Annotated in this window: 209 protein-coding genes and 5 pseudogenes (1 of these 214 cut by a window edge); 109 read left to right on the forward strand and 105 right to left on the reverse strand. The window is 72.5% G+C overall.

From position 1 onward, the window contains the following. Positions 1–114: 114 nt before the first annotated feature. From ACLJOU_RS12365 to ACLJOU_RS12395, 7 genes are read left to right on the forward strand one after another with little or no spacing between them, the layout of a single operon-like run. Complete coding sequence (locus ACLJOU_RS12365; RefSeq protein WP_410566726.1) at positions 115–3,135, forward strand: non-ribosomal peptide synthetase; 3,021 nt, start codon at positions 115–117, stop codon at positions 3,133–3,135. Then, complete coding sequence (locus ACLJOU_RS12370) at positions 3,132–11,660, forward strand: AMP-binding protein (protein ID WP_410566728.1); 8,529 nt, start codon at positions 3,132–3,134, stop codon at positions 11,658–11,660. The genes ACLJOU_RS12365 and ACLJOU_RS12370 overlap by 4 nt, the downstream gene beginning before the upstream one ends. A 23-nt stretch (positions 11,661–11,683) precedes the next feature. Then, the gene (locus ACLJOU_RS12375) at positions 11,684–12,556 is read left to right on the forward strand and encodes a TauD/TfdA dioxygenase family protein (RefSeq protein ID WP_410566729.1); all 873 of its coding nucleotides are present in this window, start codon (positions 11,684–11,686) and stop codon (positions 12,554–12,556) included. 10 nt (positions 12,557–12,566) lie between these two features. Next, positions 12,567–13,775, forward strand: coding sequence for a cytochrome P450 family protein (locus tag ACLJOU_RS12380; protein WP_410566731.1), 1,209 nt, complete (start codon positions 12,567–12,569; stop codon positions 13,773–13,775). Continuing rightward, positions 13,772–14,446: a hypothetical protein gene (locus ACLJOU_RS12385; RefSeq protein ID WP_410566733.1), complete on the forward strand. Its 675-nt coding sequence runs from the start codon at positions 13,772–13,774 to the stop codon at positions 14,444–14,446. The genes ACLJOU_RS12380 and ACLJOU_RS12385 overlap by 4 nt, the downstream gene beginning before the upstream one ends. A 2-nt stretch (positions 14,447–14,448) precedes the next feature. Then, positions 14,449–15,915 carry a serine hydrolase domain-containing protein gene (locus ACLJOU_RS12390; protein WP_410567578.1) on the forward strand — a complete coding sequence of 489 codons (1,467 nt, stop codon included), beginning with the start codon at positions 14,449–14,451 and terminating at the stop codon, positions 15,913–15,915. A 5-nt stretch (positions 15,916–15,920) separates the two neighbouring features. Further along, positions 15,921–17,108, forward strand: coding sequence for a glycosyltransferase (locus ACLJOU_RS12395; protein ID WP_410567580.1), 1,188 nt, complete (start codon positions 15,921–15,923; stop codon positions 17,106–17,108). Positions 17,109–17,180: 72 nt separating this feature from the next. Here ACLJOU_RS12395 and ACLJOU_RS12400 read toward each other — a convergent pair whose 3' ends face one another. Both ACLJOU_RS12400 and ACLJOU_RS12405 read right to left on the reverse strand, forming a co-directional pair. After that, positions 17,181–17,531, reverse strand: coding sequence for an L-rhamnose mutarotase (locus tag ACLJOU_RS12400; protein WP_410566735.1), 351 nt, complete (start codon positions 17,529–17,531; stop codon positions 17,181–17,183). A 25-nt stretch (positions 17,532–17,556) separates the two neighbouring features. Continuing rightward, positions 17,557–18,318, reverse strand: coding sequence for a FadR/GntR family transcriptional regulator (locus ACLJOU_RS12405; protein ID WP_410566737.1), 762 nt, complete (start codon positions 18,316–18,318; stop codon positions 17,557–17,559). Between the two features lie 150 nt (positions 18,319–18,468). Here ACLJOU_RS12405 and ACLJOU_RS12410 point away from each other — a divergent pair, with 150 nt between their 5' ends. Genes ACLJOU_RS12410 through ACLJOU_RS12425 form a run of 4 tightly spaced genes read left to right on the forward strand, consistent with a single transcriptional unit; the run spans position 18,469 to position 22,696 of the window. After that, positions 18,469–19,737 carry an ABC transporter substrate-binding protein gene (locus ACLJOU_RS12410; protein ID WP_410566739.1) on the forward strand — a complete coding sequence of 423 codons (1,269 nt, stop codon included), beginning with the start codon at positions 18,469–18,471 and terminating at the stop codon, positions 19,735–19,737. A gap of 4 nt (positions 19,738–19,741) precedes the next feature. Further along, on the forward strand, positions 19,742–20,689 hold the full coding sequence (locus ACLJOU_RS12415) for a carbohydrate ABC transporter permease (protein ID WP_410566741.1): 948 nt from the start codon (positions 19,742–19,744) through the stop codon (positions 20,687–20,689). Then, positions 20,689–21,516: a carbohydrate ABC transporter permease gene (locus ACLJOU_RS12420; protein ID WP_410566743.1), complete on the forward strand. Its 828-nt coding sequence runs from the start codon at positions 20,689–20,691 to the stop codon at positions 21,514–21,516. Before ACLJOU_RS12415 ends, ACLJOU_RS12420 begins: the two co-directional genes overlap by 1 nt. A gap of 1 nt (position 21,517) precedes the next feature. Next, entirely contained in the window at positions 21,518–22,696 is a 1,179-nt protein-coding gene (locus tag ACLJOU_RS12425; RefSeq protein WP_410566745.1) for a mandelate racemase/muconate lactonizing enzyme family protein, read from the forward strand. Positions 22,697–22,865: 169 nt separating this feature from the next. Here the strand turns inward: ACLJOU_RS12425 and ACLJOU_RS12430 are convergent, their stop codons facing one another. The 5 genes from ACLJOU_RS12430 to ACLJOU_RS12450 form a co-directional block, all read right to left on the reverse strand. Further along, complete coding sequence (locus ACLJOU_RS12430; RefSeq protein WP_410566747.1) at positions 22,866–23,732, reverse strand: DUF3592 domain-containing protein; 867 nt, start codon at positions 23,730–23,732, stop codon at positions 22,866–22,868. Positions 23,733–23,818: 86 nt separating this feature from the next. Continuing rightward, a complete protein-coding gene (locus tag ACLJOU_RS12435) occupies positions 23,819–26,569 on the reverse strand; it encodes an ATP-binding protein (protein ID WP_410566749.1) in 2,751 nt (916 codons plus the stop codon). A gap of 81 nt (positions 26,570–26,650) precedes the next feature. Then, a complete protein-coding gene (locus tag ACLJOU_RS12440; RefSeq protein ID WP_410566751.1) occupies positions 26,651–26,785 on the reverse strand; it encodes a hypothetical protein in 135 nt (44 codons plus the stop codon). Between the two features lie 68 nt (positions 26,786–26,853). Further along, on the reverse strand, positions 26,854–27,426 hold the full coding sequence (locus tag ACLJOU_RS12445; RefSeq protein WP_410566753.1) for a VOC family protein: 573 nt from the start codon (positions 27,424–27,426) through the stop codon (positions 26,854–26,856). Between the two features lie 109 nt (positions 27,427–27,535). Beyond that, positions 27,536–28,384: an SCO6745 family protein gene (locus ACLJOU_RS12450; RefSeq protein WP_410566755.1), complete on the reverse strand. Its 849-nt coding sequence runs from the start codon at positions 28,382–28,384 to the stop codon at positions 27,536–27,538. Positions 28,385–28,808: 424 nt separating this feature from the next. Here ACLJOU_RS12450 and ACLJOU_RS12455 point away from each other — a divergent pair, with 424 nt between their 5' ends. Further along, entirely contained in the window at positions 28,809–29,333 is a 525-nt protein-coding gene (locus tag ACLJOU_RS12455) for a hypothetical protein (protein WP_410566757.1), read from the forward strand. A 62-nt stretch (positions 29,334–29,395) separates the two neighbouring features. Here the strand turns inward: ACLJOU_RS12455 and ACLJOU_RS12460 are convergent, their stop codons facing one another. After that, on the reverse strand, positions 29,396–29,785 hold the full coding sequence (locus ACLJOU_RS12460) for a winged helix-turn-helix transcriptional regulator (RefSeq protein WP_410566759.1): 390 nt from the start codon (positions 29,783–29,785) through the stop codon (positions 29,396–29,398). 98 nt (positions 29,786–29,883) lie between these two features. Between ACLJOU_RS12460 and ACLJOU_RS12465 the strand changes: the two genes are divergently transcribed. After that, positions 29,884–30,693, forward strand: coding sequence for an alpha/beta fold hydrolase (locus tag ACLJOU_RS12465; RefSeq protein WP_410566761.1), 810 nt, complete (start codon positions 29,884–29,886; stop codon positions 30,691–30,693). A 573-nt stretch (positions 30,694–31,266) separates the two neighbouring features. On the opposite strand, the gene ACLJOU_RS12470 is transcribed toward ACLJOU_RS12465, so the two are convergent. The 6 genes from ACLJOU_RS12470 to ACLJOU_RS12495 form a co-directional block, all read right to left on the reverse strand. Beyond that, positions 31,267–32,184: an ABC transporter substrate-binding protein gene (locus ACLJOU_RS12470; RefSeq protein WP_410566763.1), complete on the reverse strand. Its 918-nt coding sequence runs from the start codon at positions 32,182–32,184 to the stop codon at positions 31,267–31,269. A 77-nt stretch (positions 32,185–32,261) separates the two neighbouring features. Then, positions 32,262–33,551: an LLM class flavin-dependent oxidoreductase gene (locus tag ACLJOU_RS12475; protein WP_410566765.1), complete on the reverse strand. Its 1,290-nt coding sequence runs from the start codon at positions 33,549–33,551 to the stop codon at positions 32,262–32,264. Next, entirely contained in the window at positions 33,548–34,681 is a 1,134-nt protein-coding gene (locus tag ACLJOU_RS12480; protein ID WP_410566767.1) for an LLM class flavin-dependent oxidoreductase, read from the reverse strand. The genes ACLJOU_RS12475 and ACLJOU_RS12480 overlap by 4 nt, the downstream gene beginning before the upstream one ends. Positions 34,682–34,954: 273 nt before the next feature. Beyond that, positions 34,955–35,434: a TspO/MBR family protein gene (locus tag ACLJOU_RS12485; RefSeq protein WP_410566769.1), complete on the reverse strand. Its 480-nt coding sequence runs from the start codon at positions 35,432–35,434 to the stop codon at positions 34,955–34,957. Between the two features lie 219 nt (positions 35,435–35,653). Continuing rightward, positions 35,654–36,508, reverse strand: a complete 855-nt coding sequence (locus ACLJOU_RS12490) for a MerR family transcriptional regulator (protein ID WP_410566771.1) — start codon at positions 36,506–36,508, stop codon at positions 35,654–35,656. A 147-nt stretch (positions 36,509–36,655) separates the two neighbouring features. Continuing rightward, a complete protein-coding gene (locus ACLJOU_RS12495; protein WP_410566773.1) occupies positions 36,656–37,531 on the reverse strand; it encodes a LysR family transcriptional regulator in 876 nt (291 codons plus the stop codon). A 96-nt stretch (positions 37,532–37,627) separates the two neighbouring features. On the opposite strand from ACLJOU_RS12495, the gene ACLJOU_RS12500 reads away from it, so the two are divergent. Together ACLJOU_RS12500 and ACLJOU_RS12505 are read left to right on the forward strand one after the other, a co-directional pair. Continuing rightward, positions 37,628–38,521 (forward strand): TIGR03620 family F420-dependent LLM class oxidoreductase, encoded by an 894-nt coding sequence (locus ACLJOU_RS12500; protein ID WP_410566775.1) that lies wholly within the window; start codon positions 37,628–37,630, stop codon positions 38,519–38,521. A 46-nt stretch (positions 38,522–38,567) separates the two neighbouring features. After that, positions 38,568–39,308, forward strand: coding sequence for a ribonuclease activity regulator RraA (locus ACLJOU_RS12505; RefSeq protein WP_410566777.1), 741 nt, complete (start codon positions 38,568–38,570; stop codon positions 39,306–39,308). A gap of 9 nt (positions 39,309–39,317) precedes the next feature. Here ACLJOU_RS12505 and ACLJOU_RS12510 read toward each other — a convergent pair whose 3' ends face one another. From ACLJOU_RS12510 to ACLJOU_RS12520, 3 genes are read right to left on the reverse strand one after another with little or no spacing between them, the layout of a single operon-like run. Further along, on the reverse strand, positions 39,318–41,336 hold the full coding sequence (locus ACLJOU_RS12510) for an ABC transporter permease subunit (protein WP_410566779.1): 2,019 nt from the start codon (positions 41,334–41,336) through the stop codon (positions 39,318–39,320). Then, positions 41,333–42,757 (reverse strand): ABC transporter substrate-binding protein, encoded by a 1,425-nt coding sequence (locus ACLJOU_RS12515; RefSeq protein WP_410566781.1) that lies wholly within the window; start codon positions 42,755–42,757, stop codon positions 41,333–41,335. The genes ACLJOU_RS12510 and ACLJOU_RS12515 overlap by 4 nt, the downstream gene beginning before the upstream one ends. 48 nt (positions 42,758–42,805) lie before the next feature. Beyond that, positions 42,806–43,531, reverse strand: a complete 726-nt coding sequence (locus tag ACLJOU_RS12520) for a FadR/GntR family transcriptional regulator (protein ID WP_410566783.1) — start codon at positions 43,529–43,531, stop codon at positions 42,806–42,808. A gap of 72 nt (positions 43,532–43,603) precedes the next feature. On the opposite strand from ACLJOU_RS12520, the gene ACLJOU_RS12525 reads away from it, so the two are divergent. Further along, complete coding sequence (locus ACLJOU_RS12525; RefSeq protein WP_410566785.1) at positions 43,604–44,761, forward strand: mandelate racemase/muconate lactonizing enzyme family protein; 1,158 nt, start codon at positions 43,604–43,606, stop codon at positions 44,759–44,761. 49 nt (positions 44,762–44,810) lie between these two features. Here the strand turns inward: ACLJOU_RS12525 and ACLJOU_RS12530 are convergent, their stop codons facing one another. The 12 genes from ACLJOU_RS12530 to ACLJOU_RS12585 all read right to left on the reverse strand — a co-directional run bounded on the left by ACLJOU_RS12530 (position 44,811) and on the right by ACLJOU_RS12585 (position 57,631). Next, positions 44,811–46,172 carry a beta-1,3-glucanase family protein gene (locus tag ACLJOU_RS12530; protein ID WP_410566787.1) on the reverse strand — a complete coding sequence of 454 codons (1,362 nt, stop codon included), beginning with the start codon at positions 46,170–46,172 and terminating at the stop codon, positions 44,811–44,813. A gap of 489 nt (positions 46,173–46,661) precedes the next feature. Further along, positions 46,662–48,374 carry an alpha/beta fold hydrolase gene (locus ACLJOU_RS12535; protein WP_410566789.1) on the reverse strand — a complete coding sequence of 571 codons (1,713 nt, stop codon included), beginning with the start codon at positions 48,372–48,374 and terminating at the stop codon, positions 46,662–46,664. 62 nt (positions 48,375–48,436) lie between these two features. Beyond that, entirely contained in the window at positions 48,437–48,946 is a 510-nt protein-coding gene (locus ACLJOU_RS12540; protein ID WP_410566791.1) for an RDD family protein, read from the reverse strand. Between the two features lie 51 nt (positions 48,947–48,997). Next, positions 48,998–49,648, reverse strand: coding sequence for a response regulator (locus ACLJOU_RS12545; protein ID WP_410566793.1), 651 nt, complete (start codon positions 49,646–49,648; stop codon positions 48,998–49,000). Then, complete coding sequence (locus ACLJOU_RS12550; protein ID WP_410566794.1) at positions 49,648–50,838, reverse strand: sensor histidine kinase; 1,191 nt, start codon at positions 50,836–50,838, stop codon at positions 49,648–49,650. The genes ACLJOU_RS12545 and ACLJOU_RS12550 overlap by 1 nt, the downstream gene beginning before the upstream one ends. Positions 50,839–50,863: 25 nt before the next feature. Beyond that, positions 50,864–51,310, reverse strand: a complete 447-nt coding sequence (locus ACLJOU_RS12555; protein WP_410566796.1) for a hypothetical protein — start codon at positions 51,308–51,310, stop codon at positions 50,864–50,866. Positions 51,311–51,563: 253 nt separating this feature from the next. Continuing rightward, positions 51,564–52,808, reverse strand: a complete 1,245-nt coding sequence (locus ACLJOU_RS12560) for a serine/threonine-protein kinase (RefSeq protein ID WP_410566798.1) — start codon at positions 52,806–52,808, stop codon at positions 51,564–51,566. A gap of 81 nt (positions 52,809–52,889) precedes the next feature. Then, positions 52,890–53,714, reverse strand: a complete 825-nt coding sequence (locus ACLJOU_RS12565; RefSeq protein WP_410566800.1) for a class II fructose-bisphosphate aldolase — start codon at positions 53,712–53,714, stop codon at positions 52,890–52,892. Then, positions 53,711–54,619: a 1-phosphofructokinase family hexose kinase gene (locus ACLJOU_RS12570; protein ID WP_410566802.1), complete on the reverse strand. Its 909-nt coding sequence runs from the start codon at positions 54,617–54,619 to the stop codon at positions 53,711–53,713. Before ACLJOU_RS12570 ends, ACLJOU_RS12565 begins: the two co-directional genes overlap by 4 nt. Beyond that, entirely contained in the window at positions 54,616–55,533 is a 918-nt protein-coding gene (locus tag ACLJOU_RS12575; protein ID WP_410566804.1) for a DMT family transporter, read from the reverse strand. Before ACLJOU_RS12575 ends, ACLJOU_RS12570 begins: the two co-directional genes overlap by 4 nt. 9 nt (positions 55,534–55,542) lie before the next feature. After that, complete coding sequence (locus tag ACLJOU_RS12580) at positions 55,543–56,499, reverse strand: N-acetylglucosamine kinase (RefSeq protein ID WP_410566806.1); 957 nt, start codon at positions 56,497–56,499, stop codon at positions 55,543–55,545. 1 nt (position 56,500) lies between these two features. Continuing rightward, the gene (locus ACLJOU_RS12585; RefSeq protein ID WP_410566808.1) at positions 56,501–57,631 is read right to left on the reverse strand and encodes an SIS domain-containing protein; all 1,131 of its coding nucleotides are present in this window, start codon (positions 57,629–57,631) and stop codon (positions 56,501–56,503) included. Positions 57,632–57,758: 127 nt separating this feature from the next. Here ACLJOU_RS12585 and ACLJOU_RS12590 point away from each other — a divergent pair, with 127 nt between their 5' ends. From ACLJOU_RS12590 to ACLJOU_RS12615, 6 genes are all read left to right on the forward strand, one after another. Continuing rightward, positions 57,759–58,565 carry a DeoR/GlpR family DNA-binding transcription regulator gene (locus ACLJOU_RS12590; RefSeq protein ID WP_410566810.1) on the forward strand — a complete coding sequence of 269 codons (807 nt, stop codon included), beginning with the start codon at positions 57,759–57,761 and terminating at the stop codon, positions 58,563–58,565. A 90-nt stretch (positions 58,566–58,655) separates the two neighbouring features. After that, the gene (locus tag ACLJOU_RS12595; RefSeq protein ID WP_410566812.1) at positions 58,656–59,471 is read left to right on the forward strand and encodes an endo alpha-1,4 polygalactosaminidase; all 816 of its coding nucleotides are present in this window, start codon (positions 58,656–58,658) and stop codon (positions 59,469–59,471) included. A 216-nt stretch (positions 59,472–59,687) separates the two neighbouring features. Then, positions 59,688–60,953, forward strand: a complete 1,266-nt coding sequence (locus ACLJOU_RS12600; RefSeq protein WP_410566814.1) for an ABC transporter substrate-binding protein — start codon at positions 59,688–59,690, stop codon at positions 60,951–60,953. A gap of 9 nt (positions 60,954–60,962) precedes the next feature. After that, positions 60,963–61,940, forward strand: a complete 978-nt coding sequence (locus ACLJOU_RS12605) for a carbohydrate ABC transporter permease (protein ID WP_410566816.1) — start codon at positions 60,963–60,965, stop codon at positions 61,938–61,940. Continuing rightward, positions 61,937–62,836 (forward strand): carbohydrate ABC transporter permease, encoded by a 900-nt coding sequence (locus ACLJOU_RS12610; protein ID WP_410566818.1) that lies wholly within the window; start codon positions 61,937–61,939, stop codon positions 62,834–62,836. The genes ACLJOU_RS12605 and ACLJOU_RS12610 overlap by 4 nt, the downstream gene beginning before the upstream one ends. 30 nt (positions 62,837–62,866) lie before the next feature. Next, complete coding sequence (locus ACLJOU_RS12615) at positions 62,867–64,183, forward strand: alpha-glucosidase/alpha-galactosidase (RefSeq protein WP_410566820.1); 1,317 nt, start codon at positions 62,867–62,869, stop codon at positions 64,181–64,183. Between the two features lie 13 nt (positions 64,184–64,196). Here ACLJOU_RS12615 and ACLJOU_RS12620 read toward each other — a convergent pair whose 3' ends face one another. Beyond that, positions 64,197–64,475, reverse strand: coding sequence for a hypothetical protein (locus tag ACLJOU_RS12620; protein WP_410566821.1), 279 nt, complete (start codon positions 64,473–64,475; stop codon positions 64,197–64,199). Between the two features lie 13 nt (positions 64,476–64,488). Here ACLJOU_RS12620 and ACLJOU_RS12625 point away from each other — a divergent pair. The 3 genes and pseudogenes from ACLJOU_RS12625 to ACLJOU_RS12635 all read left to right on the forward strand — a co-directional run. Continuing rightward, a pseudogene (locus ACLJOU_RS12625) lies at positions 64,489–64,667 on the forward strand (galactose-1-phosphate uridylyltransferase); the annotation flags it as partial. A 418-nt stretch (positions 64,668–65,085) separates the two neighbouring features. Then, on the forward strand, positions 65,086–65,493 hold the full coding sequence (locus tag ACLJOU_RS12630) for a four-helix bundle copper-binding protein (protein ID WP_410567581.1): 408 nt from the start codon (positions 65,086–65,088) through the stop codon (positions 65,491–65,493). Beyond that, positions 65,490–66,581, forward strand: coding sequence for an L-dopachrome tautomerase-related protein (locus ACLJOU_RS12635; protein ID WP_410566823.1), 1,092 nt, complete (start codon positions 65,490–65,492; stop codon positions 66,579–66,581). The genes ACLJOU_RS12630 and ACLJOU_RS12635 overlap by 4 nt, the downstream gene beginning before the upstream one ends. A gap of 42 nt (positions 66,582–66,623) precedes the next feature. On the opposite strand, the gene ACLJOU_RS12640 is transcribed toward ACLJOU_RS12635, so the two are convergent. Then, entirely contained in the window at positions 66,624–67,760 is a 1,137-nt protein-coding gene (locus tag ACLJOU_RS12640; protein ID WP_410566825.1) for a glutathione-independent formaldehyde dehydrogenase, read from the reverse strand. Positions 67,761–67,883: 123 nt separating this feature from the next. On the opposite strand from ACLJOU_RS12640, the gene ACLJOU_RS12645 reads away from it, so the two are divergent. From ACLJOU_RS12645 to ACLJOU_RS12660, 4 genes and pseudogenes are all read left to right on the forward strand, one after another. Beyond that, positions 67,884–68,375, forward strand: coding sequence for a MarR family winged helix-turn-helix transcriptional regulator (locus ACLJOU_RS12645; RefSeq protein ID WP_410566827.1), 492 nt, complete (start codon positions 67,884–67,886; stop codon positions 68,373–68,375). A gap of 146 nt (positions 68,376–68,521) precedes the next feature. Then, positions 68,522–69,391: a class II glutamine amidotransferase gene (locus ACLJOU_RS12650; protein WP_410566829.1), complete on the forward strand. Its 870-nt coding sequence runs from the start codon at positions 68,522–68,524 to the stop codon at positions 69,389–69,391. An 11-nt stretch (positions 69,392–69,402) separates the two neighbouring features. Then, positions 69,403–70,832: pseudogene (locus ACLJOU_RS12655) on the forward strand (glutamate decarboxylase). Then, on the forward strand, positions 70,829–71,752 hold the full coding sequence (locus tag ACLJOU_RS12660) for an aldose 1-epimerase family protein (protein ID WP_410566830.1): 924 nt from the start codon (positions 70,829–70,831) through the stop codon (positions 71,750–71,752). The pseudogene ACLJOU_RS12655 and the gene ACLJOU_RS12660 overlap by 4 nt, the downstream one beginning before the upstream one ends. Positions 71,753–71,770: 18 nt before the next feature. On the opposite strand, the gene ACLJOU_RS12665 is transcribed toward ACLJOU_RS12660, so the two are convergent. Beyond that, positions 71,771–71,995 carry a hypothetical protein gene (locus ACLJOU_RS12665; protein ID WP_410566831.1) on the reverse strand — a complete coding sequence of 75 codons (225 nt, stop codon included), beginning with the start codon at positions 71,993–71,995 and terminating at the stop codon, positions 71,771–71,773. An 827-nt stretch (positions 71,996–72,822) separates the two neighbouring features. On the opposite strand from ACLJOU_RS12665, the gene ACLJOU_RS12670 reads away from it, so the two are divergent. The 5 genes from ACLJOU_RS12670 (at position 72,823) to ACLJOU_RS12690 (ending at position 78,065) form a co-directional block, all read left to right on the forward strand. Then, positions 72,823–72,957: a hypothetical protein gene (locus ACLJOU_RS12670; RefSeq protein WP_410566833.1), complete on the forward strand. Its 135-nt coding sequence runs from the start codon at positions 72,823–72,825 to the stop codon at positions 72,955–72,957. Continuing rightward, positions 72,954–73,829, forward strand: coding sequence for a fumarylacetoacetate hydrolase family protein (locus ACLJOU_RS12675; protein WP_410566835.1), 876 nt, complete (start codon positions 72,954–72,956; stop codon positions 73,827–73,829). Before ACLJOU_RS12670 ends, ACLJOU_RS12675 begins: the two co-directional genes overlap by 4 nt. Positions 73,830–74,062: 233 nt before the next feature. Beyond that, complete coding sequence (locus ACLJOU_RS12680; protein ID WP_410567583.1) at positions 74,063–75,694, forward strand: PQQ-dependent sugar dehydrogenase; 1,632 nt, start codon at positions 74,063–74,065, stop codon at positions 75,692–75,694. A 25-nt stretch (positions 75,695–75,719) separates the two neighbouring features. Next, entirely contained in the window at positions 75,720–76,730 is a 1,011-nt protein-coding gene (locus ACLJOU_RS12685; RefSeq protein WP_410566837.1) for an SMP-30/gluconolactonase/LRE family protein, read from the forward strand. A 189-nt stretch (positions 76,731–76,919) separates the two neighbouring features. Continuing rightward, positions 76,920–78,065, forward strand: coding sequence for a hypothetical protein (locus ACLJOU_RS12690; protein WP_410566839.1), 1,146 nt, complete (start codon positions 76,920–76,922; stop codon positions 78,063–78,065). Between the two features lie 111 nt (positions 78,066–78,176). Here ACLJOU_RS12690 and ACLJOU_RS12695 read toward each other — a convergent pair whose 3' ends face one another. The 6 genes from ACLJOU_RS12695 to ACLJOU_RS12720 all read right to left on the reverse strand — a co-directional run bounded on the left by ACLJOU_RS12695 (position 78,177) and on the right by ACLJOU_RS12720 (position 81,793). Then, positions 78,177–78,518, reverse strand: a complete 342-nt coding sequence (locus ACLJOU_RS12695) for a DUF3253 domain-containing protein (RefSeq protein WP_410566841.1) — start codon at positions 78,516–78,518, stop codon at positions 78,177–78,179. Between the two features lie 204 nt (positions 78,519–78,722). Then, positions 78,723–79,151 carry a hypothetical protein gene (locus ACLJOU_RS12700; RefSeq protein ID WP_410566843.1) on the reverse strand — a complete coding sequence of 143 codons (429 nt, stop codon included), beginning with the start codon at positions 79,149–79,151 and terminating at the stop codon, positions 78,723–78,725. Next, positions 79,148–80,086, reverse strand: a complete 939-nt coding sequence (locus ACLJOU_RS12705) for a metallophosphoesterase family protein (RefSeq protein WP_410566845.1) — start codon at positions 80,084–80,086, stop codon at positions 79,148–79,150. The genes ACLJOU_RS12700 and ACLJOU_RS12705 overlap by 4 nt, the downstream gene beginning before the upstream one ends. Continuing rightward, the gene (locus tag ACLJOU_RS12710; protein WP_410566847.1) at positions 80,083–80,496 is read right to left on the reverse strand and encodes a plastocyanin/azurin family copper-binding protein; all 414 of its coding nucleotides are present in this window, start codon (positions 80,494–80,496) and stop codon (positions 80,083–80,085) included. The genes ACLJOU_RS12705 and ACLJOU_RS12710 overlap by 4 nt, the downstream gene beginning before the upstream one ends. Positions 80,497–80,516: 20 nt before the next feature. Next, positions 80,517–81,200 (reverse strand): ubiquinol-cytochrome c reductase iron-sulfur subunit, encoded by a 684-nt coding sequence (locus tag ACLJOU_RS12715; RefSeq protein ID WP_410566849.1) that lies wholly within the window; start codon positions 81,198–81,200, stop codon positions 80,517–80,519. Further along, positions 81,197–81,793 carry an RNA polymerase sigma factor gene (locus ACLJOU_RS12720; protein WP_410566851.1) on the reverse strand — a complete coding sequence of 199 codons (597 nt, stop codon included), beginning with the start codon at positions 81,791–81,793 and terminating at the stop codon, positions 81,197–81,199. Before ACLJOU_RS12720 ends, ACLJOU_RS12715 begins: the two co-directional genes overlap by 4 nt. 128 nt (positions 81,794–81,921) lie before the next feature. On the opposite strand from ACLJOU_RS12720, the gene ACLJOU_RS12725 reads away from it, so the two are divergent. After that, a complete protein-coding gene (locus ACLJOU_RS12725) occupies positions 81,922–83,193 on the forward strand; it encodes a vanadium-dependent haloperoxidase (protein ID WP_410566853.1) in 1,272 nt (423 codons plus the stop codon). A 132-nt stretch (positions 83,194–83,325) separates the two neighbouring features. Here the strand turns inward: ACLJOU_RS12725 and ACLJOU_RS12730 are convergent, their stop codons facing one another. Continuing rightward, complete coding sequence (locus ACLJOU_RS12730; RefSeq protein ID WP_410566855.1) at positions 83,326–84,486, reverse strand: DICT sensory domain-containing protein; 1,161 nt, start codon at positions 84,484–84,486, stop codon at positions 83,326–83,328. Positions 84,487–84,692: 206 nt separating this feature from the next. Between ACLJOU_RS12730 and ACLJOU_RS12735 the strand changes: the two genes are divergently transcribed. After that, positions 84,693–85,355, forward strand: a complete 663-nt coding sequence (locus ACLJOU_RS12735) for a hypothetical protein (protein ID WP_410566856.1) — start codon at positions 84,693–84,695, stop codon at positions 85,353–85,355. A gap of 25 nt (positions 85,356–85,380) precedes the next feature. Here ACLJOU_RS12735 and ACLJOU_RS12740 read toward each other — a convergent pair whose 3' ends face one another. The 4 genes from ACLJOU_RS12740 to ACLJOU_RS12755 all read right to left on the reverse strand — a co-directional run bounded on the left by ACLJOU_RS12740 (position 85,381) and on the right by ACLJOU_RS12755 (position 88,278). Beyond that, entirely contained in the window at positions 85,381–85,941 is a 561-nt protein-coding gene (locus ACLJOU_RS12740; RefSeq protein ID WP_410566858.1) for a phosphoribosyltransferase family protein, read from the reverse strand. A gap of 61 nt (positions 85,942–86,002) precedes the next feature. After that, entirely contained in the window at positions 86,003–86,344 is a 342-nt protein-coding gene (locus tag ACLJOU_RS12745) for a VOC family protein (protein WP_410566860.1), read from the reverse strand. 48 nt (positions 86,345–86,392) lie between these two features. Then, complete coding sequence (locus ACLJOU_RS12750; protein WP_410566862.1) at positions 86,393–87,571, reverse strand: serine hydrolase domain-containing protein; 1,179 nt, start codon at positions 87,569–87,571, stop codon at positions 86,393–86,395. Between the two features lie 257 nt (positions 87,572–87,828). Continuing rightward, entirely contained in the window at positions 87,829–88,278 is a 450-nt protein-coding gene (locus ACLJOU_RS12755; protein WP_410566864.1) for a MarR family winged helix-turn-helix transcriptional regulator, read from the reverse strand. A 90-nt stretch (positions 88,279–88,368) separates the two neighbouring features. Between ACLJOU_RS12755 and ACLJOU_RS12760 the strand changes: the two genes are divergently transcribed. After that, positions 88,369–89,586: an amidohydrolase family protein gene (locus ACLJOU_RS12760; protein WP_410566866.1), complete on the forward strand. Its 1,218-nt coding sequence runs from the start codon at positions 88,369–88,371 to the stop codon at positions 89,584–89,586. A 1-nt stretch (position 89,587) separates the two neighbouring features. Here the strand turns inward: ACLJOU_RS12760 and ACLJOU_RS12765 are convergent, their stop codons facing one another. The 3 genes and pseudogenes from ACLJOU_RS12765 to ACLJOU_RS12775 form a co-directional block, all read right to left on the reverse strand. Continuing rightward, positions 89,588–91,678, reverse strand: a complete 2,091-nt coding sequence (locus ACLJOU_RS12765) for a xanthine dehydrogenase family protein molybdopterin-binding subunit (protein ID WP_410566868.1) — start codon at positions 91,676–91,678, stop codon at positions 89,588–89,590. Continuing rightward, a pseudogene (locus ACLJOU_RS12770) lies at positions 91,675–92,681 on the reverse strand (FAD binding domain-containing protein). The gene ACLJOU_RS12765 and the pseudogene ACLJOU_RS12770 overlap by 4 nt, the downstream one beginning before the upstream one ends. After that, on the reverse strand, positions 92,678–93,202 hold the full coding sequence (locus ACLJOU_RS12775; protein ID WP_410566870.1) for a (2Fe-2S)-binding protein: 525 nt from the start codon (positions 93,200–93,202) through the stop codon (positions 92,678–92,680). The pseudogene ACLJOU_RS12770 and the gene ACLJOU_RS12775 overlap by 4 nt, the downstream one beginning before the upstream one ends. Positions 93,203–93,389: 187 nt before the next feature. Between ACLJOU_RS12775 and ACLJOU_RS12780 the strand changes: the two genes are divergently transcribed. After that, positions 93,390–93,995: a TetR/AcrR family transcriptional regulator gene (locus ACLJOU_RS12780; protein ID WP_410566872.1), complete on the forward strand. Its 606-nt coding sequence runs from the start codon at positions 93,390–93,392 to the stop codon at positions 93,993–93,995. Between the two features lie 53 nt (positions 93,996–94,048). On the opposite strand, the gene ACLJOU_RS12785 is transcribed toward ACLJOU_RS12780, so the two are convergent. From ACLJOU_RS12785 to ACLJOU_RS12825, 9 genes are all read right to left on the reverse strand, one after another. Continuing rightward, complete coding sequence (locus ACLJOU_RS12785; RefSeq protein ID WP_410566874.1) at positions 94,049–94,420, reverse strand: YybH family protein; 372 nt, start codon at positions 94,418–94,420, stop codon at positions 94,049–94,051. Beyond that, positions 94,407–95,117 carry an SDR family NAD(P)-dependent oxidoreductase gene (locus tag ACLJOU_RS12790; RefSeq protein ID WP_410566876.1) on the reverse strand — a complete coding sequence of 237 codons (711 nt, stop codon included), beginning with the start codon at positions 95,115–95,117 and terminating at the stop codon, positions 94,407–94,409. Before ACLJOU_RS12790 ends, ACLJOU_RS12785 begins: the two co-directional genes overlap by 14 nt. Positions 95,118–95,219: 102 nt before the next feature. After that, entirely contained in the window at positions 95,220–96,134 is a 915-nt protein-coding gene (locus ACLJOU_RS12795; RefSeq protein WP_410566878.1) for a LysR family transcriptional regulator, read from the reverse strand. A gap of 31 nt (positions 96,135–96,165) precedes the next feature. Further along, a complete protein-coding gene (locus ACLJOU_RS12800; protein WP_410566880.1) occupies positions 96,166–97,497 on the reverse strand; it encodes an MFS transporter in 1,332 nt (443 codons plus the stop codon). Between the two features lie 125 nt (positions 97,498–97,622). Next, positions 97,623–97,961 (reverse strand): Sec-independent protein translocase TatB, encoded by a 339-nt coding sequence (locus ACLJOU_RS12805; RefSeq protein ID WP_410566882.1) that lies wholly within the window; start codon positions 97,959–97,961, stop codon positions 97,623–97,625. A 249-nt stretch (positions 97,962–98,210) separates the two neighbouring features. Further along, positions 98,211–99,197 (reverse strand): RNA polymerase subunit sigma-70, encoded by a 987-nt coding sequence (locus ACLJOU_RS12810; RefSeq protein WP_410566884.1) that lies wholly within the window; start codon positions 99,195–99,197, stop codon positions 98,211–98,213. A gap of 222 nt (positions 99,198–99,419) precedes the next feature. Further along, positions 99,420–100,412, reverse strand: a complete 993-nt coding sequence (locus ACLJOU_RS12815; RefSeq protein WP_410566886.1) for a zinc-binding dehydrogenase — start codon at positions 100,410–100,412, stop codon at positions 99,420–99,422. Positions 100,413–100,518: 106 nt separating this feature from the next. Then, positions 100,519–101,370, reverse strand: coding sequence for a dienelactone hydrolase family protein (locus tag ACLJOU_RS12820; protein ID WP_410566888.1), 852 nt, complete (start codon positions 101,368–101,370; stop codon positions 100,519–100,521). A gap of 72 nt (positions 101,371–101,442) precedes the next feature. Beyond that, positions 101,443–102,753 carry a pyridoxal phosphate-dependent decarboxylase family protein gene (locus tag ACLJOU_RS12825; protein WP_410567585.1) on the reverse strand — a complete coding sequence of 437 codons (1,311 nt, stop codon included), beginning with the start codon at positions 102,751–102,753 and terminating at the stop codon, positions 101,443–101,445. A 654-nt stretch (positions 102,754–103,407) separates the two neighbouring features. On the opposite strand from ACLJOU_RS12825, the gene ACLJOU_RS12830 reads away from it, so the two are divergent. Further along, positions 103,408–104,382: a helix-turn-helix domain-containing protein gene (locus ACLJOU_RS12830; RefSeq protein WP_410566890.1), complete on the forward strand. Its 975-nt coding sequence runs from the start codon at positions 103,408–103,410 to the stop codon at positions 104,380–104,382. Between the two features lie 58 nt (positions 104,383–104,440). On the opposite strand, the gene ACLJOU_RS12835 is transcribed toward ACLJOU_RS12830, so the two are convergent. Then, complete coding sequence (locus tag ACLJOU_RS12835; protein ID WP_410566892.1) at positions 104,441–105,181, reverse strand: D-Ala-D-Ala carboxypeptidase family metallohydrolase; 741 nt, start codon at positions 105,179–105,181, stop codon at positions 104,441–104,443. Positions 105,182–105,206: 25 nt separating this feature from the next. Further along, on the reverse strand, positions 105,207–106,520 hold the full coding sequence (locus ACLJOU_RS12840) for a GH25 family lysozyme (protein WP_410566893.1): 1,314 nt from the start codon (positions 106,518–106,520) through the stop codon (positions 105,207–105,209). Positions 106,521–106,841: 321 nt separating this feature from the next. On the opposite strand from ACLJOU_RS12840, the gene ACLJOU_RS12845 reads away from it, so the two are divergent. The 5 genes from ACLJOU_RS12845 to ACLJOU_RS12865 all read left to right on the forward strand — a co-directional run bounded on the left by ACLJOU_RS12845 (position 106,842) and on the right by ACLJOU_RS12865 (position 110,274). Further along, positions 106,842–107,273: a hypothetical protein gene (locus tag ACLJOU_RS12845; RefSeq protein ID WP_410566895.1), complete on the forward strand. Its 432-nt coding sequence runs from the start codon at positions 106,842–106,844 to the stop codon at positions 107,271–107,273. Further along, the gene (locus ACLJOU_RS12850; RefSeq protein ID WP_410566897.1) at positions 107,266–108,525 is read left to right on the forward strand and encodes a PPE domain-containing protein; all 1,260 of its coding nucleotides are present in this window, start codon (positions 107,266–107,268) and stop codon (positions 108,523–108,525) included. Before ACLJOU_RS12845 ends, ACLJOU_RS12850 begins: the two co-directional genes overlap by 8 nt. After that, positions 108,522–108,809, forward strand: coding sequence for a DUF6507 family protein (locus ACLJOU_RS12855; RefSeq protein ID WP_410566898.1), 288 nt, complete (start codon positions 108,522–108,524; stop codon positions 108,807–108,809). The genes ACLJOU_RS12850 and ACLJOU_RS12855 overlap by 4 nt, the downstream gene beginning before the upstream one ends. Before the next feature lie 179 nt (positions 108,810–108,988). After that, complete coding sequence (locus ACLJOU_RS12860; RefSeq protein WP_410566900.1) at positions 108,989–109,681, forward strand: hypothetical protein; 693 nt, start codon at positions 108,989–108,991, stop codon at positions 109,679–109,681. Then, positions 109,678–110,274 (forward strand): hypothetical protein, encoded by a 597-nt coding sequence (locus tag ACLJOU_RS12865; RefSeq protein ID WP_410566901.1) that lies wholly within the window; start codon positions 109,678–109,680, stop codon positions 110,272–110,274. Before ACLJOU_RS12860 ends, ACLJOU_RS12865 begins: the two co-directional genes overlap by 4 nt. On the opposite strand, the gene ACLJOU_RS12870 is transcribed toward ACLJOU_RS12865, so the two are convergent. After that, positions 110,186–110,971, reverse strand: a complete 786-nt coding sequence (locus tag ACLJOU_RS12870) for a helix-turn-helix transcriptional regulator (protein ID WP_410566903.1) — start codon at positions 110,969–110,971, stop codon at positions 110,186–110,188. The two genes, ACLJOU_RS12865 and ACLJOU_RS12870, sit on opposite strands and share 89 nt — an antisense overlap. Before the next feature lie 48 nt (positions 110,972–111,019). Between ACLJOU_RS12870 and ACLJOU_RS12875 the strand changes: the two genes are divergently transcribed. Further along, entirely contained in the window at positions 111,020–111,796 is a 777-nt protein-coding gene (locus tag ACLJOU_RS12875; RefSeq protein WP_410566905.1) for an ESX secretion-associated protein EspG, read from the forward strand. A gap of 3 nt (positions 111,797–111,799) precedes the next feature. Here the strand turns inward: ACLJOU_RS12875 and ACLJOU_RS12880 are convergent, their stop codons facing one another. The 5 genes from ACLJOU_RS12880 to ACLJOU_RS12900 form a co-directional block, all read right to left on the reverse strand. Beyond that, positions 111,800–112,162: a hypothetical protein gene (locus ACLJOU_RS12880; RefSeq protein WP_410566907.1), complete on the reverse strand. Its 363-nt coding sequence runs from the start codon at positions 112,160–112,162 to the stop codon at positions 111,800–111,802. Next, a complete protein-coding gene (locus tag ACLJOU_RS12885; RefSeq protein WP_410566909.1) occupies positions 112,159–112,422 on the reverse strand; it encodes a YbaB/EbfC family DNA-binding protein in 264 nt (87 codons plus the stop codon). Before ACLJOU_RS12885 ends, ACLJOU_RS12880 begins: the two co-directional genes overlap by 4 nt. Further along, positions 112,419–113,417, reverse strand: coding sequence for a CHAP domain-containing protein (locus tag ACLJOU_RS12890; protein ID WP_410566911.1), 999 nt, complete (start codon positions 113,415–113,417; stop codon positions 112,419–112,421). The genes ACLJOU_RS12885 and ACLJOU_RS12890 overlap by 4 nt, the downstream gene beginning before the upstream one ends. A 1-nt stretch (position 113,418) precedes the next feature. Continuing rightward, on the reverse strand, positions 113,419–114,144 hold the full coding sequence (locus ACLJOU_RS12895; RefSeq protein WP_410566913.1) for a type VII secretion target: 726 nt from the start codon (positions 114,142–114,144) through the stop codon (positions 113,419–113,421). Between the two features lie 99 nt (positions 114,145–114,243). Beyond that, on the reverse strand, positions 114,244–114,573 hold the full coding sequence (locus ACLJOU_RS12900; protein WP_410566915.1) for a DUF3099 domain-containing protein: 330 nt from the start codon (positions 114,571–114,573) through the stop codon (positions 114,244–114,246). 343 nt (positions 114,574–114,916) lie between these two features. Between ACLJOU_RS12900 and ACLJOU_RS12905 the strand changes: the two genes are divergently transcribed. The 5 genes from ACLJOU_RS12905 to ACLJOU_RS12925 all read left to right on the forward strand — a co-directional run bounded on the left by ACLJOU_RS12905 (position 114,917) and on the right by ACLJOU_RS12925 (position 118,035). Then, positions 114,917–115,657, forward strand: a complete 741-nt coding sequence (locus ACLJOU_RS12905; RefSeq protein ID WP_410566916.1) for an ANTAR domain-containing protein — start codon at positions 114,917–114,919, stop codon at positions 115,655–115,657. Positions 115,658–115,716: 59 nt separating this feature from the next. Continuing rightward, a complete protein-coding gene (locus ACLJOU_RS12910; protein WP_410566917.1) occupies positions 115,717–116,046 on the forward strand; it encodes an STAS domain-containing protein in 330 nt (109 codons plus the stop codon). Between the two features lie 55 nt (positions 116,047–116,101). After that, positions 116,102–116,482 (forward strand): anti-sigma factor antagonist, encoded by a 381-nt coding sequence (locus ACLJOU_RS12915; protein ID WP_410566918.1) that lies wholly within the window; start codon positions 116,102–116,104, stop codon positions 116,480–116,482. A gap of 59 nt (positions 116,483–116,541) precedes the next feature. Beyond that, the gene (gene phoU, locus ACLJOU_RS12920; RefSeq protein ID WP_410566920.1) at positions 116,542–117,183 is read left to right on the forward strand and encodes a phosphate signaling complex protein PhoU; all 642 of its coding nucleotides are present in this window, start codon (positions 116,542–116,544) and stop codon (positions 117,181–117,183) included. A 126-nt stretch (positions 117,184–117,309) separates the two neighbouring features. After that, the gene (locus tag ACLJOU_RS12925; protein ID WP_410566922.1) at positions 117,310–118,035 is read left to right on the forward strand and encodes a VOC family protein; all 726 of its coding nucleotides are present in this window, start codon (positions 117,310–117,312) and stop codon (positions 118,033–118,035) included. A gap of 18 nt (positions 118,036–118,053) precedes the next feature. Here the strand turns inward: ACLJOU_RS12925 and ACLJOU_RS12930 are convergent, their stop codons facing one another. After that, on the reverse strand, positions 118,054–118,728 hold the full coding sequence (locus ACLJOU_RS12930; protein WP_410566924.1) for a DUF4190 domain-containing protein: 675 nt from the start codon (positions 118,726–118,728) through the stop codon (positions 118,054–118,056). A 395-nt stretch (positions 118,729–119,123) separates the two neighbouring features. Here ACLJOU_RS12930 and ACLJOU_RS12935 point away from each other — a divergent pair, with 395 nt between their 5' ends. Then, complete coding sequence (locus tag ACLJOU_RS12935) at positions 119,124–120,290, forward strand: AI-2E family transporter (RefSeq protein WP_410566926.1); 1,167 nt, start codon at positions 119,124–119,126, stop codon at positions 120,288–120,290. Between the two features lie 5 nt (positions 120,291–120,295). On the opposite strand, the gene ACLJOU_RS12940 is transcribed toward ACLJOU_RS12935, so the two are convergent. Together ACLJOU_RS12940 and ACLJOU_RS12945 are read right to left on the reverse strand one after the other, a co-directional pair. Beyond that, positions 120,296–122,857, reverse strand: a complete 2,562-nt coding sequence (locus ACLJOU_RS12940; RefSeq protein ID WP_410566927.1) for a LuxR C-terminal-related transcriptional regulator — start codon at positions 122,855–122,857, stop codon at positions 120,296–120,298. Positions 122,858–122,960: 103 nt separating this feature from the next. Further along, positions 122,961–123,422: a hypothetical protein gene (locus ACLJOU_RS12945; protein ID WP_410566929.1), complete on the reverse strand. Its 462-nt coding sequence runs from the start codon at positions 123,420–123,422 to the stop codon at positions 122,961–122,963. A 192-nt stretch (positions 123,423–123,614) separates the two neighbouring features. On the opposite strand from ACLJOU_RS12945, the gene ACLJOU_RS12950 reads away from it, so the two are divergent. Further along, positions 123,615–124,121, forward strand: a complete 507-nt coding sequence (locus tag ACLJOU_RS12950; RefSeq protein ID WP_410566931.1) for a DUF1269 domain-containing protein — start codon at positions 123,615–123,617, stop codon at positions 124,119–124,121. A gap of 392 nt (positions 124,122–124,513) precedes the next feature. After that, the gene (locus ACLJOU_RS12955) at positions 124,514–125,878 is read left to right on the forward strand and encodes a DUF2252 domain-containing protein (RefSeq protein ID WP_410566933.1); all 1,365 of its coding nucleotides are present in this window, start codon (positions 124,514–124,516) and stop codon (positions 125,876–125,878) included. Positions 125,879–125,882: 4 nt separating this feature from the next. On the opposite strand, the gene ACLJOU_RS12960 is transcribed toward ACLJOU_RS12955, so the two are convergent. Then, on the reverse strand, positions 125,883–126,149 hold the full coding sequence (locus tag ACLJOU_RS12960) for a hypothetical protein (RefSeq protein ID WP_410566935.1): 267 nt from the start codon (positions 126,147–126,149) through the stop codon (positions 125,883–125,885). Further along, complete coding sequence (locus ACLJOU_RS12965; protein WP_410566936.1) at positions 126,146–126,391, reverse strand: hypothetical protein; 246 nt, start codon at positions 126,389–126,391, stop codon at positions 126,146–126,148. Before ACLJOU_RS12965 ends, ACLJOU_RS12960 begins: the two co-directional genes overlap by 4 nt. A gap of 201 nt (positions 126,392–126,592) precedes the next feature. Between ACLJOU_RS12965 and ACLJOU_RS12970 the strand changes: the two genes are divergently transcribed. The 3 genes and pseudogenes from ACLJOU_RS12970 to ACLJOU_RS12980 all read left to right on the forward strand — a co-directional run. Beyond that, complete coding sequence (locus ACLJOU_RS12970; RefSeq protein ID WP_410566938.1) at positions 126,593–129,289, forward strand: LuxR C-terminal-related transcriptional regulator; 2,697 nt, start codon at positions 126,593–126,595, stop codon at positions 129,287–129,289. A gap of 82 nt (positions 129,290–129,371) precedes the next feature. After that, positions 129,372–129,770: a PLDc N-terminal domain-containing protein gene (locus tag ACLJOU_RS12975; protein ID WP_410566939.1), complete on the forward strand. Its 399-nt coding sequence runs from the start codon at positions 129,372–129,374 to the stop codon at positions 129,768–129,770. Between the two features lie 173 nt (positions 129,771–129,943). After that, a pseudogene (locus ACLJOU_RS12980) lies at positions 129,944–130,186 on the forward strand (ion channel); the annotation flags it as partial. A gap of 78 nt (positions 130,187–130,264) precedes the next feature. Here the strand turns inward: ACLJOU_RS12980 and ACLJOU_RS12985 are convergent. Continuing rightward, positions 130,265–131,665, reverse strand: a complete 1,401-nt coding sequence (locus tag ACLJOU_RS12985; RefSeq protein ID WP_410566941.1) for an MFS transporter — start codon at positions 131,663–131,665, stop codon at positions 130,265–130,267. Positions 131,666–131,804: 139 nt separating this feature from the next. Between ACLJOU_RS12985 and ACLJOU_RS12990 the strand changes: the two genes are divergently transcribed. The 6 genes from ACLJOU_RS12990 to ACLJOU_RS13015 all read left to right on the forward strand — a co-directional run bounded on the left by ACLJOU_RS12990 (position 131,805) and on the right by ACLJOU_RS13015 (position 139,731). Further along, a complete protein-coding gene (locus tag ACLJOU_RS12990; RefSeq protein WP_410566943.1) occupies positions 131,805–133,619 on the forward strand; it encodes a glycoside hydrolase family 15 protein in 1,815 nt (604 codons plus the stop codon). Positions 133,620–133,713: 94 nt separating this feature from the next. After that, positions 133,714–135,186, forward strand: coding sequence for an APC family permease (locus ACLJOU_RS12995; RefSeq protein ID WP_410566945.1), 1,473 nt, complete (start codon positions 133,714–133,716; stop codon positions 135,184–135,186). Next, the gene (locus ACLJOU_RS13000) at positions 135,183–135,548 is read left to right on the forward strand and encodes a hypothetical protein (protein ID WP_410566946.1); all 366 of its coding nucleotides are present in this window, start codon (positions 135,183–135,185) and stop codon (positions 135,546–135,548) included. The genes ACLJOU_RS12995 and ACLJOU_RS13000 overlap by 4 nt, the downstream gene beginning before the upstream one ends. A 5-nt stretch (positions 135,549–135,553) precedes the next feature. Next, complete coding sequence (locus ACLJOU_RS13005; RefSeq protein WP_410567586.1) at positions 135,554–136,900, forward strand: dipeptidase; 1,347 nt, start codon at positions 135,554–135,556, stop codon at positions 136,898–136,900. Between the two features lie 232 nt (positions 136,901–137,132). Then, complete coding sequence (locus tag ACLJOU_RS13010) at positions 137,133–138,197, forward strand: sodium:calcium antiporter (RefSeq protein ID WP_410566948.1); 1,065 nt, start codon at positions 137,133–137,135, stop codon at positions 138,195–138,197. 64 nt (positions 138,198–138,261) lie between these two features. After that, positions 138,262–139,731 carry a cation:proton antiporter gene (locus ACLJOU_RS13015; protein ID WP_410566950.1) on the forward strand — a complete coding sequence of 490 codons (1,470 nt, stop codon included), beginning with the start codon at positions 138,262–138,264 and terminating at the stop codon, positions 139,729–139,731. A gap of 21 nt (positions 139,732–139,752) precedes the next feature. Here the strand turns inward: ACLJOU_RS13015 and ACLJOU_RS13020 are convergent, their stop codons facing one another. Further along, complete coding sequence (locus ACLJOU_RS13020; RefSeq protein WP_410566952.1) at positions 139,753–140,235, reverse strand: GbsR/MarR family transcriptional regulator; 483 nt, start codon at positions 140,233–140,235, stop codon at positions 139,753–139,755. A gap of 110 nt (positions 140,236–140,345) precedes the next feature. On the opposite strand from ACLJOU_RS13020, the gene ACLJOU_RS13025 reads away from it, so the two are divergent. From ACLJOU_RS13025 to ACLJOU_RS13055, 7 genes are all read left to right on the forward strand, one after another. After that, positions 140,346–142,031 (forward strand): CocE/NonD family hydrolase, encoded by a 1,686-nt coding sequence (locus ACLJOU_RS13025; RefSeq protein WP_410566954.1) that lies wholly within the window; start codon positions 140,346–140,348, stop codon positions 142,029–142,031. Next, positions 142,016–142,492, forward strand: coding sequence for a hypothetical protein (locus tag ACLJOU_RS13030; protein ID WP_410566956.1), 477 nt, complete (start codon positions 142,016–142,018; stop codon positions 142,490–142,492). Before ACLJOU_RS13025 ends, ACLJOU_RS13030 begins: the two co-directional genes overlap by 16 nt. Before the next feature lie 222 nt (positions 142,493–142,714). Further along, positions 142,715–143,179, forward strand: a complete 465-nt coding sequence (locus ACLJOU_RS13035; protein WP_410566958.1) for a YbaB/EbfC family nucleoid-associated protein — start codon at positions 142,715–142,717, stop codon at positions 143,177–143,179. Next, positions 143,176–143,487, forward strand: coding sequence for a hypothetical protein (locus tag ACLJOU_RS13040; RefSeq protein WP_410566960.1), 312 nt, complete (start codon positions 143,176–143,178; stop codon positions 143,485–143,487). Before ACLJOU_RS13035 ends, ACLJOU_RS13040 begins: the two co-directional genes overlap by 4 nt. Beyond that, a complete protein-coding gene (locus ACLJOU_RS13045; RefSeq protein ID WP_410566962.1) occupies positions 143,484–143,861 on the forward strand; it encodes a hypothetical protein in 378 nt (125 codons plus the stop codon). Before ACLJOU_RS13040 ends, ACLJOU_RS13045 begins: the two co-directional genes overlap by 4 nt. After that, positions 143,858–144,595, forward strand: a complete 738-nt coding sequence (locus ACLJOU_RS13050) for a WXG100 family type VII secretion target (RefSeq protein ID WP_410566964.1) — start codon at positions 143,858–143,860, stop codon at positions 144,593–144,595. Before ACLJOU_RS13045 ends, ACLJOU_RS13050 begins: the two co-directional genes overlap by 4 nt. Further along, positions 144,592–145,182, forward strand: a complete 591-nt coding sequence (locus ACLJOU_RS13055; RefSeq protein ID WP_410566966.1) for a DUF3558 family protein — start codon at positions 144,592–144,594, stop codon at positions 145,180–145,182. Before ACLJOU_RS13050 ends, ACLJOU_RS13055 begins: the two co-directional genes overlap by 4 nt. 92 nt (positions 145,183–145,274) lie before the next feature. On the opposite strand, the gene ACLJOU_RS13060 is transcribed toward ACLJOU_RS13055, so the two are convergent. Then, positions 145,275–146,087 (reverse strand): SAM-dependent methyltransferase, encoded by an 813-nt coding sequence (locus tag ACLJOU_RS13060; RefSeq protein WP_410566968.1) that lies wholly within the window; start codon positions 146,085–146,087, stop codon positions 145,275–145,277. 61 nt (positions 146,088–146,148) lie between these two features. Continuing rightward, positions 146,149–147,012 (reverse strand): LysR family transcriptional regulator, encoded by an 864-nt coding sequence (locus ACLJOU_RS13065; RefSeq protein ID WP_410566970.1) that lies wholly within the window; start codon positions 147,010–147,012, stop codon positions 146,149–146,151. Positions 147,013–147,161: 149 nt separating this feature from the next. Between ACLJOU_RS13065 and ACLJOU_RS13070 the strand changes: the two genes are divergently transcribed. Both ACLJOU_RS13070 and ACLJOU_RS13075 read left to right on the forward strand, forming a co-directional pair. Then, complete coding sequence (locus ACLJOU_RS13070; RefSeq protein ID WP_410566972.1) at positions 147,162–148,019, forward strand: NAD-dependent epimerase/dehydratase family protein; 858 nt, start codon at positions 147,162–147,164, stop codon at positions 148,017–148,019. Between the two features lie 331 nt (positions 148,020–148,350). Further along, positions 148,351–148,974, forward strand: coding sequence for a hypothetical protein (locus ACLJOU_RS13075; protein WP_410566973.1), 624 nt, complete (start codon positions 148,351–148,353; stop codon positions 148,972–148,974). Between the two features lie 85 nt (positions 148,975–149,059). On the opposite strand, the gene ACLJOU_RS13080 is transcribed toward ACLJOU_RS13075, so the two are convergent. Beyond that, a complete protein-coding gene (locus ACLJOU_RS13080; RefSeq protein ID WP_410566975.1) occupies positions 149,060–151,246 on the reverse strand; it encodes an ATP-binding protein in 2,187 nt (728 codons plus the stop codon). An 873-nt stretch (positions 151,247–152,119) separates the two neighbouring features. On the opposite strand from ACLJOU_RS13080, the gene ACLJOU_RS13085 reads away from it, so the two are divergent. The 5 genes from ACLJOU_RS13085 to ACLJOU_RS13105 all read left to right on the forward strand — a co-directional run bounded on the left by ACLJOU_RS13085 (position 152,120) and on the right by ACLJOU_RS13105 (position 155,165). Next, entirely contained in the window at positions 152,120–152,296 is a 177-nt protein-coding gene (locus ACLJOU_RS13085) for a DUF397 domain-containing protein (protein ID WP_410566977.1), read from the forward strand. 235 nt (positions 152,297–152,531) lie between these two features. Next, the gene (locus ACLJOU_RS13090) at positions 152,532–153,359 is read left to right on the forward strand and encodes a helix-turn-helix domain-containing protein (RefSeq protein WP_410566979.1); all 828 of its coding nucleotides are present in this window, start codon (positions 152,532–152,534) and stop codon (positions 153,357–153,359) included. Positions 153,360–153,772: 413 nt separating this feature from the next. Further along, on the forward strand, positions 153,773–153,922 hold the full coding sequence (locus ACLJOU_RS13095; protein ID WP_410566981.1) for a hypothetical protein: 150 nt from the start codon (positions 153,773–153,775) through the stop codon (positions 153,920–153,922). Then, positions 153,915–154,634 (forward strand): hypothetical protein, encoded by a 720-nt coding sequence (locus ACLJOU_RS13100; RefSeq protein WP_410566983.1) that lies wholly within the window; start codon positions 153,915–153,917, stop codon positions 154,632–154,634. Before ACLJOU_RS13095 ends, ACLJOU_RS13100 begins: the two co-directional genes overlap by 8 nt. Positions 154,635–154,646: 12 nt before the next feature. Then, positions 154,647–155,165 carry a hypothetical protein gene (locus ACLJOU_RS13105; protein WP_410566985.1) on the forward strand — a complete coding sequence of 173 codons (519 nt, stop codon included), beginning with the start codon at positions 154,647–154,649 and terminating at the stop codon, positions 155,163–155,165. 125 nt (positions 155,166–155,290) lie between these two features. Here ACLJOU_RS13105 and ACLJOU_RS13110 read toward each other — a convergent pair whose 3' ends face one another. After that, complete coding sequence (locus ACLJOU_RS13110) at positions 155,291–160,270, reverse strand: RHS repeat-associated core domain-containing protein (protein WP_410566987.1); 4,980 nt, start codon at positions 160,268–160,270, stop codon at positions 155,291–155,293. A gap of 153 nt (positions 160,271–160,423) precedes the next feature. On the opposite strand from ACLJOU_RS13110, the gene ACLJOU_RS13115 reads away from it, so the two are divergent. Continuing rightward, entirely contained in the window at positions 160,424–161,158 is a 735-nt protein-coding gene (locus tag ACLJOU_RS13115; RefSeq protein ID WP_410566989.1) for a PP2C family protein-serine/threonine phosphatase, read from the forward strand. Positions 161,159–161,301: 143 nt separating this feature from the next. Here ACLJOU_RS13115 and ACLJOU_RS13120 read toward each other — a convergent pair whose 3' ends face one another. The 3 genes from ACLJOU_RS13120 to ACLJOU_RS13130 all read right to left on the reverse strand — a co-directional run bounded on the left by ACLJOU_RS13120 (position 161,302) and on the right by ACLJOU_RS13130 (position 164,692). After that, a complete protein-coding gene (locus tag ACLJOU_RS13120; RefSeq protein WP_410566991.1) occupies positions 161,302–162,639 on the reverse strand; it encodes a ricin-type beta-trefoil lectin domain protein in 1,338 nt (445 codons plus the stop codon). Next, entirely contained in the window at positions 162,636–163,994 is a 1,359-nt protein-coding gene (locus tag ACLJOU_RS13125) for a PHB depolymerase family esterase (RefSeq protein WP_410566993.1), read from the reverse strand. Before ACLJOU_RS13125 ends, ACLJOU_RS13120 begins: the two co-directional genes overlap by 4 nt. Positions 163,995–164,293: 299 nt before the next feature. Continuing rightward, complete coding sequence (locus ACLJOU_RS13130; RefSeq protein WP_410566995.1) at positions 164,294–164,692, reverse strand: winged helix-turn-helix transcriptional regulator; 399 nt, start codon at positions 164,690–164,692, stop codon at positions 164,294–164,296. A 49-nt stretch (positions 164,693–164,741) separates the two neighbouring features. On the opposite strand from ACLJOU_RS13130, the gene ACLJOU_RS13135 reads away from it, so the two are divergent. Continuing rightward, positions 164,742–165,674 carry an alpha/beta hydrolase family protein gene (locus ACLJOU_RS13135; protein WP_410566997.1) on the forward strand — a complete coding sequence of 311 codons (933 nt, stop codon included), beginning with the start codon at positions 164,742–164,744 and terminating at the stop codon, positions 165,672–165,674. Positions 165,675–165,716: 42 nt separating this feature from the next. Here the strand turns inward: ACLJOU_RS13135 and ACLJOU_RS13140 are convergent, their stop codons facing one another. From ACLJOU_RS13140 to ACLJOU_RS13165, 6 genes are all read right to left on the reverse strand, one after another. Then, positions 165,717–166,889 (reverse strand): CaiB/BaiF CoA transferase family protein, encoded by a 1,173-nt coding sequence (locus ACLJOU_RS13140; protein ID WP_410566998.1) that lies wholly within the window; start codon positions 166,887–166,889, stop codon positions 165,717–165,719. Then, on the reverse strand, positions 166,886–168,034 hold the full coding sequence (locus ACLJOU_RS13145; protein ID WP_410567000.1) for an acyl-CoA dehydrogenase family protein: 1,149 nt from the start codon (positions 168,032–168,034) through the stop codon (positions 166,886–166,888). Before ACLJOU_RS13145 ends, ACLJOU_RS13140 begins: the two co-directional genes overlap by 4 nt. 13 nt (positions 168,035–168,047) lie before the next feature. Further along, positions 168,048–168,878 carry an SDR family NAD(P)-dependent oxidoreductase gene (locus tag ACLJOU_RS13150; RefSeq protein ID WP_410567002.1) on the reverse strand — a complete coding sequence of 277 codons (831 nt, stop codon included), beginning with the start codon at positions 168,876–168,878 and terminating at the stop codon, positions 168,048–168,050. Between the two features lie 17 nt (positions 168,879–168,895). After that, a complete protein-coding gene (locus ACLJOU_RS13155; protein WP_410567003.1) occupies positions 168,896–170,497 on the reverse strand; it encodes a nitrilase-related carbon-nitrogen hydrolase in 1,602 nt (533 codons plus the stop codon). 81 nt (positions 170,498–170,578) lie between these two features. After that, positions 170,579–171,781 (reverse strand): lipid-transfer protein, encoded by a 1,203-nt coding sequence (locus ACLJOU_RS13160; RefSeq protein ID WP_410567005.1) that lies wholly within the window; start codon positions 171,779–171,781, stop codon positions 170,579–170,581. Positions 171,782–171,807: 26 nt separating this feature from the next. Further along, positions 171,808–172,644, reverse strand: coding sequence for a MaoC/PaaZ C-terminal domain-containing protein (locus ACLJOU_RS13165; RefSeq protein ID WP_410567006.1), 837 nt, complete (start codon positions 172,642–172,644; stop codon positions 171,808–171,810). Positions 172,645–172,800: 156 nt separating this feature from the next. On the opposite strand from ACLJOU_RS13165, the gene ACLJOU_RS13170 reads away from it, so the two are divergent. Further along, positions 172,801–173,826: an AraC family transcriptional regulator gene (locus ACLJOU_RS13170; protein WP_410567008.1), complete on the forward strand. Its 1,026-nt coding sequence runs from the start codon at positions 172,801–172,803 to the stop codon at positions 173,824–173,826. A 25-nt stretch (positions 173,827–173,851) separates the two neighbouring features. Here ACLJOU_RS13170 and ACLJOU_RS13175 read toward each other — a convergent pair whose 3' ends face one another. Together ACLJOU_RS13175 and ACLJOU_RS13180 are read right to left on the reverse strand one after the other, a co-directional pair. Beyond that, positions 173,852–175,660 (reverse strand): AMP-dependent synthetase/ligase, encoded by a 1,809-nt coding sequence (locus ACLJOU_RS13175; RefSeq protein ID WP_410567010.1) that lies wholly within the window; start codon positions 175,658–175,660, stop codon positions 173,852–173,854. 377 nt (positions 175,661–176,037) lie between these two features. Further along, a complete protein-coding gene (locus ACLJOU_RS13180; RefSeq protein ID WP_410567012.1) occupies positions 176,038–176,934 on the reverse strand; it encodes an alpha/beta fold hydrolase in 897 nt (298 codons plus the stop codon). 111 nt (positions 176,935–177,045) lie between these two features. On the opposite strand from ACLJOU_RS13180, the gene ACLJOU_RS13185 reads away from it, so the two are divergent. The 4 genes from ACLJOU_RS13185 to ACLJOU_RS13200 all read left to right on the forward strand — a co-directional run bounded on the left by ACLJOU_RS13185 (position 177,046) and on the right by ACLJOU_RS13200 (position 182,727). Then, the gene (locus ACLJOU_RS13185; RefSeq protein ID WP_410567014.1) at positions 177,046–178,959 is read left to right on the forward strand and encodes a BTAD domain-containing putative transcriptional regulator; all 1,914 of its coding nucleotides are present in this window, start codon (positions 177,046–177,048) and stop codon (positions 178,957–178,959) included. A gap of 268 nt (positions 178,960–179,227) precedes the next feature. Next, positions 179,228–179,737 (forward strand): hypothetical protein, encoded by a 510-nt coding sequence (locus ACLJOU_RS13190; protein WP_410567016.1) that lies wholly within the window; start codon positions 179,228–179,230, stop codon positions 179,735–179,737. 48 nt (positions 179,738–179,785) lie between these two features. Further along, positions 179,786–180,925 (forward strand): glucose-6-phosphate dehydrogenase, encoded by a 1,140-nt coding sequence (locus tag ACLJOU_RS13195; protein ID WP_410567018.1) that lies wholly within the window; start codon positions 179,786–179,788, stop codon positions 180,923–180,925. Next, positions 180,922–182,727: a glycoside hydrolase family 15 protein gene (locus tag ACLJOU_RS13200; RefSeq protein WP_410567020.1), complete on the forward strand. Its 1,806-nt coding sequence runs from the start codon at positions 180,922–180,924 to the stop codon at positions 182,725–182,727. The genes ACLJOU_RS13195 and ACLJOU_RS13200 overlap by 4 nt, the downstream gene beginning before the upstream one ends. A gap of 81 nt (positions 182,728–182,808) precedes the next feature. On the opposite strand, the gene yidD is transcribed toward ACLJOU_RS13200, so the two are convergent. Beyond that, positions 182,809–183,276: a membrane protein insertion efficiency factor YidD gene (gene yidD / locus ACLJOU_RS13205; protein WP_410567022.1), complete on the reverse strand. Its 468-nt coding sequence runs from the start codon at positions 183,274–183,276 to the stop codon at positions 182,809–182,811. Positions 183,277–183,985: 709 nt separating this feature from the next. Here yidD and ACLJOU_RS13210 point away from each other — a divergent pair. Beyond that, a complete protein-coding gene (locus tag ACLJOU_RS13210; protein ID WP_410567024.1) occupies positions 183,986–184,324 on the forward strand; it encodes a MerR family transcriptional regulator in 339 nt (112 codons plus the stop codon). Between the two features lie 114 nt (positions 184,325–184,438). After that, positions 184,439–184,631, forward strand: a pseudogene (locus tag ACLJOU_RS13215) (IS481 family transposase); the annotation flags it as partial. 31 nt (positions 184,632–184,662) lie between these two features. On the opposite strand, the gene ACLJOU_RS13220 reads toward ACLJOU_RS13215, so the two are convergent. The 3 genes from ACLJOU_RS13220 to ACLJOU_RS13230 all read right to left on the reverse strand — a co-directional run bounded on the left by ACLJOU_RS13220 (position 184,663) and on the right by ACLJOU_RS13230 (position 187,092). Further along, a complete protein-coding gene (locus tag ACLJOU_RS13220) occupies positions 184,663–184,860 on the reverse strand; it encodes a hypothetical protein (RefSeq protein ID WP_410567026.1) in 198 nt (65 codons plus the stop codon). 299 nt (positions 184,861–185,159) lie between these two features. Next, positions 185,160–186,203 (reverse strand): fatty acid desaturase family protein, encoded by a 1,044-nt coding sequence (locus ACLJOU_RS13225; RefSeq protein ID WP_410567027.1) that lies wholly within the window; start codon positions 186,201–186,203, stop codon positions 185,160–185,162. A gap of 166 nt (positions 186,204–186,369) precedes the next feature. Next, positions 186,370–187,092: a hypothetical protein gene (locus tag ACLJOU_RS13230; protein WP_410567029.1), complete on the reverse strand. Its 723-nt coding sequence runs from the start codon at positions 187,090–187,092 to the stop codon at positions 186,370–186,372. Positions 187,093–187,211: 119 nt separating this feature from the next. Between ACLJOU_RS13230 and ACLJOU_RS13235 the strand changes: the two genes are divergently transcribed. The 6 genes from ACLJOU_RS13235 (at position 187,212) to ACLJOU_RS13260 (ending at position 192,908) form a co-directional block, all read left to right on the forward strand. After that, positions 187,212–187,895 carry a TetR/AcrR family transcriptional regulator gene (locus ACLJOU_RS13235; RefSeq protein ID WP_410567031.1) on the forward strand — a complete coding sequence of 228 codons (684 nt, stop codon included), beginning with the start codon at positions 187,212–187,214 and terminating at the stop codon, positions 187,893–187,895. A gap of 124 nt (positions 187,896–188,019) precedes the next feature. After that, positions 188,020–188,922, forward strand: coding sequence for an ABC transporter ATP-binding protein (locus ACLJOU_RS13240; protein ID WP_410567033.1), 903 nt, complete (start codon positions 188,020–188,022; stop codon positions 188,920–188,922). Then, the gene (locus tag ACLJOU_RS13245) at positions 188,919–189,683 is read left to right on the forward strand and encodes an ABC transporter permease (RefSeq protein WP_410567035.1); all 765 of its coding nucleotides are present in this window, start codon (positions 188,919–188,921) and stop codon (positions 189,681–189,683) included. Before ACLJOU_RS13240 ends, ACLJOU_RS13245 begins: the two co-directional genes overlap by 4 nt. Then, positions 189,683–190,777, forward strand: a complete 1,095-nt coding sequence (locus tag ACLJOU_RS13250; RefSeq protein WP_410567036.1) for a streptophobe family protein — start codon at positions 189,683–189,685, stop codon at positions 190,775–190,777. Before ACLJOU_RS13245 ends, ACLJOU_RS13250 begins: the two co-directional genes overlap by 1 nt. After that, complete coding sequence (locus ACLJOU_RS13255; protein WP_410567588.1) at positions 190,774–191,466, forward strand: response regulator transcription factor; 693 nt, start codon at positions 190,774–190,776, stop codon at positions 191,464–191,466. The genes ACLJOU_RS13250 and ACLJOU_RS13255 overlap by 4 nt, the downstream gene beginning before the upstream one ends. Beyond that, entirely contained in the window at positions 191,463–192,908 is a 1,446-nt protein-coding gene (locus tag ACLJOU_RS13260) for an ATP-binding protein (protein WP_410567038.1), read from the forward strand. Before ACLJOU_RS13255 ends, ACLJOU_RS13260 begins: the two co-directional genes overlap by 4 nt. Positions 192,909–193,067: 159 nt before the next feature. On the opposite strand, the gene ACLJOU_RS13265 is transcribed toward ACLJOU_RS13260, so the two are convergent. Further along, positions 193,068–194,033, reverse strand: coding sequence for an Lrp/AsnC family transcriptional regulator (locus ACLJOU_RS13265; protein ID WP_410567040.1), 966 nt, complete (start codon positions 194,031–194,033; stop codon positions 193,068–193,070). Between the two features lie 115 nt (positions 194,034–194,148). On the opposite strand from ACLJOU_RS13265, the gene ACLJOU_RS13270 reads away from it, so the two are divergent. Beyond that, positions 194,149–195,588 carry an FAD-dependent monooxygenase gene (locus tag ACLJOU_RS13270; RefSeq protein WP_410567042.1) on the forward strand — a complete coding sequence of 480 codons (1,440 nt, stop codon included), beginning with the start codon at positions 194,149–194,151 and terminating at the stop codon, positions 195,586–195,588. 111 nt (positions 195,589–195,699) lie between these two features. Here ACLJOU_RS13270 and ACLJOU_RS13275 read toward each other — a convergent pair whose 3' ends face one another. Next, positions 195,700–196,458 (reverse strand): ANTAR domain-containing protein, encoded by a 759-nt coding sequence (locus ACLJOU_RS13275; protein ID WP_410567044.1) that lies wholly within the window; start codon positions 196,456–196,458, stop codon positions 195,700–195,702. A 351-nt stretch (positions 196,459–196,809) separates the two neighbouring features. Between ACLJOU_RS13275 and ACLJOU_RS13280 the strand changes: the two genes are divergently transcribed. The 7 genes from ACLJOU_RS13280 to ACLJOU_RS13310 all read left to right on the forward strand — a co-directional run bounded on the left by ACLJOU_RS13280 (position 196,810) and on the right by ACLJOU_RS13310 (position 204,930). Continuing rightward, complete coding sequence (locus ACLJOU_RS13280; RefSeq protein WP_410567046.1) at positions 196,810–198,417, forward strand: glycoside hydrolase family 27 protein; 1,608 nt, start codon at positions 196,810–196,812, stop codon at positions 198,415–198,417. Positions 198,418–198,707: 290 nt separating this feature from the next. Continuing rightward, the gene (locus ACLJOU_RS13285; RefSeq protein WP_410567048.1) at positions 198,708–199,949 is read left to right on the forward strand and encodes a PP2C family protein-serine/threonine phosphatase; all 1,242 of its coding nucleotides are present in this window, start codon (positions 198,708–198,710) and stop codon (positions 199,947–199,949) included. Positions 199,950–200,259: 310 nt separating this feature from the next. After that, entirely contained in the window at positions 200,260–201,150 is an 891-nt protein-coding gene (locus ACLJOU_RS13290) for a helix-turn-helix transcriptional regulator (protein ID WP_410567050.1), read from the forward strand. Positions 201,151–201,260: 110 nt separating this feature from the next. Next, the gene (locus ACLJOU_RS13295) at positions 201,261–201,974 is read left to right on the forward strand and encodes a class I SAM-dependent methyltransferase (RefSeq protein WP_410567052.1); all 714 of its coding nucleotides are present in this window, start codon (positions 201,261–201,263) and stop codon (positions 201,972–201,974) included. A 76-nt stretch (positions 201,975–202,050) separates the two neighbouring features. Continuing rightward, the gene (locus ACLJOU_RS13300) at positions 202,051–202,185 is read left to right on the forward strand and encodes a hypothetical protein (RefSeq protein WP_410567054.1); all 135 of its coding nucleotides are present in this window, start codon (positions 202,051–202,053) and stop codon (positions 202,183–202,185) included. Positions 202,186–202,299: 114 nt separating this feature from the next. Continuing rightward, positions 202,300–203,496 (forward strand): YcaO-like family protein, encoded by a 1,197-nt coding sequence (locus ACLJOU_RS13305; RefSeq protein WP_410567056.1) that lies wholly within the window; start codon positions 202,300–202,302, stop codon positions 203,494–203,496. Between the two features lie 42 nt (positions 203,497–203,538). After that, on the forward strand, positions 203,539–204,930 hold the full coding sequence (locus ACLJOU_RS13310; RefSeq protein ID WP_410567058.1) for a TfuA-like protein: 1,392 nt from the start codon (positions 203,539–203,541) through the stop codon (positions 204,928–204,930). A gap of 42 nt (positions 204,931–204,972) precedes the next feature. Here ACLJOU_RS13310 and ACLJOU_RS13315 read toward each other — a convergent pair whose 3' ends face one another. Beyond that, a complete protein-coding gene (locus ACLJOU_RS13315) occupies positions 204,973–206,199 on the reverse strand; it encodes a cellulose binding domain-containing protein (RefSeq protein ID WP_410567060.1) in 1,227 nt (408 codons plus the stop codon). Between the two features lie 237 nt (positions 206,200–206,436). On the opposite strand from ACLJOU_RS13315, the gene ACLJOU_RS13320 reads away from it, so the two are divergent. From ACLJOU_RS13320 to ACLJOU_RS13340, 5 genes are all read left to right on the forward strand, one after another. Further along, complete coding sequence (locus ACLJOU_RS13320) at positions 206,437–206,679, forward strand: acyl carrier protein (protein ID WP_410567062.1); 243 nt, start codon at positions 206,437–206,439, stop codon at positions 206,677–206,679. A gap of 172 nt (positions 206,680–206,851) precedes the next feature. Further along, positions 206,852–207,097: a hypothetical protein gene (locus tag ACLJOU_RS13325; protein ID WP_410567064.1), complete on the forward strand. Its 246-nt coding sequence runs from the start codon at positions 206,852–206,854 to the stop codon at positions 207,095–207,097. Between the two features lie 291 nt (positions 207,098–207,388). Next, complete coding sequence (locus ACLJOU_RS13330; RefSeq protein ID WP_410567066.1) at positions 207,389–207,802, forward strand: cysteine/serine endopeptidase inhibitor; 414 nt, start codon at positions 207,389–207,391, stop codon at positions 207,800–207,802. Between the two features lie 25 nt (positions 207,803–207,827). Continuing rightward, positions 207,828–208,640 (forward strand): glycoside hydrolase family protein, encoded by an 813-nt coding sequence (locus tag ACLJOU_RS13335; protein ID WP_410567067.1) that lies wholly within the window; start codon positions 207,828–207,830, stop codon positions 208,638–208,640. 40 nt (positions 208,641–208,680) lie between these two features. Continuing rightward, positions 208,681–209,430, forward strand: coding sequence for a thaumatin family protein (locus ACLJOU_RS13340; RefSeq protein WP_410567069.1), 750 nt, complete (start codon positions 208,681–208,683; stop codon positions 209,428–209,430). Positions 209,431–209,503: 73 nt separating this feature from the next. On the opposite strand, the gene rfbA is transcribed toward ACLJOU_RS13340, so the two are convergent. Then, a complete protein-coding gene (gene rfbA / locus ACLJOU_RS13345) occupies positions 209,504–210,385 on the reverse strand; it encodes a glucose-1-phosphate thymidylyltransferase RfbA (RefSeq protein ID WP_410567071.1) in 882 nt (293 codons plus the stop codon). Positions 210,386–210,511: 126 nt separating this feature from the next. Between rfbA and ACLJOU_RS13350 the strand changes: the two genes are divergently transcribed. Then, positions 210,512–212,101 (forward strand): acyl-CoA carboxylase subunit beta, encoded by a 1,590-nt coding sequence (locus tag ACLJOU_RS13350; RefSeq protein ID WP_410567073.1) that lies wholly within the window; start codon positions 210,512–210,514, stop codon positions 212,099–212,101. Next, complete coding sequence (locus ACLJOU_RS13355; protein ID WP_410567075.1) at positions 212,098–212,274, forward strand: acyl-CoA carboxylase epsilon subunit; 177 nt, start codon at positions 212,098–212,100, stop codon at positions 212,272–212,274. Before ACLJOU_RS13350 ends, ACLJOU_RS13355 begins: the two co-directional genes overlap by 4 nt. On the opposite strand, the gene ACLJOU_RS13360 is transcribed toward ACLJOU_RS13355, so the two are convergent. The 3 genes from ACLJOU_RS13360 to ACLJOU_RS13370 are packed head-to-tail and all read right to left on the reverse strand — an operon-like array spanning position 212,243 to position 216,151. Beyond that, entirely contained in the window at positions 212,243–213,919 is a 1,677-nt protein-coding gene (locus ACLJOU_RS13360) for a non-ribosomal peptide synthetase (protein WP_410567077.1), read from the reverse strand. The genes ACLJOU_RS13355 and ACLJOU_RS13360 overlap by 32 nt on opposite strands. Next, a complete protein-coding gene (locus ACLJOU_RS13365) occupies positions 213,904–214,635 on the reverse strand; it encodes a thioesterase II family protein (RefSeq protein WP_410567078.1) in 732 nt (243 codons plus the stop codon). Before ACLJOU_RS13365 ends, ACLJOU_RS13360 begins: the two co-directional genes overlap by 16 nt. Positions 214,636–214,681: 46 nt before the next feature. Continuing rightward, positions 214,682–216,151: a condensation domain-containing protein gene (locus tag ACLJOU_RS13370; protein ID WP_410567080.1), complete on the reverse strand. Its 1,470-nt coding sequence runs from the start codon at positions 216,149–216,151 to the stop codon at positions 214,682–214,684. A 217-nt stretch (positions 216,152–216,368) separates the two neighbouring features. Here ACLJOU_RS13370 and ACLJOU_RS13375 point away from each other — a divergent pair, with 217 nt between their 5' ends. Then, positions 216,369–216,812 (forward strand): enediyne antibiotic chromoprotein, encoded by a 444-nt coding sequence (locus ACLJOU_RS13375; protein ID WP_410567082.1) that lies wholly within the window; start codon positions 216,369–216,371, stop codon positions 216,810–216,812. 77 nt (positions 216,813–216,889) lie between these two features. Here the strand turns inward: ACLJOU_RS13375 and ACLJOU_RS13380 are convergent, their stop codons facing one another. Continuing rightward, complete coding sequence (locus ACLJOU_RS13380; protein ID WP_410567084.1) at positions 216,890–218,050, reverse strand: nucleotide disphospho-sugar-binding domain-containing protein; 1,161 nt, start codon at positions 218,048–218,050, stop codon at positions 216,890–216,892. Positions 218,051–218,226: 176 nt separating this feature from the next. Between ACLJOU_RS13380 and ACLJOU_RS13385 the strand changes: the two genes are divergently transcribed. Then, positions 218,227–218,442, forward strand: a complete 216-nt coding sequence (locus tag ACLJOU_RS13385) for a hypothetical protein (protein WP_410567085.1) — start codon at positions 218,227–218,229, stop codon at positions 218,440–218,442. 59 nt (positions 218,443–218,501) lie between these two features. Here ACLJOU_RS13385 and ACLJOU_RS13390 read toward each other — a convergent pair whose 3' ends face one another. The 7 genes from ACLJOU_RS13390 to ACLJOU_RS13420 form a co-directional block, all read right to left on the reverse strand. Beyond that, a complete protein-coding gene (locus tag ACLJOU_RS13390) occupies positions 218,502–219,554 on the reverse strand; it encodes a hypothetical protein (protein ID WP_410567087.1) in 1,053 nt (350 codons plus the stop codon). Next, on the reverse strand, positions 219,554–220,534 hold the full coding sequence (locus ACLJOU_RS13395; protein WP_410567089.1) for a methyltransferase: 981 nt from the start codon (positions 220,532–220,534) through the stop codon (positions 219,554–219,556). Before ACLJOU_RS13395 ends, ACLJOU_RS13390 begins: the two co-directional genes overlap by 1 nt. Before the next feature lie 71 nt (positions 220,535–220,605). Then, positions 220,606–222,027 (reverse strand): NDP-hexose 2,3-dehydratase family protein, encoded by a 1,422-nt coding sequence (locus tag ACLJOU_RS13400; protein ID WP_410567090.1) that lies wholly within the window; start codon positions 222,025–222,027, stop codon positions 220,606–220,608. Between the two features lie 98 nt (positions 222,028–222,125). Next, positions 222,126–222,767: a response regulator gene (locus ACLJOU_RS13405; protein ID WP_410567092.1), complete on the reverse strand. Its 642-nt coding sequence runs from the start codon at positions 222,765–222,767 to the stop codon at positions 222,126–222,128. Then, positions 222,764–223,942, reverse strand: coding sequence for a histidine kinase (locus ACLJOU_RS13410; RefSeq protein WP_410567093.1), 1,179 nt, complete (start codon positions 223,940–223,942; stop codon positions 222,764–222,766). The genes ACLJOU_RS13405 and ACLJOU_RS13410 overlap by 4 nt, the downstream gene beginning before the upstream one ends. Positions 223,943–223,950: 8 nt before the next feature. Then, the gene (locus tag ACLJOU_RS13415; RefSeq protein ID WP_410567095.1) at positions 223,951–224,784 is read right to left on the reverse strand and encodes an ABC transporter permease; all 834 of its coding nucleotides are present in this window, start codon (positions 224,782–224,784) and stop codon (positions 223,951–223,953) included. After that, positions 224,777–225,628 (reverse strand): ABC transporter ATP-binding protein, encoded by an 852-nt coding sequence (locus ACLJOU_RS13420; protein ID WP_410567097.1) that lies wholly within the window; start codon positions 225,626–225,628, stop codon positions 224,777–224,779. Before ACLJOU_RS13420 ends, ACLJOU_RS13415 begins: the two co-directional genes overlap by 8 nt. A gap of 318 nt (positions 225,629–225,946) precedes the next feature. Here ACLJOU_RS13420 and ACLJOU_RS13425 point away from each other — a divergent pair, with 318 nt between their 5' ends. Further along, entirely contained in the window at positions 225,947–226,708 is a 762-nt protein-coding gene (locus ACLJOU_RS13425) for an NAD-dependent epimerase/dehydratase family protein (RefSeq protein WP_410567099.1), read from the forward strand. A 49-nt stretch (positions 226,709–226,757) separates the two neighbouring features. Here the strand turns inward: ACLJOU_RS13425 and ACLJOU_RS13430 are convergent, their stop codons facing one another. After that, positions 226,758–227,131, reverse strand: the 3' end of a protein-coding gene (locus ACLJOU_RS13430) for a class I SAM-dependent methyltransferase (protein ID WP_410567101.1). It continues 775 nt past the right edge of the window; the window shows 374 of its 1,149 coding nt (coding positions 776–1,149); the start codon falls outside the window, past its right edge — the gene reads right to left on this strand; its stop codon occupies positions 226,758–226,760.

The raw sequence follows: 227,131 nt of genomic DNA on the forward strand, positions 1-227,131 counted from the left end.
CGTCGCTCACACGATCAACAACCGGCCCCGCAAGATCCTCGACTGGCGAACCCCGGCCGAAGTCTTCGCCGAGCAGCTACGCTCACTGCAACAACCCGGTGTTGCATCGACCGATTGAACTCGCCCATCCTCCTCGGGCGCCTTTCCGCGCAAACTGACATCGTTGTCGGCGTCCCGACCGCCAACCGCGGCGCCGCCGGCGAGTACCCCGGCACGTTCGGGTTCTTCGTCAACACCCTCGCCGTGCGCGCCGACCTGTCCGGCGCGCCGACCGGTGCCACCCTGCTCAAGGACGTCCGCGCGGCCCTGCGCGGGGCGATCGACCACGCCGAGCTGCCGTTCGAACGGGTCGTCGAGCTGGTGAACCCGCCGCGCAGCCCGGCGCACACCCCGCTGTTCCAGACGATGTTCGCCTGGGTGCCGACGCTGCACGACGTCCTGGAGCTGCCGGGGGTGATCGTCGAACCCCTCGACGTCGAGCACGCCCCCGCGAAGTTCGACCTCGCTCTCGGGCTGGCCGAGGAGGACGGCGACGTCGCCGGGCACCTCGACTACGCCGTCGCCCTCTTCGACCGGGACACCGCCGAGCGGTACGCGCGTTACCTCGTCCGGCTCTTGGACCAGCTGGCGACGCGACCGGACGCCGGCATCGCGAGCTACGAACTCCTCGACGACGCCGAACGCCGCGAGATCCTCCGCGCCTGGAGCACCGGTCCGCGGCCGCACCGGCGGCCCGGCGGGCTGGTCGACCGCTTCACCGCCCACGCCGGCACGACCCCGGCCGCGCCCGCGCTCGTCTGCGACGACCGGACCCTCACCTACGGCGAGCTGGACCGCCGCAGCACGCGGCTGGCGAACGCGCTGCGCCGCCGCGGCGCCCGGCCCGGCGGGGTGGTGGCCATCCACAGTGGACGGTCGGTCGAGCTCGTCGTCGCGGTGCTGGGCGTGCTGAAGTCCGGAGCCGCCTACCTCCCGCTCGACCCGGCCCAGCCCGCGGCCCGGCGGGCGGCGATGGTCGAGGACGCGCGTCCGGTCCTGGTCCTGGGCGACGACGTCGCCGACCTCGAAGCCGAGGGCGACGAGACCCGCAGACCGGTCGAGACCGGCCCCGACGACACGGCCTACGTGATCTACACGTCGGGGTCGACCGGACGTCCGAAGGGCGTCGCCGTCACCCACCGCAGCGTCCTCGCGCTGTTCGACCAGTGGCTGGACCGCTTCGGTGCGACACCGGGCGAAGCGACGTCGGCGTGGTCCAGCATCGGCTTCGACGCTTCGGTGCACGAACTGCTGCTGCCCCTGACCACGGGCGCCGTGCTGCACGTCGTGCCCGAGGACGTCCGGCCCGATCCGGCGGCGCTGATGGCGTGGCTGCGGGACCACCGGGTGGTGCAGGCGTTCCTGCCGCCCGCCTACGTCCGGTGGGTCGACGAAGATCCCGCCCGCGTCCGCGGGCTGGCGCTGCGGCAGCTGCTGACCGGCGTCGAACCACTGCCGGAGGCCGCGCTCGCCCGGTTCGCCGCGGCCCTGCCGGGCTTGCGGATCTGCTTCGGCTACGGGCCCACCGAAGCCACGCTCTACGCCACCGCGCACTTCGACCCGCAGCCGCGGGACCGCCCGGCCCCGATCGGGCGGCCGCTGCCCGGTTCGCGGCTGTACCTGCTGGACGAGCGGCTGCGCCCGGTGCCCCCGGGGGTCGTGGGCGAGGTGTTCCTGGCCGGCGACTGCCTGGCTCGCGGCTACCTCAACCAGCCAGGACTGACCGCCGAACGGTTCGTGGCGGACCCGTTCGTCCCGGGCGGGAGGATGTACCGGACCGGGGACCTGGCGCGGTGGCTGCCCGGCGGCGAAGCCGAGTACGCCGGCCGCCGCGACGACCAGATCAAGCTGCGCGGGTTCCGCATCGAGCCGGGCGAGGTGACGGCCGCGCTCCTGGCCGTCCCCGGCGTCCGGGAGGCCGCCGTGCTGGTGGACCGCGAGGGCGAGCCGCGGCTCGTGGCCGGTGTCGCCGGCGGCGGGCGGACCCCGCACGAATGGCGGGCCGCGCTGGCCGGCCGCCTGCCGGACTACATGATCCCGTCCGTGTTCGCCGAGTTCGACCGGCTGCCCCTGAGCCGCAGCGGCAAGCTCGACCGCGACGCCGTGCTGGCCCGCGCCCGCGCGAGCGCGCCGGCCGCGGTCAACACCGCCGCCCCGCGCGACCAGGTCGAACTCGCCCTCCTCCGGATCTGGCGGGACCTGTTGCTGCACCCGGCCATCGGTGTCTCGGACGACTTCTTCGCCGTCGGCGGCACGTCGATCTCGGCGATCAAGCTGGCCCACGCGATCGGCACGGAGTTCGGCCGCGAGCTGCCGATCCGGGACGTCATCCTGCACCCGACCATCGAGGCGCAGGCCGCGCTGCTGCGCACGGACCACCGCCCGGACCGCGGCAGCCTGATCGAGTTCCGCCCCGGGGCCGGGCGCGCCCGTGTCGTCTGCGTGCACCCGGCCGGTGGCACGGCGTTCTGCTACCTGCCGCTCAGCGCCCTGCTTCCCGACGACGCCGGCGTCGTCGGGATCCAGTCCCCCGGGCTCAACCCCGGCGAGGGGCCGCTGCCGAGCGTCGAGGCGATGGCCGAGGAGTACCTGCGGCTCGTCGACCCGCTCCCGGACGAGACACTGGTCCTTTGTGGACTCTCGTACGGCGGCCTCGTCGCCTACGAGATGGGACGGCGGCTCGCGGAGCACCACCCGCGCGTCAGCGTCGTCCTGCTCGACACGACCGCCACCGACGACCCGGCCGCGAAGGCGGCGATCGAGCCGGTGCCCGCGGCCGAGTTCCGCGAAAAACTGGTCCGCTTCAACGGCATGTACCCCGGGATCGAGGACGCGCAGATCGAGCGCTACCACCGCACCTACAACCACAACCGGCGGACCGCGCGCGAGCACGATCCCGGCGAAACGGCCGCGAGAGTCGTCTTCGTCCAGGCCGTCGGCGAGGACCCGGTGCCCGGGACCGTGGAGTTCTGGCGCCGCCGCGCCCGCGGCGAGTTCGCGGTCGTCCCGGCGGACTGCGGCCACTGGGACATGCTGGAAAGCGACGCGTTGCCGCTCGTCGCCAAGCTGGTCTCGGCCGAGCTGGCGGCCCGGTGACGTCCATCGCCCGCCGCGTCCACGACCGGGCCCTGCGGCACCCGGACGCCCTCGCCGTGTCCGACGGCACCCGGCGGCTCACCTACGCCGAGCTGAACGCGGGCGCCGCCGCCGTCGCGGCCGCCCTGTCCCGCCGCGGCATCCGCTCCGGGGACGCGGTCGCCGTCGCCCTTCCGCGCTCGGCGGAACTGGTCCAGGTCATGCTGGGGGTCCTGCGCCTCGGCGGTCAGGTCGTGCCGCTGGACCGGCAGAGCCCGCCCGCGCGCCGCGAGGTGATCCTCGCCGACGCGGGCGCGGCCGCCGTGGTCCACGACGGCCTGCCGGATCTGCTGCCGCTGTCCCCCGCCGACCTGCTCGCCGAGCCGGCGGAAGCCGGGGTGCCCGCCGGCCCCGCGCCGGCGTCGTTCCTCTTCGCCACCTCCGGCACGACCGGGCGGCCGAAGGGCGTCGAGGTCCGCGACGCCGGCATCCTGCGCCTGGCCGAACCCGGCTGGCTCGACATCGGCACCCGGTTCGCCTGCCTGGCCAACCCGGCGTTCGACGCCATCAGCTTCGAGGTGTGGGTGCCGCTGCTGACCGGCGGCACGTGCGTGGTCCTCGACGACGACACCGTCCGCGACCCGCAGGCGTTCGCCGACGCGCTCGTCCGGGAGCGCATCGACACGATGTTCGTCACCGCGACGCTGTTCAACGCGGTCGCCGAGACCGTGCCGGGCAGCTTCGCCACCGTGCGCCGGGTCGTCATCGGCGGCGAGCAGCTCAACGCCCCGCTGATCCGCCGCTGGTACCGGGCCAACCCCGGATCGCCGACGCGGCTGCAGAACGGCTACGGCCCGACCGAGACGACGACGTTCGCGCTCAGCTACGCCATCCCGCGCGGCTTCGACGGCGACGTCGTGCCGATCGGCCGCCCGCTGCCCGGCACCGGCGCGGTCGCGGTCTTCAGAACGGACGAGCCGCCGGACGAGCGCGTGGCCGCCGAAGGTGAAGTCGCCGAGCTGTACCTCTCCGGTGCCGGCGTCGCGCTCGGCTACCGCGGCCTGCCCGCCGAAACCGGGCGGCGGTTCGTGCGGCTGCCGTGGCTGGACGACGGCCGCGCGCGGTTCTACCGCACCGGCGACCTGGTCCGGGTGCTGCCGGGTGGGCGGTACGCCTACGTCGGGCGCACCGACCGGCAGGTCAAGGTGCGCGGGTTCCGGATCGAGCCGGGCGAGCTGGAGCAGCGGCTGCTCGCGCACCCGGAGATCCGGCAGGTCCACGTCGCCGTGCGCCGCGCGGCCACCGCCGAACTGCTCGCCTACGTCGTGGCGGGCGAGCTGTCCTTCGAGGCGTTCGAAGCGCACCTGGCCGAAACCGTGCCGGCCTACATGCGGCCGCACCACGTGTTCCGCGTCGACGAGCTGCCGCGGAACGCGAACGGGAAGGTGGACGAAACCGCGTTGCTGGCGGGCGGGTTCCCGCCGTGGCGGCCGGAGACCGGCGGGGAAGCGACGGCGTGGGAGCGTGAAGTCCTCGACGTCGTTTCGGACGTCCTCGGCGTTCCCGCCCTCCGGCCGCTCGACACCTGGCTGCGGTCCGGCGGCGACTCGCTCAAGGCGTTGCGGCTGCGGTTCGCGATCCGGGACCGCTGGGGTGCCGACGTGGCACCTTCGGTGGTGCAGCGCGGCACGTTCGCCGACCTCGCCGCCGCCGTCTCCTCGGCGGGGCGGGCGGCGTACCCGGCACCCGGGGCGCCGACCACGGCGACGTCGGCGCCGGCCACCAGCGAGCAGCAACGGCTTTGGCTGCTGCAGCAGCGGAACCCGACGTCCACCGCCTACCACGTGCCGCTGGCCTTCCGGATCACCGGCGACCTCGACCTCGACGCGCTGCGCCGGGACGTGCGCGGCCTGGTCGAGCGGCACCCGGCGCTGCGGACGGCGTTCGAGGCGACCTCCGGCGGCCTGCGACAGGTGGCGAAGGCGCCCTACGACCCGTGGACCGAGCCGTCCGGCGACTTCTTCACCGCGCCCTTCGACCTCGCGTCCGGCCGGGTGCTGCGCGCGGCCTGGCGGCCGGACGGGACGCTCCTGCTGTGCCTGCACCACATCGCGGTCGACGGCTGGTCGCTGAACGTCCTGTTCCGGGAGTTGTCCGGAGGACAACCGCGGCCGGACGCGCACACGACGTTCGACTTCGCCGCGTGGCAGGCGCGCTGGTTCGCCTCCCCCGGCTACCGCGCCCAGCTGACCGACCGCGCCGACGACGCCGAGCCCCTCGCCGAAGCCTCCTCGGCCGGGCGGCTGCACACGACCCGCATCAGCCGTGACCGTGTCGACGACTGGGCCGGTGAGCTCGGCCTGACGCGCTTCCAGCTGCTGCTGGGGGTGTTCGCGTGGAGCCTGTACGCGGTGACCGGGCGGACCCGCCCCCGGATCGCCGCACCCGTGGCGAACCGGCCGGTGCGGGCGTTCGAGGACGCCGTCGGGATGTTCGCCAACACCGTGCGGCTGCCGCTGTCGGTGGCCCCGGGCGAAGACCTGGACGCCCAGCTGCGCCGGCTCGGCGAGACCGCGGCCGCGGCGCTGGACCACCAGGACGTCGCCTTCGCCGACCTCGACCCGGCGTACGCGGCCTTCGACTACCTGTTCGTCCTGGAGAACACCGACTTCGGAGCGCTGCGGCTGCCCGGCTGCTCGGTCAGTCCACAGTGGATCGAAGCGACCGAGGCCAAGTGCGCGCTCACGCTGTCGGTCGTGGAACGGCCGGACGGCTTCGACTGCCTGTGGGAGTACGGCGACGGCCACTTCACCGAAGCCGAGGCACGGGAACTCGGGGAAGCCTTCGACCGCGCCCTGCACGGCGACGCCCGGACCCCCGACCACCGCGACCACGGCCGTGGCGAGCCGGCGGAGCTGACCTGGGAGACCATCGCGGACGGCTTCGCGCGGCAGGTCGCCAGGACGCCCGGCGCCCCGGCGCTGACCGGCGGCACGACGCTGACCTACGCCGAACTCGACGCCCACGCGGCCCGGCTCGCCGCCACCCTGCCCGAGGACGCCACCGACATCGCGTTGTACTTCCGGCCCTCGGCCGAGCACGTCGTCGCGCTGCTGGCGCTCGCGCGGCTCAACATCACCGCCGTGCCCCTGGATCCGGCGTACCCGCCGGAGCTGCTGCACGCCATGCTCGACCGCGTCCGGCCGCGCTGTGTCCTGCTCGCGCCGGGTGCGGGGTTCGAGACCGACGTCGAACGGCGGTACGTCACGCTCGACGGCGGGCCGGTGCCGGACGTCCCGGCCCGGCACGCCGGACGGCCGCTCTACACGCTGTTCACCTCGGGCTCGACCGGCGTGCCCAAGGGGGTGCGCGTCCCGGACCGCACGCTCGCCAACCTGCTGCAGTGGCAGGACGCGCCACCCGCGGCGACGCAGCAGTTCTCGATGCTGTCGTTCGACGTGTCGTTCCAGGAGATCTTCACAACGCTCTGCGGTGGCGGGCGGCTGCACCTGATCCGCCCCGAGTGGCGCCACGACGTCCCCGCGCTGCTGGACCAGCTGGACACCGCCGGGATCGAGCGGATCTTCCTGCCCTACGTGGCCCTGCAGCTGCTGGCCGAGCACGGCGTCCGGCTCGGGCGGTACCCGGCGCGGCTGCGGGACGTGATCACCGCCGGCGAACAGCTGGTGTGCACCCCGGCCATCCGCCGCTGGTTCGCCGGGCTGCCCGGCGCCCGCCTGCACAACCACTACGGGCCGACCGAAACCCACGTCGTCAGCGCGCTGACCCTCGACGGCGACCCGGCGGAGTGGCCCGAGCGACCGGCCATCGGCCGCCCGGTGGCGAACGCGGTCCTGCGGGTCGCCGGCGCCACGGGCGCGCCGCTGCCGCCGGGGCAGGTCGGTGAGCTGCTCATCGGCGGTCTCGCGGCCAACCGCTGTTACCTCGGCGACGTCGCCCCGGAGAAGTTCGCCGAGCTGCCGGAGCTGTACTACCGCAGCGGCGACCTCGCGCACTTCGACCGGGCCGGGCTGCTGCACTTCGACGGCCGGGCGGACCGGCAGGTCAAGCTGAGCGGGCACCGGCTGGAACTCGGGCAGGTCGAGGCGGCGCTGCTGCGGCACCCCGACGTCGTCAACGCGGTCGTCGCGGCCGAGGACGACCGGCTGACGGCGTTCCTCGAGTGCCGCCGGACGCCCTCGGCCGGGGAACTGGCGGGCTTCCTGGTGCCGCTGCTGCCGCCGCACGCGCGGGTGGACCGGTTCCGCGTCGTCGACGCCCTGCCGCGCACGCCGAGCGGGAAACTCGACCGGGACGCCGCGGCCCGCACGCCGGGGACGGACCTGCACCGGACGGCGGCCCGGCCGTCGAGCGAGCTGGCGGCGCTGTTCGAGGAGGTGACCGGCTCGCCGATCGGTCCCGACGAGACGTTCTTCGCCGCCGGCGCCAGTTCGCTGTCGTTGATGCGGTTCCAGCTGCGGTGCGCGGAAGCGGGCTACCGGTTCACCGTGGCGGACCTCTTCGAGCACGTCACCCTCCGGGACCTGACGCGGCACCTCGAACGCGGCGCGGCCGAAGCCGCCCCGGCGGCCCGGACCACCGGCGAACCGGTGGCCGTCGTCGGCATGGCGGTCCGGCTGCCCGGCGCGCGGGACCTCGCGGCGTTCTGGGACCTGGTCGTCTCCGCCCGCCGGGGCATCGAGGACATCCCCGCCGCCGAGGGCCTGGTCGGCGCGCGCAGCCTCCTGGCCGATCCCCTGGGCTTCGACCCGGAGCACTTCGGGATCAGCCACCGCGACGCGGCCCTGATGGACCCGCAGCAGCGCCAGTTGCTGATGGCGTGCGTGGAGGCGCTGGCGCACGCCGGGATCACGTCGGGCGCCGGCGTCGGGCTGATCGCGGGGTGCGGCGAGAACACGTACTTCCAGCAGATGCTGCGCGAGGCGGACCCGGCCGCCCTGCCGGACGGCTTTCAGCTGGCCCTGCACCACGAGAAGGACTTCCTGGCGACGAAGGTGGCGTACCACCTCGACCTGACCGGCCCCGCGCTGACGACCCAGACGGCGTGCTCGAGCTCGCTCGTGGCGGTCCACCAGGCGGCGTCCATGCTGCGCGGCGGCGAGGCGGACGTGATGCTGGCGGGCGGAGTGCTCGTCGACGTCACCCTGGCCGCGGGGTACCGGTACCGGCCGCAGCACATCTTTTCGCCGGACGGCCACTGCCGCCCGTTCAGCGACGACGCCGACGGCACGGTGGGCGGCAGCGGCGTCGGCGTGGTGGTGCTGAAGCCCCTTTCGGCGGCCCGCCGCGACGGCGACACGGTGTACGCGGTGATCACCGGGTCGGCGTTGACCAACGACGGCGCGGTGAAGCAGGGCTACAGCGCGCCGTCCCCGGCCGGGCAGCGGGCGGCGATCCGGGCCGCACTCGCGCGGGCCGGGCGGTCCGGTGCCGACGTCGGCTACGTGGAGACGCACGGAACGGGCACCCGGCTCGGCGACCCGATCGAGGTGGCGGCCCTGCGCGAAGCGATGCCGGACTCGGCGGGCTGCGCGTTGTCGTCGGTGAAGAGCCAGCTCGGTCACCTGGGCGCGGCGGCCGGGGTGGTGGGCCTGATCCGCGCGAGCCTGGCGGTGCACCACGGGATCGTGCCGCCGACGGTGGATTTCCACGCCCCCAACCCGGCACTGGACCTGGGGCCGTTCCGGGTGCCGACGGCCGCCGAACCGTGGCCCGCGGGCCCGCGGGTGGCGGGGGTGAGCAGCTTCGGCATCGGCGGGACGAACGCGCACGTGGTGCTGGAGGCGGTCCGCCCGGTGCCGCCGTCGCGCCCGGAACCCGTGCGCTGCCTGGTGCTTTCGGCCCGCAGCGCGGCGGCGGTGCGGCTGGAAGCGGCTCGGGTCGCCGCGTACCTGTCGGCGCATCCGCAGTCCTATGTGGACGTTCTCCGGCACCTGCAGTCCGGCCGGCCGCCCGCCCGGTGGCGGATGGCGGCGGCCTGCTCCGACGCGGCCGCCGCGGTCGAGTGGCTCCGCACGGCCGAACCCCGGGAAACCCCCGGCGAGCCACTCCCCCGGGAAAGCGCCCGGTCCGAAGCGACGCTTTCCCGTGAACGTGCCGCTTCGCCCGGTGGCCCTTCGATCGCCGGTGCGCCCTCCGCGTCCGCCGAACTGGCGGCCGCGTGGGTGGCGGGTGCTTCCGTCGACTGGGGACCGCCCGCTTCGCCGGCGCCGTGGGATTTCCCGCCGCCCGCGTTCGCCGTGCGGGACTTCGACTTCCCCCGGCGGGCCGCCACCGCACGGCTGCCCGAAGCCGAGTGGCTGCACCAGCCGACCTGGGTCCGGCTGCGGCGCGCCACGACCGCCGCCGGCACCGATCGCGTCCTCGTCATCTCCGGTGACGGTCCGCTGGCCGCACCCGCCCTCGATGCCGCCTACCCGCGTGTCGTGCGGGTCCACGCGGCAGACCGCTTCACCCGCCTCGGCCCCGACACCTTCGAAGCCGACCCCGCCGACACCGCGCACCTCCGCCGGGTCCTCGACGACGTGGGCGGCAGCGGCATCGACTGGCTCCACACGCTCCCGCTGGGCATCGCCGGCCCGCTCGGCGAAAAGTCCCTGAGCCAGGCGACCTGGGCGTGCCTCGACACGCCGGCCGCGCTCCTGCGGGCCGCACACGGGCGGCCGGTCCGGACCTGGTGGATCTCCGCCGGGGCCGTGCCCGCGAACACCGCCGTCACGCGACCCGAAGCCGGGCTGCTCGCCGGGATCACCGCCGTCGGACCGCAGGAGACCGGCGTCCCCGGGCACTGGGCCGACCTCCCCGCCCCGGACCTGGACCTCCTCGCCGACCTCCTCACCGGGCCGACCCCGCCGGACCGCACGGCCCGGCGCGGCGGCTTCTGGTGGACGCCGGGCACCGCGCCCGTCGACGCCGGCGAGCCCGCCCTGCCGGGCGGGACCCACCTCGTGCTCGGCGGCACCGGTGGTATCGGGACGGCCGTCGCCGAAGAGCTGCTGACCCGCACCACCGGTCGCGTCGTCCTGCTCGCGCGGCACCCCTTCCTGCCCGACGCGCTCAAACCGTGGGCGGACCGCGTCGAGCTGCTGGCCGCCGACCTCACCACCGTGACCGCCGACGACGTTCCCGGTCCCCTCACCGGGATCGTCCACGCGGCCGGGAACCCGGACGGCGGTCTCATCGCCACCCGCGGCGAAGGCACCCAGTCGGTCAAGCTCGCCGGCGCGCTCCTCGTGGAGGAGCTGATCGAGCGCGACCGGCCCGCGTTCGCGGTCTACTGCTCGTCGCTGTCGGCCCAGTTCGGCGGGCACGGGCAGCTGGACTACGCCGCCGCCAACGGGTTCCTCGACGCGCTCGCCCACCGCGACGGCCCGACCGCCCGGCTCGCCCTCGGCTGGGACGTCTGGCGCGACAGCGGGATGGCCGTCACCGCACTGGAAACCGACGCCCGGCACCAGGCCCACCTCGCCGTCGGCCTCGGCGACGAAGAGGGGCGACGCACCTTCGCCCGCGCGCTGGGCGCGGGCCTGCCCCAGCTCCTCGTCGCGACGACCGGTCTCGACACCGCCCGGTCCTTCCACGAGCGCGACACCACGCCGGCGGCGAAACCGGCCGAAGCGGACCTGACCGAGGAAGTGCGCGCCCTGCTGGGCGTCGCCGAGCTCGACCCGGACGTGCCGCTGTACGACCTCGGCGCCGATTCCCTGACCCTGCTGGACGTCGTCGAGTCGGTGAAGCGCCTGTACGGCGTCGACCTCGACCTCGCGTGGCTCGGCCCGGAGGTGACGATGACGGCGCTGCTGGCGAAGCTCACCGAAGCGGCCGGCACCGGCGAGGTCGCCGTCCAGGTCTGGCGGGCCGGGACGGCCCAGGAGGTCGTCTGCCTCGTGCACCCCGTCGGCGGGGACGTCCACGCGTACCGCCCGCTCGTCGAGGCGCTGCCGCCGGAACTCGGCGTCTGCGTGATCGCCGACCCGGCGCTGAGCCGGCCGGAACCGCCGGGATGGTCCGTTCCGGACCGGGCCCGCCGTTATCACGCGGCCCTGCGAGCGAACCTGCCCGGCCGCACCTGGCAGCTGGCCGGGTGGTCGTTCGGCGCGTGGGTCGCGGCCGGCATGGCCGCCGAAGCCGAGGCGGCCGGGCAGCCGGTGCGGGCACTGCACCTCATCGACCCGCCGCCGCCCGGCGCGAGTGCCGCGGACTACAGCGACGCCCAGCTGGAGACGGTCTTCGAGCGCGAGCTGGGTGCTTCCGGCGGCACCGCGGGCGAGCACGCGCACCAGCTCGCCCGCGCATGCCGGGCGAACCTGGCGAGCATGGCCGGGCACCAGCTGCCGCGGCTGGCCGCGACCCCCAGCCACGTCTGGCTCGCCACCGAACCCGAGCCCGGCCTGCCGGTGGCCGACCGCGGCGGCTGGCGCGCGCTGCTGCCGGAACCGAGCCGCTGGCACGACCTGCCCGCCACCCACTACGGCATCGTGCGCGCCCCGCACGTGACCGCCGTCGCCGCCGCCATCGGACGGTGAGACCCACCGGAGGAAAGGACACCATGGAGCAGTACGAACTCGAGGCCGTCAAGCGGATCACCACGCGGCCGGCGCGCGACTACCGCACCCTGGCCGTGCGGGGCCTGACCCCGGTGATCGGCGCCGAGGTCACCGGCCTCGACCTGACGCGGGAACTGACCGACGAGCAGCTCACCGAGCTGAAGACGGCCTTCCTGGACCACCACGTGCTGGTGTTCCGCGACCAGGACATCACGGCGGACGACCACAAGCGCCTGGCCGCGAGCTTCGGCGAGCTGCGCCCGGTGAACCCGCCGCCTGAGCACGGCGACCCCTACATCCTCGAGGTCGCCACCGCGCCGGAGTCGGCCACCGTGTTCGGCAACGGCTGGCACGCCGACGGCACCGCCGACGAAGAGCCGTCGCTGGGTTCGATGCTCCACATCACCCGGATGCCCGAGCCGGGCAGCGGCGGCGACACGCTGTTCGCGAACATGCACCTCGCCTACGACATGCTGTCGCCGAAGCTCAAGGAGCTGCTGACCGGGCTGACCGCCGTCCACGACGGCGCGCACGCCTTCCGCGGCCACAAGATCCCGGCCGGCTACGAACCCCCGGTCAGCGAGCACCCGGTCGTCGTGCGGCACCCGGAGACCGACCGGCCGCTGCTGTACGTCAACCCGGCCTACACCTCGCGCATCCCGCAGCTGTCGGCCGACGAGAGCCAGGCCGTGCTGGACCTGCTGTTCTCGGTCGTGCCGAACCGGCCGATGCTCGCCTGCCGCGTGCGCTGGGAGCCGGACACGCTGGTGTTCTGGGACAACCGCTGCGTCCAGCACCACGCGATCTACGACTACTACCCGCACACCCGCTTCGGCCACCGCGTCGCCATCAACGGCGGCCCGCTCAAAGGCTGACAGGAGTTCCATGTCGTCCGAACCCGTGGTGGACGTCCGCGATCCGGCCGTCCTCGACGACCCGATGGGCGGTTACGACCGCATCCTCGCCGAATCACCGGTCTGCCGCGCCCGGCTGCCGGGCGGCGAGGAGGGCTGGCTGGTCACCGGCAGCGCCGAGGTCCGCGCGGTGCTGTCCGATCCGGCCGTGCGCAACGATCCCACCGGCCTGCCGGGACGGGGCGCGCAGACGCAGGAGGAGACGTTCCTCGCGCTGGGCACGCCGCCGGAGCACCTGCCGTACCTGCGGGCGAGCCTGCTGAGCCTCGACGGCGCCGAGCACACGCGGCTGCGCCGCAGCATCAGCCACGCGTTCGGCGCGGCCCGCGTCGCCACCCTGCGCCCGCGGGTGCAGCAGATCGTCGACGAGCTGCTCGACGGCCTGGGCGCGACGGCGAACCTCCTCGACGAGTACGCGTACCCGCTGGCGATGGCGGTGGTGTGCGAACTGGTCGGGGTGCCCGAAGCGGATTGGGCGGACTGGTGGCGCTGGGGCAAGGTGCTGGTCGACGGCGATCCGGCGCGGATCACCCCGACGCTCGGCGAGATGTTCGCCTACTGCCACGCGCTGGTGGACCGCCGCCGCGCCGGACCGCGGGACGACCTGCTCAGCGAGGTCGTCGCCCAGGACGACCTGACCGACGTCGACGCGGTCGCCCTCGTGGTGTTCCTGGTGCTCGCCGGGCACGAAACGATGGCGCACATGCTGTCCAACGCGGCGCTCGCGCTGATGCGCGACCCGGCGCAGCGGGAGCTGTTGCGCACGGAACCGCAGCTGTGGCCGGCCGCGGTGCGGGAGCTGGTCCGCACCGACGGTCCGGTCCAGCTGGCGCGGTTGCGTTACGCCGCAACGGATATCGAGGTGGGCGGGGTCCGGATCCGCGCGGGCGACGCGGTCCAGGCGGTGCTCGGTGCGGCCAACCGCGATCCGGCCCGGTTCGCCCACCCCCACGCGGCGGACGTCCGCTGGCAGGCCGAGCACGGCGGCCGCGAGGGCAGCGTCGGCTTCGGCTGGGGGCCGCACTTCTGCCTCGGCGTCGCGCTGGCGAAGGTGGAGGCGGAGGTCGCGCTGCGGAGCCTGTTCGAGCGGTTCCCGGCGGTGCGGCCGGTGGGCGAGCCGGCGTGGGTGCCGCTGCCACGGGCCCGGCACCGGGTCGCCCTCGAGGTGCGGCTGCGGTGACCGCCCCCACCCCTGACGTCTCGGTCATCCTGCCCTGCGCCGGGTTCGGGACGCGGTTCGGCGCGCCGTACGCGAAGGAGCTGCACTGCCTGGCGCCCGGGGTCACCGTGCTGGACCGCAGCCTGGAGGCCGTGGTCGAGCTGGTGAAGAGCGGCCTGTGCGTGCGCGTGGTCGTCGTGTTCGGCCCGCACAAGCTCGACACGGTGAAGTACCTGGCGCGCTACGCCGGGACGTTCCAGCTGGTCTTCGTCTACCAGGACGACGTGGCCGAGCCGGGGCTCGACGGGGCCATCCGGTGCGCCCTGCCGCTGACGTCCGGGCCGGTGGCGCTGGTCCTGCCCGACATCGTCGTCAGCGGCGTGGGGAGCCTGCTGTCGGCCCTGCGGCAGACGGAGGTGGCGGGCTGGAGCGTGGTGGCCGCCGAAGAGCGGGATCCCGGCGTGCTGCGGCAGATGGGCGCGCTGACGGTGGCCGGCGAAACCGTCGAGGCCGCCGCCGAAAAGCCGGCCGACCCAGCGGGCTTCAACGCGCTCTGGGGCATCGTGGCGGTCAGCGCGGAACAGGCCCACCGGCTGCCGGACGTGGCGCGGCGGGACGCGGACAGCCCGCTGGCCGGGGCCCGCGCCCTGATGGTGGCGCGGATCGTCAACTACAACACCACCGGAGGATGAGCATGCTCGACGACGTGCTGGCGGCGCTGGAGACCGTCCTGCCCCGGCTGGCCGCGGTCACCGGCACGCCCGGCCTCGCTGTCGCGGTGGCCACGAGCGACGACCTGCGGACGGCCGCGACCGGGTTCGCGGACCTGGCCGCGCGGACGCCGATGACCGCCGGCACCGTCGCGCCGGCGGGCTCGCTCACCAAACCCGTCACCGGACTGGCGTTCCTGCAGCTCGTCGAGGCCGGGCTGGCCGGGCTGGACACCCCGGTCGACCAGGTGCTGCCCGCGGGCCTGCGCGGGGCCGGCGCGCCGCCCGCCACCACCGCCATGCTGGCCGCCCACCAGGCCGGCTACTACAGCGACATCGTCACCGCCGTCGCGCCCACCGCGCCGGCCGAGCCGGTCCTCGACTACGTCCGGCGCCGGCACGAGGCCGGCCGCGCCGTCGAGTACGGCGGGGTGCTGCCGCTGGTGACGGCGCCGGGACCGTACTCGTACTCCAGCTTCGGGGTCGGCGTGCTCGGCGGCGTCGTCGAGCACCTGACCGGTGAACCGTACGCCGCCCGCGTGCACCGGGAGGTGTTCGCGCCGGCCGGGATGGCGGACACCGACATCGACGACGGCACGCGCGCCCCGGCCGGCGGGGCGACCGGGTACCTGGCCTTCGGTGACTGGTGCCTGCCGAGCCCGCCGCTGCGGACGTCGGCCTACCCGGGTGTCGGGATGCACACCAGTGCCGCCGATTTCGCGCGGCTGCTGCAATCCCTGCTGCGCACCGCCCGCGGCGACCGCGGCCTGGTCGGGCCGGATTCGCTCGCCGCCATGGCTTCCCCGCGCGTGGAGCGGCCGGGCCCGCACGGCGTCCGGTCGTTCTCCGGCCTGACCCTGGAGCTCGCCGATCCGGAGCTGGGCGAGGACTGGTGGTGGGGGCACACCGCGGCGTTCCCGTGGGGCTTCTGGTGGGAAGCGCGGGTCTGGCCGCACCGCGACCTCGCCGCGGTGGCGGTGGGCAACCGGTGGGACATGGCCCGCTTCCACAACCCCGCGACCCGCAGCGCGCCCGGGCTGGCCGTGGAGTGGGCGGGCCGCTGGGCGGTGTCCGGGGCGCCGGCGAAGCTGCCGGACATGGACGGACGCCCCCGGTGGACCGGTCCGCGGCCGACGCCGGAGAGCTCGCACTGGATGGGCGTCCTGGTCGGCGAGCGCACCCACGGCCTGCTCGGCGTACCCGGCCCGCTGCCGGTCACGACGCTGACCGCCGGTGCGCGGTCCCTCGGCGACGGCGACGCGGGTGGCTGGGACCCGGCCGCGTTCGCGCGCGGCGTGGAGCAGGCGCGCGCGGTGGCGCCGGACCCGGCCGCACTCGGAGCGCTCGGCCGGGAACTGGGCCCGGCCGCGGCGCTGTGGATGCTGGAGTGCGGGGCGTCGAGCGCCGAAGTCACGATGCCGGTCGGCTTCTACGCCGGGACGGCGCGGTGACGCGGATGCGGGTGCTGCTGACCACGTACGGGACGCGGGGGGACGTCGAACCGCTGGTGGCTCTCGCCGTCGAGCTCCGGGCCCTCGGCGCGGACGTGCGGATGTGCACCCCGCCGGACGAGGAGTTCACGGACCGGCTGGACGGCCTCGGGATCGAAGCGGTGCCGGCCGGGCCGCCGGTCCGGGCGTTGATGCGCGGAACGGCCCCGCCGACCGCGGCGGAACTGACCCGGTACCGGGCCGAGCTGCTCGAAACGCAGTTCGACGTCCTCCCCGCGGCGGTCGCGGGCTGCGACGCGCTGGTGGCGGCCGGCCTGGCCCAGGTCGCCGCGCGCTCGGTGGCCGAGGCCGCGGGCATCCGCTACGTCTACGCGACCTATGCGGCGGTCAACCTGCCGTCACCGCACCACGCCCCGCCCCCGCGGCCGGGCTGGCCGGAGCCGTCGGAAGCGGACAACGCGGCGCGGTGGGAGCTGGACGCCCGGCGGGTGAACGCGCAGTTCCGCGAGCCGCTCAACGCCCACCGGGCCGCGCTCGGCCTGCCCCCGGTGGACAACGTGCGCGACCACGTCTGCTCGGAGCGGCCGTGGCTGGCGGCGGACCCGGTGCTGGGCGCGGCTCCCCCGGGCCTCGAAGTGGTCCAGACCGGTGCGTGGACGTTGCCGGACGAGCGGCCGCTGCCGGACGAGCTGACCGCGTTCCTGGCGGCCGGGCCGCCGCCGGTCTACGTGGGGTTCGGCAGCATCACCCCGGCTCCGGACATCGCCCGCTGGTCCGTCGAGGTCGCCCGCGCCCGCGGCCACCGGGTGCTCGTCTCCCGCGGCTGGGCCGAGCTGGCCGTGGCCGGCTGCTTCGCCGTCGGCGAGGTCAATCACCAGCGCCTGTTCGGCGAGCTGGCCGCGGTGGTCCACCACGGCGGCGCGGGCACGACCCAGACGGCCGCCCGGGCGGGGGTGCCGCAGGTCGTGGTCCCCATCCGGCTGGCCGACAACCCGTACTGGGCGGGCCAAGTGGCCGCCCACCGGGTCGGCGCGGCCCTCGACGGCCCGGCGGCCACGCCGGAGTCCCTGGCCGCGGCGTTCGACACCGCCTTGGCGTCCGGAACCCGGGCGCGCGCGAAGGCGCTGGGCGCGCAGGTCCGCACCGACGGCGCGAAGGCGGCCGCACGCCGGCTGCTCGGCGAACTCCGGTGAGCCGTGCCTCCGCCGCGACCGGCGCCGAGTGTCCCGACTGTCCTGTGTGGACGATACAGCGATCCGTCGCGGCTACGGAGGCGTGATCGCCGGGCCCGGCGAGAGATGCCAGACCTCCGCCATGGGTGTCCACCAGGAACCCCCGTCACGCGCGGAAAGGGACTCCTGGCAGGGGTCCGTCAACGTCCACCACCGCTGCGTCTCGGGGTCCGCGGCGATGCGCGCCTGATCGGCGTCGTGGTCTTCGCCGACGTACTCGTAGTACCCGAACAGCAAGTCCTCGTGCAGGAAAATGGTGAAGTTGCGGATGTTCGCCGCCCGCAGCGTCTCCTCGACGGCGGGCCACACCGCGGCGTGCAGCCGCAGGTACTCCTCGCGCCGCTCCGGGCGCAAGCGGATCAGCATGCCGTAGCGCTGGGCCATCGGACTCCTTCCGGACGGACTGCGGTCAACGCTCCAGGCGGGCGGGGTCGCCGGCGGAGGCGGGGCGGCGGGCGAGCCACGCTTCGGTGATGTGGTCGAACATCGCCTTCCCGGCGCCCTCGGCGTCCCCGGCCGCGATCCGTTCGTAAACGCGGCGGTGGCCCTTGTTCGAGGCCACGCACAGGGCGCGTTCGCCCGGGCCGACGTAGCGGGCGGTGTTGACCACCTGGCTCTCCAGCGCCCGCACCACGCCGCGGGCCAGGCGGTTGCCCGAGACCTGCATGATCGTGTCGTGGAACGCGAGGTCCTGCTCGCGGTAGGCGTCGGGGTCGTCGACGAGCTCGTCCATGAGGTCCACCAGCTCGCCCAGCCGGGCGACCACCTCCGGCCCGGCGGTCCGCGCGGCGACCTGGGCCATGTCCGATTCGAGCAGCCGCCGCGTCACCACCAGGTCGTCCAGGACGGCCGAGGTCTCGTCCTCGGCGATCACCGCGGCCAGCACGAGCTCGTCCAGCATGTTCCACATCGACGCCGGGTTCACCACCGTGCCGGCCCCCTGGCGGACCTGGACCAGGCCTTTCGCCTGCAGCAGCTTCACCGCTTCGCGAACCACGGTCCGGCTCACCGCGAAGCTCTCGCACAGCACCGGTTCGGCGGGCAGCGACGTCCCGGGCGGGTGGACCCCGCGCACCACCCGGTCCACGAGTTCGGCGGTGACCGCGCTCGCCAGGTTCGCGGGCCGGCGCGCCCACTGGGGGGCCGCGGGCTGCCGGTCTGATGCCGTCATCGTTCCTCCGGTCGCACTGCGTCGACCTGCGTCGGACGCAGCAGCAGCTTACACAGCGCCGCCGTTGACGTCATACGTCATACGAGTTACGTTTCAGCGCACTCGCCGGGCCACTCCCCGCCCGGCCACCGTCTGGAGAAGTGAGCAGCGATGAAGCAGCGCACACTATTCTCGGCCGCCGTCGTCGCGGCGTTGGCGTTGACCGCGGGATGCGGCAGCGCCGCCGGGCCGGCCGCCCCGACCGGCGACGCGAGCGGGAAACTCGTGGTCTGGGACTGGAAGTCCGGCGACGCCAAGGCCGCCGGTTACGTGGCGAAGGCCAAGGCCGAGTTCGCCAAGCAGCACCCCGGCGTCACGGTCGAATTCGTGGCCCAGCCCTACGACCAGTACTACACGCTGCTGGGGGCGGCGATCCAGGCCAAGCGCGGGCCCGACGTCATGCTCTTCAACGGCGGCGGCCAGATCCGCGACCGCGTCGCCGACCTCGTCCCCCTCGACACCTACGTCGCCGACGACCGGTCGCGGCTCAGCGGCTGGGACGCGTTCGGCAAGGACGGCAAGGTCTACGCCGAGCCGGTCACCCTGCAGGGGCACCCGTTCTACTTCGACAAGGGGCTCTACGAGAAGGCCGGGCTGAACCCGGCGGCCCCGCCGCGCACCTGGGACGACTTCGTCCGGGACTGCGGCACCATCTCCGCCAAGACCGGCGCGAAGTGCCTGGCACTGGGCAACAAGGAGGGCGACGGGATCCAGTTCTTCCTGTCGGCACTGGGTTCGGCGAGCCTGACGCCGCAGGAGTACGACGACTGGATCGCCGGCAAGCGGAACTGGACCTCGCCCGACGTCAAGCGGATCTTCGAACTGTGGAAGCAGGCCAACGACACCGGCCTGAACACCGACGGCCCCAACTCCACCGCGATGTTCAACGACGAGTTCGCGCTCTTCCAGTCCGGCAAGGCCGCCAACGTCATCGGGCTGATGTCCGACGTCGGGCACTGGAAGGACTTCGCCGAGTTCCTGGGCGCGGACAAGGTCGGCGTGATGACCGCACCGCAGGTCAACCCGGCCGCCACCCCGAGCCTGCCCTACGACGGCGGCATCGGCTACGCGGTCGCGAAGGGGACGAAGGATCCCAAACTGGCCGCGGACCTGGTCCGGTCGCTGAGCTCGACCGACGCGTTGAAGTCCTTCTACGCCGACAGCGGCGCGATCGCCGCGGACACCTCGATCGACGTCTCGGCGGCGGGACCGGCCGTGGCCACGATCGTTTCCGAGGTCAAGACCGGCAAGCCGGCGTTGCACGTCGCCCTCTCGTCGAAGACCCTCGACCTCATGGGACGGCTGTCGCAGCAGCTGCTGAGCGGGTCGGTCGGCGTCGACGACGCGCTGCAGCAGCTGGCCGCGTCGGACAAGGGCTGACGACGTGACCGGATACTCTCCGGCCCCGGTGGACCGGGCCCCGGCCCGGCCCACCGGGGTGACCGCGCCGCCCCGGCGCGCCCCCCGCGGCACGCGGCTCGACCGCTTCGCGCCGTTCGTCCTCGTCGCCCCGGCCGTGCTGGTCGTCGTGCTGCTGCGGCTGTGGCCGCTGCTGCTCGGCGTCAACTTCTCCTTCACCGGGGACGGCGACCGCAACGGCACGGCCGTCGGCTTCGACAACTACGTCACGCTGTTCGGCGATCCGCTGTTCCGCACCGCGCTGCGCAACGTCGGGCTGCTCGTGCTGCTGCTCCCGGTCGCCGTCGCCATCCCCGGCCTGCTCGCCACCTTCATCCACCTGAAGGTGCCGGGCCACCGGCTCTACCGCGGCGTGTACTTCTTCCCGGCGGTGCTTTCCCCGGTGATCGTCGGGGCGATCTTCAACCTGCTGCTGGCCTTCGACGGGCCGGTCAACGCCCTGCTCGGCCATGTCGGGCTCGGCCCGGTGGACTGGCTGGGCGACCCCGGGGTCGCGATCTTCGCCGTCGTCGGCGTGCACGTCTGGGCGACGTTCGGGATGGCGCTGGTCGTCTTCCTCGCCGGATTCTCCACTTTGGACTCGTCGTTGCTGGACGCGGCCAAAGTGGACGGTGCGTCGCTGCCGCAGACCATCCGGCACGTCATCGTGCCCGGCCTGTCCCGCACCATCCAGTTCGTCTTCGTCACCACCATGATCGGCATGCTGACGTCGATGTTCGGCCTGCTCTACGTGATGACCAACGGCGGGCCGGCCGGCTCGACCTACCTGCCCGAGTACTACGTCTGGATCCAGCAGGGGCAGCTGAACCAGCCCGCGCTCGCCTCCGCGGCGTCGACCGTGCTGTTCCTCATCATGCTCGTCGTCGGCCTGGCCCAGATCGGCATCCTGCGGCGCGCGGGGAGGGAGGACTGATGGCGGGTTCCCGGCTCACGAAGCGGCTGGCCGCGATCCCGATGGCGGCACTCGCACTGGCGACGGTCTACCCGCTGGTGTTCACCACGAACGTCGCCATGAAGGACCGGCGTGAATACACCCTCGACCGGTTCTCCCCCGCCGGCTCGCTGCGCTGGGACAACCTCGCGCGGGCGTGGTCCAGCGTGGGGATGTCCCGGTACTTCCTGAACTCGGTGGTCGTCGTGGCGTGCTCGGTCGCGGTGCTCCTGCTGCTCGGGTCGATGGCGGGCTTCGCGCTCGGCCGGCTGCGGTTCCGGGGGTCGTCCGCGGTGTTCCTGGGCATCCTCGCCGCGCTCTTCGTGCCGTTCCAGGTCATCATGGTGCCGCTCGCGCGGATCATGGCCGACAGCGGGCTCATCGACACCTACCCGGGGCTGGTGCTCGCCTACGTGGCGCAGTTCCTCCCGTTCACGGTCTTCCTGATGACCAGTTACTACGCGGCCGTGCCACCGGAGATCGTCGACGCCGCCCGCGTCGACGGCAGCACCGTCTACGGCGTCTACTGGCGGATCATGCTCCCGCTGGGCGCGCCGGCGCTGCTGTCGGTCGGGGTGCTCAACGCGCTGTTCTGCTGGAACGACGTGCTGATCGCACTGGTGATGATGCCGTCCGCGGACCACCGCACGCTCATGGTCGGCGTCACCGCGCTGCGCGGGCAGTATTCGGCCGACATCCCGACGTTCGCGGCCGGGGTGCTGATCGCCGCGGTCCCGGTCCTGCTCGTCTACCTGTTCCTGCAACGCCAGATCGCCGACGGGGTCACCGCCGGGTCCACGAAGGGATGAAATGCGCATCACTGGTTTCCGGGCCCTCACGACCGTCCAGGACTGGGGCCGCCCGATCGGCGACGCGAACGGCGTCCACGCCGGCGGGATCGTCCGGACCCCGATCGTCGTCGTCGAAACGGACGAAGGCGTCAGCGGGGTCGGGCTGGGTTCGCACGTGCTGGCGGAGACCGTCTTCGCCGCGATCGAGGGCGAAGACCCGCGCGGGGTGATCGCCCTCTACGACCGGATGCTGCGGCGGACGTTCAAGGCGGGGCACGCCGGCGCGGTGTTCGGCACCATCGGCGCCTTCGACACGGCGTTGTGGGACATCAAGGCGCAGCTGGCGGGCGAACCGCTGTGGCGGCTGCTGGGCGGGCGCGACCGCCGGGTGCCCGCGTACGCGTCGGGTCTCGACATCGCCTTGGACGACGACGAGCTGGCCCGGCTGTACCGGACCTACGCCGGCCACGGGCTGCGCGCGGCGAAGCTCAAGGGCGGCCTGGACATCGACCGCGACCACCACCGCCTCGGCCTGGTCCGCGACGTCCTCGTCGAAGCCGGCGCCGGTCCCCGGCCGGGCCTGATGCTGGACGTCAACGAGAACTGGACGCGCAAGCAGGCCGTCCGGCACGTCGGCGAGCTCGAGCGGTCCTTCGACCTGACCTGGATCGAAGAACCCGTGCGGCGCTGGGACGTGGCCGGCCACGCGGCGGTCGGCCACGGCGTCCGCGCCTCGATCGCCACCGGCGAGAACCTGACGGGGCTGGAGCAGCACCGCCCGCTGATCACGGCGGGCGCGGTCGACGTCGTCCAGACGGCGGCGGGCTGGGGCATCACCCACTTCCTCCGGGTGGCGGCGCTGGCGCACGCGCACGACCTGCCGGTGAGCCCGATCGGCACGACCCCGGTCGGCCTGGTCCACGCGGCGACGGCCGTGCCGAACCACCTGGTGACGGAGCTGCAGGACCTCCGCCCCCCGGTGGGCGTCTCGGTGGCCCACGAGGTAGCCGACGGCGCGTTCATCCTGGCCGACAGCCCGGGCCTGGGCATCGCACTGGACGAGGCGGCGATCAAGGCCGCGGGCCACCGCGTCCCGGACCCGTCCGCGGGCGGCTCCCACATCCGCCCGGACCGCGCGGGCTTCCACCTGCTGCCGACGACGAACAACGGCGACCGCGCACCGGCGGAGTTCGCGTGACGGGAACGCCGGCACGCGTGATCGGAGGGTCGACACGCGTGATCGGAGCGCCGGCACGCGTGATCGGAGAGTCGACACGCGTGATCGGAGAGTCGACACGCGTGATCAAAGGGTCGACACGCGTGATCGGAGGGTCGACACGGCGGATGAGTCGGGAGCCGGTCCGCTCTCAGCGGTCGGGCACGACCCTGGCGGGGACCAGGTACGGCCGCTTTCCCTTGACCCCGGCCGGGAACAGCACGGCCAGGTTATCTCCGGTCCCCGCCACCCAGACCGCCCGGCGCGGCCGGTCCGCCAGTTCGGCGACGCCGTAGGCGTGCGCGCCGCGGGCGTCGATGGTGGGTCCGTCGCGGTAGGTGATCCGCAGGTCCGGCGGGTGGTGGTCGGCGGCGGTCAGGCGGCGGTGCGGGGCGATGGTCACCTCCGCCGGGTACCAGCCCGTGCGGCGGGCGGCGGCCAGGCGCTGGCCCCAGCGGATCCGGCGGACCACCCCCACCGGGAACAGCACGACGCCGGCGATGAGCATCAGGACGGCGGCGCTGCTCGTGGCCCGGTCCTCGTTGGGTTCGTCGGCGGTGCGGACCCGGGCCGGCCGGGCGGGGTCGGTCGCGACGACGACGTGGTCGCCGACCGCGTACTCGCGATCGGAGGTGTGGTCGATCCAGACCCGCTTCGGCGCGCCGCCGAACACGTAACCGACCTCGATGAACGCCCCGGCCTTCGACTTGCGCCGGACCGCGAGGACGGTGCCGTCACTGTGCACGCCCGTGCGCAGCAACAGGTCGGCGGCCCGGTCCAGCTCGTGCTGCACCGCGAAGCACCCGCCGATCAGGGCCGCGGCGGCCAGCAGCGCGAACGTCCAGCGCCGCCCGCCGGCCCGCAGCCGCCGCAATCCCGGCGCGGCGGCCTCCGGATCCGGATGTCCGGTCGGCAATCCACTGTCGCGCTCGGCGACCGCGGGCCCGGCCGGCGGCGAGGGCGGCGGAGGAGGACGACGTCGAGTCGGTCTGCCGAACGCGTGCTCCCCCGTCGCCATCGCGCCATGGTAGGCCGGTTTCGGGCCACGCAGCGCCGCCTGTGACGCAACCGGAAAGTCACGCCGTGGTGCAGCCGGTGCGCGCCTCACGCACCGGCGAGGGCGGTGTCGCGCAGCTGGCGGCGCGAGCTGACCCCGAGCTTCGTGAAGATCTTGCGCAGGTGCCATTCCACCGTGCGCGGGCTGAGGAACAGCCGGGTGCCGATCTCGGGGTTGGAGTAGCCCTCCGCGGCCAGGCGGGCGATCTGGAACTCCTGGGCGGTGAGCTCACCGGTCGGCTCGGCGTTGCGTTTGCGCGCGGTCTCGCCGGTGGCCTGCAGCTCCCGCCGGGCGCGCTCGGCGAACGCCGCCAGGCCCATCGCCGACAACTGCTCGTGGGCGGTGTGCAAGTGCGCTCGGGCGTCCACGCGGCGGCCCTCCCGGCGCAGCCATTCGCCGTACAGCAGGTGGCTGCGGGCGAGGTCCACGCGCAGCGTCGTCGCCTCGAGGCAGGCGATCGACTCGCGGTAGAGGTCGTCGGCGTCGGCGCTGCCCAGTGCGCGCACCCGGGCGTCCAGGCCCTTCGCCTCCGCGGTCCCGGCCGCCCCGGCGCGCTCCGCCGACCGTCCGGCCGCGGCCCGGAGCTGCGTTTCGTCGCCGGTCCGGGACGCCGCCTCGGCCAGTTCGGCGGTGACGAGGCCCTGGAAGCCCACCACGTCGAGGTCGAACACCCGGCGAGCGGCCGCCAGGGCGGCATCGTGGCGGCCGAGGCCGTTGTACAGCACCGCCCGGCCGTAGTCGGCGAACGTCACCAGCCGGAGCTGGCCGCGCGCCGACGCTTGGCGCGCCGTCTCCTCGAACAGCTCGAGCGCCTGGGTTTCCCGGCCACGGAACGCCTCGAGCAGCATCGCGGCGTAGCCGACCGGGGCGTTGCCGGTCACGCCGGCGATCACGCGGTCCTCTTCGACCGACGCCGCCGCCGCGGTGAGCTCCCCCGCGAGCAGCTCGTTGACGGCGAGGAAGTTGAGCGCGAACTGCAGCTGCACGAGCGCGCCGGCGTCGCGGGCGAGCCGGACCTGCCGCTCGGCGAACGCCCGCGCCGCCGCGAAGTCCGCCGCTTCGGTGGCGATCATGCCGCCGGCCCGGTTGCCCAGCAACCAGAGCACCCGCCCGGGGTCTTCGGCTTCGACGTCGAGGGCGCGGACCGCCGCCAGTGCCCCGGTCAGCAGCGGCGCCGCGGCCCGGAGGCCGTCGGTGAAGCGGGTGGCCAGCGCGTCCAGGACGAGGTCGACGGCGCGGGGTGGCACGGGCGCCGGGGGCGCGGCCCGGGTGGCCTGGGCCGCCGCGAGGAGACCGCGGGGCTCCGGACCGGCCCAGAGGGCGGCGGCCAGGGCTTCCAGGTACGTCTCCCGCGCCCGGTTCGCGTCGAGCGGGGCGAGCCGCTCCGCCGCGCCCAGCAGGAGCCGGGCCGCGTCGCCGCCGCGCCGCTGGTCGAAGGCGATCTGCCCGCGCAGGCGCTCGATCTCGGCAGCCCGTGCGGCGTTCACTGGTCCGGCCGACGCCGAGTCGAGGAGCTCGAGCGCCTCTTCGAGCGCACCGGCGTCGCGCTTGACCGCGGCCGCCGCGAGTTCGCGGTCCGCGCGCCGGGTGGGTTCGGGCGTCAGCAGGGCCGCCTGCTCGAAGAACGCGGCGGCGGCGACCAGGCCGCCGCGGGCCCGGGCGCGGGCCGCGGAGCGTTCGAGGTCGGCGGCGACGTCTTCGTCCGGGGAGACGGTCGCCTGGGCGCGGTGCCAGGCCCGGCGGTCGGGGTCGCGGTCCGGGTCGGTCACGGCCGCCAGTGCCCGGTGGACCTCCTGCCGGTCCCGGGCCGGTGCCGACCGGTAGACCGCCGAGCGCACCAGCGGGTGGCGGAACCGGATCCGGCGGCCGAACTCGATCAGCCCGGTCGCCTCGGCCGCGGTCGCGGGGTCGGCGCCGAGGCCGAGCTCGCCGGCCGCGGCCCAGAGCAGGGTGGCGTCGCCGAGGGGTTCGGCGGCGGCGATGAGCAGGAGCCGCCGCGTGTCGGCGGGCAGCGGCGCCAGCTGCTTGACGAAGCAGTCTTCGATGCGCCCGGCCAGCGGTACCGTCCCGGGCGGGCCGAAGCCGACGGCCGGCTCGGCCGTCGTCCACGCGCGCGGCAGTTCCAGCAGCGCCAGCGGGTTGCCGTGGGTTTCGGCGAGGATCCGGTCGCGGACGCGGCCGTCCACCGGTCCCTTGAGCACCGAGGCCAGCAGTGCGGCCGACTCCGGCTCCGCCAGCCCGCCGACCGGGAGTTCCGGCAACCCGGCCAGGTCGAGCTCGCGGCCGGTTTCCCGCAGCGCGAAGACGATCACGATCCGCTCGGCCAGGAGCCGGCGCGCGACGAAGGCCAGGACCACCTCCGACATCCGGTCGAGCCACTGCACGTCGTCGACCAGGCAGAGCAGCGGCTGTTCCTCGGCCACGTCGGCGAGCAGCGTCAGCACCGCCAGCCCGACCAGGAAGCGGGTCGGGCGGGCGCCGGAATCGAGCCCGAACGCCGTGCGGAGCGCCTCGCGCTGGGGTCCGGGGAGCCGGTCGAGCCGGTCGAGGAACGGCGCGCAGAGCTGGTGCAGCCCGGCGTAGGCCATCACCTGCTCGGATTCGACGCCGGCGGCGCGCGCGACGCGGAAGTCCCGCGCCTGCGCGTGCACGTACTCCAGCAGCGCGGTCTTGCCGATCCCGGCCTCACCGCGCAGGACCAGCACCCGGCCCCGCTCCGACCGGGCGTCGGCGAGCAGCCGGTCGAGCGCGGCGCATTCGCTGTCCCGTCCGATCAGCGCCGGTCCACGCCCCGGCATGCGCACCTCCCACGGCCGGCCGGCGACGGCGGGACGAGGGTGCCGGGCGATCGAACAGTAGCGCAGCGCCGTCCCGGCCGATCACACGTCGTCGCGCGCCTCCGCGTGCCGCGCCTCGATGGCCTGCGCCGTCTTCGCCGGCTCCCCGCCGAGGAGCCGCCGGCCCAGCAGCCGACGCCGGCCGCGGTGGAGCCGGCCTGACGTTCCGGACGGCATCGGCCGGCCCTGGCTCGCGCATGTCGGGTGCCCACCGCCTTCGGGCGGCCTGGTGGTGTGCACGGGTTTCAGGCGTCCTGGTGGTCGGTCATGTAGCGGGCGTACCAGGCGGGCCACTGCTCGTCGTACTGCCCGGTTTCCTTTTCGTGCTCGCCGTGCGCGGCGGCCGCCCGCTTCAGGGCCTGCTCCAGCTCGTCGGTGGAGTCGTACGTCGCGCCGGAGACGCGTCCCGGGAACCGGGTGGTGATCTCCTGGAGCAGCCAGGTGTTGCCGTCGGGGTCGCTGAACGACGCGAACGAGCCGTAGGTGCCGTGGTCGGGGTGCACGCCCGGGGCGAAGGCGCCGGTCTCGTCGCGGTGGAACACCTCGCTGACGGCGACGCCGTGCCCGGCCAGCTCGGCCCGTGCCGCCTCGATGTCGGCCACGACCAGGTAGGTGCCGCGCACGGACCCGGGGGCGGCGTCGGTGATGCCGGTGCCGAAGTGGACCGACGCCGCCGACCCCGGCGGGGTCAGCTGGACCACCCTAGAGGTTCCGAAGACGATGTCGGCGTCTTCGCGCCAGCCGAGGGTCTTGTAGAAGTGCTTGGTCCGGTCGACGTCGGCGACGGGCAGGACCACGACTTCGAGTTTCATGTCCATGACGGGCAGCTCCTCTGTCTGTCGGCGGCGGGTTCGCCGCTCGACCCCCAGAGTGGCCCTCGGCGGCCCCCGTTCGCCCCAGGGAGACACCCTGGTCCGGTCCCGGGCGCTACTGCCGGGCGAGCACCCAGGGCATGAACTTTCCGGCGAGCGCCCGGCTGAACGGGCGGACCAGTTCCTGCAGCTCGGCGCAGGCGGACTCGCCGATGTGGGCGTAGGGCGCCGTGCTGTTCTCGTCCGTCACGCGCTCGAGTTCCGCCCGGCGGGCCGCGCCCGCGGGCGTGAAGGCCGGGTCTGCCTCCGCGGTGAGCCAGTCCCGCTCGCGGAGGCCGTCGACGGCCCGGTTCCACTCCTCTTCGGACCACGACCGGGAGGTGCGCAGGGTCCCGGCGGGAACCGCACCGGACGCGGCGTGGGTGACGAGGGCTTCGATCCCGTTGAGACCGGCGGTCAGCAGGGCGGCGACGTGCGCGTCGCCGCGGTACTCCCGCAGCAGCGTCTGCGCGTGCCAGAGCACCAGGTGGGGTTCGCTCGGCCACGGCAGGGCCGCGTGGGCGGCGAAGAGCGGGCGGCCGGTGACGTCGCCGTCGATCGATTCGGCGGCCTCACGCAGGAGCGCGGCGGCCCGGCGCATCCCGTCCGAGCCGACGGCGTCGCCGAGGACGCTGCGCAGCGCCTGGTCGGCCGCGGCGTACCGCGCGACGAGGACGGCGGCCGGATCGGTGGCGGACCAGGCGGCGGCGATCGACTCCCGGACGAGAACCGGGTTGAAGTTGTAGAAGGTCGCGACGACGACCGGGGCGGGCACCGCACCGAGCGCCGCGGACCTCGACGCGAAGTAGCCGGCCCGCCCGCCGAGGCCGAGCTGCCGGTAGGCGGCCGCGGCTTCCGGGGCGAAGTAGATCATTCCGTGGTAGGGCTCGATCACTCGCCAGGTCCGGCGCGCCGCTTCGATCACGCGGGCAACATACCATCCGGTCGGTACGGCGTGACCGTCTTCGACGGCACCCGGGCCGCTGGGTCGGGGTGGCGCGGGCCCGGCGGCGTCGCAAGTTGGCGGCCGAAGTCCGCGCCGCAACACGCCACACCCGCCCACCACCCGCCTTCCGCCCAACCAGGCCGAGCTCACCCCAGCTCACGAGTGGCGCGGAAGCCGGTGCGCAACACGCCACACCCGTCCACCACCCGACTTCGGCCCCGACCAGGCCGACGCTCGCCAGCTCTCGGATGGCGCGGAAACCGGTGCCACCCGCCGCCTCGATCGGGTGATCGCGGCCGTGGGTGCTCAACCGGTTCCTCTGGCGGTGCGTTCCCCCGACGCGGTTGCGCCCGCGGCCGCGAGAGCACGGAAAGCCGGGCTCATGACGAGGGAGGCACCCGAAATGAACGTTTCCTGGAAGCGCTGCGCGGCCGGAGCGGCCGCCGGTGCCGCGACGCTGCTGGCCGCCGCCGGTCCGGCGGGGGCGGCGCCGCACGAGATGCGGGTCGAGGCGGTCGGCAGCGCCACGCCGGTCACGGTGGCGGAGCTGACCGCCGCCCACCCGGAAAGCGTGGCTTCGACCCTGTACTGCGCGGTCCGGGACAACACCTTCGGCTGCCAGCAAGGCACGCCGGGCGACGGGCTCGTGGTCGGCATCCTGTACTACGGCGCCGGCTTCACCGGCTCGCAGGTGGTGATCTTCAACCCGGCCTACCACGTCGGCTGCACGTCGGGAACGACGGACAACGAAGGCGGCGGCAACCTCGGCACCGCGGCCGACCTGGTCAGCTCGGTCCGCACCTACAACCACTGTGACATCAAGCTGTTCGACGGGAGCAACGCGACCGGTACGTCCACCGGGTGGCTGGACCAGTCCGCCGACCTCGGCTCGATGAACGACCGCGCCAGCTCGTTCAAGATCTCCTGACCGACGCGCGTGGGCCGGCGTCCGGACGCCGGCCCACGCGTGCCCGCTTCGCCGGCAACGGCCTACGGCCGGACGGGCTCGGCGGCCGCGTTCGCCCGGTCGATCGCCGGCATGTTCTCCTCCGCCCAGGTGCGCAGCGCGGCGAGCGGGACCTCGAGCGAGTAGCCGAGGCCGGTGAGGCGGTAGTGCACCTTCGGCGGCACCGTCGGCTCCACCCGGCGCTCGACCAGGCCGTCGCGGGTGAGGTTCTGCAGGGTCACCGACAGCATCTTCTGCGAGACGCCGGGGATACGGCGCTGCAGCTCGGCGAACCGCACCTCGTCCGGCGCCGCCTCGGCCAGCACCTTGACCGCCATCGACGTCCACTTCGTGCCGATCCGGTCGAGCAGCCGGCGGGTCGGGCAGGCGGGGTCGAAGAGGTCGCCGCGCGTGCCCTTGGGCGAGGGGGTCACCTGGAGCTCACCACCTGTCGGGAAAGTGCCGTCTTGGCCGGGTCGCTTCGGTTACCTAACCTCAGCTGGTAACCAATGGTAACCCTAAAGGAGGCGGCGTGCGCGAGCAGCGAGTCACGGCGAACGGCATCGAGATCAACGTGGCCGTCACCGGCCACGGACCGGCTTTCCTGCTGCTGCACGGTTTTCCGCACACGTGGCGGTTGTGGACGGCGGTGCTCCCGCACCTGGCCCGGGGGCACCGGGTCATCGCCCCGGACCTGCGTGGTCTCGGGGCGACCACCCGCGCCGGCGACGGCTACGACGCCGGCACCCTCGCCGCCGACGCCGAAGCGCTCCTCGACGCCTTGGACGAGCCGGCTGCGACGGTCGTGGGCATCGACGCGGGCGCCCCACCGGCGTTCCTGCTCGCGATGCGGCGGCCGGAGCGGGTCCGCCGGCTCGTGCTGATGGAGTCGCTGCTCGGCGGGCTGCCCGGGGCCGAGGAGTTCCGGCCGCCGTGGTGGTTCGGGTTCCACGCCGTGCCCGGTCTCGCCGAGACGGTCCTCGCCGGCCACGAGGCGGAGTACCTCGGCTGGTTCCTCGACGCCGGCACGCGCGGCCGCGGGGTGCCGCCCGCGATCCGCCGCCACTTCACCGAGGCGTACACCGGCCAGGAAGCCTTGCGGTGCGCCTTCGGCCACTACCGGGCCATGCCCGAGAGCGCGGCCCAGCTCGCGGCCGCCACGGCGACCGGCCGGCTCACCGTGCCCACGGTGGCGATCGGCGCCCACCCGGTGGGCAACGCCCTCGCACACCAGCTGCGCCCGGTGGCCGACGACCTCACCACCCACCTCATCGAGGACTGCGGCCACATCATCCCGCTGGACCGCCCGGACGCACTCCTGCCGCTGTTGGCCGCCGGCTGACTGGCTCAGGCCCTGCGGCCACAGCCGCCCCGCCCGGCGGGGGCCGCGAGGTGCTGCGGGAGACACGCGATCGCCCACCGTGCCAACGGCTTCAGCTCAAGCCCTGCGGCCACAGCCGCCCCGCCCGGCGGGGGCCGCGAGATGCCGTGGGAGACACGCGGTCGCCCACCGCCGGGCCGGTGAGCGATCTGCGCGGCGTGACTCGAAGCCGCCCGCCACTCCACCTCCGCCGCACCACCGCCCTCGCCACCTGAGAACTGCGCCCACCCACTCCGCCCGAGGCCTCCCGCCGGAGCCGGGCCACGGCCTCAACCCAAGGCCTGCGGCCACAGCCGCCCCGCCCGGCAGAGGCCGCGAGGTGCCGTGGGAGACACGCGATCGCCCACCGGGCCAACGGCCTCAGCTCAAGCCCTGCGGCAAGAGCCGCCCCGCCCGGCAGAGGCCGCGAGGTTCCGGGAACAACCTCAAACGCCCACTGCCGGGCCGGGTGAGAACTGCGCCGCGTGACTAAAAACCGACCGCCACCTCACCTCGCCGGAGACTGCGCCGGACTTCCGGCTGGCGGCCGGAGCCTCAGCGCAAGCCTTGCTGCGACAGCCAATCCTTCGCCACGTCCGCGGCCGTCTCGCCGTCGGTGTCGACTCGCTTGTTCAGGCCGCGCATGCCCTCCGTCGTCAGCTTGGCGCTCACCGCGTCGACCGCCGACTTGAAGTCCGCGCCTCGCTCGTCCAGCACCTTCTTGTTCACCGCCGGCACCACGTTCTCCGTCGGCACCATCGCCAGGTCGTCCTCGAGCACGGTGTACTTCGCGTCACCCGCCAGCGGGCTCACCGAGTCGACCGGGATGACCGTCACCGCGCCGGAATCGAGCTGCTGCACGCGCGGCCCGAGCTCCTGGACCGTCTGGAAGCTCGCGTTCGTCAGCTTGTACACGTCCGTGAGGCCCTTGAAGCACGTCAGCCGCTTCTCGCACTCCGGGCCGCCCGCCAGGACGACCTTGTCGAGCTTCTTCAGGTCGCTGATCTTCGCGAGGCCCTTCGACTTCGCGAGGTCCGCCTTCACGATGTAGGTGTTCTTGTCCTCGGCGGGCGCGTAGTCCAGCAGCGCGACGCCGTTGGGCTCCAGGAGCTTCGCCAGCTGCTCGTGCTCGCCCTTGGCGTCCTTCACCGGTTCCTTGCCGAACCCGGCGGAGATCGCCGAGCCCTGGTACTCCGGGATGAACTGCAGCTCACCGGACTTCAGGGACGGGTAGATCAGCTCTCGCGACCCCAGGTTCAGCTTCCGCGCCACCGGATACCCCTTGGCCTCCAGCGCCTGCGCGTAGATCTCGGCGAGGATCTGGCTGTCGGTGAAGTTGAAGGACGCGACGACGATCGGCGCCCCGCCCTTGCCCGGCGCGGCGGGTTTCTCGTCTCCGCCCCCGCACGCCGTCAAGCCCAGCGCGGCCACCGCCACCAGCGCGGCCACTCGGATGTTCCGGGTCCAGCCCACGTCCCCACACTCCTGTCGTCGAGATCGGACGGACAGGACCCTAGCCAGCCCCACCGACAGAAACCACATTCCGGGATTCACCCGGAAAGGTGCTCACGCAGCGTCGAACCGGTGTACTCGGTCCGGAAGCGCCCCTTGCGCTGGAGGATCGGCACGACGTGGTCGACGAACGCGGCCAGCTCGTAGGGCAGCGTCGAGCCCATGATCGTGAACCCGTCGACGGCCCCGGCGTCCTGCCAGGTGAGGATGTGGTCGGCGAGCTGCTCCGGCGTGCCGGCGAAGTGGACCTGCCCCGCTCCCCCGGTGATCCGCGCCGCGATCTCGCGCAAAGGGGCACCGGGACGTTCGCGGGCCGCCGCGGCCAGTTGCCGCAGCCGGCTCGACCCGCCCTCGGCCCGCAGTTCGGCGGGCAGCGGGGCGTCCGGGTCGAACGCGTCGGGGTCCAGGCCCGCGGTGTACAGCGCGTTCTGCCAGCGGAACTCCGGGCTGGCCAGCTCCTCCAGCCGCCGGGCCCGGGCCTTCGCCTCGGCCTCGGTGCCGCCCAGGGTCACCATCAGGGCGGGCAGGACACGCACCCGCGAGGGATCGCGGCCCGCCTCGCGGACCCGGGCGTCGAGCTCGGCGCGGAACTCGACCGCCGCCGCCAGCGACGGCGGTCCGGAGAACACCAGCTCCGCATACCGGGCGGCGAGCCCGATCCCGGCGGCCGACTGTCCCGCCTGGACGAGCACCGGCCGCCCCTGCGGCGACCGCGGGAACGGCAGCACGCCCTCGACGTCGTAGAACCGGCCGTGGAACCGCGGCGCGTGCAGCTTCCCGCGATCGGCCCAGACGCCCCGCTCGCGGTCGCCGACGATCGCGTCGTCGTCCCAGCTGTCCCACACCAGGGTGACGACGTCGACGAACTCGTGCGCGCGTTCGTACCGGTCGGCGTGCTCGGGATGCGCCTGCTCGCCGAAGTTCGCCGCGGCCAGCGGGGTGATCGTGGTGACGATGTTCCACCCGGCGCGGCCACCGCTGAGGTGGTCGAGGGTGGCGAAGCGGCGCGCGAGTTCCCACGGCTTGTTGTAGGTCGTCGAGCCCGTCCCGATCAGCCCGATCTTCTCCGTGACCGCGGCCAGCGCCGAAAGCACCGAGACGGGGTCGAACTGCGTCTGCGGCAGGTGGGTGACGCGGTACTCGGCGATGGCGATGTTGTCGGCGAGGAAGACCGAGTCCAGCAGGCCGCGCTCGGCGGTCCGCGCGATGTCCGCGTAGTACGGCAGCCCCAGCACCCCGCGGACGTCGTCGTCGACGACCCGCCACGCGGACTCGTGGTAGCCGTTCGGCCAGACGAAGGCGTTGAAGTGCAGGGATTTCCCGGTCACAGTGCTCCTTCGAGGACGGTCGCCGCGTCCGGGACGGTACGCCCGTGCACCGCGGGGCGTCCACCGTACGGGTCGTCGTCCGTCCACAGTGTCGTCGGCGCGGCCGCGCGGACGACGGGCACGACCTCCGAAGCGAACCGTTCGAGCATGTCGAGCTGCTGCTCGTGCGGGATCATCGTGGGCAGGCTGAAGGACTGCAGGTCGTGGCCGTAGGCTTCGTGCCACCACAGGATCTTCTCGGCGATCTGCTGCGGGCTCCCGACCAGGACCGGCCCGCGCTCGATGGCGTCGTCGATGGTCGGGAACTCCATCGCGTTGCCCGGGGTGTGGTTGCCCGGCTGGTTGAAGAACGCGACGATCTTCTCGTAGGTCGGGCCGAACGCCTCCCGCGCCTCCTGCGTGGTGCCGGCCAGGTACAGGAAGCCCGCTCCCGCACCGACGAAGGCGAACCGCGGGTCGTGGCCGTGCCCGGCGTGGTGCTTGCGGTAGTGCTCGATCAGGACGGTGTAGTTGTCCCGCGGCTGGATCGCGTTGGCGGAGAACAGCGGGTCACCCCACTTCGCGGCCAGCTCGGCCGACGTCACCGTGGTCGCCGAGCCGTGCCAGACCCGGGGCGCGCCGGCGAACGGCCGCGGCAGGCTGGTCACCGCGTCCAGTGGGCCACGGAACCGGCCCGACCAGGTGACGTCCTCCTCGCGCCAGAGCCGCCGCAGCAGCTCGTACTTCTCCGCCAGCGCGTCCCACTGGTCGCCGTCTTCGATGCCGAACATCGGCAGCTGGCGCAGTTCGTTGCCCTTGCCGATCACCAGTTCCAGCCGTCCGCGGGACAGCTGGTCGACGGTGGCGTAGTCCTCCGCCACCCGCAGCGGATCGTGCAGGGACAGCACCGACACGCCGGTCTGGATCCGCACCCGGCTGGTCGTGGCCGCGATCGCCCCGAGCAGCACGGTCACCCCGCTGCTCAGGAAATGCCCCGCGTGCCGTTCGCCGAGCGCGACGGCGTCGAACCCGAACTCCTCCGCGCGACGCGCCGACGTGAGCGCCTGGGCGAAGCGCTCGTCGGGCCGGACCCGGCGGCCGGTCACCGGGTTCGTCAGGTGGGGCAGGATGTCCAGGACCTGAAATCTCATCGGGTCGCTCCGTCCGCTTCGTCGAACGCGGTCATCGTGCCGATCACGGCCCCCGTGCGGTCAAGTCGTCCCACCGGCCGGGCAGCCTCGGACGCGGCCCTCGGCTCGCTCGGTATCACCCGAACGAGTGGCAGAACCGGTCACGGCCTTCCGGCCCTGGCGAGGGCGGTCGTCACCGGGCCAGACTGGAGGCAAGTCACCGGACTCCGGTGGCCCAGGTCCGCGGCGGGTTCAAACCAGAGCCACCGCAGACCGCCCCCGCACCGGCCGCGGTCACCGGTTCAGCAGCACGATCGCCGCGTTGAGGGCCGTCGCGAAGAGCGTCCAGGCCAGGTAGGGCAGCTGCAGCGCCGCCGCCACCTCCGACCGCCGACGGAACACCACCAGCGTGCCGGCGAGCACGACGTTGAGCACGACGATTTCGACCAGCGCCAGCGTGTACGCACCGGCCGCGAAGAACAGCGGCGTCCACGCCGCGTTGAGCACCAGGCCGGCCGCGTACCAGGTGAAGTCGCGGCGGGTGCCGCCCGCCCGCCAGTACAGCCAGCCCGACACGGCGATCAGCAGGTACAGCACCGTCCACACGGGACCGAAGAGCCAGGAGGGCGGGGCCCAGCCCGGCTGGACGAGTCCGGTGTAGACAGCACGCGACCGCGTAGCGGCCAGGCTGCCGACGACGGCCACCGCGCTCACCGCGGCGAGGAAACCGACCAAGGCCAGCGGTGCCGGGGTGGACCGGGGCACTGTCGTCATGCCGGTTCTCCTGCGGTCGGATGATCGATGCACAGTCGTTGCGCCGAGGAACAGCATACGAGACGATTCGGAAGAACGCTGGGTATGGTCGATTCATACTCGATGCAAAGCGCGTGTTTGGTTGCCGGACCGATCTCCCGGTGGCCCGGTCGAACCCGGGACGACCGATGAATTTACTCACCACGCCGGCCAAGGGCTCGAGCGCCGGCGGTGGCGCGGTCAGCCGCCCAGCGCGGCCAAGGCGTCGGGGAAGGACGGCGGCAGTGGCTCCCCCACCGTCGGCAGGCCGCGCCAGCCCGGGCCGGCCGGGCGCACCGGGATGCCCTCCGCGTGCAGCGTGCGCAGGGTCCGCACGTCCGCGGACGGCGACGTCATCGACCACACCACCACGGCGCTGGGCGAGTACCGGCCGGACACGACCCGCAGGACGTCGACCGAGACCAGCCCGCTCAGGAACATCGCGGGCGCGCCGTCGTCGCCCAGCGCCGCGCTGAGCATCTTAACCGGCAGTTCGTGCCGTTCGGCCGGGCCGCAGACGAAGAGCGCGGGCCCCCGGCCGGCCCGCGGGGGCGCCGGGGTCCGCAACCGGTCCAGGGCCGCCGAGGCCGCGGCGGCCAGCGCCCACTCGGCGGCCATCGCGTCGCGGTCACCGGCCTCCGCCCAGCGCTCGCCGATGGCACGCAGGACCGGCGCCACGACCCCGGTCCACGACTTCGCGACGCCGAGGCTCGCGAGCGCGTCGTCGACGAGGTCGCCCATGGTGGCCACGTCGAGCAGTCCGGCGGCCTCGGCGATCCGCTGCCGCCGCAGTTCGACGGTCGTCCCCGCCGCCGACCGGGACAGCACCAGCCGGGCGGCTTCGCGCGCCCGGGTGCCCTGCGCCTGGAGTGCCCGCATCCGCCGCAGCCGGTCGACGTCTTCGGGCGTGTACCGCCGCCGGCCGTTCTCCTCGCGAGCCGAGGCGCCGATGCCGTACCGCTGTTCCCACGTCCGCAGCGTCACCTGGGAGACGCCGAGGTTCCGGGCCACCTCGGCCGAGCCGAGGGAGCGCCCTTCGGGTGGTGGTCTGCTCACTCGGTCTCCCGCCGCCGTTGAACCGATTCTGCATCACGGTACCCCTAGGCGACCGTCGGCGTTCGGGACTGCAAAGCCATTCTGGCGACGATTGTCTTCGGCGGCGGGGTTTGCATCGCTGTTGCATCTCGGATTCAGGCGATCCACTCAGGACAGTGCGGCTTCGTCGCGGAACGCGGCCACCGCGCACTCCGCCGCGCACCCCGAGGTGCCCGCGGCCACGACGACGCTGCCGGGGATCGTGATCGCCGGCTCGAGCGGGATCGCCCGGACCCGCGTCGAGCGGATCTCGGCCACCTGGTCCGCCGGGAGCACCGTCCAGCTCCGCGGCTCCGAGCCGACCTCGACGATCGTGTCCTGGAGCGTGCCGGTCGACCGGCCCGCCCTCGGGCACAGCCCGGTTTCGTGCAGGGCGACGACGACGGCGTCGTGCAGCGGCGGGTCGTGCTCGCGGGCGGGCACGCGCAGCGTGTCCCCGGCCAGCTCGGCGAGGCCGACGGCCGGGCGGCCGGCCGCGGGGTGGTGCCGGGACACCACCGCGTACAGGCGTTCGGTCCAGGCCGGCCGCACCGCGAGCCCGGGCGCGGACCGCACGCCGCGAGCCAGCGCCAGGTCGAGTTCACCCTGCCGGAGTGCGTTGAGCCGGGCCTCGACCGGCAGATCGACCAGCACCACGTCGAACTCCGGCGCCCGCTCGCGCAGCGCGTCGATGCCGCGTTCGAGCCGGGCGGTCAGCCCCGCGGCGGTGCCGATGCGCACCGTCGTCATGACCTCCTTCGCCGCGGCCTGCACCTGGCCGGCCGCGGCGAGCGTGCTGCGTGCGGCGGCGAGCACCCGCTGCCCGGCCGCGGTCAGCCGGACGCGCCGGGGTGACCGGTCCAGCAGCCGGACCCCGAGTTCCCGCTCCAGCCGGGCGATCTGCTGGCTGACGGCGGGCTGGGCGACGTGCAGCCGCTCGGCGGCCCGGCCGAAGTGCAGCTCGTCGGCGACGGTGACGAAGTACCGCAGTGCCCGCAGCTCCATGCTCCCCGCCTGGTCGGCTCGACGATAAGGCGAGCTTATCGCAGCACGTCGAAGTTGGTGCTGGTGCGCGGCGCCGGCCGGTGCTGAAGTGCGATCATGACCATCGAACCGGGACCGCTCGGCGCCTACCTGACCGCCGCCGAGGCGACCGCGGCGGACGCCGTCGCACTGGAAGAAGCCGGGTACGGCGCGATCTGGCTGGCCGCGTCGCCGCCCGCCGACCTCCTGGCGGCCGAACGGCTGCTCGACGCCACCAGCCGGATCCTCGTCGGCGCCAGCGTGCTCAACGTGTGGCGGGCGGACGTGGCCGAAGTCGCGGAGTCCTACCACCGGATCGCGGGCCGGCACGCCGGCCGGCTCCTCCTCGGCATCGGCGCCGGCCACCGTGAACTCGACGCCGGGTACACGTCCCCGCTCGCGAAGATCGCGGGCTACCTGGACGCACTGACCGCGGTCGGCGTGCCCGCCGACCGCGTGCTGCTGGCGGCGCTCGGGCCGAAGATGCTGCGGCTGGCGGCCGACCGCGCCGCGGGCACGCTGACCCTGCAGGTGACCCCGGAACACACCCGGCGCGCCCGGCAGGTCCTCGGCCCGGCCAAGCTGGTGGTGCCCGGCCACGGCGCGCTGCTGGACACCGACGCCGGACGGGCCCGCGAGACCGGCCGGGCGGCGCTGCGCCCGATGCTGGGGGTCGCCGGCTACGCCGGCAACCTCCGGCGGATCGGCTTCACCGACGAGGACCTCACCGACCCGTTCAGCGACCGGCTGGTCGACGCCCTGGTCCTGCACGGCGACGCGGCGGCCATCGCCGCGGGCATCCGCGCGGAACTGGCCGCCGGAGCGGACCAGGTCGGCGTGCACGCCATCGGCGAAGATCCGATCGGCGTGCTGCGCGCGATCGCCGATGAGCTGCCTGCCGGTCCCGCGCGGCGTCCGGTCCCGGCTGCCGGTGCCCCGGCACCGGCCCCGGGAACGGGCTCGGCGGGCTAGGCTCGGATCGAGCAGTTCGCCACCACTCTCAAGGGGAGCCACGGACGTGGTCGAGACGCACGACATCGTTCGCCCGCCCGCCGAGCTCAGTGCGGCCCTCGCGGCCGTCGGCAGTGCGACGGCCAGTGCGGAGCTCAGCCGCATGGGCATCCGCAGCGCCTTCATCCGCGGCCCGGTTTCGGTGACGCCCGGCGTGCGCGTGGCCGGCCCGGCGCTGACGCTGCAGTTCCTGCCGAAGCGGGAAGACCGTTACCCCGCCGACGAATACGCCGAGCCGGAGAAGCAGCTGCACCGGCACGTCATGTACCACACGCGACCCGGCGACCTGATCGTCGTCGACGCGCGCGGGGACATGAGCAGCGGGGTGTTCGGCGAAATGATGCTGACCTACTTCAAGGGCCGCGGCGGGGCCGGCGTGGTGGTCGACGGGTGCCTGCGGGACATCGGCGAGGCCAAGCGGCTCGGCCTCGGGCTGTGGATCCGGGGCGCCACCCCGAACTTCCACGCCCAGACCGACATCGTCCCGGCCGCCGTCAACGTGCCGGTCGCCTGCGGCGGCACGCTCGTCGAGCCGGGCGACATCATCGTCGCCGACGACGACGGGGCGGTGGTGGTGCCGGTCGAGCTCGCACCCGCACTGGTGGCGGTGACGCGGGAACACGCGGACTGGGAGGAGTTCTCCCGGATCCGGCTGGCCGAGGGCGGCGACCTGCGGCGGTACTACCCGCTGTCGGAGGAGGCCCGGCCCGAGTACGAGCGGTGGCGCGCCGAGCAGGGCGGGGCCTGACGCGGGCCTTCACCCCTTCACCGCCCCCGCGGTGAGGCCCTCGGTCAGGAACCGCTGCCCGAACCCGTACATGAGCACGACCGGAATGCTGACCAGCAGCGACGCCGCGGCCAGCTGCCCCTGCGGGACGACGTCCCCGAAGATCATCGACTGCATGCCGACGGGCAGCGTCTTGTAGTCATCCTTGGTGATGAACACGAAGGCGAACAGGAATTCGTTCCACGCGTTCGTCAGCGTGAACAGCGCGACCGCCAGCAGGCCCGGTTTGGCCAGCGGCAGCACGATCCGGCGGAACGCCCCGAACCGCGTGCAGCCGTCGACCAGCGCGGCCTCCTCGAGGTCGGCCGGGATCGACTTGAAGTAGCCGACGAGCAGCCACGTCGCGAACGGCAGCGTGAACGTGGGGTAGGCGAGCACGAGCGACCACAGCGAATCGTTGAGCCCGATTCCGCTCACCAGCCGGTACAGCGGGATGAACAGCAACGCACCCGGCATCACGTACGTGAGCAGGATCGTCACCGTGAAGCTCTCCGAACCCCGGAACTTCAGCCGCGCCAGCGCGTAGCCGGCCAAGGCCGCGCAGACCAGGGCGATCACGGTGGACGCCACCGACACCAGGATCGTGTTGACGTACCAGGTGCCGAACGCGCGGCCGGTGAACAGGTTGGTGAACTGCTCGGTGGTCCACGGCGCCGGCCAGAGGTCGCCGGTGCGCGCGACGATCTGGTCGTCGGACTTGAAGGCCGTGACCGTCATCCAGTAGAGCGGGGCGAGCACGAACCCGAACAGGGCCACGAGCGCCACCCCGGAGCCGGTGCCGCCGACCACGCGGGCGGCCACCCGGTTGCCCCGCGCGGCGAGCGCGGAAACGAGCCGGCCGACGAGGGCCGCGAGCACCACGAACACCGCCAGCACGAGCGCGGCTTTCCAGGCTATTCGCGGTGCCGCCCAGGCCAGCACCAGCACCGACACCGCGGCGAGCACCCACGGCAGCGCCCGGCGCTGCGGGGGTGTCAGCCGGCGGCGCCCGAGGTCGTCCGCGCCCGGCAGGTCGCTGCGCCGCATCACCCGCACGAGGAGCACCACGAGGACGGCGATGACCGGCAGCATCACCAGCGTGACCGCCGCGCCCGCGCCCAGCTGCAGCTGCTGGATGGCCTTCGAGTAGGCCACCATCACGTACGGGGCGGTGGCGTCCCCCGGCCCCCCCTGGGTCATCAGCCAGACCAGGTCGAAGTTGTTGAACGTCCAGATCGAGGACAGCAGCACCGTCACGATCATGACCGGACGCAGGCCCGGCAGGGTGATGTGCAGGAAGCGCTGCCAGAGCGAGGCGCCGTCCACCATCGCCGCCTCGTGGAGGTGGCCGTCGATGGCCTTGAGCCCGGCGAGGAACGTCACCGTGAAGAACGGGATCCCCTTCCAGACGTTGACGAGGATGACCGACGGCATCGCGAGCGCGGGGTCGGACAGCCACTCCGCGGGCCACCGGTCGACGAGCCCGAGGGACGCGAGAGCGGGCCCGATGCCGGTGTCGGTGAGCAGGACGTTGACGCTGCCGAAGATCGGGTCGAGCAAGGAGCGCCAGGTGAAGGCCGTGACGACCGTCGGGATCACCCACGGCAGCAGGATCACCGCGGCGACGATCGCCCGGCCGCGGCGCAGGTGGTGCAGCAGCAGCGCCGCGACGAGCCCGAAGGTCACCTTGAAGATCTCGGCGTACCCGGTGAAGACGAACGAGTTCAGCACCCCTCGGTGGAACACGGCGTCGCCGATCAGGGCGGTGTAGTTGTCCAGCCCCACGAACACCGTCTCGGCACCGTGGCGCTCGGTCGTGCTGGTGACGACCGAGCTGACGATCGGGACGAGGATCAGGCCCGCGACGAGCACCAGCGTCGGCCCGGTGAACACCGCGGCGAGGCGCCAGTCGCGGCCGAGCAGCCGCTGCGCCGGCGTGCGCGAGGACGACGCGGACGGCGCCGGGCGGACCGGCGCCGTCGGCGTCCTCTTCGGACGCAGGACGGTCATTGCCGGTAGCCTTGTTGTTCGAAGATCTGCACGATCCGCGCGTGGGTGGCGGCGACCGCGTCGGCCGGCCGGGTGCCCTGGATGACCGACTGCATCATGTCGGTCAGCAGGTAGGCGGCGGTGGCGGCCTGCTCGCCGGGGCTGGGGGCCTGCGGGAACGCGTACCCGGTCTTGGTCTTCTCCGGCAGCTGGGCGCGGGTCTGCTCGCGCAGCGCGGCGAACGCCGGATCGCCGGTCGTGTAGTACGGATCGGAGTCCCACACCTTGTCCCACGAGGGGTTGACCAGGCACGGTGCTTCCTTCGCGACGCCGAGCAGCGCGCTCCCGCCGGCCATGAACTTCGCCACCAGCTTGGCGAGCGCGGGGTTCTTCGCCCCCTTGAAGACGACGAACGAGTTGGATTCGCCGTACGCGAGCGGCCGGTCGAGCGCCGGTCCGGTGGCACCGTTGAACACGTGCGTGTTGGCGTAGACCGGGTTCTTCTTGGTCTTCGAGTCGGCATACACGCTGAACTGGTTGAGCGTGAGCCCCAGGATCTGCGCCAGCCAGTTGTCGTTGTTGCTCGAGTCGGTCCAGCTGCCGATTCCGGGCGGGAGCATCGGCGCGTACTTCGGGTTCGTGTAGATGTCGCCGATGAAGGTGACGGCGGCGACGGTTTCCGGCGAGTTGAAGACCACTTTCGTGCCCGTGTTGTCGGCGATCGCGCCGCCGTAGGTGTTGATGACGTTGGCGATGAAGCCGTTCGCGTCGCCGGAGCGGTTCACCGTGAGCCCCCAGCCGAAGCGCCGCTTGGCCGGGTCGGAGACCGCCAAGGCGTTGTCCCGCAGCTCTTCCCACGAGTAGTACGGCTTGAGCGGGAGCCCCTTCTCCGCGTACCAGTCCTTGCGCAGGTACATCCCGGTCGCGATGAAGTGGTACGGGATCGCGTACCAGCGCCCGTCGAACACGCAGTAGTTGTTCGCCTCCGTCGCGGGTTCTCCGTAGAGGGCGCGCATGTCCGCGACCACGTCGGTGACATCGGTGAGGGCGCCGAGGTTGTGGAGCTGGCCGACGAACCGCCGGTCGCTCAGGAAGGCCAAGTCGCGGTTGGTGCCCGCCTTCACCTCGGCGTCCATCTTCGCGACCATGTCACCGGCGTCACCGGACACGAGGTCGTTGCGGATCGTGGTCCCGGTGGCCTGCGCGAACACCTGCAGCAACTTGTCCAGTGCCTTGTTGGCGGCTTCCGAATACAGTTTCTGCGAAAGCATCCCCACCGAGCCGCCCCGCAGCGCCGCTGCCTGGTCGAGCAGCGCCTTGGGGACCTGGACGTCGACCTGGGGTGCGGGTGCGGGACCGCTCGCGCACCCGGCGAGGCCGAGCACGCCCAGCGCGCTCACCCCGAGGAAGGTACGTCTCGGCCACTCCGATTTCTCTGCCATGCCTCGTCCGTCCTCGTCATTGGTTCCGGATCTCGGTCGTGCAGTGCGCTAGCGCTTGCTTCGCTGCTCCGCGAGGAGCGTGGAGTAGTTGTTGCTCAGGTGCCGCCGCATGGCCGCGCGGGCACCTTCGGGATCGCGGGCGACGAGCGCCTCGTAGATCTCGGCGTGTTCGGCGGTGGCGCGGTGCAGCCCGGCCGGCGCCTCGTTGGTGACGCGCCGGCTCGCCGTGCCGAGCCAGCGCGCGGAGTACATGATCCGGTCCAGGATGCGGTTGTCGGCCGCCCGGCAGATCTCCATGTGGAACTCGTGGTCGACCTCGAGGTAGGCGTCGGGATCCGCCTCGAGCGCGGCCATGCGGTCGAGCTCGCCCTTGAGCCGGCCGAGCGTCGCCCCGGTGGCGCCGGCCGCGGCCATCGCGGCCAGTTCCGGCTCGAGCAGCACCCGCGTCTGGTGCAGCTCCTGCAGCAGCTCGGCCACGATCTCCGTGGGCAGCCACTCGATCAGCAGCGGGCTCAGGTAGTCCCACTCCGCGCGCGGGCGCACGACGACGCGGCGGCCCTGCGCGATGTCGACGATGTCCAGTGAGGCGAGGATCTTGAGCGTCTCCCGCGCGACCACGCGGGACACCCCGAACTCCTGGGAGATCTCGAGTTCCGACGGGGCGCGGCCCTCTTCGATCCCGCCGCTGACGATCCGCCGGGTCAGGTGGGCGGCCACCTGCACCGGGAGGGTCCGGACCTTGACAGCGTCCGGAGACTCTTGTCTCCTTGGCATGTCATCAGCTTATCGGACAAGTGGGACGTCGCATTAGTCCGTTCATACGCACCACCCGGCGACGGGAGAGCAATGCGGATCGTGAACGTCACGACGGCGGTGGTCGCCTACCACGGTCAGGCCACCCTGGTGCGGATCGACACCGACGAGGGCCTCAGCGGGTTCGGCGAGGCCAATCCCGACGCGGGCGCGGCCGCCGTCGTGGGGGTGATCGAAACGCTGACGCCGCTGCTGGTCGGCGAGGACCCGCGCAACGTCGAGCGGTGCTGGGAGAAACTGCGCCGCAGCAACGTTTTCGCGGGGTCACAGGGCGGGGTGTTCGTGATCGCGCTGTCCGGCATCGAGCTGGCGCTGTGGGACCTCGCGGGCAAGGCCGCGGGCCTGCCGGTGCACCGGCTGCTCGGCGGGAAGTTCCGCGACCGGATCCGCCTCTACGCCGACTGCGGCGACGGCGACGACCCGGCGGGCTCGGTCGCCGGGTGCGTCGACCGGGCGCAGCGGATGGTCGCCGAAGGGTTCACCGCCCTCAAGTTCGACATCGACGACCTGCACCACCCCGCCAAGCTCGACGCCTTCAACCACACGATCGGCGCCGCCGAACTGCGTTCGATGGTCGAGCGGGTGGCCGCCGTCCGGGAGGCGATCGGACCGGACGTGGACCTGGCCATCGACCTGCACGCCCGCTACGACGTCCCGAGCGCGTGCCGGATCTCGTGGGAGCTCGAGCCGTTCGGCCTGATGTGGCTCGAGGAGCCGCTGCCGGCGGAGAACGTCGACGCGCTGGTGCGGGTGCGCGCGCAGACCCGCACCCCGATCTGCGCCGGCGAAAACCTGTACCTGCGCTGGGGTTTCCGCGAGCTGCTCGAGCGCGGCGCGGTGGACGTCATCGAGCCGGACGTGCCGAAGTGCGGCGGCCTGGCCGAGGCCAAGAAGATCGCCAACCTCGCGGAGCTGCACTACATCCCGTTCGCCCCGCACCTGGTGTCGACGCCGCTGGGCACGATGGCCACGTCCCACCAGTGCGCGGCGATCCCGAACTTCTTCGTCCAGGAATGGCACGCCCTCGAGGAGCGCGCGGTGTGGGACAGCTACGTTCACGCCCCCGACGGCAGCGGCTCGATCGTCAAGGACGGCTACATCACGCTGCCCGACACGCCCGGCATCGGGGTGGAACTCGACATGGACGGCGTCCGCGCCCACGCCGTCGCCGGCTACGGGATCTTCGAGTAGGTGGCGGCTCCGGTCACCGGACCGGAGCCGCCACCGCGGGTCGCGCCGGTCACCAGCCGACGGCGACCACCAGCCACTGCGGGTCCCCGTGCGAGACGAACGAGGACTGCCCGGCCACGTCGTCGTACGGGAAGCCGTACGCGAGGTGGTTGATGCCGTGGTCGTGCCAGAACTTCGCGTAGTAGTTCGCCGGCGCCGCCTGGTAGTAGCGCGACGGGTCCTGCCACTGCGACTGCGGCAGGTGGGCCGTGTGGCGGTTCAGCGCCGCGCACATGTCGGGGTTGCCCGCCAGCGATCCGGCGCAGCCGGTGATGTTCGACGTGGGCTCGTTCACCCCGACCGACTGGGCGTAGGAGGTGAAGTAGTTCGCGTACTTGCCGCCGGTGCGGAAGTCCGGGGCGCTGCCCGGGGCCGGGATCCGGTACGGCGCGTTCACCGTGGCCAGGCCCTTGAACTCGGTCGGCACCTCGGCCTGGAACCGGGCGAAGGTGGCCGAGCGGTCCTCCTGGAACAGGCCGTAGTCGTCGCCGACCTGCACGTCGTAGCCGTCGTGCGCGTGCAGCCGCATGGCGAGCTTCAGCGCGAACGCGTCCACCCGGGTCGTGTTGCCGTTGAACGCGTCCGGGCCGACGGTGAACTCGATGAAGTCGGCGTACTGGCCGTTCGGGGTGCCCAGGTAGAAGTACATCCGGCCGGCCGAGTTGGCCGGCATGTCGATGTAGGGCTGCTCGGCGATCGAGTGGGTCTGGCCGCCGAAGTTCCAGTACACCTGGCTGTCCGGGTACTTGCCGTTCGTCCGGTTGAGCACCTTGACCGTGAGCACGTTCCGCGCGGCCGGGATGGTGCTGGTGTCACCCCAGAACGAGTCGGGCGGCGTGCCCGCGCCGGGCTGGGTCGTCCCGCCGCCGGTGCCGTAGACCTGGAACTCCCACAGCGAGACGCCGTAGGGGGTGGCCCGCGCGGTCGTGGACAACCGCACGTACCGCCCGGAGCCGGTGACGTTCAGCGTCTGCGTGCCGCCGGTTCCGGTCGTCGTCTGGTACACAGTGGACCAGCTGGAGCCGTTGTCGGACAGCTGGATCTGGTAGGCCGTGGCGTAAGCCGCCTCCCAGCGCAGCACGACCTGGCTGACGGTCGCCGCGCCGCCGAGGTCGACCTGGAGCCACTGGGGATCGCTGAACTGCGACGACCAGCGGGTGCCGGTGTTGCCGTCCACCGCGGCGGCCGCGGGGGTGCCGGCGTTCTCCACCGACGACGCGGTGGCGGCTTTCCCCTGGGAAATGACCGAGTCGGCGGCGTGCGCCGACGGGACGGCGAAACCGAGCGCGGCGACGGCGACGGCCGCCGCGAGCGTCGCCAAGCGGGCACGGGGTCCGCGGCGACGGTGCCGCGGCGGGGCGTTCGTGGACATGGTTCCTCCCTGGCTGGGAAGCGGGCGGACCCGCCGCCAGTCAGGCAACGGCGTGGTCCGGCTCGTCCCGGAACACCGGGCGGATGCCCTGGGAGGGCCGGTGGGAACGATCGGTGAAAAGGTTCATACCACCGCACCCGACCTGTCAACCCTTGACAGATCCGCCGCCCGCGGCGATCCTCGGAACCGGTTCCACCTCCTTCCTCTGCGTGGCGCCGCCACCCGCCCAGGGGCCGGCTCACCAGGAGTCAGCCATGCCCAGCGAGCTCGTGCATCGCGCCGTCGGACCCTGCGAACACCCCCACCCCACCGCCATCGCCCACTCCGGTGCCGCACGCGGCCGCCGCCGGTGGGCTCGCCCGGCAGCACCAGCAGCGCATTCGGTGGGGCGGGCCGCCGCCGGCCCGCCCCACCGCACCTTCGCCGCCCGGCGCACGTGACTTCTCCGGCCCCCCGCGGGGCAGTCACGGGCCGTCCGGGCGACCGCCCTCAGCGCCCGTCGTTGAGGTCGCTGATGCTGCGGCGCACCGCGGCGCGCAACGCCGACGTCCGGGTGTCGGCCGCACCGGCCACGGCCGCCGTCGCCGCGTGCCCGCCGGTCACCGGACCCGCCACCGGGAAGACGCTGTCCTCCCCGGGCAGCGGGACCCCCGGGCAGGTGGCCGGTCCGGGCCGGGAGTTCGCGAGCAGGAAGACGTTCACCATGCCGTCGACGCACGGGTTGCCGCCCAGGGCGTACTGGCCGTGGAACGCCGCGTCGTCGACCGAGACCATCGGGACCCCGGCGGCGCGGACCGCCGAACGTGCCTGCTCGTAACCGGTTTGCGGGTCGAACTCGCCCTGGACCACCAGGACGTGGCCCGCGGCTTCGGCCGGGAGCCCGGCCAGGACCTGCCGGGGAGCGTCGGTCCAGAACCCGCACGGCTCGGTGAGACCGTAGGCCCAGCCGTAGATCGGGTACTGCGGGCCCTGGCGGTCGGACAGGCGCTTGTACCAGTCGGCGCTCTTGGTCGGCTGGTCGCCGCACGCCACCGCGTAGCGCGTGCCGGAAACCTTGCTGTAGTCCGGTTCCGTCGCGGCGAGCCCGGCGGCGACGTCGGCGCCGGTCAGCCGGGCCAGCGGCTTGCCGAACGCGGCCGCGGACGAGGTGTCCAGCTGCTCGGCGAGCGCCGCCGGAGCCTGGACGGGCTTGCCGTCGAGCTCACCGGCGCCGGCGACGAGCGCCGCGGCGATGAGGATCCACCGGATCTCGCTGCCGTTGCCGGCGAAGAGGGCGTCGAACTGGTCCGGGGCCAGCCCGAGCCCGGCGTAATACGCGCGCAGCCGCTCGATCTTCTGCTTCACCTCGGCCGGCGAAGCACCGAGCTGGGCCGGGAACTGACGCGACAGCCACGGCACGAAGACGTCGTCCGTCTGCCGCTGCCCGCTCTTCGGGAACGCCTCGAAGTCGGCCTGCAGCCGGCCTTCGAAGTCGACGCTCGAGTCGAGCACCACCTTGCCCACGCTGCCCGGGAACAGCGACGCGTACTTGGCGCCGAGCCAGGTCCCGTAGGAGTACCCGAGGTAGTTGAGCTTCCGCTCCCCCAGCAGGGTCCGGATCAGCTCCATGTCGTGCGCGGTCTGCCAGGTCGTGACGAACGGCGTGATCGCGTCACTCTGACACGCCTCCGCGACCGCCCGCGGCGTCTTCCGGTGCTCGGCGATGCTGGCGGCGGAGCGGTCACGCGCGTCGAGCGGGCCCTGCGGCAGCCGTCCCGTCGGCACCCGGCAGGCGAACGCCGTGTCCGGGACGCCTTCGTGTCCGGTGCCCCGGGGGTCCATGCCGATGAAGTCGTACCGCTCGTTCACGCCCGGCTCCAGGCCCGCCAGCGCACCCGCCAGCGAACTGCCCTGGCCGCCGGGACCACCCGGGTTCACGAGCAGGGCGCCGGTGCGCTCCCCCGTCGCCGCGACGCGGCTGATCGACACGCTCAGGTCCACCCCGGCGTCCGGGTTCGCCCAGTCCCGCGGCACGGTGACCAGCGCGCATTCGGCCGGCTTCGCCCCGGTGGTGACGGGGAACGGGCACGCTCCCCAGGCCAGCTGCTGGCCGGTGTAGCGGTCCGGCGCCGGCCCGGCCGCGGCCGCCGTTCCCGCCGGAACCGCCGGCAGCGCGAGCAGCACGGCGGCGGCCAGCACCCGGCCCGCTGATTTCTTCTTCACAGGATGTCCCTCGTCCGAGTGAATGATCACCCGGAGTATGGCGCGCGCTCCCGGCGCCGGGATCAACCGAAAGTACGAGAAGGAGTCTCCGGTCCGCCGTCCACGCGCACGACGAGCGTCCGCGCCACGAGATCACCGATCCGCTGCTGCCGCCGGGTCACCACGATGCTGACGACGGCCACCAAGCCGAACAACAGCCCGTCGACCGTGCACAGCAGCCACCGGAAGACGTAGGCGCGCACCTTCGGCGGCCCGCCGCGCAGGGTTTCCACGCGCAGCCCCGTCACCAGCATGCCCGGGGTGATCCCGCCCCGGCGCAGGGGGATCCAGATCTGGATCACGGCGTCGAAGACGTAGCTGACGGCGAGGAACGTGACGAGTGGCACCCACAGCACCGCCTTCGGCGGCAGCAAACCCCACTGCACCGGTGGAATGACGACGAGGCCCGCCCCCAGCCCGGCGAACATCCCCAAGCCGGTGGCCAGCGCCTGGTCCAGCACCGCCTGGACGACCCGGCGGCCCGCCATCCCCAGCCGCGCCGGCACCTCTCGCCGCCGGACCGGGATGGTCACCGCGCTGACAGCACACTCGGCGAGTCTTGCACACCGGTCAAGCGGGGCACCTCAGCCCAGCAACCCGCGCTGCCACGCCCAAACCGCGATCTCCGTGCGGTTCCGGAGTTCGAGCTTGCGCTGCACGCTCGCCAGGTGGGTCTTGACCGTCGACAGGGAGACGCGGAGGTCGTCGGCGATCTCGGCGTTGGTCCGGCCGCGGGCGACCGCGAGGACCACATCGGACTCGCGCTCGGTCAGCAGGCCCGGTGTGCCCTGCGTGCGCAGCCGCGCCTTTTCGGTGAACCGGGCCAGCAGGCGCACGGTGACCGAAGGCGAGACCATCGCCTCCCCGCCGGCCGCCGCGCGCACCGCGTCCACCAGCATCCGGGGACCGGCGTCCTTGAGCAGGAACCCGCTGGCGCCGCCGAGCAGGGCGGCGTAGACGTTCTCGTCCGCGTCGTAGGTCGTCACCACCACGACCCGGAGCGGGTGGGCGACCCCCGGGCCGGCCAGCAGCTCGGTGGCCCGCAGACCGTCCACTTTGGGCATCCGGATGTCCATCAGCGTGACGTCCGGCCGCAGTTGCCGCGCCAGCCGGACCGCGGCCTCCCCGTCGGCGGCTTCGGCGATCACGTCGATGTCCGGCGCGGCGTCGAGCACGAGCCGGAAACCGGTGCGCACCAGCACCTGGTCGTCGGCGACGAGCACCCGGATGGCCATCAGATCCCCCTCGGCAACGCGTCGAACGGCGAATCCTCGCCGCCCAGGGGGAACCGCGCCACGACCCGCCACCGCGCACCGGCCTCCCGCCCCGCGGTCAGCCGGCCGCCCAGCATGGCCAGCCGCTCGGTCATGCCGGTGATCCCGAACCCGCCGCGTGCGGACGGGGATGCGGCGGGGACACCGTCGTTGCGCACCTCGAGCACGAGCTCGTCGGCTTCGACCCGGACGGAGACGGCCACGTCCGTCGCACCCGGCGCGTGCCGGCGGACGTTGGTCAGCGCTTCGGTCACGACGCGGTGGACGGTCGTGGCCACCGGGGACGGCACCGGCAGCTGGTCCAGCTCCTCGGCGACGTCCACCCGGGCGGCGGAGCCGGCGGCGGCGCGCACCACGTCACCGAGGACGGCACCGGAGTGCGGTGGCACGTCCTCGGTGTCCCGCAGCATCTCGACGAGCCGGCGCGCGGCGGCCAGTGCCGCGCCGCCCGCTCCCTCGATCTCGCGGTAGACCGCCGCGTGCCCGCCGACGTCCGCGTTCGCCTCGGTGATCGCCCGCGCGGCCTGCACGCGGACGACGATCCCGCTGACGTGGTGGGACACCAGGTCGTGCAGCTCCCTGGCCAGCTGCAGGCGTTCGTGGGCGCGCACGCGGTCCAGCGCGTCGCGCTGCCGGCCGTCGGCCGCCCGCAGGATCAGCCCGACCCCGACGCAGGCACCCCAGTACGCCGCGGCGGCCACCGCCAGCAGGGTCGCCGGCTCGCCGCTGCCGTAGCGCAGCAGCGGCGCGGCGATCATGACGGCGCCGAGCACCGGTGCGAGCGCGGCCGCGTACTTCGGCTCCAGCTTGCGGCCGGCCGAGGCGGTGAGGATCCCGGCCGCCACGATCTCGGCGACCGGCGGCTGGCTCCGGGTGTCCCCGGCGATCGACACGGCCGTGCCGATCGCCGACAGCGCGGCGACGACGCTCCCGAGCACGCCGACGTGGCGGGGGAAGCGCCGCCGCAGCACGGCCAGGACCGGGATCGCGGTTCCCGTGGAGGCGAGCACGCCGGTCAGGGGCGCGGCCCAGCTGCCGCCCCCGCCGGGGGTACGCAGCACCAGCACCGCGTCGGCGACGATCGCCGCGGCCAGCACCGCGAGCTCCGTGCCGAGCATGCCGCGCCGGACCCCGGCCCCCGCTCCGCGCATGGCCGTCATGATCCTCCGGCCCGGTTCAGCCCGCCCGCCGGACCCCGGCGATGTAGCGGTTGGACGGCGGCAGGTACCCGAGCACGGTCGCGACGACGGCCACCCCGCAGCTCACCGACGCCGCCCACGACGGCGCGGTGGTCAGCAGCGACGCGGCCTGCAGCAGGGTGAAGACGGTCAGGGTGACGCGGGCCCAGTTGCGGCCGGCCTTGAGCTTGAACGACAGCCACAGGTAGACCAGCGCGATGACCACGGCGATGGCGACCGGGACGAGCTGCCCCAGCAGGGTGAGCCGGTCGAGCTGGTCCGCCGGCATCCCGGGGTTGGCCCGGCGCAGGGTGGCCGCGATCTCGTCGCGCGCGCTCAGGATGAGCAAGGCGCCGGCGATCGCGGATACCGTGGAAACCAGGAAACCGAAGAAGGCGGCGATGATCGTGGTGGGCGGGTTTTCCCGCAGCGTTTCGGTGGTCATACCGGGGAAGTTAGGACTCGCCGCACCGGGCCACCGGCTGAGCCGCGCTCGTCTCGTCCTTTCGGCCGAGGCGACGGCCCGGGCCATGGCGAACCGGTGCCTAGGTGATCGGGGGCGGGCTGGGCGCGCAACGGCGACCTGAGCCCGCCGGACGCCGAACTCCGGCGGCCTCGGCAGGGTTGACAGCCTCGACAGCGAACCCGACCACACGCGAAGGCGGTGGGTCGGCGCCCGGCCGCGGCCGGGGAAACGGCTACCGCTTCCCCGGCGGCCCGCCGGAGCCCGGGCCCCCTGCGGCGGCCTGGTGCGGTCCGGCATCCCGTTTCGCCGGGCCGCCGCCCTTCCCCGGGCCGCCCTCCGGCTTGCCCTTCGGCGGTTCGACGGCGACCACGTCCGCGGGCTTCCCGGCCTGCGCCGAGGCCAGCACGACCGCCGACGCCGGGGTCAGCGTGACCTGCGCCGGGACCGGGACCGAGCTCGTCCCCGGCGCGGCCTCGGGCACCAGGACCGGCGCCGGCCCCGGGTCGGCCGGCCTGCTGAGCACCGCCGCCAGTACCGCCGCCGCGGCCACCGTCGCGAGGCCGCCGGCCACGGCCAGCGGACGGCGGCGCGCCGGGGCCTGCCCGGCCTCGCGGTCGCCGTCGTGGTGCCGGTCGTGCTCACCCACGGGCACGCCCGCAGCCACGACCGGAACCGTCGCGACCACCAGGGACGGCTCGCGCAGCCACTGCCGGACCTGCTCGGCGCTCGGCCGGTCGGCGGGGTCGCGGGCGGTCATCCGGCGCACCACGTCCGCGAGCGGGTCCGGTGTGCCGTCGGGGATCCGCGGTGCGCGGTGCAGCCGGGCCGCCGCGGACTCCGCGAGGGTGCCGGGGAACTCGAGCCGCGCGGTCAAGCACTCGACCAGGATCAGGCCGAGCGCGTAGATGTCGGCCGGCGGGCCGGCGTGCTCCCCCAGGATCTGCTCCGGCGCCAGGTACGCGGCCGTGCCGGTGACCAGGCCGGTGCCGGTGAGGTGCGTGGCGTCCAGGGCGTGCGCGATGCCGAAGTCGGTGATCAGCGGACCGTCCGGCCCCAGCAGGACGTTCGCCGGTTTCAGGTCGCGGTGGACGATGTGCCGGGCGTGGACGTGGGCCAGCGCGTCCGCCAGCCGGATCGCCAGCTCGCTCACCTCCGCCGCGGTGAACGGCCCGGCGCACAACCGCTCGGCGAGGTTCTCCCCGTCGACCAGCTGCATGACCAGGTACGGCCGGTCACCCTCGGTGCCGCTGTCGTACACCGCGACGACGCCGGGGTGCTGCACGCTGGCCAGCAAGGTCTTCTCCCGGGCCCGGCGCAGCTGCTCGACGGCCACCACGTGACTGTCGTAGACCTTGACGGCGACCTCGCGCCCCAGCTCGCGGTCGACCGCCCGGTGGACCCGCGCGGTGGCGCCCCGGCCGAGCAGCGGCCCGAGCTCGTACCGCCCGGCGATCACGCCGGGCAGATCGTTCGTCATCGGCAGCCCCCATCCGGCTCGTGTGTCCCTCCGGTACCCGCGGTGGGGGGTCGCGCAAACGCGAACTGCGTGAGGCCGGGCTCACTTCGCGAGCAGGGTGAGCAACCGGGCCACTTCGTCGCGCACCGCGTCCCGGCCGGGGGCCAGGTAGCGGCGGGGGTCGGTGAGCGTCGCGTGCTGCCCGAGCGCCGCGCGCACCGAGGCCGTGAGCACCTGGTTCAGCCGCGTTCCGACGTTGACCTTCACGATGCCGCTCGCCACCGCCCCGCGCAGGCCCTCGTCGGGCACGCCGGAGGAGCCGTGCAGCACCAGCGGCACGGGGACGCTGCGGGCGAGCGCGGCGATCAGGTCCTCGTCGAGCACCGCGCTGCGGTCGGCCATGGCGTGCGACGAGCCGACGGCCACGGCCAGGGAGTCCACGCCGGTCGCGGCGGCGAACTCGCGGGCTTCGGCAGGGTCCGTGCGCACGCCGGGGGCGTGGGCGCCGTCCTTGCCGCCGATCTCGCCGAGCTCCGCCTCGACGCGGCAGCCCGCGGCGTGGCAGCGCTCGACCACGGCCTTCGTCCGGGCCACGTTCTCGGCGTAGGGCAGCGCGGCCGCGTCGAACATCACGGAGGTGATGCCCAGCGCGAGTCCCTCGTCGATCAGCTCCTCGTCCTCGATGTGGTCGAGGTGGACCAGGACGGGCACGGTCGCGGCGTCGGCCAGCCGCAGGCAGGCGAGCGCGAACGGCGCGAGCGAACCGTGGTAGCGGACGGCGTTCTGCGAGATCTGCAGCACCACCGGGAGCCCGCTGCGTTCCGCACCGGCCACGACGGCCTCGGCGTGCTCGATCAGGATCGCGTTGAACGCCCCGATCCCGCGCCGCTGCGCGCGCAGGTCGTCCAGCAAGCCGGCCCAGTTCATCGCATCCTCTCCACTTCGACGGCACGAATCCACCGGTTCCTGGCCTCGACGTCGATCTCGCCGGCGACCGGCCGCCGGACGGCGGCGGCCGACGTGGCGACCACGTCCGCCAGCGCCGCCGGCCAGTGCACTTCGGACCGGGCCAGGTGCAGGGCCAGCGCGGCGGCTCCCGCGTCCCCGGCCCCGGCGGGATTGCCGGTGACGACTTCGGCCGGCCGGGCCCGCCACGCGCCCTCCGCGGTGACGGCCATCGCCCCCTCGCTGCCGAAGGTGGCCACCACCGCGGGCGCTCCCGCGGCCACGAGGTCCCGGCAGGCCCCGGGACCGGCAAGTTCCGCCAGTTCGTCCTCGTTCGGCATGAGCACCGCGCCGCTTCCGGCGGCCTCGCGGAGGGCGGCGCCGGAGACGTCGGCGATGACGGGCACGCCGCGGCGGACGCACAGCCGAGCCAGCTTCGCCGGGACGTCGGCGCCGAGTCCCTCGGGCACGCTGCCCGAGATGACGACGCCGTCGGCCGGCAGCTCGGCGTCGAGAGCGGCGGCAATGCCCGCTTCCGCGGTCTCGTCGGCCGCGGAACCGTTCTCCTGCAACATCGTCGTGCCCTCCGCGGGGGTCACCACCGCGACGGTCCGCCGCACCGCGGGCAGCGCCGGGACGAGCCGGTGCGGAAGGCCGAGCTCCGCCAGGCCGTCCCGGAACTCGTCGGGTTCCCGGGTCGTGGTCAGGGCCAGCACCAGGCTGTCGCCACCCAGCGCCCGGACCACGGCCGCGACGTTGACGCCCTTGCCGCCGGCGCGGGACCGGACGTCCGGCACCCGGGTGGTCCCGCCCAGGTGCAGTTCGCCGACCCGGTAGGTCACGTCGACGGCGGGGTTGAGGGTGACCGTGATGATCCGCGGCGTCATGAGGCCGCGGTGCTGGGCAGCGGCTCGCTGCTCTTCTCCGCGCGGTGGACCATCAGCGTCGAGCCGGCGAGGGCCAGCACGATGCCCGCGAGCTGGAAGCCGGTCGGTGCCGCGCCGAAGAACAGCAGGGAGAGGACGATGGTCAACACCGGGGCCAGTGCGTTGGTCACCGGCGCCACGATCGACGCCTTGCCCCGGCTCATCGCCATCACGAGGAACAGCGCGCCGACCGCGTTCAGCAGCTGGGTCCCGGCGGTGAGCGCGGGCGCCTGCCACGGGAAGCCCAGCGGCAGCCCGCCCATCATCAGCACGGCGACCGGGATCAGCAGCAGCCCGCTGACCGTCATCCAGCCGAACGTCGAAGCGTCGTCCACGCCGGCGAGCGCGGCCTTGCGCATGAAGAACGCCTGGACACCCCACGCCACGCACACTCCCGCGGCCAGCAGCAGGTAGAGCCATCCGCTGTCGCCACCGTCCCCCGTGGACACGGAGAACAGCACGACGGCGACGAGCGCGAGCACCACCCCGGCCCACGACCACCCGCCGAGCCGTTCCCGCAGCGCGACGAACGCCAGCAGCACCGTGATCGCCGGGGACAGCGCGACGATCGGGAAGATGACGTACGCCGGTCCGATCGTGAGGGCCTTGAACAGCAGCAGCTGGCCGCCCGCGCCGGTGAGCCCGATCGCCAGCCCGTACCCGGCGGCGACCCGGCCGCGGTCGAACTTCGTGCCCCGCAACGAAACCCACGCGGGCACGAGCATGGTCAGCGCCCAGATGACGTACACCATCGGGTCGGGGTAGGCGTAGAGCTTGGTGGGCAGGCTGGAGATCGCTCCCCACACGCCCCAGAACAACACCAGCAGTCCCGCGTACGGGATCCAGCCGCGGGTGGGCGAACCTGGTCCGGTCATCTCGGCTCCTCAGCGAGGCAGGGACGCGGTCGGGTGGACTTGCTCGGCCCGCAGCGGGTGTCCGTGCAGGCGCGCCGCGTAGAGCGCGGCACCGATGTGCGGTTCCAGCAGCGGCTCGCGGAGGTCGTAGCCGAGCGAGAGCGCATCGCGGAACGACGACAGCACCGGCGCCGCGGCGAACATGCCGCCGGAGTACGAGACCGGAACGCGGTGGCCGGCCTCGAAGTGCAGGGCCGTCCGGCCGACGGCCACGAGCAGCGCGAGTTCCCGGCCGGCCTCCCGCAGGATTCCGGTCGCGACGGCGTCTCCGGCGTCCGCGGCCCGGGTCACGACCTTGCTCAGGTTCGCGATCCGGCCCCGGTCGCCGTGCCAGCGGTTCACGACGACGTCGATCGCGTCGAAGTCGGCGGCGAGCCCGAGGGCCGCCCGCAGCTCGCCGGCGAGCGGGCCCGCGGGCAGCCGCCCGTCGACCATCCGGCTGAAGGCGTTCAGGCCCTGGATCGCCACCCAGTAGCCGGAGCCTTCGTCCCCGAACAGCTCGCTCCAGCCACCGCCGCGCCACTGCCGGCCGTCGTGTTCGCCGTAGGCGATCGAGCCGGTGCCGGCGACGACGTTGATGCCGTCGATCGCCCCCAGCGAGCCGGCCCAGCCGCAGATCATGTCGTTGCCGCAGCGGTAGTGCCGCGTCCCGAGAATGCGGGCCGGGATCGCGTCGAGCTCCGGCACGTCGGCGCTGATCTCCCCGTAAGCGGGTAGGCCGAAGAAGGCGTGGGTGATGCCGGAAACGGGAATGCCCGCGGTGTCGCAGACTTCGCCGATCCCCTGGCGCAGCAAGGGTTCCACGATCGGGAGGCCTTCGCTCAGGTAGTACACGCTCGCCGTCCTGGCCTCCGCCACGACCCGGCCATCCGGGTCGACCAGGCAGAACGCCGTCTTCGTCCCCCCACCGTCGACACCGAGGAACATCTCAGCCCACCTCCGGCGGCTCGAAGTCGTGGATGACCACGCCCTGCACGACGCGGTTCACCTCCCCTTCGGGAAAGGGGTTGTCCGGGGTGATTCCCAGCGCGAGCGAGCACGCGAGCGCCGTGGTCTGCGCGGCGATGACCGCGAGCAAGGCGTACCCGGCGACGGGGAGGCCGGCGGGTACGGGCACCGGCCAGCTCCGGGCGCCGCCGAACTCGCCGTCGGCTTCCCCGCCGACCACGACCACCCGTTCCTCGCCGAGGGACTGCACCAGCTCGCGCGCGATGTCGACGTCGTAGGCCCGTGTGTGCGGCTCGGTGGAAAGGAAGATCACGGCGACGGTGCGCTCGTCGAGCACCGACTTCGGCCCGTGCCGGAAGCCCAGTGCGGAGTCGGCGAGGCCGACGACCTCGCCCCGGGTCAGCTCGAGGCACTTGAGGGCGGCCTCGCGGGCCAGCCCGCGCAGCGGCCCGGAGCCCAGGAACACCAGCCGGGCCGGCTTGGCGCCGGCGATCGCCGCCGCGTGTTCCGCGGCGTCGCCGAGCACAGTGGACCCGGCGCGGGCCAGCGCCGCGACGTCGACGTCGACCCCGAAGGCGAGCAGGGCCGCCAGCGCCATCCCGGTGAACGAGGACGTCATCGCGAACCCGCGGTCGTTGACCTCCTCCGGCAGGGCCACCACGACGGCGTTCGCCGCACCGGACCACCGCCGCGCCAGCTGCCCGCCGGAGTCGCACGTGATCACCAGGTGCCGCAGCCCGGGGGTCAGCCGGTGCAGCAGGTCCGCCGCCGCGACGGACTCGGGGCTGTTGCCGCTGCGCGCGAAGGACACCAGCAGGATCGGCCGGTCGTCCACGACCACGCCGGCCGGGTCGGCGACGATCTCCGTGGTCGCGATCGCCTCGACCGGCCGGCCGAGCCGGCGCGCGAGATCGCGGGCCACGACCTCGCCGACGAACGCCGACGTGCCCGCGCCGGTGAGCACGATCCGCCGTCGCCCGTCGCCGACGAGCTCCGCGATTCCCGGCCGGGCCCGCCGCACGACCTCCGCCACCCGCAGCCAGGTGGCGGGCTGCTGCCCGATCTCCCGCGCGGTCCAGCTGTCGCCGGACCACCGCCCGCTGCTGTGCATAGGTGCTGCCTCCGATTTCGCCGGACGTACTCCCGGAGATTCATCCGCGCCGCGTCCGGCGGGCAAGGTTCGCCGGCCAAACGCGCATTCGGAGTGAGCGTTTCGCCGGCTGTCGTAGGCTCGGCCGATGTCCACGCGGAAACGGCGCACCACCCGGGCCGAACGGCTCTCGGAGCTGTTGCGGGTGCTCGCCGACACCGGTGCGCTGCACGTGGGCGAGCTCAGCGCCCGGCTCGGCGTCTCCCCCGCCACGCTCCGGCGCGATCTGGCCAAACTGGAGGAACAGCGCCTGCTGACCCGCACCCACGGCGGTGCGCGGCCCCGCGGGCGCACGACCGAAGTGCCGCCGCCCTACCGGGAAGGCCGGTCCCGGGACGCCAAACGCGCCATCGTGCGCGCGGCGATCCGCACGCTGCCGACCGGGCCGCACGTGATCGCGCTGACCGGCGGCTCCACCACGAGCGAGCTCGCCAAGGAACTGCCCGGCCGCGCGGATCTGACGGTGGTCACGAACGCGCTGAACATCGCCATGGACCTGGCCCTGCACCCGCGGCTGAAGCTCGTCGTCGTCGGAGGCGTGGCCCGGCCGCAGTCCTACGAGCTGGTCGGCCCGTGGGCCGAGCACGTGCTGGCGTCGATCAGCGTCGGGACGGCGTTCGTCGGCGTGGACGGCATCGACGCCACCGCGGGCATCACCACGCACGACGAGAACGAGGCCCGGACCAACCGAGCCATGCTCGGCCGCGCCCAGCGGGTGATCGTGCTGGCCGACGGCAGCAAGCTCGGCCGCTCCACCCTCGCCCGCATGGGTGACATCCACGACGTGCACGAGGTGATCACGGACTCCTCCGCCGCGCCCGGACCGGTCGCGGCGATCCGCCGGGCCGGGGTCCGGGTCACCGTCGTCGAGGCCGCCACCACCCAGGACCGGTGAAACGCGCAGCGCGAATGCGCGTTTCGTTGACCGCGGTGGCCGTCGTCCCTACCTTTCGCCGTCGACAGCCCCGACGATGATGGAGTCCGGATGCGAATTTCCCTCCCCGTCCACGGCAAGCGACTCGCTTCTCTCGGCGCGGCCGGCGCGCTCGCCGCCGGCACGCTCGCCGCGGTCGCCGCCCCGGCGTCGGCCGCGATCACCCTGCCCCCGCAGGCCGCCGGCTTCGACTACCAGATCGGCGGCGCCTACACCCCGCCGTCGGGCGTGCAGATCGTCAGCCGGGACGTCTCCGCGGCGCCAGCGAGCGGCAAGTACAACATCTGCTACCTCAACGCTTTCCAGGCCCAGAAGGGCGCGGACGGCGACTGGCCGAGCGACCTGCTGCTCCGCGATTCCAGCGGTGCCAAGGTCGTCGACCCCGACTGGCAGGAGACGCTGCTGGACCTGCGCACGGCCGACAAGCGCACCCGGGTCGCGGCCAAGGTCGGCAGCTGGATCGACACGTGCGCCGCGAAGGGCTACCAGGCGATCGAGCCCGACAACTACGACAGCTACACCCGGTCCGAGGACCTGCTCACCGCCACGCAGGCGCAGGAGTACATCAAGCTCCTCTCCGCCCGCGCCCACGGCAAGAACCTCGCCATCGCCCAGAAGAACACCCCCGAACTGGCGGCCAACCGGGTCGCCAACGGCCTCGACTTCGCCGTGACGGAGGAATGCGGCGAGTACGAGGAGTGCGCCGACTACGCGGGTCCGTTCGGCAACCGGGTGGTCGACGTCGAGTACACCGCCTCCGGGATGAGCAAGGGCTGCCCGGAGTGGAAGAGCCGGATCAGCATCGTCCGGCGTGACCTGTACGTGGTGCCGCAGGGCACGAGCGGGTACGTCCGCAAGACCTGCTGACCAGCCTTGACACACCCCGATCCGCTCGCTTTACTGCTGTCCACGCCGGAACGGCACCACCCGGCGTCAGAGGTATGCCCAGCCGGTATGTCGGTCTTCACCGCGAGCCCGGACTGAGTCGCCAGGACCCGTTCGAGGTCCGAGGCGGGGTCGTGCCCACCATCATCCGGAGTTTTCGATGATGTCTTCTCCCCCCGTTCCCGGCCGGGCCCGCTGATGGACCGCCGCGGATTCCTGCGCGGCGCCGGTGGTCTGGCCCTCGGTGCCGCCCTCGCCGGCTGCGGCCCGGCGCGGGCCACCGGGGGCCCGGTCACGGTCGAGGTCTGGCACGGCCAGACCGACACCGGCAAGAAGGTCCTCGAAGCGCTCGTCGCCGACTTCCACCGGACCCACCCCGGGATCCGGATCGACCTCGGCGGCGGTGTCCTCGCCGACGCGATGCTCCAGAAGATCACCGCGGCGCTCGCCTCGGGGTCCTTCCCGGACATCGCCTACGTCTTCGGTTCGGACCTCGCCAGCGTCGCACGCAGTCCCAGCGTCGTCGACGTCACCGGACTGGTCGATGCCGGCCCCGGGTTCTGGGCGCCGGCGCGGGAAGCGGTCACCGTCAACGGCCGCGTCCGGGCGGTCCCGGCCCTGCTCGACTCGCTGGCGGTGGTGTGCAACAAGGCGCTGTTCGAGAAAGCCGGGATCCCGCTGCCCGGCCCGGGGTGGACGTGGGCGGAGTTCGTCGAGACGGCGAAGAAGCTCACCGATCCGGGTGACGGCACCTTCGGCACCGCGTGGCCCGCGACCGGGGACGAGGACACGGTCTGGCGGATCTGGCCGATGGTGTGGGACCTCGGCGGCGACGTCATCGGCCCGGACGGCCGCGGCATCGGCTTCGCCGAGCAGGGCGTGCGTGCCCTGGAGGTCGTGCGGGACCTCGCCGCCGCCAAGGCCGTCTACCTCGATCCCAAGACCGGCAGCGAGCAGATGTACCAGGCGTTCGAAGCCGGGCACATCGGCATGGTCGCGACCGGGCCGTGGCAGCTGCCGGACATCGCCGACGCCGGGATTGACTACGCGGTCGTGCCGCTGCCGAGCTTCAGCGGCCGTGGGGTCACCATCTCCGGTCCGGACACCTGGACGCTGTTCGACAACGGCGAGGAACGCGTGGCGGCCGCCCGCACTTTCCTGTCCTGGCTGGCGGATCCGGCCCAGGACGTCCGCTGGGACGACGGCGCGGGCAGCCTCCCGCTGAGCCGCCGGACGCAGCAACTGCCCGCGTGGCAGGCGAAAACCGCCAACACCCCGGGCCTGCCGGTGTTCGTCGACGCGCTGGAGAACGCCCGCGTCCGGCCGGTGCACCCGGCCTACCCCCAGGTGTCGGCGGCGCTCGGCACCGCGATCGTCGCCGTGCTGCTCGGCCGGGCGACCCCGGCCGACGCGCTGCGCGACTGCGCCGCGGCCGCGAACGCCGCCCTGATCATTCCGCGATAGGGAGCCGCCATGCCCGGACTGCCGAGGCCCATCACCCTGCCGAGCCGAGGCTCCGCCTCGGGCCGGGGGCTCCGCCACCCGGAACCCCCGAAAAGCCCGGTCCTGCCCGCCCGACGCCGGCGGCGCCGCGAAACCGCGGCCGCGTGGGCCTACGTCTCCCCCGCCGTGCTCATCATCCTCGGTCTCGGCGTGGTGCCCGTGGCCTGGTCGCTCCTGCTGTCGTTCCAGGCCGACGACCTGGTGACGCCCAGCCGCTGGGTCGGCCTCGACAACTACGCCGCCCTCGCCCAGGACCCGCACTTCGCCCAAGCCGTGGGGAACACCGTGCTGTACACGGTGTTATACGTCCCGCTCAGCATCCTGTTCGGGTTCCTGCTGGCGCAGGCGCTGAACCGGCGGATCCGGCTGGTCGGCGTCTACCGGACGCTCGTGTTCGTCCCGTTCGTGCTGTCGGCGACCGCCCAGGGTGTGCTGTTCTCCTTCATCCTGGACCCGCAGTTCGGCGCGGCGAATTCGCTGCTGCACCACCTCGGCGTTTCGCCGCAGGGCTTCCTCACCGACCCGGCGCAGGCGCTGCTGGTGCTGGTCGGCATCACGCTGTGGAGCGGCACCGGCTTCTGCGTCGTGGTGTACCTGGCCGCGCTGCAGGACGTCCCGCCGTCGCTGGTCGAGGCCGCGCGGCTGGACGGCGCCGGGACGTGGCGCGTGCTCCGGCACGTGACGCTGCCCGCGGTCACCCCGGTGACGGCGTTCCTCGTGGTGTGGCAGCTGATCACGTCGCTGCAGGTGTTCGACCTGGTCTACGTGACGACCAAGGGTGGCCCGCTCGGCTCGACCACGGTCATCGTTTACTTCGTCTGGGAGCAGGCGTTCAAGAACTTCACCGCCGGCTACGGCGCGGCGTCGGCCTACGTGCTCGCGTTGGCCCTGCTCGCCGTCGTGGTGATCCTTCGCGTGCTGCGCCGGCCCGGGAGGGCGCTGCGATGAGGACACAGCCGATACAGCCGACACGGCCCGCTTCGCTCGACGTGTCCGCGACCCGCGCGGCGCTGCCCGCGCTGCACCGGCCCCGGCGGCCGTTCAGCCCGTGGCACCTGCTGCTCGTGCCGCTGGCGCTGGTGTTCGCGGCACCGCTGGTCTGGCTGCTGCTCAGCTCCGCGATGAGCAACGCCGAGATCAACCGGTTCCCGCCGGCGCTCTGGCCGTCCCGGGTGGACTTCTCCGGGTACCGCTATGTCCTGCAGAACGCGCTCTTCGTGCGGTGGTTCGCGAACTCGCTGATCGTCTCGGCGGTGACCGTGGTGTCGAACCTGGTGTTCGGCACGCTGGCCGGCTACGCGTTCGCGCGGATGCGGTTCACCGGCTCCCGGGCGCTGCTCGCGCTGATGGTCGCCACGATGGCGATCCCGTTCCAGCTCACCATGATCCCGACGTTCCTGGTGATGAAGCGGCTCGGCCTGATCGACACCCTCGGCGCGCTGGTCGTGCCGTCGCTGGTGACGCCGTTCGCGGTGTTCCTGCTGCGCCAGTTCTTCCTGTCCCTGCCCCGGGAACTCGAAGAGGCGGCGTGGATCGACGGGTGCTCGCGGCTGCGCGTGCTGTTCACCATCGTGCTCCCGCTGTCGCGGCCCGCGCTGAGCACGGTGGCCGTGCTGACGTTCCTGAGCACGTGGAACGACCTGACCTGGCCGCTGATCGCGGTCAACCACGACACGACGTACACGCTGCAGCTGGGGCTCACGACGTTCCAGGGCCAGCACCACACGAACTGGGCCGCGGTGATGGCGGGCAACGTCATCACCGTCCTGCCGGTGCTGCTGGCCTTCCTCGGCGCGCAGAAGACGTTCATCCAGTCCATCACCGCCAGCGGGCTCAAGGGCTAGTCCACTTCAGACACACCGGATCGGATTCCAGTGAACCTCAAGACCCCCAAGATCACCTTCGTCGGCGCGGGCAGCGTCGTGTTCACCCAGGGCCTGCTCGCCGACCTGTTCGCCTACCCGGAGCTGGACGGCGTGCACGTCGCCCTGCACGACATCGACCCCGATCGGCTGGCCACCGCGCTCGCCGCGGCACAGCGGATCGCGGCCGTGCGCGGCGTCAAGCCCGTGCTCACCGCCCACGAAGACCGCCGCGAAGCGCTGGCGGGCGCGGACTTCGTCGTCAACATGGTCCAGATCGGGATGGGGGCGGCGACCCGCACCGACTTCGAGGTCCCGGAGCGGTACGGCCTGCGGCAGACCATCGGCGACACCCTCGGCATCGGCGGGATCTTCCGCGCGCTGCGGACGTTCCCCTTCCTCAAGGAGCTCGGGGCGGACATCGCCGACGTCTGCCCGGAAGCCTGGCTGCTGAACTACACGAACCCGATGGCGATGAACGTCCAGTACCTGAGCGAGGCCACCGGGCTCACGCGGGTCGTCGGGCTCTGCCACTCGGTGTACTGGACGGTGCACGGGCTCGCCGCGCTGGTCGGGGTCCCGTTCGACGAGGTCGTCTACGTCGCGGCCGGCGTCAACCACCAGGCGTGGGTGCTGCGGTTCGAGCACGCGGGCGCGGACCTGTACCCGCGGCTGCGGGAGCTCGCCGCCTCCGACGGGCAGCTGCGGCGGCGCGTCCGGTTCGACATGCTGCGGCGGCTCGGCTACTACCCCACGGAGACCAGCGAGCACTCGGCCGAATACGTGCCCTGGTACCTCGGGCACGACAGCGAGATCGAGCGCCTCCGCCTGCCGATCGGCGCCTACCTCGGCATCGTCGCGGAGAACGAGGCCGAGTACGAGCGCACCCGGCACGCGGTCGCGGCCGACGAGCCGCTGCCCGTCGAAGGCACCGGCGAGTACGCGCCGCAGATCGTCCACAGTGTCCTGACGGGCACCCCGCGGACGGTCTACGGCAACGTCGTCAACCGGGGCCTGATCGAGAACCTGCCGTCCGGCGGCGTGGTCGAGGTGCCCTGCCTGGTCGACGGCACGGGCGTCCGGCCCACCCGGATCGGCGCCCTGCCCCCGCAGCTCGCGGCGCTCAACCGGACGTACCTGAGCGTGAACGACCTGGTCGTGCGCGCGGCCGTCGAGGACGATCCCCGCCACATCCGGCACGCGGCGCTGATCGACCCGGCAACGGCGGCGGCGCTGCCGGTCGAGCGCATCTTCGACCTGTGCGACGACCTGGTCCGGGCGCACGGCGACCGGCTCCAGCCGGGCCTGCGCGCCGTCCTGGGCCACTGACCCGGGCGGCGGGTCACGAACCCTCGTCGGGCGGCCCGGTCCGCCAGCCGAGGAGGATCGCGCGGAGCGCCTGCTCGGCCAGCCGCCGGGTGCGCTCCTCGCCCCCGGCGGAAAGGTGGCTGAGCGAGGCGACGCCGTAGCGGGTGCCCCAGAGGATCTCGCACGCCTCGTCGAGGTCGGCGAGGACGACGTCGTGCGCGGCCGACCAGGACGTGAGGAGTTCCTTGACGAACGCGATGGCCGTCCCGGCGGCGAGCCGGCGGTCGCCGGCGCTGCCCACGGGGCCGTTCACCACTTCGTAGAGTGACGTCGCCCGCGCCTACCAGGCCGAACACGGCCGCCCGGTGCTGGGTGACGTGCTCGCGGCCGAGCAGAAGTCAGCGCGCGCGTCGTCGTCTCCGGCGAGCACTGGACGGCGTACGTGCCGCCGGCGGCACGCTGGCCGGTCCAGGTCCAGGTCGTGCCGCACCGGCCCGATGACCCACCACGTCGTCATCGGCGCCGGCTCCATCGGCACGAACGCCGCCCGGCTGCTCGCCGCACGCGGCGACAGCGTCCGGATCGTCACGCGCAGCGGCTCCGGCCCCGAGCATCCGCTGGTCGAGCGGGTCGCCGCCGACGCGACCGGCATCTACGCCCTGCTGATCCGGCCAGCGTTGACGAAGGGGCGTGCCGCGTGGATCACCGGCCGCCTGGACGTGCCGCGCACGTTCACGGTCAACACCGACATGGCCCGGGCGCTGGTGACGTTCGCACCGGACGAGCGCGCCTGGGGCCGTCCCTGGCACGTGCCGTCCGCGCCGAGGTGGCGCACTGCGGTCCGGGTAGCCGCCACCGGATGCCGCGGTTGCCGGGCCACCGAAGGGGTACGCGGAGAGATCCACCTCCCGAACGGAGCCGTGATGACCCTGCCCCTGCTCGAAAGCCACCCCGACCAGCTCGGCGGCCTCGACCCGGCCGCGATCGCGAACTGCATCGACGACTGCCTGGCCTGCGCCCGCGCGTGCACCGTGTGCGCCGACGCCTGCCTGTCCGAGCCGTCGGTCGCCGAGCTGGTCCCCTGCATCCGCACCGACCTCGACTGCGCGGACGTGTGCGCGAGCACGGCCCGGGTGCTGTCCCGCCGCACCGGCGTGCTCGCCGTCCTCGACACGCTCCTGCGGGCGTGCGCCGAAGCGTGCCGCGCCTGCGCCGGGGAATGCGAACCGCACGCCGAGCACCACCGGCACTGCGCGCTCTGCGCCGAAGCGTGCCGCAAGTGCGAAGACGCCTGCCGTCAGCTGCGCGAGCACCTGGTGGGCACGGCGTGACCGCGGTGCCCGGCACCGACCAGCCACTGGGCGAACTCGAAGTCGTGCACGAATTCACCGGCGCGATGCCGACCGGGGTCAGCGTTTCGCGCCGGGGCCGGGTGTTCGTCAACTTCCCGAAGTGGGGCGACGACGTCCGGTTCACCGTCGCCGAACTCCGTGACGGCGAACTCGTCCCCTACCCGGACCAAGCCGGCAACGACAGCAAGAGCCAGACCGACCCGGACGCCCTGGTTTCGGTGCAGAGCATCGTCGTCGACGCCGCCGACCGGCTGTGGATCCTCGACACGGGCAGTCCGCTGTTCCGGCCCACCGCCCACGGCGGCCCGAAACTGGTCTGCGTCGACCTCGAGCGCGACGAAGTCACCACGACCATCCTCTTCCCCGAGGACGTGGCCCTGCCCACCACCTACCTCAACGACGTGCGCTTCGACCTCGGCCGTGGCGTCGCGTTCATCACCGACTCCGCCGACCAGGGCCCGAACGGGATCATCGTCGTCGACCTCGAGACCGGCGAATCCTGGCGGCGCCTGCACGACCACACCAGCACCAAAGCAGAAGTGCCGCCCGACTTGCGGATGGTCGTCGAGGGGCGCGACTTCGTCGAGCTTTCCGAGGACGGCTCGGCCAGTCCGGTGCGGATGGGGGCCGACGGCATCGCCATCGGCGCCGACGGTGCCCGCCTGTACTACTGCTGCCTGGCCTCCCGCCGCTGGTGGAGCGTGTCCACCGACGCCCTGATCGACCGCGGCCGGGACGACGAGGCGGTCGCGGCGACGCTCATCGACGAAGGCGACAAGGGTGGGGCCGGCGACGGCTTGGAGACCGACGACCAGGGCCGCCTCTACGTCACGGACGGGGAGCACAACGCCATCCACCGCCGCCACCCCGACGGCCGCTGGGAAACGGTGGTGCACGACCCCCGGCTGCTGTGGCCGGACACGATGTCGGTCGCCGACGGGTACCTGTACGTCACGGCCAACCAGCTGCACCGCCAGGGCAAGTACCGCGGCGGCGAGGACGACCGGCAGCACCCGTACTTCCTGTTCCGCACCCCGATCGACGCCGGCCCGGTCAACCTGCGGTGACCAGGCGGCCCTGCCCGCGGCGGCGCGGGCAGGGCCCGGCACTCACGGCCGCAGCAGCACCTTGGTCCAGCCGTCCTCGCGGTGGTCGAACCGTTCGTACCCCTCGGCCGCCCGGTCCAGGGGCAGCTCGTGGGACACCAGGAACGACGGGTTCGCCCGGCCCGTGATGATCAGGTCGCGCAACCGCCGGTTGTACCGCTTGACCGGACACTGCCCGGTCCCCATCTGCTGGCCCTTCGTGAACAACGTCCCGTAGTCGAACCCGATCCGGCCCTCCTTCGCGCCTTCGGTCGCCGCCCCGGGGTCCTGCGGGACGTAGACGCCGACGACGCCGATCCCGCCCGTGGACCGCACCGACTTCACGAGGTTGTCCAGCACCAGCTCGGGATGTTCCCGGCCGGAGTGGTCGTGCGCCTGGTAGCCGACGGCTTCGACGCCGCAGTCCGCGCCCTGCCCGCCGGTGGCCGCCATGATCTGCTCCACCGGGTCCGCCTCGGCGAAGTCGATCGGGAGCGCGCCGATCTTCTCGGCCATCGCGAGCCGGTCGCCTTGCTGGTCGACGACGTACACCTCGGCCGCGCCGCGGATCACCGCGCTGTGGGCGGCCATCAGGCCCACCGGACCGGCGCCGAACACGACCACCCGGTCACCCGGGCGCATGCCGGCCAGCTCCGTGCCGTGCCAGCCGGTCGGGAAGATGTCCGACAGCATCGTGAAGTCGTTCTCGTACTCGGTGCCCGCGGGCAGCTCGAGCAGGTTGAAGTCGGCGTAGGGCACCCGCAGGTACTCGGCCTGGCCCCCGTCGTACGGGCCCATGTTCGCGTAGCCGTACGCGGCGCCGTCCATGCCTTCGGCGGGGTTGACCCGCAGGCAGAACGACGTCCACCCCTCCAGGCAGTTCCGGCAGGTCCCGCAGGCGATGTTGAACGGCACGGACACGCGGTCGCCGACCTTGACCCGGGTGACCCCGGCGCCGATCTCGGCCACGAAACCCATGTTCTCGTGCCCGAGGACCTTGCCTTGTTCGACCGCGGTCCGCCCTTCGTACATGTGCAGGTCCGAGCCGCAGATGTTCGTCGTCGTGATCTTCACGATGGCGTCCGTCGGCTGGTCGATCACCGGATCGGGCACCTCACTCACTTCCACCTGACGCGGTCCCCGGTAGACAACTGCTTTCATCTCGGCTCCCATCGCTCACCGCAGCGTGAACTCCCGCGGCTACCCGCCGGGATTCGGCGTAATCCCGCCACGGCCGCGCGATCTGGCCGGACCGTGCCCCGCCGGTGCGGCACAATGGGCCCCATGACCCGCACGAGCTCGGGAGTGGACGCCGCCAGCCTCGACACCCTGACCGATGCTGTCCTCACCGCGTCGCGGCTGCTCGTGGCGATCTCGGTGCGCTCGATCGCGGCCGCCGAAGAAACGCTGACCCTGCCGCAGTTCCGGTTGCTGGTCGTCTTGAACTCGCGCGGGCCGCTCAAACACGCGACACTCGCCGAACACCTCGGTGTCACCCCCTCCACCGCGAGCCGCACCGTCGACCGCCTGGTCGCCGGCGGCCTCGTCGACCGGCGGACCAGCCCGGTCTCCCGCCGCGAGATCGTCCTGGCGATCACGCCGGACGGAGCGCGGATCGTGCGCCGCGTCATCGCCCGCCGGCGCAAGGAGATCGCCAAGGTCGTCGGGAAGATGTCCGCCGAACACCGGGACGGCCTCGTCGAGGCGCTCACCGCGTTCGCCGAAGCCGGCGGGGAACCGGCGCTCGAAGCCGCTCCGGAAGCGATCTGGGGCTGACGTCGGGCCGTTCGCCGGATGCGCCGGCCGCCGCCGCGGGCCGCACCGTTCGATTGCGTCGCCAAAGTGTTTCGTCTGACAACGGACGGTTCACGCACGTCCGCACGGGTATCCGCGACCGGGATCGGGACCGGAAGGAGCCCAGGATGTGTCGTCTGTTCGGTTTGTCCGCCGCGCCCCAGCGGGTGCACGCAACTTTCTGGCTGCTCGAGGCGCCGGACAGCCTGGCCGCGCAGAGCCGCCGCGAACCGGACGGGACCGGCCTCGGCGTCTTCGACGCCGACGGCAAGCCCCAAGTCTCGAAACAGCCGCTGGCCGCCTACCAGGACGAAAAGTTCGCCTGCGAAGCCAAACAGCGCGAATCCACGACATTCCTGGCGCACATCCGCTACGCGTCCACCGGCGGCCTCGAACCCGCCAACACCCACCCCTTCGTCCAGCACGACCGCCTCTTCGCCCACAACGGCGTCATCGGCGACCTCCCGGCACTGGAACACCGGCTCGGCGACTACCGGCACCTCGTCGAGGGCGACACCGACTCCGAACGGTTCTTCGCCCTCGTCACCAAGGAAATCGACGCCCACGACGGCGACGTCGGCGCCGGGATCGCCGCCGCCGCCCGGTGGGCCGCCGGTCACCTGCCGATCTACGCGATCAACCTCATCCTCACCACCCCCACCGAGCTGTGGGCGCTGCGCTACCCCGACACGCACGACCTGTTCGTCCTGCAACGCTCCCCCGGCGGCCCGCACGGCGACCGCCACCTCGAACACGCCAGCGCCGCCGGCCGCATCCGCGCCCGCTCCGGCCCGCTGGCCCACCACCGCGCCGTCGTCGTCGCCAGCGAACGCATGGACGAAGACCCGGGCTGGCAGAACCTGCAGCCCGGGCAGCTGCTGCACGTCGGCGCCGACCAGGTCGTCACCCGCCGGACCGTCCTGGAACACCCGCCGAAGCACCCGCTGACCCTCGACGACCTCGGCGGCCACGCCGCCGCCTCGCAGCAAGGCCGGTAAGGAGCCCACGAATGCCGCTCAGCCACCCGTCCCACCCCCAGGACCAGCGCCGCAACGACGTCGCCGTCAACCCGGTCTTCACCCGCGAGCCCGTCGCCATCCCCCGCGACCGGCTGCCGGACGGCGAACTCGACAACGACACCGCCTACCAGGTCGTGCACGACGAGCTGATGCTCGACGGCAACGCCCGGCTCAACCTCGCCACCTTCGTCACCACCTGGATGGAACCGAAGGCGCGCGACCTGATGGCCGAGTGCTTCGACAAGAACATGATCGACAAGGACGAATACCCGCGCACCGCCGACCTGGAGCAGCGGTGCGTGCGGATGCTGGCCGACCTCTGGCACGCCGAAGACCCCGGCAGCGCCACCGGCTGCTCCACCACCGGATCGAGTGAAGCGTGCATGCTCGCCGGCCTGGCCATGAAACGCCGCTGGCAGCACCGCCGCCGCGCGGCCGGACAGCCCACCGACCGCCCGAACATCGTCATGGGCAGCAACGTCCAGATCTGCTGGGAGAAGTTCGCCAACTACTGGGACGTCGAAGCCCGCCTCGTCCCCATGGACGGCGACCGCTTCCACCTCACCGCCGAGGAAGCGGCCCGGCACTGCGACGAAAACACCATCGGCGTCGTCGCGATCATGGGCTCCACCTTCGACGGCAGCTACGAACCCGTCGCCGACATCTGCGCCGCCCTCGACCGCCTCCACGACGACCACGGCTGGGACATCCCCGTCCACGTCGACGGCGCCTCCGGCGCATGATCGCCCCCTTCTGCGACCCCGGCCTGGAGTGGGACTTCCGGCTGCCGCGGGTCGCCTCGATCAACACCTCCGGCCACAAGTACGGCCTCGTCTACCCGGGTGTCGGCTGGGTGGTCTGGCGCGACGCCGACGCCCTGCCCGAGGACCTGGTCTTCCGCGTCAACTACCTCGGCGGTGAAATGCCCACCTTCGCGCTCAACTTCTCCCGCCCGGGCGCCCAGGTCGTCGCGCAGTACTACAACTTCCTGCGCCTGGGCCGGGACGGCTACCGCCGCATCCAGCAGTACTGCCGCGACGTCGCCACCGACCTCGCCCGCCGCATCGACGGCCTCGGCGCCTTCCGCCTGATCACCGACGGCAGCCAGCTCCCCGTCTTCGCTTTCACCCTCGCCGACGGCGAAACCGGCTATTCCGTCTTCGACGTCTCCGCCGCGCTCCGCGAACAAGGCTGGCTCGTCCCCGCCTACACCTTCCCGGAGAACCGCGAGGACCTCGCCGTGCTGCGCATCGTCGTGCGCAACGGCTTCAGCCACGACCTCGCCGACCTCCTCATCGACGCCCTCCAGCGCGCGCTGCCCCGCCTGCGCGGCCAGGACCGGCCCCAGCACGGCCGCGAGTCGGCCGGTTTCAGCCACGGCGCCGACGCCCCGGCCCGGCAGGGGGAACCGACGTCATGACCCCCACGCTCCCGCCGTCGGGCGACCAGTTCACGATCACCCACGGCGACCAGCGCGCGGTCGTCGTGGAAGTCGGCGGCGGCATCCGGGAATACACCGCCGCCGGCCGCCCGGTCCTCGACCCCTATCCGGTCGGCGCCCTCTGCGACGGCGCCCACGGCACGCCGCTCATCCCGTGGCCCAACCGCCTCGCCGACGGCCGCTACCGCTTCGACGGCGTCGACTACGCGGTGCCCCCCACCGAGCCCGAGAAGGGGAACGCCATCCACGGGTTCCTGCTCTGGCAGCCGTGGCACGCCACCCGCAGCCGCACGAACGCGGTGACGATGCGGACGCAGCTCCCGCCCCGGCCGGGCTACCCGTTCCGCCTCGACGTCGAGGTCCGCTACGAGCTCTCCGACGACGGCCTGGCGGTGACCACGACCGCGACCAACCTCGCCACCGCCGCGGCGCCCTACGGCTTCGGCCAGCACCCCTACCTGTCGCCCGGCCAGGGCCGCATCGACGACGCCCACCTGGAGTTCCACGCCGGCACGCGCATCACCACCGACCCGGACCGCCAGCTGCCGACCGGAACCGAGCCGGTCGCGGGCACGGCGTTCGACTTCACGACGGCCCGCCGGCTGGGGACCACGTCCATCGACTACGCGTTCACCGACCTGCACCGCGACGCCGACGGGGTCGCGTGGGTCCGGTTACGCGGCCCGGACGGCGCCACCGCCGAGCTGTGGACCGACGAATCCCTCCCCTACCTGGAGCTGTTCACCGGAGACACCCTCGCCCCGGACCGCCGCCGGCTCGGGCTGGGCGTCGAACCGATGACCTGCCCGCCCAACGCGTTCCGGACCCAGGACCACGTCGTGCGGCTGGCACCGGGCGCCTCGAAGACGACGCGCTGGGGTGCCCGGCTCCGCCGCTGAGCGAGGATCCGGCGCCGGTCAACCGGTCTGCACCAGGTTGAAGTCGTCGACGTTCACCCAGTTGCCCGCGTTCGCGTCGGAGAACACGCCGACCTGGACCGAACCGTTGGTCACCGTGATGCCGGAGACGGTGACGTTCGTCCAGCTCGCGAGCGATCCGCTGATCGACGCGGACAGCTCACCCGCGCCGGAGTTCTTCGCGTAGATCGTCGCCTTCTTCTGCCCGCCACAGCTCTTCACCACGCTTTACTGCACTCGCCCGTTCACCGCACCGGTCCGCTGCGACCGTCCGAGCTCGACTCCCTGCGCCGTGGCCGAAACGACCGGATCGCCTGTTTCGACACCCAGTACGGCCAAGGCGGCGAACACCGGCGGTCCGCGGATCTCCCCGGTGAGCCGCGGGAGGGACACCCGCGGAAGGAAGCCGTGCCGCGCGAACCTCGTCCCGGCCGGTCAACCAGCCGACCGGCCGGAGCACCGACTCGCCGAGCAGGCGCCGGCGATCTCGCTCGGCACCGGTTCCTCAGCGGACGTCCACAATGGATTCCTCGGCGGCAGGACCAGGCGGCGGCGAAGCGATGGATCAACCACCGTCCGAAGTAGAGCGACGCGCCGTTGCTGAACACCACAGCCATTCCTCGGCCCGGTCCGCTACCGCGGGCGCGAGGTGGTCCCGCAGCCGGACCGGGTCAGTCCGCCCCCGCGCCCAGTGAGCCTCGGCGGCGTGCCCGCGGACCGAGCCCGCGGCGGCACGACCGCCCGCAGCGGCGGCGCGGCCGCCCGCAGCCGCTGCACGACCGCCCGCAGCCGCGACCGGCCGCCGGCACAGCCGCGGGCGGCCGGTCGCGAAGTCGTCGAACACCCCGGCGGCGGGGTCGCGCACGCGGCGCAGCGCCGTCGCCGAGCACCGCCGTCGCCGACCCGCCCCGGATCCCGCATCCGGGCCTCCGCCCCCGGAGCGTGTCCCGCCCACGATCGGGGCAGCTTCCCGGGCGAAGGCTGCTCTTGGTTTGGGCGGACGGCGGCCGGGGTACTTGTTGCGCGCTCGCGGTACCGGCGAAAGGACAAGCATGGTCGCGCTAGGCGTGATACTCGGCGTCGGTGGAATCGTCCTGGGCGCCGGCGTCCTGTTCCTCACCGGGGTGCTCTTCGTCGTCTGCGGCCTCGTGTCGAGCCTGCTCGGCGCCCGGACCGGACCGGCGTGAGCCACCTGGTGCGGTTCGCCGGCGCGACCGGGCACGTCCGGGTCGGCCTGCTCACCGGCGACCGGGTGCGGCCACTGGCGGCCGAGTCGATGAGCGACCTGCTGCGCCGCCCGGTGGCGGAAATCCGCGAACTGGCCGAAGCCGCCGGGGAGCCGGTGTCCGTCGCCGAAACGCGGCTGCTGCCGCCGGTGGACGGCCGGACGGAGGTGTGGGCCGCCGGGGTGACGTACCTGCGGTCCGAGGAGGCCCGCCGCGAGGAAAGCACCGACGAAGACGTCTACGCCCGGGTATACCGCGCGAAGCGCCCGGAACTGTTCTTCAAGTCGGCGGCCTGGCGCGTGGTCACCGACGGCGAGCCGATCGCCGTCCGCGCCGATTCCGCCAACAACGTCCCGGAGCCGGAACTCGGCCTGCTCCTCACCGCCGGCGGCGAGGTCGCCGGATATGTGGTGGTCGACGACGTCAGTTCCCGCAGCATCGAAGGTGAGAACCCGCTCTACCTGCCCCAAGCCAAGATCTACACCGGATCGTGCGCGATCTCGGCGCGGGTGCGCCCGGCGTGGGAAGTGCCGGACCCGCTGTCGCTCGGCCTCCGCATGCGCATCCTGCGCGAAGGTCAGGAGGTGTTCGCCGGCTCGGCGACCACGTCCCAGCTGAACCGCCGGCCGGCCGACCTGGTCGAGTACCTGTTGCGGGACAACGACTTCCCCGACGGCGCCGTCCTCTCGACCGGCACCTCCGTCGTACCGGGGCTCGATCAGGGCCTGCGGCCGGGAGACGTGGTCGAAATCGAGATCGACGAAGTCGGCTCCCTGCGCTCCCCCGTGGTGCACGGCGCGGACGAGGTGCGCCGCGTCCTGGCCGCGCGCTGAAGTTCCGGCGGAAAAGGGCCACCGCCCGAAACTTTCGCGATCGCCGACGGAAAGCAGTTGGATATCCGCTCACCGGGGTTGTCGTCGGCAAACCATTTACGCTACGGTTTTTGGGAGCGCTCCCAGTGAATGCCGACCCCGCACGTCGACGACGCGAATCCGCTCCGGCATTGCGTGAGAGGAACACCATGCGGAACACCCAGGGAAAGAAGCGCACGACAAGCCTCCGGGCGATGGGCACGGTCGCACTGGTGGGCCTGGGTGTCCTGCTCCCGTCACCGGCCGCGGGCGCGCTCGATGCCGACACCACACCGCCGACCGCGCCGGCCGACCCCCGCACGTCGAACCTGACGTGCACCGGTGTGGTGCTGTCGTGGTCGGCGTCGTCCGACGACGTCGGGGTGGCCTTCTACGACGTCTACCACGACGGGCAGCTCATGACCTCGGTGCCGGGCACGGCGTTGTCGGCCCAGCTGACCGTCGTGCCCGGAGCCAGCTGGGGCCTGTACGTCAACGCCCGCGACGCCGCGGGCAACGTCTCCCAGGCCAGTCCCACGGTTCCCGTCGCCGTGCCGCAGTGCCAGGCCGACACCCAGCCGCCCACGACCCCCACCCGCGTGCGAGCGACCGCGTCGGGCACCACGGTGACCGTGCGCTGGACGGCGGCCACCGACAACGTCGGCGTCACGGGCTACGAGGTGCTCCGCGACGGCGCCACGGCCGGCTCGACCGCCGGTGCGGGTTCGACGTCGTTCACCGACAGCGGTCTCGCCGCGAACACCCGCTACCAGTACCGGGTGCGGGCGCGCGACGCCCAGGGCAACCGGTCGGCGCCGAGCGCACCGATCGCGGTCACCACGGGCGCCTCCTGCGCCACGGCGTTGTGCTCGGTCACCCGGGTCACGACCGAAACGGACCTGCCGTGGGGACTGACCACCCTGCCCGACGGACAGGTGCTCTACAGCCGCCGCGACACGTACGAAATCGTCCGCCTCGACCCCGCCACCGGCACGAAGACCGTCGTCGGACGGATGCCGAACGTGGCGGGCACCGACGGTGAGGGCGGCGTACTGGGCATCGCCGTGGCCGCCGACTTCGCGAGCGACCCGTGGCTGTACGTCATGCACACAAGCTCGACCGACAACCGGGTGGTGCGCATCCGCTACACCGGCGGCGTGCTCACCGGCACCCCGGAGGTGCTGCTCACCGGTATCCCGCGCAACAAGTACCACAACGGCGGCCGGCTGCGCTTCGGGCCGGACGGCAAGCTCTACATCTCCACCGGCGACGGCCAGAACGGAGCCTGGGCCCAGGACCTCGGGATCCTCGCGGGCAAGGTCCTGCGGATCAACCCCGACGGCTCCGTGCCCGCGGACAACCCCTTCGGCACGCCGGTGTGGAGTTACGGCCACCGCAACCCGCAGGGCCTGGCGTTCGACTCGCAGGGCCGCCTCTGGGAACAGGAGTTCGGCAACTCCGTCATGGACGAGACCAACCTGATCGTCCGCGGCGGCAACTACGGCTGGCCCGCCTGCGAGGGCACCACGGGCGACTGCGGGCAAGCCGGCTTCATCGCCCCCAAGCACACCTACCCCGTCGCGGAGGGTTCGTGCAGCGGCATCGCCGTGGTCCGTGACGGTCTCTACGTCGCCTGCGAGCGGGGAACCCGGCTGTACCGCGCGCAGATCTCCGGGGACAGCCTGACCGACGTGCAGCAGTACCTCAACGGCACGTACGGGCGGCTGCGCACCGTGGAGCCGTCGGCCGACGGCGGTTTGTGGCTGACGACGAGCAACTACGGCGACAAGGACAGCATCCCGAACAACAGCAACGAAAGCATCCTCAAGGTCGAACTCGGCCGCTGACCCCGCGCCCGGAAGGAGAGCCGTCATGGCCCACCGCAGGACCCGCCGTCATCGTCGCATGTGGACGGTCGCGGCGGCGGCCACCGTCATCGCGGGTTCGGCGGCGCCGGCGGCGTCGAGCGCCACCGCGGGCGCACCCTGCACCCCGGGCGCGACCTACGGGTCGCCGTTGCCGAGCCAGGCGGTGACCGCCCAGCTGATCCGGGGCGGCTTCACCTTCCTCGAGGGACCCACCTGGGACCGGCGCACGGGCACCCTGCTGCTCTCGGACATGCAGAACCCGGCCGGCCCCCAGCGCGTGCAGCCCTCGACGATGCTCCGGTACACCCCGCCGGCCACTTTCGACACCTTCATCGCCGACGCCGGCAGCAACGGCCTGGCCGTGACCGCCGACGGCACGCGGGTGCTCGCCGCCACCCACGACAACCGGACCGTTTCCGCGTACGACCTGACCGACCGCAGCCGGACGACGGTGGCCGCCGGCTATCTCGGCCGCGCGTTCAATTCGCCGAACGACCTGACCACCGGCGCGGACGGCACCACCTACTTCACCGACCCCGACTACCAGCGCGGCAACCGCGCCGACGAGCAAGGCGGCCGGACCGGCGTCTTCCGCGTGCGCGACGGCGTGGTCAGCCTCGTCGACGACACCCTGCGCGAGCCGAACGGCGTCGTCCTGTCCCCCGACGGCCGGACGCTCTACGTGGGGGCCACCGGCAACGACGTCATCGTGAAGTACACCGTCCGCCCCGACGGCACCACCGGTGACCGCACGACGTTCGCGAACATCCGGACGCCCGACGGCGCGACCGTCGACTGCGCGGGCAACCTGTACTGGGTTTCCAACAGCGAAGGCCTCGTCCACGTCTTCTCCCCGGCCGGGGCCCCGCTCGGCACCATCTCGGCCGGCCGCACCAGCACCAACGCGGCGTTCGGCGGACCGGACGGGCAGACGCTGTACATCACCTCGAGTGCCTCCAGCGGCGGGTTCGGCCTCTACCGGATCCACCTCGGCGTGCCCGGCAACCCCTACTGAGCGGCGAGTTACACCCGCGGGTCGACCGTCCCGCTCCTAGTACTTTCGGCCGAGGTTCGCACCCCCGGAACCCTCCGAAAGACGTGAGCCATTCCGGGGTTCCTCTCGCGGCACCGGTCCGGCCGCCAACGGTCGCCCTACTGTGGCGGTGCTTAGTGATCTTGCACCGGACCAGAAGAGGGGACCACCTTGCCGAACCGGACCGGATTCCTCGGCAGCACGCTCGCGGCGGCGGGCACCGCGGCGGCGCTCGCGCTCGCCACGGCCGTTCCCGCCGCCGCGGCCGAACCATCCACCGTCGAACAGGACGTCACGCAGCTGTACCAGGACGTCGTCGACCTCTACAACGGCCTGCCCGCGGACGCGCTGCGCGGCGTCGACCGGCTCATCGAATCGCCCATCCCGCGGATCGGCCCGCAGAGCCAGGCCGCGGACGGCCCGATCCCGGGCTGCACCCCGGGTGCGCTGCTGACCTACGCGAACAACCTCGCGGCCGCGCTCAGCCCGCTCGAGGGCAAGGCGCTCGACGCGTTGTCGGGCCTCAGCCAGCTCTACGTCCAGGGCGTGACGTCCGACAAGGCACCGCAGGTCTTCGGCACCGACGGCCAGTACACCGCGCGCGCCACCACCGCGATCGACAAGTTGCGCGGGTTCTGGGACATCGAGAGCTGGAACATCCAGCTCGTCGCCTGGAAGGGCACCGACCTCGGCAGTCAGGCGAAGATGGCCCAGACCTTCAGCCTCGGTCTCGCCCCGGCGAAGGTGCAGGCCGCGGCCGCGCTCGCCACCAAGGTGCTCTACGAAGTGCCGGCCATGCAGGGCGGCCGCAACCCGCTGCTGACGTTGAACGCGTTCTCGGCCCCGGCCGGCAGCCTCGGCGGCAAGCGCGTGGCCCTCGGCGACGGCCTGCTCGACACGGTCGACGTCCTCGGCTTCGACGACGTCTCGGTGGAGTCGGTGGTCGGCCACGAGTACGGCCACCAGGTCGACTTCGCCCACGACAACTACCCGCGCAACGAGTCGTCCGAGATGGGCCCCGACGCCTACGGCGGCTACTTCGTCGCGCACGCGAAGGGGTACGCCTGGAACGCCCGCACCCAGCAGGAGGTCAGTTACCTCGACGCGTCGATCGGTGACTGCTTCCACAGCCACGGCACCCCCGACCAGCGCAAGGCCGCCGGCGCGTGGGGCGAGAAGCAGGCGACGAGCCAGAGCAACCCGAACCGGATCATCCCGTCCGCGACGATGATCGAGAAGTTCCAGAAGGTGTACCCGAAGCTGATGCCGCCGGCCGACCAGCCGGCCACCGCCGCGCTCGCCGCGGCCCACGGCTGAGCTTTCCCGGCACCTCAACGCGCCCGCGCCCGGGACCCCCACGCGGAGTCCCGGGCGCGGCGCACCCGCACCCCGGGGATTGCGCCGTGTTCCCGCGATGTCCGGTCGGCCTCAGCGGGCGGGCCGGATCCTGATCGGTCCGTGCCACTCCCCGTCCGGGTCGAGCGCCCGATCACCCTGGGTCAGCCGCACCTCGCCACCGCGCGCGAGCTCGCGTGCCAGTTCGCGAGCCCGGGGCAGCAGCGGACGCCACTCGTCCGCCAGCGCCCGGGCGGCGTCGGAAGGGCAGGTGCTGCTGCGTTCCCCCCGGGCGAGCGCCAACGCGAGGATCGCGGCCCGCAGCCGCTCGGGAACGGGCCCGGCGCCGAGCGCTTCCCGGGCATGCGCCGCACCCGGTCCGCCGCCCTCCCGGATGCGCTCCAGTTCTCGTCGTGGCCCCGGCCGATCGGTCATCCCGCCAGCGTCGCACCGATCGCCCCGGCTCGCCGCGCCGGAATCCGCAGCGTGCGTCCCGCACGGCAGATCCGCCGGTGGCGCACCGCCTGCCGCCCGCAAGGCTGCGTCGAGGCGGTCCGGCGAGCCGCCTGGCTGTGCCCGGGGACGTCGTCCCGCTGGGGGCGATCGTGGCCCTGCCCCGGATCGGCACCTCCCCGGACATCACACCCGGCGGCCGCGCCTTTCCCCGGCCGGTTCGCCGCCGTTGCGGAAACTCAGGTCACGGGGACGCCACCCGTCGCGGTGCAGCGCGACCGCGACGAGGACCAGGACGGCCACCTCGGCCGACACACTGAGCAGCGCCTGCGGCGCGGGCTGGAAGCCCCGCTCGGAAAAGCCGAACAACCCGGTCGTCCGCGACAGCACGAAGCCGGCCAACGCTCCCGCCGCCAAGGCCGCCGCCGTCAGCCGGAGCCACCGGGGGCCGCCCGCCAGCAGCAGGAGGGCGACCGCCATCGACGCCGATGCCTGCGCCAGGAACGCCGGTCCGATCACCGGGATCACCCGGTAGCCGCCGGCGTACAGCTGCGCGTGGAGGAAACCGGTGGCCGCCAGGCACACCGCCGTCGCGATCCGCAGGACCAGGTTCATGCCAGCTTCACGTCCTTCACCGCCAGGCCCGGCCGGCCGGGCCGGAAGGACACTTCGCGGATGCCCAGCGCGTCGGCGAGCTTGCCGGCCGGCAGCGTCACCGGCGTCGGCGCCGGGCGCGTGCCCGGCTGGGGCAGCGGGTACGCCGTCGTCGTCGCGCTGTGGAAGGTGATGTTCCCTTCGGTCTTGGTGAACAGCTGGTGCACGTGCCCGTTGAGGCACGTCACCGACGAGAACCGCCGCAGGTACGACAGGGCCTGCGTGGCGTCGTCGGTGCCCCAGCCCCACGCCGGGTACATCGCGAACAGCGGGATGTGGCTGAACACGACGATCGGCGTGTCCGAGCCGAGCTTCGCGACGTCCTTGCGGACGAACTCCAGCTGGTCCGCCCCGAGGTGACCGAGCTTTTCCAGGCTGAGGGTGTTCACCAGCGCGATGAAGTGGACGCCCTTGACGTCGAAGCTGTACCAGCCGTCGCCCGCGGTGCCGTCGCCGAAAGCCCGGCGGTACTTCTGCCCGGCGTCGTCGATCGAGTCGTGTTCGCCGGGCACCGTGGACACGTGCCCGGTGTCCAGCGTGCCCATCATCTGCTTGACCTGGTCGAACTGGGCCGGCGTGGACAGGTGGGTCAGGTCGCCGGTGTGCATCACGAAGTCCGGCCGGTGGCCGAGCCCGTTGATCTGGGTGAGCGCCTGCGAAAACGACGACTCGACGGCGGTGTTGGCCGGCCCCTTGAACCCGAGGTGGCTGTCGCTGATCTGGACGAACCGCAGCGCGTTCGGGTCGTCGACGGCCGCGGCCTCGCCCGGCGCGGCGATCCGGCTGATCACCTCGCCGCCGGTCACCGTGAGGACCACCGCGGCGCCGAACCACGCGGTGTGGCGCAGCAGCTGGCGCCGGGTCATGCCTTCGGGGCCGTGCTCGTCCTCGGTCACGGCGTCACCGTCACGGTCGCGATCATGAACGGGTGGATGGTGCACAGGTATCCGAACGTGCCCGGCGTCGTGAAGGTGTACGAATAGGACTGTCCGGTTTGGAGGGTCGGCGACCGCAGCGGGCCGCCGGAGCCGGTGCTGGTGACCGTGTGCGCGTCCTGGTCGGAGTTGGTCCAGGTGACCGTGGTGCCCTTCCGCACCGTCGTCGCCGCGGGCGCGAACGCGAAGTCCTTGATGGCCACGGTGTTGGTCGTCGCGTTCACGGACGGCGACGGCGGCTCGGCCATGCTCGTCATACCGGGCATCGACGGCGGTGCCGCCGCGGGCGGCTGTTGCGCGGTGCAGGCCGTGAGCGCCAGTGCCGCCGCGCCCACGAGCAGGAAGTGTTTCGCCCCAACGGAAATTTTCATGCCAGGGATACGCGTGGGGGTTACGCTCCTTCGGGCGGGACCAGCACCTCCACCACTCCCCCGGCTTCGCGCACCTCCAGGTGCGGCAGCGGCGGCGGCGTCACCGGCAGCTGGTGCGTCAGGACGACGCCGTCGACGGCGAACGACGTCCGGTGGCACGGGCAGTTCAGCCGCCGCGCCGGCGCGTCGAGGTTCAACCGGCACCCGAGGTGCGTGCAGGTCGCCGAAACGGCCTGCACCTGCCCGCCGGACCGGTGCACGAACCCGGCCACCGCCCCGAAGTCGAACGGGCGCACGCCGCCGTCCGGCAGGTCGTGCGCCGCGACGACGGCTCGCCACTCGCCGTTCTCGGGCTGCAGCGTCGTTTCCCCGGGTGGCGGCGACGCGGCCGGATCGGCCGCCGACGTCACCAGGTATTCGACGCCCGCGCCCGCCGCGGCCGCCACCGCGGCGGCCGAGGACACCTGGATGAACCGGCGGCGGTTGCCGCCGTGCGCGGGCGCCGGCTCGCCGAGTTCCCGGGCGAGCCGGCGGTGCAGCCCGGCGACGAACTCCTCGCTCGGCGCGGCGCCGCCGGGCCGGGCGGCGCGCAGCAGCACGGCCGTCCGCAGCTCGGCCTCGTCGTCCGGGCCGGCCGCGAACGGGCGCGGCCGTCGCCGCCGCAGGAGGTCCTTCACGAACCGGCGGACGCCTCGAGTGCTCACGTCTCCATCCCTTCCGCCAGCTGGGCCGCCTGGCGCAGCGCCCGGTGCTGGAGCACCTTCGCGTTGCCGACGGTGGTGCCCAGCTGCTCCGCCGCTTCCTTCAGCGAACAAGCCTGCAGGAACCGCAGCCGCAGGATCCGCCCGTACCGCTCCGGCAGGAGCGCGAGGATCGCCTCGGCGCGGGCGAGCGTGCCCGGGTCGACTGTGCCAGCTTCTACTGTGCCTGCTGCAAAACTGGCGACGTCGCGTTCCTCGTCCAGGGTGGTGATCTCCCGGCCGAGCGTGCGCCGCCAGTGCCCGGCCAGCACGGTCCGCGCGGTGGCCAGCAGGTACGCCCGGACCTCGCCCACGCTCGCCGAGACGCGCAGCGGCCGCAACGCGGTCAGGAAGACCTCCGTCGTGAGGTCTTCGGCGTCCGGCCGGTTGCCCACCTTCGAGAACATCAGCCGGTACACGCGGTCGACGTTGTCGCGGTAGACCGCCTCCCAGTCCGGGTAGACGTCCGCCCCGACCGCGTGCAGCCGCGGGCGCGGTGCCGCGCCCGCTTCGTCCTGTTCGGCGCGCCTGCGCCGGAACCGCTGTGCCACCGGCACCGCCCGCCTTCTCCCCACCGACTGTTCCCGCCACTCCGGAGATACGAGCCCGGGTTACGCCGTAACTCGCGACCGTATCGGTGAGCGAACCCTCCGACGACGGGGTCCTCCGACGAACAGGGAGCGAAATGACCACACCGATGTCGCGCCGGACGCTGCTCGTAACCGGCGGGACGGCGGCTGCCGTGCTCGCCACCACCGGCCTGCCCGACGGCGCTGCCGCGGCTCCCGCCCGGCCCGGCGGCGCGGACGTCGTCCTGGCCTGGAACCGGGAGCTGCTGGCCATCGTGCGCACGGCCGGCCTGCAGCCGGCGACGGTACACCCGACCCGCAGTTTCGCGGTGCTGCACGCGGCGATCCACGACGCCGTCGTCGCGACGACGGGCACCGGGCGGCCCTACCTGTTCACCGTCGACGTGCCCGGGCGGGCGGCGCCGGAAGCGGCCGCGGCGCAGGCCGCCCACGACGTGCTGGCCGCGCTGTACCCGGCCCGGTCCGCCGAACTGGCGGGCCTGCTGGCCGGGCAGCTGGCCGGGGTGGCGGATGGGCCCGCGCGGGACGCCGGTGCGCGGGCCGGGCGGCTGGTCGCACGGCTGCTGCTGGGCCTGCGCGCGGACGACGGCTCGGCCGCGACCCCGCCGGTGCTGCCACCGGGCACCGCACCCGGGCAGTACCGGCCGGCACCCCCGGCGTTCGCGCCCGCCGCGTTCACCCACTGGGCCGCCGTGACGCCGTTCGTGCTCGACCGGGCCGGGCGGTTCCGGCCGGGGCCGTACCCCGCGCTGACCGGCGCGCGGTACGCGGACGCGCTGCGGGAGGTGGCCGCGGCGGGGCGCGACACCAGCACGACCCGCACGGCGGACGAGACCGTGCAGGCTCGGTTCTGGGCCGCGCCGATCTGGCACTACTGGAACGAGATCGCGCAGTCGGTCGTCGGCGGCTCCCGCAGCGGGCTGCTCGTCGCGGCCCGGGTGTTCGCCCGGCTCAACCTGAGCTTCGCCGACGCGGTGATCGCCTTCTACGACGCGAAGTACCACTACCGGATCTGGCGCCCGATCACGGCGATCCGCCTGGCCGGCGAGGACGGCAACCCGGCCACCGACGGCATTGCCGGCTGGTCGAGCCTGGCGAACACCCCACCCGACCCGGCCTACCCCGGCGCGCACAGCGTCATTTCCCAGGCGGCCGCGCTGGTCCTGCGCCAGGAGTACGGGCCGCGCCGGCCCCTGGCGGTGACATCGGAAGCCCTCCCGGGCACGATCCGCCGCTTCACGTCGTTCCAGGCGGCGGCCGACGAAGCGGGCCTGAGCCGCATCGCGGCCGGCGTCCACACCCGGCTGGACCACGAAGCGGGACGGCAGCTGGGCCACGACGTGGCCGATTTCGTCCTCCGGTCGTGAGGTGGATTTGTCGACGTCCGCGGGATGGGACGTGGTATCCGCGCCTCAGGGAAACGACTGCCCGACCGCCGCACCACTGAGCTCGCGCAAACCGCAACGGGCCGCAGCGTCGTGGCGTGCGGGTGATCGACCTCAGCGGACGGGCCGCGCCACCCGCCCCTCAGGGAAATCGGCTGCCGAGCGCGGCACCGCCCGCGGGCGCGGCGCGAGCGGGAGGAGCAGTGAGCCCTGGCTCGGCGGCCACCACGTCACCGCCGCGACCTCCCGCAACTGGGCACGCAACCTCCGCAACGGCAACGGGCGGCGGCGGGTCAGGAGCGTCGTGGTGCGGGGGTGGAGGTCCACGAACGGGTAGGTCGTGTGCAGGGCCGCCAGCCGGCGCTCCAGGCGGCGGCTGCGCTCGGTGAGCTCGGCCGCCGGCACCGCCGGCTGGACCACGAGGAACTCCCCCGGGCCGAGCCGGACCGCGCGGTCGAGCGGGCGCAGGCCGTCGCGGAGGAGGTCGGCGATGTTCTGCTCCGTGTGCATCCGGACGCGGGGGCCGTGCCGGTGTTCGACCGCGGCGGGGTCGTCGACCGCGACGAGCAGCAGCCCCAGCGGCACGGTGTCGGTCGCGTCGCCGAGCCAGGCGGCGATCCCGGCCGGGGTGTCGAGCCCGGTGTCCGGGTCGACGGCGGCCGGCGGCGGGGCGGCCCGGTCGCGGGCTGCGTCCAGCTTGGCCGCCACGTGCCGCAACGCCGCTTCCGCCCGGCACTCGACGTCGACCGCCGCCGGGGTCTCGACCGACGCCAGCACCCGGTCGACCTTCCGCCGCACGGCCGGGGGCAGCCGGTCGCCCATGGCGTCGCGAAGCCGGACGATCTCGGCGTACGCCTCGTCGCGGCGCAGACCCCACCGTCCGCTGAACAGCCGCGCGCGTTCGACGGTCGCCGCCTGCGGGTCGACCTCGTCGAGGTCGTGCGCGACGACGGAGGCCCCGAACGTCGGCGAGAGCACCACGACCGACCACTCCCGCGCCAGGGACTCGCCGGGCCGCAGCAGCACCGGCGTGACGCCGTGCGGCAGGTCGGGCCGCCCGGAATCGACCATGCCGACGACCGTGACGGCGGCCCGGCGCGCGATCCGGGCGTAGACCGCCCGCTCGCGTTCGAAGTAGGGCAACCGCTGGAACAGGGCGAACACGACCGTGTCGGCGCCCACGCCGTCGGCGAGGGCCGCGCGCTCGACCGCGTGGGACACCGTCACCAACGCGCGCTTGGTCAGCACGCCGGCACGCGGATCTGCGTCGGGCATGGGGGGATCGCCTTCGCCGGGGAGAGGGAGAAAGCCAACGTACAAGCGACCGCGGGCCCCGGCCAGTCACACAATGGCGTGAACCCGGATGCGGCTTGTGGCACCACAACCCTTGCGTCCGCAGCCGGTCACGGCCACGGCGGCCTGGCTCACCGACGGCAGCGAACTGATACGGCTGTCCGGAGCCGGTCTGCTTGGATGCCGGGGTGACCGTGTACGACCTCGCCCGTCGCCTGCCCGCCGTTCCCGAACTGCGCTCCCTGTGCCGCGCGCTGGCCGCCTTGGACGTCGTGCTGGACCCCGGCAGTCAGGACCGGCGCCACGGTTACGCTCCCGCCTGGGCGCCCGGTGAAGAGCTGGCGTCCATGCGGGACGGTGCCGGCAACGAGTATTCGATCGTGTTCACGCGTGCGGGGGCCTTCGTGCGCGGTTTCGACCACGAGTCACCGATGAGTCCCTACGCCACCGACGACCAGGAGCCCTGGCCCGGTGTGCTCGACGCCGTGCCCGACGCGTTCCGGGACCACGTGGAAGAACCGGCGTTCTGCGACGAAACCGGCACGCCGTACGTCACGGTGTGCCTCTGGCGCGAGCACGGCGACCGCGGCTGGAAGCACGGGACCATCACGTTCCCCGCCCACGGCGACGACGGCGCCGACTGGCTGTTCGGCCTGCTGACCGACGGCACGCCCGAGGCGTTCCAGGAGTGGGCCCAGGATTACTACGAAACGCCGGTCGGCCTCGACGCGGTACGGCACGTGTACGCCGGGCGGCCGCTGAGCGCCGACGTCGTGAGCGCGCTCAATCCCGCCACCACACTGGCCGCCGTCGCGGACCGGATCGCGGCCACCGGCTACCCGCTCGGCTGACCGCCCGGGCTCCTCGACAAGAGCGTCAGAGTTCCCGGACGTGCAGCAACGACCGGACCTTCAGGTGCCGTCGAACCTGGTGGCTGCTCAGCGCGTCGACCACCGTCGCGGCGCCGATCCACCTGGCTCCGGCGTCCTCGACGAGACCGTGGGCACCGTGGGCCTGTCCGCCCGTCTCGATCCAGTCGTCGACGAACAGCACGCGGTCGCCCCTGCCGACCAGGCTCTTGCGGAAACCGAGGGTGAGGTGCCGGTCCCGGTAGTCCGGCGGCGTGGTCCGCTGCCGCCAGACGTCACTGTCGCTCGACCCCACGCGGTTCTTCCGCACCTCGACGAACCCGGCGTCGAAGCGCAGGGCGACCAGCGGGCCCAGCAGGCAGCCGCGGGATTCCGGTCCGAGGACGACCGTGGGCTGTTCGCCGTCGAACAGGTGCGCCAGCGCGGGGCCGAGGCGCCCGAGCAGGCCGGGCCGACGCCACCAGCCTGTGACGTCGGCGTAGCGGTGCTCGTCCGTGCGGTCTCCCCGCCAGGCCACCGCATCGCGAAGCCCCGATTTCACCTCTTCCAGCCACCCGTCCCCGGACACCGGCCCATGATCGCGCCGCCGGCCTCGCCGGGGCAATCGAGTTTGCCGCCCGGGACGGTGGCTACTCGCCGTGCAGTTCGATCGCGTTCCCGGCCGGGTCGGTGAGGAACGCCTGCCGCATCGAGCCGATCGGGAGCGGGTCGCTGACGTCGATCCCTTCGGTGCGCAGCCTCCGGATCTCGGCGTCCAGGTCGTCGGCGAACACCGCGAAGTGCTGGCCCTGCGCCGGCGGCGGGGTGCCTTCGATCAGGTGGAGCTGCTGGTCGCCGACGTCGAGCCAGACACCCGGCCCCAGCTGACCGGGCCGATCGGTGCGGCGCCGGAACCCCAGCGCTCGCTCGTAGAACGCGGCCGACTTCTCCAGGTCGCCGACGACGACGGAAACGTGGTGGATCGCGCGCATCATGCCTCCTCGGAGCCAGTGTGCCGGTGCTCCGCCCGGGCCGCCACGTCAGCGCAGGGCGGCCTGGAGCCGGCCGGCGTGGGCCTGGGCGCCGGGTGCGGCGGGGGTGCAGAACTCCGTCACCATCGCCACGACCCGCGCCGACTCCGCAGCCGGTGACGCGGTGATGTCCGGGCCGGCCGCAACCGTGATCCCGTGGGTGGCGTTCTCGTCGCTCATGCTCCACGTGCTGTACCCGGGCACGTCCCCCGCGTGCCCCCAGACGTCCGGAGCGCCCGGTCCGCAGATCGCGGCCAGCGAAATCCGCATCAGCCCGAGCCCGTAGCTGAGGACACCGCCTTGGCCGGGCCACTCAACCGTGGTCTTCATCTGCGCGAGCAGGCCGGGCGGCAGCAGCTCGCCGCCGAGCAGCGCGTGGAAGAAGCGGTTGAGGTCGGTGGCGCTCGAGATGATGTTCCCGGCGCCGAAGTACCGGCTGAGGTTGTAGACGGTGACGTCGGTCAGCCCGTGCGGCGCGGGGTAGAGCTGCTCGTAACCGCGGATGGCCGGGTGGGGCACCAGCGGGAAGTCGCGCGGCAGGAAGGTGTCGGCCAGGTGCAGTGGCCGGGTGATCCAGTCGGCGAGCACCTGCTCGAACCGCCGTCCGGTGAGTTTTTCCACCAGCAGCGCCAAGACGTTGTAGCCGGTGTTGGAGTACGACCAGCTCGTGCCCGGCGGGAACAGCAGCGGCTGCACCGTGCTGTCGTGGATCGCCTCGACCTCGCCGAAGTGCTCGAAGCGCTCGGTGTCCACCTCCGGCAGGCTGGTCCAGGTGTACTGCGGGGCGAGGTCCCGCGGCAGGCCGCTGGTGTGCTGCAGCAGCTGGCGCACGGTGATCGGCTCGGGGTAGGGCAGCAGGCCGGGCAGGTACTCCGAGACCGGGTGGTCCAGCTGCAGCCGCCCCTTCGCGGCGAGCTTCAGCACCAGCGTCGCCGTGAAGGTCTTGGACACGCTGGCGATGCGGAACCGCCCGCCGGTGTCCGGCTTCGCCCCGGTGACGACGTCGCCGACCCCGGCGCGTCCCCGCCACGGCCCGCCCGGATCCGCCGCGACCGCGATCATCCCGACGTTCCCGGCCTGCACAGCGGCGTCCAGCGCGGCCTGCCGCGGATCCACGCCCCCGGCGGCGGTACCGGTGCCGGCGACCACCAGCACGGCACAAGCCGCAGTAATGAACAGTCGACGCATGATTCCCCCCGGTGTCTGCAGTCCCCCCGACGGTAGCGCAGAAGGGGCGCCGCGGTAAGGGATTCCGTGGTCCGTCCCGCTGCGGTCGCCCACTGACCCGACGTCGCGCTCGTGCCCGGCCCGGGCACAAACGCGGCCGGAAGTCCCGGCTCGGCGGTCCGCGAAACCCTCACCCGGCAGGAGCGGACCCAGCCCGACCGCACCGAGCACCAACGGGCGCCCCACGGGCGACGACTGAGCGCTCGCAGCCCGGAAGGCTACTCGCCGTCCGGACCGCGGCGCCGCGACCAAGCGGCGGCGTCGGCGGCGTAGCGGACGAGGAGCCGCGCGAACCGGCCGCGGTCCTCCGGTGACCACGCCGCGGTGATGTCTTCGAACGCCGCGCGCTGCTCGGCGGCGAACCGGGTTCGCTCGGCCTCGCCGCGTTCGGTGAGCTCCAGCACCGTCCGGCGGCCGTCGGCCTGGGACGCCGCGCGCCGCAGCAAGCCGTCGGCGATGCAGGCCGCGACCGTGCGGCTGGCCACCGGCTGCACCACGCCCAGCTCCGCCGCGAGCCCGCCGACCGTCATCTCCCCCGGCGCGTCGGCGACCACGTTCAGCACCAGGTTCCGGGACAGGTCGCGGCTCGAGGCCGGGGTCCGACGGCGCAGCCGGGACAGCGCGGGGCCGATCTGGTCCAGCACGGGATCTTCGGCGGAACTGCTCACTCGACGAAGCGTAGTACCCCACGCATTTGCATACCAGTCATAAAGTGCATATCATCAGGTATGTAACTGTGAGCGAGAAAGAGAGCCACCATGACCACCACCGCCATCACCGGCGCCCGCGTCTTCGACGGCGAGAAGCCCTTGGGTGTGCAGACCGTCGTCCTCGACGGGCCGAAGATCCGCCGGGTCGGCGGCGACGTGCCCGACGGCGCCGAGGTCGTCGACGGCCGGGGCGCGACCCTGCTGCCCGGGCTGATCGACGCGCACGTCCACTCCAGCCCCGGCTCCCTGGCGCTGGCCCTGCGGTTCGGGATCACCACCGAACTGGAGATGCAGGGCCTCAACACCCGCGAAAACCGGGCGCACATCACCGAGGACGACACCGTCGCCGACGTCCGGTCGTCCGGCTTCGCCGTCACGCCGCCCGGCGGCCACCCCAGCGAGCTGATGCCCGAAGGGTTCCGCCCGGCCCGCGACCTGCCGCCGGTCATGCCCCTGATGCCGTTCTCCACCACGCCCGAGCAGGCCGCCGCGTTCGTCCCGCAGCTCCTGGCGCGCGGCTCCGACTACATCAAGTTCATGATCGACGACGGCAGCGTCGAAGGCCACCCCGGGCTGCCGATGCTCGACCAGGCCACGCTCGACGCCGGCGTCGCCGAAGCCAAGAAGCACGGCGCCCTCACCGTCGCCCACGCGCTCACCCTCGACGCCACCCGGATGGCCGCCGAAGCCGGCATCGACGGTCTCGTCCACGTGTTCATGGACCGTCCGCACACCACGGAAATCGTCGACCTGATCGCCGGCGCGGACATGTTCATCGTGCCGTGCATCGGGCTCGACGCGTCGATGATGGGCATCACCGGCAGCGAGCTCGCCGACGATCCCCGGGTGGCCCGCCGCCTCGACGACAAGTGGGAGAAAACCCTGCGTTCGAGCTACGACCGCTTTCCGCAGGGCAACCTGCAGGACGTGCTGGCCACCGTCCGGGCGCTGGCCGCCGCGGGCGTGGATCTCCTGGCCGGCACCGATGCCTCCATGCCCGAGACGTTCTTCGGCGGCCTCGCGCACGGAGCCAGCCTCCACCGGGAACTGCGGTACCTCGTGGCCGCCGGCCTGACCCCCGGTGAAGCGCTGCGCGCGGCGACCGCGACCACGGCGCGCCGCTTCGGGCTGGCCGACCGCGGCCGCATCGCCGAAGGACTCCGCGCCGACCTCCTGCTCGTCGACGGCGACCCGACGGAGAACATCGGTGACACGCTCGACACCCGCGCGATCTGGCGGCGGGGCGCCCGGCTCGCGGACGCGTGAATCACTCGAGCGCGGGCAACAGGGCGTCGAGGGTGATCGGCAGCTTGCGCACCCGCACGCCGGTCGCGTGGTACACCGCGTTCGCCACCGCCGCGGCCGTGCCGACGATGCCGATCTCGCCGATGCCCTTGGTACCCATGGGATTCACGTGCGGGTCGTGCTCGTCGAGCCAGTCCGCGCGCAGGTCGCCGACGTCGGCGTTGGTGGCGATGTGGTACTCGGCCAGGTCGTGGTTGACCACGTGGCCGGTGCGCGGGTCCATCGTGCTGCTTTCGAACAGCGCCATGGACAGCCCCATCGTCATCCCGCCGAGGAGCTGGGACCGGGCCGTCACCGGGTTGACGATCCGGCCGGCCGCGAACGTGCCGTACAGCCGCGGCACCCGGATCTCGCCCGTGTCGGCGTCGACGCGCACTTCGGCGAACTGAGCGCCGAACGCGTACATCGAGTACTCCTCTTCGGCCGGGTTCTCCGGCGTGTCCCCGGCGGCTTCGGCGCCCTCGGCCGGGTCGCTGCCGTACTTGTCGCGGAACGCCGCCGCCGCGGCGACGATCGCCGTTCCCCAGGAGGCGGTGCCGGAGGAACCGCCGGCGACGGTCGCGTTCGGGTAGCCGGTGTCGCCGATGCGCGCCTCGACGGCCGACGCCGGCACGCCCAGGGCGTCGGCCGCGATCTGCGGCAGGATCGTCCAGGCCCCGGTGCCGAGGTCGGCGGCGCCGATCTCCACGACGTACCGCCCGTCCTCGAACCGGATCAGGGCGGTGGACCCGGGCGAGCGCTTCGCCGGGTACACCGACGCGGCGACGCCGGTGCCGGTCAGCCACCGGCCGTCCCGGCGGACGCCCGGCCGCGGATCCCGGTCCGCCCAGCCGAAGTGCCCGGCCCCGGTGCGCAGGCACGCCACCAGGTTGCGGCTGGAGAACGGCCGTCCGTTCTCCGGGTCGCGCTCGGGCTCGTTGCGCACCCGCAGCTCGATCGGGTCCACGCCCAGCGCCACGGCGAGCTCGTCCATCGCGACTTCCGGCCCGAACATCCCCGGGCACTCCCCCGGCGCCCGCATCCACGACGGCACCGGCACGTCCAGCGCGGCGAGCCGGTGGCTGGTGGCGCGGTTCGGCACCGCGTACATCATCCGCGCGGGCACCCCGGTCTGCTCGGCGAACTCCTTGATCCGCGACGTCTGCTCGACGACGTCGACGCGCAGCGCGCGCAGCCGCCCGTCGGAGTCCGCGCCGAGCCGGACCCGCTGGATGGTGGGCGTGCGGTACCCGGCGAGGGCGAACATCTGCTGCCGGGTCAGCGCGAGCTTGACCGGGCGGCCCGGCACCGCGCGGGCGGCCAGGGCCGCGAGCACGACGTTGGCGTGCGGCGTGCCCTTCGACCCGAACCCGCCGCCGACGTAGGGGCAGCGGACCCGCACCTTCTCCGCGGGCAGCCCGAACACCTTGGCGAGAGCCGAGCGCACCGGGTGGACGCCCTGCGTGGAGTCCCAGAGCGTGAGGATCCCGTTGTCCCACAACGCGGTCGTCGCGTGCGGCTCCAGCGGGTTGTTGTGCTGCATCGCCGTCGTGTACGTCTCGCCGATCGTGACCTCCGCCCGCTCGAGCTCGGCGTCGGCGTCGCCCTGCGCGGTGTCGGTCGGGAAGTCCGGGTTCACCGAGTCCGGCGCGTACAGGTCGCCGCGGCCGGGGCTGAGCTCGACGTCGTGCGGCTCGGCGTCGTAGTCGACCGCCACGAGTTCCGCGGCGTGGCGGGCGGTCTCCGGAGTTTCGGCGAGCACCAGCGCGACGACGTGGCCGCGGAAGGGCACCTCGAAATCCTGCAGCACGGCGAGCTCGGCGTCGTCGGTGTTCGCCAGCCGTTCGGCGGTGAACGGCGTGATCACCCGCACCACGCCGTCGAGGCTTTCGGCGGGCACGGTGGCGATCCGGGCGCAGCGGCCGCGCGCGATCGTGGCCTGCACGAGGTGGCCGTACAGCGGCCGGCCGGCCGGGGCTTCGAAGGCGTACGGCGCGGTCCCGGTGACCTTGGCCGGACCGTCGCGGCGGGTGGTGCCGGTGCCCATGGCGCGGGGTTCGAGCAGCTCGGTCATCGGGTCGGCTCCTCGGTCGTCAGCTCGCGCAGCACCGCGGCCAGGGTGCGGCGGACGAGCGGGATCTTGAAGGCGTTGCCGCCGTCGACACCCTCGAGCGCGTGGGCGGCCGCCAGTTCGGCGTCCGCCGCCGCCCGGAAGACGTCCTCCTCCGGCCGGGCCCCGCGCAGCACGGCTTCCGCCTCGGTGGCCCGCCACGGTTTGTGCGCCACCCCGCCCAGTGCCACGCGGACGTCGTCGATCTCGCCGTCCACAAGGGACACTGCGGCGGCCACCGAAACCAGCGCGAACGCGTACGACGCCCGGTCCCTGACCTTCCGGTAGGCCGACCGGCGCGCCCACGGCACGGCGGGCAGCGTGAAGCCGGTGATCAGCTCGCCGTGTTCGAGTACCGTGTCGCGTTCTGGGTGGTCGCCGGGGAGCCGGTGCAGGTCTCCGAACGCGATTTCCCGCTCGCCGCCGGCGCCGGTGACGTGCACGCGCGCGTCCAGGGCCGTCAGTGCCACCGCCATGTCGGACGGGTGGGTGGCCACGCACGCCTCGGACGCACCGAGGATCGCGTGCTGGCGGGTGGCTCCCCCGAGCGCGGAGCACCCGGAGCCGGGCTCGCGCTTGTTGCAGGGCGTCGTCACGTCCTGGAAGTACAGGCACCGCGTGCGCTGCAACGGGTTCCCCCGGCCGTGGCCATGTTGCGCAGCTGGGCGGACGCGCCGGCGAGCAGCGCTTCGGCCAGGACCGGGTACCGCTCGCGGACCACGGCGTGCGCCGCCAGGTCGCTGTTGCGCACCCGGGCCCCGACGAACAGGCTGCCGTCTTCGTCCTCGCGGATCTCTCCCGACGTCACGCCGGTGACGTCGACGACCCGGTCCGGCCGGGCCACGCCCAGCTTGAGGTGGTCGACGAGGTTCGTGCCACCGCCGAGGAACACCGCGTCCGGGTCCGCGGCCACGGCCCGCACGGCCTCGGCCACCGTGGCCGGCCTGGCGAAGGTGAAGCTCTTCATCGCGACTCCCGGACGGCGGCGACGATCCCCGCGTAGGCGCCGCAGCGGCACAGGTTGCCGCTCATCCGTTCGGCGATCTCCTCGTCGGACCACTGTGGAGCACTGCGCACGGGCGAGGTGACGTGGCTCGGCGCCCCGGCGGCGAACTCGGCCAGCAACCCGGCGGCCGAGCAGATCTGCCCCGGCGTGCAGTACCCGCACTGGAAGGCGTCGTTGTCGAGGAAGGCCTGCTGGATCGGGTGCAGCTCGCCGTCGCGGGCCAGCCCCGCCGCCGTCGTGACGTCCGCGCCGTCACAGGTCACCGCCAGGGTCAGGCAGCTCAGCACCCGGCGCCCGCCGACCAGCACCGTGCACGCGCCGCACTGGCCGTGGTCGCAGCCCTTCTTCGCGACCGGCTCGCCGAGCTGCTCGCGGACCAGGTCGAGCAGGGTCCGCCGCGGGTCCACGGCCAGCCGGTGCTCGGTCCCGTCGACCCGCAGCACGATCGCGCTTTCCGTACCGGTGCCTTCGCTCGCCGCCATGCGCCGCCCTTTCCGTGGGATCGTTCGGCGTACCCGTTCGCGGTGGGACGAAACCGGCCCTCGTCCGGCCCATCCGACCCGATGGGGACGGTTCGGGCATCGACGGGCTGGGGGCGGCGGGCCCGGTTCACCGGCAGGGAGGATGTCGCCGCCCCGACCGGTAGACGACCGGTCGTACACTGGAGGTATGGGCAGGACGAGCGACGGCAAGGAGCGCATCCTCGCGGCCGGACGGCGGCTGATGGAGCAGCGTGGCTACTCGGCGCTGGGTGTCGCCGAGATCTGCAAGACCGCCGGAGCGCCCAAGGGCAGCTTCTACTACTTCTTCGACTCCAAGGAGGCCTTGGCGCTCGAGGTCATCGCCCGGGAATGGGCCGAACAGCGGCGGGCGTGGGCGGAGATCCTCGAGGGGCCCGGGGCGCCCCTGCGGAAGCTCCGCGCGCTCTTCGACGCGACCGCCGCCACCCAGCGGTCCGGCCAGTCGAGCTGCGGCACGGTTTCGGGCTGCTTGTTCGGCAACCTGAGCCTCGAACTGAGCAACCAGGCCGAGCCCGTCCGGCGGGCCCTGCAGGACATCTTCACCGAGCAGGCGGAGATGGTGCGGGCGGTGGTGGAAGAGGCCGCGGCCCGCGGTGACGCGCGAACCGCCGACCCCGCCGGGGCGGCACGGGCCGTCGTGGCCCAGCTGGAGGGCCAGGTGCTCTTCGCCAAGCTCTACAACGACCCCGGCCACCTCGACGCGCTGTGGACCCACTGCCTGGCGCTCGTCGGCGCCCGGGCCGAAGCCGCCTGAGGGGACCAAAGCGAAAGCGGGTGGTGCCACCGGCACCACCCGCTTTCCCGCTTTCAGATCCTCGACACGTGGTAGTGACCGATCAGCCACCGGCCGTCGTCCTGCCGCTCGAAGAGCACCGTCAGGTGGAACCGCCACACGGTCCCGTCCGGCCGCGTGAAGTCCGGGTCGACGTACGCCAGCAGCACGCCGTCGGCCAGCGGGCGCAGTTCGCGGATCTCGTAGCGGACGGTCAGCCCGACCGGCTGCTGCTCGTAGTACTCCTCGACTCCCTTGCGCCCCAACGAGTACGCGGGGTGCGCGCCCTGGAAGAGGGCGTTCTCGGTGAAGTGCGCGGCGACGTCGGCCGGGCGGTGGTCGTCGATGCCCGCCCGCCAGCCGTCGAGCACCCGGGTCGCGATCTCCCGTTCCTCAGTGGCCGGCACTTTGACCACCGTTGACGTTGAGGATTTCCCCGGTGACGAACGGCGCGTTCTCCAGGTAGAGCACGCCGTTGACGACGTCGCTGACCTCGCCCATCCGGCCGAGCGGGTGCAGTCCGCCGCGTTCCGCGTGGGTCTCCGGCGGGTTGAGCGCGGTCTTGTGGATGCCCGGCGCGACGGCGTTGACGCGGATCCCGCGCCCGGCGTACTCGACGGCCAGGGACTTCGTGACCGCCTGCAGGCCGCCCTTGGTCAGCATCGCCACCGAGGCGGGCACCGCCGACAGCGGGTGCTCCACGAGGCTGGTGGTGATCTGCACGATGTGCCCGCCGCCCTGGGCGAGCATGGGCGGCACGACCTGCTGGGTCAGGTGGAACCAGCCGGCCAGGTTCACCGCCACGAAGCGGTTGAAGTCGTCGAAGGTGAAGTCCGTGAACGGCTTCGCGTCGAAGACGCCGGCGTTGTTGACCAGCGTGTCGATCCGCCCGAACCGCTCGAGCGCCGTCTCCACGACCCGCTGCGCCGTGGCCGGGTCGGTGATGTCCCCGGCCACCGCGGCCACGCCGGCGTCGTTCGCCTCGCGCACCGAGCGAGCCGTGGCCACGACCGCCCAGCCCTGCTTGCGGTAGCCCTCGACGATCGCCGCGCCGAAACCCTGCGAAGCCCCGGTGACCACGGCCACCTTCTGTGCACTGCTCATGATCCCATCCTCAGTAGTAGACCGGTTGTCTACCAACGACGGTAACCACCCGCCGAACCCGCCGCCACGAGGTACAGCCTCTCAGCCGGGAGGAAGCTCCTATCAGCGCCGCGCGTAGGGGTCGGTGGGCGGCAACCACGCACTGCCGTCCGCGGGAACGCCCTCGACGCCGGCGGTCAAGGCCTCGACGACCGCCCGCACGGCGGCGCGGTCGTCGCCTTTGCGGGTGACCAGCGACCAGGTCCAGTAGGGCGCCGGGCCCACGATCGGCCGGGCCACCAGCCCGGCCGGCAGCGGCGTGGTCTGCCCTTTCGGCGAGTTGACCACCGGCCGGTCCGCGCGGCGCACGTGCTCGAAGAACGCGGACCCGGTGATCCCGTTGTCCTCGGTCCGCACGACGAGCGCGCCGGTGTCCCGGCTGAACTGGCCGGCGTAGAGGTTCCACGACGCCCAGCTGACCGTGTCGGAGTCGACCAGGATCGCGGTGTCCGCCGCGGCCACCGGCGACGTGTCGGTGCCGGGCGACACGGCGTAGAGGCGGTCGGCACCGAGGAAGCGGGCGTCGAGGTCCTGGGCGGCCAGATCGGGCGTCTGGACCCAGCAGACGGCGACGTCGATGCTGCCGTCGGCCACCCGGCCGGCCTGGGCGTGCGACGGCATCACCCAGGGATCGACCTGCAGGTCCGCCACACCGGACGTGCGCCGGGCGAGGTCGGCGGGCAGCCAGTTGACGTACCCCAGCCGGACGGTCCCGGTACCGCGGAGCCGCCCGGCGAGCCGGCGCAGCTCGTCGGCCCCGTGCAGCAGCTCGCGGGCCTCCGGCAACAGCGACCGCCCGGCCTCGGTGAGGTCCATCCGGCGGCGGTCGCGGTCGAACAGGCGCACCCCGAGATCCCGTTCCAGCGCCTTGATCTGCTGGGACAGCGACGGCCCGGCGATGTGCAGCCGCTCGGCCGCCCGGCTGAAGTTCATCTCTTCGGCGAGGGTGACGAAGTACCGCAGCTGACGCAGTTCCACGCCGTCATCCTAGGTCCGGCCACAAAGGACGCTACCGCGCGCGCCCCAGTGCCCCGGTCAGCAGCACCATGCCCGCGCAGCCCCCGGCGACCACCACCATCGCGGTGCCCGGCGGCAGCCCGCCGACGAGCGCGACCCCGACGGCGCCGCCGGTCTGGCGCACGGCGTTGAGCACGCCCGCGGCGAGGCCCGCCTGGCCGGGCAGCGCGGTCATGGCCACGGACGTCATGGCGGGCATGGCCAGCGAGCAGCACCCGAAGACCACCGAGCAGGCGATGAGCAGCACCGGAGCGCGGTCCGGCGGCAGCAGCGCCAAGCCCGCCGATCCGGCCAGGGCCAGGAGACCGCCGGCCACGATCGGCCCGCGCGCACCGAACCGGTGCGTGAGCCGGCCGCTGAAGAACGCGTTGACGCCCACGACCAGCGTGAGCGGCACGAGCAGCAGCCCGGCGGCGAGCGCGTCGAGCCGCCAGACCCGCTGCAGGAACAGGGCGAGGCAGAACAGCGTGCCGTAGAGGCAGAAGTTGAACAGGCCGCCGATGAGCGTGGCGACGGCGAAGCCGCGGACCTTCAGCACCCCGGGCGGCAGCACCGGCGCGGGCACCTTCCGCTCGGCGGCCGCGAACCCGAGGCCCGCAGCGGCCCCGGTGCCGAGCAGGCCCAGCGCCGTCGCGTCGCGCCACCCCGCGTGTCCCGCCTCGATGAGCCCGGCGACGACGCAAGCCAGCGCGGCCGTGCCGAGGACCTGCCCGGCGAGGTCGAGCCGGGTGCGTTCGCGGGGCGTCGTCTCGGCGACGCATCGGCGGGTCAACACAAGGGTGACCAGCCCGACGGGCACGTTCACGGCGAACACCAGCCGCCAGTCGGCCAGCCCGACGGCGAGGCCGCCCAGCACCGGCCCGGCGGCGAGCCCGGCCCCGCTCATGCCGCCCCACACCCCGAGTGCCCGCGCCCGGGCCCCCGCGGCGGGGAACTGGTGGACGATCAGGGCGAGCGACGACGGCAGCAGCGCGGCCGCGCCCACCCCCTGCACGGCCCGCGCGGCGACCAGCCACGGCAGCGAACCGGCCGTGGCACAGGCCAGGGAAGCCAGGACGAACACGGCGGTCCCGGCTTCGAAGACGCGCCGGGCGCCCCACCGGTCCCCCGCCGCGCCCCAGGTGAGGAGGAAGGCGGCCAGCGCGACGGTGTAGGAGTCGACCACCCACTGCAGGGCCGCGGTCGACGCTTCGCCGAGCTCGGCCCCGATGGCGGGCAGCGCGAGGTTCACGATGGTCGCGTCGAGCGTGATCATCAGGAACCCGAGGCACACCGCGGCGAGCGCCAGGCGGCCCGGAGCCCGCTGTGCAGTCGAGGCGATCATGGCTTCGAGTGAACCCCGCGCACGCTTCGGCGGTCCACGAACCGTTTCCTCCCGGCCGGGAGGCACGGCCTCCCAGCCCGCTCCCGCCGCCGCTCGGCCTCGACCTGCGGCGTGCGCCGGGCCGCTCAGGTGGCGTCGGAGTCGATCGGCGCGCGCTCGCCCGGGCGCAGGGTGCGCGGCGCCGCCGTGGCCGGGGCCGGACCGTCGTCGAGGAGGTGGCGGCGCAGGGCCGCCCGGGGGTCGAATTCGCGCAGTGCCTGCAGGTCCTGCAACGGTTTGCGCAGCTGCTGGAACTCCGGGCCCAGCTCGGCTTCCAGCTGCTGCTGGGCTTCCGCGGCGAACCCGCGAACCCGGCGTACCGCGCGGACCGCCTGGCTCACCGCGCCGGGCAACCGCTCGGGCCCGAGGATGAACAACGCCGCCGCGAGCAGGATCACCAGGTGCTCCAGGCTGAGACCGAACACCACGCGACCTTAGCCGCGCCCCGCTTAGCGAACGCTGAGAACGCGACGGCCCGCGTTCCGGTGGATCGGCTCGAGAAAGCCGTCGCGGCCGGGCGGCACCATCGAGGCGCACTCGACCGGCACGCGGACGGCTTCGGCGGCCTCGATCACCAAGACGCGCGGCGGAGTCGGCTCGTCCACCCGCCGGCCTGAAGACAGCGCGGCCCCGGACCGGCGCGGCGCTTCCCCGTCGGAAGGTCCGCCGCGCGGTCAGGCCGTCTCCGGGAAGCCGAACATCGCGACCAGAGCGGGGTCGTGGAACTCGACCACCGCGGAGATGCCGGTCACCGTCGGGGTCAGCACCACGATGCCGTGGGCACGGAGGACCCCGCCGGCGTCCCGGTGGTACACGGCCGCGGCAGGCTGGCCGTTGGCGGTCGTGGGGCTCAGCCGCCAGTCGCCCGGCTCGCCGAGCACGTACGTGCCGAGCAGGCGGAGGCAGGTCGCCCGGCCCGCGTACCAATCGCGGAACGGGGTCGCCTCCAGGGTGGCGTCGGCGCGCAGCACCTGCTCCAGCAGGCGGGCATCGGAGCGTTCGAACGCGGCGATGTAACCCTCGAGCAGCGCCCGCGCCCGCCCGTCGGTCGGTTCGAGCACGTCCTCGGCCGGTGTCCCGAGGTCGTCGAGCCGGGCGCGGGCGCGCTGCAGGCCGCTCTTCACCGCCGCGGTGGTGGTGCCGAGGATCCGCGCCGTCTCCGGTGCGGTGAACGCCAGCACCTCGCGCAGGATGAGGATCGCGCGCTGCCGGGCCGGCAGGTGCTGCAGGCTGACGACCAGCGCGAGCCGGAGCGACTCGCGCGCGACCACCGCCGCCGCCGGATCGGCGACCCGGTGGTCCGGCACCGGCTCCAGCCAGGGCACCTCGCCCGGCGCAGCCTGGACCGGCGGCCGGTCGGGTGCGTCGCAGGCACCGGTCAGCCCCGAGGGCAGCACCCGGTTCCGGCGCGGCTCCAACGCGGTCAGGCAGACGTTGGTGGCGATGGCGTAGAGCCACGACCGGAGGGAGGAACGGCCCTCGAAGCCGGCGTAGGACCGCCACGCCCGGAGGTAGGTCTCCTGCACCAGGTCCTCGGCGTCGTGCGCCGAGCCGGCCATGCGGTAACAGTGCGCCAGCAGTTCGCGGCGGAAGCCCTCGGTGTCCGCCGCGAACCGGTCCCGGTCGCGTGCGGGCGCCGCCGCGGATCGCCTGCTTGCCATGCGTTGCTCCTCGTTCCCGGCCGGTCGCGTTCTCCCCCGGTACGACCGGCACGCCGGGCGAAAGGAATCGAAGCACAGGTCAGGCGTCCGCGGGCGGCCCGCCGCACGGTCATCCATCGTCGAGCCGGCGGATCGGGCCCCGTCAGCCGGGCGAGGGCGTCTTCCGATCAGCGCGGGCCTGCGGTCCCGGCAGCAAGGTGAACCGCGTCCCGGTGGCCGCGTTCACGGCAGCAGGGCCAGCTTGCCGACGGTCGCGCGAGCGGCCAGTCCGGCGAGGACCCCGGGCCCGTCGGCCAGGTCGTGCGCGACCGGGCGCGCCGGGGTGACGACGCCGGCGGCGACGAGCGCCGACAGCTCGCCCATGACCTCGCCGAAGATCCCGGGCGCGGCCTGGCTCAGCACGCCGAGGTTGAGGCCGACGACGTGCACCTGGTAGCGGTACACCAGCTCCCAGTTGGTGAGCGCGGCTTCGCCGCCCGCCAGCCCGTAGACGACCACCCGGCCGGTGACCGGCTTCGCCGCGGCCAAGCTCGCCGCGAACGTGGCGCCGCCGGCCGATTCCAGCACCAGGTCCGCGCCGGCACCGCCGGTCAGCCGCCGCACCTCGGCGGCGAGGTCGTCGTCGCGGGAGTCCAGGACGTGGTCGGCGCCCAGGGCCAGCACGGTCTCGTGCTTGGCCGGCGAGGCGGTCCCGACGACGATCGCCCCGTAGTGCTTGGCCAGCGTGACGGCGGCCTGGCCGGTCGCGCCCGCCGCGGCGTGGATCAGCACGGTCTGCCCGGCGGCGACCCGCCCGAGCGGCTTGAGTGCGGCGAGCGCGGTGGGCCAGTTCACGACCAGGCCGATGGCCTGCTCCGCGCTCCAGCCGGCCGGCACCGGCATCACCGCCGCGGCGGGCAGCGTCAGGTACTCGGCGAAGGCCCCGTCGCCGACACCGGCCACCCACGTCCCCGGCGGCGGGCCGGTCACCGCCTCACCCACCGCCACGACCTCGCCGGCCGCCTCGAAACCCGCCACGTACGGCGGCTGCGGCCCGTTTCCGAAGGTGCCGCAGGCTCGGGACAGGTCGGCGAAGTTGACCCCGGCGGCGGCGACCCGGACCAGGACTTCGTCCCGGCCGGGCCGCGGCACCGGCGCGTCGGTGATCAGCCGCATGTCCTGCGGGCCCTTCAGTGAGGTCTGCTGCAGGGCACGCATGGTGGCGGGAATGCTCACGGCTCTCGGCTCTCTTCCTCGAACGGCCACTCCGTCGGGCCGTCCGCTCGACAGGAAGACCGAAGTGGACGAGAAAAGGAATCGGCCGGCCGGGCACCCCTGCGCTCTACAGTGGACAGGTGCTGCGGTACATCGAGATGCCCGTCGCGTCCGCCACGGTGGGGCACAGGAACTTCTCGTACCGCACGTCCCGGTCGAGGGCCAGCTTGAGCCACGGGACGAGGGTGCGCGTTTCCACGGTGTTCGGCCGGGTCGCGAAGAGGTGGTCCACGCCCGTGATCTGCACGTAGGCCTTCTTCAACGCCGCCGGCAGGGTGGCGTACAGCTTGTCGAGGTACGCCGGGGCGACGACCGGGTCGCGCTGACCGGCGACGAACATCGTCGGCACCCGGTCGCCGGCCAGGTCGAGGTTGCCCACCGGTGAACCGGGCGCCAGCCCGACGGCCGACTTCGGCGACGGGCGCCGCAACGCCGCGAGCAGGGCGCCCGCGCCACCCGCGGAATGGCCGAGCACACTCAGCCTGGTCGCGTCGACACGGGTGCGCACCGGGCTCTTCCGCGTCAGGTGGTCGAGCGCCGCGAGCAGCTGCGTGGCGCGGGCGTCGGCGCTGTCGGTCCGGCTGGTGGTTTCGATCCCGATGACGACGGAGCCGAAGGACGCCAGCCGTGGGCCCATCCAAGCCTCTTCGTCGGCGAACCGGGCGGAGTAGCCGGGCACGATCGCGACCGCGCCCCACGTGCCCAGGCTCGTGTCCGTCGGGTAGTAGACGGACCCGCCGTTGAACCCGTTGCCCGGCGGCACTGTCGCCTGCGCCGTCGCGAACGGCCCGTACGGCGCCGCTACGCTCGCGAGGGCGGGGTCCGGTCCCGCTGGTGGGGATCGGCCGCGGCGGACACCGGCGCCGTCACCGTCACTCGCCCCCAGGGCCACGCCGACTTCGGCGAACAGCCAGTTCACGTTCTTGGAAAGCGCTTTCCGGGGAATTGAAAGTTCCAGACGCCGGTGGGTCCCGAAAGCCGTCGCCGCCGCCTACCCGCGGCCGCTCAAGAGCGTGATTTCGCGGTGCAGCTCGGCGACGTGCGCTTCGCTCTCCGGCTTCATCAAGACGCTGCGCAGGATCCGGCCGCGGGGAACGTCGTCCCGGACGTGGTGGCCGCGGCGGGCCAGGTCGTCGGCGGTGACGGTGTAGGTGGCGACGAACAACGCCTCCGCCGGAGGGCGGCGCATCCCGGCGTCGAGCACGTGGGCGCTGACGCGGTCGATCTCCGACAGCGTCTCCCGGTCGGGGAAATAGCTGACGATGTCGAGCTCCGGCGGCTGGAACACCGCCAGCTCGGCACCGGCGCCGATGAGGTCGGCCCACGCCAGCGCGGCGCGGCGCCCCGGCCGCAGCACCGCACCGAGCCCGTCCGGGGTCAGGGGCAGCACCTTCGACGTCAACCACAGCGCGGCGGCCGCGGCGCCGGCGCGGGAGCACTCCAGCGAGATCTCGCCGAGGTGCAGCTCGTCGGACGTGAAGTAGGTGTACGGCGAATCGTGCAGGTAGTGCCGGGCCACCGCGGGGTCGCGGAAGAGCACGGCGCCGCAGCCGTAGGGCTGCAGCCCGTGCTTGTGCGGGTCGATGACCACCGAGTCGGCGTCGGCGATGGCGCGGAACGGTGCCGAGGCCACACCGTCGGCGGTGTCGTCGGCGATGAGCCGGAAGAACCCGCCGTAAGCGGCGTCCACGTGCACCCGGGCGCCGTACCGGCGGGCGAGGGCGACGATCTCGTCGACGGGATCGACCGCGCCGAGCCCGGTCGTCCCGGTGGTGGCGACCACCGTGCCGACCCGCCCGGTGCGGAGCAGGTCTTCGAGCGCGTCCGGGTCGAGGCGCCCGGCCGCGGTGGTGGCCACCGGAACCGCCTCGACACCGAGCAGGTGGCTCATCCGCCCGTGGGTGTAGTGGGCGTCGGCGCTGTGGGCGATCGCCTTGTCCGGGTGCGTCTGCCGGGCGACGAACAGCGCTTCCAGGTTCGCGATCGTCCCGCTGCTGGTCAGGTGCCCGAGGTGCTGCGGCAGCCCGAACATCGCCGCGAGGTCCGCGACCACTTCCTTTTCCATGGCCGCGGTGGCGGGACCGCCGTCGAGGGCGTGGTTGTTCGGGTTGATCAGCATCGCGCTCAGGTAGCCGGCGACCGCGGCCGGGTGGGGCGGCTTGAGCATCTGCCCGGCGTAGCGGGGGTGGAAGAACGGGTAGTTGTCCCGCAGGCGCCGGTGCAGCTCCGCCGTCGCCTCCCGGAACCGGTCGATCGGCACGTCCTGGGACGGGTGCGGGTCGTAGCCGCCGTACTCGGACATCCACGCCCCGACGTCGCGGACGGCGTCACCGAGCACCGCAGCGAGCTCCGCGAACCCGGCCGGCCCCGCACGCAGGACACCATCGTCTCGGTTCATGGCGGGGCGGCTCCCTGATCGCTGTGGATTGACAATGATCGTTACATAGCCGGACGTCGTGCCGCTCACCGCCACCGAGCGCCAGGTCATGCGCATCGTCGACCTCGACCCCGGCTAGGTCCTGCGCAGCGCCTGGTCGGAACTGCTGGCCGGCCTGCTCGGGGACATCGACAGAAGCACGATCACCCGCCGCGACCGGACTCTCGCCCACCTCGAGCAGCGGTTCGCCGGACACGATCGTCCTTCGCCGGCTTGATCAGGTCACTCGGCGCGGTGGCGCCCCAGATCCAGCGACCACGTCGGCACCGCGCCCTGCGCAGCCGACCCGCCGGGCATGACGACATCACCTTCCGCGCCAGTTCCGGCTTCCGGAGACGTCCGCGCCACGAGCATTGCCCCCGCCGTACCCGGGCAACGGGGGCTCGAGCCTCCGGACCCGCCGTCCGGCTGGTCACCGCTGACCCGGTCGGCGTAATCCGTCAGTTTCTGCCCGGAGTGCGGCGGGACGGTGTTAACTTCCGTCCGTCATCCGCTCCCGAGCGAGGTGGTCGAGTCACTGTGACACTGCAGACGGACAAGTTCGCCGCCTACCTGCGCATGCTCAAGGACCGCAGCGGGCAGGGCTATGAACGGCTCGGCAAGCAGGCCGGGGCCAGTGGCTCCAGCCTGCACCGGTACTGCTCCGGCAAGAGCGTCCCCGCCGACTACCGCGTCGTGCACTCGTTCGCCAAGGTCTGCGGCGCCTCCCCGGCGGAACTGCGCGAACTGCACCAGCTGTGGGCCCTCGCCGACGCCGGCCGCGTCGACGACGCGGAGCAGGCCGGGTCCGCGACCGGGACCGAGGCCGAGGCCGACGTCGCGCCGCCACGCCGTCGGCGCGCCTACGCCGCGACGGCCATCGCGGTCGTGGTGCTGCTGGCGGGCGGGCTGGTGTGGCTCACCTCCGACGCGTCCGCACCGGCTGCCGGCCGGTACGCCGACCGGATCCTGTTCTCGGCCGCCTGCCGGCCGCCGGTGAGCATGGGGCAGCACGACGAGTGCGTCACCGAGGTGCAGAACCTGCTGGTCGCGGCCCGAGGACGGCTCTCGGTCGACGGCTCGTTCGGCCCCGAGACGCTGCGCCGGGTCACCGCGTTCCAGGTGCTGGCCGGCCTGCCCGCCCGCGGCGTGGTCGACGAAGCGACCAAGACCGCGCTGTACGACCACCGGACCAGCATGGCGACCTGGTCGACGGCCATGGTGGAGCAGCGGATCCGGGCCGTGTTCACCGAGACGCCGGACACCGCGGTCGCGATCGCCCGCTGCGCCTCGTTCCTCGATCCGCTGTGGGTGCTGCCGAACACGAACGGCAGCCGCAACTGGGGTGTCTTCCAGATCTCCGACGCCCGCCTGCTGGAGCTGGGTGGCTCGCCGCGGCAGGCGTTCGACCCGGTGTGGAACATCGACGCGGCGCACCGCCTGTGGAGCGCGCACCACGACTTCCACGACTGGCCGGCCTGCTCGGCGGCCCTGGCGAACCAGCAGCCGCACTGAACCCACGGCTGACGCCGGAAACCCCGCGCGGTTTCCGGCGTCAGTCCCCCAGTGGTGATCAGACCGTGCCGTTCTCCCACCACCACGAGCGGCCGAGGTCGGCCCGGCTGTCCACGTGCTGGTGATCGGTGTTGTAGGTCTCCAGGCCGGAGAACCCGCAGGTCTCGGCCTTCTGGTAGACGGTCTTGTTGGCCACGCCCGGCACGTTCAGGTCGGCCGCGGTGCCGTAGAGGTGCATGCTGTCGCTGGCGCCGCCGATCGCCGCGTTGTGCGCGATGCTGCGGAAGCCGGAGTTCACCGTGATCGGCTTGTTGCCGAGCTTCTTGCGCAGCGCCTCCAGCTTGTACATGCAGCGGCGGGCGTTCTCCTTGGCGGTCGCCGCGCTGACCTTGCCGCCGTTGAAGGTGCCGCTGTCGCGGTCGGTGAACTCGCTGAAGTTGAAGTGGACGGTGGACCCGTCGCTCTGTTCCAGCGCGTTGAGCGCGGCCTGGGTGGCCGGGCCGACCTGGGCGTCCGCCCCGAGGCCGTAGGCCGCCTGGAACCGGCGGACCGCGGCCGCGGTGCCGGGGCCGAACTCGCCGTCGACGGAGACGCGGCTCTGGCTGGCGTGGTCGGCCGCCCAGCCCGCCACCCGGATCTGCAGCTCGGTGACGTCGGCGCCGGTGTTGCCCTCGACGAGGGTGCGGGACCACGAGTACGCCTGGGCGGTGCCGGACAGCAGCAGCGGGCTGACCGCCGCGGCCGCGCCGAGCACCACCGCGCCGCGGAGCACCGTGCGGCGGCTGAGGGGAAGAGTCATTCCTGTCCTTTCCTAGCGGGGATTTTCAGCGGTTGGCGAGCCGGTCGAGGTCGGCCTGGGTGCCGTTGAAGACGTCGCCGGTCGCCGGCGCGGGGATGCCGTCGGGGATCGCCGCGTCGGTGTACTGCCACATCAGCCAGGTCTTCGACCCGGCGGGCAGCGCCGGCTGCGTGACGGACTGGCGGTAGTCGGCGAGCTGCATCGGGTAGGCCGAGAGCGCCGTCGTGCCGCCGAGACACGCGTCGAGGAACGACTTCTGGGTGTAGATGATCGGGGTCCGGCCGAACGCCGCCTGGACCTTGTCCAGCCACGCCTTGACGTCGGCGACGGTGACGTACGGCGGGCAGCCGCCGGAGCCGTCGTCCTTCCACTCCAGGTCGAACACGGGCGGCAGGTCACCGGCGCGCTTGCCGGTGTACCCGGTGGCCTTCACGGCGGCGATGAACCGGTCGGCCTGCGCACCGCCGGTGCCGGCCGCGGTGCCCGTGTAGAAGTGGTACGGCCCCACGGCCAGTCCGGCGTTGCGCGCGGCGGGCAGGTCCGTGGCCAGGTACTCGTCGGTGACGTTCAGGCCCCGGGTCGCCTTGACGGTCGCGAACTCCACCCCGGACGCCTTCACCGCGCCCCAGTTGATCGGCGCGCCCCCGGGGTGCTGGTACTTCGCCGTGTCGACGCCGTCGATCGGGTGCCCGGCGGGCTTGGGCGGCACGCAGTAGGCGTTGCGGCTGGACCAGTCGGCGACCTTCGCCCAGGTGGTGGGCCCGGCGACGCCGTCGGCACTGGCGTTCACGCAGTGCTGGAACTCGATCACCCGGTTCCGGGTGCCGGCCCCGAACTGGCCGTCGACCGTCAGCGGCGGGTAATGGCCCGGCTCCATGGCGAGGTTCAGCCGGCACTGGAGTTCCTTCACGTCCGTGCCGCTGGACCCGCTCTGCAGGGTCGGGCGCGCGGTGGACAGGCCGCACACGACGCTCTGCGCGGCCTCGGCCGTGCCCGGGGTGGCGCACTTGCGCGGGCGCGCGGACCAGGAGTTGAGCGCCGCCCACGTGTTCGGCCCGATCTGGCCGTCCACGCTCAAGGCGGCGCACTTCTGGAACACGCGGACCCGGGCGTCGGTCGCCGGGCCGAAGGAGCCGTCCGCGCCGATCGGCGTGTACCGGCTCGCCTTGGTCGCCAGGTTCAGTTCGCACTGCGCCTCGGCGACCGCGTCGCCGGTCGCACCTTGCTTCAGGGTGGGCTGGGCCGTGGTGTGCCCGCACACCGCAACGGGTTCGGCCGCGACCGCGGCTGCGGCGGGGAGCACCAGCAGCACGGCGACGACCAGAGCGAGTCTCTGCATGGCGAGAAGGCTGGCAGCGTCCACCGGCGGCGTCGCCCTTCGACGGCCGACCCGGGACACCGGGACGGTCCCACCCCACCGGACCAGCGGGAACGCCACCGCGGTGGGACACGGCTGGGACACGGCTGGGCCACTGCTGGGCCACTGCTGGGCCACTGAGGCGGCCTCCGCCACGGCCGAACCCGCTCGCCGCCGGGCATCCGCGAGCTATCCGCCCGTGCAGTTTTCCTGTCCACCCGTGCACCCGGGTGGGTCGCTCTTCTCAACGCGGCGGGCATTGGCCAGGATGGACGTCTGGGCGGCGAGGGAGGACCTCTTTCCATGGCGACTGTGCGCAACGAGGCCGATGCGCGGCGGCAGCTGCGCGCGGAGCAGCGGCACGAGACGGACGAGCTGGTCATCGCGGAGCCGGTGGCCACCGCGAGCCCCGTCGGCATCGAACTCCACTACGACGGCGTCGACGACGTCAAGAGGGCGATCGACGAGCGCTACGACGAGCTGAGCCGGCACCTCGAAACCGCCCGCGCCCTGGACACCGACCTGGCCAACGGCAAGGGACCGGTCGCCCACTGGATGCGCCGCTCGTTCGCGGTGCGCGGCGGCGCCGGGGCCGGCGGGGTCCAAGCCGCGCTGCAGTCTTACCTGGCCGAGCTCGCGACCCTGCGGCAGACGCTCGACACCGTCGTGACGATGCACCAGGGCAACGACGAAGAGGCCGCCGCGGTCCTGCCGACGGGGGACGCCGATGCCTGAGTTCCACTCGACGCACCACGCCCCGACCGCCCGCCAGCGGGCGAAGGCCCGGCGGGTCCGCCGGGAGAAGGCCGTCAACGACCGCGAAGCCACGTTCGGCCGGATCAACTGGGACAGCTACGAGCACCGCGAACTGTGGGACATGGTGCAGTCGGCCGTCCCGGCTGAACTCGGCGAGCACGCGGCCTGGTGGAAGGAGGTGGCCGCCGGCGTCACCTCCGCGACCGAAGAGGTGTCGGCGCTGGTCGGGAAGCTGCAGGAGTCGTGGCAGGGGCCGTCGGCCGACCAGGCCGCGACGTCGGTGGACCGGCTGACCGGCTGGGCGGCGACGGTGGGCGAGAACGCCCGGCGCGTCGGCTCCGGCCTCGACACGTACACGTCGGTGGTCAGCGAAGCCCGGCACCGGATGCCCGAGCCGGTGCACTACTGGGCCGAGCGGTGGTTCCGGCAGGGGTATGCGGTGAAGCGGCTCGACGGCCCCGAGGGCACGTACATGCTGGACCAGCTGCTCGACGACAAGCTGCCGACGAAGAAGGAAGCCGACGACGCCAAGGCCGCGGCCGTCCGCGTGATGGAACAGTACGAGAGCGCGAGCCACGAAGTCCGCCACCGCCTGCCGCCGGAGTTCGACACGGCCCCGCCGGTGACCGCCGGCTCCGATCCGCGGCCGCCGGTGGCCCGGACCCCGCCCGCGCCGCCGGTCCCCCGCGATCCGGCCCCGCCCGTGCCCCCGGCGCCCCGCAATCCGGCACCCCGCGATCCGGTCCCCCGCGATCCGGTCCCCACGTCCGACGACGGTTCCCACGACGGGCCGGGCGCCGGACCGGACGACTCGACGTCGACGGCGTCCGCGCTGCCGCCCACGTTCACCGGCGCCGGGTTCCCGGGCGCGCTCGACGGGGTCATCGGCGCCGCCGGGCCGGGTTCGGCGACTGGTGCCGGCTCCGGTTACGGTTCCGGCTTCGCGGGCGTTCCCGGAACGCCGGGCTTCGGGACGCCGGGCTCCGGAACGCCGGGCTCGGGGACGCTCGGCGAAGGCGGCCGGGCCGGAGCGGGCCGGTTCGGAGCCGGGACATCGGGCTTCGGACCGGGCGGGACGAGCGGCCGCGGCGCGGCGGGCGGGTACGGCATGTACCCGCCGGGCCAGGGCGCGCAGCGCGAGGAGGACACCGAACACCGCGACAAGTACGCCAAGGGCTACGACCTGCTCGACGACCTCCCGCCGGCGTATCCCCCGGTGTTCGGCCAATGACCGGCTTCCACGCCGACCCGGCGGCGCTGGACGCGTTGGCGCGGCGGCTGGAGGACGCGGCGGACGAGTACCGCTCGGCCGCGGACTCTCTGGCGGCACCGGAGAACCTCGGCCCGGGCCCGGTCTCGGCGGCGCTCACCGCGCTGACCGGCGAGTGGTCCGGCAGGATACGGGCGGTGGAACGCGACTTCGCCGGCGCGGCGGCGGGTGTCCGGACAGCCGCGAAGGCTTACCGGACGACGGATACCGCGGCGGCCGAGGAGCTGGGCCGAGCCGATGGCTGACCGCAATCGCGCCGCGAACGCCGCCCGCCGACCGACCCGCGCGCCCAGCGGCTCCGCGCACCGCCGACCGAACCCGACCGAACCGACGGCCGACCGGAACCCCCAGCCCAGCAGTCCCGCGCACCGCCGACCCACCCGCGCGCACAACAACCTCGCGCACCACCGACCGGGCCGCGTCCATGGCTGACTTCCGCGGCCTCGGCTTCGACCCGGTCCCCGGCAGCCCCGATGCCGTGGCCGAAGCCGCCCGCCGCTGCGCCGTCACCGCGGCTCAGCTCCAGGAAATCCCGTCCCCCGGCAGGATTCCCGAGTGGGCCGGCCGGTCCGCGCAGGCACTCGCGGACCGCGCCGACCGAGCCGCCGCCGGCCTGGCCGCCACCCGCGAAGCCCTCCGCGCCGCCGCCGGTGTCCTCGAAGGCTGGGCCGGCACCCTCCTCGCGAACCACCGCCGGGCCGAAGACCTCGACCGACGCGCCGCCGCCGCGCGCCGAGCCGTCACCGCCGCGCGCGACGATGTCGAACAAGCCGAGACCGAAGCCCAGTTCTCCCCGGCCGCCCGGCCGAACCTCGCCGCCGCCCGCGCCCGGCTCGCGGCCCGCCAAGACGACCTCGACCACGTTCTCGCCGAAGCCCGCGACCTGGAACGCGCCCACCGCGCCGAAGCGACCCGCGTCGCCGAGCGGCTCAGTGCCCTCGGCGACGGCTCCCCCGTGCCGGCCGCACCCGGCTCGGCCGGAATCACCACCCACCTGGAGACCTTCTCGACCGTCGGGCGCGAGCTGGGCGTGACCGTCGCGAAGACCTCCGCCGTGCCGGTCACGCCGCCGCCGGGAGCCGTCGGCGCCTTCGCCGCCGCACTGGGTGGCCGGTGAAACTGCCCGCCGTGCCGGGGATCACCCCGGTGAACCTGGACTCCCCCGAGCGCACCACCGCCGAGCTGCACGCGCTGATGGCCCGCCTGCGCGGCCCCGACGCCGCCCGCGACCTCGGCCTGGAGGCCGCCGCCATCCAGTGCGCGGAAATCGCGCACGAGCAGCGGGCCGGGCTGCTGGCTCTCGTCGAACACCGCGACGCCGATCCCGCGCTGCTCATCGCCGGGATCGTCCCGGTCGACGGCCCGATCGACGAGGCCGCCGACCTCGGCCGGTTCATCGTGGACACCACCCCCGGCATCCGCGAGGTCAGCTCCGCGCGGACCGGCCGCGGCTACCCGGTGGTGATCGTCGAGCGGATCGGCCTGTCCGGCGCGCAGCTGCAGGCCGTCGTGCTCGACCCGGACCGGCCGCGCGCGGCCGTGTTCACCCTGCACTCCCCCGGCGGCCGCGGCTGGCTGGAGGTCGCCGGCCTGGCCGGGACGCTCGTCGCCGGCGTCGACCTCACCCCCGCAGCGCCCGCTCCCGGAACTCGCGCGGGGTCCGGCCGGTCGCCTGGCGGAACGTCCGCGAGAAGTGCGGGGCGCTGGTGAACCCGCAGTCCCGCGCGATTTCCGCGATCCCGCGCGCCGCTTTCGCCGGGTCGGCCAGCAGCGCCTTCGCCCGCTCGACCCGCAGGCCTTTCAGCCGTTCCGACACGCCTTGGCCGTCGTCGAACAGCTGGTACAGCCGCCGACGGGAGATGTACAGCGCTTCGGCGATCTTGTCCGCGCTGAGCGACTGCTCACCGAGGTGCGCGCGCATGTACTCGAGTGCTTCACGCCTTCGCGCCGCCAAAGCGTCGACGCGGTCGAGTTCGACGCGCAGCGCGCTCCGCAGCACCAGCTCGGCCAGGCCGAGCAGGTGGTGGGCGAGCCCGTGCGGGTCGAGCCGCGGACCGGCCGCCACGACGTGGGCGACGGCGCCGGCGAACAGCGAACGCAGCGGCGCGTCGACCTCGACCGGCCGGAACATCAGCGGCCGCAGTTCGGCGAAGGAGATCGACAGCTTCGCCGCGGCGACGGTCAGCATCACGACGCCGGACGGCTGCAGGTGCAGCGTCGCGTCGGCGAACGTCAGCTTCGCGCCGGACCCGGCGACCGCCCGCGGGACGGGACAGCGCAGCAGCAGCTGGACGTCCTCGGGGTCACCGCGGCCGCCGAGGATCGCGGCGCGCGCGGCGGCCGCCCCGGACGCGCGGACGACGAGGTACCCGCTCGCGGGGACGTCCATCGACTGCGGCTCGGCCATCGGCACCATCGTGCCGGACGCCGGCCGCTCGGCACGGGAAGGGGGACCATGGCGCGGCGCACCGCGACGGCGGCGGGAGTGATCCTGTCGCATCTGGAATTCGATCTCCTCTGGGAGGACCTGGGGCCGGGCGGGCCGCCGCCGTACCCGTTCGACGTGCCGTCGCACGGCGCGACCCACGCCGAACGCGACGACCTGGGCGTCCGGGTCTTCGCCGGCCTCGCCGACGCGGGATTCGCCGACGGCGACGACGTCGACCCCGAGCTGGCGGACCTGATCGTGCTGCTGGGCTCGCCGACGTCGAGCATCGACGGGGTGGTGCTGGGTGAAGCGCCGTGGCGGCTGCTCGCCGCGGCGCGGGACGGCGCCGGCGTGCTCGCCGTCCTGGACGACCGCGACCTGGTGCTGGAGCCGGTGCGGCCGGGCGACCTGGTCCTGGCGGTGGCCCGGATGGTGGGCGACGCCGAGGCGGGCCCGGGTGACCAGCTGCGGCTGCCGCGTGCGGCGTACTCGGCGGCGATGGACGCGTACGCGCGCAGCGGGTACGACGCGTTCGAGCGGGCGCTGAGCACGGCCGGGATCACCGGCCGCGCGGTCCGTCCCCTGGCCACGCTGGTGACGGCGCAGCGGTATTCGGCCGGCCAGCTGGCGGCGACGGGCCCGGCGGGGCGGAGCCCGGTGCTGGCGTGGTTCGACACGGCGGCGGGCCGGTACGCGGTGACGCCGGAAGACGTGGCGGGCGAGCCGTGGGTGACGGTGACCCCGGCCGACGGCGTCTGGCTGGCCGACCGCCTGGCGCGCTTGGCCGACGACGTCCGCGGCTAGCCGTCACGTCGCCCAGGTCGCCGGGACCAGGGAGTCCTCCTCGGGCTCCGGTGGGCGGTCCCATCGCGCGGCCGGCGCGGGCTCGTCCGGCAGCAAGTCCCCCAGCAGCTCGCGGCCCTGCCCCAAGGCATCCGCGCCCGCCTCCGCGGCCAGCCTCCGGATCAGCCCGGCCAGCTCGCCCGGCGACTTGTCCAGTGTCCACCGGTCGAACCGCAGGTCCACCAGCGCGCCGTGCAGGTCGACCACGACCGACACGCCACCAGCCGCCGCCGAAGCGCGGATCGCGGCCAGCCGAGCGCCGTACCCCGGCTCCGGGGCCGCGAGAGCGTCGTCGGCCAGCTCGAGTGCCGTGCGCGAGCCGTTCACTGGGCCCGCCAGCTCTCCGGAGTGGTCTCTTCCGCGGCTTCTCCGGGCTCGGGCAGACCGAGGGCGGCCACGCCGTCCCGGAGGTGCCACAGGGAGGCTGTGGCCCGCGCCGAAGCGGCCGCCGTCAGCAGCAGGATCCGGCGCGCCAGCTCGTCCGGCTCCAGCCGCAGCGCCGCGGCCTCCAGCGTCAGCTCCTGCAGCGCCCCGCCGGGGGCGACTTCGACGGCGACCGTCCGGTCGGCGGCTTTTCCGGTGATCACGGGTGGACCCCTCCGTAGAACGTCGACGCCGAGAGCGGGTGCGTGTTCCGGCGGACGGCGTCCCCGGAGTTGCCCTCGATCAACGTGACCTGGTCTCCTTCGACCTTCTCGACGATGCCGATGTGCGTGCTCGTCGACGTGCTCTGCGGGCCGGTGCCGAAGATCAGCACGTCCCCGGGCTTCGCTTCGTGCAGCGAGTGCTTGCCGTAGGCGTGCCCGTTGCGCTGGCCCCAGTGGTAGACGTCGCCGCTGAAGGGCAGGACGGGGATCTGCACGCCGGCCTTGCGCCACATCGCGGTCGCGAACGACGAGCACCACGCGGCGGTCGGACCGTAGGGGTTCCGGTTGCTGCCCGGCGGGTTCTCCCGCGTGCCCAGTTCCTTTCGCGCCGCGTGGACGATCTCCGTGCCCCGCCCCGAAACCGCCTTCGCGGGCACTGTCTTGTCCACGACGCGGTCGTGGGCGAGGTCCTTCCGCAGCTCGTGCAGTTTCTTCGCCGCCGCCTTGAGTTCCGCGTCGACGTGCCGCAGGGTCGACGCCGACTGCCGGGTGTACCGCGGTGCCAGATCGGCGGCGTGCCCGACAGCCCGCATCAGTGCCGCCGGCGTCCCGGCCGCGACACCGGCGTCGAGAACCTGCTTGGCCTGGTCGGTGTACTCGTCGACCAGCCGCTGCACGGCCGTGTGCCCGCTGTCCACTGTGGACGCCACGTGCGCGACGACCTTCTCCGCCGCCGCACCGGCCGCACCGGTGGTCCGCAGCTCCTTCGTGAGCTTCGCGCTGTGGTGGCGGAAACCGTCGGCACCGCGGCCGTGCCAGTGTTCCAGGACCGTGGTGCTTTCCTTGTGGTAGGCGTCGTGCTGGGCGTCCAGCGCGGCCGCGACCCGGTGCAGGGCGTATTCGGCACGGACGGCGTCTTCGGCCTTCCCGGCGAGCTTGTTGCGGTGCGCGATGAGGTCCTTCGCGAAGGAGCGCGCAAGCGCGGCGGTGTCCATCTCAGCCCTTCCCGTTCAGCGCGGCGGCGGTGGCCGTCTCGTGGTCGCGGTAGGACTTCGCGGCCTTCCCGGCCGCCGACGCGAGCCCGTCGGCGTGCGCGCCGACGCCCTTGACCTGGCGCTGCAGCGCCAGGCCGAACCCGGCCAGCGCGTCGGCGAACCCCGACTCCTCGCCGATCTTGCCGAAGCTGTCGCGGGCGATCTCGCGGACGTCTCGCAGCCGGCCGGTCGCGGTGCCCAGCGCGTCGGCGACGTGCCGGGTCCGGTGCACGTAGGAGTGCAGCACTGCGTCGTCCACCCGCAGCGGGCCGCCACCCGGGCTCGCCCCACCACCGCCGCCGGTCTTCCGGTGGTGCGTCGTGACGTCGTGAGCGGCCTCGCGCGCGGCGGTCAGGTGGTGCTTGTACGCCCCGTTCGTGTATGTCGACCAAGGCGTGAAGTCGTGGCCGTCACCCGAGATGCGGTTCGCGACCCGCGCGTTGGTACCGGGGTCGAACAGCTGGTCGTCGGACTTCAGGTGGTACAGCCGGCGCCGTTCGGGACCGAGCGCGCCCAGCATGTTGATCTGCCAGAGGCCGTAGGAGTCGTCCGGCGGGGTGGCGTTGTGCGCGGTCGTCCGCCCGCCGGACTCGGCCAGCGCGACCGCGACCGCGGTGGTCAGGCCCTGGCCGCGGAACCCGGCCGTGTAGGCGTGCCGGGCGATCTGCTCGGCGCTCAGCTTCGTCATGGTCCGACCTTGCCGGTCGGGACGACCGATCCGGTAGGCGCGCTGCACGCAGGGACAACCCGGGTGCACGCGCGGCTCGGCCGTCGGCCGCGAAGACCGTCACCCCGTAGCCGGGGGGTGCACGTCGATGACGCGGTGCTCGCCGGTTTCCAGCTGTTCCGGATCGCGGACGAACGTGCTGATCTTCTCGGTCTTCCGCGGTGGCCGGTCGTTGGCGATCAGCACCGCCATCCACGGCAGCGGGACGGAAACGGCCAGCACGGCCAGTGCCAGCCACCACGTGTCGTGGAAGACCCCGGCGAACACCAGGCACGGGATCCGGCACGACATCATCAGCAGGTACTTGCGCTTCCGCGCGGCGAGCTGCGCCTCCGGCGAGGAGGCGGCCCCGGTGATCAGCACCGGGGCACCGGTCGTGGTCATGGTCATCCCTTCCCGCCGCGAGCCCACCGCATACCGCGCCCGCGGCCGCACAAACGCCGGAACAGTCCCGCTTCCGCTCAGCGGAGGTCTGAGCGGGGTCGACCTGCGAGCGGAAGCGGGAGAACGAGGCCGGTACGGGGGTCGCCTCGCGGCGAACGGCACGACACGGCTCCAGCCGGACTGGTATTCCGTGAAAGCAAGGAGTGAGGCCCGGGGACACCGCCGTACCGACACCTCGTTCAACGTCCGGCGGCAGCCGGTGTTCCGGCCGGCGGACGTGACGTCCGTCGCGCGCCGCGTCCGGTCGGTAGGGTTCGAGTCGGAACGGGGCAGGCGCGGAAGGATGCGGATGGGCAGCAGGTCACTGGATCAGCAAGAGGTCGTCCAGCGGGTGGACGAGGTCACCAGCGCCCTCGACCGGCTGACGGGCGCCCTCGAGCAGGAGGAAGAGCTGCCGGTGGTCCTGCAGCGGCTGTGCCACCAGGTGGTGCACGCGGTGCCCGACACGGAGCTGGCCAGCATCACGCTGCTGCGCGACGACACCCCCTACACCGTGACCTCCACCGGCGACCGCGCCCGCCGCATCGACCAGGCCCAGTACGACACCGACCAGGGCCCGTGCCTGGAAGCCGCCCGCACGGGCGAGGTCCAGCGCGTCAAGGTGCACGAAGCCGCCGAGCGATGGCCGGAGTTCGCCGCGGCCGCCGGGGAGGCCGCCGTCGCCAGTTACCTGTCCGCGCCGCTGTTCATCGACCGCGAATACCAGGGCTCGCTGAACCTCTACGGCACCGGCGGCGAGGGGTTCGACAGCCTCGACGAGGCACTGCTCGAGCTCTACACCACCGCCGCGGAAGCCGCGCTCGGCAGTGCGCGCCGCTACCGGACGGCCCAGGCCACCGTCGGTCAGCTGCAGGTCGCGCTGAGCACCCGCGCGGTCATCGACCAGGCGAAAGGCATCCTGATGGCCCTGCACCGCATCACCGCCGAGGAAGCCTTCGACCTGCTCGTCACCCAGTCCCAGCAACGGAACGTGAAGCTGCGGGAAGTCGCCGAACAGTTCGTCACCAGCGTCGTCACCAGCCCGAGCTGAACCGGATATCCTGGAGGCTCGCGCGGATCCGATGCAGACACTCGGACGGGAACGGGCAGATGAGCACGACTACCGAACCTCACGACAGCGGGCAACGCACGGCCAGACCCGAGGTGGTCACCGTGCGGGCAGCCGGCGACCACCTCGACGCCCGGGCGGCCGAACGGCTCGTCGCACCACTGGCGGCCGCCCCCGCGGCGGCCACGTTCGTGGTCGACCTCTCCGCTGTCACCCACCTGACCCTCGAAGCCGCGAGCGCGCTGGTGCAACTCACCCGGCGCTGCCGGGCCGAAGACCGCCCGTTGCGGTTCACCGCATCGAGTGCCGTCCGCCGGAAGCTGGCCTTGCTGGGCCTGGAGACGGTGGTCCCGCTCCAGCCGTCGTCGTGACCGGCACGGCGCAGCCGAGCCCGGTGGCGGAGGCCGCACAAACTATGCTGAACCGGTGATCGACCCGCCCGGAGACGATGGATCGCCCAGGCTGGCCACTTCTGTCACGTACGAGGCCGGCGTGGCGTTGGTGAGCGTGTCCGGGGAGATCGACCTCGGCACGGCTCGCGCGTTCGCCCGGCGCCTCGAGACGACGCTCACCGGAGATCCCGTCGGGGTCATCGCCGACTTGCAGGGGGTCGCTTTCCTCTCCTCGGCCGGGCTGGCCGCGTTGCAGATCTTCGCCGCAGCGGCCGAAGCGGCCGGCGTCGCTTTCTGCCTGGTGAGCGACCACCGCACGGTGCTTCGCCCGCTGCAGCTGACCGCCCTCGACCGCGGGATCACCATCCGGCCGACCGTCGCCGAGGCCCGCACCTGGCTCACCGGCCGCTCCTGAGCCCACCGGCCGTTGGCCCGAAAGTGTGACGACGTCATCGAGGGCTAGGCTGGCTGACCATGCGCGAAGGCTTCCAGAGTGACTTGCAGCGCCTCACCGCGCAGCTGGCCGAGATGTGCGACGCGGCGGCGGCCGCCGTCCGGCACGCCACCGACGCGCTCGTGCACGCCGACCTGGTGCTCGCCCAGCAGGTCATCACCGACGACGACGCCATCGACGCCCAGCGCGCCCGCTGCGAAGAAGACGCCTACGCCCTGCTGGCGTTGCAGGCCCCGGTCGCCGGCGACCTGCGCCGCGTCCTGGCCGTCGTCTACTGCGCCGAAAAAGTCGAGCGGATGGGCGACCTGGCCGCGCACATCGCCGACACCGCCCGCTTCGCCCACCCCGAACCCGCCGTCCCCGGCGACCTCATGCCCACGTTCGAGCGAATGGGCCGCCTCGACGCGGAAATGGCCGAACGCGTCGCCACCCAGATCCGCACCGGCGCCGACGGCTTCGCCGAACTCCGCCAAGCCGACGAAACGGTCGACACGCTCCACGCCGACCTGCTGTCCGCCATCACCGGCGGAGACTGGCCGCACGACCAGCGCGCCGCCGTCACCGCCGCCCTCACCACCCGCTTCTACGAACGCTTCGCCGACCAAGCCGTTTCCGTCGCCAAACGCCTCGACTTCGCCAACACGGGCGACCTCCCGGAGTAGCGGCGCCGCTTCACCCGGCCGGACCTCGACCGGCTGCTGACGTCGTGGCCGGAGGGCGCACCCCGCCGGTTGACCGGAGCACATATCGGCTTGCCGCCTCGTGGAAGCGGTGGCTACGTTCCGGTGATGCCTTCGCGATTGCTGGCGGTGACCTTCGAGGCGGCCGACCCGGCTGAACCGGCACGCTTCTGGGCCGGGCTGCTCGGCCGGGAGGTCGTCGAGGACACCGGCGGTGTGCTCCTTCCGGGCGGCGACACCCAGCTCGGCCTGCGGTTCGTCCCGGGCCGCACCGCCCGGCCCGGCGCGAACCGGATGCACCTGCACCTCACCAGCACCGACCTCGACGACCAGCAGCACACCGTGGCCACGGCGATCCGGCTCGGCGGCCGCCACCTCGACGTCGGGCAGCGCCCCGAGGAGGCGCACGTCGTCCTGGCCGACCCGGCGGGCTACGAGTTCTGCGTGATCGAACCCGGCAACACCTACCTCGCCGGGTGCGGCCCGCTGGGCGAGCTCACCTGCGCCGGCACCCGGCAGGTCGGCGCGTTCTGGAGCAGGGCGCTGGGCTGGCCCCTGGTGTGGGACCGGGGCGAGCAGACCGCGATCCAGTCACCGCACGGCGGCACGAAAATCGCCTGGGACACCTGGGAAGGCGCTCCCGCGGCGCCGGACCGGCAGCGCTTCGAACTGCTCCCGGACGACGGCGACCAGCGGGCGGCGGTCGACGCGTTGGTCTCCCTCGGCGCCGCTCGGGCCGACGTCCGCGACGACGGCACCGCCGTACTCGCGGATCCGGACGGCAACGAGTTCTTCGTGCGGCCGACCGACCGCCACCCCGCCGGGTCGCCGTGACCGCGGACAGCCCGAGGTTCAGGGCTGGTAGGTGCAGATGGCGCCGACGCTGTTGTGCTGTTCGACGACCGTCTTGCCGTCGACGGTGATCTTGCAGGTGTTGTCCTTGCTGCCCATCTTGAAGTCGACCGGGGTGGCGCTGACCGAGGTGAACACCAGGTCGTCCATCGTCAGGGTCTGGCTCCAGGTCTTGCCCTTCTCCAGAATTTCCTGGGAGTTCGCGGTGAACCCGCTGTTCCACTGCAGGTTCGACTTCGCCGCCGTCGTGACCTCCAGGACGACGGTGTGCTTGGCCGGCCCCGCCGCCGTCGGGGCCGCCGCCGCGGGCTGCGACCCGGCGTCCGCGACGGCGGCCGGCGCGGCCGCCGTCGGCAGCCCGTTCGCGGTGTCGTTGACCGCCTTGCCGAAGGCCGCCGTCCAGAGCACGCAGATGACCAGCCCGATCGCCGACAGCACGACGGCGGTGATGGCCAGGCCCTTGTTGCTCGCCTGGCCCCGGTTGGCCCGCAGCGTTCCGACGATGCCGAAGATCAGCCCGAGGATCGTCAGCGGCCACGCGATGACCCCGATGATCGGGATGAACGCGAAGATCAGGCCGACCAGGCCGAGCACGAACCCGGCCGTGCCGAGACCGTTCTTGTTCTGGTTCGGAACCGGCATCGACGGCGACGGCGGCATGGGGGCGTAGGACACGGGTTGCCTCTTTCAGTCCAGCGGCGACGCGACCGAACGCGTCACGCTCTGCGCCATTCGTCGCCGTCCGGACCGTGCGCGTAACAGGGCCGGAAAGCCGCTTTTGGTCACGAAAGGGACTCAGACGACCTTTTCCATGGTCATTTCCGCAGGTGGCCGCGGTGGGCGACTGACTGACCGCCGTTACCTCGGGTAAGAATTTGAAACTTCAAGTTCACTCGACCGGGGTACGAGTTTATTGGTCCGCGCGGCCGCTCAACCCGCCTGCGCTCACCCCGGCCAGCGCCCCGAACGGGTAACGCACGTCCGGCCTGTTCTCCCCCGCGCCGGGTGAAGCCGAGAAGACCGATACGCGCCACCGTGGCACAGCCGCCGCCTGTCTCCGGAGGATTCGCATGGTGCGTGCCACGCTCACCGATGTCCCGGCTCACCGGTCCCGCAAGCCCCGGCGGCGCCGGGCCGCGGACGGCGATCGACGGGTGCGCCACCCCTTCCGGGGACTCGCCGACCGGTTCGGCGCCGGCGCGCACCCGCCGCCCCGCGCGCTCGTCGTGCTGCTCGGCGCCGCCGCCGCGGTGGTCGTGCTCGCCGGGGTGCAGGCCGTCGCCTGGTTCGCCGGGCCGGTCTTCCTCGCGCTCGTCGTCGTCATCACGCTCGATCCGGTGCGGACGTGGCTGCGGCGCAAGGGGTGGCCGCGGTGGCTGACCGTCGGCGTGCTGGTCGTCACCGTCTACGCCATCCTGGTCGGCTTCTTCCTCGTCTTCGTCGTGTCCGTCGCGCAGTTGTCGGCGCTGGCCCCCCGCTACACCGGCCGCGTCGACGAACTGCTGCACGACGGCCTGACCGTCCTCGGCCGGTTCGGGGTCGGCGAACCGGAGCTGCGCACCATGCTCTCGTCCCTCGACACCGGGAAGCTCGTCGGCCTGGCCGGTTCGCTGCTGGCCGGCGTCGGCGGCCTGGTCACGAACCTGGCGTTCCTGTTCGCCCTGCTGCTGTTCCTCAGCGCCGAAACGGCCTGGGCCGGCCAGCGCCTGGGCCGGATCGCCCGGGACCGGCCGTGGATTTCCGCGGCGTTGCGCGGCTTCGCCTCGGGCACCCGCCGCTACCTGCTCGTGACGACGGTGTTCGGCGGCCTCGTGGCGGCTCTCGACACGACCGCGCTCGCCCTCCTCGGCGTCCCCGGTGCGCTGCTGTGGGGCCTGCTCGCCTTCGTCACCAACTACATCCCGAACGTGGGTTTCGTGATCGGCGTCGCCCCGCCCGCGGTGATCGCCCTCCTCGACGGCGGCTGGCGCAGCCTGCTCATCGTGATCGTCGTGTACGCCGCGCTGAACTTCGTGGTCCAGTCGCTGATCCAGCCGCGGTTCGTGGCCGGCTCGGTCGGTCTGTCCACTTTGGTCACCGTACTGGCGCTGGTGTTCTGGACCTGGCTGCTCGGCCCACTGGGCGCGGTCCTCGCCGTCCCGGCAACACTGCTGGCCAAAGCCCTGCTCGTGGACGTCGACCCCCGAGCCCGCTGGGCCGATGCGCTTTTGTCGGCCCCACGCCGGGAAGACGGCTGACGGGCTCAGGTCAGGCCGTGCTGGCGGGCCACCACCACGGCGGACCGCCGGTTGTTGACCCCGAGCTTGCCGTAGATCGCCCGCACGTGCGTCTTCACCGTGTTGACCGAAACCGTGAGGTCGGACGCGATCTCGTCCAGTGACCGCTGCGACGGCAAGCGTTGCAGCACCACCTGTTCGCGGTCGGTCAGGCTGCTGGGCGGTGCGTGCGGGACGAGCCGGCCGCGGACCGCCTGGGCGAACCGGTCCAGGGCGCCGAACCCGCCGGAGTGGTCGATCAGCAGATTCGCGACCCACGGCTCGGCGAGCGCGAACGGGCGCACCAGCCCGTTCGGCCGGGCGAGCGCGAGCGCGCGGTCCAGGGCGTGCAGTGCCTTGGTCCGCCGGTGCGAACGCAGGGCCAGGGCGGTTTCCGCCAGGCACCGGTCGACCGGGGTGGTGGGCAGCAACGCCGTCGCCGAGGCGGTTTCGCGCAGGACCGCTTCGGCCGCAGCCGGTTCGTCCGCGGCCAAGTGGGCGCGGACCCGCAGGAGCGCCAGCTCGCCGCTGCCGGGCAGCCGCTCGTGCATCCACGCGAGCACTTCCGCCGCGTGGACACCTTCGGCGAGCGCGAGCGCCGCGTGGTACTCGGCGACTCCGCACATCCCGACGATCGCGGGCGGCAGGTCCAGACCGGCGAGGCGGCGGCGGGCCGCGCGCAGGACCTGGGAGCCCGCCGTCCGGTCGCCGTCGTCGAAGCGCACCACACCTTCCAGGAACTCGCGCAGCGGGCCCAGCAGCGGTGCGCCGCCGGGCACTTCCGCCGCGGCCGCTTGGGCCAGCTCGCGCGCCGCCGCGACCGGCTCGGCGCGCATCAGGTCGTCGTAGGCCAGCATCAGGTGGCATTCGGCCACGCCGGGCGACCGGCGCCAGCCGTGCCGCCGCGCCACGGCGAGCGCTCCCGTGCACGCGCGCCGCATCGCCGGGTGGTCCCCGCCGGCGGCGGTGGCGACGGCCAGCGCCAGTCTGCTGTGGAGCACCAGGTGGTCCAGCCGATCCCCCTGCGCCAGGCGCAACGCGTCCTGTCCTCGGGTGACGGCGTGGCGCAGGGCCCCGCGGCGCAGCGACCGCCACGCCCGGTCGAGGGTGAACCAGGCGTCGAACCCCGGCGGCCGCACCGCCGGGAGCCCGGCCTCCGGCGGACGTTCTCCCGTGAGCTCCGCCAAATGGCGGACGGCGAGCGGCCACAAGCGGTCTTGGGCCGCCCCCGCCGTGGCGAGATCGGCCGCGGCTTCGGCGGGCAGTCCGCGCTGGATGTTCTCCAGCGCCGAGGCCAGCCGCAGCGGCGGGCTCGCGGCGATCGTCTCGGCGCCCAGGTAGGTGAGCGCGATCCGCACCGGTTCCCCGTCGCCGGTGAGCACCTGGCGTACGCCCTGATCCCGCGCCAGGGCGAGGACGCGCGGCCGGTCGCGGCCGGCCACGGCGTGCCGAAGTGCCTCGCCGAACCGGCCTTCGCCGGCGTACCAGCGGGCGGCGATGCCGTGCAGCCGCCGCACCCGGTCCGGGTCCAGCCGGGCCAGCTCGGCCCGCAGGAAGCCGCGGAGCAACGGCGGGAGCCGGTAGGTGTCGGCGGGTGTGCGCGTCACCAGGCCCATCCCGCGCTCGAGTTCGTCCAGCCTCGCCCCGGCGTCCGGGCGGCCCGACAGGCGGACGGCGAGCGTCGCCCCGACGGTGTCGCAAATACCGAGGCACAGCAGGAGATCCGACGTCGCCGCCGGCAGCCGCGAGAGCACTTCGTCGGCGAAGAACCGCGCCACGGCACGCTCGTCGCCGGTGACGGAGGCGACGAGCCGGTCGGCGTCGTCGGCTTCGCGGACCGAAACCGCCGCCCAGCCCAGCGCCGCGGCCCAGCCGCCGGTGCGTTCGGTGAGCTCCCGGACGCGTTCGTCGCTCACCACGCTCCCGGTGGCCCGCACCAGGGTCGCGGTTTCCCGCGGGGTGAAGCGCAGATCGGTCGCGTCCACCCGGGACAGGGCGTCTTCGACGTGCAACCGGGCCAGCCGCAGCCGCGGCTCGACCCGGGTGAGGAGCACCAGCCGCAGCGCGGCGGGCAGGTGCCGGGCCAGCGCCGCGAGGGCGTCGAGGGTTTCCGCGCGGGAAATCTCCTGCAGGTCGTCCAGTACCAGCCGCACCGGGTGGTCCGGCCCGGCCAGTGCGTCGTCCAAATCGGCCAGGAAGGCCCGCCGCCGTCCGGGTGACGGCGGGCCGAGCCGGTCCAGACCACGGTCGCCGGGCACCGCGGGGCAGCGGCGCAGGGCACCGAGGATGGCGGCCCACAACCGGGTTTCGTCGTTGTCGTCCTCGTCCAGGGACACCCAGGCGACGTCGTGGCCGTCGCCGGCCCAGCCGGCCACCGCGGTGGTCTTGCCCGCCCCGGCCGGTGCCCGGACCACCGTGACCGGCCGTCCGGTGGCGCGGTCGAGCACTTCCGCCAGCCGGGGCCGGGGGACGAAGGTGCCGGGCAGCCGGGGCAGGGCGACTTTCACACCGGGCACCGGCCAGGACGGAAGCGTCGTTCGATCGGGCACGTCAACCTCTCGGCTCTCGGGAGAATTCGCCCCGGATCCGCGGTCGACGCCGGGCGGAGCCCACGACTGTACTGATCACCGGCGTGCGACCGGGATCGCGGGGTCACCAGATTTCGTAGGTGGCTTCGTCGCCGTGCACGATGACGGCCCAGATCACGAGGACGTCGAGCGCGATGACGATGACGCCCCAGAACGGGTACGCGGACAGGAAAGCCAGCTGGGCCAGTGCGTTGAACCCGGCGAGGGCGACCGTGACGACCCGCGCCCACTGCGCTCCGGTGAAGAGCGCGATGCCCGTCAGCACCACGAGGATGCCGACGATCAGGTGGAGCCAGCCCCAACCGGCCAGGCTGAACACGAGCAGCCCGGACGGGCCGATCACGTAGTAGTCCCGGTCGAACAGCGCGACCACGCCTTCGACCACGTTGAACAGTCCGGCCAGGACGGTGATCGCCCCGGCGAACCAGATCCAGCCGACCCGCCGCGACCGTGCGACGGCCTGGTCCGGCGGGAGCGGGGCCCGGGCACCGGTCGTTCCGGCCCGGGGCTGCATGGGTTCGGTCATGGTCCTTCTTCCTCGTTCCTCGGGGTTGCGGACCCAGGCGATCATGGTCGGTCGCCGGTCCGCCGGTCCTCGCCCGCCCCAGGTGAGATCAGCCGTCCCGCTCGCGGGCTCACACGGCGTGGGCGATGCCGCCCGCCCGTACCCGGGAAACAGTGCGGCACGAACACGATCCGACGAACCGAGGAGGACGACATGTCCACGTTGACCGTGTGGCGGTTCCCGACCGTCGAAGGCGCCGAAAACGCCCTGGATCTGCTTCGGCAGCTGCAGAAACAGCAGCTGATCTCGATCGCCGATGCGGCTTACGTGACCTGGCCCGAAGGCCGGAAGAAGCCGAAGACGAAGGACCTCGGCAACCTCACCGGCGCCGGCGCGCTCGGCGGTGGTTTCTGGGGTCTGCTGTTCGGCCTGATCTTCCTGGTGCCGTTGCTGGGCATGGCCGTCGGCGCGGCGATCGGCGCACTGACCGGATCACTCGGCCACGTCGGGATCGACGAGGACTTCATCGACACCGTCCGGTCCCAGGTCACGCCCGGGACGTCCGCGCTGTTCGTGATGTCCGAGGACACCGTGCTGGACCGCGTCGTCGAGCCCTTCAAGGAAACCGGCGCCACGTTGCTCAGCACCAACCTGTCCGACGTCGAGGAAGCCCGGCTGCGAGAGGCTTTCGACGAGTCCTCACAGCGGGAACCGCGCTAGCCGGCGGGGGCCGTGACTCCGGTGTCACCGATGTCGTGGCCCCCCATGCCGGCGCACCGGATTCGCATAGGTGGACCGCGGCGGCGCCCCCGAGCGTCGCCGCGGTCCCCGCGGGAGGTTCGCCCGCCCCGCACGCTCCCCCGAGAGCGCGGTCGGGGCCGGCCGGACGGGATGGCCAAGCGCGGCGCCGGGCACGCACGGCCGCCGGCGGGGAGATCCCCGCGGCGCACCCGCCGGGGTGCCGTCCGCTCGTCGTCCGCTTCGCCATCACCGCACCTCCACGGCCACACCCTGCGGCCCGCGCCGCCGCGGGTCGTCACCCGTGGTGGATGACTCCGCTTCACCCCCGGCGGGCGACGCCGCCGGCCGCCGCGCGCCCGACGATCCGTCCCATGACTCTCACCGAACACGAGACCGCGGCGCCGGACGTGCGGATCGCCCGGGCCCGCACCGCCCGCGCCGCCGTCCCGGTGGACAACCACGCCGCCTTCCCCAGCTCCCTGCGGCGCGCCGATCCCCTGGCGCTGCTGGCCCGCCAGGACCGCGACCGGGTGCCGGAGCTGCTGCCCCTGCGCTACGGCCGGATGGCCGCGTCGCCGCTGGCCTACTTCCGCGGGGCGGCGCTCCCCGCGGCGGCCGATCTGGCCATGACCCCGCGGACGGGGTTCCGCGTCCAGGCGTGCGGCGACGCCCAGCTCGCCAACTTCGGCCTGTTCACCGCCCAGGGCCGCCGGCTGGTGTTCGACTTCGCCGACTTCGGCGAAACCCTGCCCGCGCCGTGGGAATGGGACGTCAAACGGCTGGCCGCGAGCTTCGAGGTCACCGCCCGGGAGAACGGTCACGCACCGGCCCAGCGCCGGCGGACGGTGCTGGCCGCCGTCGAGGCCTACCGGCTGGCGATGCACGACTTCGCGCGCCGCACGCCGCTCGACATCTTCTTCGCCGCGGCCGACGCCCGGACCCTGCGGGTGGTCGCGGCCCATCGGCTGGGGCCGGGACAGCGTCGCATCGCCGGCGCCCGGCGGCTGACCGAGATCCGCGACGGGCAGCTGCGGCTGGCCGCGCACCCGCCCGCGGTCGTCCCGGCCGGCCGGCTGGCCGGGGACGGTGACCCGGCGACGCTGACCGAACGCCTCGGCGTCGTGCTCACGCAGTACCGGCGCACGCTCGGCCCGGCGCGAAGAGCGCTGCTGGACCGTTACCGGCTCGCCGACGCGGCCCGCATGGCGACCGGGCCGGGCGACGCGGGGACGCGGTGCTGGGTGGCGCTGCTCGTCCGCACGGGTACCGGGGACCCGTTGTTCCTGCAGGTGAAGGAAGCCCGGCCGTCGGTGCTGCAGGAGTACACCGGCGCGGCGGGCGCGGCCGGCCCCGGGCGGCGGGTGGCCGCCGGGCAACGGCTGATCCAGGCCACCGGCGACGTCTTCCTCGGCTGGGCGCACACCACCGGGTTCGACGGCCGGGCCGCCGACTTCCACGTCCGCCGGCTGCGCGACGACCCATCCGCCGTCGACGTCACGACGATGACCCCGGACGTCCTGCGCGCGCACGCGCGGCTGTGCGGGTGGACCCTGGCCCGGGCGCACGCGCGCACCGGGGACGCCCTCGCGATCGCCGCCTACCTCGGTGCCGGCCCGGCGTTCGCCGAAGCCGTCCGGCAGTTCGCGGCGGCCTGCGCCGACCAGAACGAACGCGACCACGCCGCGTTGCGCCAGGCCATCCGGCTCGGGCACGTCACGGCGGCGCCCGCGTCGTGACGGTTCACCCGCGGTGGACCGTCACCGGCAGTTCCCGCACCCGGTGCACGGAATGCACGTGCATTCCGAGCGCTTCCAGCCGCCGCAGGATCAGCGGAAGGCTTCCGGGGTCGGCGACGGTTCCGAAAACTATCGTCTCGGGCGGCACGGGCACGACGAGCACCCCGCGGAAATCCCCGACGCTCTCGGCCGCGCGTTCCGGAATGGCCCCGCCGCCCCGGAAGACGTAATTCGCCCCCGCCGCCCGGCCGAGGACGGCCGCCGGGTTCACCGGGTACCCCGGTGCCGGCCCGCAGAGAACCAGGCGCGGGCGACGATCGCCACGTCGAACAGCACCACGAGGGCCGACCAGCCGCGCACGGGCAGGAAGACGAGCCGCGCGACCAGGTCGGCACCGGCACGGACGCCCGTCCGCAGCTCGGTCACCGGCGTCATCGCCGACAGCGCCACCGCCAGCCCGAGCAGCACCGAACCGGCGCTGATCCGGCCGGTCCGCACCACGTCGAGGACCACGACTTCACCCGGGCCGAGCCAGCAGAACTGGGAAACGGCGAATCGCCGACGCGGTTTCCCCGGAGAATCTCCACGATTTTTCACCCGGCACACGATTATGCCATCGGCCGTCGTTCTCTTCGCCCACAGCGGGTGAGCCGAACCGAATGCGTGGCAGGATTCGCCGGGATTGCCGGAACCGATCACGGAGGAGAAAAAGACATGCGGCAGTGCCACGATGTCTCGTCACGAAGACGGATTCCGCGAACCAAGGTCACCGTGCCCAGTCCGCCGGCGGACTTCGTGTCGCGGCCGCGGCTGCTCACCGTCCTCGACGCAGCGAGCGAAGCGGCGATGGTCTTCGTCGGGGCCCCGGCCGGGTTCGGCAAGACCCTGCTGCTGGCCGAGTGGGCCCGGCGCCGGGACGGCGGAGCGGTCGCCTGGCTGTCCGCCGACACCGACGACAACGACGACCGGCTCTTCTGGTCCGCGGTCCTCGAAACACTCGGCCGCTGTCGCCGGATCCCGGACGGGAACCCGCTGCGGCAGCTGGCGGTGCCCGAGGCGCCGAGCACCGACCTCGGCTTCCTGGCCCAGGTCGCCGACGCGCTCGACGCGGTGCCCGAGCCGATCGTGCTCGTCGTCGACGGCGCCCAAGAGATCACCTCTCCCGGTCCGTGGCAGGGGTTGCGGGCGCTCGTCCGCCACCAGCCGGCCGGTCTGTGCCTGGCCGTCGCGAGCCGGAGCGAGCCGCCGCTGCCGCTGGGCCGCGCCCGGCTGGCCGACCGGCTCGTCGAGGTCGGCGCCGCCCGGTTGCGGTTCACCGCCGAGGAGGCGGAAACCCTGCTCGCCTCCGCGTCCCCGGCGATCCCCCGGGACCAGGTCGCCGAGCTGGCCGCCCGGATCGGGGGCTGGCCCGCCGGGCTGCGGCTCGCCGCGGCGTCGGCCGCCCGGCACGGCAGCCTGCGTGACTTCGCCACCGGCCGCGACAGCTCGGTCCTCGGCTACCTGACCGACGAGGTGCTCGCTCCGCTCGCCCCGGCGCAGCGGGAGCTGCTGCGGACGATCAGCATCTGCGACGAGGTCCCGGCCGGGCTGGCTCCGGTGCTTTCGGGACGCGCGGACGCCGAGGCGATGCTCCGCGAGCTCGGCGAGCCGGCCACCCAGGTCGTCGAGTCCGGCGGCACCCCGCCGCACCACCGCGTGCTGCCGATGCTGCGCACCTATCTGCACGCGGAACTGCAGCGGCGGGCGCCGGACCGGACCCGGGCCCTGCACGCGAAAGCGGCCCGCTGGTTCGCCGCGCACGACCGGCCGGCGCAGGCGCTGCTCCACAGCGTCCGGTCCGGCCGGCCCGCCCCGGTGGGCGAGCTGCTGCGCGAGCACGCCGTGATGCTGTTCCTCGCGGGCGAGCACCACGTCCTGCGGCTGGCCCTCACCCTGCTGGACGACCGCCGGATCGCCGCCGGCCCGCCGGCCGCGCTGATCTCGGCCGCGCTGCACCTGGAGGGGGCCGAGACGTCGGCGGCCGGCCTTCAGCTGGCCCGGGCGGAGGCGTCGTGGCCGGACCGGCCGACGCCGGAACTGACCGCGCTGCGCCAGCTGACGTACTCCTGGCTCGCCCAGCTCGACCACACCCCGGCCCAGGCGGCCCGCGTCGCCGATCAGGTCGACGAAGAACTGGCCGCCCGCGCCGGGCTGGGCAGCCTCGCGACCCTGCACCGTGCGGGCGTCCTCATCGCCCGCGGCGACCGCGGGCCGGCCCGGGAAGCGCTGCTCGAAGTCCTCGGCACCGCCGAGCAGGTCCACCAGGACTTCACGGTCGCCCAGTGCCTCACCATGCTGGCCACGCTCGCGTGCCAGGACGGCGACTACCGGGCGATGGAAACGCTGGCCCGCCGGGCCGGCGCGCGCCTGCCGCGCCAGGACCCCCCGCGGTCGCTCCAGGGAGCCCGGGCCGGGGCGATGCTGGCGTACGGCGCCTTGCTGTGCGGCGAACCGGCCGAGTGCCTCAAGCACGCGAAACGGATCGGGCAGCTCCTCGGGGACGCCCCCGCGCGGGCGGCCGGCGAGCTCCGGCTCTTCGCCGAAACCCTGCGGGGCGCCGCGGAGTTCGAGCTCGGCGGCTGGCACGCGGGACTGCGCCGGATGCGCCGGGCCCGCACCCGCCTCGGCACCGGGCGGGCCTGCCCACCCGGCCACGCGGCCCTCGGCGCGGTGCTGGAACAGCGTGCCGCCCTGCGGCTGGGCGCGGCGGGCCAGGCCAGGGAAACCGTCCGCTGGGCCCTGCCGATCCTGTCCGGCTCGGGCGAACTGCTGCTGATGCGCGCCCGGACGCAGCTGCGGCTCGGGCGGCACCACGCGGCGAGCACGGTGCTGCGGTCCCTGCTGGACGACGAAGTCCCCATGGAACTGGCGTGGGCCGCGATCGAGGCGTCCCTGCTGGGCGTGCAGGCCGCGCTGGCGGCCGGGGCCCGCGACCGGGCGGCCCGGCTGCTGGACGAGGCCCTGCGTGCCGCCGAACCCACCGGCGTCCGGTTCCCGTTCGTCTTCGCCCCGCCCGAACTGATCGGGTTCCTGACCAGCCGGCTGGGCGGCCTGGGCACCGGTGAGCGGTTCGCGGGCGAGATCCTCGCCGTCCGCCGCCGGCTGCACGCCCCACCCATGCCGGCCCCGCTGACCGAACGCGAGCGCAGTGTCCTGCGCCTGCTGCCCACACAGCGGTCGATCGACGAGATCGCCCAGGACCTGACCGTCTCGCCGAACACCGTCAAGACCCACGTCCGCGGCATCTACGCGAAGCTCGACGTCCGCAGCAGGCGGGAAGCCGTGGCGATCGCCCGGGAACGCGGGCTGCTGGACGCCGAAGTCGCCGACTTCACCCGGTTGACGCCGGCTCGCCCCACCCGTGGCGGGTGAGGCGGGCGTACCCGGGATCGGTGTCCAGTGGGCCGGGCACGGTCGAACGTGCCCGGCCCCCGATCCCGGACGAGGAGATGTCATGACCCTGGCGAGCGCGGAGTACCCCTTCCTGAATCTCATGTGGACGATGCTGGTGTTCTTCCTGTGGATCGCCTGGTTCTGGCTGCTGTTCGTCGCGTTCGGCGACCTGTACCGCCGCGCCGACGTCTCCGGCTGGGCCAAGGCAGGCTGGACGGTCCTGCTGATCGTGCTGCCGTTCCTCGGCATCCTGCTCTACCTGGTGACACAGGGGCGGTACATCCTCGAGCGGCAGCGGGCCCGCGAAGCGGCGTCACGACGGCAGTTCGACGACTACGTGCGCTCGGTGTCCACTTCGGACGGCGCGGCGCAGATCGCGGAAGCCCGGCGGTTGCTGGCGGAGGGCGTCATCGACGACGCCGAATACCAGGCGCTGAAGGGGAAGGCCCTCGCGCGATGACCCGCCGGTGGCGGTTCGTCCACCTCGCGGTGCTCCGGCCGCTGTTCACGGTCACCGCGCTGGTCTGCCTCTACTACCTGCTCCCGGTCGGGAGTGCCCTGCGGCCGTGGACGGCGTTCCTCTTCACCGCCGGGCTCGCGGTTCTCGTGCTGCTCGTCGTCGGCGAGGTGCGGATGATCCTGCGTTCGCCGTTCCCGGCCTGGCAGGGCGTCCAGGCGCTGGCGCTCATCCTGCCGCTGTTCCTCCTGCTGTTCGCCGACGGCTACTACGTGCTCGCCCACGACGGCCCCGGCTCGTTCGGCACGGCGCTCACGCGCACCGACGCGCTGTACTTCACCGTCACGGTGTTCACGACGGTGGGCTTCGGCGACATCGCCCCGGTCGCGACCGCCGCGCGGGTGCTGGTGACCCTCCAGATGGTCGCGGACCTCGTGGTGCTGGGCGTGGTCCTGCGGGTGATCGTCACCGCGGTCCGGCGTTCGGCCCCGGACGGGCTACTCGGGCGCCGGCAGCAGCAGCGCGGCGACCAGCCCGGCCACCGCCACGACGGCCAGGGTCGCGAGGGCCAGGGCGAAGGACCGCCCGCCGAGGTGCGGCGTCCCGGCCAGGACGGACCCGGCCAGCGCCGTCCCCACCGACGAGCCGAGGTTCGACACGCTGCGCGACACCCCGGAAATGTCGCCCTGCGCGGTGTCCGGGAAGCGGGACTGCACCAGGTTCACCGAGGCCGTCAGCATGATGCCGACACCGGCGCCGAGCAAGAACAGGCCGGGCACCGCGCTCGCCACGCCGGAATCGGCCCGGACCAGCAGCAGGAGGAGGACCAGACCCGCGAGGGCGACGAGGAACCCGGCGCGGACGAGACGACGCTGCGAATGCCGGCGCGCCATCCGGCCCGCGGCGGCCGAGGCCCCGAGGATGCCGATCGTCGCGGGCGTCAGCACCAGCCCGGTCTCGATGGCGTCGTAGCCGCGGACCTGCTGGAGGAAGACCGCCACGACGAAGAACGATCCCTGCAGGACCAGCCACTGCACGTGCTGGGTCAGCAGGCCCAGCCCGGTGACCCGGTCGCCGAAGAGCCCGGACGGCACGAGCGGCTCTCGGCCCGCCCGTTCGCGGGCGCGGACGTGCGCGAAGAACCAGAACAGGAACCCGGCGCCGATCCCGGCGAACAGCCACACCGGCGACAGCCCGCCGGCGGGCAGCAGCACCACGCCGCCGACCGCGAAGTCCGTCCGTGACACCAGCCACCCGTAGGTGCCCGCCTGCAGGACACCGAAGACGACGAAGAACAGCCCGAACGCGGAAAGCACCGCCCCGGTGACGTCGAACCGCCGTTCGCGCGGCGGCGACGGCGGTTCGGCGATCCGGCGGGCGAGCACGACGATCAGGCCGACCAGCAGCACCTGCAGGAGGAAGGACGCGCGCCAGCCGAGCCACGTCGTGACCAGGCCCCCGAGGAGCGGCCCGGCCGCGGCGCCCAGCGCACCCGCGCCGCTGACCACGCCGAAGGCCCGCGCGCGGGCGGTGAGGTCGCGGCTGGTCACGGTGACCAGGATGTAGATCGGCGGGATCATCAGCGCCGACCCGATCCCCTCCAGCACCGAATACCCGAAGATCAGCAGGCCGGGCCCGTGCGCGGCCGAAGCCAGCAGCGCGCCGGCGCCGTAGACGGCCAGCCCCGCGAGGAAGCAGCGCTTGCGGCCGAGCAGGTCGCTCAGCTTGCTGCCCGGCACCATCAGCGACGCCATCGTCAGGGTGAACACCGTGATCGCCGTCTGCACGCCGAGCACCGTGGTGCCGAGATCGGCGGCGATGGCGCTGACGGCCACCGTCATCGTGGTGGCCGCGTAACTCGCGACGAACTGGGCGAGGGCCAGTGGCAGCACGATCATCGGCGCGCCTTCCTGCTCGGGGTGGCGTCCACAGTGGCGTGCGCGGCACCGGGCCACCTCACCCCGCGGGGATGAGGCAGCGCGGTCGCGCCCGGGCGACGGTGCACCGAGGAGATTCCGGTGCCCCCATGGAGGAACGATGACCGAGACCACGATCGCCGAGCACGGGCTGATCGGTGACCTGCAGACCGCCGCGCTGGTGACGACCGACGGGTCGATCGACTGGTTCTGCGCCCCGCGCTTCGACTCGCCGTCGGTCTTCGGCGCGCTGCTCGACGACGAGCGCGGCGGCCGGTTCCGCATCCGGCCGGCCGGCGCGTGCTCGAGCTCGCAGATGTACCACCCGGACACGGCGGTGCTGATCACCCGGTTCTCCGGTCCGGACGGCATCGGCGAGGTGGTCGACTTCATGCCGCCGTGCGGCGAAGGCGCCACGACCCGGCACCGGATCGCCCGGCTCGTGCGCTGCGTCCGCGGCCGGATGACGTTCGACGTCGTGGTCGCGCCCCGGTTCGACTACGGGCGCCGTCCGCACCAGGCGATGCTCGTCGCGAACGGCGCGGTGTTCGTCGCCCGCGAGGCTTCCCTTTCGCTGCACGCGGTCCGCGAGCCGGGCGACGAGCACCTCGCGGAGGTCCGCGTCGAAGGCGGCGACGTGCACCTGAGTCTCGCCCTGACGGCCGGCCAGGTCCGCGGGGTCGTGCTGGAGACCGACGCCGCGCAGCCGCCGCGCGAGATCCGTGTCGCCGAGTTCGAGGAGCTCTTCCGGTCCACAGTGGACTGGTGGCGCGCGTGGCTGGCCCGCTCCACCTACCGCGGCCGCTGGCGGGAGATCGTGGCGCGCTCGGCGATCACGCTCAAGCTGCTGACCTACGCACCGACCGGCGGCCTGGTCGCCGCGCCCACCCTCGGGCTGCCCGAACAGCTCGGCGGCGAGCGCAACTGGGACTACCGCTACACGTGGGTCCGGGACGCGTCCTTTTCGGTGTCGGCGTTGCTGTCACTCGGGTTCGCGGAGGAGGCGGCCCGGTTCGGGAGCTGGCTCGGCGACCGCATCCGCGAAGGCGGCGGCGGGACGAGCGGTCCACTCGCCGTGCTGTACCGCGTCGACGGCACCTCGGACCTGCGGGAGGAGGACCTCCCGCACTGGTCCGGCTACCGGGGGTCGGGCCCGGTCCGGATCGGCAACGACGCGGCCGGGCAGCTGCAGCTCGACATCTACGGCGAGGCTCTCGACAGCGTCTTCGCCGCGGATCGCGCGGGGTTCGAGCTCCCCCACCAGGGCTGGGAAGCCCTGCGCGCGGCGCTGGACTGGCTCGGCGAGCACTGGGACCAGCCCGAGGAGGGCATCTGGGAGACCCGCGGCGGCCGCAAGCGCTTCACCTACGGCCGCCTGATGAGCTGGGTCGCTTTCGACCGCGGCATCCGCCTGGCCGCCGCGCACGGCCGGCCGGCGCCGGTCGAGGACTGGACGTGGCAGCGCGACAGCATCCACGGCCAGCTCCTCGCCCGCGGCTGGCACCGCACGCGCAACGCCTTCGTCCAGCACGACACGGGCGAGGAGCTGGACGCGGCGCTGCTCCGCATGCCCCGCACCGGGTTCCTCCCGCCCAACGACCCGCTGTGGCTTTCCACGCTCGACGCCATCCAGGCGGACCTGGTGACCGACAGCCTGGTCTACCGCTACGACCCGGCCGCGTCCCCGGACGGCCTGGCCGGCGACGAAGGGACGTTTTCGCTGTGCAGCTTCGCGTACGTGGACGCACTCGCGCGCGCCGGCCGGCTGGAGCAGGCCCGCACGGCCTTCGAAAAGATGCTGACGTACGCCAACCACGTCGGCCTGTACGCCGAGGAGATCGCGCCGACCGGCGAGCAGCTGGGCAACTTCCCGCAGGCGTTCACGCACCTGGCCCTGATCGACGCGGCGGTCACGCTCGACACCGCGCTGGGCTGACGAGCCGGTCTCGCCCGCCGCGGGTGACCCGGCCGGAGTCCACCCGGAACACGATGGGGCACCCGTCGAGGCGAGCCCCGGGAGGCCGAAACCCATGACCACCACCAACCGACCACACCGGTCCCCCGACTCCGCCGAGCCGCCACCCGCCGAGGGGGGCCGGCACGCCCGGCCGCCGGCCGCCGCGTGGATCTCCTGGATCGCGCTCGCGCTCATGACGACCGGTTCGGTCGCGAGCCTGCGCCCCGCGCCGACGATGGCCGTGTACGGTCTCGCGGCCGTCTTCCTCTACGTCGTCCCGGCCATCGTGTTCCTGCTCCCGACGTCGCTGGTCTCGGCGGAGCTGGCGTCCGGGTGGCCGGGCGGGGTCTACAACTGGGTGGCGCTCGGGATCTCCAAGCCGGCCGGCTTCCTCGCCGTGTGGTGCCAGTTCGCGATGACGATCTTCTACTACCCGAGCCTGCTCGGGTACGTCGCCAGCACGCTCGCGTACGTGTTCGACCCGGGCCTGGCGAACAATGGGTGGTGGACCGCCGCGGTGATCGTCGTGGCGTACTGGTCGGGCGTCTGGGTGTCCGCACGCGGCACGAAGGGGGTGGCCGGGCTCGCCGGCGGCGGGCTGGTTATCGGCACACTCCTCCCCGGTGCCCTGCTGGTGGTGCTCGGCATCGTGTTCCTCGGGCGAGGTCACCCGTCCGCGGCCCCGATGTCGGCGGGCCACCTGCTGCCCGCGTGGGCGGGGCTCGCGAGCCTCGTGCTGATCGTCAACAACTTCCTCTCCTACTCCGGCATGGAGATGAACGCGGTGCACGTGTCGTCGCTGCGGAAACCGGCCAAGGATTTCCCGCGCGCCATGTTCCTGGCGATGGGGCTCGTGCTGCTCATCTTCATCCTGCCCGCACTGGCGATCAGCTGGGTCGTCCCCGCCGACCAGCTCTCGCTCACGGCCGGGGTGATGCAGGCCTTCGACGCCGTGTTCGCCGGCTTCGGCATCCAGTGGCTGACGCCGGTGATCGGCGTCCTGCTCGTGCTGGCCTCGCTGGGCGGGATGCTGACGTGGCTGGCCGGCCCGTCGAAGGGGCTGCTGCTGATCGCCCGGCAGGAGGGTTACCTGCCGCCGTTCCTGCAGCGGCTCAACGCCCGCGGCGTGCAGCAGAACATCCTCGTCACCCAGGGCGCGCTCACCACGCTGATCGCACTGCTCTACGCGTTCATCCCGGACGTGTCGAGCGCGTACTGGATCTTTTCGGTCATCACCACGCAGGTCTACCTGATCATGTACCTGCTGATGTTCGTCGCGGCGGTGCGGCTGCGGCGCAAGTTCCCCGAGCACCCGCGGGGATTCCGCGCGCCGATGCTGCTCGGCCTGTGCGGCGTCGGGTTCTGCGCGTCGCTGGCCGCGCTGCTGGTGGGGTTCGTCCCGCCGTCGCAGTTCGGCTCGGGCAGTCCGTGGGTGTACCTCGGGATCGTCGCGGGCGGCGCGCTCGGCCTCGGGCTCGTGGTGCCGTTCCTGTTCCACCGCCTGCGCAAACCGTCGTGGCGTCAACCGGAGGTGAACCCGTCGTGACCACTGTGGACGAACGGTCGACCCGGACGCAGCGAATGGTCGTCTACGTCGCCGTGGGAATCGTGCTGGGCGCGTTGCTCGCGGCGGGATACCTGTTCTCGCGCGCCGCGCAGGAGACCGGGAAGGCCGAAGCGATGGCCGAACGGCTGATCGTCCGGCTCACCCAGGAGGGCGCGCGGGCGCCGTCGCGCGACCGGCTCGTCCGGTTGCTCGGCACGGACGGCGGCACGATCTGCGCCGACCCGGAAGCGGCGCTCGCCCGGGCGGGCAGCCCGGCGGCACGGCCGGTCCTCCCGCCCGAGATGCTGGTCCGCGTGCAGCAGCTCGTCGTCGAGATCTACTGTCCCGAGAAGGCCGGGTGAGCGCGATGGACCTCCGGAAACGAGTCGGCGAACTGATGCCGCGGGTGCGCGAGGAACTCGCGGAACTCGTCGCGATGCGGTCGGTGGCGGATCCGGGCCGGTTCCCGCCCGAAGAATGCCACCGCGCCGCGGTCTGGGTGGCCGACGCCTTCGCCGAGGCCGGCTTCGCCACCCACCTCGCCGACACCGCCGACGGCAGCCGGGCCGTGCTGGGCTCCCGGCCGTGCGGCCGGGAGGACGCCTCCACCGTGCTGCTCTACGCGCACTACGACGTCCAGCCGCCCCTGGCGGACGGCGAATGGCGAACACCGCCGTTCCGGCTGACCGAAGTGGACGGTCGCTGGTACGGCCGCGGCGCGGCCGACTGCAAGGGGAACATCCTCATGCACCTCACCGCGCTGCGGGCCCTCGGCGACGACGTGCCGGTCGACCTCAAGCTGGTGGTCGAGGGGTCCGAGGAACAGGGCACCGGCGGGCTGGAGGCGTTCGTCCCCGAGCACCCCGCACTGCTGCGTGCCGACGCGATCCTGGTGGGCGACACCGGGAACGCCGCCGTCGGGCACCCCGCGCTCACGGTGAGCCTGCGCGGCATGGTCAACGTCGTCGTCGACGTCGAGGCACTGCCGTCCGCCCTGCACTCGGGCATGTTCGGCGGCCCCGCCCCGGACGCGCTCGCCGCGCTGGTGGCGCTGCTGGCCACGCTGCGCGACGACGAGGGGAACACCACCGTCCACGGCCTCCCGCACGACGGCCGCTGGTCCGGCGCCCCGTACCCGGCGGCGCGGTTCCGGGCCGACGCGGGCCTGCCCGACGGCACGGTCCTGCTCGGCGACGGCGAAGTGGCGGACACGCTGTGGGCGCGTCCGGCGCTGACGGTGCTCGCGATCGACTGTCCCCCGGTCGCCGGCTCGGCGGCGGCGCTGGTCCCGCACGCGCGTGCCCGGCTGAACCTGCGGATCCCGCCCGGCGTGGACCCGCACCACGCGGCGTGCGCGCTGAGCGAGCACCTGCTGGCCGCCGCCCCGTGGGGCGTGGACGTCTCGGTGGAGGTGGAAGCGCTCGGCGAGCCGTTCCTGGCCGACACCGGCGGGCCGGCGCACCGGGCGATGCGCGCAGCCCTGGAGACGGCCTACGGCCGCCCGGCGGTCCGGCTCGGCCAAGGCGGTTCGATCCCGCTGTGCACCGTCCTCGCCGAGACCTACCCCGACGCGGAGATCCTGCTCGTCGGCGTCGAGGAGCCGCAGGCGCGCATCCACGCCCCGAACGAGAGTGTGGCCCCCGGGGAGATCGCGGCCATGGCACTGGCCGAAGCGCTGTTCCTGCGCGACTACGGTGCCGGTGCCGGCGGCTGAGCCGACGAGCTGTCGACGGACTGCCGACGCGGACCGGGCATCGTTGCGCCACCGGCCCACGCGGCCGGCGGCACTGGATCGTCGGCATCCCGCTCTGACGCCCTCCGGCCGCGGTCGCCGGACCGCCCCGCCGGCACGACAGTTTCGCCATCACACAGTTCGCCCGGGAAACCGTGGGTTCGACGGCCCGGAGCCGGGTATTCGGAATCCTGATCGCGACCTGGGAGGTCAAGTGTCCGGATTGTCCGTACCGCTGCTCCTGCTCATCTTCGCCGCGGCGGCCGCCGCGATCTGGGTCGCGGGCGTCCAGCTGTCGAACCAGACCGACGTCCTCTCGGTCCGCCTGCACCTGGGGTCCGCCCTCGGCGGCCTGGTCCTGCTGGCGGTCGCCACCAACCTGCCGGAGTTGGCGATCGTCGCCACGGCGTCGCTTTCGGGCCACGTCGGGGTGGCCGTCGGCAACATCCTCGGCGGCATCGCCATCCAGACCGTGGTCCTCGTCGTCCTCGATGCGGCCGGCGTCCGCGGGGAACATCCCCTGACCTACCGGGCCGCGTCGCTCGTGCTGGTTCTGGAGGCGGCTCTGGTGGTCGCCGTGCTGGCCGTCGTCATCGCCGGCAGCCAGCTGCCGGCCGGCCTGATCTTCCTGCGGCTGACGCCGGGGCCGGTCCTGATCACGATCCTCTGGGTCGCCGGTCTCTTCCTCCTGCGCCGCGCCGGCCGATCCCTCCCATGGCACGAGTCGGGGCAGGCCCCCGACGGCCAGGACCACCCGCGCGGCCACAAGACCCGGCACACCGAGCAGGTGGCCAGCACCAAGGGCACGAGCACCGCCAAGGCGGCCCTCATCTTCGTCGGCGCGGCGCTGGTGACACTGGTCGCCGGCGTCGTGCTGGAACGCAGTGGCGACGCCCTCGCCGGCCACATCGGACTGTCCGGCGTCCTGTTCGGCGCCACGGTGCTCGCCGCCGCGACTTCCCTGCCGGAGGTGTCGACCGGCCTCACGTCGGTCCGCAACGGCGACTACCAGCTCGTTGTCAGCGACATCTTCGGCGGCAACGCCTTCCTGCCCGTGCTGTTCCTGCTCGCCACCCTCCTCTCCGGCAAGGCCGTCCTCCCGCAGGCCCAGAACACCGACATCTACCTCACCGCCCTGGCGATGCTGCTGACCCTCGTCTACGCCGCCGGGCTGCTCTTCCGCCCACGGCGGCGGACGGCGCGCATGGGCGCGGATTCCCTGGTCGTTCTGGTCCTTTATGCCATCGGGGTCGCCGGCTTGTTCGCCATCGCCGCCTGAGCGGGTACCCGGCGGTCGAGCACCGTCCCGGCAGCCGGAGAGCACGCGCGTCCCAGGAGGTCCCATGGACAGCATCGAATCGTTCGGGACGACCCTGCTCGTGGCATCAGTGGTGATCTCACTGGCGCTGCTGTCCAACCGCATCATCGCCCAGCTGTGGCTGCCCGCCCCCGCCCTGTTCCTCGTGGCCGCGGCGGCAGCGTCGGATCTCGTCCCGTCGCTGCGCCAGGCGTCCTTGGGGATCATCGAGAACGTCGTCACCGTCGCCCTGGTGATCATCCTCTTCGACGGCGGCATGAGCCTCGGCGTCCGGAAGCTGCGCAAGGTGCTCGGCGCGGTCCTCTCCGTCGGCGTCCTCGGCACCTTCCTCACCGCGGGCGCCTTGGCGGTGGCCGCGCACCTGCTGTTCGGGATGCCGTGGCTCGTCGCGCTGCTGCTCGGCGCCGCGCTCGCGCCGACCGACCCGGCCGTGGTGTTCTCCGTGCTCGGCAGCCGGGAGATCACCGGGCGGGCGGACACGATCATCAAGGGCGAATCCGGGATGAACGACCCGGTCGGCATCGCCCTGCTGCTCAGCCTGCTCGCCGTCGTCCCGGGCGAGCGGTTCGGCAGCGCCACCGCGGACGTGCTCGGCACGTTCGCGCTCGAAATGGGCATCGGCGCGGTCGTCGGCCTGCTCGGCGGCCGGCTGCTGCTCCTGCTGATGCGCCACGTCCGGATGCCCGCCGAGGGCCTCTACCCCCTCCGCACCTTGACCGTCTCGTTCCTGCTCTACGGCGCGGCGACCGTGGCCCACGGCTCGGGGTTCCTCGCGGTGTTCGTCGCCGGCATCGTCGTCGGCGACGCCGCGGCCCCGTTCAAGCGCGAGATCGAGCGGTTCCACGCCTCCCTCTCCAGCCTGGCCGAGATCATCGCGTTCGTGGCGCTGGGCCTCACCGTGTCCCTGTCCGCACTGGTCACCACCGGCGCCTGGTGGATCGGCCTGGCGCTGGCCGCGCTGCTGACCTTCGTGATCCGGCCGCTGGTGGTCGGGCCGCTGCTGCTGGGCACCCGGATGCCCCGCGGCGACAAGGCCTTCGTCCTGTGGGCCGGCCTCAAGGGTGCGGTGCCGATCCTGCTCGGCACCTACGTCCTCGCCGCCGACCAGCCGCTGGACCTGCTCGTCTACGAGGTCATCTTCACCGTCGTCCTGTTCTCCGTCGTGGTGCAGGGCGGCCTGGTGACGGCGGTCGCGCGGCGCTGCGGAGTGCGGATGCGCCCGGTCGAGCCGGAACCGTGGGCACTGGGCCTGCGTTTCCGCGAACCACCGGACGGCGCCGAACGGTTCCGGGTTTCCGCCGGGGCGCCCGCGGTCGGCCGGTCGGTCGAGGACCTGCACCTCGGCGACGACCTGTGGATCAGCCTCGTCGTGCGGGACGGCCGCCCGCTGCGGGTCCGGCCCGGCCTCCGGCTCCGGGAAGACGACCAGGTACTCGTGTTGACCGATCCCGACAGCGGCAAGGACGCGGCCGGCCTGTTCACGGGCCGAGCGTGAACCGCAGCCGCGTGCCGCGCGTCACGCCCCGTTTGTGGCCCGCCGGGCCGCCTTGCGCTCCTGCCAGCGGTGCATCATTGCGCGGGTTTCGTCCCGGAGGAACTGGATGAGCTCCAGCGTCTCGCTCAGCCGGTCGGCCGCCGGCGAGTCGCCCAGGGCGGCGATGCCCTCGCGCAGGTCGGCTTCGCCCCGGTCGAGGAACGGGTTCGCGTTGACGGTGGACTCGTACCACGAACCGTCCACGACGTAGGCGTGGCGGCGGGTGCCCGGGTCCCGTTCGGTGCGGATGAGGCGGACCTGGACGAGGTAGCGGACGGCGCCCGAGACCCCGCCCGTGCTGGCGTGCAGCCGGTCCGCGAGCTCGGCCGCCGTCATCCGGCCGTTGTCGCTGGCCAGGAGGGTCGCGAAGACCCGGGCGGCCAGGCGCGGGAAGCCGCTGTCGGTGAGGGTGGCGGCGAAGCGCTCGACGAACCGGCCGACCTCGTCCCTCTCGGGTTCGCGCACGGAACCTCCTTTCGGTCGTCTCCCCGCAAGAGTACGGTAGGCGCATCAACTTTCAGAATCTACTGAAAGTTACCGTCCGGCAGTGGTCCGGCACGGTGCGGAGGAGAGCGATGAACCCACGAGCCGACGCCCGGACGGCCGGGCAGCGGTTCGCCGACTGGACGTGGACGAAGTACGCCCGGCTGCCCGCGCCGACGAGCGGCTACGCCGTCAGCCGAGGGCTGCGGATCCCGATGCGGGACCGCGTCGAGCTGCTCGCGGATCTCTACGAACCGGACGAGCCGGTGGCCGGGACGATCCTCGTCACCTCGCCGTACGGCTGGAACCTGTACGGCTCGGCCATGACGGGCGGGATGTTCGCCTGCCGGGGGTACCGGGTCGTGCTGGTCCGGTGCCGCGGCACGTTCGGCTCGGGCGGGGCGTTCGAGCCGTTCCGGCGGGAGGTCGACGACGCGGCCGACATCGTCGCGTGGATGCGCGGACAGCCGTGGTTCGACGGCCGGTTCGCCACCCACGGCTATTCCTACCTCGGCTTCACCCAGTGGGCCCTGCTGATGGATCCGCCGCCGGAGCTGGTCACCGCGGTCATCGCGTGCGCGCCGTACGACTTCGGCGCCTTCGCCCACCCCGGCGGGGCGTTCCTGCTCAGCACCTTGTTCGAATGGTCGTTCGTCGCCACGCAGCAGGAGAAGCCGATCCTGCCGCGCATGTTTTCCGTGCTGTCGGCCCGGGGCCGCGTCGAAAGGGCCCTGGCCGCGGTGCCGCTGACCGACGCCGCGGAGGAGCTGCTGGGTGCGCGGGCGCCCTGGTACCGCGAATGGATCAGCCGCCGGGACCCGGCCGACCCGTGGTGGCGGAGCGCCGACCTGACGGCCGCCCTGGACAAGGTGCCGGTCCCCGTGTTGCTCCAGGGCGGCTGGCAGGACGGCTTCCTGCGCCAGACACTGGCCGCGTACGCCCGGCTGACCGAGCGGGGCGTCGATGCCGGACTCACCGTGGGGCCGTGGACGCACGCGCAAGGGGGTGCCGCGGGTACCCGGGTCCTGCTCCCCGACGCCCTCGCCTGGTTCGGCCGGTACCTGGGTGGATCCGGCGGCCGGCGCCGCGCCGACCCGGTCACGGTGTACGTCGGCGGCCGGGACGCGGGGTGGCGCGACCTGCCGGCCTGGCCGCCGGCGACGGTGGACCAGGTCCGCTATCCCCGCTCCGACGGCACCCTGGCCGTTCACCCGGCCGAACCGGGAGAAGCCGGTGAGTTCACGTACGACCCGGCCGAGCCCACTCCCGCGTGCGGGGGCGCGTTCGTCACGCAGGTGTCCCCCGGGGTGACCGCGGGCTACACCGACGACAGCGCGCTCGCCGCGCGTCCGGACGTGCTGGCGTTCACGTCGGAGCCGTTGACCACGGACCTCGAGGTCCTCGGCAGCCCGGTCGCGGAAATCGGTCACCGGTCCGACAACCCCTTCGCCGACCTGTTCGTGCGCGTGTCCGAAGTGGACACCGAAGGCCGCTCGCGCAACGTCGGCGACGGGTTCGTCCGGCTCGTTCCCTCGGCACCCGAGGGCGTGGTCCGAGTGGAACTCGACGCGGTCGCGCACCGCTTCGCGCGGGGCAACCGGATCCGGCTGCTCGTCGCGGGCGGAGCGCACCCGCGCTGGGAGCGCAACCTCGGCACCGGTGACGACCCCGCTACCTCGGCGCGGATGCTGCCGTCCCACCGCACGATCGACCTGTCGCTCTCACGGGTCGTGATTCCCGTAGCCGCCAACGAAAGGACAGCATGGAAGACGACGTGATGGCCCGGGTGACGGCCGCCGTGCAGCGGGGGCAGGCGGGCGAGCGCGCCTCCGCTCGCGCGGAACTGGCGGCGATGTGGGCCGAGGTCGAACGGGGCGAGGGCGACGACTTCCACCGCTGCGTGATCGCGCACTTCATGGCGGATCTGCAGGACAACCCGCAGGACGAGCTGCGGTGGGACGAGCGCGCCCTCGCGGCGGTCGACGGCGTGACCGACGAGCGCGCGCAGGAGTTCCACGAGTCGTTGCGGGTGCGCGGATTCATGCCGTCGCTGTACCTGAGCCTGGCCGACGATCACCGGCGGCTCGGCGACGCGGACCGCGCCCGCGAATACTTTGGGAAAGCCCAAGCCACGGCCGACGCCCTGGGCGACGACGCCTACGGTGAGCTGGTCAGAGGCATTGCGGACAAGGTGGGCCGGGCTTTGGCGGAGGGCTCGACCGAGCCACTGCCGGGTTAGTGACGTCCGTTTCACCCGTACCGACACACACGGCCAGAGTGCGGGAGCTCGCCGGCATGTCGTGAACGCCACACTTTCTTCGCGGCGCGATCGAGCCTTTGTGCCGTCGGCATCAGTCCTGATCGGTTACGCTGCTCGAGCGGCGTGACCGTCCGGCGACGGACAGCAACGGGTGTCGAGGACGATCACGATCGAGTCGGAGCGTGGGGAGGCGATGCCGACGTGGTGTTCAGCGCGGACGTGATGCGGCGTCAGGCAGGTCAGCTGGACGACGAGCTGGAGCAGGCCCGGATTTCGGGACGGTCCCGCGACGGCGCCGTGACCGCGGTCGTCAGCGGCCACGGCCGGCTGCTCGATCTGACGATCAGCCAGTCGGCGATGCGCGGAGCGCATCCACAGGTTGTCGGGGCCGACGTGGTCGAAGCGGTCGCCACAGCGCGACGCATGGCCTCGGCCGTGGCCGTGCCGAAGCTGCGGGCAGTGCTGGACAAGAACCAGGAGTGGCAGCCGGCCCCGGGAGGCGCCGCAGTCGATGACCGGACGACCCCCGCCGCCCGACACGACCGGCCCCCGTCGAGTTCTCCGCGCGGGCGCCCCGGAAGAGCGGACGCCGAAGACGAGAGCTTCGAGAACCTGGACTTCCTCATCGACGACGGCGAACCGGACGAGGAAGGGGGGCGCTGGTGAACCACCACGACGAGCTCTACCACCTGGCGCGCGAAATCAACACCGCGACCGCCACGGTCGCCCAGACGACGCAGGAAGCGGAACGGACACCGCTGCAGTGGCAGCTGCCCGGCCGGCTGGGCTCGGTCACCGTGTCCGGTGCCGGGGAGCTGACCGCGGTGACCCTCGATGCGACGCAGCTGCACCAGTACTCCGCTGCTGCGCTGTCCCGCGCCCTGCTGGACGGCATCCGGGACGCCGAGCAGCAGGCCGAACGCCGACGCGCCGCCACGATCGCCGCGGCCGTCGCCGAAGCGGGGCTGGCATGACCTTCGACCCGAACGACATCGTGGGCAAGGGATACCGCGTCTACCCCGAAGCGCTGCGCGCCGCCGCCGACGACGTCACCACCGCCGCTGACCTCATCCGCAAGTTCGCCCAAAACGACCTGGCGGACACCCTGCTCGGCGAATACGACCTCGGGCTTCCGGGCACCACGACCGAGCTGATGCCCAACCTCCACGGCGCCGGAACCGTGGAGCAGTACAACCGAGCCGTCGACACGATCCGTACGGTGACGACCCACAACGCCGACACCCTCCAGCAGCTCGCCCAAGCGTTGCAGACCGCCGCCGGCTATTACGAGCAGCAAGACGCAGCCGAGTACGAGCGGTTGAAGAAGCTCGAAGGAGGCGACCGGTGATCGTCACTCCGCCACCGCCGCCCGGCACCACGGACCCGGCGGCCCTGCCCTACCCCGACGACGCCGACGTGGTCATCCGACGCGCCGCGAGCTTCGTCGGCGCCCACGGCATCATCACCCTGCTGGACAAGCTCCGCACCTTCATCGCCGGCGACATCGGCAAAGTTCTGCACCTGGCCGACACCTTCGCCGGCCACAGCGCCCTGACCGATGCGATCGACCGGCTCAACACGGCCCAGCTGAAACTCTCGAGCGCGTGGCACGGCGACGCCGCCGACCAGTTCGCCACCTACGCCGGCATGGCCAAACCCATCCTCACCCAGAACCAGGCATCCCTGGTGACCCTGACCAAAACGATGTCCTCCATCGCCGAAACGATCATCGACACCTACAAGAACCTGCTTATCGTAATCGGCAAATGCGCCATCAACATCAACCAGCTGGGCGGCAAGATCGGCATCGCCATCGGCACCTCGGTCGTCCTGCCGCCGCTGGCGCCGATCAGCTTCAAAGACATCGCCGACGCCCTCAACACCGCCTTCGCCACCTTCTGGCAAGACTGCCTGACCCTGCTCGGCGGGATGGTCACCGACATCGGCAAGCTGATCGGCAACCGGATCGAGCTCACCACGATCGAAACCACCTTTACCGCGCTGCCCGAGGTCGGTACCAGCACCGGAGTGATCGGGGATCCCGCCCGGTGGCACGTCAAGCCAGGAGCCAGCCAGCCATGACCGGCCGCCACACCCCACGCATCCTCGCCGCCGTGATGGCGCTCGGCCTGACCGGCGGGTGCGCACCCGGTCCCCCGCCGCGACCGGCCGACCCGTCGGTGTCCGTGCCGCCGATCCCCGGCAGCGGTCTGCCGGGAGCCGCCCGCTTCCGAGCCGACCCCTGCGCCGCCGTCACGGTCGCGCAGCTCGACAGCCTTGGCTTCACCGGCGGTGACCGCAGCGTCGACGGCCGACGATGTGTCACGAAATTCGGGCCCGTCGCCCAGGTCATCCTCTCCGACCGCGGCAACAGCCTGCGCACCCTCTACCTCGAACACGCCCGCGGCCACGACACCGGCAACCACTGGGAACCCGTCACGGTCGACACCATCCACCCCGCCGTCATCGTCGCCATCGACGACAACATCCCCAGCAGGCAGGCTGACGGCCCCCTCGGCTGCACCCTCGCCCTCGCCGCCGACAACACCACGCTCGTCCACATCACCGCCGCCACCAGCACCAAACCCGAAACCGGTCCCTGGCAACACGATCCGTGCGGCGCCACCCGGAAGATCGCCGAACTCGCCGTCCACAACCTCAGCGGCTGACCCCGGCCGGCGCCGCTTTCGGGCGTGCCACCGCTCCCTCGGGACCACCGGGCTGCCTGCCGCCCGGTCAGGTCAGGTCAGGTCAGGTCAGGTCAGGTCAGGATGCCGACGCCGGCGTACAGGCCGTCGTCGTGGGGATCGACCACGGTGCCCAGCCGGTCCGGTCGCCAGTTCGCGCTCGTCGTCAGGCCCGGTTCGACCAGGGTGAACCCGTCGAACAGGGCCAGGACCTCGGCGCGGGTGCGGGGGTAGATGTGGTCCTGGGTGGAGCGCATGGTCTCGGCGACGCGCGGGTCGGCGAGCACGGCGAAGTCGTTGGTCAAGTGGGTCAGGGCCAGGTGGCTGCCGGGCGCGAGCGCGTGGCGGTAGGTGGCGAACACGGCCGGGACGTCGGCCTCCGGCGGCAGGTAGTGCCCGAGGGCGACCGCGAGCAGCCCCACCGGCTGGGTGAGGTCCAGCAGCGAGCCGACCGCCTCGGAGCCGAGCACGGCATCCGGCTGGGTGACGTCGGCCTGCACCACGTCGGCGTGCGGGTTGTCGGCGAGCAGGAGCCGGCTGTGGGTGACCGCGACCGGTTCGTAGTCGACGTAGACGACCCGGGCGCTCGGGTCGACGTTCTGCGCGACCTCGTGGACGTTGCCGACGGTGGGAATGCCCGAACCGAGGTCGAGGAACTGACGGACGCCGGCGTCGAGCATGAACCGCACCGCTCGGCGCAGGAACGCGCGGTTGCGCCGGGCGACCTGCGCGACCTGCGGCTGGATCGCACTCAGCCGATCGGCCACCGCGCGGTCGGCGGCCAGGTTGTGCGCCCCGCCGAGCAGGTAGTCGTAGATCCGCGCGACCGAGGGCGTCGCCCGGTCCACCTCGGCCGGCAACCATTTCGCTTCGTCGAGTTCCGTCACTGTGCCCCTCCTCCGTGGTGAATGCAATCGCACCCCGCTGCGAAGCGCAAGGAGCACAGAGCTAAGGCACCAGAGTCGCCGCCGCCTCGACGAACGCCTCGATCAGGGGTGACCGGCGCGTCGCGAGCCAAGCCAGGCACACCTGGTTCGGCCCGATGTCTTCGACCGGGATGCCGATGACGTCCGGGCGGGTGTAGAACGTCGCCGTCGACAACGGGATGACGCTGATCCCCGCTCCGGCGGCGACCAGTTCCAGCTTCTCCTCGACACTCTGGACGCGCGGCACTTCCGGGCGGCGCGGCTTGCGCAGTTCGAGGGCGATGTCCCGCCACTCCGGGACGGCGTCGGGGTCCTGCAGCAGGTGCTCGTCGGCGAGTTCGGTGACCGACACGGCCTCCTTGCCGGCCAGCCGGTGCCCGGCGGGCACCACCACGACGCGGGGTTCGGTGAACAGCGGCCGCACGGTCAGGCCGCGCTGGTCGACCGGCAGCCGGACGATGCTGACGTCCACGCGGCCGTCGTGGACGACCTCCACCTGGTCGTGCCAGCTCGTGCGCAGCAGCCGGACGCTGACGTCCGGCCGCTGCCGGGCCAGCACCCGCACCGCCGGGGTGACCACGATGCCCGGCATGAACCCGACCGTGAGCACCGGCTTCGCCTCCGCCGCGGCCGTGACCCGCCGGTGCACGGCTTCGGCGGCCGCCAGCAGGTCCCGGGCGTCGGCCAGCAGCTGTTCACCGGCCGCGGTGAGGACCGTGGTCCGCCGGTCGCGGACGAACAGGAGCGTCTTCAGCTCGTCCTCGAGGGCGCGGATCTGGCGCGACAACGCCGGCTGGGCGATGTGCAGCCGCGCGGCGGCCCGCCCGAAGTGCAGCTCTTCGGCGACCGCGACGAAGTACCGCAGCTTCCGCAGGTCGAAGTCCACGCCGGCGCACCTCCCGCTCTGTCGTCACCCCCATCATCGCAGGCCGCTGATGCCGTCGCGGCATCACAGCGCGCGGAACGGGTCTTGGACGCACCGCGGGGGCCCGGGCCACCGTGGAGGAGGAACGAAACACCGACGAAGGGACAGCGATGAAGATCTTCCTCACGGGCGGCTCGGGCTACATCGGCCGCGCGACGATCGGCGAGCTGGTACGGCAAGGGCACACCGTCGAGGCGCTCGCGCGCAGCGACCGCGCCGAGGCGGCCGTGATCGCCGCCGGAGCGACGGCCGTCCGCGGCGGCCTGACCGACCTCGGCGTGCTCAACCACGCGGCCTCGCGAGCGGAAGCCGTGATCCACCTCGCCCAGGCCACCAGCGGCGAGGAGGACCTGGCGGCCGCCACCGCGATGCAGGACGGCGTCGGCGGCGGCACCTACGTGCACACCGGCGGCAGCTGGGTCTACGGCGACACCGACGGCGTGCAGGACGAGAGCGCGCCGTGGAATCCGCCGGCCATCGTGGCCTGGCGCAAAGCCGTCGAAGACGCGGTACTGGCCCGGGCGGCCGACGGCGGCCGGCCGGTCATCGTCCAGCCCGGCCTGCTCTACGGCGGCGGCAACCGCCTGATCGACATCTTCTTCGTCCAACCGGGCAGGGAAAGCGGCGCGATCCCGTACATCGGCGACGGCGGCAACCACTGGGCCCTGATCCACGTGGACGACCTGGCCCGGCTCTACGCGGCGGCGCTGTCGGCTCCGGCGGGCTCGGTGTACCTGGGCGTGGGCGGAGTCAACCCGACCGCCAAGGAGGTCGCCGAGGCCTGCGCCCACGCCGCCGGGCTCGACGGCAAGACCGTCTCCCTCACCCTCGAGCAGGCCCGCGAGCAGATGGGCCCGATCGCCGACGCGTTCGCCCTCGACCAGCAGCTCACCGCGGCCAAAGCGCAGCGCGAGCTGGGCTGGGCTCCCGTGCACACCGACCCGCTCAACGAGCTCGCCGCAGCATGAACCCGGGCATGGACCGAGGGGCGGTGCGCAATGCGCAGATGTGCGCGATGTCCACTGCAACCTTGAAAGTGCCTGCAGCACGCTTGGCGTGCGCCAATGGCGGGCATCTTGAGCGATGCCGTAACAACATCACCGGAGACCACGCTGCGCTGATCACTTTCAGTGCGGGAACGTCCTCCTGACCCACCTGCGAGAAGCCGGTCGTAACGACCGCGTATCAGTGGACAGGTTTACTCCTTCTTCCTGTAACGGTCGCTGTTTACGGGATGACCTAGGTGCGGGGACCGCTCCGAAAATGCTCGGCGGGCGGCCGGCTACCAGGGAGGTCGAATTGGGCGACGCAAACGACTTCGACAAGGCAGAGTACGACAATCTCAGGGCAGAGTTGATCTTCCACCAGACCAACGCCAGCACCATCTTCGCCCTCAACATAGCCGGGATGGGCATCGGCATCACGGCGTCGGCGAAGCTTGACGCCGCGTTGCTGGTGCTGGCCTTTCTTTCTTGCGTACTGTGGTTCCGCTACAGCGACCATGTCATCGCACTCTTCCGCATCGCCGCGTACTTCGAACTCGAACTACGCCCACGCGTCTACGACCGCCTCAAGGAACCAGTCTTGGGATGGGAGTCTTACCTGCGAGAGAAATTCAGTCCGGGGAAAAGTGCGAAATCGTCGAGGTTTACCCTGGATTCGCGGATGGGCATCGTAGTCGCGTCAGGCGCCTTCCTTGCTCCACCACCGTTACTTCGTGTAGCATTTGTTCTGCAACACTGGCCTACCACGAGCGGATTTTCCCGAGTTCTCCTTGTCATAGCCGGCGTAGTGGTAGCGGCGGCCTGGTTCTACTCGGTCTTTCGCGGTATACACACCGTTCGCGAGCTTCGCCAGTTGGATGAAGAAATCAGCTCAGCGGCGAAAGCTTTGCCTACCCGAAACGCGCATCCCGAGTCCTGAGGACGGTCGCTTGAAGCTTTCCTCCTCGCCGCCTACCTCTCCGCCCCCTCTAAAAACCTCACCTGGCCACGGGCGACACACCGACCTACTGATCGGTGACACCTCGACCATCCTCGGCATCGCCGCGCAGAGCGCCGTCAGCACCCGCCCGTGGCTGATTGCCAGGCGGCTGCGCGAGCTCGCTGTCGTCCTCCCCGTCGAGCGCCTCCAGTGCGGCCAACGCCCGTTGCAGTGCGACGCCTCCCACGTCATCGAGCAACGCCACGGCCTCGGCGAGATAGGCCCGCACCGTCTTCTCCTGCTCGTCGCCGCGGGCCACCTCCGCCAGTGTCATCAGCACTTCGGCCTCATACACCGCCGACCCCGACTGCCCGAGCACCTCACGGGCCTGCCGCAGCCGGCGCAACGCCGTCTCCGGGCGTCCGGATCGCGCGTCGATCCGGGCCAGCCCGAGCGCCACGCGCGCCTGCCCTTTGTCGTCGCCGATCTCGCTGAACAGCTGCTGCGCCGCCCCCAAGTGCCCTGCCGCCTCCGTCTCGCGACCGACCTGCAGCAACGCCTCCCCGATCCGGCGGTGCCGCGCCGCCACTCCTCGCTCGATACCCAGCTCCTGCTCGATGTGCAGAGTGTCGCTGAACAACATCACCGCGGTATCCACCTCACCGCGGCTCTGAGCCACCATCCCGAGCTGTTCCAGCGCCGCCGACTCGTTGCGCCGATCCTCGGCTGCGCGTGCCAGCTCGACCGCTTGACGAGTCTCCGATTCGGCCGGCCCCAGCTGTCCCAGGTCCAAGTAGGCACGGCCGAGCTGATAGCGCAGCCGTGACTCCGCCACCCTGTTCCCGCACCGCTGTGCCGCACGGATCCCCAGCTCGTGCGACCGCAGCCATTCCGGGTAGTGCTTGCGGTAGAGCATCAGCTCCCACAATGCCTCACACAGCTGCCAGGCCAGCTCGTCGTGCCGGTCGGCGACCGCGTCCTCCAGCACCGCCATCACATTCGGCAGTTCCGCCGTCAGCCACTCCAACGCCTCACTGCCGGAGCCGAACCGGGCGGACTCACCACTCAGCTGCTCCGCGGCCGGGCCGACCCGCCAGCGCATCGGAATCACCACGAGATTGGCGCGGGTCAGCTCCCGTAGATACCACCGTGCTGCGCGGGCGCTGACCTCGAACCTGTGGTCGTCGGGCTGTGCCCGCCCATGCAGCCGGATCAGGTCGTGGAAGCGGAACCGGTCCAGCTCGATCTCCTCCAGCAAACTCGCATCCACCAGCTCTTGCAGAGCCAGCGCAGCGTCATGATCGGCCATCTCGGCGACCGCTGCGGCGACGCCTACGCCGAACTCCGGTATCGAACACTCCGTCATCCCTCGATACACTCCGGCAACACGCGGTGGCAATGCCCGATAGGACCAGTCGAACGTCGCGGCGACGGAGTCGTCGGCCCCCGTCAAACGCGACAGGTTCGTCAGCCGTCGCCGCTCGTCTCGCAGCTCCTCGACCACCCGCGACACCGGCCAGCGCGGCCGCGCCGCCAGCTGCGCTGCCACGACGCGCAGAGTGATCGGAAACCAGCCGCACAGTTTCGCCAGCTCCGAGATCGCAGCCGATTCCTTCCTCGCGCGCACCGCACCCACGGCCCGATCAAGTAGCCTGACGGCCTCTCGCTGTGGTAGCGGCGCGAGCTCGATGAACTGTGCTCCGTCTCCGAACAAAGCGTCCAGGCGCAATCGGCTCGTCACCACGACCGCGCAGTCCGCGGACGCCGGGATCAACGGTCGGACTTGTGCGGCCGAAGCGGCATTGTCGAGCACCAGCAGAAGGCGGCGCCCGGCTGTCACCGTCCGGAAAAGACCGGTCAGTTCCGCGAGCTCGACCGGGACTCGCTCGGTGTCCACGCCGAGCGCTCGCAGGAACGAGGCGAGGACCTCACCCGGCAGCACGGCTGCGCCGGCGGAAAAACCTCGAAGGTCGACGTAGAGTTGCCCATCCGGGAACTGCTTGGCGCGCCTTGATGCCCACGTCACCGCAAGCGCGGTCTTGCCGACCCCGCCGGGTCCTACGATCACGCGGACGCTCGCTTGCTCGCTCTGCCTGCTACCGACCGCCTCGATCAAGTCGTCGAGATCCGCCAGCTCCCCAGCCCGGCTCACGAAGCCGGCAGGCACGGGCGGCAACTGACGCGGAGTGCCTGGCTGCCACCCCGCGGGCAAGGCCGCCACCTGCCCCCAATGAGCCACGTTGACATCGGCCGCTCCCAGCTGCGCCGGCACCGCCAGTCCTCGACTGTGCCCCTGCAGCGGCTGCGCCGACACACCCGGCGCGTGAGCGCCTGCCACCCGCCTTGCGCTGCTGCCGGCGTCGAAGGTTGACCACAGCTGCTCTGCCCTGTTCACACTATTCATGCAGGAGCACTCCCCACCGTCCCGGACCTTCTTGTCTACCTCTTCTCCCGCGTACGAGCATCGATCGGGCGGCGAAACACCCGAACGCACGACACCGGCCACGTCCGGCGGGCCGACAGCTCCGGCGCCCGCGCGTCCGTCACCGCAGACCCGCTCGGCGTGGGACGAGTCGAGGGGTTCCGTGGCCAAACACGTCGCAATAGATCCGGACTCGACATTCGTCGCGGCAAAGGTAAATTCCATGCCACACCTTTCTGGCGTCGCACCAGTGGACCCTTACAGAATTCGGAAGGCAATCCTCACTGCCCTACGTTTTGAGTGATGCGGGATATCGATCCGACCCGCTACCACTTGCCCCCAAGCAACCCTTGCGCTGGCCACAGACGGTCCGGCCGAAGTTTCAACCCCGTGCAGTCGTCGTCCGAGAACCCGGTCAAGCGCCCGGAAGCACCGGCCCGGCGCACCCGCCTTCGCCTGTGCAACTGCACCCGAATCGGCGGCGATCATGTTGTCCATAAAATGTCCACGATCCGACAGGTCGACGTCACTCCGTCACGATTAGCGTGAACCGTAAATCCATCTCTCGGCGGTGTCGATCACGCCAGGACCCGCTTAAGGTCTACAGAACTGGTCACACCGCGACCACCTGCGCACGACCGGCAAGCCGGGTGCACGCTCGACGAGAACCGGGGGAACCACGTGGCACCAAACGACCAGCAAGAGCCCGAGGCCCCCGCCCCCGTGAGCGTCCGCTGGATCAGAAGCTCGTCAAGCGGCTCCGGGGGGAGCACAAACTGCGTCGAGGTCGCAGCCAATTCCTCCAACGTGCTGCTCCGCGACTCGAAAGACCCCAGCCGAACCCTTCACCTGAAGCGGTCGGCTTGGATTGTCTTCGCGAGAGGCCTCGCCAGCCAGTAATCCCTCGGATCGAAGAAACCCCTGGTCAGCAGTCGCCGACCAGGGGTTTCGCGTTGATTGCAGACTCAATCACCCCACACCCAACAGTGATCAGTAGCAGGTTGCCTGTTATTGTTCTGCCACGTGGCAGTTTGCCTCTAGCAGACTGCGACATCACGAGCTACTCTACCGATGATTGAACAGGAGGCCACCGACCATGACTACGGCGCACCCGCCGATAGCAGAGGTTCGGCGCGTGCTAGCAGTGCTCCGCGACACCAGGAAGTCCTTGAACCTAACCCAGGACGAGGTTGCCGAAGCCCTGGACTGGAGCAAGAGCAAACTGTTGCGGATCGAGCAAGGCAAGATCGGACTAGCCACCACCGACCTCAAGGCACTGCTGCTGCACTACGGGATCACCGACCGCGAACGCGTCGACAACTACGTTGCGATCGTCAAGGCAGGACGCCAGCGCGCGTGGTGGGACGACTACCGGCACACCAACAGCCCCGACTTCGTCAAGTTCCTCGGACTGGAGACCGCCGCGCGCGTGATGCGCCAGTACCAGTTCCACATGTTGCCGGGCCTGCTGCAAACACCGGCCTACACCGAGTCACTGGTCCGGGCCGGCGGCGGCAGCGAAGAGCTCGTTCAGCGACAGATCGGGCTGCGCCAGGCTCGTCAGCAGCGCCTGGAGAACAAGGACCAGCAGCACCACTTCATCGTGGACGAGTCAGTGCTCCACAGAAGGGTGACCGACCCGCGCAACTGGCTCGAACAACTCCAGCACCTCGCCGACGTGGCTGCCCGGCCGAGTGTGACACTCCAGGTCCTGACGTTCAAAGCGGGATGGGTGGAGGGAATGCAAAGTTCCTTCGTCGTCCTGGAGCTGTCAGATGAGCCCAACGACCTGTTCCTCGCCATCGAGCGGCCCGACGGCGACGAGTTCTTCGACGACGTGACCGGTGCGGAGAAGGCTGTCGACTTCCTCAAGATCTTCGATCGCCTCGGTGCCGCAGCCTCACCCGCAGAGGACACCGCCCGCCTGATAGAGGACGCAATCGCTCGAGTGGAGGCGTCATGAGACAGACGTAGACATAGAGAAGCGGCCTCTGCTTGGACCCAGAGACCGCTTCCGAGGCAATAGCCACCCACCCACACTCACGCGAGATGTGCGGACGTACTGCCAAGCCGACAGCATACGGCCTCACATCCTGTGCCCGCCTCCGCCGTAGGTGTTTTCGTCGCAAATTCAGCTGTCAGTAATACGAGACACTCATCAGAGTGACGGTTCTTGTTGCGCACAGTTGAAAAACTGCCACTCCGTGAAGGCAGTTGACCGACGGTCACCCGGAAGTGGCGACGCAAGCACGCATGAGGATCCGGACCACACGCCGGATCTCATCAGACCACCAGCGCAACGACCTCCAGCACGCCAGACAGGCCCATGCCTGTACAGACGCTGCTGAGCGCTACTTCGTTACAGGAGAACAAGCCGTGAACAACGCTGTCGCGCGCCTGCACGAACCGCCCGTTACGCCACATTCGCCACACAACAGCTTCACCGGCGACATCAGCACCTCCGAAAACACCAGCCACATCAGCGCACTTATCGCGCGCGTCACAGGCGGAGGCCGCTGTGAATGACCAGCCGGACATCCGCAACTCTGCCGAAGACCACTACCGTCACCTGGCGACGCATCCGAACACGGTGCCCGTTGCGAGTCTCCACCCCCACACCGTCGCCGGGCTGCGAATCGACGACCTCACCCTGCAGATCGAAAACGATTATCGGCTGGTTCGCATATGTACCGTGCCCGAGCCGTACGACTGCTGGCCCGACGTCGGAAAACTCCTGCGCGAACGAGGCGAGATCGTCGTGCCCTGGCACCAGGCACGCCGGCCCGGCTACGGCCTTGTACTCGCCGCCAGCACCCGTGGGATCGATGATGTCCGGGGGCCGCGCCTGCTCGTCCCGCACGGCGGCGGGTTCGGCCAGTACCGGCCTTGGCGACCTCTCTTCGCCAGCGGCGGCTGCGCACGGGTCACGGGGCTGGACCGCGACCAGCTGATGCGGGACGGGCACGTCCGTGCCGACGCGATCATCCTGACTCACGTGCGCGAACTGCACCTGCTCGAGCAGACCTGCCGAGAAGCCCTCCCCAACGCCGTGGTCGCCGGTTGTATCGCCTTCGACCGACTGGTCGCGAGCCTTCCCTACCGGCTCCACTACAAGGGCGCACTCAATGCTGCGGACGGCCGCCGGACGGTCGTGGTGACCTCGACCTGGTCACCACGATCCGCATGGGGCTTCGATCCGAAGGTGTTCCACGAGGTCGTAGCCGCGTTCCCCGCCTAGGAATACCAGGTTGTGGCGCTGCTTCACCCGGCGATCTGGTCGCAGTACGGCCATGCCTGGGTGTGCGGCGTTCTCGCGGACTGCCTCGATGCCGGCATGATCCTCATCGCGCCGGGTAGCGACTGGCGTGGTCCCATCGCTGCCGCCGATTTCGTGCTCGGCGACTACGGATCAGTGCCGACCTTCGCGGCCGGCATCGGGACCCCGGTGCTCAAGCTGCCCCACGGACCGCAACCGCTTCTGGAAGGCACACCAGCTGCCAGTCTGTCGGCCGAAGCGCCAGGCTGGGACCCGGAGCGCCCTCTCGAACCTCAGCTCGAGGCGGCCGCACGCGCGCAGCGACAAGGCCTGGGCCTGCACATCGCCGACCAGCTCACCTCGGTCCCCGGCAAAGCCGCACAAAACCTGCAGGACGTCATGTATCGCCTCCTCGGTCTCACCGCGCCTGCGCCGGTCAGCCACCAGAAGCAGCATGTCCCCTATCCGCGGCTCGTCAACTGGCCGCGCGACGTCCGGCCTCCGCGGCGCTGACAACCTGCATGTGGACGGGTGAAGGCCTCCGGTTGGGAATGGCTGTCGAGAAACCACCTTCCCGGCCGGAGGCCTCCGGCACCTGAAGCAGGCACTGATTGGTGGCCCGGTGGAGAGCGGCCCGGCTATTCGCCGAGGTTGGGCATCGGCCGGTTCGATCCCCACTTGATCGGGGGGTCGAACGCGCCGCTGACTGTGTCCAGCTTCGTTCCCTTGGGCGGGAACTCCGGCAGGAAGTTGTCCTCCTTGTTGTGCTGGATGAACTTCTGCACGTCGGAGGTCAGGCCCTTGTACTCGGCGTCGAGCTTCACGTGGTCCCGGATGCCGCGTTCGGCGGGGTTGACGGCGTCCTTCCACTTGACGTTGTCGCTGGCCGTGACCGAGTAGTCCACCTTGAGGTCGTTGGCCTGCTTGCGGAATTCCGCCGGGGTCGAGGTCATGCCCCACTGGTCCATCTTCCGCCGCAACTCCGCGTCGCTCATGTGGTTGACGGTGTCCTTGAACTGGCCGATCCGGATGTCGGCCTGCTTGAGCTTGTTCTCGAAGTTGCCCGACATCTGCGAGTTCGCCTTGCGGGACAACGTGGTCATGTTGTCCGCGGTGCCCGAGCCGCCGAGGTCGTTGTTCTTCAGGTGCCCCTTGATGAAGTAGCCCTCGTCGGTGTCCGGCTTGTACCCGTTCTTGTCGTTGGGGTTGCGGAGCTTGTCGAGCTCGGCCCGCAGGCGCGGGTCGAAGTTCGCGTGCTTGGTCGCGTTCAGGTCATTGACGTCCGTGAGGTGGTTGCCCGCCGGCGTGGTACCGCCGGGGTACTTCCCCTTGCCGGAGCCGTCGATCGAACCGCCGCCCGACTTCCCGCCGCCTTCCATCACCGTGCGGCCGGAATCGCCGTGCGGCTTGTTGGCGTCACCGGTCAGCGGCGGGTCGTACCGGCCGGTCCGGGGCTTCTTGGTGCCGGAGCCGGTCCCGGCGGCGCCGTTGCCGGCGCCGGGGTTGGGGTTCGGGCGCTTCTTCGAAGCCTTCTTGCACGGGGCCTGCGCCTCGAAGGTTTCGTCGTCGTCGAGGAACGCGGTCGGGTCGTCGGCGTAGTTGACGACCTTGCCGCTGTTCCTCGTCAGGCCGAGCGGGTCGGCGGCGAGGAACGGGTCCTCGACGTAGGTCTCGGGGTTCAACGCCGGGGTCAGGCCGAGCGGGTCCGGCGAGATGTAGCGGGCGTTGGCCGGGTCGTAGTAGCGGAAGACGTTGTAGTGCAGGCCGGTCTCCGCGTCGAGGTACTGCCCGGGGAACCGCAGCGGCGTCGGCGGGTGGACGCCGGCCGCGGTCAGGCCCCACAGGCTCGTCCGCACCGGGCTCACCGTGCCGTGGTCCGGGTCGACCAGCTCGGTCGGGGTGCCGACCTCGTCGGTGATCACGGCGGAAACCTCGACCCGCCCGTCGGGCAGGGTGCGCGCCTGCGCCACCACCCGGTCTTCGTCCGGGTGGTGGATCCAGGTCAGGCTCTCCACCGGCACGCCACCCGCGGTGTGCCGGGCCTCGACGAGGTTCGTGCCGTCCCAGGCGAAGTCGACCCGTTCGGCGACCGCACCCGCGGTGGTCAGGCGTTCCTTGGCGGTACGCCGGTCCAGCGCGTCGTAGCGGTAGCGCCACCGGGTGCCGTCCGGCGTGCGCACCGAGACCAGGTGGTCGTGGGCGTCCCAGCCGAACGTCCAGGTCAGTGCCGTCCCGTCCGGCGCCGGCAGGGTCCGCTGGACCAGCCGGCCCTGCGCGTCGTGGACGTACCGCACCGCGCCCGCCGCGGCGAGCACGCCCCCGGCGTACTGGCGCGGGCCCGCCTCGGGACCGGTGCCCGGCGAGGAGGAGATCAGGTTGCCGAGGACGTCGTAGGCGTAGCGCTCGGCTCCGCCGTGGCGCAGGACTGCGGTGACGCGGCCGGCGGCGTCGAATTCGTAGCGCGCTCCCCCGGCCGGGTCCTCCCGGAAGGCGACGCTGCCGTCGGGGCGCCGGTGGTACCGCGTGGCGCCGGCCGGGGTGTGCTGCGCGGCGAGCCGGCCCGCGACGTCGAACTCCTGCCGGAGCACCGGGTTCACCCCGGCGGAAAGGCCGAGCGTGCGACCGGCGGCGTCGAGGTGCAGGGTCAGCTCGGTTTCGGCGATCCGCAGCACTTCGGCGCCGTCCGCGTCCTGTCCCCAGTGGACGTCCACTCCGGACGGCGTGCGCCGGGTCTTTTCCCCGTGGGAGTAGGTGAACGTCGTCGTCCCGGCCGCGGTGGTCTGCCGCGTGACGCGGCCCTGGGCGTCGTGCGCCAGCTCGAGCACGCCGTCCGGCCCGGTGGCGTGCACGAGCCGCCCGACCGGGTCGTAGCGGTAGGTCTCGGTGCCCGCCGAGGTGATCCGCTCGGTCAGGTTGCCCAGCAGGTCGTACCGCGACTCCACGGTCTCCCCGGCCGGTCCGGTCAGCCGCACCCGCTGCCCCGCGGCGTCGTACTCGCACCGGGTGACGCGGCCGGCGAAGTCCGTCTGGGAGAGGAGCCGGTCTTCGGCGTCGTAGGTGTACTGCCAGGTCTGGCCGGCGGGGTTGGTCACGGCGACCAGCCGGAGCTCGGTGTCGTAGCGGTGGGTGGTGCGCGCACCGGTGGCGTCGATCGTGGCGGTGATCGTGCCCATCGGGCCGTTTTCGGTGCGCACGACCCGGCCCAGCTCGTCGGTGCGGGACGTCTCCGCGTTTTCGCCGTCGAACGTCCACTGCCGGCGGGTCCCGTCCGCGGCGCGGACTTCGCGCAGGGACCCTTCGACCGTCCACGCGTACGCGGTCCGGCCGCCGGTGTGCTCGATCGCCCGGGGCCGCCCGAACAGGTCGGCCTCGACGCGGGGAACGGCGAAGCCCGGCTCGGGCCCGGCGTCGCCGGCCTGCTCGAGATGCTGGTCCGCGCTCACGCCGAGCGGGTCGGTGTAGGGATCCGGCAGGTTCGGGGCCGCGTAGCGGCGCCGGAAGACGCGCTCGCCGTGCCCCTGGACGACCTCGATCACCAGCTCGGTCTCGTTCCGCTCGGCGATCACCACCCGGGAGCCGTCGGCCCGCAGCACGGCGACGAGCCGTCCCTGCGCGTCGTGCTCGAACTCGGTGCGCCGGCCGAGCGGGTCGGTGCGGGACAGCAGCACGTCGCGCGGTCCCCACTCGCTGCGGGTGACGCCGCCGAGCCGGTCGGTCCGCGCGATCGTGTTGCCGTCCTCGTCGAACTCGTACACCGTCTGCTTGCCGAAGGAGTCGGTCACCGTGGTGCGCCGGTCGCCGTAGGCGAGCGCGGCGTCGAGGTAGCCCTGGTCGCCGACCCCCCGCACGCAGCGGCCGTGCTGGTCGTAGACGTACCGGTACCAGGAGCCGACGTGGTCGGTCCAGCCGGTGATCCGGCCTTCGGGGTCGTGGGTGTAGCGGGCGGGCCGCGGCGAGGAGTTGGCGCGCAGGCTGAGGTGCCCGTGCTCGTCGTAGTCGTACCGGGCGACGAGGACGTCCCCCGTTTCGGACAGCGCCCGGACGGCGCGGATCCGGCCGCCGGCGACGTCGAAGGCGATCCGCGCGCCACCGGAGTGCGTGAGCAACGCGGGCGCGCCCTCGGCGTCGCGCTGCAGCTCGGTGTAGCCCCCGCTCTCCGAGCGGACCTCCTCGAGCAGGAAGAGCTCCGGGTTCCCCGCGGCCGGGACGAACCGCCGCAGGGTGCCCCGCGTGGGATCTTCCAGGATGTATTCGGCGCCCTGCTCGTAGAGCCGGCGCAGCGGACCGTGCGGGTTCGTGACCGTCCGGCCCGGCGCGGGCACGGAGAACCGCAGGATCATCGCGTCGGCGCTGTAGTAGGTGACGGTCCCCCGCGCGACGGTCAGCCGCTCGTCGACCAGCGACGCCCAGGAGCTCCCGAACCAGCGCCCGGCCCGGTAGGACGAGACGTGGTTGCGGACGATGAGCTGCCCCAGCGGCCCGGGCACAACCAGGTCACTCTCGGTGACCAGAACGTCGCCCGTCTGGACGTCGATCGGGTCGCCGCTGCCTTCCTTGCAGCCCGGCTCCTTGGTCTCGGAGGTGTTCCGGTCCGGCCCTTTCGACCCCTCCGAGCCCTTGGCACCGGCGGACTTGGTCGAGCCGCCGCCCGGCGGGTCGTCGATGCCGCGCGAGGTCGGCGGCGGGTCGTTCTTGGGCGGGTCGTTCTTGGCCGGCGGCGGGTCGTTCTTCGGCGGGTCGTGCTTGGGTGGCGAGTGGTCGCCCGCCGCCGTGGTGGAGTCGTCCCCGCCCTTGCCCTTGGGTCCGCCGATGTCCTTGGGGTTGCCGTTGATGTCGGCGTGCTTGGGCGGCGGCGCGGTCTTGCCCGGCTTGATGTTCCGCAACGCCTTCGCCGCGTCACCGAACAGGTCGCCCGCCCGCTTGAGCAGCGGGATCAGCGCCTTCAACGCCGTGACCAGCCGCTTGACCAGGTCCGCGATCTTCGACGCGGTCTTCGCCACCGCGTTGATGACCTGCGGGACCACCCAGGTCAGGCCGATACCCAGGGTGAACACCACCTGCAGCGCCCAGCTGATCAGGTGCCCGATCAGCTCGGCGATGATGTCGCGCACCAGCGCCCGCACCGCCGCGACCACCTCGCCGGCGGTCTTCACGCCGCTGGACGCGCCTTCGCAGCCCTTCTGGGCGGTCTCCAGCAGGGTCACCGTGTCCTGGGCACGCTGGCGGTAGGCATCGCCGGCCGACCCGGTCCAGGACGCGGTGTCCGCCTTGACCATCCCGGTCAGGTCCTCACCGATGCTGCCCAGCTCGGTGGCGATGTTCTTCCACGTCTCCGACTGCGCGGCGATCTCGTCGGCGTTGCCGGTCAAGCCGTTGAGGGCTTCCTTGAGCGGGCCGACGTGCTCCATCAGCCACCCGACGCCGGCGGCCAGGATCGCCCCGAAGGGGTCCATCGCCATCGACAACGCGTCCAGGGCCGTGCCGACGGCGCCCATCGCGACCGAGGCCCAGTCGCCGCTCTCGATGGCCGACTTCAGGTCGTTCGCCGACTCCAGCAGCGAGATCCCCGAGTACGCCGTCGTCGAGTCCTTGGTCTGCGCGACCAGTGGGTTGCTCATCCGTCCCCCGCTTCAGTCACCTGACTGACCCCGAAGTTGCCATTAAACACACCCCGCCGGGCGCGAGCACGCACGGTCCGGGGTTCGCCGCACCGAACGCGGCGTGCAGAGCGCGGACGACGCGCTCGCAGACCGGGTGGCATCCTTTCCGGGATGACCGACTTGACGTTCCGCGCCGCTGCCGACAGTGTCGTCGGCCGCCGGTACTCGGACAATTTCGACGTCGTCCACCTGACGCAGGAACCGCTGCTCGCGGTCGTCGCCGACGGCATGGGCGACGGGGAAGGCAGCCGCGCGGCCGGCCGTACCGCCGTCGATGTCTTCGTCGATCGGATCCGCCCGGCCCTCGACGCCCTCGACGCCCTCGACGCCACGGCGCTCCGGGCCGCGGTCGCCGAAGCCCAGGTGCAGGTCGGCGCGGCCGGCCGGCGGATCGGCCGGTTGACCGGCTGCACCTTGACCGCCCTGGCGGCGTCCCCGGGCGGACTCTGGCTGGTGCAGATCGGCGACTCCCGCGGTTACCGCCTTCGAGACGGTCTGCTGGAACAACTGACCAGCGATCACACCATGGCGTGGCTCGGTGCCGTCAACGGCTGGTACGCGTTCGATTCACCCGAGGCCCACTCCGCCCGCTACCAGCTGACCCGGTACGTCGGGCACAGCGCTCACCCCGAACCGGACGTGCTCAACATCGCCGCGCGCCCCGGTGACGTCCTCCTGCTGTGCAGCGACGGCGTCACCGACCAGGTGCCCTACGCCCGGATCCGCGAAGTCCTGCAGTGGGCGGCCACCCCCGACCGGCAAGTGCGCCAGCTACTCGCCGACACCGAAAAGGCGGGCGGAGAGGACAATGCCACCGCAGTGATCGTCCAGGTGACCCCGGCGTGAGCGCCTGGCCGATTCTCCCGGATGACAGCTTTCCCGGCCGACGAACAGCTTTCCCGCGGACCTCGCCAGCGGCCTTGCCCGTCCCGGCCCTCCGGCCGGCGTGACCTGCGCACAGATGGATCGTTGCGTTCCTGACCTGCGGTTCAGCTCCGGTTCCACCGCTGGTTGGCTCCGCCGTTGCAGGTCCAGACGATCACCTTGGTGCCGTTGACCGTGCCGGCACCGGACGCGTCCAGGCACAGTCCGCTTTGGACACTCGTGATCGTGCCGTCGGCGTTGCTGTTCCACTGCTGGGCCGTCCCGCCGGCACAGTCGCCGATGACCGCCTTCGCGCCCGGCGAAGGACCGTCGGCGCCGAGGCACTTGCTGCCGTAGACCTGCAGTTGCCGGCCGGCGGTGGTCGTCCACTGCTGGTTGTTCCCGCTGTTGCAGTCCCACAGGGCCACCTGCGTGCCGTTCGCCTGGGCCTGGCCCGGCACGTCCAGGCACCGGCCGGCGTTGGCGTTGACCAGCCGGGACGTCTCCGGGGGCGGCTGCGTCCCGCCCGGGGGGCCGAGCGGGCAGCTCGCCTGGTACTTCGAGATCCCCCGCATGTCGGACAGGGATGGGCACAGGAAAGGCGAGTACCGGGTGTCGGCGTCCATGAACACTTTCAGCCACACCATCATCACCCGGGCGAAGGCGCCGGAGTTCCCGCCGCCGCCACCGGCGGCGAAGCCGTGGCCCTCGCCGGCGATCTCCGGGTAGGCGCGCTGGGTGGTCGCCGGGATGGTGGCGTAGGCGCTCGCCAGGTACGACGGGGTGACCGTGGTGTCGGTCTGACCGCCGAACAGCACGGTGGGGATCTTGATGCCGGACAGGTTTCCGTTGGGGACGTACGGGGCCATGCCGACGGCGGTCAGGAGCGAAGGCCGGCGCGTACCCGCGACCAGTGCGCCACCGCCGCCCATCGAGTGGCCTCCCACCGCCAGCCGGTTCCGGTCGACCCGGTCCCGCACCGGGCTGCTCGTCACCAGCCAGTCCAGCGCGGCGAGCAGCTGGTCCGCCCGGGCGTCGGCGTAGTCGTCGAGGCTGTTCGTCTCGATGCCGACGACGACGAACCCGAAGGACGCCAGCCGCGGGCCCAGCCACGCGTACCACCGCCATTCCGTGCCGTAGCCCGGCGCGATCGCGATGGCGCCGAAGGTGCCGGCGGTCGTGTCCGTCGGGTAGTACACGACCCCGCCGCCGAAACCGTTGCCCTTGGGCACGGTCGTCTGCGCCGTGGCGAACGTGCCGTGATCCGCCGCGACGCCGGCCGGGGTGGGATCCGGTCCCCGCTGGTAGGGGTTGTCGGCCGCCGACGCCTGCGCGGCGGTCGTCAGCCCGAGCACCACCCCGAGCACGGCCAGGAGCACAGCCAGGAGCACAGTGCCGCGTCGCCGGAAACGTCGCCACATCCCGGTGTCCTCCCGCTCGCGCGAGCCGGCTGTCGTGGTCACCGCGCGGCCGTGGTCGAGGCCGGACCGGCCCACTTCTGGTTCTGGCCGCCACCGCAGGCGCCCAGCTGCACGGCCGTCCCGTTGGCGGTCGAGCCGGCCGGGACCTCCAGGCAGAGGCCGGACTGGATGCCGGTGACGGTGCCGTCGGCGTTGCTCCGCCACTTCTGGTTGGCCCCGCCGTGGCACGCCCAGATGATCACCGCCGTGCCCGCGCTGGTTCCGCCCCCTTCGGCGTCGAGGCAGCGCAGCGTGTCTCCGGAGTAGACGGTCAGTTCGGCGGCGGCGGTGGCCGTCCACGTCTGGTTCGCCCCGCCGTTGCAGTCCCACAGCTGCAACCGGGTGCCCTGCGTCGTCGACCGGGCCGGCACGTCGAGACACCGGCCCGCGGCGACCGAACGCACCGGACCGCTGCGGGTTCCGGTACCGCCGCCGTTGTCGAGACCGAGGAAGGAGATCGCGTACGCGAGCATCCCGTTCTGCGGCAGGGTGTGCCCGGTCCCGGAGACGACGATCCCTTCCACGGGAGCGTGGGTACCGGTGTCGCCGTAGCGGTTCCGCGTCCAGGACGACTGCGGGTGGTCAGTGGCGGACGGCGTCTGGTTCAGCCCGTGCAGCGCCGTCCACTGCTTGATCTCTTCGCCGTAGTTCGGGTAGGCCAGCGTCGTGTCCTGGTCACCGTGCCACAGCTGCATCCGCGGGTACGCGCCGGTGTAACCGGGGTACATGGCGTGAGCCTGGTCGGCCCACTGCTGTGCGGACTTGACGATGTTCCCGCCGGAGCACTGGCTGTTCCACAAGGAGCCGTGGGTGGTCGCGAAACATCCCGCGGGCACGCCGGAGAACGCGGCGCCGGCGGAGAAAACGTCGGGGTATTCGGCGGCCAGGACGTTCGTCATCATGGCCCCCGAAGAGAAGCCGCTGACCACGATGCGACCGGGATCCACGTTGTAGCGCTGGCGCGCCCAGGCCACCATCGACATGATGCCGGTGGAGTCGCTGCCGCCGTTGCGGGTCAGGCCCGCCTTCGTCGACACGTCGAAGCAGTGCCCGTCACGGGTGGCTTCCGGCACGACGATGACGTAGCCGTACCGGTCGGCCGCCGTCACGTAGTCGTGGCCGTTGCCGTTGAAGATCGCGCCCGCCGAACCACTGCAGTAGTGCACCAGCACGAGCAGCGCCGGCTTCGCCGCCACCGAGTCGGGCACGTACACGTACATGCCGAGGTTGGTGGGGTTGGCGCCGAAGTCGGTGACCCTGGTCAAGGTGGCGGCCGCGGCGGAACCGGAGGTCAGGAACGTGACGGCCAGCGGCAGCATCAGGACCAGCGCCAGCAGGCCGCGGATCACCCGTTTCATCGCTTCCTCCGCTTTCGTCGCCGGATCCACTGCTCGGCAGATCGCCGGAAGCGGCCTTCTCGGGTCGGGTCCGGCTCGCGTCCCGGACGGGATGGGGTAATCCCCTTCGGAAATGCGGCTGCTGCGCACGGCGAATTCGCCGGTTGCCGAACCCTTCGGACAGGATTCACGATAAGAGCGGTCGACGACGAGGTCAATGATCACTCGATCCGCCGGTGAAAGTTACTTTTCGGCCCGATTCCGTGCCCACCCGTTTTCGCGGGTGCGTGGCGGGGCGCCGGTGCCGGGCCCAGCGATCCTCAGCCGGTCGATCCGGCGGCGGCCGACTCGCGAAAGTCCACAACGGCTTCGCCGTTGGCTCGCGCCCACTCGGTCAGCATCACGATCGGCTCCTGGAGCGTCTCACCGAGCGCCGTCAAGCTGTATTCCACCCGCGGAGGCGCTTCGGCGTACACGCGTCGATCGATCAACCCGTTGCCCTGCAAGCGGCGAAGCGTCTGAGTCAGCACCTTCCGCGAAATCCCCCCGGACAACGCGACGAGTTCGCGGTGTCGTTTGGGGCCGTCGGTGAGCGCGAACAAGATGAGCACCGACCACTTGCTGGCGATGATCTCGATCGCCAGCCGCGCGGGGCAGTCGGCCAGGAACACCGTGCCCGCCTTCAAACCCCCGGCCGGGTTGGCTGCGGTCTTGGTCACGGTCCGAAGGTTACCATTCGGTACCTATCAGGTCCCTAACGTCGGCGGCATGGAACTCCCCTCCGGCACGGGCCCCACGCCCACGCTCGGCCGTCAGCTCATCGCCGTCAAACCGATCACCGTTCCCACCACCGGCCGCGGCATCGACCTGCAGGTCAAGGTCACCGCACCCGCCGACGGCAGCAACTTGCCCGTCATCGCCTTCTCCCACGGCAACGCCTGGTCGATGGACGCCTACGAGCCGCTGGTGGACCGGTGGGCGGCGGCCGGGTTCGTCGTGGTCCAGCCGACCCACCTGGACTCCCGCCGCCATCGCATCGGCTTCGACGATCCCCGCTTCGCCGCCATCTGGCGCGTGCGCATCGCCGATCTCCACGCCGTCCTGGACAGTCTCGGCGACATCCTCGACCAGCTCGGCGGCCTGACCACCCGCGTCGACCGCGACCGCGTCGCTGTCGCCGGGCACTCCTGGGGAGCCCAGACGGCCGGGGCGCTCCTGGGCGCCCGCGTGCTGGACGCCGAAGGCAACCCCGGCGAAGACTTCTCCCACCCCGCCGTCAAGGCCGGCGCACTTATCGCGGCGACCGGTACCGGCGACACCCTGACGCCCTTCGCGCTCCGGTACCTGCCGTTCGCGCGCCCGGACTTCTCGACCATGACCACGCCCGCACTGGTCATCGCCGGCGGAAAGGACCAGTCGGCCATGTCCACCCGCGGACCGGACTGGTTCACCGACGCCTACCACCTCAGCCCGGCCCCGAAGCGACTGCTCACCATCGCCGAGGCCGAGCACCTCTTCGGCGGGATCTCCGGCGAGGCCGCCGAAGACACCACCGACGAGGACCCCGCTCGTGTCGCCCTCGTCGCCGACGCCGTCTCCGCCTACCTCCACGACGTCCTCGGCACCGACGCGAGCAACTGGCGGAACCTGCAGGACCAGCTCAGCCGCGGCACCGGCGCCGTCAGCATCGAGAGCAAGTAGGACTTCGAAACCGACGACGAGGGTCAGGGAGCCGGACGCGCGTCATCGCCCTTCGGGCACGCGAAACCCGATCTGCTCGTCGGAACGGCCGATCTCGGCCAGCACTTCTTCCGTGTGCTGGCCGGGTTCCGGCGCTCCGGCCGGCATCGTCGGGGGATGCCGGGAAAACCGGGGCGCCGGCATCGCCTGCAGGACACCGTCCACTTCGACCAGGGTGCGGCGGTCGGCGAGCTGGGCGTATCCGCCGGCTTCGCGCAGGGAGAGGACCGGGGCCACGCAGGCGTCGCTTCCGGCGAAGATCCCGGTCCATTCCTCCTGCGTACGGGTGGCGAAGGCGGCGGCGATCGTGGTGCGCATTTCGTCCCAGCGAGTGCGGTCGTACTGGGTTGCCGGCTCCACCTCGACACCGAGGAGCCGCACGAAAGCGGCGAAGAACGGACGCTCCAAGGCGCCGACGGCCATGTACCGGCCTTCCGCCGTCCGGTAGACGGAGTAGAACGGCGCACCGCCGTCGATGAGGTTGACGCCACGCTGGTCGGTCCACCGCTCCTCGGCGAGGAGACTGTGGACGATCGCCAGCATGTGCGCTGTCCCGTCGATGATCGCCGCGTCGACGACTTGTCCGCGGCCAGAGGACTTCGCTTCCCACAGCGCAGCCAGCACGCCCATCACCAGGTACGTCGCGCCGCCGCCGATGTCGCCGACGACGTTGAGCGGGATCTGGGGCGGTCCGCCGGCGTCGCCGATGGCGTGCAGCGCACCCGTGGGCGCGATGTAGGTGAGGTCGTGACCCGCGGTGCCGGCCACCGGCCCGCTCTGGCCCCAGCCGGTCATCCTGCCGTAGACCAGCCGGGGGTTGCGCGCCCACAGGTCCTCCGGACCGAGGGCCAGCCGCTCGGCGACTCCCGGGCGAAACCCTTCGAGGAACACGTCGGCGGTGGCGGCGAGGTCGAGCAGCGCCCGGACGGACTCCGGACGTTTGAGGTCGAGCAGAACCGATCGTTTGCCGCGGCCCAGCAGGTCGGAGCCGGGGCCCGCCAGCTCCAGGAAGCCCCGCGACGGCCGATCGACGCGAATGACATCGGCGCCCATCTCGGCGAGGATCATCGCAGCGAACGGGCAGGGGCCCAGACCGGCCAGCTCGATGACCCGGACACCGGCGAGCGGGCCGCCGGCCGTGCCGTGCCGGTCCGTCTCCGGCCCAGCCTCGCTCACGGCGCCAGCTCCAAGGCGCGCCCGACGATCTCTTTCATGATTTCCGTGGTCCCTCCGTAGATCCTCGAGACACGGGCGTCCGCATACGCCCGGGCGACCGGGTGTTCGAGCATGTACCCGTATCCGCCGTGCAGTTGCACGCAGGCGTCGACGACCCGTCCCTGCAGCTCGGTGCTCCACCACTTGGCCTTGGCCGCGTCGACCGCGGTGAGCTCGCCCGCATTCAGCTCTTCCACGCACCGGTCGAGGAAGTGCTGGGCCAGGTCGAGCTCGGTGTCCATCTCGGCCAGCCGGAACCTGGTGTTCTGCAGTGCGCCGATCGGGGCGCCGAACGCGTGCCGGTCCCGGACGTGGCCGACCGTCGCCGTGAACGCCGCGCGGGCCTGCGCCACCGCGCCGACCGCGACCGAAAGCCGCTCCTGGACCAGGTTGGCGGTGAGCCCGGCGAATCCGGCGCCCTCCGCGCCCAGCCGGTTGGCGACCGGGACCCTGACGTCGACCAGCGACAACTCCGCGGTGTCCTGCGCGTGCTGGCCGACCTTGGCCAGCTTGCGGCCACGGGTGAAGCCGTCCATCCCCCGTTCGAGGACCAGCAGGCTGAGTCCCCGGCGGGGATGGTCTCCGGTGCGCACCGCGGTCACGACGAGGTCGGCGTTGATCCCGTTGGTGATGAACGTCTTGGCCCCGTTGACGACGTAGTGGTCACCCTCCCGGCGGGCAGTGGTCCGGATTCCGGACAGGTCGGACCCGGTACCGGGCTCCGTCATCGCCACCGCCGTGATCGTCTGCCCGGTCGCGATGCCCGGAAGCCACCTCGTGCGCTGTTCCCCGGTGGTGAGGTGCAGGAGGTAGGGCAGGACGACGTCGGCCTGCAACGACGGACCCGCCATGGCGGGGGCGACGCCGAGCGCGGCCGACTCTTCGAGGACCACCACGTTGAAGCGGAAGTCAGTGGTACCGGCACCACCGAAGATCTCCGGGACCGCGGCGAACATGCCGAGGGACCCGGCCTTGACGAACAGCTCGCGCGGGACGATGCCGGCCCGTTCCCAGTCCGGGTAGTGCGGGACGACTTCCCGCTCCAGCATCGTCCGCACACTCTTGCGGTACGTTTCGTGGTCGGGGTCGAACAAGGTGCGTCGCATGGTCTGTCCGCTTTCAGAGAGTCATGCCGCCGCCGCAGACGACGGTCTGTCCGCTCACGTAGTCCGATTCCGGCAGGCACAGCAGGGAAACCGCCCCGGCGGCCTCCGCGGGTGTGCCGGTGCGGCCGAGCGGGATCATCTGCTCGGCGGCCGCCAGCAGTTGCGGGTTCACGCCGACCTTGATGTCCCGGCCGGCGACGGTGATCGTGCTGTCGCCGCCGGCTGACGCCTCCGTCAGCCGCGTGCGGATGAAGCCGAACGCCACGGCGTTGACGGTGACGTTGTACCGGCCCCATTCCTTCGCGAGTGTCTTGGTCATCCCGAGGATTCCGGCTTTCGCGGCAGAATAGTTGACCTGCCCGGCATTGCCTCCGGTACCGGCGAGGGATGAGACGTTGACGACCTTGCGGCAGACGACCGGCTCGCCGGCTTCCTTGGCCTCGCGCACCGCCGCCGCGATGACGGGCTGGGCCGCGCGCAGGATGCGGAAGGGCGCGGTCAGGTGCACGTCGATGATGGCTTCCCACTGCTCGTCGGTCATCTTCTGGATGACCGAATCCCAGGTGTAACCGGCGTTGTTGACGATGATGTCCACGCCACCGAAGGTCTCGACTGCCGTGGTGACGAACCTCCGGGCGAACGCCGGGTCGGTGACGCTGCCGGCGCACGCGGTGGCCGTCCCGCCGCGGGCCTGCACCTCCTCGGCCACTTGACGGGCCGGCTCGTCGTCCAGGTCGTTCACCACGACGCGGGCGCCGTCGGCGGCGAGCTTGAACGCGATCTCCCGGCCGATCCCGCGACCGGCCCCGGTCACCAGTGCCGTGCGTCCGTCCAGTTTTCCCATGGGTCGAGTCCTCTCTTTCATGCCGGGTTCTTCCGCGCAGCCGTGGTCGCCGTCCGTGGCCGCCGGATGGCCGAGCCGATCGCCACCACGGTCAGCGCCGCGCACAGCCACGAGAAGACGTCACCGATCACCCGGTACACCGTCACCGTGCCCCTCGTCGGCACATCCGTGATCCACGGCAGGTTGTCCCCGGTCGTGGTGTCCTGCTGCGACAGCACGTGCCCTTGCCGGTCGAATGCCTGCGACGAGCCGTTCAGGTCCGACCGGACCAGTGCGTAGCCGTTTTCGACCGCGCGCAAGCTCGCCATCTGGGTGTGGATGCGCCCCATTTCGGGCCAGTCGCCACCGGGGACGAGCATGATGTCCGCTGCCACGTGCGCTGCCGCGGGGAAGTCGGCGTCGTAGCAGATGATGTTGGACAGGCGGCCGTACGGCGTGTCGGCCACCGGAACCGGCCCGGTGCCGGCGACGTACCGCTCGAGGCCGGGAATCGGGTGGTGCTTCTGGTAGTTCCACAACACCCGGCCATCGCGGCCGAGCAGAACCGTCTGATCGCGTCCGTAGGCCGGCGCATCGTGGGTGTACACGTTCGCCGCGACGTTGAGGTAGATGCCTTCCTGCTGAGCGAGCGCACCCGCCTGGGCGAGGAACGCCGGTTCGTCCTCGGCGCGCATCCTGGCCGAGTTCTCCGACCAGAAGACGATCTTCGCACCCGATCGCGCCGCCTTCCGGGTGTCCGCGAAGAGCTGGGTGTTGATCACGTCCGAGGCCGCGCGCACCTTCGCCACGTCCAGCTTGGACACGGCCTCGAGATCGGTGGGAGCCGTACCCAGAATCCGTTCGGCTGACGACAACGAAGCCGAGCTCGGGTTGATGCCCGCGATGCGCACGGTGGGCGAGCTCGGTGCGGGCGCGAACGCGAGCCACGCCTGTCCGAGCGCGATGACCGTGGCCAGCACCGCGGCGACGACGGTGACCGGCCTCGCGCTGTGCCACGACGGGCCGTGCTCCCAGAAGTGGTTGACGGCGGTGGCGACGAGACCGACCAGGAACGTGATCGAGTACGGACCGAAGACGGAAACCAGCTGGAGCAGAGCCAGGTTCTCGTGCTGGGTGACCGCCAGCAAACCATAGGCGGTGCCGAACGGGTTGAAGCTGCCGAGCAGGTACGCGACCGTGGTCAGCGCGACCGGGAAGGTGAGCAGCCTGCCCACCCGACCCAGCCTGGGTGCCACCAGGCGATCGGTGAGGTAGGGCAGCACGACCACGGCCGAGAGGAACACCACGCCGGCGACGACGAGCAAAGTGAGCGGAACGGCGAGCTGCATGGCCCAGAACAGGCCGCCGGCGATCAGGACCAGCAACACCGACGCGAGGCCGCGGACGGGCCGGCTGACCCGGAGGAACCTCAGCAGGAAGACGGGGAAGAACCACACGGCCAGTGCGACGTCCCACCGGCCGCCGACGGCGAACAGGTGGAGCACGAGTCCCAGGACGAGCCAGAGATGCCGGCGGTGCGGAGAGAGCCTGAGCGCCGGGCCACCGTCGGCCAGGCGGACGGAATCGAGCAGGCGGCGGACGCCGCTCGGCGGCGCACTATCGATGGTGTCGGTCGACATGACGGCTCCCAATCAGGCCCGGCGGGCAAGCGGAATTCGAGGTGGTGCGGTGGGTCGGCCGGCGGCCGCCTGGTTGCGCGTTCATCGCTCGGCCGGCCGGTAGGCGGTCACGACGGCTGCACCGCCGAGCCCGATGTTGTGGGCCAGTGCGACACCGGATCGGTTCGCTGCGGCCGGAACCTGCCGCTTCCCGGCCGTCCCGCGGAGCTGCCACGTCAGCTCCGCGCACTGCGCGAGTCCCGTCGCGCCGAGGGGGTGGCCCTTCGAGATCAAGCCGCCCGACGGGTTCACCACCCACCTGCCGCCGTAGGTGGTCTGCCCGGCGTCGACGAGTTCGCCACCTTCGCCCGGTGCGCACAGCCCGAGAGCTTCGTACGTCAGCAGCTCGTTCGTCGAGAAGCAGTCGTGGAGCTCGATGACGGCCACGTCCGCGGGACCGATGCCCGCCTGTTCGTACACCCGCTGTGCCGCGGTCCGGGACATGTGCGCTCCGACGATCGCGGCCGCGGTGCCGTCGAAGGTGTCTTCCATGTCCGTCACCACCGACTGGCCCACCACCTCGATCGCTTGGGACGCGAGGCCGTGCTGGTCGACGAATTCCGCACTCGCCAGAATCGCCGCGGCCGAGCCGTCCGAGGTCGGCGAGCACTGCAGCTTGGTGAGCGGGCCGACGATCGTCGGCGCGGCCAGGATCTCGTCGAGGGAGAACTCGCGTTGGAACTGCGCGAACGGGTTGTCGACCGAATGCCGGTGGTTCTTGACGGCGATCTTGGCGAACTGCTCGGCGGTCGTGCCGTACTTCTCCATGTGCTCCTGCCCGGCCGCGGCGAACATCCACGGAGCCATCGGCGCACCGGGTCCACGTGCCTCCGCGAGCGCGCGCACGTGCCGGGACAGCGGCCCCTCCCGGTCCGGCCACACCTCCGAGAGCGAGCCGGGCGACATCTTCTCGAACCCGACCGCGAGCACGCAGTCGGCGAGTCCGCCCTTGACCGCCCGCGCGGCCAGCCACAGTGCCGATGATCCGGTGGCACAGTTGTTGTTCACGTTGACGACCGGCACGCCGGTCGCGCCCAACTCGTAGACGGCGCGCTGTCCGCTGGTGGAGTCGCCGTAGACGTACCCGGCGTACACTTCCTGGACGGCCGAGTAGTCGAGCCCGGCATCGTTGAGCGCTGCCGTTCCGGACTCGGCCACCATCGCCGGGTAGTCCCAGCCTTCCCGCCGTCCTGGTTTTTCGAACTTCGTCATCCCGACCCCGATGACGAACACCTTGCGTGGCATGTCGGTTTCCTGCCTTTCGGGCTCGGTCAAGCAGCGAATTCGGCTCGGCCGTCGGTGAGGAGGCGATCGCCTTCCCCGTTGACGGTGGTGAAGGCGTACTCGGCTGCCCCGAGCGACCAGACGGAAGTGCTGATCTGCTGACCGGGCCGGCCGGGGGCGCTGAACCGCACCGCCAGCCGCCGCAGCCGGCCCGGGTCCGCCGGGGCGAGCAACCCGATCAGCGCGTGGGAAGCGAAGGCCATCGTGCACAATCCGTGCACGATGATGCCGGGCAGCCCCACCCGGCGGGCGAAGTCCTCGTCGAGGTGGATGGGCATGGTGTCCCCGGACGCCTCCGCGTACCGGAAGGTCTGGTCATCGTCGAACTTCTGCACGACCGTGGACACGGCGTCCAGGTCCTGCAGACCTTCCGGCATGCTGTGTCCGGGTGCTGTTCGTCCGACGTCGCCGGTGTGCTCGGCGCCGCGGAAGAACGCCGTGAAGTACTGTTCGTTGACCGGTTCCGCCGTTTCGTCGCGAGTCTCCACGACTGTCGTCACGACGACGCCGGAACGACGAGCGTGCACGCCGACCACCTGCGCTCGGGTCGTCAGGACATCGCCCGGGACGATGGGCCTGCGGATGCGGATGTCGTGCTGTCCGTGCAGGATCCTGCCGGCGATCGCCTCGGGCACGAGCGCCAGTGTCTGTCGGGCCATCGCCGAAAAGCCCGGCACGACCGCGAAGACCGGCGGAGCGGCGGTTCCGTCCAGGTGCGCGGCGATCGGGTCGTTGGTGGCTTCGGCGTAGGCGACCGTCCGATCGGCACTGACGCGGAACTCGGTCGGGTCGCTCCAAAGACCGACCCGGTTCGTGGTGAACATGCCGAGTACGTTAGGGACTGATCGTCGCCGTTCCGAGAACCGTGCCTAGCGCATATGGAGACCGTCGCGCGCATGGGCCGGCCACCGTGTCACCCCGCCGGAGGACATCCGATCCGCTCGTGGGTCGGCCGGGCCGCCTGGAGCTATATTGCGGGCGTGAGCGGTTCGACGCTGCCGGGCGACATCGTCCGGCGCTTGGTGCGCATCGGCGAGCGACGGGGCTTGGACGTCGCCTCGTTGCTGCGCCGGACCGGGATCCCGGTCGACGGGGCGGGTCAGCCGCTCACCACGAGGACCACCCCGACGCAGGTGGCCGAGCTGACTCAGGAACTGTGGATCCTGACCGGGGACGAACTCTTCGGGCTCGGCCCGGCCGCGCCGCGGGGCCTGTTCCAGCTCGTGATGCGCTCGGTGATCCACGCGCCCGACCTGCAGGCCGCTCTCGAGCGGCTGACCGAGGCCGGGAAGGTGCACCCCGGAATGCCCGGGCTGGCGGTATCGGTCGGCGACGGGACCGTTCAGGTCGAAATCGACATCAGCCGGTTGAACGATCCGGATCACCTCGGTGCCGAACTCGTGGCCACGCTCGTGCACCGCATGCTGGGCTGGCTCGTCGGGCGCCGGATCGGCCTGCGGGACCTGCGGCTGCCGTGGCCGGCGCCCGGGTACGCGGCGGACTACGAGCGCGTGTTCGGCCGGCACCCGGACTTCGACGCCGACCGGCTCAGCTTCGCCTTCGACAGGCACCTGCTGTCCTTGCCCTTGGTGCGGGACGAGGACGAACTCGCGGACTACCTGCGGGACCAGCCGAACGTCTGGTTCACCACCCGCGACTACGGGTCGTCCACGGCCGACCACGTGCGCCGGGTCCTGGAACGCGGCCTTCGCGGGCATTGGCCGTCCCCGGACACCATCGCCGCACAGCTCAACGTGAGCACCCAGCACCTGCGCCGGCTGTTGCACGGCGAGCACACTTCGATCGGCCAGATCAAGGAAGACATCCTCCGCGACGCGGCCATCGCGAGCTTGGCCCGCGGCGAGGAATCGATTGTCACGCTGGCGCGGCGCCTGGGCTTCTCCGAAGCCAGCGCGTTCCGCCGTGCGTTCCGCCGTTGGACGGGGCAGCCGCTCGGGGCGTACCGCGTCGCGGACACTCACGGGCCGGCTTCACCCTCCGGGTGAGCCCGCTCGACGTCGGCCGGTCTGCTCACCCGGCCGACGGCGGCTTCGCCTGGTACATCCCCTCGATCGCGGCTGCGTACTTTTCGGTGATGTTGTGGCGCCTCAGCTTGTTCGTCGGCGTCAGCTCATCGCCACCGGGGGACCAGCTGTGCGGCAGGATGTGGAAGTACTTGATCTGTTCGACGCGGGACAGAGTGGCGTTGGCCGCGAGAATGCCGGCCTCGACTTCCGCGTGCACTTCGGGCGTCGCGGCGAGCGTGGCCAGGTCGTGCTCGCCCGGCAAGCGCCGCTCGGCCGCGAACTTCCGGACCGCGTCGGCGTCGAGGGTGACCAGGGCGACCACGTAGGGGCGCCGGTCGCCGACCGCGACGACGGAATCGGCCAGCGAGCAGGAGGACAAGACGGCGTTCTCGATGTTGGCGGGCGACATGTTCTTCCCGGACGCGTTGATGATCAGCTCCTTCTTGCGGTCGACGATGGTGACGTACCCGTCGGCGTCGACCGTGCCGACGTCGCCGGTGTGGAGCCATCCGTCCGGACCGAGTGCTTCCGCGGTTTTCGCCGGGCTTCCGCGGTAGCCCCGCATCAGGGTCGGGCTGCGCATCAACAGCTCACCGTCCTCGGCGAGCTGCACCTCGATGCCGGGCATCGGTCTCCCGACCGTCCCCGGCCGGACCGCGCCCGGGCGGTTGATCGCTCCCCCGGCCGCCGACTCCGACATCGCCCAGCCCTCGCAGAGCTCGATGCCCAGGCTGAGGAAGAACCAGACGATGTCCGGGGCGATGGGTGCCGCACCGGTGACGGTCAGGTTCGGGCTTTCCAGGCCGATCCGGGCGCGCAGCCGACGCAGCACCAGCCGGTCGGCGAGCGCGCGCCGGAGGGCCGGCCCGGCGGGGATCGGGCGTCCGGCGGCCCGCCGCTGGGCGACGACACGGCCCGCGGCCAAGGCCCACTCGATGAGGCGGCGGCGCAACCCCGGCTGCGCCGCGACCGCCTGACCGAGCGCCGTCTGCATCTTGTGCCAGAACGCCGGAACACCCAGGAAGACCGTCGGCCGCACGGCCAGGAGCACCTCGGCGATCGTCTTGGGATCGGCGACGGTGACGATGGTGGCGCCACCCACCATCGCCAGATAGTGGCTGAAGTAGCGGTTCGCCACGTGGGCGTCGGGAAGGTAGGAAACGAGACGCCCCGCCTGCGCGCCGGCGGCCATCTCCGGCAGGTCCAGGCCACTGCGCAGGGACTCCAGGATCGCGCGGTGCTCCAGTTCCACGCCCTTCGGCGGCCCGGTCGTCCCCGACGTGTAGATGATCGTGGCGAGGTCGTCCGGGCCGGCGGCACGCCAGGTGGCGTCGAAGTCGAACCCAGCGGGCCGCGATGCCTCGAGGTCGGCCAAGGAAACGGTGCCTTCGACACCGTCGTCCACGCAGATGATGTGCTCCACGGCCCCGCCGGCCGCCTTGATCGTGTCCACCCATTGCCGCTCGGTGACCACCACCCGGTTGCCGGCATCGGAGAACAGGTACCCGATCTGCGGGACGGGGCTCGTGTTGTAGACCGAGAACGGAACGGCACCCAGGTGCAGCGACGCGGTATCCACGAGGTGGAACTCGGGACGGTTGGTCAGCATGATCGCCACCGCGTCCCCGCGGCGGACACCCAGCGCGGCCAGGCCGCCGGCGATCCGCTCCACGCGCTCGGCGTACCGTCCCCAGGTCAGCTCCACAGCGCCGTCGGAACTGCGCAGGGCGATCCGCTCCCGGCACAGTCGCGCCGTTCGCTGGAAGAGTTCGGGCAGAGTCTGCTCCGCGTGCAATCCGTCACCGGCGACCACGAGCGTGCGCCTCCTCGTTTCGCTGCATCAGCCCGGCCGCCGGAAATCGGTTCCGGCAGTCCGGAATGGACAATCATCCGGAGCATCACCGGGCTCGCCTAGGACCGCAGCGCGCTGCATGCAGGACCGCCGCGCGCACACCGTCGTGTAACGGCGAGCACGCGCGCCGCCAAGCCGCCCGCACCGGCCAGGCCCAGCGGATCAGGCGCGAAGCCGCCGAGCGGGTGGCCAGGTGCGGAGCGGCCGCCGGGTCCGGGCACCTGTCTGCTTCGCACCGCAACCGTCCACCACCGCGGCCCGGCCCCGGCGCCGCAGCCGCCGGACCCCCGAACAGGTACGCCGTCGCGGCACAGCGAGGCCGGAGCCGGGGCCCGGGCTCAGCGGGTCAGCAGGTCCTGGATCGCCGCCGTGATCTCGGCGGGGGCCTCCTCGGCCATGAAGTGCCCGGCGCGGGTCAACCGGTGGTCCAGGTCCGGCGCCCACGCCTTCCACACCGCGGCGGCGTCGTAGCCCAGCTGCGCGCCCCAGTCCTGCTGGACGACCGTCACGGGCATGGCCAGCTGTGATCCGGCGTCGAGGTCGGCTTGGTCGTGTTCGACGTCGATGCCCGCCGAGGCGCGGTAGTCCGCGACGATCGAGGGCACCGCGGCCGCGCTCGCCCGCAGGTACTCGGCCCGCACCTCGGGCGGGATCGCGGCCGGGTCGTTGGCCCAGGCATCGAGGAACGAGCCGAAGAAGGCATCCGCGCCGGCCGCGATCATCGTCTCCGGCAAGCCCGGTGGCTGCGCCATCAGGAACAGGTGGTAGCCGACCGCCGCCGCGACGCCGTGCAGGACGTTCCACATGTCCAGCGTCGGCACCACGTCCAGGATGCCCAGGTGCGTGACGGTTTCGGGGTGGTCAAGGGCCGCCCGGAAGGCGACCAGGGCGCCCCGGTCGTGGCCGACGAGGGCGAAGCGCTCGTGGCCGAGCGCCGCCGCCAGCGCCACGACGTCGCCGGCCATGGTGCGCTTGGCGTACACACCCGGGTCGGCGGCCGCCGGCTTGGCGCTGGCGCCGTAACCCCGCAGGTCGGGGCAGATCACCGTGTGCTCGCCGGCCAGCCGCTCGGCGACGTGCCGCCACATCAGGTGGGTCTGCGGGAAGCCGTGCAGCAGCACGACCGGGCTGCCGCTGCCGCCGACGGCGGCCGCCAGCTCCACGCCGTCCGCCACGGGCACGCGGATGTGGTCGAACCCGGAAAAAGTCCCGGAAAATGTCCCGGAAGAAATCATCGAAGGGCCGTCTTTCTGGTCGGGAGGGGAACGAACCCAGCCTGGGTGACGCCGATCAGCAACCGATCAGTGCGAGGAGCGCGCCCGGGTCGCGGCGCCGATGATGGGAGCATGCGAATCGACGTGCTGGGTGCCGTGCGGGCACTGCGCGACGACGGGAGCCCGGTGGACCTCGGCGGACCCCGTCACCGCGAGGTGCTCGCGCGGCTCGTCGCGGCCGAGGGGCGGATGGTCACCACCGACACCCTCGTCGACGACCTCTGGACCGATCCCCCGGTCCGCGCCGTGGGCGCGCTGCGCACGTTCGTCGCGGCCCTTCGCCGCGCCGTCGAACCCGGCCGGCCGCCCCGTACCCCGCCGCGGGTGATCGTCACCGAAGGCCCCGGTTACGCCCTGCGCCTGCCGCGCGAAGACGTGGACGTCCACCGGTTCGAGGACGCCCTGGAACGAACCCGGCGCGCTCCCGGTGCCGTGGCCGACCTCAGCGCGGCACTGGCTGCTTGGCGAGGACCCGCCTACGCCGATGTCCCGGACTCCGCGTGGGCCCGGCGCGAGCGGACGCGGCTGGAGGAGCTGAGGCTGACGGCCGTGGAGCTGCGCGCCCGCGTCCTCCTCGATGCGGGCGAGGGCGGCGACCTGGTCGCCGAACTCGGCGCCCACGTCACGGCCCACCCGTGGCGCGAGCCGGCCTGGGGGCTGCTGGCCCGGGCCCTGCACCGCGCCGGACGCCAGGCCGAGGCGCTGGCGACCCTCCGCCGCGCTCGCGCGATGCTCGTCGACCAGCTCGGGCTCGACCCCGGCGCCGAACTCCAGCGGCTGGAAACCGAGATCCTGAGCGGGACGCCGGCCCCGTGGACCGGTGCCCGGTTCGGCCCGCGTACCACCGTGGACCTCGCGCGCACCCTCGCGCTCGCGGGCGGCGACGCGCTCGTCCGTTCGCGACGCGACCGCCTCACCGCGATCCAGGCGGCCGAACGCACCGGCGACCTCGTGCTGACGGCCCGGATCATCGGCGCCTACGACGTGCCCGCGATCTGGAGCCGGGCCGACGACCTCGAGCAGTCCCGCGCCGTCGTCGCGGCCGCCGAGCGCACGCTCACCGCGCTCGGCCCCGACGGCCCGGCCGACCTGCGGACCCGCCTCCTGGCCACGGTCGCCGTCGAGAGCCGCACCGCCGATCTCGCCGCCACCGAACGGATCCGCGCGCAGCAGGCCGCCGAAGAGGCCGCGGCGCTGGCCCGCCGCCTCGGCGATCCCCGGCTGCTCGCGTTCGCGCTCAACGGGGTGTTCCTGCAGTCCTTCACCCGCCCCGGGCTGGCGGCCGTCCGAGACCGGATCGGCGCCGAACTCCTCGACCTGGCGACCCGGCACGAGCTGCCGGCCTTCGCCGTCCTGGGCCGCCTCGTCCGCCTGCAGTCCGCCTCGGCCGCCGGCGACCTCGACACCGCGGCCGCGCACGCCACGGCGGCCGAACAGCTCGCCACCACCGCCGAGTCACCCCTGGTCGCCGTCCTCACCGCGTGGTTCCGCGCCCGGGCGAGCGCCACCCGCAGCACCGAACCGGGCGGGCCGTCCCCCGCCACGGCCGCCGCGCAGTACCGCGCCGCCGAGGACGCCCTCCGGACGGCGGGCATGCCCGGGCTGCACCGCGGCCTGTTCCCGCTGGCGCTGCTCGGGCTGCGCCTGATGCACGACCGGGCCGCGCCCGGTGACCCGCACCTCGACTGGGGCCCGTACCGCCCGTGGACCCGGCCGCACGTGCTGCTCGCCCGAGGCGAGCGGACGGCGGCCCGCGCCGTCCTCGCGGCCGCCCCCGAACCACCGCCCGACCACCTGCAGGAGGCGATGTGGTGCCTGACCGCCCACGCCGCGGCACGTCTCGGCGAGCGCGAAATCGCCGTGGCCGCCGGAAAAGCCTTGCGCGACGCCGCGGCGGAACACGCCGGCGCGGCCAGCGGACTGCTGACGCTCGGCCCGGTGGCGCGGTACCTGACCGAAGCCGAGGCCTGCGCCGACGCGGGGTAGCGGAAGGCTGACGCCCGCCTCGGTTGCGCGGTACCTGACCGAAGCCGAAGCCGGCGCCGACGCGGGGTGGGCGCCCGCGCTCCGGCGGCTCGCCTGCGGCCGGCCGTTCCCCCGGAAGGGGACATTTCCGCCTTCCCTTCAACGGCTTCATCCCGCTCACAGCCGAAGCCGTCCAGCGGGTGCAGTCGCTGCCGTGGTTTGGGGCACCCGGTTCGGGGTACTTGCGCAGTCCGCGCTCATTGATCACCCCAGACCATCGAGGACCAGCATGCCTGAGCCGACCACGCCCGAGCCCCTGCCGGCCGAGCTGCGTGCGCTGGCCGCCGACGCCGAAGCGCTCGCGGCGCGGACCGCCGAAGTGGCCGCCCGCCTGCAGACCGCGCCCGACAGCCACCTGCAGCGCCTCGCCCGGCCCATCGCGAAGGCGACCCACGACCTGAGCGACTACACCGACGAGGTCTCCCGGACGGCCGAAGACCTGGCCCGGGTCCGGGTGGCCCGCGACCCCGCTCTGTGCGACGTCCCGTGGGGCGTCTGCCCCGACCACGGCGTCACGCTGCACTCGAGCGGAGGACGCGCCTGGTGCACCGATCCCGGCTGCGCCGGCGCGTGGGACTACGACCGGCTCCACACACCGTGCGCGGAGCCGGTCACCGCGGTCGTGACCGACCAGGACGGCGTGACCGCGAGACTCTGCGCAGCCCACGCGCGGGACGCGAGCGACCGGCTGGCCGGCTGCACCGTCTCCCGCCTGGACCACCACGGCTCCGGCGACTGAACCGGCGGCTGACCGGCTGTCCGACCGCTACCGCGAAGGAAGTGCGCCATGTCCGTCGTTCCGCCGCACGTCCTGGTCATCTTCGGCGCCACCGGCGACCTGGCCCGGCGCATGCTGTTCCCCGGCCTCGGCCGGCTGCACCGGGACGGCTCCCTCCCGGACGGCTTCCGCGTGATCGGCACCGGGCGGCACTCCCCCGGCAGCGACGACGAGTTCCGCGAGACCCTCGGCGACGCGGTCCGCGGGTTCGAGGACCGGGTTTCGTTCGTCGTCTCCGACAGTGACGACGGCACCGGGCTCGCGGCCGCCGTCCGGGAAGCGCGCGCCGGACTCGGTGACGGCAGCCGGACCCTCCTCTACCTTTCGGTCCCGCCCGCCGCGATGGACCCGATGGTGCGGATGCTCGGCGACTCCGGCCTCGCCGAGGACGCCCGGCTGATCCTGGAGAAGCCGTTCGGGCACGACCTCGCGTCGGCGAAGGAGCTGAACGCGACCGTGCGCGGGGTGTTCCCCGAAGACCGCGTCTTCCGGATCGACCACTTCCTGGGCAAGACCGCGGTCCGGCAGCTGGCCGACGCCGTCCCGGACGCCGCCGAGGTGCGCATCGACGTGCCCGAGGAGATCGGCATCGAGGGCCGCGGCTCGTTCATGGAGTCGACGGGGACCTTCCGGGACATGGTGCCGACGCACCTGTGCCAGGTCCTGGGCGTGCTCGCGGCGGGGCCGGGCGAAACGAAGCTGGACGTCTTCCGCGCGCTGCGGCCGTTCGACCCCGGACGGGCGGTGTTCGGCCAGTACGAGGGCTACCGCGAGGAAGAGGACGTCGATCCCGGCTCGGACAGCGAGACGTTCGTCGCGCTGGAAGCGTTCGTGGACAACGACCGCTGGCGCGGCGTGCCGTTCCGGCTGCGCACCGGCAAGGCCATGGCGGAGACCCGCATGGAAGTCTCCGCGGGTTCGCTGCACGTCGACCTCACCGACGACGACGAAGGAGAGCCGTACGCGCGCCTGCTGCTGGAGGCCATGCACGGCGACCGGACGTGGTTCACCGGCGCGGACGAGGTCGAACGGCTGTGGGAGGTGTCCGCTCCGCTGCTCGAGACGCCGCCGGAAACCCAGCGCTACGCGCGGGGCTCGTGGGGCCCGGCGGCCGCGGACCGCCTGCTCGACCGGGAGCCGGCCGGATGAGCGAGCCGTACCCGCCGATCGCCGAGCACGGACTGATCGGCGACCTGCGCACGGCCGCCGTCGTCGGCACCGACGGCCGGATCGGCTGGTTCTGCGCGCCGCGGTTCGACTCCCCCAGCGTGTTCGGCGCCCTGCTCGACGCCGGCGACGGCGGCCACTGGGCGCTGCACCCGGTGTGCGAGGTGATCAACCGGCACCAGTTCTACATCCCCGACTCCAACATCCTCGTCACCCGGTTCCTGACCGAGGACGGCATCGTCGAGGTCCAGGACTTCATGCCGATCCTGCGGCCGCGCGACTCCGGGCACCGGCAGCGGCTGGTGCGCCGGGTCGTCAACGTCCGCGGCCGCATCCGGCTCACCACCGACGTCCGGCCGCGGTTCGACTACGCGCGCGCGAGCCACCGGCTCGAAACGACCGAGGACGGCGCGCTCTTCGAAGGCGCCGGTCTGCGGCTCGGGCTGCGCACCTCGGTGCCGCTGAAGGAGCACGACGGCGGGGTCACCGGCGAGTTCGAGCTCGGCCCCGGCGAAAGCGCGCTGTTCGTGCTCGAGGTGCTGGACGGCGAAGCGCCGGCCGGCCCGCTCGAGGACGAGCTCGAGGACCTCTTCCGCGCGACCGTGGCGTTCTGGCGGTCCTGGCTCGGGCAGTCCACCTACACCGGTCGCTGGCGGGAAATGGTGCACCGGTCGGCGCTGCTGCTGAAGCTGCTGACGCACGAGCCGTCCGGCGCGATCATCGCCGCGCCGACGTGCGGGCTGCCGGAGCAGGTCGGCGGCGAACGCAACTGGGACTACCGGCACGTCTGGATCCGCGACGCCGCGTTCTCGCTGTACGCGTTGCTGCGCCTGGGTTTCACCTCCGAAGCCGAGGGCTTCTTCGGCTGGCTCACCCGCCGCTTCGACGGCACGGGCGACGACGACCTCGGCCCGCTGCGGGTGATGTACACGATCGACGGCGAGCCCGCGCGCGAAGAGGAAGTGCTCGACCACTGGGAAGGCTACCGCGGCTCGGCGCCGGTCCGGATCGGGAACGCGGCGGGCGCGCAGCTCCAGCTGGACATCTACGGCGAGCTGATCGACTCGATCTACCTGTTCGACAAGTACGGCGCGGGCATCTCCTACGAGGCCTGGCACGGCCTCACCCGGGTGCTGGACTGGCTGCTCGACCACTGGGACCAGCCGGACCAGGGCATCTGGGAGACGCGCTCGGGCCGGCAGAACCACACGTTCTCCCGGCTGATGTGCTGGGTGGCGATCGAGCGCATGGTGCGCGTGGCCCGCCGCCGCGGCCTGCCGGCCGACCTCACGCGCTGGACGAGCGTCCGCGACAAGATCCACGAACAGATCCAGACGCGCGGCTGGAGCGAGTCCGACGACAGCTTTTCGCGCCAGTACGACGAATTCGTCCCGGACGCGTCACTGCTGCTGATGCCGCTGGTGAAGTTCTGCGTCCCGACCGACCCGCGGTTCACCTCGACGCTGCGGGCGGTCGAGCGGACGCTCGTGGTCGACAGCCTGGTGTTCCGCTACGACCCCGGGCAGGCCCCGGACGGCGTCGACGGCGGCGAAGGGACGTTCTCGATCTGCTCGTTCTGGTACGTGGAGGCGCTGGCCCGCACCGGCCGCGTCGAGGAGGCGCGGCTGGCGCTGGAGAAGGTGTTCACCTACGCCAACCACGTCGGCCTCTACGCCGAGCAGATCGGCCTGACCGGCGACCAGCTGGGCAACTTCCCCCAGGCCTTCACCCACCTGTCGCTGATCAGCTCGGCGATCAACCTGGACCGCGCGCTCGGCGGCTGAGACCGTGGCCGCGACGCCGGCCGCGGCCCGGCCCGTTTCCTTCCCGGCTGCCGGGAAAGAAACGGGCCCGTTGCGGGTCGGTCAGAGGGGCACCGGGTCGTAGCCGCGGGAGCCGCCGGGACGGCAGCGGGCCAGCCGCCGGATGGTGAGCCGGCCGCCGCGGGCGGCGCCGTGGCGGGTCAGCGCCTCGACGGCGTAGGCCGAGCAGCTGGGCGAGAAGCGGCAGCACGGCGGGCGGCGGGCGCTGACCTCGCGCTGGTACACCCGGACGGCCGCGACCAGCAGGTCGGCCACGCCCTTGCGCTCGGGGCCGCGACGCAGGATCGGCCCCGACGCCACGAGCAGGTGCGGCAGCGACAGGACCATCACCCACAGGCAGTTGTCGTCACAGGTCTCGCCGATGCAGCAGCCCACGTCGAGCAGGCAGGCGTCGCGCACGCAGGAGTTCCCCACCGGCCGCCGGCGGTAGGGCGGCGGGCCCCACGCCCGCCGGTCGTCGTACCAGCGGCCGGACCGGTCATAGGGTCGGCGGCGTCTGAAGAATCCCATGGCTGGGGATAGCCACTTTCCCCCGATCGAACCTCGTTTTCAGTCACCGGCCGGCGCACTTCCCCGACCCGGCCAGGAGCGACACGCCGGAGAAAATCTGTGCCGGCTGAAGTAGACATGCGGCGTCGGGTGTGTGTAGTGTTCTGGTCGTACTGAGAGAGACAACGTCAAGCAGGCGCGGGAGAGGACGTAACTACCCGCGAGGTGACAAAAGACGCGAGGTGGAGCCGGTGCGCCCGCGTTGATCAGCAGTTTGTGGTTGTTCGGTAGTTGCAGGACCGGTCAGGTGGCCGGGGCCGATCAGTGAACGGGGCTCCGGGCAGTGACCAGCGGCGTCAGCGTGCTGGGACCGATCAGTGGAAGGGTTCCCGTCGGTGACGTTCGCGGCAAGAAGTGCAGTAGCAAGTGCAGTACCTGTAGTTGAAGTGGCAGTTGCAGTAACCGGTAAGTGGAAAACCCAGGAAAGAAGGGAAGGGAACCATCATTGGATCGCCCGCAGCGGCTCGGTAGCGCCGCGCGGGTGCCGCAGTCCCATCGAGTTCGGAGGTGGTGCTCGGTCACGAATGAGCGATCCCCGCGGAACCCGGCTTTCGGCCGGACGCGGGTGCAGGACGCCGGCGGTCGCGCCGGTTGACGATGATGTAAACCCAACCCTTGAGGACCCCGGGTGCCGTGTCTGGCACCCGGGGTCCTTTGACGCGGAGGTGGAATGATTCCTGATCAACAAGGACCGGCCACGCCCGGCGCGGCCGGCAAGTTCGACGACGAGCACTACCCCGGCTACACGATGGGCCGCGCCGCCGACATGCTCGGCACCACCCAAGGATTCCTGCGCAGCCTCGACGAGGCCGGCCTGATCACGCCGCAACGTTCCGCCGGCGGGCACCGCCGCTACTCCCGGCACCAGCTGCGCCTGGCCGCCCGGGTGCGGGAACTGGTCGACCAGGGCACCGCCGTCGACGCCGCCTGCCGCATCGTCACCCTCGAAGACCAGCTCCACGAAGCCCAGCGCCTCAACCAGGCCCAGCGCCTCAACACCGTCGACTGACTCGGCACGCGGCCGTCACGCCGCGTGCCGAACCTCGTCGCCGGGTCACGCAGCGGTGGGCCGGCCGCTACCGCGATCTGGGCGAAGCAGGCATGGCCGATCGGTCCAGCCGACCGCGGACCGCACCCGTTCCTACCGGCGCAAGCCAACCGCAAGGTCGAGCGGTTCACCCGAACCCTGCTCGACGAACGGTCCTATCTCATCCAGGCCGAGGGTCGAGCTGCGTTACCGCGGTGGCCCCCCTACCGGCACCACCGCACTCGGCGGCGAACCACCCGCCACCCGCGTCCCCAACCCGACAGGACAGAACACCCAGCCCCTCGGGACAGGGCTCGGTGTCACCGGTGGGCGCGTCCGGACGGGTCGTGCGCCCAGCGGGGCCGTTCCGGGTCGGCTTCTGTCCCGCCATCGGCGCGCAACGCCGCGGTGTACACCGGCTGGAGGAAGAGACTCCCGTACCGGTGTTCCTGGGGCACGGGCCGCGCTCCGGGCCCGGTGTGCTCGGTGTCGGTGTGACTGAACAGCGCATTGTCCATTGTGGAAGTAGTGATCGAAGTTCCTCTCGTGGGTGCCGCCGGTCGGCGGCGTGGTTCAAGAATGTGTGCCGGCTCGGGCTCGGGCTCGGAGGCAGCGGGGCGGCGGATGCGCCAAGGAGGATCCGGCCGATCGCCGAGGTGGCAGGTGACCCGGTCGATGCGTCCCGGCCGAGCGGACAGAGCCGCGAGCAACGTGGGGAGTTCGGCGGCGGGTCCGGGGCCGCTACGCGCGATGCTCCCGGTCACCACCGACAGTACACGACGACGGCGCCGGAGCGGCCACGCGGCCCCGCGCGGGGCTAGCGCGGCGAGGCATCCTTCTCGCGGAGGGGTGCGCTGACCTCGTGCAGGTGCTGCAGGACGTAGTAGTACGTCTTCAGCAGTCCGCATTGGGCGTAGTCGATCCCCCGGTCGGCGCAGAACTGCCGCACCACCGGTTGCGCACGACGCAGACTGGGCCGCGGCATGCTGGGGAACAGGTGGTGCTCGATCTGGTAGTTGAGGCCGCCGAGGGCGAAGTCGACCCACCGGCCGCCCCGGATGTTGCGGCTGGTCAGCACCTGCTTGCGCAGGAAGTCGAGCTTCTTCCGGTCGGTGAAGGTGGGCATGCCCTTGTGCCCCGGCGCGAACGAGCACCCCATGTACACACCCCACAACCCCTGGTGCACGGCGATGAACGCGACCGCCACCGGCGGGGACAGCACCACGAACACCGCGCCGAGGTAGATCCCGAAGTGCGCAGCCAGCAACGCCGCTTCCAGCCACCGGGCCTTGATGCCGCCGCGCCACACGGCACGGACACCCGCGCCGTGCAGGCTCAGCCCTTCCAGGAACAGCAGCGGGAAGAAGAGCGCCGCCTGGTGCTTCGACGTCCAGCGCACGAACCCGCGCTTCCCGGCCGACTGGCCCCGGGTGAAGGCCAGCAGCGGGATGTCGATGTCGGGGTCGTCGCCTTCGTGGTTGGGATTGGCGTGGTGCCGGCTGTGCTTGCCCATCCACCAGCCGTAGCTCATGCCGACCACGGCGCCGAACGCGTAGCCGGCCCGGTCGTTCGCCCGCCCGGTGCGGAAGATCTGGTTGTGCCCGGCGTCGTGGCCGAGGAACGCGATCTGCGCGAACAGCACCGCGAAGAAGACCGCCGTCGCCAGCTGCCACCACGAATCACCCAGCACCGCGAACACCACGCACCCGCCGACGAACGCGAGCAACGTCAGACTGATTTTCATCGCGTAGTAGCGATAACGACGGTCGAGCAAGCCCTCGCTCCGCACGAGGCGCATCAGATCGCCGAAGTCGTTGCGCGACGCCGCGCGGGCGTCGGCGTTCACCGAAGACGCAACCATGGAAGTCCTTCCCCGATTCTGCGTTCGCCGGGAATCGGGGCGACCACGCATCACTGCTCGACGGTGATGCCCGCCAGTTGCCCACGCTAAACGACTTCGAGCTCCCGAGAACGACGGGGCCCCCGAGAAGAGGAGAGGCACTCCACGGCAGCCGCCTGCCGAGTCGTCACCGCGCGGTGGCGTATTCGGCCCGGGGAGGGGCCGGGTCGTCGCTGACCGTGGCCGGTTGGGCCCGCCACAGCGAGATGCCCAAGCCGATCAGGGCCACTCCGGTCGGAACGGCCAGCGGCCGGTTGAACGACTCCGGGAGCACCGCGAGCGCGACCGTGGCGACGGTGCCGGCGGCGAGGAGCGCCGAGGCCCACCTGGCGAGGACGCGCGCCCGGAACAGCGCGATGCCGAACAGGCACCCGCCCGCGAGGTAGCCGACGGAGCTGACCGCGATGACGGTCTGCAGGGCGCCGATGCCATGGGTCGCGGTGCCGCCGAAGGCGACGGCGAGGACGTCCGTGACGTAGCCGGGCGCGGTGTGCGCCAGTGCGGGCAGCACGGCGGCGGCGACGACCTCGATGCTCAGCATGAGCAGATAGCCGACGGCGAACAACGCGTAACCGAGGAAGCCGAGGATGCCCGTCTGCCGCACCTGACGCAGGTACATCCCGGTGATGCCGGCCAGCGCCAGCGCCGCCATCAGCGCCTTTGCCGTACTGCGCACGGCCCAGTCGGTGGTGGTGACCGCCGGGACGTCCATGGCCGGGTGGCCGATCTGGACCGCGATGAACAGTGCCCCGGCGAGCGCACCGCTGATTCCGGCGGCCCGCGAGAGCCGCCTCGCGGTGGGTGCCAGGGAGGACGGCTTGGTCCTGACGGGTCTGGAAAACGCGCGCATCTTGCTCCTCAGCGGGCTGCAACGAGAGGTGTACGTCGTACACCTTTGCTGCGGTAAAGCTAGGCGTACGATGTACACCTGTCAAGGCCGGACCCCCGGCCACGAGGTGGAGGGCCCCGATGCAGGACACCGCCGCGGCCGCCGGCCGGGACCGGCTCAACCGCGCCAAGGTGCTGCGCGCCGCCGTCGAGCTGGCGGACGAGGGTGGCTTCGAGGCACTGACGATGCGCCGGCTGGCGGCCGGGCTCGGCGTCGTGCCCATGGCGCTCTACAAGCACGTGGCGGACAAGCGCGAGCTCCTCGACGGCATGGTCGACCTGGTCTTCGCCGAGGTCGAGGTGCCCGACGACGTCGACTGGCGTACCACGCTGCGAGTACGCGCCGCGTCGATGCGGCGAGCTCTGCTCGCTCACCCGTGGGCGGTGGGCCGGATGGAGACCGGAACTCCGGGGCCGGCGAACCTGCGCCACCACAACGCCGTGCTGCGGTGCCTCCGCCGTGACGCGGGCTTCCCCTTCCGCATGGCCGTGCACGCGTACAACCTGATGGACGCCTACATCTACGGCTTCGCCCTCCAGGAGAAGACCCTGGCCGGCGACATCCCGGCGGAGGCGGCGCGACGGCAGGAAGCCGTGGCCGGCCGGCAACCGTCGGCCCTCGACGACTACCCCTACCTCGCCGAGGTGGTCACGGAACTGCCGAAGACGGGGTTCGCCTTCGCCGACGAGTTCGAGTTCGGGCTCGACCTCGTCCTCGACGGCCTCGGCCGCATGCACCGGCAAGCGCGGCCGTCAGCTCCCTGACGCCACCTCGCCGGTTGCGATTCCCGGGGAAACCCGCGTCAGCGGCGCCCCCGGGCCGTGGACCTCTCAGAGTTCTCCCAGAACTTCCCAGGAACCGGACAGGCGGGCGGGCCACGCTCGCCGCATGACGATCGAAATCCGGGGCCTGACCAAGCGGTACGGACCCGACACCGTGGTGGACGACCTGTCGTTCACCGTCGCACCCGGGCAGGTCACCGGGTTCCTCGGGCCGAACGGGGCCGGCAAGTCCACGACCATGCGGATGATCGTGGGCCTGGCCGCGCCGACCCGGGGCTCGGTCACCGTCGGCGGCCGCCGTTACCGGGACCTGCCCGTCCCCCTCACGGAGGTCGGCGCGCTGCTGGACGCGGGCGCCGTCCACGGTGGCCGGACGGCCCGCGACCACCTGCTGGCCCTCGCCGTGAGCAACGGCCTCCCCCGGCGCCGGGTCGGCGAAGTCCTCGCCCGGACCGGGCTGGACGGCGTGGCCGGCAAACGGGCGGGCGGGTTTTCGCTCGGCATGCGCCAGCGGCTCGGCCTCGCGGCGGCGCTGCTCGGCGACCCGCAGGTGCTGATCTTCGACGAACCGGTGAACGGCCTCGACCCCGAAGGGATCCGCTGGATCCGGGACTTCATGCGGACCCTCGCCCGCGAAGGCCGGGCCGTGCTGGTGTCCAGCCACCTCATGGGCGAGATGGCGCAGACGGCCGACCACCTGGTCGTCATCGGCCGGGGGAAGCTGGTCGCCGACACCGCCGTGAGCGAGCTCGTGCGCGGCGAGGGCACGGTGCTCGTCCGCACGCCCGACCCGGGCTTCGCGCGCCTGCTGGCCACCGCCGGGGCCGCGGTGCGGGAAGGGGTCGAGGCCTCGCTCGTCGTCTCCGGGATGACGAGCGCGGAGATCGGGAAGCTCGCGGCCTACCACGGCGTCGCGCTCGCCGAGCTGACGCCGCAGCGCGTCTCGCTGGAGGACGCCTTCATGGAACTGACCAAGGACAGCGTCGAATACCAGGGGGCCTCCGCATGAGCGTGTCGTTCACGCACTCCGTCCGCGCGGAGTGGATCAAGCTGCGCAGCCTGCGCTCGACCTGGTACACGCTGGCGTGCCTGTTCGCGGTCGGGTTCGGCGTCACGGCCCTCGCCATGAACGCCGCCGCGAAGGACTACCCGGGCGACGAACCGTGGGATCCCACCAACCGCAGCCTGGCGTCGTACATCGTCGCGCAGCTGGTCATCGGGGTGCTGGGCATCCTGGTCGTCACCTCGGAGCACGCGACCGGCCTGATCCGGACCTCGCTGACCGCGACACCCCGGCGGCACCGGCTGCTGGCGGCCAAGGTGGTCGTGGCCGTCGCCGTCGCGGTGGTGGCCGGCCAGGTGCTGATGTTCGGCGCCTTCTTCCTCGGCCAGGCCGTCCTCGCCGGCCACGGGGTGCCGTACGCGCGGCTCGGCGATCCCGGCGTGCTCTCCGCCGTGACCGGCGGCGGGCTCTACCTCGCGGCGATCGCGCTGCTCGCGGTCGGGCTCGGCACGCTCATGCGCGCCACCGCCGGTGCGCTCGCCACCCTGGTCGGGATCGTCTTCCTGGTCCCCGCCCTCGCCGGCCTCTTCCCGTCCTGGCTGCAGAAGCTCTTCTTCTACTGGCCGACGCTCGGTGCGTCCGCGGTCTTCAAGACGGTGCCCGACCCGGACTTCCCCCACCCGTGGCTGAACCTGGCCGGGATGTGCGCCGGGGTCGCCGTCGTGCTGGCCGCCGCGTTCGCCACCTTCCGGCGCCGGGACGTCTGATGCGGGAGGCTGCCCGGGGACTGGCCGCGGCCGGCGCCGCGCTGCTGGTCATGGCCGGGGTCGCCGCGGCCGGCCTGGCGCTCCTCGGCGCCGGCCGCGTCGGCGGGCTGGGCGCGTTGACCGCGGCGGCCGTCTCGCTGGCCGTCGGCGGCTCGGCGGACGTCGGCGCGGACCCGGCGAGCGCTCTCCCGCTGACCGTGCACGGCAGCCTCCACCTGCTGCCGCTCGGGGTTTCGCTGGTGGGCGCGGTGGTGCTGGGCCGGCTGCTGCTGCGCCGGCGCGAGGAGGGACTCCTGGTCCGCGGCGCCGTGGCGGCCGTCGCCTTTCCGGTCGCGCTGAGCGGGTTCACCTTCGCGGCTCGAGGAAGGCTGTCGGTGCCCGCCGGCGTCACGACCGGAGCCTGCGTCCGGACCGGCGGTGCGCCGCGCCTGCCCGTCTCGGGCGAGTTTTCCGTGGCGGCCGGGCCGACGGTGCTGGGCGCGGTGGTCTGGGTGCTCGTGGTGGTCGGTGTCTGCGTCCTCATCACGCGGTTCCCGTGCAGCACAAGCAACTCACGGGCGTTGTGGTGGCTCGCGGGCGGAGGCACGGCGCTGTGCTTCGTCGTCGCCTGGGCGTTCGGCGGAGCCACCGCCGCCGGGGCCGTCCTGCTCGTGCTGCCCCAGCTGGTGTCCGGCGTCCTGGTGCTGGGGCTCGGCGTGCCGTGGACGGCCGGCACCACGGGCCTGCTCTCCTGCGCGCCGCACCTCGCCCCGGGCGGCCCGGCGTCCTGGGTGGCGGTGGCGGTGCTGCTCACCTGCGGCGTCGCCGTCCGGAGCCGCCGTCCCGGCGACCCGCTGCGCCGGGCGGTGGCGAGCGCGGTCCGGCTCGGCCCGGCGGTCGGGGTCGTGCTCGCCGTCATGACGCTGCTGTCCCGGGTTTCCGTGGACTTCACCGTCTCCGCGTTCGGCCTGTCCCTGCCCGTCTTCAGCGCGGGGCTGACCGCGAACCCGCTGCTCGCGCTGGTGGCCGGGCTGGCGGGTGGCGCCGCCGCGGGCTTCGCGGGCAGCCTGCTCGCCGACGGGATCTCCGTATCCTCGCGGGCATGGAAGCGATGACGTCCCGGCTGCTGGTGGTGGACGACGAGGCCACGGTCCGCGAGCTGCTTTCCGCCGCGCTGCGGTTCGCCGGCTTCCGCGTGACGTCCGCGGCGACCGCGGGGGAAGCCGTCGCCGCGGCCACCGCGGAACCGCCCGATCTGGTGCTGCTGGACGTCATGCTGCCGGACATGGACGGCTTCGAGGTGGTCCGGCGGCTGCGCGAACGGCGGTCCGGCCACGGCGCGCCGGTGCCGGTCCTGTTCCTCACCGCCCGGGACCGCCAGTCCGACAAGGTCACCGGCCTGTCCCTCGGCGCCGACGACTACGTGACCAAGCCCTTCGACCTGGCGGAACTGATCGCCCGGATCCGCGCGATCCTCCGCCGGACCGCCGGACACACGGCCGGCGTGCTCGCGGTCGGCGACCTCACGCTCGACGCCGAAGGCCACCAGGTCACCCGCGCCGGAACGCCGATCCGGTTGTCCGCCACCGAGTTCCGGTTGCTGCGCTACCTGGTGGAGAACGCCGGGCGCGTGGTGTCCAAGGCGCAGATCCTCGACCGGGTGTGGCGCGACGACTTCGGCGGCGACGCCGGCATCGTCGACACCTACATCTCCTACCTGCGGCGCAAGGTCGACACCGGGGAGCCGAAGCTCATCCAGACCGTCCACGGCGTCGGCTACGTGCTGCGGGAGCCCCGGCGGTGAGACGGCTTTCCCTGCGAGCCCGGCTGCTGCTGCTCACCGCGGGCCTGCTGCTCACCGGCCTGACCCTCATCGGCACGCTGGTGTCCGACCAGCTGGAACGCTTCCAGCTCGAGCGCCTCGACAGCCAGCTGCACTCGATGACCGAGCTGATCTCGCGCGCGGCGGGCCCGCCGCCGGCCGCCGGCCCCACGGTGCGGCCCGATCTCGTCGATCCCGCGCTCGAGCTGTTCGGCACTCCGTACGTCGTGTACTTCGACGCCGGCGGCGCGGTGGCGGGCGGCCTCCACTCCTCCCGGGTCGACGGCGCGACGCTACCGCCGCTCGAGGCCCTGCGCACGGTGCCCGCCGACGGGACGGCCGTCGACCTGGACGCCGCCGACGGGTCGCAGCGCTGGCGGGCCGTCGCCCGGCCGGCCGTCCGCTGGGGCGGGAGGGTGGTCACGGCCGCGCCGCTCGCCGAAGCCGACGCCACGATCGCCCAGCTGCGGACGAGCAGCGTGGCCACCGGCGCCGCGCTGCTCGTCGTGCTGACCGCGGCGGGCTGGTTCGCGCTCGGCCGGGGACTGCGGCCGCTGCGCCGGATCGAGCACACGGCCGCGGCGATCGCCGGCGGCGACCTCACCCGGCGGGTCCCGGTCCTCGCGGCGCCCGGTACGGAGATCGGGCACCTGGCGGCGTCGCTCAACACCATGCTCGGCCAGCTGGAAGGGGCCTTCGCCGACCGGGCCGCGTCCGAAGCGCGGATGCGCGCGTTCGTCTCCGACGTCAGCCACGAACTGCGCACGCCGCTGTTCGGCATCAAGGGTTCGGCGGAGCTGTACCGGATGGGCGCGCTGACCGGACCGTCCGATGTGGACGAGACCATGCGGCGCATCGACCGGGAGGCCACCCGCCTCACCGCGCTCACCCAAGACCTGCTCCTGCTCGCCCAGCTCGACGAGGCACCCGAGGAGCAGCTCGACCGGGCCCCGATGGACCTGCGCACCCTCGCCGGCGACGCCCGGCACGACCTGCGCGCGCTCGACCCGACGCGCGTGGTCTCCCTGACCGGGCCCGGCGGTTCCGGCCCGCCCGGCCCGGCCCCGGTCGACGCCGACGAAGCCCGGCTGCGGCAGGTCGTCACCAACCTCGTCGGCAACGCCGCCGCCCACACCCCGCCGGGCACGCCCGTGCGCATCGGCGTCGGCACGGCGGACGGCCGCGCGGTGCTCGAAGTGGCCGACGAAGGCCCGGGGATGACGGACGGGCAGGCGAGCCGCGTCTTCAACCGCTTCTACCGGGCCGACCGCTCCCGGACGCGCACAGCCGGCGCCGACGCGGGGCTCGGGCTCGCGATCGCGCGGTCACTGGCCCGCGCACACGGCGGGGACGTCGAGCTGGAGACCGCGGTCGGGGACGGCGCCTGCTTCCGGCTCGCGCTGCCGCTGTCCGATCAGGACTGAACGGCTCGGCCCGCCGCCCGGCCGGGCCGAAGTGCTCAAGGGATCCCCGGAGCTCCCCCGCACCGATCTGCGCGGCGCTCGGCTCGTCGTGGTGCCGCGACAACGGCTGCCCCGCGAACTCACCGCCTTGACGCGAACCCGGCGGCCGGGGCACTCGGGCTACCCCCGGTTCGCCGCCTTCTTGACCGTCTTGATCACCGGCGCGGTCTCGACGTGGGTGATCGCCGGCAGCGCGGCGACCCGGGTGGTCAAGTACCGGTACAGCTCCCGCTGGTTCGCGCACACCACGCTGGCGTACAGGTTCGTCGGCCCGGTGGTGGCGGCGGCGAACGCGATCTCCTGGTGCCCGGCCAGAGCCGCACCGGCCTCTTCCAGGTGCGCGGGGGCGACCGACAGCCAGAGCAGGGTGCGCTGGCCGACACCGAACATGCTTCCGTCGACGTCGATGTCCAGGTACAGCACCCCGCGTTCGCGCAGCTCGGACATCCTGCGCCGGACCGTCGTCGGCGACCAGCCGGTCACCTCGGCCAGCCGCTCGAGCTCGGCTCGGCCGTCGGTGGCCAGCGCGGCGAGGAGCCGGCGATCCCCGTCGTCGAGCCGCACCGGTCCCGGCCGGTGGGGTACCGGGGCCGGACGCAGCCGCTCCATCGCCTCCTCGTCCAACGACCCGAGCTTGGCGACCAGGCTGTCCGGACCGCCGTAGAACGCGTGCAGCACAGAGTGTGCGGTCACGCCCTCGACCCGGGGCGTGCGGGGCAGCTTCGCCAGCAGCAGTGCCTCGCTGTCGGCCTCGCTCTCCGCCAGGACCGTGCAGGTGATCTCCGTGCCTCCGGAAGTGATGCTCACCCACGACGTGTCCGGGCGCCGGGCCAGCGCCTCGGCGACCGGGATCGACGCGGCGGGCGCGCAGCGCACCCGCAGGAACCACAGCACCGCGCCCAGTGCGGTCGGGTCGACGCCGCCGAGCACCCGCACCACCCCGGCTGACCGCAACCGGGCGTACCGGCGGGCGATCGTGCGGTCCGCGACGCCGAGCACCTCGGCGATCGTGCTGAAGGGGGCCCGGCCGTTGATCTGCAGGGCGTGCACCAGCCGGCGATCCAGCTCGTCGTAGTCGGATTCCACCGGCTCGACCCTAACCGGCGTCGGATACCGGCTCGATCCGGCGTGCTCCTGGCGGAACTGCGCCGGCCGGCGGAGCGTTGCTCCCGTCCTGATCGACACAACCAGGAGAGAACCCATGGACACCGATGTGCTCGTCGTCGGCGCGGGCCCGACCGGTCTGATGCTGGCCAACGAACTGCGCGTGGCGGGAGTGGCGGCCGTGCTGGCCGACAAGTTGTCACAGCGCAGCACGCTGTCGAAGGCGGGCGGCGTGCAGTCGCGCACGCAGGAGGCGTTCGACCAGCGTGGCCTGCTGGAACCGTTGCTGGCCACGGGAAACCACCCGACCGGCTTCGCCCACTTCGCCGGTATCGCGCTCCCGCTCACCCGGGACAGGCACCGCCACCCGTGGCGGTCGGTCCCGCAGGTGGTGATCGAGGGCTTCCTCGAGCGGCACCTTGCCGCCCACGGCTTCCCCGTGCGGCGCAACCACGAACTGACCGCTCTCGCCCAGGACGGGGACGGGGTCACCGCGGCCTTCGCGAGCGGCGATGTCATCCGCTCCCGCTACCTCGTCGGGGCCGACGGTGGCCGCAGCACGGTGCGGTCGCTGCTGGGGGCCGCGTTCCCCGGCAGGCCGGGCACGATGACCACGGTCGCCGCCGACGTCCGGCTGAGCGGCCACGACCAGACGGTGACGCACGCCCGCAGCGATGACGGGCACTGGGCGTCGGTGTTCCCGCTCGGCGTCGATCCGCAGGGCAGGCCCCTGCGGCGGCTCGCGCTGGGTGGGCCGGGCCGGTCACGGCCCCGGGAGGTCCCGGTCACCGAGGACGAGATCCGCGACGGATTGCGGGCCGTCTTCGGCTCCCGCGTGCAACTGCTCGAACTGCGCTACGCCCGCCGCATCACCAACGCGGCCCGGCAGGCCGCGCAGTACCGGCACGGGCGGGTGTTCCTGGCCGGCGACGCCGCCCACGTCCATCTCCCGATCGGCGCGCAGGGCATGAACACCGGGATCCAGGACGCGCTGAACCTGGGGTGGAAACTCGGCGCCGCGGTGCGCGGCTGGGCCCCGGAGCACCTGCTCGACACCTACCACGCCGAACGCCATCCGGTCGCGGCCGCCGTGCTGCGCAACGTCCAGGCGCAGAGCCTGCTGATGGACCAGCAGGGCACCGGCGACCCGGACCTGACGGCCGCCATGGACCTCTTCGCCGCCCTGACGCGACTGCGGGACGTCCAGTACCACCTCGACGACACACTGTCCGGGATGGGCCTCCGCTACCCGATGCCGGGCGCCGGTCACGGGCCGCTCGTCGGCCTGCCCGCGCCGGACCTGGACCTCGGCCCGGTCCGGTCGCACGAGCTGCTGCGGCACGGCCGTGGCGTCCTGATCGACCCGCTCGACCGGTTCGCCGAGGTCGCCGCCCTCTGGCCGGACCGGATCGACCGCGCGGGGCAGGGCGCCGACACGGAACCGATGCTCATCCGGCCGGACGGTTACGTGTGCTGGGCGGGCCACCCGGACGACCTCGAACCGGCACTCGGCCACTGGTTCGGCGAGCCCCACTGATCACGAGCGGTTCCGGCGTGGCCGGCCACCCGCACAGGCCGCCGGTGCCCGGTCGTGGTCAGCACCCCGCAGGCGGCGCACCGGCTTGCGCCCGCGTGAGCCTGATCGGTCTCAGGGGCTCGGCCGGCATGCCTGGTCGATCAGCCGCGCGGCCACGGCGTGCAGCTTCAGGTTCTCCTTCTGCGATTGCTGGACGAGCAGCGCGAAGGCTTCGTCGGCGGTGATGCACCGGGCCGCCATCAGGATGCCTTTCGCCTGGTCGATCACCGCACGGGTGGTCAGCGCGGTCCGGAGCCCGGCCGCTGTCTCGCGGGCCCTGCGGTGCCGCTCGGCCTGCCGGATCGCGGCCTCGGCCGCCGTCGTGTACAGCTCCAGCAACGCGGCGTCGAGCTCGCTGAAGCCGTGCCCCTCCACCCCGTAGAGGTTGAGCGAGCCGGAGAACTCCTCGTCGAGGAACAGCGGCGCGGACAGGTAGCTGCCGACCGACGCCGTGCGGGCCGCCTCCGCGAACGGCGGCCACCGGAGAGCGGCCTCGGACACGGCGATCCGCACCACCTTGCCGGTCCGGGCCGCCTCGACCGCCGGCCCGGCGTCGGCGTCGTACTGCACGTGGTCGATGTCCCTGGCCTGGTCCGACGTCGCCGCCACCGTGCGCAGCCGGCGGCCGTCGAGCACGGCCACACTCGCCAGGTCGGCGCCCGGGATCGCGGGCACGACCTGGTGACAGAGCCGGTGGAGCACGACCTCCAGCTCCTCGTGCTGGTCCAGGACGTCGGACAGCTGCTCCAGCGCCCCGGTCACGTCATCCACCCGGCGTACCACGCGCGGATCGTCGCCGCGGGTTTCTTCGGTGCCGCCGTGAACGGGCATCAACTCAGGTCCCTTCCGCTTCGCGCCACGGTTCAGCGCATCGATGCCCGGTTCGCCGTCTCCCTAAACCAGGGTGCCGGTAGCCGTCGGTGACGCACGGTGACCAGAAGGTTTGCCAGAAATGCCTCGCGACGGCTTCGCGGAAATGAAAGTTTCAAGGGGAAATGAATGTTTCACGGCCAATGGCCTGCAGAAAAGAATCGAGCACCGCAAGTCGTTGAGCCCGGCACCGGGGCGTGTTAGCGTTCACACCTTCGCCACAGTCGCCGTCGCCGCCGATGGGGGTTTCCGTTGTCGCACAAGCAATCACGCCTCGCCGCACCCCCACGACACCTCGGTGCGCTGTGGACCGTGTGCGCACTCGTCGCCGCGGTCATTTCCCTTGCGGCGCCGTCGAGTGCCGCCGCGGCGCCGGCTCCCATCACGAAACCGCCGATGGGGTGGAACTCCTGGAACTCCTTCGCCGGGGCCATCGACCACACCGCCATCGAGCAGCAGACGGACGCCATCGTCTCCTCCGGCATGAAGGACGCGGGCTACGAGTACGTCAACATCGACGACGGCTGGTGGACCGGCGCCCGCGACGCGAGCGGCAACATCACCGTCGACACCACCAAGTGGCCCGGCGGGATGTCCGCCATCACCGCCTACATCCACAGCAAGGGCCTGAAGGCCGGCATCTACACCGACGCCGGCCGCAACGGCTGCGGCTACTACTACCCCACCGGGCACCCCGCCTACCCCGGCACCGGCGCCGAAGGCCACTACGACCAGGACTTCCTCCAGTTCTCCCGCTGGGGCTTCGACTACGTGAAGGTCGACTGGTGCGGCGGCAACGCCGAAGGGCTCAACGCGCGCACGGCCTACACCCAGATCAGCGACTCCATTTCGCGTGCCACCGCGCAGACCGGGCGGCCGATGACGTTCTCCGTCTGCGAGTGGGGCGGCAACCAGCCGTGGAACTGGGCGCCCGGCATCGCCAACCTGTGGCGGACGAGCGGCGACATCATCTACTGGGGCGAGCGGCCGTCGATGTCGCGGATGCTGGCCAACTTCGACGCCGCCCAGCACCCGAGCGCGCAGAGTCCCGGCCACTACAACGATCCCGACATGCTCATCGCCGGTCTGCCCGGCTTCTCCGACGCGCAGAACCGGACGCACCTGAGCCTCTGGGCGATCTCCGGCGCGCCCTTGATCGCGGGCAACAAGCCCAGCGAAATGAGCGCCGCCACCCGCGCCACGCTGACCAACCGCGAGATGATCGCCATCGACCAGGACGCGCTCGGGCGCCAGGGCACGAAGGTCGCCGAGGACGCCTCGGGCCTGCAGGTTTACCAGAAGCCGCTGGCCGGCACCGGACGCCGGGCCGTCGTCCTGCTCAACCGCACCGGCTCGGCCGCCACCATCACCGCCCGGTGGTCGGCACTGGGCCTGTCGGGTTCGGCGGCCGTCCGCGACGTCTGGGCCGGCGCCGACCGCGGGACCTTCGCCTCGAGCTACGCCACGACCGTCGGAGCCGGGGAGGCCGTGCTGCTCACCGTCACCGGCACGGACGGCACCCCCACCGGCGGCGGCCCGATCACCGGCAAGCAGTCCGGCCGCTGCCTCGACGTGCCGAACGGGACCACCGCGAACGGCACCCAGCTGCAGCTGCTGGACTGCCAGGGCAGCCCGGGCCAGACCTGGACCCGCACGGCGAGCCGCCAGCTCACCGTCTACGGGAACAAGTGCCTCGACGCGTCCGGCCAGGGCACGGCCAACGGGACACCCGTGGTCATCTGGGACTGCAACGGCCAGGCCAACCAGCAGTGGACGGTGAACGCGAACGGCACGATCGCCGGCGTCCAGTCCAACCTCTGCCTGGACGCGAGCAACCAGGGCACCGCCAACGGCACCAAGGTCCTCCTCTGGGCGTGCAACGGCCAAGCGAACCAGCAGTGGACCGCCCCCGCGGCGTGACGCCCGCACGCCCGCGCGGCGCCGCGGCGGCCACGCGCTGAAACCGAGCTTGCGGCGGCCGCCCCGCTTCCGGGAGCTGTGGGCGGCCGCGGCAGGCTCGGCTTCCCGGCGGCGACGGGCACCCCGCGGATGGCTCCCGAGCGGTCGGTCGGCCCGGTTCATCGACCGGTGCGGGCAGCGTTTCCCGAAGGGCCGCGGCCTCGCGTGCGCTGACCGGGTGAGCGCGAACGCAGGCGGCCCGCACCGTCGGTGGTCTCGCGCCCGGACAGCAGGGTCGATGATGTGGTTGGGTGGACTCCGGATGGTCGGAGGTCGCCGTGGACGGTGGGGTGCTGGGACCGGGCGATGTGCTCGCGGCGGCCGAGACCGCCCCGCCCGTGGAGTCGGTCGAGGTCGTCGCGCGCGACCTGGCGAAGCGGCTGGGAGCCTTCGACGTGTCCTTCCTGCTGGTCGACCTCGTCGAGCAACACCTGGTGCGGCTGACCTCGACCGCCCAGGACCCGGACGGGCGCGCCCCGGAGCCGGTCGATCTGCCCGGGAGCGTCTACGAGCGGGTGCTGCGCACCCAGCAACCGTCGCGGGAGCCGACCGAGGGCGGGGTGCGGGCGGTGCTGCCGGTGACCAACCGCGGGGACTGCGTCGGTGTCCTGGAGGGGACCGTGCCGTTCTGTGACGAGGAGGTGCTGGCCCGGCTGGGGCAGGCCGCGCACGCGCTGGCCTACGTCATCGTCACCGACCGCCGCTTCACCGACCGGTACCAGATCGGCCGGCGCACCACCCCGATGAGCCTGGCCGCGGAGATCCAGCACCAGCTGCTGCCCTCGGCGTCCTGCTGCGAAGCAGCCCAGTTCACCATCGCCGGCGCGCTGGTGCCCGCCGACGACATCGGCGGCGACACCTACGACTACGCCCTGGACCGCGAAACCCTGCACCTGTCCATCACCGACGCCGCCGGGCACGACGTGGCCTCGGCACTGACCGCGACCCTGCTGGTCGGCGCGCTGCGCGGGGCCCGCCGAGCCGGCCACTCACTGGTGGAACAGGCGCAGCAGGCCAACCAGGCGCTGCTCGACCACGGCGGCGAAGTGGCACTGGCGACCGGGCAGCTGCTGGAAGTCGACCTGCAAACGGGACAGGTCGAACTGGTCAACGCCGGACACCCCCCGCCACTGCTGCTGCGCGACGGCGTGGTGAAGCCGGTCGAGCTGGAATCCGACCTGCTCTTCGGGGTCCGGCCGTACCGGTACCGGACGCAACGGCTGGACCTGCGCCCCGGCGACCGGCTGCTGCTGCTCACCGACGGCATGTTCGAACGCGACGCCGCCGGCGCCGACCTGCCCGCGCTGATCCGCCGGACCGCGGGGTTGCACACGAGAGAGCTGGTGCTGGCCGCGACCAGGGCGGTGACGCACGCCTCCCACGGTCACCTGCAGGACGACGCCACCGTGCTCTGCCTGGACTGGCACGGACCCGACCGCACCGAACGCCAAGCCGACAACGGCGCCGACACGGACACCGCCTCCCCCGCCTAGCGTTTCGGACGACCGCATGCGATGAGGGCCGATGTTGCCTGCTGCCGCGGCGGGCCGCGCCTGCGGACGGAAAGCGCGCGGATCCCGGCCGTGGGTGAACTCCGGTGTTTGTCCGGCTCTGTCCCCCACGAGAGCCACATCCAGGTGCCCGCTCAGGAGTGACGTTTCCGCCTCGTCGGATCTCTAATGTTCGACACGTCCGCGCCGATCCGGCGGCGGACGATGATCGGCATGGGGAGGCCACGAATCGCCGCGGTCATGTCCTTGCCAGGTCGGTTTCTCACGTCCGGGGTGGAGGGGAGGGCAGCCCGTGCAGGAGAACACCGAATCGACCATGCGGGAGACGTTGGCTGATTTCCTGCGTCGGCGGCGTGACGCGTTGGCACCGCAGGCGGTGGGGTTGCGCGGGGGTCCACGGCGCCGCACACCGGGACTGCGCCGGGACGAGGTGGCGCGCCTGGCGAACATGTCCACCACCTACTACGAGCGGCTGGAGCAGGGCCGTGGCCCGCAGCCCTCCACCGCCATCCTCTCCGGGCTGGTGCGCGCGTTGCGGCTGGACCCGGACGAACGCGCCTACCTGCACCTGCTGGCCGGGCACGCCGGCCCCGTGACCGTGGCGCCGGGCGGTGCCGTCGACAGCCACCTGCTGTCGGTCATGCGGGCGATAGAAGTGACTTCGCCCGCGTTCGCCGCCGACGACCTGGCCACCATCCTGACGCAGAACGAGCTGCACACCACGCTGTTCGGCCCGGTCGCCGGGCTACCCGCCTGGGAGGGGAACCTGTTCTGGTGCTGGTTCGTCTCCCACCGCTGGCGGCGGACCATGCTCAACCCACCGGACCAGCAGGAGTCCATCAGCCGCGCCTACGTCGCGGGCCTCCGGGTCGCCGTGGCGGAGCGTGGCTACGACGCGGCCGCGACCGCACTGGTCGGCGGCCTTCGGTCCGCCAGCGCGGAGTTCGCGCGGATCTGGACCGAGCACCGGGTGTCCAAGCCTTCGTCCTCGACGATCGTGACCGTGGTGGACGAGCGTGTCGGTCGGCTGGACTTCGACCACGCGCTGGTGGTCGGTCCACGGTCACGCCAGCGGCTGTACTCGCTGCACGCCGCCTCCGGGACACCCACCCGGCAGCGGGTCGGCAGGCTCCTCGAACTCGCCAAGCGGCCGCGGCACCCCCGTGCCGAACTCCGTGGCTGATATCCACGTACCGATAGTGCGTGGTTGACCCGGCCGATCGGACGTAGCGTTTCCGGCAGGAGCCCACCGTCCATCTGGAGTACCGCGACTGATGCTTTGGGGTGTCGAGTTTGGATGACAGTCTCCTCGATCGGGCATTGCGCTGCGCACATCGGCCGGGTGCACTGTTCGTCGAAATCGAACACAGCACCCTGCCGGCCATGCCCCAGCCGCTGGAATGGTGGAAACGAACGCCCGGCGTGAGCGACCCCGTCGATACCGAGGCTCTCGACTGGGTGCGAGGCGGGTACGTCATCGATGCCGGTTGCGGGACGGGCCGTCATCTGGAGATCCTCGCGCGGCGAGGTGTGCGTGGGCACGGAGTCGAGGTCAGTCCGGCCGCGGTGTCACTGGCCAAGGCGGCCGGTGTGCCGTGCGTTCGGGCGGACGTGTTCTCCTACGAGCCGTCGAACCCGGTGGACGCCGTACTCGCCCTCGGCGGCAACGGCGGATTGGCGGGCACTCTCGAGGCGTTACCCGGGTTTTTGCTCCGGCTGTCGTCCTGGCTGAACGAAACCGGTCGCATTGTCCTCACCTGTTCGGACTGGAGCAAATTGCCGCCGGAACGGCTGAACGGTCGCGACTCGCCGTCTCGCTATCCGGGAGACGTGCGGATGAGGTTCCGGCTCGGCGACGAAGTCGGCGCGTGGTTTCCCTGGTTGCTCGTCGACGCCGAGACTCTTGCGCAGGTCTGCTCATCGGTCGGACTGCGGATCGTCGACCGGAGGGCGTGGCTGGGCGGCGTGGTGCACGGCGCCCTGATCGAGCGGGTTCCGTCCACCTGACTCGCCGCACCGCTCCCAAGTTTCCCTGAAATTTCAGGGAAAACCGCAAAATGCGGATACGGAAAGGAACACGCACATGAACTCCCTGGTGCTGCCCACGGCCGCCGAACTGGAAACCGAGATCTCGGACACGCGTCCCGAACAGTTCTCGGCCTACATTTCCGTCTTCACCGAGGCGGCGTACGAGAACAGCGAACTCTGCGGCTGCTGAGTCGCGCAGGGCTGGTGGCACCGCGGACCTCAGCGGGGCCACCAGCCCGGTCCGCGGTGTCGGGGGCCAAGCCGGGAACCGGTCCCCTCGCCGGCCCGACAGCATGGGAGGAAAATGACGCGGCAGATGACTCATGCCGAGGGAACGGCCACCGGCCGAGAAGACCCGAGCTCGGTCAAGGTGGTGTTCGACGGAACGCATCGGAGCCGCCTCCCCGAGGAGACGTGGCAGTGGATCCAGCCGAAGCTGCCCCGGCTCGGAATCACCCGCGTCGCGGAGGTCACCTGGCTCGACGAGATCGGCATCCCGGTCTTCCAGGCGGTCCGGCCCAACGCACTCACCCTGTCGGTTTCGCAGGGCAAGGGGATGAGCAAGACACTCGCCCGGGTGTCCGCGGCCATGGAGGCGGTCGAGCTGTGGCACGCGGAGAATCCCCTGGCCGCCCCGACGCAGGTGGGCACGGTCGACGAGGTGGAGCGCGTCGTCGGCTATCGCGTTCAGGACCTCCCCCTGACCGGGCGGCACCACCTCAATCCGGACACGACTCTGTCCTGGCGGACGGCGCACCTGGTCGACAGTGCCGGCACGTCCCTGGTGCCCGCGGATCTGCTTCGGCTGGACTACCGGTTCGACCGGCGATGGCTGCCGCCGCTCTTTCGAGCCAGCAGCAACGGGCTGGCCAGTGGGAACACCCGGGCCGAGGCGCTGCTGCACGGCATGTACGAGACCGTCGAGCGCGATGCCATGGCGCGCGCGGCGTCGGGGAACCAGCCGCGCGCCGTGGATCCGGAAACCGTCGGCAACGCCGGCTTGGCGGCGCTCCTCGAACGATATCGCGCGGCGCGCGTGCACGTCCGGATGCGTTTCCTGGACAATCCGTTCGGCATCCCGGTGTTCGACGCACGGATCTGGAGCGATGCGTTCCCGGCGACGTTCGCCGGCGCGGGCGCTCACCTGGACGCAGCGGTCGCCCTGTCACGCGCGCTCACCGAAGCGGCGCAGTCCCGCGCCACGGCCATCGCGGGAGCGCGGGACGACATCGGCAAGGCGCCGTACCGGGAAGCCCGGGTCTTCGGAGTCCGGCGGTCATCGGAGTCCCCGCCCTTCGCCGGTCAGGACGATCCGGACTTTCCGTTCGACGCCATCGAGTCGTCGCCGCTGCCCACCCTGGACGAGGAAGTGGAACACGTCGCGAAGAGAATCAGGGAAGTCACCGGTCACGCCCCGTTGTACGTCGACCTGACGCAACCCGACATCGCGATACCGGTGGTGCACGTCGTGTGCCCGGGAACTTCGTTGCAGGACCACTGACCACCACACCAACCTGGTTTCCCCGAGCAGAGCGGACGATCCATGCCCCGATGCATCCTCTTCGTCGGCCCGAGCCTGCCGGACGCCGCCGATCTCGCGCGGAACCCGGCGGTCGAGGTGTTGCCGCCCGTGTCCGCGGGCGACCTCCCGCGGCTGTCGTTGGAAGCCGGTGATGTGGTCGGCATCGTCGACGGCTACTTCCACCAGGTCGGCGCGGTCCGGCACAAGGAAGTCCTGGCGTTGCTGAGCGAAGGCGTCCGGGTTCTCGGCGCCGCCAGCATGGGTGCGCTCCGCGCCGCCGAACTGGATTCCTTCGGCATGGAAGGAGTCGGCCGGATCTACGCGGACTACCGCGACGGGCGGCTGGAGGCGGACGACGAAGTCACCCTCCTGCACAGCACTCCGGACGAGGACTACCGGCCGCTCTCGGAACCACTGGTGTGCATGCGGGCCACCCTGTCCCGGGCGGTGGAAGACGGTGCCTGTGACAGCGCGACCGCGGCGCGGCTGGTCGCCACACTCGCCGGCTGGCCCTTCGGACGCCGCTCCTACGGCGGGCTCGTCGCGGCCGGGCGGGAAGCGGGAATCGACGCTGAGGTCGTGCGCCGCCTCCGTGAGTACTGCGTCACCCACCGGCTCGACCCCAAACGCGATGACGCGCTTCTGTTGCTCGACGCCCTGCAGCGGGCCGGCCACGGCGAGCGCGCCACACCCCCCGGCGTTCCCACCGTCAACCGGACGTCCTTCCTCTACCTGTGGCAAACAGCCGCGTCGGGCCTCGACATCGGCGACTCCCCGCACCACGGGCACCTCGGAGCGCTGCGTGCCTGCCAGCTGTTCGCGGACGACTACCCCCGGTTCCACCGGGATGTCGTTCTCCGTGCGCTGACGACGGCGTGCGCCGAGGAATGCGGGACGATTCCGCCCGCCGCCGACGAACCGGCCCCGGCGCACATCGCGCTCCGGCACAGCGAGCACCGTGGCCTCTACCGGCTCCCGGCCGATCCGGCCCGGCTCGGGTTCCTCGCGCTTTGGCTGACCGACACCGAACGGGAGACCCTGACCCCCGACGAGCAACTGGTCACGTTCCTCGTACGCAGTTTCCGGGTGAATCCCGGTCTGACCTGGGAGGAACTGTCGATCCAGCGGCTGCGGGACCGGTCTTGCTGGAAGGACGCCCGCCGCATCGTCCAGCTCGCGTGGGAGGTCAACGATCGGGTGTTCACCGAGCACCAGGAGCGCCACGTGAACGACCTGTCTTCCGAGAAGATCCTCGACCTGTTCGCGCAGCGTTGGGGAGTCGCCCGGGCCGACCTCGAGCTGGCCGCGATGGACCGCGGACTCGAATCGCTGGACAGCTTGACCATGGCAGCTCGCGCCTTCTACCTGCTGGCGCGCTACAACCCGGATCTCGTCCATCTCGGGATCGGATAGCGGACCCGGCCGGTCGGCCGTGTCCCGCACCTCACCGGCCGGTCAGAAGTTCTTCTTCGAGACCGTCCAGGGGTACCTGGACGCGAGCCCGGACGGATCCAGGATGTACGAGCGGGCCGTCCCGTTGCCGTTGAGCACCATGTCGAGGAACTGGACGACCGTGGTCATGCCGTCGGTCAGCTGGCTGCCGGTGATGAAGCCGACGTGCCCGGCCTGGGGGTGCACGGCCAGCACGGCGGGAACGGTGACCAGGTCGTAGTTCGCCCGCGTGTTGTCGTAGGCGATGTCGGAGGGCCCGCCGGCCAGGAACAGGACCGGTGAGTGGAGCCGGGCGAGCTCGGCGCGGGAGTACCCGAAGGAACCGTCGGCGAAGAGACCGCTGTCCAGGGACACCACGGCGGACACCCGGCTGTCCTGCCCGGCGACCAGGGCCTCGAGGCCGCCGCAGGAGTGACCCGCGGTGGCGACCTTCGTCAGGTCGAGCCGCTGGGACAGCGGTGCCCCGGACCGGTTCTGCTCCCGCTCCGCCCACGTGATCGCGCCGGTGAGCAGGGAGGGGATCGGAGAGCCGCTCGGTACGCCGTTGGCCGAACCGTCCGCCGAACCGGTGTCCACCACGACGACACCCTTCGACGCGATGACCGTCAACGCCCGGGTGACCTCGCTGTTGTTCGTGTGCGCGCAGGCACCGTTCCCGAACACCAGCACCGGCATCGGCCCGCCCACCGCCTGCGGGTTCGACGGGCGGAACACGGTGTAGCGGTTGTCGCCGTACGCGGCCTCCCGGGTGACCGGGAAGTTGTTGTCCACCAGGGCCCCGCCCGCCGGCGGGGGCTCCGTCGCCGAGCCGGTGCACGCGACCCCGTTGAGCGTGAAGGCCGACGGAGTGACCGAGCCGGTGCCGGAGGTGGCGTTGAAGCCGAAGGAAATCGTCCCGCCGCTGGCGACGACACCGTTCCACGACGCGTTGGTCACCGACACCTGCGCACCCGACTGGGCGGCAGAGCCGTTCCACAGCTGGGTGATCCGCTCATCGCCGGCGAACGTCCACGCCACCTGCCAGCTGTTGACCGGGCTGCCGAGGTTCGTCACCGTCACGGCCGCGCCGAACCCACCCTGCCACTGCGAGCTGATCGCGTAGTCGGCCCGGCATCCGGCGGCGGCCTGCGCCGCTGCCGCCACCGCGCCGCCCCCGGTCAGCCCGGTGGTCACCGCCACTGCTGCCGCGAACGCCGTCGTGAGCCGGACACGGGAATCCGTCGTGAGCACAGTGATCTCCTCGTTCGGGGTGCGAGCAGAGTGGGAGCGCTCCCAGTAGCCTCCGGACTGTGTGCTCATTCCGGTACGCCCGTCAAGACATGTGTCTGCTGATCGCCGTGGTTTTCACCCGATCGGGGCAGGCGGCGTCGGGCGTACATCGTGCTTCAGCCGGTCGGCTCCGGGTACTCGCGGCGGAAGGCGGCCGCGATCGGCCGCGCCGGTATCAGCGCAACGACGGGAGACACCATGGCCACCGGGGAAACCGGGTTCGACGACGTCAGCTTCGACCTCGTGTCGGTGCAGTACCACGCCCTGAAGGCAGGGCACGACTACGGCCAATACGTCCGGGACGCCGACAATGCGGGACGCCAGGACATCGCCGACTTCTTCCGCAAGGTCATGGAGGAAGACTCGGCACGGGCGAAGCAGTGCCACGAGTTCCTCAAGCAGCTGTCCGGGAGCTCGGAGTCCGGTCCGGCTGTGTCGTGACGCGTGCTCGTCGTCTCGCCCGGCCAGGCGAGACGACGAGCTCCCACCCGGGACCGGCCCGACCGGAGCACATCGGGGAAAAATCACCCGACCGGGGTGTTCAGGGCCGCAAGGTGTGACAAAACGCGAGCGCCCCGCGATGTCCACGTCGAAGCCGAAGGGAGCGTGGTCGATGCCGGACAGGCAAGTACGACTGGTGCACGACGTCCGGTTCGTCTCGATCACCACCGGCCACGCCCGCGAGGAACTCCGGTACCCGGGGATCACCATCCACCGCATCGACGGGGGCGCCGTGGTCGGGGAGACGTGGATCCCGTTCGGGCCCGCGCCGACGTACGCCGACGACGAGGCGCTGCTCACCGCCTGGCACGCCGCCCTCGACTGGAGCCGCTCGCCGACCGACAGCCCGTCGACGTGACGGGAAGATCGCCGACCGCAGGCACTCCCCGGTCCGTCGACGTTTTCCGGAATGCCGGAAGCGCCATTCAATAGATTTCGAATCGGACGTTCCTGCGCCCCTTGTCAACGTTGACAACGAATGTCGTCCGGACAATTTATTGTCATAGCGCGGTATTGCGCGGCGCAGTATCATCTGGCGCGGCACCACGCGGAAACCGGTGACGGTTCCGAATTCGCGGTTGCCATCCGAAGAACCATCGAGCCCCCTTGGGCACCAGCATGTCCGCACCACGAGGGAAAGGGACGGAAAATGCGCAAGACCACCAAGTCGCTCGCCGCGCTGGCCGCTGCCGCCGCGCTTCCCCTGGCGACGAGCGGTACGGCGTGGGCCGACATCCCCTTCGACCAGCCGGTCAACGGGCGCGCCACCTACTACAACGACGCCGGCTTCGGCGCCTGCGGCACGCAGATCAACGCCGCCACCCAGCTGCTCGTCGCGGCGCCGGCCGCGTACTGGACCACCGCCAACCCGAACAACGACCCGCTGTGCCGGGGCGTGTCCGTCCGGGTCTCCTACAACGGCCGGACCATCACCGTGCCCGTGGCCGACAAGTGCCCGAGCTGCGACAGCGCCCACATCGACCTGAGCGCGCCGGCGTTCGCCCAGCTCGCGGACCCCGCCCTGGGCAACATCCCGGTGACCTGGTCGTTCGTCCGCTCGTGACCCGGCGGAACAGCGGAGAACCGGCATGAACCAGCTCAGGAAACTCCTGCTCGTCGTGACCGTCGCCGCCGCGGTCGTCGCCGGCGGACCGGCCGCCCCGGCGACCGCGGCCGGCACCAAGAAGGGCGTCAGCGCGGCCGCCTTCGCCGGCGTCACCACGGCCCTCGCCGACGTCGGCGCCCGGTGGTTCTACACCTGGGCCGCGGATCCCCAGGGCATCACCGCACCGGCCGGGACGGAGTTCGTCCCGATGATCTGGGGCCGCGGCTCCGTCACCCCCGCCCAGTTGCAGCAGGCGAAGGCGGCCGGGAGCACCCTGCTCGCGTTCAACGAACCCGACCTGGCCGGCCAAGCCGAGATGTCGGTCGAGACCGCGCTCGACCTCTGGCCGCAGCTGCAGGCGACGGGCCTGCGGCTGGGCGCGCCGGCCGTGGCCTACGGCGGGGACACCCCCGGCGGCTGGCTCGACCGGTTCATGAGCGGCGCCGCGGCGCGCGGCTACCGCGTCGACTTCATCCCGCTGCACTGGTACGGCGGCGACTTCTCGACCGCCGCCACCGGGCAGCTGCAGTCGTACCTGCAGGCGGTGTACGACCGCTACCACCGGCCGATCTGGGTCACCGAGTACGCGCTGATCGACTTCTCCGGCCCGACCCCGCGCTACCCGTCCGCGGCGGAACAGGCCGACTTCGTCAGCCGGTCCACGGCGATGCTGAACGGGTTGCCGTTCGTCGAGCGCTACGCCTGGTTCTCGCTCTCGACGTCGACCACCCCGACCGGCCTGTACACGGGCACCACCCCGAACGCCAGCGGCGCCGCCTACCGGGCCGCCGGCTGATCCCCCACCCGCACCGGAACCGAACGGAGGTCCATCCCGCATGTTCAAGCGGCTCTTCGCCACGGCCGCGGCGCTCGTCGTCGCCCTGACCGCCGGTTCGCCGGCGAGCCCGGCCACCGCGGCGGGCAACCACACGGTGACGTTCGTCAACCACACCGGCCAGACCGTCTGGCTGGGCAGCACCGTGAACGCCGACGGGTCGGTCAACTTCGCGAGCCTGCCGACGCTGGCCGACGGGCAGTCGGCGACCGTCACGATCCCCGAAACGTCCGCGCCCGGCCACTGGCGGGGCAAGTTCTTCGCCCGCCAGGGGTGCACGGGCACCTCCGGCCGGGACTTCCACTGCCTGGTCGGCGACTGCGGCGTGTACGCCGACCACTGCGCGACCGGCGAGCAGCCGGCCAGCCTGGCCGAGTTCAACTTCGACACCGCCGACGGCCTCGCCCCGTGGTACGACGTCAGCTACGTCAACGCGTTCTCCGTCCCGATCACGATCGAGCCGGTCAACGCGGCGGTGCCGCCGGGTTCGGCGTCGTGCGGCACGGCGGGCTGCCCGGAGAACCTGCTGCCCTACTGCCCGGCCGCGAACCGGCAGTACTCCCCCTCCGGCGCGCTGATCAACTGCGTCAACCCGAACCGCGACGCGCCCACGAGCTACAGCGACGCGATCAAGTCGCACTGCCCCAAGGCGTACGCGTGGTCCAAACAGGACACCGAGCCGGGTAACCAGACGATGTACCAGTGCGCTTCCTGCACCGGCTTCACCATCACCTTCCACGCCGGTTCGTAGCCTCGACGCCGGGACACGGACGGTACCCGCCGCCCGTGTCCCGGCGCGGTCCGGACGCCGTCGGTGCCCACGCTCAGGAGGCCGTGGACATCGATTCGGCCACGCTCATCACGTATTCGCCGTAGCTCGACTTCGCCAGCTTCTCCCCCAGCGCGTGGCAGTGGGCGGCGTCGATGTAGCCCATGCGGAGGGCGATCTCCTCCACGCAGGCGATGCGGACACCCGTGCGGTCCTCGATCACGCGCACGAACTGACCGGCCTCCAGCAGCGAGTCGTGGGTGCCGGTGTCGAGCCAGGCGAAACCCCGGCCGAGGTCGACCATCCGCGCGCGGTGCTGCTGCAGGTACCGGCGGTTGACGTCGGTGATCTCCAGCTCGCCGCGCGCGGACGGCTTCAGCGAGGCGGCGATGTCGAGCACGTCGTTGTCGTAGAAGTACAGTCCGGTGACCGCGCGGTCCGACCGGGGCCGGGCCGGCTTCTCCTCGAGGGAAAGCAGGTTTCCCGCCGCGTCGACCTCGGCCACGCCGTAGCGGTGCGCGTCCTTCACCCGGTAGCCGAACAGGACGCATCCGTCCAAGTCGGACTTGGCCTGCTCGAGCACGCCGGAGAAACCCGGGCCGTGGAACAGGTTGTCGCCCAGGATCAGCGCGACCCGGGAATCGCCGACGAACCGGCGGCCGATGAGGAACGCCTCGGCGAGACCGTTCGGCTGGTACTGGAGCGCGTACTCGATGTTCAGCCCGAACTGCTCCCCGGCGCCGAGCAGCCGGCGGAAGCTGGGGAGGTCCTCGGGCGTCGAAATCAGCAGGATTTCGGTGATGCCCGCGAGCATCAGCACCGAGAGCGGGTAGTAGATCATCGGCTTGTCGTACACGGGAAGCAGCTGTTTCGACGTCGCCTGGGTGATCGGGTGCAGTCTCGAGCCGGTCCCGCCGGCGAGGATGATGCCTTTCACGGTCTCTCCAAACCTGGTGCACGGATCCACGGCGGGCACACTGTGCCAGCGGCTCGTGGAAGATGGCTCAAACCCCGTCCGAGCGGAGTCCAGGCATCCTTGAGTTGGCGGTGGTCCACTCGCGGCATGGTTACCAGCCACGAGCCGTCCCCCGCCGGGCCCCGGCACGACCTGCGGCAACGGGTCGCGGAGCTGGCGGCGGCACGCAGCGACCTGCTCGCCGGCCCCTCGCCGGATGCGACCGGACGGCAGCACGCCAAGGGGAAGCTGACCGTCCGCGAGCGGCTGGAGCTGTTGTTCGACACCGGTTCCTTCCGGGAGATCGAGGGTTTCCGGCGCCACCGCGCCGCCGGGTTCGGGCTCGAGCACCACCGGCCGCCGTCGGACGGGGTCGTGACCGGCTGGGGGAAGGTGCACGGGCGGACGGTGTTCGCGTACGCCCACGACTTCCGCATCTTCGGCGGTTCGCTCGGCGAGGCACACGCCGAAAAGATCCACAAGGTGATGGACCTGGCCGAGTCCGCGGGCGCGCCGCTGGTTTCGCTGTCGGACGGCGCGGGCGCGCGGATCCAGGAAGGGACGACCGCGCTGGCCGGGTACGGCGGGATCTTCCGCCGCAACGTCCGGGCGTCCGGCGTCATCCCGCAGATCAGTGTCATGCTGGGGCCGTGCGCGGGCGGGGCGACCTACTCCCCCGCGCTGACCGATTTCGTCTTCATGGTGCGGGGCATCGCGCAGATGTACCTCACCGGCCCGGACGTGGTGCGTTCGGTGACCGGCGAAGAGGTTTCGCACGAACAGCTGGGCGGGGCCGACGCGCACGCCGGCGTTTCCGGCGTCGCCGGTTTCGTCTACGACACCGAAGAGGACTGCCTCGCCGACGTCCGCCACCTGCTGTCGATGCTGCCGGCCAACAACCGGGAACCGCCCCCGGCCGTGGCCCCGGCCGACGACCGGGACCGGGACTGTCCCGCGCTGCTGGACCTCGTCCCCGGCGATCCGAACCGGGCCTACGACATGCGCGCGGTGATCGAGGAGATCGTCGACGACGGCGACCTGTTCGAAGCGCACGCGTCCTGGGCGCCCAACGTCCTCTGCGGACTCGCGCGGCTCGACGGGCACGTGGTCGGGATCGTGGCGAACCAGCCCGCGGTCCTGGCGGGCGTGCTGGACATCCCCGCCTCGGAAAAGGCGGCGCGGTTCGTCCAGACCTGTGACGCGTTCAGCATCCCGCTCGTCACCCTCGTCGACGTGCCGGGCTTCCTGCCGGGCCGGGAGCAGGAGCACGGCGGGATCATCCGGCACGGCGCCAAGCTGCTCTACGCCTACTGCAACGCGACCGTCCCGCGGATCCAGCTCATCCTGCGCAAGGCCTACGGCGGCGCCTACATCGTGATGGACTCGCGGTCGATCGGCGCGGACCTGTCCTTCGCCTGGCCGTCCAACGAAATCGCGGTCATGGGCGCCGAGGGCGCGGCGAACGTCGTCTTCCGCCGCGAGATCGCCGGCGCACCCGATCCCGAGGCCGCCCGCGAACAGCGCATCAAGGAGTACGTCCAGGAGCTGATGCACCCGTACCACGCGGCCGAGCGAGGGCTGGTGGACGACGTCGTCGACCCGGCCGCGACCCGGCGCATCCTCATCGACGGGCTGGAGATGCTGCGGGCCAAGCAGGCCCGGCTGCCGTCCCGCAAGCACGGGAACCCGCCGTCGTGACCCCGGAGGACGTCGTGGTCGTGCGGGGCGCCCCGGATGACGACGAGCTGGCCGCGCTCGTCGCCGCGCTCGCCCTGCTGGCCGCGCGTCCGCGCGCGGTGCCGCCGGCCGGGAAGGCGCCCGCCTGGGTGCGGGAGAGCTTCACCGCCCCCGGCTCGTGGGCGCGGGGCTGACCTGAGCCGTCAGCGCGCCGAGGGTCTGGTGCCGCAGCACCGCCGTGGGGGTGAGCGGGATCCCCGCGCCGGCGGCCAGTTCCGCGACCCGGACCGCCAGCAACGACGTGCCGCCGAGGTCGAAGAAGTTGTCCTCCTCGGCGACTTCGTCCAGCTCCAGCAGGAACCGCCAAATGCCCGCCAGCCGTTCACCCGGCGTCCCCTCGAACGCCGGCGTGGCGAGGGCCCGGCGGTCGAGTTTGCCACGGCGGTTGACGGGCAGCGCGGTGGCGGTGCGGAACACGGCGGGCACGCAGTACGGGGGCAACGTGCCGGCGAGGTACCCGCGGAGCTCGGCCGCCGACGGTGGTGGCCCGGCCGGGACGACGGTCGCGACGAGCCGGACGTCTCCGGCCGGGTCGGTCTCGGCCGTGACGACGGCCTGTGCCACGGCCGGGTGCCGGGCCAGCGCGATCTCGACCTCGGCGGGCTCGACCCGGTACCCGCGGATCTTGACCTGGTCGTCGAGCCGGCCGGCGAACACGAGATCGCCCGACGGCAGCCGCCGTCCGGCGTCGCCGGTGCGGTAACCGCCGTCGGTGAAGCGCTCGGCGGTCAGGTCGGGACGGCCGAGGTAGCCGCGGGCGATGCCGGTGCCGCCCAGCCAGATCTCGCCGGTGGCGCCGTCCGGGACCGGTGCGCCGCCGGCGTCGAGCAGCCGGATCTCGGTGCCGTCGATCGGTTTGCCGATCGGGACGGGCGTGTCCGGCCAGTACCGCGCCCGGGCCGCGTCGATCGCGAACACGCAGCGGCCGACCACTCCCTCGGTCGGGCCGTAGTGGTTGTACAGCAAAGCATCCGGCGCGACCCCGGCCCAGGACCGCAGGAGATCGGGCGGGAGGGCTTCACCGCCGATGACGTAGGCGGCACTGCGCAACCGCCGTCCGCCCGCCTCGGGCAGCAGGAGGCGCAGGTGCGTCGGCGTGAGCCGGACGAAGCCGTGCGGACGCTCCATCGCGGACAGCAGCTCGTCGAACCCGGCGTCTTCCGGCAGCAGGGTGATCGACTCACCCCGGACGAGCGGGACGAACAGGCTGGTGAAGGAGAAGTCGAACGACAGCGGCGAATGCAGGATGCTCCCGGCCGCCGCGCGCGGAAGCGTGCGCGCGGCCCAGCCGACGTAGTTGGTGAGCCCGGCGTGCTCGACCTCGACGCCCTTGGGTTTCCCGGTCGAGCCCGAGGTGTACAGGACATACGCCAGGTCGCGCTGCTCGGGAAAAGAAGGACACGGCCCGGCGGGGGCCGCGGCCTCGAGCGACCGCACCGGCACCCCCGCCACCGGTGGGTGGCCGGGGGCCGCCAGCACGGCGACGGCGCCGGAGTCTTCGATCTGGTGCGCGATCCGGGCCTCGGGCAGGGTGACGTCGATCGGAACGAAGGCGCCGCGGGCCCGCAGCACGGCGAGTATCCCGACCAGCGCTTCGATGCCGCGGGGTGCGCACACCGCCACGCGCCGGCCCGGGACCACCTCGAGCGTCGCGGCGAGCGTATCGACCCGGGCCAGGAGTTCGCCGTAGCTGACCCGGGTGCCCCGGCAGTCCAGCGCGAGCGCGCTGGGCGTCTCCTTCGCGCGGTCCGCGATCTGCTCGATCACCGTCGCGGACACGGGAGCTCCTCGGCCACCAGGACGGCCAGCTCGGACCAGGCCCCGCTCGGGAAGAGCTGCCGCGCGCGGACGCCGGCCAGCCGCAGCGGCCGGGTCGTCTCGCGCTGCCAGTCCGTCCACCGCGCCGGCGTGGCCGCCAGGTCCGCCTCGGTGGCCACGACGGTGACCGGCACCGGCAACGGCGGCTCGTGCTCGTACACATAGGACCGGCTGAGCGCGAGGTCGGCGAGCACCGGCGGCGCGAGCATGGCGAGCAGGTCCGGATCGCCCAGGATCCGCGGGTCGGTGACGCCGTTGCCGGCGAGCTCGGTGCGGAGGTCGCCGATCGGGCGGGGTTCGGTCAGCCGCCCGGGCGCCTCGCAGGAGGCGACCACGAGCCGTCCGGGCAGCTCCCCGCCCCGCCGCCGCAGCTCGCGGACGAGCTCGAAGGCGAGCAGGCCGCCCGAGCAATGTCCGAAAAGGACCGTCGGCAGACCGGGCCGGGCGGGCAGGTCGTCGGCGAGGCCCGAAACCGCCGCGGCCAGCTCGGCGTGCGGCGGGTCGTCGAGCCGGCTTTCGCGGCCGGGCCAGCGCACGGCCAGCAGTTCGGTGTCCGGGGGCACCAGGTTCCGCCACTCGCGGAACGGCCCGGCCCCGCCACCCGCCCACGGCAGGCAGAGCAGCCGGGCCCGCGGCTGCGCCGGCCGCGTCCAGTGCGCGATGCTCGTACCGGGCATGGGAACTCCCCTGTTGTCGGTTCCGGAACGGGACGCCGTCGGCGGCTCAGTGCGCGGCCACGCCGACTCCGAGGTCGCGCACCTGCAGCCGGCTTGTCCAGGCCGTGGCGAGCCGCCGAGCCTCGGCGGCGCTCAGCACGTCCGTGCGGTACCGCAGCTGGGCGTGGGCTCCGGGCTCCGGCCACACCTCCAGCGCGACGTCGTGCCACGTCTTCGCCGCGCTCAGCCGTTCCCGGCCCGTGCACCGCACGCCGGGGAGGTCGAGCGTCGCCACCGCGTAGACGTGGAACTCGAAAGTGGCCTGCAGCAACGGAGACCGGGTCACCCCGGCCGGCGGCGGCTGGTAGAAGGCGCTGATCGGCATCGGCGGGGACGCGAGGGCGGCCCGCAGCCGCTCCGCCGCGGTCTCGACCAGTTCGCCGGCCGGCGCGGCGGCGTCCGGGAACCGCACGGCCGCCGCCCACGGGAAACAGCCGATGACGTTCTCGACCTCGGGCACCGAGCGCCCGGCCACCGGCACGTTGACCAGGACGTCACGAGCGCCGGTGACGTCGTGCAGCGCGCCGGCGTACGCGGCCAGCAGTTCCGCGGCGGTGGCGCTCCGCCCGCCGGGAAGGGCCGCCGGGACGGTGACCCCCGGGCCGACCTCGTCCCGGGGGTCACCGAACGGCAACGCCGTGGCGCCGGCCAGCTGCTCCCGCCAATAGCGCCGAGCCGCGCGGAGCTCGGCGGCCTGCCGGCTTTCCTGGACGGCGATGGCGCGGTAGTACGAGGTGGGCTGCCGCTCGGCGGGCGGCTCCCCGGCGGCCAGCGCGGTGTAGGCGGTGGCGAGGTCCCGCAGCAGGATCTGCTCCGACCAGCCGTCGTAGGCGATGTGGTGCACCGAGATCGCGAGCAGGAAGCGGTGGTCGCCGAGCTCGGTGAGCCGGGCCCGGATCGGGATCTCGTTCGCCAGGTCGAAATCGCGGAGCAGGAACCGGCGGGCGTCCGCGGCCGTGCCGGTCCCGACGGTGCACACCGGGCCGGCCGAGCCGGGCGGGTCCACCACCGGCCGCGGGCCGTCGAGGATGCGCGTGCGCAGCGCGTCGTGCCAGGACGTGACGACGTCGAGGGCGCCGGCCAGCGCACCGGTGTCGAGCTCGCCCTCCAGCCAATACAGCCGGCGCAGCAGGTGGGCGTCGTCGCGCGGGTCGTCCAACGCGACCCGGTAGGCCATGAACTGGCTCAGGGGCAGCCCGTAGTCCCAGCGGCCTTCGGCGGCCCCGGCGGATTCCCGTACGGGCAGGGCGTCGACGACCGCCGCGATCGCCGCCGGCGTCTGCGCGCGCAGGACCCGGGCCGGGGCGAGGTCGACGTCGTGGCGCTCCGAAAGCCGGTTGGCCAGCTTGATCGCGATGAGCGAGGTCGCGCCGAGGTCGAACAGGTTGTCGCCGGGGGCGACGGGCTCGCCGAGCAGCGACGACGCCACCTCGAGCACGGACGCGAGTGCCGATCGCTTCGCGTTGTCCTTCCCCACGGATCTCCCCCCGTCAACCAGCGCGGTGTCGGTCGTGAGCAAGGTATGCGGGCTCCTTGGAGTTCTGGTCGACCGCGGGTGGGTCGACCGTGCGACCGCGGGCGTCGTCCGGTCGAAGGACCCGGGAAGTCGATCGTTAGCACCTCGCAAGATCCACGCGCCCCCGGACAGAATCGGACTCGTCCGCATCGCCGAACCGTCCGGAGGGAACCACGTCATGTCCGCTCGTACCTCGCTCGGCTCGAAAGCGGTGGTGGCGGCCGGTTTCGCACTGGCCCTCGCCTGCACCGGAGCCACCACGGCCTCGGCCGCTGCCCCGGCGCTGACCGCGAGCCCGAGCAGCGACCTCGCCGACGGGCAGGTCGTGGCCGTGACCGGAACCGGCTACGCCGCCGGCTCGACGATCGTCCTGCTGGAGTGCGACGCCGCCCAGCCGGCCGGCCGGGCGTGCGACAAGGCGGGACTGGTGGCGACCGTCGCCGGGGCCGACGGCACGCTGGCCGCGAAGCTGACCGTGCACCAGGCGTTCCCGGCGGTCGACCTCAGCACCGGCGCGGCCGGGGCCACCGTGGACTGCGCGACCGCGCACTGCGTGATCGCTTCCGCCGACACCAGCGACACCGGCAGCGAAGGCGCCGGCGTCTCGATCACGTTCGGCTGACCCCCGTGAGCCCGGTGCCGGTCACGCGCTTCCCCTCCCCCCAGCAAGCCGTGACCGGCACCTTCCCGGAAAGTGGTTCAGACGACCGAGGAGGTCAGGTGGGCAGCGATCTCGTTGGGCGTCGGCAGCTGCCGCATCGCGTCGCGCACGCCCGCGGTCGCCGCCGAGAAGGCCGGGTCGCCGAGCATCCGGGCGGCCTTCTCGCGCAGGACCTCGTCGGTCGCGTCCGAGGGCAGCACGAACTCGCCACAGCCGTTCTCCGCCAGGAGTTCGGCGTTGAGCGCGGTGTCGGTCATCTGGGGCACCAGCAGCTGCGGGGTGCCGGACGCCAGCGCGGTCATCACCGTGCCGAGCCCGGCGTGCGAGATCACCAGGTCGCACCGCGGCAGCAGGGCGTTGAACGGGACCCCGGACACGACCCGGACGTTGGCGGGCAGCTCGCCGATCAGGTCGGCGTCCGCCGCGGTCACCGCGGCGACGACCTCGACGTCGAGCCCGGCGACCGCGCGGACCACCTGACCGGTCACCACCATCTTGCGGTCGAACCGGCCCGACGACGTCCCCCAGGAGACGCAGACGCGCTGGCGCGGGCTCGGCTCGTGGAGCCAGTCCGGCAGCACGCCGGGGCCGTTGTACGGCACGTACTGCATCAGGAGGCGGGAGCCCGGCGACGCGATCTGCAGTTGCGGCGGGCAGGGGTCGACGCTGACGGCCGCGAGCGACGGGACCTCGTCGAGCCCCCAGTGCGCCCGCACCTCGGCGAGCGCTTCGGCTTCGAACTCGCGGAACAGCCCGGCGTAGTCGATGCCCCAGGTGTGCCGGATCGCGGGCACGCCCAGCAGGTCGGCCACCATCGGGCCCGCGTAGGTCCAGGCCTCGTACAGCACCACGTCCGGACGCCAGCGCCGGGCGAAGTCCAGCAGGCCGTCCATCATCGTCCAGCAGGCGGCCACGCCGAGCCGGCAGTTCTGGGTGCCGTGGCGGCGCATGTCCCGCCAGTGCGGCGGGTTCACGCCTTCGGCGTCGGCGAGCCGGCGCAGGAAGCCGCCCATCATCGCGCCGGCGTCGACGCTCTCGCCCACCGCGGCGGCGGGCAGGCCCGAGCGCTGCACGGTAGCGACGAGTCCCGGCTGGGTGGCGACGACGACCTCGTGACCCTGCGCCCGCAGGGACCAGGCCAGTGGCACCAGCGGGAAGTAGAGGGTGTTCCAGTTCCACGTCGTGATCAGCACGCGCACAGACGTTCATCCTCCGGTCCCGGCCGCCGACAGTGCTCCGAGCGTCGGGGTGGCCGCTCGAACCGGCGTCCAGTACGGGTGGCGCGCGGTTGCCGTCCCGTTCGGAGCCCGGGCAGGATGATCCCTACCCGGACGTCCGGCAGATCCAGTGAATTCCACGAAGAAGGAGTGGCACCATGAGCAATCCCCGGCGCGAGGGCACCACACCCGCCAAGCGCTTCCCCGCGGCCGCCGTCCTCGGCTCCGCGATGCCCCTGGCCCTGGTCTGGGTGGTCCTCTACCTGACCGGCGCGGTCGACTCGGGCGCGCTGATCGGCATCGCGATCGCGATCGTCGTGCTGGTGCTGTTCATCTGGGTGACCGCGAGCATCCGCCTGCGCCGGGGGCGCTGACCGCGCTCCGCCCGATCGGAACGGCCGGCCCGCCCGCCCGCCGTTCCGATCGGAACCGGTCACAGGCAGGCGAACGCCGCGAGGTCGACTTCCGGCAGCGGCGGCGCGTTCTTCGTCACGAACCGCTTCAGGTAGGCCCAGCCGTCGGTGCCACCCGAACCCTTGCTGTCGGGCAGGTACTTGCGGGCGAAGCCGTAGTGCCGGCCGCGCCAGACGAGCAGGGCGCGCTCGGCCACCGCGCACAGCTCGTCCAGCTCGGGACGGCCCAGCCCGGCCACCACCCGGCGCAGCGGCTGCACCTCCACGTGCGGTTCGCCGCGCAGGCGCGACAAGTGCGGGAAGCGCGCGAAGATCTCCTCGCGGCGCGGATCGTGGCCGTGCACCACCAGTTCCATCAGGTGGTAGTTCATCGACTGCACGGCGCTGGCGTCGCCCGTCTCGGCGCGGAACGACATGAACCGCTCCGGCGTGAGCGTCGTCAGCACCTCGAAGATGCCGTTGAGCAGGTCGGCGAACAGGCCGAGCTGACGCAGCCGGAACGCCGACCCGGCCGGCAGGGCGAGCCGCCGGACCAGGAAGAACACCAGCTCACAGGCCTGCACGGACCGCAGGAACACGTGCTCCTCGTGCTTGTCGGACTGCGGGAAGCCCGAACAGCCCAGCAGCAGGAACGCCCGCGGTTCGTCCACCGGCAGCTCCCCCACCCGGCTGCGCGGGGTCGCGGGCAGGTCGGCGACGCGCGCGGTCAGCCCGGTCAGCAGCTCGACGCGCTCGGCGAGGTACGGCAGGTCCGGCAGCGCCCGGCGCTCGAGGTCGAGCAGGTCGTTCAGGGTGAGCCGCAGCGCCAGGGCCGCGGCCGCCACCGGGTCGGGCGCGTCCGCCAGGAACCACTCGTGGACGTGCAGGCTGGTGTAGCGGTAGTACTCCGGGATGGGCCGCGGGCTGAACGGCCGGGTCAGCAACCGCAACGGCAGGTTCGCTTCGGTGGGCTCGGCGGCGGCTTCCTCGTGCCACCGCCCGAAAAGCTCCCGTTCGGCGGCGGGGAGCGCGAACCGGCCCGCTCTTCGCTGGGCCGCGACGATGTCCGCGCAGACCCCGGTGAAGGCGGCCATCACGCCCGGCCCAGCACGAGGTGCTTGTCGCGGGTGCCGCGCCGGACCTCGCAGCCGTGGAAACCGGCCGCGGTCAGCAGCTCGACGTATTCCGCGGCGCTGCGGTGCCGGCCTTCGGTTTCGACGTGCATGGAGAGGTTCATCGCCGCGGTGGCCAGCGGGCCGACGCCGTCGTCGTCGAACAGCCGCTCCATGATCAGCACCAGCCCACCGGGCCGGCACGCGCGGCGCGCGGCGGCCAGCAGCTGCGCGCACGTCCCGTCGGCCCAGTCGGAGAGGATGTAGCCGAACGCGATCCGGTCCCCCTCCGGCAGCGGGTCGCGGAAGAAGTCGCCGGGCGTGAACCCGAGCCGCCCGGCGAGGCCGAAGCGCTCGCGCGTGCGGGCGACGGCGGGGCCGACCGCCGGCAGGTCGAACACCGTGGCCGTCAGCGACGGCGCGGCCCGCAGCGCGGCCACCGCGAACGGGCCGCTCGCCCCGCCGACGTCGACCAGGTGCGTCGCGGTGTCCAGTTCGGACAGGGCGGCCAGCTCCGCCGACACGCCGTGGCTGAGGTCCCACATGGCCTGCAGGAACCGCTCGGTCGCGGCCTCGTCGTGGTAGAGCACGTCGAACGGCGCGGTGCCGGCCGGCTTGCCCCGTTCGAGGAAGCCGGCCACCTCGCTCATCCGCCCGGCCGTGCTCTCGACCAGGTGGGTGACGAACCCGCCGAGGTAGTCCTCGGCGCCGGAGTCGACGAACGGCCGGAGGTCGACGGGCACCGCCCAGCCGTCCACTCCGGACTCGAGCAGGCCCGCCCCGCCGAGCACGACGAGGATCCGGTGGAGGGTCTCCCGGTCGAGTCCCAGCTTGTCGGCCACCACAGTGGACGGTGCGGGCGCGGGCAGCAGGGCGTCGAACACACCGTGGGCGCAGGCCAGCTGCACCGCGTGCGTGACGTACAGCCCGTAGACAGCTCGTTCGAGCCGTTCGGGGAACACGGGTTCGACCTCCTGGTGGGCAGGGCGGGCAGGTGGGCACTTCCACGTGGAAGTGCCCGGCCGGGGCGGGGTCAGCAGAGGGCGCGCATGCAGGCCAGCAGGCTGCGCGCTTCGACGTTCAGGTAGCCGCTGTGCGGGATGAGCGCCGACAGCTGGGCGAGGCTGGCCCAGCGGAAGCCCGGCGGGGTCGCGGCGAACCGGACGTCGTCGGCGACCTCCACGATCCGGTACCGGTTCTCGGCGCGGTAGAACCGGCCGCCTTCCTCCGAGAGGACGACGTCGTACTTGACGTCCTTGCCCCGCGCCGTGCGCACGTGGTCCAGGAAGGCGGGACGCCGTTCCGGCGCCAGGTGCAGGTAGTTGTCCGGCATGCACTGCACGGTCGGGCCCAGTTCGACGATGTCGGGGGTGCCCGCTTCGACCCTGGCCTGCAGCAGCACTTCCAGGTACCCGCGGGCGCGGCTGGCCAGGAAGCCAACCAGTCCTGTGCCGCACGGCGCGATGAGCGGCTGGGTCCAGCTGCGGACCTCGCGGCCGGTGGCCGTGACCGACATCGCGACGACCTCGAAGTAGCGGCCCTCCTCGTGGGCGATCACCCGCTCGTCCCGGCGCCAGCGGCCGATCGACCGCAGGGGCGCGAGTTTCGCGGTGAGCTCGCAGTCGCCTTTGACGTGGTTGAGCCAGTTCTGGATGCCGGCGGGTTCGGGGTCCTGCCGGAAGGACGCGACGACCGCCGGGCCCAGCTCGCCCGCGCGCCGCTCGGGCGGCCGGGCGGTGGAGTTCATCGGCAGGCAGGCCAGCACGGTGCGGCTGTCCATGTTGACCATGTTGTCCTGCCGCAGCAGCTCGTGGACCTGGCCGAGGGTGAACCACCGGAATCCCTCGTGCAGCGGCACGTCCTCGGTGGTCTCGACGATGATGTTGCGGTTGCGCTTGCGGAAGAACCGGCCACCCTGCTCCGAGTGCAGCACGTCGACGAGCACGGTGCCGCGGCCGGGTTCGGTGAAGTGCTCGAGGTACTTGGTCGCCGCGCCGCCGTGGAGGCGCAGGAAGTTGCTGCGGGTGGCCTGCACCGTCGGGGAAAGCTGGATCACGTTGACGTTGCCCGGCTCCATCTTCGCCTGCATCAGCAGGCAGAGCACCCCGTCGATCTCCTTGACCAGGATGCCGAGCACCCCGACCTCGGGCTGGTGGATGATCGGCTGCGTCCACGACGGCACGACGCCGGCGGGGTCGTGCACGTCGAGACCGCGGATCGTGAAGAAGCCGCCGGAACGGTGGCCGAGGTCGCCGGTGTCCGGATCGAACGACCAGCCGTCCAGCTCGGCGAACGGGATCGCCTCGGTCGTGTAGCTGCCGCGCGCGGTCCGTTCGGCCAGCCAGGCGGTGACTTCACCGTGCCCGCCGAGCGTCGGCGTGCTCAGCGTGGCCGCCGATTCCAGGAACCGGTCCAGCATGTCCCGCTGAACGAGAGTGGAGGGAGAAGTCACCACCGGTGCACCTTCCTTCGGAAGAAGTTCAGGTGCCCACCCTCGCCGGGGGAACTCGAATCACCCTCGAAGACAGGGCGTGGCGACAGTCCTCAGTGTACTCAGCCGGGGAAGATGCCCCGTTCCATCGCGACCGTGACCGCCGCCGTGCGGTCGCCGACCTCGAGCTTGGCGAACATCCGCACCAGGTGCGTCTTCACGGTCGTCTCGCTGATGTGCAGCTCCCGGCCGATGTCCGCGTTCGTCAGCCCCCGGGCCACCAGCCGCAGCACCTGGGTTTCGCGCGGGGTGAGCAGTTCCGGCTCGGCCGGCGCCGGAGCCGGACTGCGCAGGTGGTTCACCAGTTTCGCGACGATCGCCGGGGACAGCACGGTTTCCCCGCCCGCCGCGGCGCGGACCGCCGCCGCCAGCTCCTCGGGTGTCGCGTCCTTGAGGAGATACCCCGAAGCGCCCGCCTCCACGGCGTGCACGATGTTCTGGTCGGTGTCGTAGGTGGTCAGGATCAGCACGCGGCAGCCCGGCACCTCGGCCACGATCCGCGCGGTGGCCGCGACCCCGTCGAGTTCCGGCATCCGCAGGTCCATCAGCACGACGTCCGGCCGGAGCCCGGCGGCCACGGCGACCGCCTCGGCCCCGTCGGCCGCCTCGCCGACGATTTCGAAGTCCGCCTCCATCGCGAGCAGCCCGACGAGGCCCGCGCGCACCACCGGGTGGTCGTCGGCCAGCACGATCCGGATGCTCAACAGCTGACCTCGATCTTGATCGTCGTGCCCGAACCGGGCGTGCTGGACACCGTCATCATGCCGGAGACCTGCTCGACCCGCGCGCGCATCCCGGCCAGGCCGAAGCCCGAAGCGCCGCCGGTCACGAAGCCGCGGCCGTTGTCGGCGACCTCCAGCTGCACCGACCGGGCGTGGTAGCGCACCCGCACGCGCACGCGGGTGGCGTGCGCGTGCTTGCGCACGTTGGCCAGCGCCTCCTGCACCGCGCGCAGCAGCACCACCTGGACGTCGGTCGACGGCGCCCGCGGCTCGCCGAGCACTTCCGCGGTCGCTTCGATCCCCAGCTCCTGCCCCAGCCGGGCGACGACCTTGCCGATCGCCACGTCGAGCGGCGACCCGCTCAGCCCGGCGGGCCCGGACGCGCTGATCACGGCGCGCACCTCGGCCAGGTTCTCCGTCGCCGTCTTCTGCGCCAGCGCGAGCCGTTCGTGCGCCCGCTCCGGGTCGGCGGGGATGGCCGCGTCGGCCGCGCGGATCAGCATCAGCAGGCTGGTCAGGCCCTGCCCGACCGTGTCGTGGATCTCCTGGGCGAGCCGGTAGCGTTCGGACTGGACGCCCGCTTCGTGGTAGGACTCGGTCAGTTCGCTGCGGACGTTCTCCAGCTCGGCGATCAGCTCCCCCCGCCGCCGGTTCTCGGTGAGCAGCTGGGTCACGAAGAAGCCCACGAGCAGCGCGAACAGCCACACGGTCGCGGTCTGCACGGCGACGTCGGAAACGGCGCCCGGCGTCCAGCCGCGCCGGCTGAGGATCAGGACGTCACTCGCCAGGGTAACGGCGAGGCAGGCCCACACCGCGATCCGGATGGGCTGCAGCAGGGCGAACGCCGCGGGCAGGAGCACGTACAGGGCGATCGACATCAGCCCGTCGACGGCCACCATCCCCAGCGTCCCGGCGAAGGCCAGCGCGAGGAAGAGCCAGCCGTACCGGGCCGGCGCCGTGCCGCCCAGCGCGGGCGCGCCCACCACGGCGTAGGCGACGCCGATGAGCGCGACCACGGCGTAGACGAACCAGGGGTCGCGCTCGAACGCGGCGAGCACGACGAGCACGACCCCCATCAGCGCGAAGGACGCGTGCCAGCCCAGCAGGATCCGCAGCAGCCAGCCCTGCCCGCTGGCGTCCTTCTCCGCGGATGTCACCGGAGCCTTCACCCGTCGTCGCGACCCTTCCAGCGGAACGTCGTCAGGCACAGGACCAACCCAAGCACGCCGTACCCGGCGAGCACCAGCGCGACCCGCCCGTGCGCCCAGGACAGCCCGGGTTCGTACTGCTGGAAGGGGTCCGGCAGGAACACCGAGCGCATGCCCTGGCAGAGCCACTTGAGCGGGAACACCGCGGCGATCTTCTGCAGCACGTCGGGCAGCTGGTTGAACGGGATGAACACCCCGGAGATGAACTGCAGGGTGATCACCGGCAGGAACACCATCGCACCCGCGCTCGCGGCCGGCACCACGCTGGAATAGGCGAGGCCGAGCAGCGTGCACGCGACGATGCCGAGCACGTAGACCCACAGGAACGTCAGCCAGTGCGCCGCGTCGGACGGCAGGTGCAGGCCGAAGAAGAGCGTGCCGACCCCGAGCAGGACGACCACCTGGCCCAGGCTGGACACCAGCACGACCGCGATCTTGCCCACGAAGTAGGCGCTGCGCGGCATCGGCGTCCCGCGCAGCCGCTTCAGCGTGCCGTTCGCGCGCTCGCCCGCCACCTGCAGCACCATGCTCTGGAACGAGGTCGACAGGATGCCGACCCCGAGCATGCCGGTGACGTAGATCTGCTGGGCGTCCACACCGGTGTCCCCGATCCGGCCCCGGAAGATGCTCGCCAGCAGCACCAGCATGATCACCGGCAGGGCGAAGGTGAAGATCACCTGGCCCTTCTCCCGGAAGAACTGCTTGATCTCCAGCGAGCCGCGCGCCAGCCCGATCCGCCACGCGGGCACGGGGAGCCGGATCGCCCGGTCCGCGGCTTTCGTCTCAGTCACCGGTCGCTCCGATCATGCTCAGGTAGACGTCTTCGAGGGTCGGCCGCCGGACGGCGAGGCCGGGGATGTCGTCGCCGAACCGCGCGGCCAGCTCCAGCACGGTCCGCGTCGGGTTCGCGCTCCGCACCTCGTGCGGACCGTCGGCGTCGGTCCAGGACACGACCGCCTCGAGCAGGTGCCGGCCGCCGAGGCGCGCGGGCGTGTCGACGTCCACGATCGCGCCCTTGCTCAGCACCCCGACCCGGTCGGCCAGGTGCTCGGCCTCGTCGAGGTAGTGCGTGGTCAGCAGGATCGTGGTGCCCTCTTCGCGCAGGCGCGCCACCAGGTCCCAGAACTGCCGCCGCACCTCGGGGTCGAAGCCGGTGGTCGGCTCGTCGAGGAAGAGCAGCTCCGGACGGCCGACCAGGCCGAGCGCCACGTCGAGCCGCCGCCGCTGGCCGCCGGACAGCTGCACGGCCCGCTTCTGCTCGTGGCCGCTCAGCCCGACCGCCTCGACCAGCTCGGCCGGGCGCCGCGCGTCCGGGTAGAACGAGGCGAAGTGCGTGAGCACCTCGAGCACCGTCAGCTGCGCGTAGTCCTGCGAGTTCTGCAGGACCACGCCCACCCGCGTGCGCCAGGCGAGGCTCGCTTTGCCGGGATCCTCGCCGAGCACGTCGATCTCCCCGGCGTCCCGGTCGCGGAAGCCCTCGAGGATCTCGGTCAGCGTCGTCTTGCCGGCGCCGTTCGGCCCGAGCAACGCGAAGATCTCGCCCTGTTCGACGTCGAGGTCCACGACGTCGAGCGCCACGGTGTCCCGGTACTTCTTCCGCAGACCGCGCGTCCTGATGACGGTGTCCTTCAGCATGGCGCCCAGGCTAGCCACCCCGGTCCGCACCCGGCGAGGTGCGAACGATCGATCCGCGGTGTCCTCCGTTCGAAGGACAACCCGCGTGAGCCGCTCGCCCGCAGGTGGGCGGGCAGCGGCCCGCCTCAAGCGCCCCAAGGCGGCCTTGGTTGCGTCTGACGCACCGAAGGCCGCCTTGGGTGCGTCTGACGCACCGAAGGCCACATTGGGGCGCTCGGGACCCGAACTCGCGCTCGGTCGCGTGAGCCACATTGGACGGCCCTTCGAGTCCGCCGCCCGACGATCCGGGCTGGGCCGACCCGGACCGAGAGGAGCGCCGTGGAGATCATCGGACGCGGTTTCATGGCCAAGAACCTGAGTGAATACGGCATCGACCATCCGCGCACGGTCATCCTCGCCACCGGGGTCGCGACCACGACCGTGACCTCACCGGACGACTACGGCAAGGACGCGGCGGGGTTGTACGACGCCCTCCGCCGCTGCCGCCGCACCGGCGAGCGGCTGGTGTACCTGTCGACGGCGTCGGGCGCGATGTACGGCGCGGCCGACTGCCCGACCCGCGAGGACGACGTGGTCTTCCCGCCGCTCGCCTACGGCAGGCACAAGCTGGCCATGGAGGCCGTGGTCGCCAGCTCCGGGGTCGAGCACCTGATCCTGCGGATGACCAACCTGGTCGGCCACAACCAGCGCGCCCACCAGCTGCTGCCGTCGCTGGTCGCCCAGGTGCGGTCGGGCCGGGTACGCGTCTACGAGCGCGCGCACCGGGATCTGCTCGACGTCGAGCACGCGATCTCGATGATCGACATCCTGCTGGCGCGCGGGGTGACCGGGCAGGTGGTCAACCTCGGGTCCGGGGTGGCGGTGCCGATCGACGACATCATCCGGCACATCGAAAACCGGCTCGGCCGGTGCGTCGAACGCGAGTACTGCCCGCAGCCGCCGCGGACGACTTCGGCGGTGCCGGTCTCCCTGGCGAAGCTGACCCGGCTGATCCCCGACGTGGTGACCCGGTTCGGCCTCGGCCCGACTTACTACCAGCGCGTCCTCGACCGCTACCTGCCGGCGCCGGTCCTCACCTGATCTGACGCCGGTGTTCCCCTCGCCGCACGGCGAGGGGAACACCGGGGGGTCACCAGTGCGGAGCGCGCGGCATCCACCGCGGGATGCCGCCTTCGGCGTTGCGGCCCTTCTCCAGGAACGCGATGTTGTGGTAGACGTGCATGCCGACCAGCCCGGCCTCGGTCGCCGACGGCTCGCCGTCGGTGTCACGCTCCTGGTGGTGCAGGTCGTCCAGCAGGGTCTTCAGCAGCCCGAGCATCGTCGTGGGCACGCGCAAGTCGCGGTCGTCACCGCCGTAGCCGGGCAGGTACGAGGTCCACAGGTCCTCGATGACGTAGAAGCCCCCGGTGCGCACGTGCGGGAACAGCGCCCGGAACGACGTGAGCACGTGTTCGTTGATGTGGCTGCCGTCGTCGATCACGATGTCGAACGGGCCGTGCTCCT

The sequence above is a fragment of the Amycolatopsis sp. cmx-4-61 genome (assembly GCF_046548775.1).
GTDB lineage: Bacteria > Actinomycetota > Actinomycetes > Mycobacteriales > Pseudonocardiaceae > Amycolatopsis.

What these genes read in the sequence shown, in the direction of transcription:
- ACLJOU_RS12445 (WP_410566753.1), bottom strand. Translation starts at nt 27,426, where the DNA reads ATGGACATGAAACTCGAAGTCGTGGTCCTGCCCGTCGCCGACGTCGAC.
- ACLJOU_RS12935 (WP_410566926.1), top strand. Translation starts at nt 119,124, where the DNA reads ATGGTGCGTGCCACGCTCACCGATGTCCCGGCTCACCGGTCCCGCAAG.
- ACLJOU_RS12970 (WP_410566938.1), top strand. Translation starts at nt 126,593, where the DNA reads ATGCGGCAGTGCCACGATGTCTCGTCACGAAGACGGATTCCGCGAACC.
- ACLJOU_RS12520 (WP_410566783.1), bottom strand. Translation starts at nt 43,531, where the DNA reads ATGCCAAGGAGACAAGAGTCTCCGGACGCTGTCAAGGTCCGGACCCTC.
- ACLJOU_RS12775 (WP_410566870.1), bottom strand. Translation starts at nt 93,202, where the DNA reads ATGGCGGCGAGCGAAGGCACCGGTACGGAAAGCGCGATCGTGCTGCGG.
- ACLJOU_RS13340 (WP_410567069.1), top strand. Translation starts at nt 208,681, where the DNA reads ATGTTCAAGCGGCTCTTCGCCACGGCCGCGGCGCTCGTCGTCGCCCTG.
- ACLJOU_RS12695 (WP_410566841.1), bottom strand. Translation starts at nt 78,518, where the DNA reads ATGACCGATCGGCCGGGGCCACGACGAGAACTGGAGCGCATCCGGGAG.
- ACLJOU_RS13025 (WP_410566954.1), top strand. Translation starts at nt 140,346, where the DNA reads ATGAACCCACGAGCCGACGCCCGGACGGCCGGGCAGCGGTTCGCCGAC.
- ACLJOU_RS13190 (WP_410567016.1), top strand. Translation starts at nt 179,228, where the DNA reads ATGCCTGAGCCGACCACGCCCGAGCCCCTGCCGGCCGAGCTGCGTGCG.
- ACLJOU_RS12485 (WP_410566769.1), bottom strand. Translation starts at nt 35,434, where the DNA reads ATGACGACAGTGCCCCGGTCCACCCCGGCACCGCTGGCCTTGGTCGGT.
- ACLJOU_RS13185 (WP_410567014.1), top strand. Translation starts at nt 177,046, where the DNA reads ATGCGAATCGACGTGCTGGGTGCCGTGCGGGCACTGCGCGACGACGGG.
- ACLJOU_RS12760 (WP_410566866.1), top strand. Translation starts at nt 88,369, where the DNA reads ATGACCACCACCGCCATCACCGGCGCCCGCGTCTTCGACGGCGAGAAG.
- ACLJOU_RS12630 (WP_410567581.1), top strand. Translation starts at nt 65,086, where the DNA reads ATGACCCTGCCCCTGCTCGAAAGCCACCCCGACCAGCTCGGCGGCCTC.
- ACLJOU_RS12680 (WP_410567583.1), top strand. Translation starts at nt 74,063, where the DNA reads ATGGGCACGGTCGCACTGGTGGGCCTGGGTGTCCTGCTCCCGTCACCG.
- ACLJOU_RS13165 (WP_410567006.1), bottom strand. Translation starts at nt 172,644, where the DNA reads ATGTTCACCACGAACCGGGTCGGTCTTTGGAGCGACCCGACCGAGTTC.
- ACLJOU_RS12670 (WP_410566833.1), top strand. Translation starts at nt 72,823, where the DNA reads ATGGTCGCGCTAGGCGTGATACTCGGCGTCGGTGGAATCGTCCTGGGC.
- ACLJOU_RS13005 (WP_410567586.1), top strand. Translation starts at nt 135,554, where the DNA reads ATGGACCTCCGGAAACGAGTCGGCGAACTGATGCCGCGGGTGCGCGAG.
- ACLJOU_RS12990 (WP_410566943.1), top strand. Translation starts at nt 131,805, where the DNA reads ATGACCGAGACCACGATCGCCGAGCACGGGCTGATCGGTGACCTGCAG.
- ACLJOU_RS12525 (WP_410566785.1), top strand. Translation starts at nt 43,604, where the DNA reads ATGCGGATCGTGAACGTCACGACGGCGGTGGTCGCCTACCACGGTCAG.
- ACLJOU_RS12750 (WP_410566862.1), bottom strand. Translation starts at nt 87,571, where the DNA reads ATGCGTCGACTGTTCATTACTGCGGCTTGTGCCGTGCTGGTGGTCGCC.
- ACLJOU_RS13235 (WP_410567031.1), top strand. Translation starts at nt 187,212, where the DNA reads ATGCAGGACACCGCCGCGGCCGCCGGCCGGGACCGGCTCAACCGCGCC.
- ACLJOU_RS12410 (WP_410566739.1), top strand. Translation starts at nt 18,469, where the DNA reads ATGAAGCAGCGCACACTATTCTCGGCCGCCGTCGTCGCGGCGTTGGCG.
- ACLJOU_RS13145 (WP_410567000.1), bottom strand. Translation starts at nt 168,034, where the DNA reads ATGCGACGCACCTTGTTCGACCCCGACCACGAAACGTACCGCAAGAGT.
- ACLJOU_RS13385 (WP_410567085.1), top strand. Translation starts at nt 218,227, where the DNA reads ATGAGCAATCCCCGGCGCGAGGGCACCACACCCGCCAAGCGCTTCCCC.
- ACLJOU_RS12765 (WP_410566868.1), bottom strand. Translation starts at nt 91,678, where the DNA reads ATGACCGAGCTGCTCGAACCCCGCGCCATGGGCACCGGCACCACCCGC.
- ACLJOU_RS13015 (WP_410566950.1), top strand. Translation starts at nt 138,262, where the DNA reads ATGGACAGCATCGAATCGTTCGGGACGACCCTGCTCGTGGCATCAGTG.
- ACLJOU_RS12425 (WP_410566745.1), top strand. Translation starts at nt 21,518, where the DNA reads ATGCGCATCACTGGTTTCCGGGCCCTCACGACCGTCCAGGACTGGGGC.
- yidD (WP_410567022.1), bottom strand. Translation starts at nt 183,276, where the DNA reads ATGGGATTCTTCAGACGCCGCCGACCCTATGACCGGTCCGGCCGCTGG.
- ACLJOU_RS12375 (WP_410566729.1), top strand. Translation starts at nt 11,684, where the DNA reads ATGGAGCAGTACGAACTCGAGGCCGTCAAGCGGATCACCACGCGGCCG.
- ACLJOU_RS13250 (WP_410567036.1), top strand. Translation starts at nt 189,683, where the DNA reads ATGCGGGAGGCTGCCCGGGGACTGGCCGCGGCCGGCGCCGCGCTGCTG.
- ACLJOU_RS12860 (WP_410566900.1), top strand. Translation starts at nt 108,989, where the DNA reads ATGGCTGACTTCCGCGGCCTCGGCTTCGACCCGGTCCCCGGCAGCCCC.
- ACLJOU_RS13325 (WP_410567064.1), top strand. Translation starts at nt 206,852, where the DNA reads ATGCCGGACAGGCAAGTACGACTGGTGCACGACGTCCGGTTCGTCTCG.
- ACLJOU_RS12610 (WP_410566818.1), top strand. Translation starts at nt 61,937, where the DNA reads ATGAGGACACAGCCGATACAGCCGACACGGCCCGCTTCGCTCGACGTG.
- ACLJOU_RS13220 (WP_410567026.1), bottom strand. Translation starts at nt 184,860, where the DNA reads ATGGACAATGCGCTGTTCAGTCACACCGACACCGAGCACACCGGGCCC.
- ACLJOU_RS12685 (WP_410566837.1), top strand. Translation starts at nt 75,720, where the DNA reads ATGGCCCACCGCAGGACCCGCCGTCATCGTCGCATGTGGACGGTCGCG.
- ACLJOU_RS12555 (WP_410566796.1), bottom strand. Translation starts at nt 51,310, where the DNA reads ATGACCACCGAAACGCTGCGGGAAAACCCGCCCACCACGATCATCGCC.
- ACLJOU_RS12725 (WP_410566853.1), top strand. Translation starts at nt 81,922, where the DNA reads ATGACCACACCGATGTCGCGCCGGACGCTGCTCGTAACCGGCGGGACG.
- ACLJOU_RS12570 (WP_410566802.1), bottom strand. Translation starts at nt 54,619, where the DNA reads ATGACGCCGCGGATCATCACGGTCACCCTCAACCCCGCCGTCGACGTG.
- ACLJOU_RS12605 (WP_410566816.1), top strand. Translation starts at nt 60,963, where the DNA reads ATGCCCGGACTGCCGAGGCCCATCACCCTGCCGAGCCGAGGCTCCGCC.
- ACLJOU_RS12400 (WP_410566735.1), bottom strand. Translation starts at nt 17,531, where the DNA reads ATGGCCCAGCGCTACGGCATGCTGATCCGCTTGCGCCCGGAGCGGCGC.
- ACLJOU_RS12925 (WP_410566922.1), top strand. Translation starts at nt 117,310, where the DNA reads ATGCCTTCGCGATTGCTGGCGGTGACCTTCGAGGCGGCCGACCCGGCT.
- ACLJOU_RS12585 (WP_410566808.1), bottom strand. Translation starts at nt 57,631, where the DNA reads ATGCACAGCAGCGGGCGGTGGTCCGGCGACAGCTGGACCGCGCGGGAG.
- ACLJOU_RS12905 (WP_410566916.1), top strand. Translation starts at nt 114,917, where the DNA reads ATGGGCAGCAGGTCACTGGATCAGCAAGAGGTCGTCCAGCGGGTGGAC.
- ACLJOU_RS13305 (WP_410567056.1), top strand. Translation starts at nt 202,300, where the DNA reads ATGACGCGGCAGATGACTCATGCCGAGGGAACGGCCACCGGCCGAGAA.
- ACLJOU_RS13195 (WP_410567018.1), top strand. Translation starts at nt 179,786, where the DNA reads ATGTCCGTCGTTCCGCCGCACGTCCTGGTCATCTTCGGCGCCACCGGC.
- ACLJOU_RS13160 (WP_410567005.1), bottom strand. Translation starts at nt 171,781, where the DNA reads ATGCCACGCAAGGTGTTCGTCATCGGGGTCGGGATGACGAAGTTCGAA.
- ACLJOU_RS12790 (WP_410566876.1), bottom strand. Translation starts at nt 95,117, where the DNA reads ATGAGCAGTGCACAGAAGGTGGCCGTGGTCACCGGGGCTTCGCAGGGT.
- ACLJOU_RS12435 (WP_410566749.1), bottom strand. Translation starts at nt 26,569, where the DNA reads ATGCCGGGGCGTGGACCGGCGCTGATCGGACGGGACAGCGAATGCGCC.
- ACLJOU_RS12835 (WP_410566892.1), bottom strand. Translation starts at nt 105,181, where the DNA reads ATGACTCTTCCCCTCAGCCGCCGCACGGTGCTCCGCGGCGCGGTGGTG.
- ACLJOU_RS13270 (WP_410567042.1), top strand. Translation starts at nt 194,149, where the DNA reads ATGGACACCGATGTGCTCGTCGTCGGCGCGGGCCCGACCGGTCTGATG.
- ACLJOU_RS12495 (WP_410566773.1), bottom strand. Translation starts at nt 37,531, where the DNA reads ATGGAGCTGCGGGCACTGCGGTACTTCGTCACCGTCGCCGACGAGCTG.
- ACLJOU_RS12595 (WP_410566812.1), top strand. Translation starts at nt 58,656, where the DNA reads ATGCGAATTTCCCTCCCCGTCCACGGCAAGCGACTCGCTTCTCTCGGC.
- ACLJOU_RS12600 (WP_410566814.1), top strand. Translation starts at nt 59,688, where the DNA reads ATGGACCGCCGCGGATTCCTGCGCGGCGCCGGTGGTCTGGCCCTCGGT.
- ACLJOU_RS13030 (WP_410566956.1), top strand. Translation starts at nt 142,016, where the DNA reads ATGGAAGACGACGTGATGGCCCGGGTGACGGCCGCCGTGCAGCGGGGG.
- ACLJOU_RS12660 (WP_410566830.1), top strand. Translation starts at nt 70,829, where the DNA reads ATGACCCCCACGCTCCCGCCGTCGGGCGACCAGTTCACGATCACCCAC.
- ACLJOU_RS12455 (WP_410566757.1), top strand. Translation starts at nt 28,809, where the DNA reads ATGAACGTTTCCTGGAAGCGCTGCGCGGCCGGAGCGGCCGCCGGTGCC.
- ACLJOU_RS13245 (WP_410567035.1), top strand. Translation starts at nt 188,919, where the DNA reads ATGAGCGTGTCGTTCACGCACTCCGTCCGCGCGGAGTGGATCAAGCTG.
- ACLJOU_RS12895 (WP_410566913.1), bottom strand. Translation starts at nt 114,144, where the DNA reads ATGACGAAGCTGAGCGCCGAGCAGATCGCCCGGCACGCCTACACGGCC.
- ACLJOU_RS12565 (WP_410566800.1), bottom strand. Translation starts at nt 53,714, where the DNA reads ATGAACTGGGCCGGCTTGCTGGACGACCTGCGCGCGCAGCGGCGCGGG.
- ACLJOU_RS13255 (WP_410567588.1), top strand. Translation starts at nt 190,774, where the DNA reads ATGACGTCCCGGCTGCTGGTGGTGGACGACGAGGCCACGGTCCGCGAG.
- ACLJOU_RS12910 (WP_410566917.1), top strand. Translation starts at nt 115,717, where the DNA reads ATGAGCACGACTACCGAACCTCACGACAGCGGGCAACGCACGGCCAGA.
- ACLJOU_RS13225 (WP_410567027.1), bottom strand. Translation starts at nt 186,203, where the DNA reads ATGGTTGCGTCTTCGGTGAACGCCGACGCCCGCGCGGCGTCGCGCAAC.
- ACLJOU_RS13420 (WP_410567097.1), bottom strand. Translation starts at nt 225,628, where the DNA reads ATGCTGAAGGACACCGTCATCAGGACGCGCGGTCTGCGGAAGAAGTAC.
- ACLJOU_RS12745 (WP_410566860.1), bottom strand. Translation starts at nt 86,344, where the DNA reads ATGCGCGCGATCCACCACGTTTCCGTCGTCGTCGGCGACCTGGAGAAG.
- ACLJOU_RS12405 (WP_410566737.1), bottom strand. Translation starts at nt 18,318, where the DNA reads ATGACGGCATCAGACCGGCAGCCCGCGGCCCCCCAGTGGGCGCGCCGG.
- ACLJOU_RS13200 (WP_410567020.1), top strand. Translation starts at nt 180,922, where the DNA reads ATGAGCGAGCCGTACCCGCCGATCGCCGAGCACGGACTGATCGGCGAC.
- ACLJOU_RS12840 (WP_410566893.1), bottom strand. Translation starts at nt 106,520, where the DNA reads ATGCAGAGACTCGCTCTGGTCGTCGCCGTGCTGCTGGTGCTCCCCGCC.
- ACLJOU_RS13335 (WP_410567067.1), top strand. Translation starts at nt 207,828, where the DNA reads ATGAACCAGCTCAGGAAACTCCTGCTCGTCGTGACCGTCGCCGCCGCG.
- ACLJOU_RS12870 (WP_410566903.1), bottom strand. Translation starts at nt 110,971, where the DNA reads ATGGCCGAGCCGCAGTCGATGGACGTCCCCGCGAGCGGGTACCTCGTC.
- ACLJOU_RS12800 (WP_410566880.1), bottom strand. Translation starts at nt 97,497, where the DNA reads ATGATCGCCTCGACTGCACAGCGGGCTCCGGGCCGCCTGGCGCTCGCC.
- ACLJOU_RS12810 (WP_410566884.1), bottom strand. Translation starts at nt 99,197, where the DNA reads ATGGCAAGCAGGCGATCCGCGGCGGCGCCCGCACGCGACCGGGACCGG.
- ACLJOU_RS12550 (WP_410566794.1), bottom strand. Translation starts at nt 50,838, where the DNA reads ATGCGCGGAGCGGGGGCCGGGGTCCGGCGCGGCATGCTCGGCACGGAG.
- ACLJOU_RS12395 (WP_410567580.1), top strand. Translation starts at nt 15,921, where the DNA reads ATGCGGGTGCTGCTGACCACGTACGGGACGCGGGGGGACGTCGAACCG.
- ACLJOU_RS12780 (WP_410566872.1), top strand. Translation starts at nt 93,390, where the DNA reads ATGGGCAGGACGAGCGACGGCAAGGAGCGCATCCTCGCGGCCGGACGG.
- ACLJOU_RS12875 (WP_410566905.1), top strand. Translation starts at nt 111,020, where the DNA reads ATGGCGCGGCGCACCGCGACGGCGGCGGGAGTGATCCTGTCGCATCTG.
- ACLJOU_RS13300 (WP_410567054.1), top strand. Translation starts at nt 202,051, where the DNA reads ATGAACTCCCTGGTGCTGCCCACGGCCGCCGAACTGGAAACCGAGATC.
- ACLJOU_RS12950 (WP_410566931.1), top strand. Translation starts at nt 123,615, where the DNA reads ATGTCCACGTTGACCGTGTGGCGGTTCCCGACCGTCGAAGGCGCCGAA.
- ACLJOU_RS12825 (WP_410567585.1), bottom strand. Translation starts at nt 102,753, where the DNA reads ATGTCCGAGTACGGCGGCTACGACCCGCACCCGTCCCAGGACGTGCCG.
- ACLJOU_RS12975 (WP_410566939.1), top strand. Translation starts at nt 129,372, where the DNA reads ATGACCCTGGCGAGCGCGGAGTACCCCTTCCTGAATCTCATGTGGACG.
- ACLJOU_RS12850 (WP_410566897.1), top strand. Translation starts at nt 107,266, where the DNA reads ATGCCTGAGTTCCACTCGACGCACCACGCCCCGACCGCCCGCCAGCGG.
- ACLJOU_RS13135 (WP_410566997.1), top strand. Translation starts at nt 164,742, where the DNA reads ATGGAACTCCCCTCCGGCACGGGCCCCACGCCCACGCTCGGCCGTCAG.
- ACLJOU_RS12645 (WP_410566827.1), top strand. Translation starts at nt 67,884, where the DNA reads ATGACCCGCACGAGCTCGGGAGTGGACGCCGCCAGCCTCGACACCCTG.
- ACLJOU_RS13330 (WP_410567066.1), top strand. Translation starts at nt 207,389, where the DNA reads ATGCGCAAGACCACCAAGTCGCTCGCCGCGCTGGCCGCTGCCGCCGCG.
- ACLJOU_RS13320 (WP_410567062.1), top strand. Translation starts at nt 206,437, where the DNA reads ATGGCCACCGGGGAAACCGGGTTCGACGACGTCAGCTTCGACCTCGTG.
- ACLJOU_RS13210 (WP_410567024.1), top strand. Translation starts at nt 183,986, where the DNA reads ATGATTCCTGATCAACAAGGACCGGCCACGCCCGGCGCGGCCGGCAAG.
- ACLJOU_RS12985 (WP_410566941.1), bottom strand. Translation starts at nt 131,665, where the DNA reads ATGATCGTGCTGCCACTGGCCCTCGCCCAGTTCGTCGCGAGTTACGCG.
- ACLJOU_RS12845 (WP_410566895.1), top strand. Translation starts at nt 106,842, where the DNA reads ATGGCGACTGTGCGCAACGAGGCCGATGCGCGGCGGCAGCTGCGCGCG.
- ACLJOU_RS13365 (WP_410567078.1), bottom strand. Translation starts at nt 214,635, where the DNA reads ATGCCCGGTACGAGCATCGCGCACTGGACGCGGCCGGCGCAGCCGCGG.
- ACLJOU_RS12640 (WP_410566825.1), bottom strand. Translation starts at nt 67,760, where the DNA reads ATGAAAGCAGTTGTCTACCGGGGACCGCGTCAGGTGGAAGTGAGTGAG.
- ACLJOU_RS13310 (WP_410567058.1), top strand. Translation starts at nt 203,539, where the DNA reads ATGCCCCGATGCATCCTCTTCGTCGGCCCGAGCCTGCCGGACGCCGCC.
- ACLJOU_RS13045 (WP_410566962.1), top strand. Translation starts at nt 143,484, where the DNA reads ATGACCTTCGACCCGAACGACATCGTGGGCAAGGGATACCGCGTCTAC.
- ACLJOU_RS13070 (WP_410566972.1), top strand. Translation starts at nt 147,162, where the DNA reads ATGAAGATCTTCCTCACGGGCGGCTCGGGCTACATCGGCCGCGCGACG.
- ACLJOU_RS13115 (WP_410566989.1), top strand. Translation starts at nt 160,424, where the DNA reads ATGACCGACTTGACGTTCCGCGCCGCTGCCGACAGTGTCGTCGGCCGC.
- ACLJOU_RS12945 (WP_410566929.1), bottom strand. Translation starts at nt 123,422, where the DNA reads ATGACCGAACCCATGCAGCCCCGGGCCGGAACGACCGGTGCCCGGGCC.
- ACLJOU_RS12440 (WP_410566751.1), bottom strand. Translation starts at nt 26,785, where the DNA reads ATGCCGTCCGGAACGTCAGGCCGGCTCCACCGCGGCCGGCGTCGGCTG.
- ACLJOU_RS12510 (WP_410566779.1), bottom strand. Translation starts at nt 41,336, where the DNA reads ATGACCGTCCTGCGTCCGAAGAGGACGCCGACGGCGCCGGTCCGCCCG.
- ACLJOU_RS12855 (WP_410566898.1), top strand. Translation starts at nt 108,522, where the DNA reads ATGACCGGCTTCCACGCCGACCCGGCGGCGCTGGACGCGTTGGCGCGG.
- phoU (WP_410566920.1), top strand. Translation starts at nt 116,542, where the DNA reads ATGCGCGAAGGCTTCCAGAGTGACTTGCAGCGCCTCACCGCGCAGCTG.
- ACLJOU_RS12575 (WP_410566804.1), bottom strand. Translation starts at nt 55,533, where the DNA reads ATGACCGGACCAGGTTCGCCCACCCGCGGCTGGATCCCGTACGCGGGA.
- ACLJOU_RS12995 (WP_410566945.1), top strand. Translation starts at nt 133,714, where the DNA reads ATGACCACCACCAACCGACCACACCGGTCCCCCGACTCCGCCGAGCCG.
- ACLJOU_RS12545 (WP_410566793.1), bottom strand. Translation starts at nt 49,648, where the DNA reads ATGGCCATCCGGGTGCTCGTCGCCGACGACCAGGTGCTGGTGCGCACC.
- ACLJOU_RS13110 (WP_410566987.1), bottom strand. Translation starts at nt 160,270, where the DNA reads ATGAGCAACCCACTGGTCGCGCAGACCAAGGACTCGACGACGGCGTAC.
- ACLJOU_RS12890 (WP_410566911.1), bottom strand. Translation starts at nt 113,417, where the DNA reads ATGGACACCGCCGCGCTTGCGCGCTCCTTCGCGAAGGACCTCATCGCG.
- ACLJOU_RS13240 (WP_410567033.1), top strand. Translation starts at nt 188,020, where the DNA reads ATGACGATCGAAATCCGGGGCCTGACCAAGCGGTACGGACCCGACACC.
- ACLJOU_RS12580 (WP_410566806.1), bottom strand. Translation starts at nt 56,499, where the DNA reads ATGTTCCTCGGTGTCGACGGTGGGGGGACGAAGACGGCGTTCTGCCTG.
- ACLJOU_RS13375 (WP_410567082.1), top strand. Translation starts at nt 216,369, where the DNA reads ATGTCCGCTCGTACCTCGCTCGGCTCGAAAGCGGTGGTGGCGGCCGGT.
- ACLJOU_RS12900 (WP_410566915.1), bottom strand. Translation starts at nt 114,573, where the DNA reads ATGACCATGACCACGACCGGTGCCCCGGTGCTGATCACCGGGGCCGCC.
- ACLJOU_RS13180 (WP_410567012.1), bottom strand. Translation starts at nt 176,934, where the DNA reads ATGATTTCTTCCGGGACATTTTCCGGGACTTTTTCCGGGTTCGACCAC.
- ACLJOU_RS12590 (WP_410566810.1), top strand. Translation starts at nt 57,759, where the DNA reads ATGTCCACGCGGAAACGGCGCACCACCCGGGCCGAACGGCTCTCGGAG.
- ACLJOU_RS13390 (WP_410567087.1), bottom strand. Translation starts at nt 219,554, where the DNA reads ATGGCCGCCTTCACCGGGGTCTGCGCGGACATCGTCGCGGCCCAGCGA.
- ACLJOU_RS12530 (WP_410566787.1), bottom strand. Translation starts at nt 46,172, where the DNA reads ATGTCCACGAACGCCCCGCCGCGGCACCGTCGCCGCGGACCCCGTGCC.
- ACLJOU_RS13055 (WP_410566966.1), top strand. Translation starts at nt 144,592, where the DNA reads ATGACCGGCCGCCACACCCCACGCATCCTCGCCGCCGTGATGGCGCTC.
- ACLJOU_RS12500 (WP_410566775.1), top strand. Translation starts at nt 37,628, where the DNA reads ATGACCATCGAACCGGGACCGCTCGGCGCCTACCTGACCGCCGCCGAG.
- ACLJOU_RS12560 (WP_410566798.1), bottom strand. Translation starts at nt 52,808, where the DNA reads ATGACGAACGATCTGCCCGGCGTGATCGCCGGGCGGTACGAGCTCGGG.
- ACLJOU_RS12480 (WP_410566767.1), bottom strand. Translation starts at nt 34,681, where the DNA reads ATGAGATTTCAGGTCCTGGACATCCTGCCCCACCTGACGAACCCGGTG.
- ACLJOU_RS12955 (WP_410566933.1), top strand. Translation starts at nt 124,514, where the DNA reads ATGACTCTCACCGAACACGAGACCGCGGCGCCGGACGTGCGGATCGCC.
- ACLJOU_RS13155 (WP_410567003.1), bottom strand. Translation starts at nt 170,497, where the DNA reads ATGTCGACCGACACCATCGATAGTGCGCCGCCGAGCGGCGTCCGCCGC.
- ACLJOU_RS12515 (WP_410566781.1), bottom strand. Translation starts at nt 42,757, where the DNA reads ATGGCAGAGAAATCGGAGTGGCCGAGACGTACCTTCCTCGGGGTGAGC.
- ACLJOU_RS12430 (WP_410566747.1), bottom strand. Translation starts at nt 23,732, where the DNA reads ATGGCGACGGGGGAGCACGCGTTCGGCAGACCGACTCGACGTCGTCCT.
- ACLJOU_RS12390 (WP_410567578.1), top strand. Translation starts at nt 14,449, where the DNA reads ATGCTCGACGACGTGCTGGCGGCGCTGGAGACCGTCCTGCCCCGGCTG.
- ACLJOU_RS12700 (WP_410566843.1), bottom strand. Translation starts at nt 79,151, where the DNA reads ATGAACCTGGTCCTGCGGATCGCGACGGCGGTGTGCCTGGCGGCCACC.
- ACLJOU_RS12710 (WP_410566847.1), bottom strand. Translation starts at nt 80,496, where the DNA reads ATGAAAATTTCCGTTGGGGCGAAACACTTCCTGCTCGTGGGCGCGGCG.
- ACLJOU_RS13125 (WP_410566993.1), bottom strand. Translation starts at nt 163,994, where the DNA reads ATGAAACGGGTGATCCGCGGCCTGCTGGCGCTGGTCCTGATGCTGCCG.
- ACLJOU_RS13150 (WP_410567002.1), bottom strand. Translation starts at nt 168,878, where the DNA reads ATGGGAAAACTGGACGGACGCACGGCACTGGTGACCGGGGCCGGTCGC.
- ACLJOU_RS13230 (WP_410567029.1), bottom strand. Translation starts at nt 187,092, where the DNA reads ATGCGCGCGTTTTCCAGACCCGTCAGGACCAAGCCGTCCTCCCTGGCA.
- ACLJOU_RS13275 (WP_410567044.1), bottom strand. Translation starts at nt 196,458, where the DNA reads ATGCCCGTTCACGGCGGCACCGAAGAAACCCGCGGCGACGATCCGCGC.
- ACLJOU_RS13350 (WP_410567073.1), top strand. Translation starts at nt 210,512, where the DNA reads ATGGTTACCAGCCACGAGCCGTCCCCCGCCGGGCCCCGGCACGACCTG.
- ACLJOU_RS12380 (WP_410566731.1), top strand. Translation starts at nt 12,567, where the DNA reads ATGTCGTCCGAACCCGTGGTGGACGTCCGCGATCCGGCCGTCCTCGAC.
- ACLJOU_RS12650 (WP_410566829.1), top strand. Translation starts at nt 68,522, where the DNA reads ATGTGTCGTCTGTTCGGTTTGTCCGCCGCGCCCCAGCGGGTGCACGCA.
- ACLJOU_RS12730 (WP_410566855.1), bottom strand. Translation starts at nt 84,486, where the DNA reads ATGCCCGACGCAGATCCGCGTGCCGGCGTGCTGACCAAGCGCGCGTTG.
- ACLJOU_RS12420 (WP_410566743.1), top strand. Translation starts at nt 20,689, where the DNA reads ATGGCGGGTTCCCGGCTCACGAAGCGGCTGGCCGCGATCCCGATGGCG.